Origin of the sequence: Streptomyces sp. NPDC090741 (assembly GCF_044769045.1) — a bacterium.
Taxonomy (GTDB): domain Bacteria; phylum Actinomycetota; class Actinomycetes; order Streptomycetales; family Streptomycetaceae; genus Streptomyces.
This window is the reverse complement of the sequence record NZ_JBIVXF010000001.1, coordinates 113,853-343,420: the sequence shown is the minus strand read 5'-3', so window position 1 is coordinate 343,420 and position 229,568 is coordinate 113,853. Positions and strand designations below refer to the sequence as shown.

Sequence of the window (229,568 nt, the reverse complement as noted above, 5' to 3'; positions counted from 1 at the left end):
TCGGCATGTCCGGCGCCCGCGTGGTGCTGCACCTGGCCCTGGAGCTGGCGCGCCGGGGCGGCGGGACCGGCGCGGCCGCGCTGTGCGGCGGCGGCGGCCAGGGCGACGCCCTGATCGTCCGGGTCCCGAAGAAGTAGCCCTTCCCCTACCCGATCCGAGGAGCGCAGCACGTATGACGGTGGACGTCCCCCAGCTGGTGGCCCAGGCGCGTGAGGGCAGGCCGAGAGCGGTGGCCCGGCTGATCTCGCTGGTCGAGGGGGCGTCCCCGCAGCTGCGCGAGGTGATGGCGGCCCTGGCCCCGCTGACGGGCGGGGCTTACGTGGTGGGCCTGACCGGCTCCCCGGGCGTGGGCAAGTCCACGTCCACCTCGGCGCTGGTCTCCGCGTACCGCAAGGCCGGCAAGCGGGTCGGCGTCCTCGCCGTCGACCCGTCCTCGCCGTTCTCCGGCGGTGCGCTGCTGGGCGACCGGGTCCGGATGTCGGACCACGCCTCCGACCCGGGGGTCTACATCCGCTCCATGGCCACCCGCGGCCACCTGGGCGGCCTGGCCTGGGCCGCCCCGCAGGCGATCCGGGTGCTGGACGCGGCCGGCTGCGAGGTGATCCTGGTCGAGACGGTCGGGGTCGGGCAGTCGGAGGTGGAGATCGCCTCGCAGGCCGACACCTCGGTGGTGCTGCTGGCCCCCGGGATGGGCGACGGGATCCAGGCCGCGAAGGCGGGAATCCTGGAGATCGGCGACGTGTACGTGGTCAACAAGGCGGACCGGGACGGCGCCGACGCCACCGCCCGGGAGCTGAACCACATGCTGGGCCTCGGGGAGTCCCGGGGCGCGGGCGACTGGCGGCCGCCGATCGTCAAGACGGTCGCGGCGCGGGGCACGGGCATCGACGAGCTGGTCGAGGCCCTGGAGAAGCACCGGGCGTGGATGGACGAGCGCGGGGTGCTGGCCGAGCGGCGTACGGCACGGGCCGCGCGCGAGGTGGAGACCATCGCGGTGACGACCCTGCGGGCCCGGATGGCGGACGTGCGCGGGGACGCGCACCTCGACGCCCTCGCGGCCCGGGTCGCGGCCGGCGAGCTGGACCCGTACGCGGCCGCGGACACCCTGCTGGCGACGCTGACGGAGGCCTGAGCGGCCGTACGGCGTACGCACGCGAGAGCCGCGGCCCGTTCTTCCGGGGCGCGGCTCTCGTACGTCTGCGGACGGACCGGTCAGGCGTTGGGACGCTTGCCGTGGTTCGCCTTCTTCTTCTTGCGTGCTCGCTTCTTGTTGCCGCGCTTGGCCATGACGCCACTCCCTCGAAGATCGGGGTAATCCGGGCGTTCGCCAGTCTAGGGGCGCCCGATCCGGTCCGCATGGGAACCCGCGGACCGGCTCGTGTCAGTTGTTGCCGTCGTCGTTGCCGTCGCCGTCCGAGTCCGATCCGGACACCGTCGCCTTGCCCGACGTGGCGTCGACGTGGACGTTGGTGGTCTTGTCGCCGGACTTGACCTCGACGTTCCAGTAGCGGGAGCCGTTGTCGTCATCGTCGTCCCACTCCACGGACGAGACCTGGCCGGAATGGGCGGCGACGGCCGCCTTCATCGCCTGCTGGGCGGTGACCTTCGCGGCGACCACCGCCTTGTTCCCGCCGTCGTCGCTGTTGTCGTCCGCGTTCTCGGTGAACACCTTGCCGCTGCGGGTGTCGACCGTCAGTTCCGCGTGCTTGCCGTTCTTGGCGATGACGTCGACGTGCCAGACGGCGCCGTCCTTGTCGAGGGACTCCACGACACCGGGGTACTTCTTCAGCGCCGCGGCGACCGCCGCCGCGGCGTCCACGTCGGCGCGGGCCGGGGCGGCCGCGGGGGTGGTTCTCGCCGCGTCGGCCGTGTGTGCGGCGGCGGCCACCGCCGGGCCCCCGGCCAGCAGGACCACGGCCGCGGCCGTGGAAACGTACGCCTTGTGCTTGCAGTGCATGGCTGACCTCCTCTGGCCGGCCATGCGCTTACGGTTGCTCGGCGGGCGGCCGGCGAGCGAGCGTTACCCCTCATTCTCCGGGCCGCCGCCCCGGACGGCACTCCGGAGAAGGGCGCCGTCCGGCCGGTGTCAGACCTTGCCGCGCTGGTCCCGCAGGTGCGTCGCGACCGGCTCCAGCGAGGCGCGCAGCGCCGCCAGGGCCTCCGGCGGCAGCAGGTCGATGAAGTGTCGGCGGACGGACGCCACGTGGTGCGGGGCGACCTTCCGCATGAGCTCCATGCCCTCGTCGGTCAGGACGGCGTACAGTCCCCGGCGGTCGGACTCGCAGTTCACCCGGACGACCAGGCCCGCCGTCTCCATGCGGGTGATCTGGTGGGACAACCGGCTCTTGGACTGGAGCGTCGACGTCGCGAGATCGCTCATCCGCATCCGGTGGCCCTCCGACTCCGAGAGGTTCACGAGGATCTCGTAGTCGTTGTTGGTGAGTCCAAAAGGCTGGAGATCCTTTTCCAGCTGGTGCATCAGCAGCCTGCTGACGTCCAGATGGGTGCGCCAGGTGCACTGCTCGGCCTCGGTCAGCCAGCGTGTGGCCGTCTCGGTCTCCATGGTCTCCATGAATGAACTCTACCTAAGAAGTTGAATTACGTACAAAAAAGGGGCAACAAAGATCAAGTCGAGGGTCACAGGCCGAGGCGCCGCTGGATGTCACCCAGCTGTCCCGGCATGCGCGGCACGCCCAGCTGCCCCAGCGGGCCCTGCTGCCCGTGCCCGCCGCCGTACCCGGCCCCGGGCACGCCCGCCGACTCCGCGCCGGCGCCGACGGCCCCGATCGCCTGCTCCGCCATCAGCATCTCCGAAGACTGCAGCAGCACCGTCCCCGCCCCGACGAACTCGAACTGGTGCTCCTCGCCGGAGCTGCCGCCGATGCCCGTCAGCGAGCGCAGCCCGCCGATGACGCCCGACATGTAGCCGTGGTCGTAGTGGTGGCAGGGGGACGGGCAGTCCGCCCATCCCACCAGCGCCTGCGGGTCCACGCGCATCGGCGGCTCCATGAACACCACCGGCCCGTTGGACGCCGCCACGAACTTCCCCGTTCCGATCAGGGTCAGGAACCCCGGCACGATCGACTGCTTCAGGGCGAGCGAGGGCTGGTAGGCCAGCAGGTTGCCCGACCTGATCGTCAGGTTCCCATTGTCCAGGTCGTACGAGTTCACGTCGAACGCCCGGTCGGCCAGCAGCATCTTCCCCGAGCCCTCGGCCACCACCCAGTCGGCGGCGTGCATCGGCGAGTGGAAGCTGGTGCGCAGCAGCCGGTCGAAGCGGCCGTTGCCGACGCCGTTGAACTCCATGCGCCCGTAATAGGCGATCATCTTGCCCTTCTGCAGGAACCACTGGCTCCCCTTGAGCTCCACGCAGAAGGTGTACGCGTTCACGTTGTCGTCGGAGGGCAGGGTGTGCGGGTCGAAGACCGTCGGGCCTCCCGGCCCGCCGACGACCGGACCAAAGTTCACAGCTTCTCCTCCGAGGCCTGTACGTACACCGCTCCCTGGCCCGACAGCTCCAGCTGGAACGCCTCGCCCGAGCCGCGCCCCACCATGTCCCGCCAGCCGAGCGCGGTGGAGAGCTTGTTCCTGACGTCCCCGTGGTGGGCCACGTACGCCTGCGGGTCGACGTGGATCGGACGGTTCGGGGTGATGGGCAGCTCGATGACCCCGCCGTGGGCCATCACGGCGACCGAGCCGTGCCCCTTGAGGGTGGTGGTGAACAGGCCCTGGCCGGTCACCTGACCGCGGACCATGCCCATGACACCCCCCTGCGAGCCCATGAACATCGTGCCCTGCTGGAGCGTGCCGTCGAAGGCGAGCAGCCGGTCGGCCTCGACGTACAGGGTCTCGCCGGTCAGGCCGATCACCTGGATGTGGTGGCCGCCGTGGCCGAACATCACGGTGCCGCTGCCCTCGACCGTCATCAGCGGGGTCTGCTCGTTCGCCACGCGGCGCCCGATCATGCCCATCACCCCGCCCTGACCGCCGGTCAGGCTCGGGGTGAAGGAGACGTCGCCGCGGTACGCGAGCATCGCGCCGCGCTGGCTGAACATCCGCTGCCCCGGGATCACCTGGGCCTCGACCATCTTCGAGTTGATCTCGCGGAACGGCATCAGATGTCGCCCCCGATGGTGTTGCGCTCGCTGGGCTGCACGTAGACCAGGCCCTCGCCCTCGAAGCGGATCTGGAACGCCTCGCCCGAGCCCTCGCCGATCAGGGTGCGGAAGTTGATCCCCGACTGGAAGGACTGCTGGAGGTTCCCGGTGTGCGCGATGTACGCCCCCGGGTCGACGGAGAGCGGGTACTGGCCGCTGACGCGCAGCACCACCGCCGGGCCGTCGGACATGATCGCCGCCTGCCCGGAGCCCTCGACGGTGGTGGTGAACAGGCCGTTGCCCGTCGCCCCGCCGCGCAGGCCGGTGAAGGTGGTGCCGGTGCGCAGGCCGGCGTCGGTGCACAGGAGGTTGCTGGACTCCACGTACAGCTTCTCGCCGCGCAGGTTGACCAGATTGATTTCGCTCGCGCGGTCGGCGAAGAAGCAGGTGCCGTGCCCCTGCACTTCCATCACGGTCATCTGTTCACCCGTCAGCCGACGGGTCACCATGCCGCGCAGACCTTCGCCGCCGCCGGTCATCTTCTTGAAGGCCATCTGACCGTCGTACGCGACCATGGAGCCGTTCTTCGCTTTCACGGCATCCCCGGTCAGGTCGACGGCGAGCACCTTGCTGCCTTGGAGTCGGAACTGAGCCACGGGATGACGTTATCGGCAGCGGGCGAAGGCGAACAGGGCCCGGTGGCCGATATCCGGCGACTGCGGCATCTCGCACACCTCGGGCGGCGGCCCCGCCTCAAGATCGGGCAGGGCGGCTGAGACACTGGAACGGACCCCCGGCCACCACCCCGAAGGTTCATCGTGGACATCAAGACCGCTTCCGCCCTGCACCGGCTGCGCCTCATCTCCGTACCGGAGGCGCTGTCGTTCCCGGCCCTGCTGATCTTCGGATCGGTGCTGAGCCGGATCTCCGAAATCGACTACCTGATGATGCCGCTCGGCATCCTGCACGGGATCCTGTTCGTCATCTACGCGGTCTTCCTGCTGGACGTGTGGAACAAGGCGAAGTGGCCGGTCAAGAAGGTCGCCCTGTTCTTCCTGCTGGCGCTGCTGCCCTTCGGCGGCCTCTACGGCGACAAGCTCCTCAAGCGCGAGGAGGCCGACAGCGTCATGGCGGCCCGCGCCCGGCGCGAGGCGGCGAACGCAGCGTGATCGTCGCGTTCTCGGTGACCCCGCTGGGGGTCGGTGAAGAGGTCGGCGAGTACGTGGCCGACGCGGTGCGCGTCGTACGGGAGTCGGGTCTGCCGAACCGTACGGACGCCATGTTCACCTCGATCGAGGGAGAGTCGTGGGACGAGGTGATGGACGTGGTCAAGCGCGCGGTGGCGGCCGTGGAGGAGCGGGCGCCGCGGGTGTCGCTGATCCTCAAGGCCGACATCCGCCCCGGGGTGGTCGACGGGCTGACGTCCAAGGTGGAGACGGTGGAGCGCCACCTGGCCTAGTGCGGCCCCTCGTTCCCGCCACCCGGACGGCCCTGTCCGCAGGCGGGTGTGCGGAACCCCTCGTTCGGCCGAGCCCCGTTCGACACGCTCAGGGTTTGTCACCTTTTGTGGTGATATCAAACCCTGGGCGTCGAGCACTGGAGGGGCCGTGCGGCCGGAAGGCTTCGACTACGAGACCCACAGCCGCCTCGCCGGCCCGTTCGCGGAGCCGGACCGCACTGCCACCGCCACCGCCACCGCCTCCGGCACCCCCACCGCCTACCGGGTGGGCTACCGCTCCCTGTTGTCGCGCGAGCAGCTGCGCACCCGAATACGCGCCGTCCTCCTCATGGCCCTGGCCCCCGTCGCCGCGGCCGGGCTGCTGCTCTACCTCGTCTGGCCCACGCACCGGACCGTCCGCGAGGGCGGTGAGCGCTGGCTGATCCGCCTCGACGCCGTGATGCTCGGCTCCATCGCGCTGATCATGCTGTTCATGCTGGTCAACGTCCTGTCGGTGGCCCACGCGACGATGGTCGCCCGCGACCCGGTACCGGTGCCGCCCCAACCCGGCACCAAGGTCGCCTTCCTGACCACGTACGTCCCCGGCAAAGAGCCGCTCGCCATGGTGCGCAGCACCCTCCTGGGGGCGGTCGCCCTGCGGCACGACGGCCCGCTCGACGTATGGCTGCTGGACGAGGGGGACGACCCCGAGGTCCGGGCCCTGTGCGCGGAGATCGGCGTACGGCACTTCACCCGCAAGGGCATCGCCGGATGGAACACCCGCAAGGGCCCCCACCGGGCGCGGACCAAGCACGGCAACTACAACGCCTGGCTGGTCGCGCACGGCGACGACTACGAGTTCCTCGCCTCCGTCGACACCGACCACGTCCCGCTGTCGAACTTCCTGGAGCGGATGCTCGGCTACTTCCGCGACCCGGACATCGCCTTCGTCGTCGGTCCGCAGGTGTACGGCAACTACACCGGCGCCGTCACCAAGGCCGCCGAATCCCAGCAGTACCTCTTCCACGCGCTGATCCAGCGCGCCGGCAACCGCTACGGCGCCCCCATGTTCGTCGGCACCAACAACGCCGTACGGATCAGCGCCCTCAAGCAGGTGGGCGGGCTCTACGACTCCCTCACCGAGGACATGGCCACCGGCTTCGAGCTGCACCGCCGGCGCAATCCGGCCACCGGGCGGTTCTGGCGCTCCGTCTACACCCCCGACGTGCTCGCCGTCGGCGAGGGCCCGGCTTCGTGGACCGACTTCTTCACCCAGCAGCTGCGCTGGTCCCGGGGGACGTACGAGACCCTCTTCCGGCAGTACTGGAAAGGCTTCTTCCGGATGCCCCCGGGGCGGACGCTCAACTACACCCTGATGCTCCTCTACTACCCGATGACCGCCGCCAACTGGCTCCTCGGCATCCTCAGCTGCGTCCTGTTCCTGTGGTTCGGCGCATCCGGCACCCAGGTCTCCTCCGAGGTGTGGCTCATGCTCTACACCGACGCCGCCGCCCTCCAGGTGGGCCTCTACCTGTGGAACCGCCGGCACAACATCTCCCCCCACGAGCCCGAGGGCTCCGGCGGCCTGGCCGGCATGGCGATGTCCGCGATCTGCGCGCCCGTCTACCTCGCGTCGCTCGCCTCGGCCCTGCTGCGCACCCGGGGCGGCTTCGTCGTCACCCCCAAGGGCGGCGACGCCAGCCCCGACCGGCTCCCGACCTTCCGGATCCACCTCGGCTGGGCCGCCGTCCTGGCCCTCTCCCTCGTGGCCTCGGTCCGCCTGGGCCACACGCACGCCGCGATGCGCACCTGGGCGGTGCTCGCCCTGCTCATCGCCCTCGCGCCGGTGGCCGTGTGGGCCCGGACCCTGCTGCGCGAGCGCCGGGCCGCAGCCGCCGCCCGGGCCCGGGCCGCCGGATCGCTGGACCTCGGCCACGGCCACGGCCACGGCCACGGCCACGGCCACGGGCCGGGCGAGGAGCCGGAGCCGGCTTTCGCCGCGCCGACGGGAGGGAACTGACCCATGGCGTACCGGCCGTCGAAACAGTTCAAGAACACCGTGCTGGGCACCGGGGCCCTGGTGGTGCTGGCCGCGCTCAACGCGCCCGCCGCGCTCTCCTTCGCACAGGAGCGCTACCACTCGTACAAGGTCGGGCAGTCCAGCTACAAGATCCAGTACGGCTCGTGGGGGCAGGTCCGCCTCCCCGAGGAGTACCGGATCGACGCGATGCACGCGGCCCTGCTGCACACGGGCAAGGTGCTGCTGATCGCCGGCTCCGGCAACAACCAGAAGAAGTTCGACAAGGGCACCTTCGACACCGTCCTGTGGGACCCGAAGGACGACAGCTTCAAGAAGATCCCGACACCGGAGGACTTCTTCTGCTCGGGCCACAGCCAACTGCCGAACGGCCGGCTGCTGGTGGCGGGCGGCACCGCCCGGTACGAGGTCCTCGACGGCAAGGTCACCCGCGCGGGCGGCGGCATGCGGGTCAAGAACGAGAGCCCCGACAAGGTGGTCCGGCTGAGGAAGGGCGCCCGGTTCCGGTCCCCGTCCGGGGTCGAGTACGTGTCGAGGTTCGACGTCACCGTGCCGAAGGCCAAGCGAGAGTTCGAGATCACGTACGGGCGCAAGGGGCACCTGAAGCCCTGGCAGAGCAAGGTGGTGGCCTCGGAGGCGCGGGTCTTCGTCGAGGCCGTCAAGGCCGGCGCCGAGGGGCTGACGACCGAGGCCGCGCAGTACCGGATCCTCGGCCTCAAGGGGAAGGACGCCGACAACGTCTACGGGCTCGCGGAGCGGCTGAGCGTCGAGAAGCAGGACTTCCAGGGGATCAAGTCGGCGTACGAGTTCGACCCGAGGGCCGAGAAGTACGTCCCCGTCGACCCGATGAAGGACGCCCGCTGGTACCCGACCCTGGTGGCGCTCCAGGACGGGCGGGTCCTCGCGGTCTCCGGGCTCAACGACGTGGGGGACGTGGTCCCCGGCGACAACGAGTTCTACGACGCGAAGACGAAGCAGTGGACCCGGGGCCCCTTCCGCTACTTCCCGACCTACCCCGCGCTCTTCCTCGTACAGGGCGGCAAACTGCTCTACACCGGCTCCAACGCGGGCTACGGCCCGGCGGACAAGGGGCGCGAGCCCGGCGTGTGGGACCTGAAGACCAACAAGTTCACACAGGTGCCGGGGCTGGCGGACCCCGACCAGCTGGAGACCTCGTCCTCGGTGCTGCTGCCGCCGGCCCAGGACCAGCGGGTGATGGTGCTGGGCGGTGGCGGGGTCGGCGAGTCGAAGCTGTCGTCCAGCCGGACGGCGATCGTGGACCTCAAGGAGGACAACCCGGTCTTCCGCTCCTCGGCGCGGCTGCCGCAGGGCACCCGGTACCTGAGCAGCGTGCTCCTGCCGGACGACTCCGTGTTCACCACCGGCGGCTCCCGCGACTACCGCGGCCGGGGCGCCAGCGACGTCCACAAGGCGCAGTTCTACTACCCGCGCACCGACTCCTTCGTGGCCGCCGCCGATCCGGAGGTGGGCCGCAACTACCACTCCGAGGCGCTGCTGCTGCCCGACGGGCGGATCGCGACCTTCGGCTCCGACCCGCTCTTCGCGGACAAGGACAACACCCGGCTCGGCAGGTTCGAGCACCGGCTGGAGGTGTACTCGCCGCCCTACCTGTACCGGGACCCGGCGCTGCGGCCGGTCCTGGGGGCCGGGCCGGCCGAGGTCGGCCGGGACGGGCGGGCCACCTTCACGTCGCCGCACCCGGAGCGGATCCGGCGGGCCCGGCTGATGCGGCCGAGCGCGGTCACGCACACCACGGACGTGGAGCAGCGCTCGATCGAGCTCGGGCTGGCGCGGGCGGCCGGGGCGGTGACGGTCGACGTGCCGAAGGATCCGACGCTGGTGCCGCCGGGCTGGTACATGCTGTTCGTGACGGATGCGGACGGGACGCCCTCGGAGGCGAGGTGGCTCCAGGTACGGGAGCCGAAGGCGCGGCCGGAGCCGGTGGACGCGCCGGACGAGTAGCCCCTCGCGGGGCCTACTCCTTGGCGCGGGCGGCCAGGCCGAGCGCGTAGTCAGGCCACCACCGGCCGGCCGCCGGGCCGCCGCGGCAGGGCCCGTCGGACTCGCCGGGCCGCTTGATCCAGAGGTACGCGTCGACGAGCGGGTCGCCCGTCCTGTCGGTCGGCGCGATCCCGAGGGCGCGCCCGGGCGGGTTGCACCAGGCCTCGTGGCCGCCGCCGGTGAGCGGGCCCTCGCCGTTGCGGCTGGTGTCGATGACGAAGTGCTTGCCGTGGGCGGCCGCGGAGATGCGGGCGCCGTACTCCCGGCCGGCCGCGTCGGGCTGGAAGTTGGAGACGTTGAGGGAGAAGCCGTCGGCCTGGTCGAGCCCGGCCTTGTAGAGGGGTTCGACGAGGTTCATCGGGTCCGGGATCCAGGCCGGATTGCCGGCGTCCAGGTAGACCTTCGTGTTCCGGTTCCTCTTCAGCCGGATGACGGCCTCGGACAGGAGCCGCAAGCGCTCCTCGTGGTGGGCCGCCTGGGTGCAGCCGTCCACGATGTGCGGGACGGCGTCCGGCTCCAGGACCACGACCGCCCTGGCGTCGCCGATGGCGTCGGCGAAGGCTCCGATCCAGTTGCGGTACGCGGTGGCGCCCGTCGCCCCGCCCGCCGAGTGCTGGCCGCAGTCGCGGTAGGGGATGTTGTACGCGGTGAGCAGCAGGATCCGGCCCGCCGCCTTGGCGCCCTCCGCGGCCCGGCGGATCGCGGGACCGGGGTCGTCGCCCGGTCCCCACAGGGCCATGGGCCGTTCCGAGATCCGGCGCAGCAACTGGGCGTCGCCGTTGCGGCCCTGCGCCTCCCAGGCGGCGACCTGCCGGGCCGCGTCGCTCTCCGGGTCCACCCAGTACGGGGATCCGGCGGGCGCGGCCTGCGCCGCGGCCTCGGGCGGCGCCTCCGCGGGCGCCTGCGCAGGGGCGGACTCCTCGCTCCCGCAGCCGGGGGCCGCGGCGATCAGCAGCGCGAGGCCGAGCGCGGCGGCGAGGGCTCTGGGGCGGGGTCGGCCTGGCATCCGGGTTCCTCGAAGGGTCGACGCACGCAATCACGACCGGCATATCGTGACATGACGGTCGGTGACCCCCGCCCCACGACACCGCGCCTGCCTACGTCCGGGGCGCACCGCCCGTCGTCAGGGCGATGGCGAGCGGGGTGCGCTCGTACAGGATCCGGTGGCCGTGCCGGGCCGAGATCAGCAGCCCCGCGCCGTGCAGGGCCTTCAGGTGCGCCGAGACCGTGGCCGGGGCGAGGCCGAGCCGGTGGGCCAGCGCCGTCGTGGAGGCCGGCTCGTCGAGGGCGCACAGGACGTCGGCCCGGCCGCGGCCCAGCAGCCGTGCCAGTGCCCGAGGGGTCGGCCCCGCCGACGCCGTCCACAGTGCGCCGATGCCCCGCGCCGGGTACACCAGCGTCGGCTGCCAGGGCGGGTCGTACCCGCCGACCACCTCCGGCCACACGAACGCGCTCGGCATGAGGAGCAGGCCCTGCCCGTCCAGGGAGCGGTCGTGGTGGGTCGGGCGGTCGATGGTGAGCGTCCCGTCCGACCACCGCAGGTCCGGGTGGAGGCCGTCGAACAGCGCCTCCAGCCCGCCCGCCGCCAGCCGCCGCGAGTGGAACAGGATGTCGGCCTCCAGCAGGGCCCGCAGCCGCGGCCAGTGCGGGGCGACCAGCGCGGCCCAGGCCTGCTCGTAGAGGTCGGCCAGCTCCCGTACGGCGCGGGCCGGGTCGGCGAGCATCCGCCGCCCGAGGTCGCTCTCGGCGGCGCCCGGGGTGCAGACGAGGGCGCGCCGCAGGTCCTCCCGTACGGCCCGCGGATCGGCGGCCGCGGACCGGACCCGCGCCAGCTCCTCCTCGAAGGTGACGGAGGGTCCGGCCGGCGGCGGGCTCAGGAAGTCCGGGTTGTGGCCGGCCCGCGGCATCAGCAGCCACAGGGGCCGCAGGTCCAGCCCGTCGGCGGCCGCCCGGACCTGCCGGAGCCAGGGCAGGTGGTACGCCTGCCGCCCCGGCCGGAGCAGGGTCCGCACCGCCTCCTGCGTCTCCCAGCGAGGCGAAACGGAGAACCGGCACCGCAGCAGGTCCCCGGCCCCGAACCGGAAGTGGAACGCCATGTCTCTCCTTCCGGGCCCCGGGCGGTGTGATTCGGCACAGAGCGAATCACTGCCGCACCCCCACCGTAGTCCCGCAGGGTCGCCGTATGTCCCTCACCGTCAACGAGGCCGCCGGCGGATACCGGTCCGTCTTCCGGGTCCGGGAGTTCCGGCCCGTGTTCGCCGCGCACCTGCTGTCCGTCCTCGGCGTCGTAGTCGCCGAGATCGCCCTCACCGTCCTGGTGTTCCGCGCCACCGGCTCGCCCCTGATGAGCGCGCTCACGTTCGCCCTCGGCTTCCTCCCGTACGCCCTCGGCGGGACCCTCCTCGCCGGGATCGCCGACCGCCGGCCCGCCCGCCGGGTCCTCGTCGGCTGCGACCTCGTCTGCGCCGCCTGCGCGGCGGCCATGGTCCTGCCCGGCACCCCCGTCGCCGGGCTGCTCGTCCTGCGCTGCGCCATGGCCTTCGTCGCCCCCCTCTTCCAGGGCACCCGCAACGCCTCCCTCGCCGACATCCTCGGCCCCGGCGACGCCTACGTCCTCGGCCGCTCCCTGATGCGCATGGTGGCCCAGAGCGCCCAGCTCATCGGCTTCGGCCTCGGCGGTCTGCTGCTCACCGTCCTGGCCCCGCGCGCGGCCATCGCGCTGACCGCCGCCGGATTCCTGTGCTCGGCCCTGCTGCTGCGCTTCGGCACGGCGGCGCGGCCGGCCCGGGCCGCCGCCGGGCGCACCTCCCCGCTCGCCGGGCTGCGCGCCGTCCTCGGCGAGCGCCGCCTGCGCGCCCTGACCCTGCTGTTCTGGCTGCCGCCCGTCTTCGTCATCGCCCCCGAGGCGCTGCTCGTCCCGTACGCCGACGGCATCGGCGCCGGCACCGCCGCCCTGGGAGTGATGATGTGCGCCCTGCCCGTCGGCACCATCGCGGGTGAACTGTGGGCCGGCTCGGTGCTCGGCCCGCGGGCCCGCTCCCGGCTCGTGGCCCCGCTCGCGGCCGCCGGCCTGCTGCCGCTGCTCGTGTACGCCTTCCGGCCCGGGGTGATGGCCGTACTGGCCGCCCTGCTGCTGGCCGGCCTGGCGCACGCGTACACCCTCGGCCTCGACCAGTGGTACGTCGACGCCGTCCCGGACGCGCTGCGCGGCCGGGCGATGACCCTGCTGAGCACCGGGCTGATGACCCTCCAGGGCGTCGGCATGGCGCTGGCCGGGCTGGCCGCCGAGTTCCTGCCGGTGCACGTGGTCGTCGCGGGCGCGGCCGTACTCGGCACGGCGGTGGTGCTGCTCCTCCTCGCCGAGCTGCGGGCCGCGGGCCGCGGGCCGTCGGGACGGCCGACCGAAGAATGAGACGGGGCCCGCCGCCAAATGACCGCCCGGTAGGGTCGGGTGCGTGTCCAAGCCGCTCAGCCTCCCCTTCGACCCCATCGCCCGCGCCGACGAGCTCTGGCAGCGGCGCTGGGGACCGGTGCCCTCGATGGCCGCCATCACCTCGATCATGCGCGCGCACCAGATCCTGCTCGGCGAGGTCGACGCGGTGGTCAAGCCGTACGGGCTGACCTTCGCGCGGTACGAGGCGCTGGTGCTGCTCACCTTCTCCAAGGCCGGCGAACTGCCGATGTCGAAGATCGGCGAGCGGCTGATGGTCCATCCGACGTCGGTGACGAACACCGTGGACCGGCTGGTGCGGTCCGGGCTCGTGGCCAAGCGGCCGAACCCGAACGACGGCCGCGGCACGCTCGCGTCCATCACGGACAAGGGCCGCGAGGTCGTCGAGGCGGCGACGGAGGACCTGATGGCGGTCGACTTCGGGCTCCGCGCGTACGACGCCGAGGAATGCCAGGAGATCTTCGCGCTCCTGCGCCCGCTGCGGGTCGCCGCAGCGGACTTCGAGGAGCAGTAGGAGTGGTGGAGGAGCGGCGGACCGCGGTCGCCGGGCCCCCGTCAAGATCGAGCAAATCGGACGGTTAGGCTCATCGGCATGAAGAAGAGCGTGCTGACCCGCTACCGGGTCATGGCCTATCTGACCGCGGTCATGCTGTTGATCCTCTGCACCTGCATGGTTTTCAAGTACGGCTTCGACACCGGCGCCGACCTGACCCTCGCGGTCTCGCAGGTGCACGGCGTGCTGTTCATGATCTACCTGGTGTTCGCCTTCGACCTGGGCTCCAAGGCCAGGTGGCCGTTCCCGAAGCTGCTCTGGGTGCTGGTCTCCGGCACGATCCCGCTGGCCGCCTTCTTCGTCGAGCGCAAGGTCCGCGCCGAGATCGAGCCGCTGGTCGTCGACGCGATGGCGACCGCCGACGCCTAGAGGCGTCCTGGAGCGGCGCTCGTACGCGGGCACCCCGGGGATACTCCCCGGGGTTTCCCATCGACATTTACTAGGACGTCCTAGTAAATTCATGGGTATGGACGCTGACGCCATCGAGGAGGGCCGCCGCCGCTGGCAGGCCCGCTATGACAAGGCCCGCAAGCGCGAGGCCGATTTCACCACGCTCTCCGGGGATGACGTCGATCCCGTCTACGGGCCCCGGCCCGGTGACGCCTACGAGGGATTCGAGCGCATCGGCTGGCCGGGGGAGTACCCGTACACCCGAGGCCTGCACGCCACCGGATACCGGGGCCGGACCTGGACCATCCGCCAGTTCGCCGGGTTCGGCAACGCCGAGCAGACCAACGAGCGCTACAAGATGATCCTGGCCGCCGGCGGCGGCGGGCTCTCCGTGGCCTTCGACATGCCGACCCTCATGGGGCGCGACTCCGACGACCCCCGCGCGCTCGGCGAGGTCGGCCACTGCGGGGTCGCCATAGACTCCGCCGCCGACATGGAGGTCCTGTTCCAGGACATCCCGCTGGGCGACGTGACCACCTCGATGACGATCTCGGGCCCGGCCGTACCCGCCTTCTGCATGTACCTGGTCGCCGCCGAACGGCAGGGCGTGGACCCGGCCGTGCTCAACGGCACGCTCCAGACCGACATCTTCAAGGAGTACATCGCCCAGAAGGAGTGGCTCTTCGAACCCGAGCCGCACCTGCGCCTCATCGGCGACCTCATGGAGTACTGCGCGAAGGGCATCCCGGCCTACAAGCCGCTGTCCGTCTCCGGCTACCACATCCGCGAGGCCGGGGCGACGGCCGCGCAGGAGCTCGCGTACACCCTCGCCGACGGCTTCGGGTACGTGGAGCTGGGCCTGTCCCGAGGTCTGGACGTGGACCACTTCGCGTCCGGCCTCTCCTTCTTCTTCGACGCGCACCTCGACTTCTTCGAGGAGATCGCCAAGTTCCGCGCCGCCCGCCGGATCTGGGCGCGCTGGATGAAGGAGGTGTACGGGGCGCAGAACGAGAAGTCGATGTGGCTGCGCTTCCACACCCAGACGGCCGGCGTCTCGCTGACCGCGCAGCAGCCGTACAACAACGTCGTGCGCACCGCCGTCGAGGCCCTCGCGGCCGTCCTCGGCGGCACCAACTCGCTGCACACCAACGCCCTCGACGAGACCCTCGCGCTGCCGAGCGAGCAGGCGGCCGAGATCGCCCTGCGCACGCAGCAGGTGCTGATGGAGGAGACCGGGGTGGCCAACGTGGCCGACCCGCTGGGCGGTTCCTGGTACGTGGAGCAGCTCACCGACCGCATCGAGGCCGACGCCGAGAAGATCTTCGACCAGATCAAGGAGCGCGGCCTGCGCGCCCACCCGGACGGGCAGCACCCGATCGGGCCGATCACCTCGGGCATCCTGCGCGGCATCGAGGACGGCTGGTTCACCGGGGAGATCGCCGAGTCGGCGTTCCAGTACCAGCGCTCGCTGGAGAAGGGCGACAAGCGGGTCGTCGGCGTCAACGTGCACCACGGGTCGGTGACCGGGGACCTGGAGATCCTGCGCGTCAGCCACGAGGTGGAGCGCGTACAGGTGGAGCACCTGGCGGCGCGCAAGGCGCGGCGCGACGACGCGAAGGTGAAGTCCTCGCTGGACGCGATGCTGGCCGCCGCCCGCGACGGGTCGAACATGATCCCGGCGATGCTGGACGCGGTGCGCGCCGAGGCCACGCTCGGGGAGATCTGCAACGTGCTGCGCGACGAGTGGGGCACGTACACGGAGCCGCCGGGCTTCTGATCCCCGCTTGAGCGGTGGAAGGCCGGTCGTGGGCGCCCCTCTTGGGGTGCGCCGCGACCGGCCTTCGCCGTGTCGGGCGCGAGGGGGGGCGGGCGCTGAGGGGTGTCAGGCGTGGGCCGGGCCCCGGAGGCCGTGCATCAGGAGGGCGGTGAAGGTGGACACCCAGAGCTCGTCCACCGGCTCCGAGCTGACCAGCGCCCGGTGCACCACCGTGCCGGCGATCACGTCGAAGATCAGGTCCGTGGTGCGGCCGGCGAGGGTCTCGTCCTCCTCGTACGGGAGTTCGCCGCGGGCCTGGGCCCGTTCGCGACCCAGTACGACGAGACGTTTCTGCCGGTCCACGATCGCCGACCGGATCCGGTCGCGCAGGGCCTCGTCCCGGGTGGACTCGGCGACGACCGCCATCAGGGCCGTACGGGCCTCCGGCCGCCGCAGCAGCGCCGCGAACTGGAGGACCACGTCCTCTATATCGGCTTCGAGGGAGCCCCGGTCGGGGAGTTCGAGGGAGTCGAAGAGCTCCGCGACGGCGTCCACGACCAGCTCGTTCTTGCCGGCCCAGCGGCGGTAGAGGGTGGTCTTGGCGACCCCGGCCCGGGTCGAGACGTCGCCCATCGTCAGCTTCGACCAGCCCAGCTCGACCAGCGCGTCCCGCGTCGCGGCGAGGATCGCGGCGTCCGCGGCGGCGCTGCGTGGGCGGCCGGTGCGTCCGGTCGGGGAGCTGGGGTTACGCATGGCCGAGACCATACCCGCCGGTAGCCAAGGCGGCGGGTCCCGAAATGCTGTGCTTCAGATCACGGGGCGCGAAAGGGCTCGGGGAGTTACGCTACGGCTCGTAGCGTAAGAGCGACGACCACGCGAAGAGCTACCGGCGTCAGGTGGGGACCCGGCGCCAACACCGCACCACCGAGGGTACTCAAGAAGGCATTTCGGCCGATCTTTTTCGTCGGCGCGCGCACACGGGGGAGGATGTACGCATGCAGCCCAGAAACATGTCCATGAGCGGCGTCGTCGACCTCGCCGCTGTGAAGGCGGCCGGCGAGGCCAAGGCGAAGGCCGAGCAGGCCCGTGCCGAAGCGGCCCGGCAGACCGCCCAGGGCGGCGCGCCCGCCTCCGCGGGTGCCGTGCCGCCGTCCGCGCTCGTGATCGACGTCGACGAGGCCGGCTTCGAACGCGACGTCCTCCAGCTCTCCGCCGAGGTCCCGGTCGTCCTGGACTTCTGGGCCGAGTGGTGCGAGCCGTGCAAGCAGCTCAGCCCGCTGCTGGAGCGCCTGACCGTCGAGGCGAACGGCCGCCTCCTGCTGGCCAAGGTGGACGTCGACTCCAACCAGATGCTGATGCAGCAGTTCGGCATCCAGGGCATCCCGGCCGTGTTCGCCGTCGTCGCGGGCCAGGTGCTGCCGCTGTTCCAGGGCGTGGCGCCCGAGCAGGAGATCCGCGCGACCCTCGCGCAGCTGGTCCAGGTCGCCGAGGAGCGGTTCGGGATCATCGGCATCGAGGTGGACCCGAACGCCGAGGGCGGCCCCGCGGGCGCCCTGGCCGCCGGTGAGGACGAGACCCCGGCGGGCCCGTACGACGCGCTGCTGGAAGCGGCCGTCGTCGCGCTGGACGCCGGTGACCTGGGCGGCGCGGTGCAGGCGTACAGGAACGTACTGGCGGACGACCCGACGAACACCGAGGCCGGGCTGGGCCTGGCCCAGGCCGAGCTGCTCGCCCGGGTCAAGGACATGAACCCGCAGGCGGTGCGCGCGGCGGCGGCCGAGGACCCGAAGAACCCGGCGGCCCAGATCGCCGCGGCGGACCTGGACCTGGCCGGCGGTCACGTGGAGGACGCTTTCGGGCGCCTCGTGGACACGGTCCGGGTGACGGCCGGCGCGGACCGGGACGCGGTACGGGTCCGGCTGCTGGAGCTGTTCGAGGTCATCGGGGCGGACGACCCCCGGGTGGCGGCGGCCCGTACGGCGCTCGCGCGGGTGCTGTTCTAGCCGCCGACGATTTATTGACAGATAGAGAAACAGCGGCTGCGCTTTACCAAAACTTGGTAATCGCAGCTGCTGTTACTCGCAGTAAGTGGAACCCCGTGAACTGTCCGGTGTGTTCGTAAATCCACCACTGTGTCGTGGCCCTTGGTGACACCCAGCGTCGTCACCCGATGGCACCGGGTCGATCCCCGGTTATCTTGCCGTTACCCGCCAGTAACGAACCCCCTTGTGTCCCGGCCTGGAATGGACCACGATCGGCGACGCTCGGTCCTTCCCGCAGACCCGCTCATCCGGAGCCGCGGCGTAGGGTCCCCACCGGGCCGGCCGGTGCCAGGGGCGCCGGCTGCTGGACAGGGGGGTCTTCGCCGCACCGGCGGAGCCTGTCCTCCTGGTTGCGCGAACGCGTGACCCAGTGGTTGTCGCTCGGGGGTGAACGCCGGTGTATCGGACGCGGCTGTGCCGCGGCTCGGCCGCCTGCGCTCCTTCCCGAGGACGTAGCACTTCTCCCATCCCAGGACGGGTACGGCCCGGACCGGAGATGTACGTCCGAGAAGGAGGAACGAATAATGAGTTCTCAGGTTCGTGGCGGGACCAGATGGAAGCGCTTCGCGCTCGTCATGGTGCCGAGCATCGCGGCCACCGCCGCGGTCGGTGTGGGTCTGGCGCAGGGTGCCCTCGCGGCTTCCTTCAGCGTCTCCGGCCAGGACTTCAAGGTCTCGGCCGACAAGCTCGACGGTGACGACCTGCTCCAGTACGGCAGCGTCGCCAAGGGCAAGGGGCTCGACGGCAAGGACGCGGCGCACCCGGTCACCATCTCCGGGTTCCGCCATGCCGAGATCACCAACATGTGCCAGTCGCTGGTGACCCCGATTCCCGGCATCGGCAACATCACGATGCAGCTGCGCACGGGCAACAAGGGCAAGCCTGCGGTCGCGGACAACATCTACCTGGATGTTGCGGAGCTCGACACCGACGCCACGTTCACCGACCTGGACATCGGTGTCGCGGTCGGTGCCGCGACCGACGACAAGCACCCCACCGCGCCGCAGGCCGGCACGGTGGCGAACGGCGCCCTGTTCTCGCAGCGCGCCAAGAAGGCCGTGCTGACGAACGTGCGTCAGAAGGCCTGGGCGACGACGGCGGGCACCTTCACGCTGCCCGACCTCAAGCTGCGCCTGCTCGGCGGCGACCAGCCGTGCTACCAGGACGAGAAGTAGCCCGTCCCGGGGTGTGACCGGTAGAGGCGGGTGGCGGCCGTGGCCGCCGCCCGTCCCACCGGGCTCCCCCAGTTCTCCGTACCACCGTTTCCAGGGAGCTGTTGTCCATGAACCCCCAGGCCCCGGTTCGCGCCGCAGACGACGCATGGCTCACCGCGGTGTACCACCGCTTCCACGCCTGGAGTGGCGGCCGGCCCTTCTGGGCGGGCCTCTTCACTCTCATCGGGGGCGTTCCCATCGCGTACTTCCCGTACGCGGACCTCCGGCTGGGCAACGTCACCATCGCCATGGCGACGACCGCGGGCGCGGGTTCGCTGATCATCGGCATCCTGCTCATCACCCTCGGCCTGGCCCTCTGGTTCCAGCAGGGCATCCGGGTCTTCGCCGGAGTGGCGGCGATCCTGCTCGCCCTGGTCTCCCTGCCGGTGTCCAACCTGGGCGGCTTCTTCCTCGGCTTCCTGTTCGCCCTGGTCGGCGGAGCCCTCTCGCTGTCATGGGCGCCGGGCAAGCCGGAGGGCGTGCAGGGCGACGCGGCGGCGGCCAAGGCGGAGACGTACGGGGGCGGCCCCCTGGGAGTGCCCGGCCCCCGTGACACGGAAACGGCTTACGCGACCGAGACGACTGCCCACGCCGATGGCGGGAGGAACAGTGCGGGGTGACAAGACGCAGCGGGACGTGGCCCCGAGCGCAGAGTCCCGTGAACGAAGGGGTCCGCGGCACGCCGCGCCCCGGAAGTCGCTGCTGAACAAGATCCAGATACCCGTCGGCAAGACGATGGCGCTGGCGGCCATGCCGACCGCGGTCTTCGTCGGGATGGGCATGGCGCCGAAGCTGGCGCTCGCCGACGAGGAGATTCCCTTCGCGCCCGGTCCGTGTGTGACGCGGTCCGACGAACCCGCGGAGTCGGCCTCTCCGAGCCCGTCGACGTCGACGTCGCCCTCGCCGAGTTCGTCGCCCTCCGCGACCCCCTCGCCGGGTGCCTCGAAGGCCGCGAAGACCCCGAAGGCGCCGGAGCCGTCCGCCAGCAAGTCGGCGGATGCCACCACCCAGTCCAAGCAGACGGCCCCCTCGGCCCCGGCCGCGACGCCGTCCCCGTCCAAGACGCCGAACCCGCTGGACCCCCTGGGCATCGGCGACAAGGTCAAGGGCATCGTCGACGGCATCACCACCCCGATCCTGGGCGCGCACCCGTCGGCCACCCCGACCCCGACGCCCACGCCCACGCCGACCAAGCCCGCCACGACGACGCCGCCGACGACGAAGCCCGCCCCGGCGCCGGACCCGGCCGCGGACGCGATCCGCGACGCCGCGAAGCAGGCCGGTGTCGACGTCAAGGAGCTGTCCGAGGACGTCAAGGACACCGCGAAGACGCCGAAGGACGAGACGGGCAAGGCGGCCGGCGAGGACAAGTCCAAGACCGAGGAGACGAAGGACGCGGACGGGAAGCAGCCCTTCCCCTGCCCGACGTACGACGCCAAGGCGCTGGCCGACGCCGAACTGGAGCCGGGGATCCCGCTCCTGCCGGACGAGCCCTGGTACCTCGACAGCTCGCTGCTGACTCTCTACGGCCTGGATTACCACGGCATAGTCGAGGTGAAAACGGCGGGCGGCAAGACGAAGAAGGTCCTGAAGTTCACGGCGGACTCGCTGGACATCAAGGACCTCTACCAGACGGTCGGCAAGAGCGGGAACGTCGCCCACCTGAAGTCCCGCCCGGGCTCCACCTCCAAGATCCGCGGCGGCACGGTGACGATGTACACCGAGAGCCTCAAGGGGAACCTCTTCGGTCTGATCCCGATCGAGTTCACCCCGAACAGCCCGCCGCCCCTGAACGTCCCGTTCGCGTTCTTCTCGAACGTCAAGGTCGTCCAGGCCGGCCAGTTCGGCGGCACCCTCACGGTCCCGGGCCTGCACAACTACGTCGGCCCGCCGGAGTAGTCCCGTACGGCACACCGCGCCGCGCGGAACAACGCACCGAGGGCGGCACCCCGGTCCCTGTGAGGGGTCCGGGGTGCCGCCCTCGGTCTCTGTGCGGCAGAGGTGCGGTAGGCGTCAGGCCTGGGGCTGGCCGCCCAGGTGGTGGACGCGGACCATGTTGGTCGTGCCCGGGACTCCGGGGGGCGAGCCGGCGGTGATGACCATCGTGTCGCCGGCGTTGTGGCGGCCCAGCTTCAGCAGTTCGCCGTCCACCAGGTCGACCATCGCGTCCGTGGTGTCCACGTGCGGGACGACGTACGACTCGACGCCCCAGCTCAGCGTGAGCTGGTTGCGGGTGTTGACGTCGGTGGTGAAGGCCAGGATCGGCTGCGTGGCGCGGTAGCGCGACAGGCGGCGGGCCGTGTCACCGGACTGCGTGAAGGCGATGAGCGCCTTGCCGTCGAGGAAGTCCGCGATCTCGCAGGCCGCGCGGGCGACGGAGCCGCCCTGCGTACGGGGCTTCTTGCCCGGGACCAGCGGCTGCAGGCCCTTGGACAGCAGCTCCTCCTCGGCCGCCGAGACGATCTTCGACATCGTCTTGACGGTCTCGATCGGGTAAGCGCCGACCGAGGACTCGGCCGACAGCATGACCGCGTCCGCGCCGTCGAGGATCGCGTTGGCGACGTCGGACGCCTCCGCGCGGGTCGGGCGGGAGTTGGTGATCATCGACTCCATCATCTGGGTCGCGACGATCACCGGCTTGGCGTTGCGGCGGCACATCTCGATGAGCCGCTTCTGGACCATCGGGACCTTTTCGAGCGGGTACTCGACGGCCAGGTCGCCGCGGGCCACCATGACCGCGTCGAAGGCGTCGACCACGGCCGCCATGTTCTCGACGGCCTGCGGCTTCTCGACCTTGGCGATGACGGGGACCCGGCGGCCCTCCTCGTCCATGACCTTGTGGACGTCCTTGACGTCGTCGGCGTCGCGGACGAAGGACAGGGCGACCATGTCGCAGCCCATCCGCAGGGCGAAGCGGAGGTCGTCGACGTCCTTCTCCGACAGCGCGGGGACGTTCACGGCGGTACCCGGCAGGTTGATGCCCTTGTGGTCCGAGATGACACCGCCCTCGATGACGATGGTCCTGACCCGCGGGCCCTCGACCTCGGTCACCCGCAGCTCGACGTTGCCGTCGTTGATCAGGATCTGGTCGCCCTTGGTGACGTCGCCCGGCAGGCCCTTGTAGGTGGTGCCGCAGATGGACTTGTCGCCCGGGACGTCCTCGGTGGTGATGGTGAACTCGTCACCGCGCACCAGCTCGACGGGGCCCTCGGCGAAGGTCTCCAGACGGATCTTGGGACCCTGGAGGTCGGCGAGGACGCCGACCGCGCGCCCGGTGTCCTCGGAGACCTTCCGGACGCGGTCGTACCGCTCCTGGTGTTCTGCCTGGGATCCGTGGCTGAAGTTGAATCGGGCCACGTTCATACCTGCCTCGATGAGCGCTTTCAGCTGCTCATACGAGTCGACGGCGGGGCCCAGCGTGCAGACGATTTTGGAACGGCGCATGGAGCGGATCCTATCCGTTTGTTTCGTAGCGGAATATTCCGTCTGGTGGAAAGTCCAAGTGACTACTGAGTAACCAGCGCGTACGCCTGGGTGGCGATCTCCAGTTCCTCATCCGTCGGGACCACGGCCACCGCCACCCGCGCGTAGTGCGGCGACACCAGCCGCGGCTCGGAAGAGCGCACGGCATTGGCCTCCAGGTCCAGCGCGAGCCCCAGCTCCGCGAGGCCGTCGACGGCAGCTTCCCGGACCTGGTGCGCGTTCTCGCCGACCCCCGCCGTGAACGCCACCGCGTCCACCCGGCCGAGCACCGCCGAGTAGGCGCCGATGTACTTCTTCAGGCGATGGACGTACGCCGCGAAGGCGAGCCGCGCCGACTCGTCGCCCTCGCCCGCCCGCCGCAGCACCTCGCGCATGTCGTTGTCGCCGCACAGGCCCAGCAGACCGCTCTTCTTGTTCAGGAGCGAATCGATCTCATCCACCGAGAAGCCGCCCACCCGCGCCAGGTGGAAGACGACCGCAGGATCCAGGTCGCCCGAACGGGTGCCCATGACCAGTCCCTCCAGCGGGGTCAGGCCCATCGACGTCTCCACGCACACCCCGCCCCGGACCGCCGAGGCCGAGGCCCCGTTGCCCAGGTGCAGCACGATCACGTTCACGTCCTCCACCGGCCGGCCGAGCAGGGCGGCCGTCGCCCGCGAGACGTACGCGTGGGAGGTGCCGTGGAACCCGTACCGCCGGATGGCGTACTTCTCCGCCGTCACGGCGTCGATCGCGTACCGGGCCGCGTACTCCGGCATCGTCGAGTGGAAGGCCGTGTCGAAGACCGCCACCTGCGGGATGTCCGCGCGCAGCGAGCGCGCCACCTCGATGCCGGTCACGTTCGCCGGGTTGTGCAGCGGGGCGAGGGGGATCAGGCTCCGGATCTCCGCCAGCACCTCGTCGTCGATCACCGTCGGCTGCGTGAACCGGGTCCCGCCGTGCACCACCCGGTGCCCGACGGCCGCCAGTTCGGGGGAGTCCAGACCCAGCCCGTCGGCGGCGAGCTCCGCCGCGACGGCCTGGAGCGCGGCCTCGTGGTCCGCGATCGCGCCGAGCCGCTCGCGCTTGCCGCCGCCCGCGCCCGGACCGGTGAGCGGCTCGTGCACGAGGCGCGAGGCCTGCTCCCCGATCCGTTCCACCAGGCCGACGGCGAGGCGGGCGGAGTCCGCCATGTCGAGCAGCTGGTACTTCACCGACGAGGAGCCGGAGTTGAGGACGAGTACGCGCGATGCGGTGGTCACGATGGGCGTCTTTCCTTCGGAGTGGGGGGCGGGGCGGTACGGGGGTCAGGCGGTGGGCGCCTGCGCGGGCTGTGCGCCCTGCGCCTGGATCGCGGTGATCGCCACGGTGGTGACGATGTCCTGCACCAGCGCGCCGCGCGAGAGGTCGTTGACCGGCTTGCGCAGACCCTGGAGCACGGGGCCGACCGCGACGGCGCCCGCCGAGCGCTGCACGGCCTTGTACGTGTTGTTGCCCGTGTTGAGGTCCGGGAAGATCAGCACGCTCGCGCGGCCGGCCACCTCCGATCCGGGCAGCTTGGTCGCGGCGACCGAGGGCTCGACGGCGGCGTCGTACTGGATCGGGCCCTCGATCAGCAGGTCGGGGCGGTGCGCGCGGACGATCTCGGTGGCCTTGCGGACCTTGTCCACGTCGGCGCCGCTGCCCGAGGTGCCGGTCGAGTACGAGAGCATCGCGATCCGAGGCTCGACCCCGAAGGCGGCCGCGGTCGCCGCCGACTGGACGGCGATGTCGGCGAGCTGCTCGGCGCCCGGGTCCGGGTTGACCGCGCAGTCCCCGTAGACGAGGACCCGGTCGGCCAGGCACATGAAGAAGACCGAGGAGACGATCGAGGCGTCGGGCTTCGTCTTGATGATCTCGAAGGCGGGCCGGATGGTCGCGGCGGTGGAGTGCACCGAGCCGGAGACCATACCGTCGGCGAAGCCCTCCTGGACCATCAGGGTGCCGAAGTAGTTCACGTCGGTGACCACGTCGAGGGCCAGCTCGACGGTCATGCCCTTGTGGGCGCGGGCCTGCGCGTAGTACTCGGCGAAACGTTCCCGCAGCGGGGAGGCCGCCGGATCGATGAGCTGCGCGGCGGAGATGTCGATGCCCAGGTCGGCGGCCTTCTTCAGGATCGCCTGCTCCTCGCCCAGCAGGGTCAGGTCGCAGACCCCGCGGCGCAGCACCACGTCCGCGGCGCGCAGCACGCGCTCCTCGGTGCCCTCGGGGAGCACCACGCGGCGGCGCTCGGCGCGGGCCCGCTCCAGCAGCTCGTGCTCGAACATCATCGGCGTGACGCGCTCGGAGCGGGCCACCGACAGCAGCCCGCGCAGCTCGGCGGTGTCCACGTGCCGCTCGAACAGGCCGAGGGCGGTCTCCAGCTTGCGCGGGGTCGCGGAGTTCAACCGGCTCTGCAGCGAGAACAGTTCGGCGGCCGTCGGGAAGCTGTTGCCGGCCACCGAGACCACCGGGGTGCCCGGCGCCAGCTTCGAGGCCAGGGTCAGGATGTCCGGACCCGGACGCTCGTTCAGGGTCAGCAGCACGCCGGCGATCGGCGGGGTGCCCGAGGCGTGCGCGGCCAGCGCCCCGATGACCAGGTCGGCACGGTCCCCGGGGGTGACGACCAGGCAGCCGGGCGTCAGGGCGTTCAGGAAGTTCGGCAGCATGGCTCCGCCGAAGACGAAGTCCACGGCGTCGCGGGCCAGCCCGGCGTCGTCGCCGAGGAGCACCTCGGCGCCGAGCGCCCGGGTGATCTGGGCGACGGTCGGGGCGGAGAGCGACTTGTCGTCCGGCAGCACGTAGCAGGGCACGGGCAGGCGGGCGGCCAGCCGCTCGGCTATACCGTCCCGGTCCTCGGCGGCCACCCGGTTGACCATCATCGCGACGACGTGGCAGCCGAGGCTCTCGTACGCGCGGAAGGCACTCTGGGCCTCGGCGCGCACGGCCTCGGCGGGGTGCTTGGTGCCGCCGACGACGGGCACGACGACGGCCCCCAGTTCGTTGGCGAGGCGGGCGTTGAGCGCCAGCTCGTCGGGGAGGTTCGTATCGGCGTAGTCGGTGCCGAGGACGAGCATGACCTCGTAGTCGCGGGCCACCCGGTGGTAGCCGTCCACCAGCCGGGACACGAGCTCGTCGGTGCCCTTCTCGGCCAGGATGGCGGAGGCCTCGTGGTACTCCATGCCGTAGGCCGTCGCGGCGTCCTGGTCGATCCGGTAGCGGGCCTTCAGGAGGTCGAAGAGCCGGTCCGGTGCGTCGTGGAGCAACGGCCGGTAGACGCCTACCCGTGCCGTCTGGCGGGTCAGCAGCTCCATGATCCCCAGCTCGACGACCTGGCGGCCGTCCCCCCGCTCGATACCGGTCACGTACACGCTGCGCGTCACGCGTGGTCTCCGTCCCATCGTGTGGATGTCGTGGATGTAGTGGATGTGGTGGTTTTTTCCCCGTTAGGGTGGGCCTGACCTCTTGACAATACCTCGGCGGACAGATAGGGCGCCCGCCGGGAAAGGCCTGGTCGCAGGGGTCGAAAGGCCTGGTGGGCGGAGCAGCGCACAACGCGCCGCACCCCCGGCCCGTGGAACAATCGGACAGGCTTCACCATGACGAACACGACGCCCTTCAGATGTACGGCTGTCCGCCCGCACGCGTACGGCCCGGTACGACCAGGAGCAGGAGACACAGCACGATGCGTATCGGAGTTCTCACCGCAGGCGGCGACTGCCCGGGCCTGAACGCTGTCATCCGTTCGGTCGTACACCGCGCCGTGGTCGGCCACGGTGACGAAGTCATCGGCTTCGAGGACGGCTTCAAGGGTCTCCTGGACGGCCACCACCGCCCCCTCGACATCAACGCCGTCAGCGGCATTCTGGCCCGCGGCGGCACGATTCTCGGTTCGGCCCGCATGGAGCGCGCGCGGCTGCACGAAGCCGCCGAGAACGCCCAGGAATTGGCGACGCGCTACGGCATCGACGCCCTCATCCCGATCGGCGGCGAGGGCACCCTGACCGCCGCCCGGATGCTCTCGGACGCAGGGATGCCGGTCGTCGGCGTGCCGAAGACCATCGACAACGACATCTCCTCCACCGACCGCACCTTCGGCTTCGACACCGCCGTCATGGTTGCCACCGAGGCCATCGACCGCCTCAAGACCACCGCCGAATCGCACCAGCGCGTGATGGTCGTCGAGGTCATGGGCCGGCACGCGGGCTGGATCGCCCTGGAGTCCGGCATGGCCGGCGGCGCCCACGGGATCTGCCTGCCCGAGCGCCCCTTCGAGGTGGACGCCCTGGTGAAGATGGTGGAGGAACGATTCTCCCGCGGGAAGAAGTTCGCCGTCATCTGCGTCGCCGAGGGCGCGCACCCGGCCGAGGCCTCCATGCCGTACGAGAAGGGCGCCATCGACCAGTACGGCCACGAGCGCTTCGCCGGCATCGGCAACCGCCTGGCCGTCGAGCTGGAGCACCGCCTCGGCAAGGAGGCCCGCCCGGTCATCCTCGGCCACGTCCAGCGCGGCGGCGTCCCCACCGCCTACGACCGCGTCCTCGCCACCCGCTTCGGCTGGCACGCGGTGGAGGCCGTCCACCGCGGCGACTTCGGCAACATGACAGCCCTGCGCGGCACCGACATCGTGATGGCCCCCCTGGCCCAAGCGGTCACCGAACTGAAGACGGTCCCGGACGACCGCATGTACGAGGCCGAATCGGTCTTCTGACCCACCCGCCCGCAGGCCCTGCGCCCCACCCGCCCCGGGCCCTCCGCCTCTGATCGCGCAGGCCCGAAACCCCTGCCGCCGCTGCGGCATTCAGCCCCGGAGATCCGTTCTCCGGGGCTTTCTCCCACGCTCATACCCGACGGCTATGATTCCCGGCTTGGGGGTTGGGGTGGGTGGCCGAAGCGCGTGGACGGATCCAGCCGTCGTGTCCGGCCCCGTCATCCGCTCCCCCTGCTCGATGGAAGGTGCCCGTCTCCCGTGGCCACCCGCTCTGCCGTTCCGACAAGCAAGCCCGTCGACATCCGGCCGCTGCACCCGGCCGAAGGCCGGGCCGGCGGCGGGAGGCGATGGCCCGTCCTCGGCGCAGCCGTGGCCCTGTCCTGGGCCCTGCCGCTCCTGCTCCACACGCTCGCCCTGGACGTGGTGCTCGTCCCCGTCCTGGTGCTGGCGATCGCCTCCCTGATCCGCGTGGGCGGAGGGCTCCTCGACCGCCTGGTGGTCGCGTCCTTCCTCCTCTGCGGCGCGGTGATGGCCTTCGGCCTGCTCTTCTCCGTCTGGCCATGGGGCCTGGCCCCCGTCCCCGGGACCGGCCTCCTGCTGACCGTGCTGTCCGTCACCGGCTGGCTCGCCGGCCGCAGGCCCCGCATACCGCTGCGCCTGCGCGGCTCGGACGCCCTGGTACTCGCCACCGTGGCCGTGGTCTGGCGCTACTTCCACCACCCCCTGGCCGGCAAGTCGGCGGCCGACCGGCTGGCCTACTTCGCCACCTCCGAGGACCGGCTCGGCCACTTCTCGTACTTCGACGGCATCCACCACGTGGGCGGCTACGCCTTCCTCCACCAGGAGGCGGCCAAGGCGTACATGATGACCCCGGCCGAAGCGGTCTACCCGCAGGGCACGCACTTCCTGATGGCCTGGACCGACGTACTGGTGAAGTCATCGACCGACGGCGGCTCAGGCCTCGACATGACGTACCGCTACCTCCTGTACGTCCTCGCCGCCTACGCGCTGCTCTGCGGCGCACTCGTCTGGGCCGCCCGCTGGATCGGCGGCCCGCGCCTGCGCGGCTGGCGCGCGGCGGCGGTCTGCGCGACCGTGGCGGCGGTGATGATGTCCGGCTCGATGGCGCAACTGGTCGCGTGGGGCTTCGACTCGGAGACCTTCGGACTGTTGTTCCTGGCCGTCGCGCTGGCGCTCCTCGTGCGGCCGGCGATGGGCCGAGCCGAGTTCGTCCTCGTCGGGATCGCCGCCCTGGTCTCCGTGACCTTCGTCTACAACCTCTACGGCGTCCTCGTCGGCATCGCCCTGGCCGCGGTCCTGGTCGTCCACCGGCGGCGATTCGCCCCGCACCGCCGACTCGTCGTCGGCGCACTGGCGGGCGGCGCCCTGATCGCCGCACTGCCAAGCGTCTTCTCCGTCCTGACCAAGCTGGACGTCGAGAAGACGTCCAACCTCGCCGGCCCGATGGTCATCCCCGACCGCCCGGTGTTCATCGGCTGCGGGCTGCTGGCCCTGGTGGCCGCGTCCCTGCCGGTGAACCGCAGGACGGGCACGGGGCAGACGGTCCTGGCCCTCGTCCTGGGCGCCACCGCGGTGATCGGTGTCTTCGGCGCCTGGCAGAAGCACACCATCGGCTACTACTCGTACTACTTCGAGAAGCTGACCGCCGCCGGCCTCGTGATCGCCTTGATCTCGCTGGGCCTGGTCGGCCTGATGCTCCAGCCCGCCGCACGCACGACGAGCTCCCCGCTGCGCCGGCGGGCCGACCTGCTGCTGCGCTCCGGTCTCGCGACGGCCGCAGCACTCGCGCTCTTCGGCAACGTCCAATGGGGAGTGCCGTCCGGATGGGGGCATCCCTCCGCCTGGTACGACAGCCAGATGATCAAGTGGGCCCGGGGCGAGCACGAGAACGGCATCGGCCCGGCGGCCAAAACGCTGGCCCGGCGCGACCTGAAGGGCGTCGACTCTCCCGTGATCGCCCTCTACGGCAACGACGCGTACCTGAACATGAGAGCGACGTTCCTCGCGCAGGTCCTCACCCATCGGGCAGGCGCGATGGTCGGGCTCTACGAGGTCTTCAACGTCAAGATCGGCGGCCCGGCCGCGGTCGACGAGAAGGAGTACCAGGCTTCGCTGGGCCGCCTGAAGGGCGCCATCGCCACCTGCCCCGAGCCGCCGACCGTCCTGGTGGGCGACCAGAAGACCGCCGACCGGATCGAGCGGGACCTCGCCGGCGCGGGCAGCGCCGCGACCGTGGTGTACGCACCGCTGAAGTGACGGCGCGTACGGGGGCTCCCGACGGCGGGTCCGGCGCCCCGGGCGGCCTACCGGGGCCCGGAGGCGTAGGACCAGAAGTGGGTCACTATGTCGGCCAGGAACTGGCGGCCCGCGTCGCCCGTGCCGGCCTCGCCCGAGGCGCCGCCCCAGCTCAGGGTGGCCACCATCTTCGACTGGTAGTCCTCGTGCAGCCGCTCCAGGACCGGCTCCAGGTGCTGCTTCGGCACCGGCAGCAGCTTGGTCAGCGGCTTGACGTACGCCTGCCAGCGGGTGGTCACCGCGTTGCGCAGGAGCTCGGCGAGCTCGTCCTGCTTGCCCGTCGCCGCCACGAACTGGGCCAGCGACAGCCCGAGCACCTGCGCCAGGGCCACGGACTGCCGTTCGTTGCCCTTCCAGCGCCCGGTGTCCTCCATCTTCTGGTACGCGGCCGTCTCCAGCCCGATCCGCCGGGCCAGCTCGTCCGCGGCCATGCCGCGGGCCATCCGGTGCTCCCGCAGGGTCACGGGCTCGGCGAGCAGTTCGCCGGGTGCGCACCAGAGGACACCGGCCAGCGCCGTGAGCTCGGCGGAACTCGGCGATATCTCACCGCGCTCCCAGGCCATCACGGTCTCGGGCTCGACGATCAGTCCGTACTGGGCGCGCAGGCCATAGGCGACATGACCGGGAGCCATGCCCAGGGCTGCGCGGAGGCGACGCGCGGCGGGGGCATTGAAGGGAGGGCTGGAGTGCACAGGGCACACCGTAGGAGTGCCCAAGGGGTGGCGACTACAGACCGTTCAAACAAGCCCAGAACTCGTAGGAACATCCTATGGAGTTCAACGTTGGGGGCGAGTTTTCCGGCGACCGTCCGGTAATCGGACCAGCACTAGATCCATTTCCCAGCGTACGGTTCCGGCCGACCGCGCGAAACCCCTGCGCACAATGTTCACCGATCTTCCGCACCCCCTCCTGAACCGGCCTCGCACCCCGTGCGTGATCCATGTCGGGGCCCTCGCATACGGGGGTGGCGAGGGCCCCACCCCTCACCCCGATCCGCTCCTTGCCTTGACGTCGGCGTCAAGCCTTACGGTCGGGGCATGCGAATCGGCGAACTGGCGGAGCGGGCCGGGACCAGCACGCGGACCCTGCGGTACTACGAGTCGCGCGGACTGCTGCCCGCGCGCCGCACCGGCAACGGCTACCGCACGTACGACGAGGAAGACCTGCGGCTGCTGCGCCAGATCCGCATGCTCCAGGACTTCGGCTTCGAGCTGGAGGAGACCCGCCCGTTCGTCGACTGCCTGCGCGCCGGCCATCCCGCCGGGGACTCCTGTCCCGCGTCCCTGGCCGTGTACCGGCGCAAGCTCGCCGAGCTCGACGGGCTGATCGGCCAGCTGGCCGACGTACGGGAGCAGGTCGCGCGGCAGCTCGCCGCCGCCGAGGACGCCGCCGGGCAGGCGGCGTCGCCGCGCTGTGAAATGACCGGACCATAAGAGAGGGCGAACGAGATGATTCACGCCGAGGGTGTCGCCGAGGTGACCGACCAGGACTTCGAGGCGGAGGTGCTCGCCGAGCGGGGGCGTCCCGTCCTCGTGGAGTTCACCGCCGACTGGTGCGGGCCGTGCCGGCAGCTCGCGCCGGTGCTGTCCGCCGTCGCCGCCGAGGAGGCCGACCGCCTCAAGGTCGTGCAGATCGACGCGGACAGCAACCCCGCCACCGTCGTCCGGTACGGGGTGCTGTCCATGCCGACCCTGCTCGTCTTCCGTGACGGCGAGCCCGTGAAGCAGATGGTCGGGGCCCGCGCCAAGCGCAAGCTCCTTCAGGAACTCGAAGACGTCACCGGCGCCACCCGCGCCACCGCCGTCACGGCCTGAGCCAGACCGTCGCCAGCGGCGGGAGTGTCATGCGCAGGCTCGCCGGGCGACCCTGCGCGGGCACGGGCTCGGGCCTCAGCGGCTGCAGATGGCGCACGCCGCTGCCGCCGTACTGCTCCAGGTCCGTGTTCAGGACCTCCCGCCACCACGGCACCTCCGCCGGGACGCCGATCCGGTAGCCGTGCCGCACCACCGGCGAGAAGTTCGACACGCACAGCAGCTGCGAACCGTCCTGCGCGTACCGCAGGAACGCGAAGACGTTGTCCTCCGCCGCGTCCGCGTCCACCCAGGCGAAGCCCTCCGCCGTGGAGTCCCGCTCCCACAGCGCGGGCGCCGCCGTGTACGTGCGGTTCAGGTCGCGCACGAGGTCACGTACGCCCCGGTGGTCGGCGGCCGCCGCGTACGAGGAGTCCAGCAGCCACCAGTCCGGCCCGTACGTCTCCGACCACTCCGAACCCTGGGCGAACTCCTGCCCCATGAACAGCAGCTGCTTGCCCGGATGGGCCCACATGAAGCCCAGGTACGCCCGGTGCGCGGCCCGCTGCTGCCACCAGTCCCCGGGCATCTTCGACACCAGCGAGCCCTTGCCGTGCACCACCTCGTCGTGCGAGATCGGCAGCACGTAGTTCTCGCTGTACGCGTAGACCATCCCGAACGTCATGTCGTGGTGGTGGTACTTGCGGTGCACCGACTCCTTCGACGCGTAGCGCAGGGTGTCGTGCATCCAGCCCATGTTCCACTTCAGCCCGAAGCCGAGCCCGCCCGCATCCGTCGGCCGGGTCACGCCCTCCCACGCGGTGGACTCCTCCGCGATCGTCACCACGCCCGGACAGCGCCGGTACACCGTCGCGTTCATCTCCTGGAGCAGCGCCATCGCGTCCAGGTTCTCCCGCCCGCCGTGCTCGTTCGGCGTCCACTCGCCCTCGCCGCGCGAGTAGTCCAGGTAGAGCATCGAGGCGACGGCGTCCACCCGCAGCCCGTCCACGTGGAACTCCTGGCACCAGTACACGGCGTTCGCGACGAGGAAGTTGCGGACCTCCTTGCGGCCGTAGTCGAACTCCAGCGTCCCCCAGTCCGGGTGCGCGGCCCGCCTCGGGTCGTGGTGCTCGTACAGCGGCCGCCCGTCGAACTCCGCGAGCGCCCACTCGTCGCGCGGGAAGTGCGCGGGCACCCAGTCGACGATCACCCCGATCCCGGCCCGGTGCAGCGCGTCCACCAGCATCCGGAACTCGTCCGGTCCGCCCATCCGCGAGGTCGGCGCGTAGAACCCGGTCACCTGGTAGCCCCACGAGCCGCCGAAGGGGTGCTCGGCGACCGGCATCAGCTCCACGTGGGTGAAGCCCAGCTCCTTGACGTACGGGGGGAGCTGCTCGGCCAGCTGCCGGTACGAGAGCCCCGGCCGCCAGGAGGCCAGGTGCAGTTCGTACACCGAGAACGGGGCCTCGTGCGCCGGGCGGGCCCCGCGCCGCGCCATCCACTCCGCGTCCTGCCACTCGTAGTGGGACGCGGTGACCACCGAGGCGTTGGCCGGCGGGACCTCCGCGGCGCGGGCCATCGGGTCGGCGCGCAGGGTGTGGCTGCCGTCCGGCCGCGTGATGTCGTACTTGTAGAGCGCGCCCTCGCCCACCCCCGGCAGGAACAGCTCCCACACGCCGCTCGCGCCCAGCGAGCGCATCGGGTACGCGACCGAGTCCCAGTACGAGAAGTCCCCGGTGACCCGCACCCCCTGGGCGTTCGGCGCCCACACCGTGAACCGGGTGCCGGCCACGCCCTGGTGCTCCATCGGCCGGGCGCCCAGCGCCGTCCACAGCTCCTCGTGCCGGCCCTCACCGATCAGGTGCAGGTCCAGCTCGCCGAGCGCGGGCAGGAACCGGTAGGGGTCGTGCACCTCGATCTCGTCGTCGCCGTACGCGACCAGCAGCCGGTAGTCCGGCACTCCGGTCAGCGGCAGCAGCCCCGAGAACAGCCCGTCGCCGTCGTCGTGGAGCTCGGCCCGCAGTCCCTTCGCGATGATCGTGACCGCCTTGGCGTACGGGCGCAGCACGCGGAAGACCACCCCGTCCCGCCGGGTCCGGGCGCCCAGCACCCCGTGGGGGTCGTGGTGGCGGCCCTCCAGCAGCCGGGCCCGTTCCGCGGCGCCGAGCGCGGGCGCCGGCCGGACCCCGTGCGCGGGAGCCCGCCGGGCGCGCGGTGCCTGGGCTCTGCGCGGCGCGGCCGCGGCCGGAGCCTGGGGCGGGGGCGGCGGGGTGGTGGAGGGTGACTGACGGGCGGGGCTCACGTGTGCGGCCTCCTAGGCGGCTGCGGGCGGGGGTGGGGGGAGAGGGAGGGGAAGCCTTCGGCGGGGGCGGGCCCGGCGCCCGGCTGCGCGCGGCCGAATCCCCGGTCCGCGCCGGCGGCCAGCCGCCGGATCGCGGCCATCGGCACGTGCAGCCAGTCGGGGCGGTGCCGGGACTCGTAGCGCGCCTCGTACACCGCCTTGTCGGTCTCGTACGCGCGCAGCAGTACGAGGTCCTCGCGCGGGTCGCGGCCGGTGGTCCGGGCATAGCCCTCGCAGAAGGCGGCCCGGCAGGCGTCCGCCCAGGCGGGGGCGAACGGGCGGTGGGAGCGGGCCGCGTAGTCGAACGAGCGCAGTATCCCGGCGATGTCGCGGACGGCGGGTTCGGGGCGGCGGCGGTCGGCCAGCGGCCGGGCCGGCTCGCCCTCGAAGTCGATCAGCGCCCAGCTGCCGTCGGCGGTGCGCAGGGTCTGGCCCAGGTGCAGGTCGCCGTGGATCCGCTGGGCGGGCACCCCGGCCCCGCGGGACACGGCCAGCGCGTCGAACGCCCCGCGCAGCCCCGCCTCGTACGGCCGCAGCGCGGGCACCTCGCGGGCGGTGGCCGCCAGCCGGGCCGTCATCCCGGAGGCGAGCCGGGCGGTCTGCTCCGGGCCCAGCGCGAGGGTGGGCAGCGCGGCGGCGAGCGCGCTGTGCACCTCGGCGGTGGCCCGGCCCAGCGCGTGCGCCTCGGCGGTGAAGTCGGCCCCGGCGCGGAGCCGGCCCAGTGCGAGCTGCCAGCCGTCGTCGGAGCCGCGCAGATAGGGCTGGAGCACGCCCAGGGTCAACGGTTCTCCGCCGGGCAGCGCGGCCTCGTACCAGGCGACCGGCGCGGGGACGCGCGCACACCCGGCGGCCGCCAGCGCTCTCGGCAGCTCCAGGTCGGGATTGACCCCGGGGCCGACCCGGCGGAACACCTTCAGGATGTACGAATCCCCGTAGATCAGCGAGGAGTTGGTCTGCTCCCCGGACAGCGGCCGGGGGGTGAGCGCCGCCGGGATCAGTGCCATCGGGTCGCGGTCGAAGCGCAGCGGGCCGAGGGTGCCGGGGGCGCGCAACCGTTCCAGCAGCAGCGCCGCCAGCCGCGGATCGCCCAGCCCCTCGTACACGCACTGGCCGGCGTACGGGCCCTGCTCGGCGCGCCCGATCAGCGCGGGCGCCAGGGCGGGCGGAAGTGCGGGGCGGACGCCGAGCAGCAGCTGGTAGCAGTCGCCGTCGACGTCCAGGAGCAGGTGGACGAGCCGGGGGGAGGAGCCCGGCGGCAGCAGGTCGGCCGCCGAGATCATCCGGAGCCGGCCGATGCGCCGGCCCTTGCCGGCGAACCAGCGCTGGAGCGGCAGCCAGTCCCGGAGCATCGGCTCCAGCGGACTGAGTCCGGTCGTGCTCGTCGTCCCGGCGGATGCAGCCTCCGACATGGCGTCGCGTCCTTTCCCCGGGCCGTCACAGAATGCGGAGAGTGTCCCGGATCGCGTCAGTTGCTTCTCCGGTGGTGTACGAGTGTCGGGTCAGGATGATCCGTACAGGGGCGGGCGATTGACCCATTCGCGCGCCCACCCCGTACTCGGCGGCTACTCGCCCAGCAGGCGGAACCAGTAGAAGCCGTGCCCCGCGAGCGTGAGCAGGTACGGCCACTCGCCGATCGGCGGGAAGCGCACGTCACCCGTGAGCTCCACCGGGACCCGCCCGTTGAACGACTGCAGGTCCAGCTCGGTGGGCTGCGCGAAGCGGGAGAAGTTGTGCACGCACAGCACCAGGTCGTCCCCGTACTCGCGCAGGAAGGCCAGTACCGCCGGGTTGGACGAGGGCAGTTCGGTGTACGAGCCGAGGCCGAAGGCCGGGTTCGCCTTGCGGACCTCGATGAGCCGGCGGGTCCAGTGCAGCAGTGAGGAGGGCGATGCCATCGCGGCCTCGACATTGGTGACCTGGTACCCGTGGACCGGGTCCATGATGACCGGCAGGTTCAGCCTGCCCGGATCGCAGGAGGAGAAACCGGCGTTGCGGTCCGGGGTCCACTGCATCGGGGTGCGGACGCCGTCGCGGTCGCCGAGCCAGATGTTGTCGCCCATGCCGATCTCGTCGCCGTAGTAGAGCACCGGCGAGCCGGGCAGCGACAGCAGCAGGGCGGTGAACAGCTCCATCTGGTTGCGGTCGTTGTCGAGGAGCGGGGCGAGCCGGCGCCGGATGCCGATGTTGGCCCGCATTCGCGGGTCCTTGGCGTACTCGGCGTACATGTAGTCGCGCTCTTCGTCGGTGACCATTTCGAGGGTGAGCTCGTCGTGGTTGCGCAGGAAGATGCCCCACTGGCAGCGGTCCGGGATCGCCGGGGTCTTGGCCAGGATTTCGGAGACGGGATAGCGCGACTCTCTTCGTACGGCCATGAAGATGCGCGGCATGACGGGGAAGTGGAACGCCATGTGGCATTCGTCCCCGCCGCTCGCGAAGTCACCGAAGTAGTCGACGACGTCCTCGGGCCACTGGTTGGCCTCGGCGAGCAGCACGGTGTCGGGGTAGTGCGCGTCGATCTCGGCGCGGACCCGCTTGAGGAGCTGGTGGGTGCGCGGCAGGTTCTCGCAGTTGGTGCCCTCCTCGGCGTACAGGTAGGGCACGGCGTCGAGCCGGAAGCCGTCGATGCCGAGGTCGAGCCAGAAGCGCAGCGCCGAGACGATCTCCTCCACGACGGCCGGGTTCTCGTAGTTGAGATCCGGCTGGTGCGAGAAGAAGCGGTGCCAGTAGTACTGCTTGCGGACCGGGTCGTACGTCCAGTTCGAGGTCTCGGTGTCGATGAAGATGATGCGGGCGTCCTGGTACTGCTTGTCGTTGTCGGCCCACATGTAGTAGTCGCCGTACGGGCCGTCCGGGTCCTTGCGGGACTGCTGGAACCACTCGTGCTGGTCGCTGGTGTGGTTCATGACGAAGTCGATGATCACCCGCATGCCGCGGTGGTGCGCGGCGTCCACGAACTCCACGAAGTCGGCGAGGTCGCCGAACTCGGGCAGCACGGAGGTGTAGTCGGCGACGTCGTAGCCCCCGTCACGGAGCGGCGAGGCGAAGAACGGCGGCAGCCAGAGGCAGTCGACGCCCAGCCACTGCAGGTAGTCGAGCTTGGCGGTGAGCCCCTTCAGGTCCCCTACGCCGTCGCCGTTGCTGTCGTGGAAGGACCGTACGAGCACCTCGTAGAAGACCGCCCGCTTGAACCAGTCGGGATCGCGGTCCTTCGCGGGGGTGTCCTCGAACGTGTCGTGGACGGGATCGTTGATCATCATGTGGTGGGTGACCCTCCGGTGGGCGGGGACGGTCGCAGGGCCGCGAGTACGTGGGCGGGCGTTCGGCCCGGCTCCAGGCGTACGTAGTTGGCCCTGCCCCAGTGGTAGGTCTCGCCGGTGAGCTCGTCGCGCACCGCGAGGGACCCGTGCCAGTCGAGGCCGAGTACCGGCATGTCCAACGAGACCGTCGCCTCCTGGGTGTGGTGCGGATCGAGGTTGACGACCACCAGTACGGAATTGGCGCCCGCGTGCTTCGAATAGGCGATCACCTGGTCGTTGTCGGTCGTGTGGAAATGGATGTCGCGCAGCTGCTGGAGCGCCGGGTTGCGGCGGCGCAGCCGGTTCAGCGAGGTGATCAGCGGGGCGATCGTGCGGCCATCGCGGTCCGCGGCCGCCCAGTCGCGTGGCCGGAACTCGTACTTCTCGGAGTTCAGGTACTCCTCGCTGCCCTCGCGGACCGGGGTGTTCTCGCACAGCTCGTACCCGGCGTAGACGCCCCAGGTGGGGGAGAGGGTGGCGGCGAGGACGGCGCGCACCTCGAAGGCGGGGCGGCCGCCCCGCTGGAGGTACTCGTGGAGGATGTCGGGCGTATTGACGAAGAAATTCGGCCGCATGACGGAGGCGGAGCGGGTGTCCGCGAGCTCGGTCAGGTACTCGGTCAGCTCGGCCTTCGTGTTGCGCCAGGTGAAGTACGTGTACGACTGCTGGAAGCCGACCGCGGCGAGCGTGCGCATCATGGCGGGCCGGGTGAAGGCCTCCGCCAGGAAGATCACGTCGGGATCGGACTTGTTGATGTCCGCGATCACCTTCTGCCAGAAGACGACCGGCTTGGTGTGCGGATTGTCCACCCGGAAGATGCGGACGCCGTGGTCCATCCAGTACCGCAGGATGCGGACCGTCTCCTCGACGAGCCCGGCCATGTCGGTGTCGAAGTGGATCGGGTAGATGTCCTGGTACTTCTTCGGCGGGTTCTCGGCGTACGCGATCGTCCCGTCGGCCCGGTGCCGGAACCACTCGGGGTGCTTCTCCACCCAGGGGTGGTCGGGGGAGCACTGGAGCGCGAAGTCGAGCGCGATCTCCATGCGCAGCTCGCGGGCGCGCGCGACGAAGGCGTCGAAGTCCTCGATCGTGCCGAGGTCGGGGTGGACGGCATCGTGGCCGCCCTCGGTGGAGCCGATGGCCCACGGCACCCCGGGGTCCCAACTTCCAGCCGAAAGAGTGTTGTTCGGCCCCTTGCGGTACGTACTCCCAATGGGGTGGATCGGTGGCAGGTACACCACGTCGAATCCCATCGCGGCGACGGCCGGCAGCCGCTCGGCGGCGCTGCGCAGCGTTCCGCTGACGGGCGCCTCGCCGGGCTCGACGAGGGCCCCCTCGGAGCGCGGGAACATCTCGTACCAGGAGCCGAAGAGGGCCCGCTTGCGCTCCACGACCAGCGGCAGGGCCTTGGAGGCGGAGACCAGCTCCCGGTACGGGCGCCGGGCGAGGGCGGCCTGGACCGGGGGCACGAGGGCGGCGGCGTACCGCAGCGAGACCGGGCGGTCCTCGTCGCGCATCGCCTCGGCGGCGGCCAGGACGTGCTCGCGGCCGTCCTTCTTCGGGATCCGGGAGCCGGCCCGCTCGTAGAGCTCGGCGCCTTCGAGCAGCGTGAGCCCGGGGTCGATGCCCGCGGGGATCTTGATGGCGGCGTGGGCCTGCCAGGTGCCGACCGGATCGCTCCACGCCTCGACGGTGTACGTCCACCTCCCCTCGACCTCGGCGGAGACCCGCGCGCCCCACCGGTCGGTGCCGGGCGCCAGCTCGCGCATCGGCACGGGGGGCCGCAGCCGCCCGCTGGGGTCGCGGAGCACGACATGGGCGGCGACGGCGTCATGGCCCTCGCGGAACACGGTGGCGGAGATCTCGAAGACCTCTTCCACGACCGCCTTGGCGGGTCTGGCCCCGCAGTCGACGGCGGGGCGGACGTCCAGGACGGGAATGCGACCGATCATGATGGGATCACCTGGGGGCAGTTCGCAGGGCTCGGTGACAACAGCCCAGCCGGAGCACCGGCTGGTCGTGCACGCTCTGTTCGCTCTGTTTCTAGCCGCTCAGAAGACGGCTGGGCTGCGGGCATGGCCGCTCCTGTCCGCGTTCACTCGGGTGGCGGGAGAGGTGGTGGGGCGGGGTGCCGTGCGTGTACGCGGGGAGCCCTGCCCACTCTCACCCCGCTCAATCCGTGCGCTCGGTTAACTACTCGTACGTAGTCGCGCGGCCCAGACCAAGGTCTTGGCCGACATCCGCCGAGGCTCAGTCAAGTCGGTTGGGACTACCGGATGTACGTCGTGAATCCCCTGTCCCACCGGCATCACGGGCACCATCCGTGACCGGGGATTTGGGGCGGCGAGGTCGGAATGTCCGTAGTGGCAGCGCTCTCCGGAGGAGGGATCGCGGGGCCCGTCCCGGCGCATTCCGTGTGCATTTCCGACCGCCGGAATGTCCTGAATTCACGTCACCATTTTCGAAGGAACGTTCCTGTTCCGTTCGGTGACGCCGCTCCCCACCACGGCACCGTGGCAGGGCGGGGTCAGGTGAAGCTAGCCTTCCCGGGGTGATGCGCGGACGCACAGCGTGGTGCGGCCGCTTCGATCCGCAATCGCCTGCGAAGGTAGAACGTGTGAAGGCTATCCGTCGATTCACCGTGCGCCCCGTCCTCCCGGAACCATTGCTTCCGCTTGCCGATCTCGCGCGTAATCTGCGCTGGTCCTGGCATGCCGAGACTCGTGAACTCTTCCAATCCGTCGACCCCGAGGGCTGGCAGGCCGCCGGCGGCGATCCCGTCCGGCTGCTCGGCGCGGTCTCCGCACCCCGGCTCGGGGAACTGGCCGGCGACCGGCGGTTCCTGCGGCGGCTCGCCGTGGTCGCCGCCGACCTCGACGACTACGTCCACGGCGGGAGGTGGTACCAGAGCCACGAGGACCATGCCGAGCTGCCCGCCGGGATCGCCTATTTCTCCCCCGAGTTCGGGATCACCGCCGCCCTGCCGCAGTACTCCGGCGGGCTCGGGATCCTCGCCGGGGACCACCTCAAGGCCGCCAGCGACCTCGGCGTCCCCCTCATCGGAGTGGGACTGCTGTACCGGCACGGCTACTTCCGCCAGTCCCTCTCCCGCGACGGCTGGCAGCAGGAGCACTACCCCGTCCTCGACCCCAACGAGCTCCCCGTCTCCCTGCTGCGCGACGGCGAGGGGGCGCCGGCCCGGGTGACCCTGAGCCTGCCCGGCGGCCGGGCCCTGCACGCGCACATCTGGCAGGCCCGCGTCGGCCGCGTACCGCTGCTGCTCCTCGACTCCGACGTGGAGGACAACGACTCCGGCGCCCGCGAGGTGACCGACCGGCTCTACGGCGGCGGCAGCGACCACCGCCTCCTCCAGGAGATGCTGCTCGGCATCGGAGGCGTGCGCGCGGTGCGCACGTACTGCCGGATCACCGGGCATCCCGACCCGGAGGTGTTCCACACGAACGAGGGACACGCCGGCTTCCTCGGGCTCGAACGCATAAGGGAACTGGAAGGGGAGCAGGGGCTCGGCTTCGAGGCCGCCGTCGAGGCGGTGCGCGCCGGGACCGTGTTCACCACGCACACGCCGGTGCCCGCCGGCATCGACCGCTTCGAGCGGGCCCTGGTCGCCCGGCACTTCGGGCCCGGCGCGGAGCTGGCGGCCCTGCCGGTCGACCGGATCCTGGAGCTGGGCGCCGAGTCCTATCCCGGCGGCGACCCCGGGGTGTTCAACATGGCGGTGATGGGGCTGCGCCTGGCCCAGCGTGCCAACGGGGTCTCCACCCTGCACGGGGCGGTCAGCCGTGGCATGTTCGCCGGACTGTGGCCGGGCTTCGACCCGGCCGACGTGCCGATCACCTCCGTGACCAACGGGGTGCACGCCCCGACCTGGGTGGCCCCCGAGGTGGTCCGCCTAGGCGTCCGCCAGATCGGCGCCGGGCGGACCGAGGACGCGCTGTCGGTGGGCGGCTCCGAGCGCTGGGACGCGGTCGCCGACATCGCCGACCAGGACATCTGGGACCTGCGGCGCGTGCTGCGCGAGCAGCTGGTGCAGGAGGTGCGCGACCGGCTGCGGGCCTCGTGGCTCCAGCGCGGGGCCGCGGAGGCCGAACTCGGATGGGTGGACTCCGTACTCGACCCGGACGTGCTCACCATCGGGTTCGCCCGGCGCGTGCCCTCGTACAAGCGGCTCACTCTGATGCTGCGCGACCCCGAACGGCTGCGCGCGCTGCTGCTCGACCCGGACCGGCCCGTGCAGATCGTCGTCGCGGGCAAGGCGCACCCGGCCGACGACGGGGGCAAGCGGCTCGTGCAGGAGCTGGTGCGGTTCTCCGACGATCCGCGGGTGCGGCACCGGATCGTCTTCCTGCCCGACTACGGCATGGCCATGGCGCAGAAGCTCTACCCGGGCTGCGACGTCTGGCTGAACAACCCGCTGCGGCCGCTGGAGGCCTGCGGGACCAGCGGGATGAAGGCGGCGCTCAACGGCTGCCTCAACCTGTCCGTGCTGGACGGCTGGTGGGACGAATGGTTCGAGCCGGACTTCGGCTGGGCCATCCCGACCGCCGACGGGCTCGGGACGGACGAGGACCGGCGCGACGACCTGGAGGCGGGCGCCCTCTACGAGTTGATCGAGGACCGGGTCGCGCCGCGGTTCTACGACCGGGCCGGCCGCAGCGGACTGCCGGTGCGGTGGATCGAGATGGTCCGGCGCACCCTCGTCTCGCTGGGGCCCAAGGTGCTCGCGGGCCGCATGGTGCGGGAGTACGTGGAGCGGCTGTACGCGCCGGCCGCGCGCGCCCACCGGGGCCTGAACGCGGACGCGGCACGGGACCTGGCCTGGTGGAAGGGCCGGGTCCGGGCGGCCTGGCCGCGGGTCGTCGTCGAGCACGTGGAGGCGCTGGCCGCCGCGCCGGTGAACGGCACCGCCGAGCTCGGGGCCACCCTCACGCTGCGCGTGCGGGTGGCGCTGGACGCCCTCACGCCCGAGGACGTCGAGGTGCAGGCCGTCGCCGGGCGGGTGGATCCGCAGGACGTGATCCGCGACGGGCGGTCCTTCCCGCTCAAGCCGACCGCCGGGCCCGACCTGGAGGGGCGCTGGATGTACGAGGGCCCGCTGGCCCTCGACCGTACGGGACCCTACGGGTACACCGTCCGGATCCTGCCGGCGCACCCGATGCTGGCGACACCGGCCGAACTGGGGCTGGTCGCGGCCCCGGTGGACACCGAATCGGCCGGTGACGCGGGCGCGGGGGGCGGCGTACTCCTGCGCTAGCGGCCGAGAGCCGACAGGGCTGCGGGGTCAGGCTCAAGGGTCAGGGGTCAGGGGTCAGGGCTCCGGGGTCAGGGGGCGGGCGGCGGATCGACCAGCCGCCCGCCCTCCACCAGCATCCCGGCCCGCTTGATGTTGCGCAGGGTCGGGATCACCTCCAGGTGCTGGATGCCGGGCACCGCGCCGATCCGCTCGGTCATGTACATGTACAGGGCGTCGGTGTCCCGGCACACCACCACGGCCATCAGGTTGGCCGTGCCGGTCACCGCGGCCGCGAAGGGCACCTCCGGGTGCGCGGCGAGCGCGGCGCCCGCCTCCGCCAGCCGGGCCGGGGCCGCGGTCAGCAGCAGCGTGGCCTCCGCCTCGAAGCCCAGGGCCGACGGGACGAACTCCACGTCGAAGTAGAGCGCCCGCAGCTCCCGCAGCCGGTCCAGCCGGCGGCGGGCGGTGGACTCCGACAGGCCCGAGGCGCGGGCCAGCTCCGGATAGCCGGCCCGGCCATCCTGGGCGAGCACCGCCAGCAGTGCGAGCTCGGCCTCGTCCAGGGCGTACCGCTCCTGCTCCGGCCCGTGCACCACGGGGGTCCGCGCCGGCGGCCGATCCAGCGCCGCGATCTGCTCCGGCCGCAGGACGTCCAGGCCGCACCACTGCGCCGGGCCGCCGATGTACACCCGCAGGATGGTGTGGGCGCTGACCCCGGTCACCCGGCGGGTGCGCGGGAGCTTGTCCAGCAGCAGGCCGTCGCGGTCCTGCCGGGTCCGGGCCTTGGTCAGACAGTTGATCTCGGTGCCGCCGGAGCCGAGCTTCACCCAGGAGATGTCCGGCCGCCGGGCCAGCGCCTCGGCCACCGCGAGCGCGGCGTCCGGCGCGCACTGCACCCGGAGCCAGGATTCGAAGAGCCCGACCCGGTTGCCCAGCGGCAGTCCGACCACGCGGAGCAGGCCCGAGGTCCGCAGCCGGCGGTAGCGGCGCACCACCGTCTGGTCGGAGACCTCCAGCACCTCGGCGATCCTGCTGAAGGCGGCCCGTCCGTCGATCATCAGGGCCTGCATCAGGGCGCGGTCGAGGTCGTCCAGCAGGACGGGCGGCGGGGGCATGGTTTCCATCATGGCAGGGTCCCCGATGGGTGAAATCCGGCAGCGAGGGGGGTCTGGGTGGGGGATCCACCGCCCGGATGGGAGTTTGAAGCCACCGCCAACCCCCACCCCACCCCTGCCGGGCCTCCGGCCGGGTCCCGAGGAGTTCTCCCATGCGTAAATGGCTCCCGCTCACCGCGGTGTGCCTCGGGGCGTTCATGCTCCTGGTCGACGTCACGATCGTGATGGTCGCCCTGCCCGACATGGCCGCCGACATGCACACTGGTTTCACCGGACTCCAATGGGTCATGGACGTCTACGCCCTGGCCCTCGCCGCCCTGCTGCTCGGCGCCGGCTCCCTCGCCGACCGGATCGGCCGCCGCCGCGTCTACCTCGGCGGGCTCGGGATCTTCGCCGCCGCCTCGCTCGCCTGCGGGCTGGCCGGCGGCCCCGCCGCGCTGATCGCCTTCCGCGCCGTCCAGGGCATCGGCGGCGCCGCGATGTTCGCCACCACCATGGCCCTGCTCAGCAGCGCCTACCAGGGCCGCGACCGCGGGGTCGCCTTCGGCGTCTGGGGCGCGGTCAACGGCGCCGCCGCCGCGGCCGGGCCGATCATCGGCGGGCTGCTCACCGAGCACTTCGGCTGGCGCTGGATCTTCTTCATCAACCTCCCCGTCTGCGCCCTGGCCGTGTACGTGACCCTTCGGTCGGTCGCCGAGTCCCGCGACCCGCGGGCCAAGGGCCTCGACCTGCCCGGCATGGTCGCGTTCACCACGGGCGCGGCGGCGGTCACGTACGCGCTGATCCGGGTCGGCGAGAACGGCTGGACCGGCGCCGCCACCCTCGGCCTGTTCGGCCTCGGCGTGGCCGCCTTCGCCGCCTTCGTACTGGTAGAACTGCGCAGCTCCCACCCGATGCTGGACCTTTCGCTGTTCCGCAGCCGCTCCTTCGTCGGCGTGATGGCCGGGGCGCTGCTGTTGTCCGGCGCGGCGTTCTCGTACCTGATGTACGTCTCCCTGTGGCTGCAGTCCGCGGAGGGGATGGGTCCGGTCTCCGCCGGGCTGGCGCTGGTGCCGCTGAGCATCTCCTCGTTCGCCGTCTCCGCCGTGGCCGGGCGGCTGCTGCACGCGGCTCCGGCGCGGCTGACCATCGGCGGCGGGCTGCTGCTGATCGGCGCGGGCGCGCTGCTCCAGGCCTGGATGACGGACGCGGGCGACGGCTGGTCGGTCCTGGTCCCGGGGCTGGTGGTGACCGGGCTCGGCGTGGGCATGGCGACCCCGGCGCTGGCGGCCGCCGCGATGGGGGCCGTGGCCCCGGCCCGGGCGGGCATGGCCGGCGGAGCCCTGAACACCGCGCGGCAGCTGGGCATGGCCCTCGGTGTCGCGGTGCTGGGCGCGGTCTTCCAAGCCGGGCTGCGGGACGGGCTCAGCGGCTCCGGCCAAGGGCACGGCACGGCCGAGGCGTTGGCCTCCGGGCGGGCCGGGCAGCTGCTGGCGGCGGGCCCGGCGGCCAGGGTCTGGGTCGAGGAGGCCTTCGCGAGCGGGTTGCGGGGGACCTTCCTGACCTCGGGGCTGATGGGGCTGGCGGGGGCGCTGGTTGTGCTGGTGCTGGTCCGTACGAAGGCCCCGGCTCAGGCATCGGCGCCGCTCCCGGGGCCGGCCGTCGCGGCGGGTGTTCCGGTGCCCGAACGCGCGTCCGCGTAGCGGGCGCGGGCGGGACCGTACGGGCGCAGGTCACCGATCCGGGAGGGTGAACCTTCGAACGTGCTGCGCATGCCGAAACGTTCCGGCAGGGGGCGCCGCTCCTACGCTGCCCGCTGGATGCCACCGGACCGGCATCCAGTGCCCACAGAACGGACTGCTTCCTCATGCGTCTTCGCCCGACCGCCGTAGCGCTCCTCGGCGCCCTCACACTCGTCCTGCCGACCGCCGGTCCGTCGTTCGCCGGCGGCAACGACGACCTCGGCCGGCTGCAGTACATCATCGACAACGACGAGCGCGCGCAGATCCGCCCGTCGGACAACGACACCTGCTACGAGCTGACGGACACCTCGCGCAACCGCCCCGCCACGGCGGTGCACAACGGCACCGAATCGCGCGCCCTGCTCTACCCGAACCACGGGTGCGGCGGCCGGGTGGAGCGCGAGCTGCAGCCGGGCGACACGGTGTACAACGTCGAGGTCCTTTCGGTGAGTTTCGTGCCGACCCGGGGCCGCCGCGACGACTGGGGCGACAACCGGCGTGACGACTGGCGCGACGACGAAGGCGACTTCCGCTCGCACCGGACCCCGATCGACGAGCCGGAGCCGGGCCGGCAGCAGGAGCACGGTCAGGGCCAGGAGCCCGGCCAGGAGCAGGAGCATGGCCAGGAGCCCGGCCAGGAGCAGGAGCACGGCCAGGATCAGGAGCCCGGCCGGCAGCAGGAGCATGGCCAGGGGCAGGAGCACGGTCAGGAGCCTGGCCAGCAGCAGGAGCACGGTCAGGAGCCCGGTCAGCAGCAGGAGTCCGGCCAGCAGCAGGAGCATGGTCAGGGGCAGGAGCACGGTCAGGAGCCCGGCCAGCAGCAGGAGCCCGGCCAGGACCAGGAACATGGCCAGGGGCAGGAGCACGGTCAGGAGCCCGGTCAGCAGCAGGAGTCCGGCCAGGAGCAGGAGCACGGTCAGGAGCCCGGTCAGCAGCAGGAGTCCGGCCAGGAGCAGGAGCACGGTCAGGAGCCCGGCCAGCAGCAGGAGCCCGGCCAGGAGCAGGAGCACGGCCAGGAGTCCGGCCAGCAGCAGGAGCCCGGCCAGCAGCCCGGCCAGGAGCAGGAGCACGGTCAGGACGAGGGTCGGCACGAGGAGCACCACGAGGGTGGGCGCGACTTCTTCGACCTCATCTTCCCCGGCATGCGCTGACCTCCGGACCCGATGAGCGCGAGGGCCCGGCACCCACGGGGTGCCGGGCCCTCGCGGGTCCCTCCCTCGGGGCCGAACCTCGAGCGCGGTCTGCGCGAGCTCGGGGAGCGGGAAGGCGGCCGGCACCCGGCGCGCGGGGGCCGCGGACGGCCGCCGAAGGTCCCGGCTCGGCGGGGAGCAGGTCCCGTACCGCAAGGGCACATGGAACAGGGCCGCCCGGGAGGGTTTCTCCCGGACGGCCCCGCGTTTTCATGGGGTCAGCCGTGTGGCTTCACCTGCCCGGTGGGGTCAGAAGGTGAGCTTCCAGCTGTTGATGTAACCGGTGTCCAGGCTGGCGAGGTCCGCGACGCGGAGCTTCCAGGTGCCCTGGGCGACCTCGGACGAGGCGTTCACGGTGAAGCTCTGGACGATGTTGTCCGCGCTGCCGCCCGTCCGGTTGCGCAGGTTGTAGACGCTGCCGTCGGGGGCGACCAGGTCGACCTTCAGGTCACCGACGTAGGTGTGGACGATGTTCACGTCCACCTTGAGGGTGCTCGGGGCGTTGCCCGTGCGGGTCACGGCGATCGGGGACTCGACGGTCGCGTTGTCCGCGATCTGGTAGTCGTTCGTGTTCTCGAACACGTTCTGCTGGGACGTGCCGACGGTCCAGGTGAAGGCCGCCGTGCCCGTCTTGCTCGCCGAGTCGGTCACCGTCACGGTCACGTTGGACGTGCCCGCGGTGGTGGCCGTACCCGAGATCAGACCGGTCGAGGAGTTGATCGACAGGCCGGCCGGCAGGCCGGTCGCCGCGTAGCTCAGCGCACCCGGGTTGGTGCTGGTCGCCTGGACCTGCAGGCTCACAGCGGTGTTGGTCTGGGTGGTCTGGTTGGCGATCGGGGTGACCGAGACGCCGGAGACGATGCGGGCGCCGACGTTGATGCCCGCCCAGGCGTTGGCCACGTTGTTGTACGTGGTCGAGCCCTGGCCGTACAGGTCGGCGGCGGCCTGGAGGGTCGCCGTACGGGCGGCCGCGTAGTTGGTGTTCGACTTGAAGTAGCCCACCGTCAGCGCGCGGAACCAGATCTTCGCGGCGGCGTCGCGGCCGATCGCGGTGACCGGGAGGCCGTCGGAGGTCGGCGAGTCGTAGCTCACGCCGTTGATGACCTTGGCGCCGGAGCCCTCGGACATCAGGTAGAAGACGTGGTTGGCCGGGCCCGAGGAGTAGTGGACGTCGATGCCGCCGATGCCCGAGTACCACGCGTCCTTGGAGCCGCCGTCCTTGCTCGGCTTGTCCATGTAGCGCAGCGGGGTGCCGTCGCCGTTGATGTCGATCTTCTCGCCGACCAGGTAGTCGCCGACGTCCTGCGGGTTGTTGGCGTAGAACTCGACGTTCGCCGCCATGATGTCGGAGGTCGCCTCGTTCAGGCCGCCGGGCTCACCGCTGTAGGTCATGTTGCCGGTGACCGAGGTGAGGCCGTGGGTCATCTCGTGGGCGGCCACGTCGATGGACGTCAGCGGGTGCGTGTTGCTCGTACCGTCGCCGTACGTCATGCAGAAGCAGGAGTCGTCCCAGAACGCGTTCACGTACGCGTTGCCGTAGTGGACCCGGCTGTACGGGGCCACGCCGTCGTTGCGCAGGCCGTTGCGGCCGTGCACGTTCTTGTAGTAGTCCCACGTCAGCTGTGCGCCGTAGTGCGCGTCGGCACCGGCGGTCGCGCGGTTGGACGCGGCGCCGTTGCCCCACACGTCGGTCGTGCTGGTGAAGAGGCTGCCGGTGCCGGAGCTGCCTCCGTTGAGGTCGTACGTCTTGTGGTTGCCGCGCCCGGCGTCGGTCAGCGTGTAGTTGCTGCCCGACTGCGAGGTGCCCATCGTGACCTGGCCGCTGTACATGGTGTTGCCGGTGCCGGTCTCGATGGCCTGCCACTGGGTGATCTTCGCGCCGGTCTTGGCGTCGGTGACCACGTGCAGCTCGCTCGGGGTGCCGTCGTCCTGGAGGCCGCCGACGACGGTCTCGTAGGCGAGGACGGGGGCGCCCTCGGCGGCCCAGATCACCTTGCGGGCGTTCTTGGACGCCTTGGCGTCCTTGGAGCCCGCGGCGTTCGCCGCGGAGACGGCCTGGCCCTCGGCGCCGGCCGGGGTCACGGTCGCGGTGGTGTCCGCGACCTTGATCTCGTGGTTGGTCGCCTTGGTGATGCTCTTGGTGACGCCGCCCTTGGCGTGGACCGTCAGGTCGCCGCCGAGCACGGGGAGTCCGCCGTAGGTGCGCTCGTACGTGGTGTGCGTGGTGCCGTCCGCGTCCTTGACGACGTCGCGTACGACCAGCTTCTCCTGCTCGCCGAGGCCGAGGGCCTTGGCCGCCTGGACGGTGGTCGAGTTGGCGTCGGCTATGAGCGTCGCACGCTCGGACGGGCTGAGATTGACGGCGGAGGCGCCCGGGTTGGGCTGAGCGGCGTTGCGTGCCTGCGACGCGGTGGCGTCGGCGCTGGCGGTGCCGGCCTGGATGCCGACGGCAAGCAGTGCGGCGGCGGCGACGAGAGCGCCGGCCGCGGTGGCACGCCTGTGGGGGGTGTGACTCAACGCAGACTCCTTCTGCAAGGGGGGTTCCGGACGGCTGGGTGGGCCTCCGGGCAGAGCAGGCTGGTGCGAAGAACGGATCGAAGAGTGCCAGCTGTCGGCGTCGATGTCAGGGCCGCGTCAAAAGGTTGGCTGGAAACGGTTCGTTGACCGATGAGACGTATCCGATATCCGGACCATTCACCTTCGCGTGCGAATGGGGGACCCGATATCTGGAACGGTTGGTACCGGTTGCTAACACTTGCGCAACAAGAGGTCTCGTTCGAGCAATCGGCATTTGTCGTACGGGCGTTTGTCGTACTGTTTCCCGGTGCGCCAGTTGTCCGGAGCCAGGGGAAGCCACGGGCACGCGCCACTGTCATAGACCACGTGCCAGGGGGGCCCATGAGGCATGTCCATTTTCCTGCGCAAAGACTGGCCGGAGCGGCAGCAGCGACCGCGGGGCTCGCGGCCGCCCCGGCGAGGCGGATCGGCGACAAGGCCCGCTGGTACCTGCCCGCTGCCCTCACGGCCGACTTCCTCGGCGCCGCGGTCCCCGTAGCGCTGGTCTTCCAGGCGGCGCAGCAGGTCCGGCCGGTGTACTGCGCCCTCGGCGCGGCGCTCGCCTGGACCGGGGTGCAGGCGGTGCGCCGCCGCTACGCCTCCCGCGCGCTGGGAGAATCCCGCGGAGTGCTGCCCGTCCTCCATGACTGGCTGATTCTGATCGGCGTCCTGGCCGTGGCCCGCGTGGTGACCGGCGAGAGCACCCCGCGGCTGTCCGCGCTCGGCGCCCTGCTGCCCGCCCTCCTCGTCACCGTCGCCTGCCACAAACTGACCTACCGCCACCTTTCGGCCGCCCGCCGCGAGGCACATGCCGTCAGCCGGGTCCTGGTGGTCGGCGAACCCGGCGCGGCCGGGGCCGTCATCGAACACCTGGCCGCGCGTACCGACCACCCCTACGTGGTCGTCGGCGTGGTGCCGGTCGGCGCCGGCCCGCTCGAAGGCGGGGTGCCCGTCGCGGCCCGGCTCGAAGAGAGCGTGCCCGAAGCCCCGAACGCGGACTCCACCGCCGTGCTCGGCGCCGTCCGCAGCCACCACGCCGACCTCGTCCTGGTCGCCCCGGGCGCGCGGATCGCGGGGGAGCGGCTGCGCAAGGTCGCCTGGGCGCTGCACGACGCGGGGCTGGAACTCGCCGTCTTCCCGGGGCTCGTGGAGGTCTCCGTCAAGCGGCTGGAGACCCTGTCCGCGGGCGGCCTCGCCGTCCTGCGGGTGGCGCCGCCGGTGGGCCGGGGCGTGCAGACCCTGCTCAAGTCGGTCCTCGACCGCACCGGGGCGGCCGTCGGGCTGCTGCTGCTCTCGCCGGTCTTCCTCGGCATCGTCCTGGCGATACGGCTCGGCTCGCGCGGCCCGGCGTTCTACAGCCAGCGGCGCATCGGACGCGACGGGGTCCCGTTCGTCATGTGGAAGTTCCGCACCATGGTCGCGGACGCGGACCGGCTGAAGAACGAGCTGTCCGGGGCCAACGAGAACGACGGCCTGATGTTCAAGATCCGCCGTGACCCCCGGGTGACCCGGGTGGGCCGGCTGCTGCGCCGCACCTCCATGGACGAACTGCCCCAGCTGTTCAACGTGCTGAGCGGGCACATGTCACTGGTCGGCCCGCGCCCGCCGCTGCCGGAGGAGGTGGCCCAGTACGACGAGGTCGAACTGCGCCGGCTCACCGTCCGGCCGGGCATGACCGGGCTGTGGCAGATCAGCGGACGCTCTGACCTCTCCTGGGACGAGACGATCCAGCTCGACCTCCAGTACGTCGACAACTGGTCCTTCACCAGCGACGTCGACGTCATGGGCCGTACCCTCCGCGCCGTCGTCGACGGCCGCGGAGCGTACTAGGAGGTACCCGGCACGTGCGCTCAGCCCTGCTCGCGCCACCACCGGTAGGTGGCGGCGATGCCGTCCCGCAGCCCGATCTCCGGCTTCCAGCCCAGCGAGGTCAGACGGGTGACGTCCAGGAGCTTGCGCGGCGTGCCGTCCGGCTTGGACGTGTCCCAGGCGAGCCGGCCGCGGAAGCCGGTCACCTCGGCGACGGTCTCGGCGAGGGCCTTGATGGTGAGGTCCTCGCCGCAGCCGATGTTGACCGGCTCGTCCCCGTCGTAGCTGCCCAGCAGCACCGCGCAGGCGGCCGCCAGGTCGTCCACGTGCAGGAACTCGCGGCGCGGCGTGCCGCTGCCCCACAGCGTGACCTCCTCGCGGCCCTCGGCGGCGGCCTCGTGGAAGCGCCGGATCAGGGCGGGCAGCACGTGCGAGGTCTCCAGGTCGAAGTTGTCGCCCGGGCCGTAGAGGTTCGTCGGCATCGCGGAGATGTACGAGGCCCCGTACTGCTTCCGGTACGACTGGACCTGGACGATCCCGGCGATCTTCGCCAGGGCGTACGCCTCGTTGGTCGGCTCCAGCGGGCCCGTCAGCAGGGCGTCCTCGCTGATGGGCTGCGGGGCCAGCTTCGGGTAGATGCAGGAGGAGCCCAGGAACAGCAGGCGGCCGACCCCGGCGGCGTGCGCGCCGCCGATGACGCTGAGCTGGATCTTGAGGTTGTCCTCCAGGAACTGCACCGGGTAGGTGCTGTTGGCCATGATCCCGCCGACCTTGGCCGCCGCCAGCACGACGGCGTCGGGGCGGACGTCCTTCAGGTACGCCTCCGTGGCGGCGGCGTCGCGCAGGTCGAGGTCGGCGCGGCCCCGGGTGAGCACCTCGTGGCCGTCTGCGGTGAGCCGGCGGGCGACCGCGGAGCCCACGAGGCCGCGGTGGCCCGCGACGAAGACGCGGGCGTTCGGGGGCAGGAGCGGCAGCGAACTTGTCATACCGCCGATGATGCCAGTCCGCCGCCGCAGGGCGCTGACGAGGTCCGGCGGCCGGACGGGGCCGCCCGGCCGCCGCAAGCGGATTCCGGGCGAAGGGGGCGGGCGCGGGCCGTGTACGGTACGCATCCAGCCTCGTACGGGTGGGGCGGCTGGGGCGGGGCCCCGCTCACCACAACAGACCGACACGATCCCCAGGGGGACCCCAGATGGGCAAGACCGCACTCATAACCGGCGTCACCGGGCAGGACGGCTCGTACCTCTCCGAGCTGCTGCTCTCCAAGGGCTACACGGTGCACGGCCTGGTGCGGCGGTCCTCCAGCTTCAACACCGAGCGGATCGACCACGTCTACCAGGACCCGCAGGCCCCCAACCGGTCCTTCGTCCTGCACCACGCCGACCTCTCCGACGGCGTCGCGCTCGTGAACCTGCTCCGCGAGATCCGGCCCGACGAGGTCTACAACCTCGGCGCCCAGTCGCATGTGCGGGTGTCCTTCGACGCCCCCCTCTACACCGGAGACGTGACCGGCCTCGGCGCCCTGCGGCTCCTGGAGGCGATCCGGGCCAGTGGTGTGGACACCCGGATCTACCAGGCCTCGTCCTCGGAGATGTTCGGGGCCACCCCGCCCCCGCAGAACGAGAGGACCCCGTTCCACCCGCGCAGCCCGTACGGCGCCGCGAAGGTGTTCGCGTACTGGACCACGGTGAACTACCGGGAGGCGTACGACATGTTCGCCGTCAACGGGATCCTCTTCAACCACGAGTCCCCGCGCCGCGGCGAGACCTTCGTGACCCGCAAGATCACCCGCGCGGTGGCCCGGATCAAGGCCGGCCTCCAGGAGCACCTCTACCTGGGCAACCTCGACGCGGTCCGCGACTGGGGCTACGCCCCCGAGTACGTGGACGCCATGTGGCGGATGCTCCAGCAGGACGAGCCGACCGACTACGTCGTCGCCACGGGCGTGGCCGCCACGGTCCGCGAGTTCGTCGAGTCCTCCTTCACCCACGCGGGCCTCGACTGGGCCGAGCACGTGCGCTACGACCCGAAGTACGAGCGCCCGAGCGAGGTCGACGCCCTCATCGGCGACGCCTCCAAGGCCAATGAACTGCTTGGCTGGAAGCCGACGGTCCTCGTGGCCGAGCTGGCGCGGATCATGGTCGACGCCGATATCCGGCAGGTCGAGGACCAGCTGGCGGGCGCGACGGTCCGCATCGACCGCTGAAAGCCTTATATTTCCCCTACGATTTGCCGTGTCCCGGTCATCTTCACTGGTATCGGTGGGTGTGGCCGAGGTAAACCCGTCGTATGTCCGTTGTGCGCCCTCAAACCTGAACCGTTCATTCCAAGTTGGTATGCAATGGGTCAAGGGAAGTGACCGGGTCCTCGCAGGAGCCCTAGTCTGCGCCAGTACATATGGCTGTTCGGATAGTTCAAGCCATCAAACCGGGCAACTGCCCTGGGGGGCTCATGCGTAGATCCAGAGGGCTGACTGCTGCCCTCGTCCTGTCACTGGCCGGCGCCGGCACCGGAATAGGTCTGGTGCTGATGCCCGAGGCGTCCGCCATCACGCCTCCCGTGGCATTCACCGCCGACGAGCTGCCCACCTGGCAGCCCAACGGCGTCGTCTTTGCGATGGCTGAGGCGAACGGCACCGTCTTCGCCGGCGGCACCTTCTCCGCCGTCCGCCCGCCCGACGGCACCAGCGGCGCGGAGCAGGAAGCGGTCAACTTCGTGGCGCTCGACGCCGCGACGGGCAACCCGACCTCGTGCAAGCTCGCCTTCACCATCGGCGACGGCAGCGCGACCGTGCGTGCCCTGGAAGTCTCCAAGGACAAGAAGACCCTGTACGCGGGCGGCTACTTCGGCGCCGTCAACGGCACCCCGGTCTCCAGCGTGGCCGCGATCGACATCGCGACCTGCACCCCCAAGGCCGCCTTCCACCCGGGCTTCCCCGCCACCGTGCGCGGACTGGCCGTCTCCGACGACACCGTGTACGCGGCCGGCGACTTCGGCACCGTCGAGGGCCAGACCCGCGAGCGGTTCGCCGCCGTGGACGCCGGCTCCGGCGCCCTCAAGCCCTTCACCGCCAACGCCGACGAACCCGGCCGCGCGGTCGAGGTCACCCCGGACGGCAAGAACGTCCTCCTGGGCGGTGACTTCTTCGACATCAACGGCAAGAGCACGCACGCCCTGGCCGTCGTGAACGCCACCACCGGCGCCGTCACCAAGACGTACAGCAACATCCCGTCGAACTCCGTGGTCAAGGACATCGCCACCGACTCGACCGGCTTCTACACCGGCAACGAGGGCTCCGGCGGCGGTGTCTTCGACGGCCGCATCGGCCTGAACCTCAGCGACTTCAGCGAGAAGTGGCGCGACCGCTGCCTCGGCGCGACCCAGGCCGTCCTGCCGTACGACGGAGTGCTCTACAGCTCCTCGCACGCGCACGACTGCTCGCTGGAGGGCCAGTTCCCCGACGGCAAGCGGAACTTCTTCAACGCGCAGCTGACCAACTACGAAGGCGCCGCCCCCGCGCCCGTGGACGGCTTCGTGCGCAGCCCGCGCAAGCTCGGCTGGCACCCCACCGCCAACGACGGCATCGGCGAGGGCATCGGCCCGCGTGCCATGACCATCGCCGAGAAGAACGACGTCAAGTACATGTGGGCCGGCGGTGAGTTCACCGCCATCAACGGCAAGCCGCAGCAGGCGCTCACCCGCTTCGCCTCGACCGGCGACATCGGCGCCCCGACCACCCCGGTCGCGAGCGCCGGCAGTGTCAAGCCCGGTGAGGTCCAGGTCCGCTGGCGCACCAGCTACGACGCCGACGACAGCAAGCTGACGTACCGGATCTACCGCAACGGCTCGTCCAGCCCCATCGCCACCGTCGCCGCCGAGTCCCTGGAGTGGCAGCGTCCGCAGGCCTCCTGGACCGACACCACGGTCAAGGACGGCCAGTCGTACACCTACCGCGTGACGGCCACCGACGCGGCGGGCAACACCAGCGCCCTGTCGGCCAACGCCTCGGTCACGGTCCCGAGCTCGGTCCAGTCGTACCCGAACCAGGTCCGCGCCGACGGCGCCAGCCTGTACTGGCGCTACGACGACACCGTCAGCCCGTACGTCGCCGACTCCTCGGTCGCCGGCAACACCAGCGGCGTGCAGCTCAACGCCCCGGCCCTGCGCCAGACGCCCGGCGCGATCAGCGGCGCCAGCACGGCGATGGGCTTCAACGGCACCAGCCAGCAGGTGTACAGCGACCACCGCCAGACGGTGGGCAGCGCGTTCTCGGTCGAGACCTGGTTCAAGACCAACACCACGCGCGGCGGCAAGCTGATCGGCTTCGGCAGCAACACCGACCGCACCAGCGGCTCGTACGACAAGCAGATCTACATGACCAACACCGGTCGTCTGGTCTTCGGCGTCAGCAACGGCTCGGCCCGCACCATCACCACCGGCCTGTTCGACACGTACAACGACAACAAGTGGCACCACGTCGTCGGCAGCATGGGCGCCGGCGGCATGGAGCTGATCGTCGACGGCCAGAGCAAGGGCACGCTGAACAACGTCACCAGCTCGGTCTCGTACGAGGGCTTCTGGCACGTCGGCGGCGACAACCTCGGCGGCTGGCCGACCAAGCCGACGAGCGGCTTCTTCGCCGGCCAGATCGACGAGACGGCCGTCTACCCGAAGGCGCTCACCGCGGCCCAGGCCAAGAACCACTACGACCTGGCCAAGGCGCCGTCCGACTCGGTCTCCAAGGTCTCCGCGACCGAGGACACCTACGTCAACCAGGGCGCCCCGAGCACCGCCAACGGCGCGACCAGCTCGCTGGCCGTCCGCGGCACGTCGGCGTACCAGACGTACCTGCGCTTCAACCTGCCGGCCGCGCCGGCCGGGCAGGTGCTGAAGTCCGCCTCGCTCCAGATCAAGACGTCGACCCAGGCGAACGCCGGCACGGCCGACAAGATCTCCGTGGTCCCGGTCACCGGCACCTGGAGCGGCGCGAGCACGACGTTCAACACCAAGCCCGCCCTCGGCACCACCGAGCTCGGCGCGTTCGCGAGCGTGCCGGACGGCTCGGCGATCCAGAGCACCCCGCTGGACACCGCCGCGCTCACCCCGGTGCTGGGCAGCAGCTACAGCCTGGCCCTGACCAGCACGGGCACCGACCCGCTGTGGATCTGGTCCATGGAGTCGACGGCAGCGGACGCCGCTCCGCAGCTCGTCCTCACCTTCGGCCCGAAGTAACCGCCAAGGCTGATGCGGGGCCCGGTACGCAAGGCGTCCGGGCCCCGCGCTCCACCCCCGAGTTCCGCCGATCAACTGGCACGTAATACAGGAGCCCCAGAGATGTACCGACGCTCCGCCGCGGCTGCTGTTCTGCTGGCCGCAGCTCTGACCCTGACCGCCTGCAGCTCGGGCGGCGACGGCAAGGCCGACGCCGAGGCGGCGAAGCCGAAGCCGCCGGCCGCGTCGGCGGTCCCGGACCCGGCGGACGCCTCGGCGGCGCCGGTCTCTCCCGACGCGAAGCCGACCGGGCCGGTCCTGCCGGACGCGAAGCTCACCCCGAAGACGGGCAGCTTCAAGCCCAACGAGAAGCAGTACCTGAGCGGTCGGGTCCCGGAGAAGATGGACCCGGCGGCGGTCCTCCAGACCGGCCAGGAGTCCTGCCAGCGGGTGGAGCGCACCGCGAAGCGCGACAAGGACGCGGCGACCGGGGCCGTCGTGGCCGGGGAGATCCCGGGGGCGAAGGACGCGATCACGTACCTGTGCCCGGAGCAGAAGCCGATCCTGGACGCGGCCTCCAAGGGCTTCGCCGACGGCACCCGTCAGTCGCCCGCAGCGGGCACGTACCGGGCGCTGACCCAGGCCACGACGTGCACCTGGGAGGCGAAGGGCAAGGACGGCGCGGTACTGGCCTCGGGTCCGGAATCCACCCCGAAGCCCGGCGACAAGATCACCGCCACGATCCCCCCGGGCACGGCGACCTTCACCTCGACGGGCTGCTACGCCTGGATCCCGGCGTAACCTCCCCGCCGCGTACGCGAACGCCGCCTCCAGCCCGGACTCCGGGCCGGGGGCGGCGTTTTCGCGTGTGCTTCCCGGGTAGCCGCGCGGTCAGACGACCACGACTGTGGAGGCGAATGACATGGGAGGCATCGGCGGCTGCATCGCGCTGATCGTGGTGGGGGCCATCCTCACCTTCGCGACGGACTGGAAGATGGAGAGCGTCAACCTCGACATCGTCGGGCTGATCATGATGGCGGCAGGCGCCATCGGCCTCGCCGTCTACGCGAGCGTATTCAAGCGCCGCCGCGCGGCGGCCCTGCCCGTGGTGGACGAAACCCACCGCGAGCTGTAGGCCGCCGTCAGCGCAGAGCGGCCTCGTAGACGGGGAGCAGGGTGTCCAGGACCGCTTCCATCGAGAAGGATTCCGCGGCCAGTTCGCGGGCCGCGGCCCCGGCCCTCGCGTTCTCGGAGGGGTCCAGGAGGGCCAGGACGGCCCCCGCCACGCCCGAGGGGCCCGGGGTGACCGCTCGGCCCGCGCCCGCGCAGGCGATGTCGCGGGCCAGGCCGTTCGAGTGCGTGACCACCGACGGGACGCCCACCGACAGGGCTTCCAGGACCGACATCGGGAACGGCTCGTCCACCGACGGCAGGACGTAGACATGGGCCCGGCGCAGCTCCGCCAGGACCTCGGCGGTGGACAGTGCCCCCGGGACCGTGAAGCGGGACGTGAGCCCCAGCTCCGCGATCCGGGCCCGGACCGCCGCCAGCTCGCCCTCGTCCGGGCCGGCCACCACGAACTCCGCGTCCGGGTGCGCCGCCAGGACCGCCGGGGCCGCGTCCACGAAGTCCACCGGGCGCTTACGGGCCTGCAGTCGCGCCGAGTACAGGATGCGCGGGGGACCGGCCGGGGCCGGCCGCTCCTCCTGCGCGGGCGTGCCGTTCACCAGCCGTACGGCCCCAGCGAGCGCGCCGCCCACCACCGCGTCGAGGCCCTCCCGTTCGTGCGGGGTCAGGTACAGCACCGCGTCCGCGCCGCGCAGCAGCCGCCGTACGGCCACCGCGTCCAGCACCTTGGCCAGCACCTTCTCGCTCGGGTCCACCATCCCGTGGGTCTGCAGCACCAGCGGCTTGCCGGCCCGCAGCGCCGCGAGGGCCACCGGCAGGGTCACCAGGTCCCGCGCCAGGTGGACATGGACCACGTCCGCGTCCCGGACCAGCCGGCCCGCCGAGGCCAGCAGGGCCGGCGAGGTCATCCCGCTGAAGCCCAGCGGCAGGATGCGGCGGGCCGGGAACAGCTTCGCCGGCACCCCCTCCACCGAGGTCGGCCACGGATCGGGGAAACCCTCGCCGAGGGCCAGCAGCCCGGCCTCGTATCCGCGCGCCCGCAGCCCCTTGGCCAGGTTCAGCGCGACCCGGACCGGCCCGCCGAACGCGTGCGAGGGGGAGTGGAGCGTGACGGCGTGCAGGACTCTCACTTGGGCTCCTCGGCCTTGGGCTCCTCGGCCTTGGGCTCCTCGGCCTTGGGCTCCTCGACCGGGCGGCGCTGCCCGTCCATCGTCTGCAGGGTCAGTGCAGGAAGGTTTCTGTGGACCACCGATCCGGCGCCCGCCACCGCGCAGCGGCCCACCGTGACACCGGCCAGCACGGTCGCCCGTACCGCCACCCACGCGCCGTCCTCGACCACGATCGGCGCGTTGCGGTAGCGGAAGTCGGCGGCCCGGTGGTCGTGCGAGCCGGTGCAGAGCATGGCCTCCTGCGAGATGCAGACGTTCGCCCCGATGGTCACCGGCTCCAGGTTCAGCAGCCAGGCGCCCTCGCCGATCCACGTGTGATCGCCGACGGTGAGCTTCCACGGCCACAGCACCCGTACCCTGTGCCGGATCAGCACGCCCTCGCCGATCCGCGCGCCGAACGCGCGCAGCAGCGCCACCCGCAGCCGGGCCGGGCAGAACCACGCCATGAACAGCGTGTTCATCACGGCGAACCAGAGCGCCTGCGTCAGCAGCCCGCGCCCCTTGTCGTATCCGGCCAGCGTGAAGGCAGGAAGATCACGCAACTGTCGCCCCTCATCGTGCGCTGCGGGCTCGTCGCGCTCCGCAGGCGCGCCTCCCCGGGCGCCGCCCGCTCAGACTAGACTGCGCGCGGACCAGGCACATGGGGTGGGGGCGGCAGTGGCAACGGACATACGCAAGCCCTCGGTGACCCCGCCGGTTCCGCCCGTCTCGGAGCCGGAGGACGTGCACCGGTGGGGCCGGGTCACCACCCCGCGCACCCTGCTCTCCCGCGCCCTGTCCGTCCCGCTCATCCTCGGCTTCAGCGTCTTCCTGCCGCTGATCGTCGCCGTCCAGTCCGGCGACGGCCAGCACGACGCCGCGTTCTGGCTCCAGCTCCTGCTCACGATGTACGCGGGAGCCCGGCTCTCCGCGATGGTCCTGACCAGCCGACGCAAGCTGCTCCAGGGCTCCTTCTGGCTCTTCGTCTACATGGCGATGGGCGTGGCCCCGCTCGCGCAGGCGGTCCTGGGCCGGGTCCCCACCCCCGTGGTCGGCCCCCGCTCCGACCTCACCGTCGCGATCGGCCTGGTCCTGCTCGGCTGCACGGCGTTCGACGTCGGCGTCCTGCTCGCCCGCCACCGGCCGACCGGGCGGGCCGGCGGCTCCCAGAAGGAGCCGCGGCCGGTCATGGCCCACCGGCGCCGCCTCCAACTGCTGACCGGGCTCGCCTTCCTGTGCAGCGCCGCCTTCATCATGAAGCTCGGCGGCCCGGCGGTGTTCTTCTCCAGCCGCCAGGAGATCATCGCGGGCATCGAGGAGGCGGGCGTCTCCAACGGCGACGGCCAGGCCGGCCAGGCCCTGCTGCGCGGCTTCGGCACGGTCCCGGCGCTGCTCGCCCTGCTGCTGTACACGCGCTGGCTGATCACGTCGACGTACGCCCGCCGCAAGGTGTCGATCATCGTCACCTGGGGGACGCTGGCCCTGCTCAACCTGGTGGTCAACAACCCGATCTCGAACCCGCGGTACTGGTTCCTCACGGTCATGTTCGCGCTGCTGTTCACCGTCTTCCCGGTGAGCGCCGCGATGTACCGGGTGGCGCTGTCGATGGCGGTGGTGATCGCCCTGCTCGTGTTCCCCTTCGCGGACCGCTTCCGGTACGACGAGAAGAACTACAAGCCGGTCGAGACGACGTCGTTCCTGGAGCCGATGGCGCTGAAGGACTACGACCAGATCGGCATGTTCGCGAACACCATCACGTACTCGAACTCCGGGCCCGGGCACTTGTACGGGAGCCAGCTCGCGGGATCCGTCTTCTTCGCGGTGCCGCGCTCGGTCTGGCCGGGCAAGCCGAAGGACACGGGCGTGATGGTCGGAGAGTGGATGGGGACGGTCAACACCAACCTCTCGTCCCCGGTCTGGGCCGAGCTGTGGCTGGACTTCGGCCCGCTGGGCATGGGCGCCGGGCTCCTGGGCATGGGGTACGCGGCGGCCCGGGTGGACCGCCGCTACGCGAAGCGCGCCACGCGGCGCTCGCCTCCGGGCAGCCTGATCTCGGTGGTGGTCCCGCTGGTCGCGGGCTACTCGTTCATCCTCCTGCGGGGCCCCCTGCTCCAGGCCTCCGGCCGGGTGGCGATCGCAGCCCTCTGCCTGGCGCTGGTCGCGACGTACCGCCAGGACAAGACCACCGTCCTGCGCTGACGGATGCCCGGCGGGTCAGGCCGCCGTCGTCACCGGAGGCTCCGGCGCGCGGGCCGGGACGCGCGAGACGCGCAGCCAGGCCGCCGTGGCCTTCAGGGCCGAGCCCGCCGCCAGGCCCCAGGCGGCGCCGGCCACACCGGCCACCGCGTAGCCGCCCAGGAGCAGCGCCACCGACAGCAGCGAGAACACCACCTGCAAGGACAGCGTCGCCTTCGGGTTCAGCACCCGCAGGGTCAGCAGGGCGCACGTGCCCAGGCCCATCACCGCGTACTGGGCTCCCGTGGCGGGGAGCAGGGCGGACGCCGCCGCCCACGTGTCGCCCAGCAGCTCTCGGCCCAGGCCTTCGGGCAGCGCGTACAGGGCCGCGCCCCAGCCGGCGCCCAGCGCCGCCAGCACACCGCCCATCGCCGCCGTCAGCCGGACCACGCCCCGCTTGCCCGACGCCCGCCCGACCACGGGCGGGCCGAACGCGTTCGCCGAGTTGAACAGCACGTTCAGCGGCCCGAACAACGTCGTCGCACCCCGCAGCGCGCCCACCGCCAGCGGGGTCGCGAACAGGCCGAGTCCCAGCACCGCCAGCTGGCTGGAGCCGTTGCCCACCGCGAACTCGACCACGAACCGCTGCCCCAGGTGCCCCCGCCGCAGGTACGGCCGCAGGTCGGCCACCGAGCCCCGGACGTACGGACGCAGGAGCCAGAGCCCCAGCGCGAGCGCCGGAAGCGCCGAGACCCCCCACACCAGCACCAGCCGCCCCGCCGAAGCCCCTTCGGGCTGGAGCAGCAGCGCCGCGACGACGCACACCAGCCGCAGCGCGTCCGCGGCCAGCGCCCGCTCGGGGGTGCGCAGCGCGGAGAAGCAGTACCGCAGCCCGTCCTGGACGAGCACCAGCGGCAGTACGAGGCCCAGTGCGAGGAGGGCCCAGCCGCCGGCCCCGGGCACGGCGAGGCCGACGACGGCCAGTGCCGCGCCCGCCGCCGCCGAGGCGGCCCCGGTGAACGCGAGGCCCGAGCGGCAGACCGCGCCCAGCCGGTCCTCGTCCTTCTCCAGCACCACCGTCTGGCCCACGTACGCCATGTTCAGTCCGAGGAGCACGCTGAACGTCACGTACACCATCGAGAAGTCGGCGAAGCCGGACGCCGAGGACAGCCGGGCGGCCAGCACCAGCACCAGGATGTTGGTGGCGCTGGACGCGGCCTGGTCCAGGACCGAGGAGACGGCGGCGAGGCCGCGCCGGCTCATCTGCGGCCCATGCGCACCGTGCGCAGGGCCACCGTGTCCGTGCCGTCGCCCGGGATGTGCTGCTCCGGCTCGGCCTGCCGGTGCGCCTGCTGCCCTTGGCCCTGCTGCCCCTGGTTCGGCTGCCGCGTGAGCGGCTGCGCCTGCGGCGCGGACGGCCGGGAGGCCTGCGCCGGGGCGGCGGACGCGCCCTTCGCCTTGCCGCCGCGGCCGACCCGGCCGCGCTTCTCGCCCGGCAGCGGAGCGTGCAGCACCGCGCCGAGCACCGTGCCGCCGGCGCCGCTGATCAGCTCGCGGATCCGGGACAGGTCGGTGCGGTGGACGGCGCGCGGGTCGCAGACGACCAGGACGCCGTCGACGCGGTCGACGAGTGCGAGGGCGTCGGCGTACGAGAGCACGGGCGGCGCGAGCACGACGACCGTGGAGTTGGGGGAGTCCGCCTCGGAGATCAGGCGGGTGGCGCGCGGGGAGGTCAGCGCGCGGGCCACGTTGCGCACCGGCTCGCCCGGGATCAGGTCGAAGGCGCCCGACTCCCCGGCGTCGACGACGAGCTGGCGCCCGTCGGGCCAGTCGGTGTCACCGTGGGCCGAGCCCGAGCCCGAGCCGCCCGGAGCCTGGCTCCAGCGCGGCCGGCCGACGCCGGTCGGCAGCTGGCTGGCCAGTACCGGCGTGCGCAGGTCGGCCTCGATGAGCAGGACGTCCTTGCCGGTCTCCGCGAAGGAGGCGGCCAGGTTCACCGCGGCCGCGGCGGCGGTCTCACTGCTGCCGCGCGGGGCGACGACCAGCAGCCGGCGCCGGTCGGCGAAGCGGGAGTCGTACGCGAGCCGGAAGGCCACCGAGCGGAACTCCTCGGCGAGCCGGGGGTCCTCCTCGCCGGCCGCGAGCAGCGGCCCGCCGCCGGTCTTGGACCGCGGCAGGTAGCCGAGTACGGGCGCGCGCAGGGCCCGCGCGACGTCGCCCTCGGAGCGCGGCGCGGGGTCGAACACGAGCCGGACCCACGCGGCGAGCAGGCCCAGGGCGAGGCCCACGGCCGCGCCGAGCGCCAGCGACATCAGGAGGCCGGGGCCGTCGGTGTCGGACGGCGGGGTCGCGGGGCTGGTGACCCGGCCCGGGCTCATGTCCAGGGCCTGGAGCTTGGCGATGTTGCTGTTGAGGGTGTTGACCTTGCTCTGCAGGTCGGTCTTCGAGGCGTACGCGGCGTCGCGGCCCGTGCCCGCCGGCATGGCGTTGATCTGCTTGACGAGCTCGTCCAGGTTCTTGGCGACCGGGTCGCGCTGGTCCTGGTAGCCCTTGACCATCTTGTCGCGCGTGACGTCGAGGGCCTCCTGCCGCTTGAGCAGGTACGCCTCGGTCATCGCGTTGGCGCGGGTGGCCGCCTCCTTCGCGGAGGACGCGGTGTACGTGAAGCGCAGCACCATCGTCTGCGGCGGATTGGTCACCTGCAGGCCGCTGCGCAGGCCGGCGAAGTCCTTGGACGTCACGCCGAGCTTCTTCGCGGCCTCGTTGGCTATGGAGGAGCTGAGCGCGACCTGCCGCTCCGAGCCGATGTTGATCGCCTTGTCGGGCGCGAGACTCGGGTTGAACGGGTCGTCGGTGGGTGCGCGCAGCACGATGTCGGCGGTGGCGACATAGGTGTCGGACGTGGATATGCCGAGGTAGACGCCGCCCAGCAAGCCGATGCCGACGCCCGCCCCGAGGAGGCGGCGGTAGCGCAGGAGCTGCTTGAACTGGTCCCTGAGGAGGTCCGGTTCGTCCTCCGCCGGGACCGACACAGGGCGGTTGGTCTCGATCACGGCTGCGGACCCCCAAGTGCTTCGTCTATCAGTGCGTCGATGCGGGCCAGGCCCGCGTCACGGCTCAGGTGGGCCGCCACGTGCCGCGGTCCGGCCGCCCCGAGTGCATCCGCGCCCTCGGGGTCCTCGGCGAGGGCCCGTACGGCCTTCAGCAGGGCGTGTGGGTCCTCCGGTGGTACGAGCACCCCTGCGCCCGAGCGTTCCACTTCCTGGGCCGTGCCGCCCTGCGCCGCCACGGACGCGACTACGGGTCGGCCGGCCTGGAAGTAGGAGGTCAGTTTGGACGGCACGCTCATGTCGAGCACGGCCGCGTGCTGCGTCACGGCGAGAACGTCCGCCGCCGCGAGGATATCCGGGAACTCTCCGTCGGCGGCAGGGGGGATGATGTCCAGATTGGGCACGTCTGCCGCGAGGTCGGCCAGGGCCGAGCGCTGGCTGCCGTCGCCCATCAGGACGAAACGGACACCCGGATCCAGGCGGGCGGCGCCCACGAGGACTTCGAGGCCCTGCTTGAGGCCCATGTTCCCGGAGTGCAGGACGACCGGCTCGCCGGGGGCCCAGCCGAGGTGGCGCCGGGTCTGGCCGCGCGGCCGGGTGGGCTGCGGGACGTGGGACCAGTTGGGCACGAGGCGGATCTTCTTCGGGTCCACGCCCATACCGACGACCCGGTCCACGAAGGTCTCGTGGATGACGCCGACCAGGGTGGCCCGCTTCAGGGCGTACGCCTCCGCGCGCCCGGCGATCGCGGCCGCCTTGTCGCCGCCGCTGATTCCGCTCTGCGCGGCGGCCGCGCCCATCAGGTCCTGGACGACGGGGATGAAGGGGACCTTCCAGCGGGCGGCGAGCCGGGCCGCGAGGACCCCGCCGGCCAGGCTGGGCATCTGGGCCATGACCGCGTCCGGGCGCGGCATCCGGGGCGGGGCCACGGAGCCGTGCAGCAGAATCGATCCTTCAAAAAGGGCCCGCTTAACGGCGGTCTGGCGGGGCGGCACGGTGTGTGCACGCCGGTGCACTGTGACCCCCGCGCGCCGTTCCGTGCGCCGGAGCGCCCCCTTGTACTCCGGCTCCAACGACCACGACGGGTAGTGCGGCATGCCGGCGAGCACATGGGTGTCGTGGCCGAGATCCGCCCAGTGCTCCGCGATCTGGGTGGCGTACGGCCCAATCCCCGCGTGCTCGGGAGCGTAGTTGGTGGAAACCAGCAGTAGGCGCCGGTGACCGGATCTCGACACTGAACGTCCCCTTCTCCCCAGGATGATGCGCACGTCACCCTATTCGTTCACCGACAGCGTGCGGAACGTGCACGCTATTGTCTGCTAATCCACCACACCGGGGGGTGTGGTCGCTGGGGGGTAACTCATGACGGAGCGCGACATGTCCGACCTTGGCGCACCTGCGCACAGACCGTACCGAGTCGGGTATGCCCCGGGTGCGTACGATCTGTTCCATATCGGACATCTCAATATCCTTCGGCACGCCCGGAGTCAGTGCGACTACCTGGTCGCCGGGGTGGTCTCCGACGAGATGGCGGAATTGGCCAAGGGTCGCCGCCCGATGATCCCGCTCGTGGAGCGGCTGGAAATCGTCCGTAGCGTCCGGTACGTGGACGCGGCGTTCGTCGAAACGGTCCCGGACAAGGTGGAGACCTGGAAGCAGGTCCGCTTCGACGTGATCTTCAAGGGCGACGACTGGCGGGGCACTCCCAAGGGCGACAAGCTGGAGAAGGACTTCTCCGCCGTCGGCGTCGACGTCGTCTACTTCCCCTACACGGTGCACACATCCAGCACCCAGCTGCGCCGGGCCCTGGACGCGCTGTCCGAGCCGCTCACCGCGGAGCGGCGCTGAGCTCCCGGAACCACTTCGCGAGGAACGCCGCCAGGAACAGCACGGCGACCGCGCCGAGCCCCGCGTACGCCCAGCGGAACAGACCCCCGCCCCCGAGCACGAGGAACACCAGGCAGAACACGCCGTAGTCCACGGGTAGCAGCGCCACCGCACGCACGGTCGAGGGCGCTGCGGCGGGGCTCCCCGGCGCCGGCTTCGGCTTGAGCTTCTCGGTCAGCAGCCCGCCGAAGAAGGTGACGACCGAGGCGAACTGGAAGCCCAGCGGCACCAGCAGCCAGCCGGCAGCGCCCGTCCCGCCCGGCCCGCCCGTCCCGTACGCCTCGGGGAAGCGGTAGAACGCGATCAGCACGCAGCTGTGCAGGGCGGTCAGCTTGGCGCAGTCCACGACGTGGTCCAGCCACTCGCCCGCGGCGCTGCCGCCCCCGCGCAGCCGGGCCAGCTGCCCGTCGGCCGAGTCGAAGGCGAAGCCGACGGCGAGCGCGGCCCACACGGCGACGCCCAGCCCCCACGAGGGCGCGGCGAGCGCCACGGCGGCCACGGCGGCGAAGCTGAAGGCGGCGCTGACCAGCGTCACCTGGTTCGGGGTCAGCCCGAGCGCATACGACACGGCGGCCAGATACCGCCCCGCGGGCCGGTTGACGAACCGCGAATAGAGCGACACCCCCTTCGCCGACTTCTGCGCCCCGCGCAGCTCCCGCAGCGCGGTCCCCACTGTCGCCATGCGTACCTCTGATCCCTGCCGATGTGGCACACATGTACGGGTGCACGTGTGTACGAGGCCACATCATCGCAGGACGGGCGAGGGTCCCCGCCCCGCTTCGGCCGCGCACCCGCTTCGGCCGCGCACCCGCCTCCGTCGCCACTCGCCCGAGCCCGCCACCCGCCTCAGCCGACCACCCGCAGCAGCAGCACCGACCGGGCCGGCACCGTCAGCGTCTCCCCGCCCCGGTGCCGGGTGCCGGGAGGCGCGGCCTGGTCCTCCCGCGCGGTGTCCAGCACCAGCTCGTAGACCGCCGCCCACGGCGCGCCCGGCAGCACCCATGCCACCGGCCGGTCCCCGGCGTGCAGCAGTGCCAGGAAGCTGTCGTCGCTGACCTGCCGCCCCCGCTCGTCGCGGCCCGGGATGTCCCGCCCCGACAGGTACATGCCGAGCCCGGCGGCCGGGGCGTACCAGTCCCGCTCGGTCATCTCCGTGCCCGACGGGGTGAACCAGGCCAGGTCCCGCAGCCCGTCCGCGCCCTGCGGCCGCCCCGAGAAGAAGGCCCGCCGGCGCAGCACCGGATGCTCCTGGCGCAGCGCCACCAGCCGCGCGGCCAGTGCGAACAGTTCCCGCCAGGCCGGATCCTCCAGCAGCGACCAGTCCACCCAGCCCGTCTCGTTGTCCTGGCAGTACGCGTTGTTGTTGCCGCCCTGCGTCCGCCCGAACTCGTCCCCGGCCACCAGCATCGGCACCCCGGTCGACAGCAGCAGCGTGGTCAGCAGGTTGCGCAGCTGCCGCCGCCGCAGCACCCCGATCCGGGCATCGTCCGTCTCACCCTCCACCCCGCAGTTCCACGAGCGGTTGTCGTTGGTCCCGTCGCGGCCCGCCTCCCCGTTGGCCTCGTTGTGCTTGTGCTCGTACGACACCAGGTCGCGCAGGGTGAAGCCGTCGTGCGCCGTCACGAAGTTCACCGAGGCGTACGGCCGCCGCCCGCCCCACGCGTACAGGTCGCTGGAGCCCGACAGCCGGTACCCGAGGTCCCGTACGTCGGGCAGCGCGCCCCGCCAGAAGTCCCGTACGGCATCGCGGTACCGGTCGTTCCACTCCGTCCACAGCGGCGGGAACGCCCCCACCTGGTAGCCGCCCGAGCCCACGTCCCAGGGCTCGGCGATCAGCTTGACCCGCCGCAGCACCGGATCCTGGGCGATCACCGCGAGGAACGGCGAGAGCATGTCCACGTCGTGCATCGAGCGGGCCAGCGCCGCCGCCAGATCGAAGCGGAACCCGTCCACCCCCATCTCCGTCACCCAGTAGCGCAGCGAGTCCGTGATCAGCCGCAGCACGTGCGGGCGCCCCGCGTGCAGGGTGTTCCCGCAGCCCGTGTAGTCGGCGTACCGGCGCTGGTCGGACTGGAGCCGGTAGTAGCCCCGGTTGTCGATCCCGCGCAGCGACAGCGTCGGGCCCAGCTCGCCCGCCTCCGCCGTGTGGTTGTAGACCACGTCGAGGATGACCTCGATCCCGGCCGCGTGCAGGGCCCGCACCATCCGCTTGAACTCGCCGACCTGCTGCCCGGCCGTACCGGACGAGGAGTAGCCGGCGTGCGGGGCGAAGTAGCCGATCGAGTTGTAGCCCCAGTAGTTGCGCAGGCCCCGGCGCAGCAGGTGGTCCTCGTGCGCGAACTGGTGCACCGGCAGCAGCTCGACCGCCGTCACGCCCAGCTTCACCAGGTGCTCCACCGCCGCGGGATGGGCCAGGCCCGCATACGTGCCGCGCAGCTCCTCGGGAACACCCGGATGGCGCATCGTGAACCCGCGCACGTGCAGCTCGTAGATCACCGAATCGGCCCACGGGGTCTTCGGCCGGACGTCGTCCGCCCAGTCGTCGTCATCGTGGACGACGACCCCCTTGGGGACGTACGGCGCCGAGTCGCGGTCGTCGCGCACGGTGTCCGCGATGTACTGCTGCGGCCAGTCGCGGACGTGCCCGTACACCTCCGGCGGCAGCGCGAAGTCCCCGTCGACGGCCCGGGCGTACGGGTCCAGCAGCAGCTTGGCCGGATTGAACCGGGCCCCCGTCCAGGGGTCCCAGCGGCCGTGCACCCGGAACCCGTACCGCTGCCCGGGGCGCACCCCGGGCAGGAAGCCGTGCCAGATCTCGTGCGTCAGCTCGGTCAGCGCACACCGGGTCTCGGCGCCCTCCGCGTCGAAGAGGCACACCTCCACCGCCTCCGCGCCCTGCGCCCACAGTGCGAAGTTGGTGCCCGCCGTCCCGTCCGGGCCGCTGCGGAACCGCGCCCCCAGCGGGTGCGAGGACCCCGGCCACACCGGGGGTCCCGAGCGCGTGACGGCCCGTAAGGCCGACTCGCGACCCTGTATCACCGGCCCGCTCCACTGGCCGTTGACGTGCGGGGCGGGCGGCACGGGAGAGGCGGGCGGTGCGGCCCCGCCGCTGCGCACCGCTTCCACCGCGCCCACGGTTTCGACGGCCTCCACGGCTTCCCTCGTCCCGACCGACTCCACTGAGGCCACTGAGGTCACTGACTCCATGGCGGCGGCATCCACCGCCTCTTGCTCGGCTGCGCTCGACACTGCCCGCCTCCACGGCTCCTGGGTACCGGCGGGGGAAGGCAGTGCGGCCCCGGCGTCCCTGCCAGGGCCCGCCCCCGTCTGGTCCTTCCCACTGTTCTGCCCGGAGAGATCCGCCCGGAACGTGGCCCGCGCTCACGTTTCCCCCGGAGGGGCCCCGTCGTTGGAGGGACCGTGACACTTCTGACGAGGCGGGCAGGGGCGGGCTTGGCCGCCGTGGCGGCATGGGCGGGCCTGCTGGGCGGCCTGGCCGGATGCACCGCGAGCGGCGGTTCCCCCGTCGAGATCCAGCTTCCCGGCAAACCCCGGTCGCCCGACGAGGCCATCCGGATCACCCCCGAGGACAACGCCAAGGGGGTTCCGGCCGAGGGCCCGCTGACGGTCAGAGTGCCCGAGGGCCGCCTCGAACGGGTCGTGGTGACCAAGGTCGAGGACGCCCAGGAGGAGCGCCTGCCCGGCTCCATCGCCCCAGACGGCCTCAGCTGGAGCCCCGACGCCGAGGGCGGCCGGCTCGCGCTCGCCGCCAAGTACACCGTGGACGCGGTCGCCCTCGACGGCCACAACCGGCGCCAGGCCCGGCACACCACCTTCACCACCTACGTCCCCGAGGAGCGGTTCATCGGCTACTTCAAGCCCGAGAACCGCTCCACCGTCGGCACCGGCATGATCGTCTCCTTCAACTTCAACCGGTCGATCGCGAACCGCGCCGACGTCGAGCGGGCCATCACCATCACCTCCAAGCCCCCGGTGCAGGTCGTCGGCCACTGGTTCGGCAAGGAGCGCCTCGACTTCCGGCCCAGGCAGTACTGGAAGCCCGGCACCGAGGTCACCATCACCATGAACCTGCGGGACGTGCAGGGCGCGCCCGGCTCGTACGGCATCCAGGACAAGTCCGTCACCTTCACGGTCGGCCGCTCCCAGGTCTCCCTCGTGGACGCGGAGGCGCACACGATGGAGGTCCGCCGCGACGGGAAGCTGGTCTCCACCCTCCCGATCAGCGCCGGAGCACCCAAGCACACCACCTACAACGGCAAGATGGTGGTGCTGGAGATGTTCGACGTGACCCGGATGAACGGCCAGACCGTCGGGTTCGGCGGCGAGTACGACATCCCCGACGTCCCGCACGCCATGCGGCTCACCACCTCCGGGACCTTCCTGCACGGGAACTACTGGGCCAGCCCCGACACCTTCGGCTCCACCAACACCAGCCACGGCTGTGTGGGGCTGCGTGACGACAAGGGCGGCGGCTCGGACACCCCGGCCGGCTGGTTCTTCGACCGGACCCTGGTCGGGGACGTGGTGGAGGTCGTGAACTCCCAGGACAAGACGGTCGCCCCGAACAACGGGCTGGGCGGCTGGAACACGTCCTGGGCGGACTGGGTCGCGGGCTCCGCCATCACCTGACGCGCGCCGGGCGCGCACCGGTCGAGTGATCGTCATACCGGAATGCGGTAGTCCGAGTGTGTCCTGCGTCCGGCACGCCCGATCCTGCGCTCAGCTTTCTCCAGCCGAGCGGCGCGGCAGCGCAGCAGCGCCAGGAGACGGACGGAGCATCATGTCAGCAAGGAACCGGACCCTCGGGCTCGCGGTCGGAGCCGTTCTGGCCGCCGGGGCGTCCACGGCCCTCGCGGCGGGCCCCGGTGCGGGCCCCCGTGCGGACCGGCCCGCGCAGGGACAGGCATCGGCGCGGGCCGCCCTGCGCGCCCCGCTGCCGGACGGCCTCGGCCCCTGCATCCCGGGCCGGTGCCCCGATCCGTTCCCGCCGGTCGACGTCGGTACCGTGGCCAAGGGCTACGACGACGCCGTCAACGTCTTCGTCGGCGGGGACTTCCGGGTCCGCGAACGCACGGCCGAGGCCGAGGGCAAAGTCGTCGTCCTCGGCAGCTTCGACCAGGACAAGGACCCCCAGGCCGGCCAGGCCTACAACATCGGCATCGTCGGCGCGGGCTCCCTGGTGCAGCCCCCGCCCGGCTCGGACTTCCTCGCCACCGGCCAGAACGTCCACATCGCCGCCGGTGAGCGGCTGATCTCCGACGGCGGCGTGGTCCGGTACGCCGGCACCGCACCCGGCCCCGGCCGGGTCACCGGCCCGCTGGTCAACGACACGGCCGCCGTGGTCAAGTACGCCGGCCTGCGCGACCGGCTCACCGCCGCCGGCAAGTGCTACGCGCGGGTCGACGGGCAGCTCCGTACGGCCACCGGCACGGCCGTCAACGCCTCCGGGACCACGGTCTTCACCGGGGACAACGTCTCGAAACTCCAGGTCTTCAACGTCGACTTCAACATGGTGTCCGGCGCAAGCGGCGGCGGCGCGGGCGGGGCGATCGGCATCCGCTTCGACCGGATCCCGCCGGACGCCACCGTCCTCGTCAACGTCCTCGGCACCCACCGCACCATCAGCACCTACAGCGGCACCATCAGCGACACCAACAGCCCCTGGAACGCCCTGCGCACCCGACTGCTGTGGAACTTCCCGGACGCCACGACCGTTCACCTCCAGGGCAGCGGCCAGTTCCAGGGCGCCGTGCTCATCGGCGAGTAGGCCTCGCAGACCACGGTCACCCTCCCCGGCATGAACGGCCGCTTCTTCACCACCGGCACGCTCACCCACACCAGTGTCGACGGCCAGGGCGGCGGCCAGGAGTTCCACGCCTACCCCTTCAACGGTGACCTGCCCGACTGCGCCGTGACCCCGCCCGTACCCGTCACCGGATCGGTCTCCGTCCTCAAGCGGGACGAGACGGGCAAGCCGCTGGCCGGCGCGCACTTCGAGCTGTGGCGCGAGACCAACGGCCGCAGCGGCGCCCAGTTCACGGGCGACGACCCCGACGCCAAGCTCGCCGACTGCGTCACCCCCGCCACCGGGATCTGCGCCCGCGAGTCCGAGCTCGGCACGTACTACTGGCACGAGACGGCCGCTCCCGACGGGTACGCGCTGCCCCGGCACCGCGTCTTCCCGCTGACACTGACCGCCGGGAACGCCACGGCGGGCGTGCAGTACGTGGTGGACAACGTGAAGGTGCCGCCGCCGGCGCCCACCGGCAGGGTCGCCGTCCACAAGGTCGACGCCGACGGCACCACCCCGCTCGCCCTGGCCACCTTCCAGCTGTGGCGCGAGACCAACGGACGGACCGGCCTCCAGACGGACGGCGCCGGCGGCTCACCGGACACGCTCGTCGAGAACGCGTGCGTCACCGGTGCCGACGGCCGGTGCGAGCGGGTGGTGGAGCCCGGTGCGTACCACTGGCGCGAGACCGTAGCCCCCGCGGGCTACGAGCTGCCCGCGCAGCCGGTGACCACGGTGGTGCTCACCGAGGCGGACGTCACCACCGGGATCACGGCCACCGTCGTCAACAGCAAGGAGTACCGCGGGGAGCTGGAGGTCCTGAAGAAGGACGCCAAGACCAAGCGGCCGCTGCGCGGCGCGGTGTTCGAGGTCTGGAAGGAGACCAACGGGACCGCGGGCCTGCAGACCGCGGGCATCAACGCCGACGTCCTGGTCAAGGCGGGCTGCGCGACCGACGGCGCAGGCGTCTGCACCTTCGGGTACCTGGAGTCGGGCGCGTACTACCTGCGGGAGACGGACGTACCCGAGGGCTACGTGCTGCCGGACAGCAGGGTGACCGGGCCGCTGCGCCTCGACGAGCAGACCCCCGGCCACAGGCTGGTGGTGACGGTGGACAACCGGCGCGACGACCACGGCAAGGGCAAGGGCAAGGGCAAGGGCAAGGGCAAGGGCAAGGGCGACGGCGACGGCGGCAAGGGCCGCGGCCGCAGCTGAACCGCCCCGCCGATGCGCCGGTGAGGTGACCCGCTCACCCCACCGGCGCACCCGCGCGGGCCGCCCGGGGCCGGTCCGGGTTGGCTGGGCCCCGGCGGCCCGGCCGGCGGCCCGGCCGGCGGGCCCGAGGAGGCCCGTATGACCGCAGGGACACGTGTACCCGTACCCGCGACACGAGGCGCAGCCGCGGCCGTCCTGGCCGCCGCCGTACTCGCCCTCAGCGCGCCGGCCCCGGCGTACGCGGCCCTGGCGGCCGCTCCCGAGCCCGCCTGCACCGCCGGCACCGGGCCCTACCAGCGCGAGCTGGAGGCCCACCTCGGCGCCCCGTCGACGGGACGCAGTCCCCGGCCGACTGCGCGGCCGTCCGCGCCTTCCAGAGCGCCAACGGCATCACCCCCGCCGACGGTTACCCCGGCCTCGCCACGTACCGCACGATGGTCGCCGTGGCCGCCCGCGCCCGCCCCGACGCCGACGGTGCCTGCCCCGTCCGCACCGGCCGGGTGACCTGCGTGGACCTCGACCGGCAGCTGCTGTGGGTCCAGCGCGGCGGCGCCCTCGTCTTCCCGCCCGTGCCCGTCCGCACCGGCCGCGACGACCAGGAGACCCGCCCCGGCCGACACGAGATCTACTGGCGCAGCAAGGACCACGAGTCCACGCTGTACGACAACGCCCCCATGCCGTACGCCCAGTTCTTCGACGGGGGCCAGGCCCTGCACGGCCGCCCCGGCGACCTCTACGCGCACGGCGGCTCGGCCGGCTGCGTCAACCTCTCCGTACCGGACGCCGAACGCCTGTGGAACCTGCTGGACGAGGGCGACGCCGTCTACGTCTGGGGCACCGAACCCGGTACGGAGAACTGAGCCCGCCCGGGTCCGCCGGGCGTTCCCTTCTCTTGGGACGGAACGGTGACAAGACCGTTTCTCTTCGTGATCCCCCCGTGTGATTTCCTGTCGACATGCGCGCGACTGTCCGCGCGCGGGGGACATGGGGAGAAGAAGAGTGAACCTGCAGCCGATACGCGGCCGCGCCCGCCGCACCGGCCTGCCGGCCCTCCTGCTCGGAGCGGCACTGCTGCTCACCAGCGCGTGCAGCGGCGGCGGCAACACGGGTGGGGGAGGCGGCGACAACGGCGCCGGCGGAGGCGGCAAGAACGGCACCGAGGCGTCCAAGGCCGTCGTCGGCGTCAAGCCGGACGACGGGGCCAAGGAGGTCGCCACCAGCGGCATCCTGAAGATAACCAGCACCGGCGGCAAGCTCACCACGGTGACCGTCGCCGACACCAAGGGCAACGCCGTCGACGGCAAGCTCGCCGAGGACGGCGCGAGCTGGGAGCCCGCCCGCAACCTGGCCGCCGCCACCGAGTACAAGGTGCACGCCGTCGCCAAGGACGAGGCCGGCCGCGAGTCCGCCAAGGACACCACGTTCACCACTCTCACCCCGACCAACACCTTCGTCGGCCACTACACGCCCGAGGACGGCGAGACCGTCGGCGTGGGCATGCCGGTGTCGTTCAACTTCACCCGCGGCATCACCAACACCGAGGCCGTCGAGAAGGCCATCACGGTGACGGCCGAGCCGTCGGTCCCGGTCGAGGGACACTGGTTCGGCAACGACCGCCTCGACTTCCGCCCCGAGAAGTACTGGGCAGCGGGCACCAAGGTCACCGTGAAGATGGCCCTCGACGGCGTCGAAGGCCGCCCCGGCGTCTACGGCAAGCAGACCCGTACGGTCACCTTCACCATCGGCCGCTCGCAGGTCTCCACGGTCGACGCGAGCGAGCACACGATGCAGGTCGTCCGCGACGGCCAGGTGTTCAAGGACCTCCCGATCACCGCGGGCGCCCCGTCGACGACCACGTACAACGGGCAGATGGTCATCAGCGAGAAGTACAAGGTGACCCGGATGAACGGCGCGACCGTCGGCTTCGGCGGCGAGTACGACATCTCGGACGTCCCGCACGCGATGCGCCTGTCCCAGTCGGGCACCTTCGTCCACGGCAACTACTGGGCCTCCTCGGGCACGTTCGGCTCCGAGAACGTCAGCCACGGCTGCGTGGGCCTCAAGGACGTCCGCGGCGCCGGTGACGGCAACCAGCCCGCCGCCTGGTTCTTCAACGAGTCGCTGATCGGCGACGTCGTCATCGTCAAGAACTCCAAGGACAAGCAGATCGCCCCGGACAACGGCCTCAACGGCTGGAACATGGACTGGGCGGAGTGGATCAAGTAGTCCTCCCCCGCACGTAGTCGAGTGGCCCGGTGCTGTGACCCACAGCACCGGGCCACTCGCGTTAGCCACCGCTAACCTTCCGCGTATGACCCTCTCTCTCGAAGTCTCCGAAGGCGTCGGCACCCTCCGCCTGGACCGGCCGCCCATGAACGCCCTGGACATCGCCACCCAGGACCGGCTGCGCGAGCTCGCGGTGGAGGCCACCGACCGGGCCGACGTACGCGCGGTGATCATCTACGGCGGCGAGAAGGTGTTCGCGGCCGGCGCGGACATCAAGGAGATGCAGACGATGGACCACGCGGCGATGGTCGCCCGGTCCCGCGCGCTCCAGGACGCGTTCACCGCCGTGGCCCGGATCCCCAAGCCGGTCGTGGCCGCCGTCACCGGCTACGCCCTCGGCGGCGGTTGCGAGCTCGCGCTGTGCGCCGACTACCGCATCGCCGCCGACAACGCGAAGCTCGGCCAGCCCGAGATCCTGCTGGGCCTGATCCCGGGGGCCGGCGGCACCCAGCGGCTATCCCGGCTGATCGGCCCGTCCAAGGCCAAGGACCTGATCTTCACCGGCCGCATGGTCAAGGCCGAGGAGGCGCTCTCCCTCGGTCTCGTGGACCGGGTCGTGCCCGCCGCCGAGGTGTACGAGCAGGCGCACGCCTGGGCCGCCAAGCTGGCCCAGGGCCCGGCGATCGCGCTGCGCGCCGCCAAGGAGTGCGTGGACGCGGGCCTGGAGGCGGACATCGACACCGGCCTGACCATCGAACGCAACTGGTTCGCGGGCCTGTTCGCCACCGAGGACCGCGAGCGCGGCATGCGCAGCTTCGTCGAGGAGGGCCCGGGCAAGGCGAAGTTCGTCTAGCCGGAAGGCCGTTGGTCCTCCCTAGGGGTGGATTAGCCAGGCCTTAAGAGAGCCTTAAGGCATGATGGAGATCCACCCCCGGTGATCTTCCGGGAGCGGTGGGTCACCGCAGATCAGGGTGGTCCCACGACTCTCCGGTTGCCCCGCGCATATGACGGAACTCCCCCTTGGAATCGATGATTCCGGGGGGTGTTTTCCTAAGGAACGGCCCGGGCGGACGCATCGGCCGTCCATGATGGGTTCATGGCGGGCCTGGAGGGTGTGGAACAGCCGCGGCAGCGCAACAGCGCTTCCGCCGTACGGCTGACGGCGGCTCTTGAGGACGAACAGGGTCTCAAGGCACTGGAGTTGTACGGGAATCCGGCTGAGGCGGAAGTGAACCTGCCGTCCATGCCGGAGTCGGCGAGCACGGCCCGCCGGCTCACCCAGTACGTGGTGATCCGCTTCTGGGGATTCTCCCCGCAGGTGTCCGAGCACACCGTCCTGCTGGTCTCCGAGCTCGTCGGCAACGCGGTGCGGCACACCGGCGCCCGGTCGTTCGGCTTACGGATGCACCGGCGACGCGGCTGGATCCGGGTGGAGGTGCGCGACCCCTCGCGGGGGCTGCCCTGCCTGATGCCGGTGCACGAGCTGGACACCACCGGGCGGGGGCTCTTCCTCGTCGACAAGCTCTCCGACCGCTGGGGCGCCGACCTGCTGCCGCGCGGCAAGATCACCTGGTTCGAGATGCGGGTGGCCGACCGCTGACCGCTCCCGTGTGGACATCGACCCCTGGAATGCCTGAAGCCCCCGGTCGCCGTGGTGGGGCGTCGTGGGGGCTTCATGGGTGCGCCGAGGATCGAAGGGGGTGTGATCCTCGGCGTGGCGACTTCGCTCGGGTCAATGGGGAAGCCGTGATTCCGACTATGGCAGACGGGCGACCAAACGCCAAAAGTCCCAACCTGGACATAAGTGTGCAAATAGTAAGAGTTTCGGGTTAAATCCTAGGTGAGGTGGGCCACTCACCTCGCAATCGATGAATAACTATCCATCGCTCCGTGTGATTCATTGATCGAATACCGGACACTCCCTCGCTCGGGTGCACTCCGGCGAAGATCCCGAAATGGGTCAATCGTTATCTTCCGCGCCATCCGCCCCTTAAATGGGCAGGTGCTCTGCTACCCGGACCGCCGATCCGCCCTCCGCGCCGGGGCCGCGGCCGCCGTCGGCGCCCTCACCGCCGCCTGCGGCACGGACGCCCGTACGCCCGCCGGCCCGCCCGCCGAGGCGCCCTCGGCGAAACCCGCCCCCGTCCGGGCCGCCGCCGCCCCGCGCCGGTTCCCCGGCCAGCCCGACGAGATCGCGCACGGTCCGCGCGACCGCCCCCTGGTCGCCCTCACCTTCCACGGCAACGGGGACCCCGCCATCGCCCGGGCGGTACTGGCCGAGGCGGAGAGAGCGGGCGCGCGGGTCACCGTGCTGGCGATCGGCAGCTGGCTCGACGCCCACCCGGACATGGCCCGCCGGGTCCTGGACGGCGGCCACGAGCTCGGCAACCACACCCAGCGCCACCTCGCGATCAACGACATGCCCGAGGCGGAGGCCCACGCCGAGATCACCGGCTGCGCCCAGCGGCTGAAGCGGCTCACCGGCTCCATCGGCACCTGGTTCCGGCCCTCCCAGACCCAGTACGCCACCCCGCTCGTCAAGGAGCTGGCCCGGCGGGCGGGCTACCCGCACGTCCTCTCGTACGACGTGGACTCCCTCGACTTCACCTCGCCCGGCGCCGCGGCCGTCATCCGCACCGTCACCGGGACGATCCACGGCGGATCGGTGGTGAGCCTGCACTTCGGCTACGCGGACACGGTCGACGCGATGCCGCCCCTCCTCGAAGAACTCGCGCGCCGCAAGCTGCGCGCGGTGACCACCACGGAGCTGCTGACCTCATGACGACCACCCGCCTTCCCCGGAAGGCCACCGTGCTGCTGGCCGGTCTGGTCCTCGCCGCCCTGGCCGGCTGCGGAGCTGCCGACAAGGAGCCCGCCGAGGCACTCGGCTCCGCGGCCCCGGCCCGTCAGCCCGTCAAGGCCGTCCCGGCCGTACCGCCCGGCCTGGCCGGCATGCCGCCGCTCCTCGACCCGAAGGACGTGTACGCGGCCGACCGGCCGAACAACCTCTCGCCGCTGGTCAAGGACTTCCCGTCGCGCGTCTACGTGCCGAACACCACCTCCAACACGGTGTCCGTCATCGACCCGAAGACGTACAAGGTCATCGACACCATCCCGGTCGGGATCCAGCCCCAGCACGTCGTCCCGTCCTGGGACATGAAGACCCTGTGGGTCAACAACAACCGCGGCCACACGCTCACCCCGATCAACCCGGCCACCGGCGAGGCGGGTGAGCCGGTCGAGGTGCACGACCCGTACAACCTGTACTTCACGCCGAACGGCAAGTACGCGGTCGTGATGGCGTCCATGGACCGCGAGCTGGTCTTCCGCGATCCGCACACGATGACCCGGGTGAAGACGGTCCCGGTGACCTGCTTCGGGGTCAACCACGCGGACTTCTCCGCCGACGGCCGGTACTTCATCGTGAGCTGCGAGTTCTCCGGCGAGCTCCTCAAGGTCGACACCGAGAAGATGGAGGTCGTCGGCCAGCAGAAACTGCCGTTCGAGGGCGCGATGCCGCAGGACGTGAAGGTCTCCCCGGACGGGAAGACCTTCTACGTCGCGGACATGATGGCGAACGGCATGTGGGTGCTCAGCGGGGACAAGTTCGACATCCCCAAGCTGCTGCCCACCGGCAAGGGCACGCACGGCCTGTACGTGAGCCGCGACTCCAGGGAGATGTACATCTCCAACCGGGGCGAGGGCAGCATCTCCGTCTTCGACTTCAAGCAGAACAAGCTCACGAAGAAGTGGGAGCTGCCGGAAGGCGGCAGCCCGGACATGGGCGGCGTCTCCGCCGACGGCAAGGTGCTGTGGCTGTCGGGGCGCTACAACTCCGAGGTCTACGCGATCGACACGGCGACCGGTCAGCAGCTCGCCAAGATCCGGGTGGGCGGCGGCCCGCACGGCCTGGCCGTCTACCCGCAGCCGGGCCGCTACTCGCTCGGCCACACGGGGATCTTCCGCTAGGCCGTGTCTTTTGGATCAGGCCGGATCGGCCGCGGGCCCGGCCTGATCCGTAAGACACCCCCTAGGTCACGGCGCCGGGACCCGCGGGAGGGGCCGGGCCGGGCTGCCGCTACCCTTGGCCGGTCAACAAGCACCGAGAAGGGGTGGATCCCAGTGGCTGACATCGAGAGCGCGCGGGCGACGTTCGGCAAGTTCGACGCGGACGGTGACGGCTTCGTCACGGCGGACGAGTACAGCGCGGCCATGAAGGCGATGGGCGACGCGTTCGTCACCGGCGCCGTCGCGGACGCCGTGATCGCCGCCAAGGACGCGAACGGCGACGGCCGCATGAGCTTCGACGAGTTCTGGACCGCCCTGAACAAGTAAGCCAGCCCTTGCGAGAGCCCCCGTACCGCCCTCCTGCCGGGCGGGCGGGGGCTCTGCCTTGGTCAGGCCATGTCCTCGACCTCGGCCAGGGCCTCCTCCAGCCAGCGCAGCCAGAACGTCTCCAGGCCGGTGCCGCCGTGCAGGACGAGCCGCCGCAGCCGGTCCTCGTCGGAGTCCCGCCCCGGCGGGAAGTCCTTCTCCTCGATGGCCTCGTAGACCGCCAGCTGCCGCCGGTGCAGCTCCAGATGGCGCCGCAGCTCCGCGGCCAGCCCGTGCGGCCCCACCACGGCGGCCGCCCGGATCCGCAGCAGCAGCGGATCCCGGATGGCCTTCGGGTCCTGGCTCTCGCCGACCCACCGCGCCAGCTCCGCGCTGCCGGCGTCCAGGACCTCGTACTGCTTCTTCTGCCCCCGTACGGGCACCTCGCTGGGCAGCGCCCGGATCAGCCCGGCCTCCTCCAGCCGGCCGAGCTCGCGGTAGATCTGCTGATGCGTCGCGGACCAGAAGTATCCGATCGACTTGTCGAACCGCCGCGTCAGCTCCAGCCCCGACGAGGGCTTCTCCATCAGGGCGGTGAGGATGGCGTGCGGCAGCGACATGCGGCCATCCTAGGGATGCCGGCGCCGGTGCCGGCCGCTACTGCCAGGCGGACAGGGCTTCCGGGGTCTTCGGACCCGGGGCCTGGGGGGCCAGGAGGGCGTGGGCGCGGAGGAAGGACGCCACCGCCGGGGACCAGGCCTGGCGCAGCCCTGCCGAGGCCAGGAGCTGCGGGTCCGACAGGAGGGTCTGCGCCGGGCCCGTGCGGATGCCCGACGGGGTCAGGACCGCCGCGTCGTCGGCCCAGCGGACCGCCAGGTCGACGTCGTGCGTGGCCATCACCACCGTGGTGCCGGCCGCGCGCAGCCCCGCCAGGACGTCCAGCAGGCGCTCCTGCCCGTCCGGGTCCAGGCCCGCCGTCGGCTCGTCCAGGATCAGCACCCGGGGAGCCATCGCCACCGCCCCCGCGATCGCCGCGCGCTTGCGCTGGCCGTACGAGAGCAGGTGCGTCGGGCGGTCCCGCAGCGCCGTGATGTCCAGCGCGGCGAGCGCCGAGTCCACCCGGGCGCGGACCTCGTCCGCCGCCAGCCCCAGGTTCATCGGGCCGAACGACACGTCCTGCTCGACCGAGGCCGCGAACAGCTGGTCGTCCGGGTCCTGGACGACCAGCTGCACCGCCGAGCGCAGGCGGGTCAGCCCCGCCCGGTCGTACGAGACCGCCGTGCCGTCGAGGCGCAGCGAGCCCGAGCCGGGCCGCAGGCCCCCGCTCAGCAGCCGCATCAGCGTGGTCTTTCCGCTGCCGTTGCGGCCGAGCAGGACCAGCGCCCGGCCCTCGGCGATGGCGAAGTCCACGTCGGCGAGGACCACCGGGCCGTCCGCGTACGCGTAGCCGGCGCCGGCCAGTTCCACCAACGGGTTCGAGCGGTCCAACGGGTTCACGGGTACAGCCCCTTCAGGGTGAGGGTCAGGGTGATCAGGGCCGCCAGCAGGGCCCCCGACGCCGCCAGGAACCGCCACGACAGGGCCGCCTCCGGTACGAGGACCCGCAGCGCGCCGTCGTAGCCGCGCCCGGCCAGGCCCTCCTGGAGCCGCGCCGCGCGATCGAAGGCCCGTACGAAGGAGGTCGCGGCGAGCCCGGCCAGCGAACGCCACAGCGCCGCCCGCCCGGACTGGCCGAGGCGGGCCGCCTGGGCGCGCCGGACCTGGGCCATCGAGTCCAGCAGCAGGAAGCCGATGCGGTACATGACCAGGGCCACGTCCACCACCGGCGCCGGGACCCCGGCCCGGACCAGCCGGGGCAGGACGTCCGAGACGGGGGTGGTGAAGGCGAACAGCAGCACTCCGAGGGAGGCCGCCGAGGTCCGCAGCAGCAACTCGGCGGCATGCCGGGGGCCGTCGGGCGCGAGCGAGACGAACCCGGCCGGGCCGCCGACGGCGACGAGCAGCGGCAGCGCGCCGGTGAAGCAGAAGCCCAGCGGGATCCGGAAGGCCCGCCACAGTTGCCGCCCGGCCACGCCCGCCGGGCCGAGGAGCACGGCCAGGGTGGCGGCGGCGACCAGCGGCCCGCCGGGCCAGGGCGGCAGGCACACGGCGGTGACCGTCAGCCCGAGTCCCAGCAGGGCCTTCTCCAAGGGATGGCGGCGGCGCCACCGACTGCCGTGCGCCGCCACGTCGATCGGCAGCACCGGCTACGACTCCGCGGCGGCGGGATCCGCCGTCGGAGCCGGGCCCGCGGGGAGACCCGCGGCACTCGCGGCAGCGGCGGCAGCGGCGGCAGCAGCGGCCTGGCGGCGGCCCTTGCGGACGCCGAAGTAGTACGCGAGCACGCCCGCGCCCAGTGCCGCCTGGAGGGCGAACAGCGCCGACTCCACTTCCGCCGAGGGGGGTTCGTACAGCGGCGAGAACCACGGCTCGTAGTCCGGCTTCAGCTCGGTGATCGCCGTCTCCGCCTGCGCGTCGGCGCCCGTGAACGGCTCCTCCTTGCCCTCGCCCATACCCAGCGCGATCGGCAGTACGGCAAGCATCGCCACGAGGAGCAGCAGCAGGCCGTTGATCTTCGCGTTCCGGCTCATCGGACCGTCGCCTCCTGCCCGCTGCGCCCGCTCAGCTTCGCCACGCCCAGCCGGACCAGGTCCGACTTGCTCGACTGCATCAGCAGCCGCATCACGAGCACCGTCAGCAGCCCCTCGCTCACCGCGAGCGGGATCTGGGTGACCGCGAAGATGCCTCCGAACTTCGCGAGGGCGCCCGCGAACCCGGTACCCGGGTCGGGGAAGGCCAGCGCCAGCTGCACGGAGGTCACGCAGTAGGTGACCAGGTCGGCGAAGAAGGCGCCGAAGAAGACGGTCACCATCAGCGGGACGGCGAAGCGCTTCAGCAGCAGGTAGACCCCGTACCCCGCCCAGGGCCCGGCGATCGCCATCGAGAAGACGTTCGCGCCGAGGGTGGTCAGCCCGCCGTGCGCCAGCAGCAGCGCCTGGAAGAGCAGGGTGATCGTGCCGAGCACCGCCATGATCGGCGGCCGGAACAGGATCGCCCCGAGCCCGGTCCCGGTGGGGTGCGAGCAACTGCCCGTCACCGACGGGATCTTCAAGGCGGACAGGACGAAAGTGAATGCTCCGGACGCCCCGAGCAGCAGCGTGCTCTCCGGGTTCGCCTTCACCTCGCGGGTGAGGGCGCGGACACCGTGGACGACGAACGGAGCGGACGCGGCGCCCCAGGCGACCGCGTGCAAAGGGGGCAGGAACCCCTCGGCTATATGCATGTGTGGGGAGACCTCTCCAGCACCTCGTGGATGGACGACGCGCCTCGGCCGGTCTCCTGGCTCACGGGTGCTGATGCCCTGGCTCCGCCTTCCCGGGCGGTGCGGAACCTCCCGCGCCGCCCAGTGGCTTCCCGCAGGATGGAGCCGGACTTCCCGTTCACAGTGGCGAGGGCCGCACCGGTCTTCCACCGGTTTCCCGAACACCAAGGCCCGTTGACCCTAGTCGGACGGACGGACCGGCACCAACCCGGCCCGAACGGGTGCGGTCCGGTGGCGGCCCCGGCCGCCGCCGTGCAGGCTGGCGGGGTGGCCGCCGCATACGACTACTCCGACCTGACCGCCGTCTACGTCAACTGCACCCTCAAGCGCTCGCCCGAGACGAGCAACACCGAGGGCCTGATCGACCGGAGCCGCGCGGTCATGGAGGCGGCCGGCGCCCGGACTTCGCTCATCCGCGCAGTCGACCACGACATCGCCACCGGCGTCTGGCCCGACATGACCGAGCACGGCTGGGAAACCGACCAGTGGCCGGTCCTGTACAGCCAGATCATGGACGCCGACATCCTCGTGCTGTGCGGCCCGATCTGGCTCGGCGACAACAGCTCCGTGATGAAGCAGGTCATCGAGCGGCTCTACGCCTGCTCCTCGATCCTGAACGAGCAGGGGCAGTACGCCTATTACGGGCGCGTCGGCGGCGCGCTCATCACCGGAAACGAGGACGGGGTGAAGCACTGCGCCATGAACGTCCTCTACAGCCTCCAGCACCTCGGCTACGCGATCCCGCCGCAGGCCGACGCGGGCTGGATCGGCGAGGCCGGGCCCGGGCCCTCGTACCTCGACCCCGGCTCGGGCGGTCCCGAGAACGACTTCACCAACCGGAACACCACCTTCATGTCCTGGAACCTCATGCACCTGGCCGCCCTGCTCAAGCGCGCGGGCGGCATCCCGGCGCACGGGAACCAGCGCTCGGAGTGGGACGCCGGCTGCCGCTTCGACTTCCCGAACCCCGAGCACCGCTGAGCCAGGAGAACCGGAATCCTCATGCCTGGGTCGGGTCTGCCGGACCCGGCACCCGGGCGAGGGCCTCCCGGAGGATCCGGCCGATGTCGGGCACCGTGATGCCCATGGCGCGCAGTCAGTCGACGGTCTGGACCAGAGGAGCCCTGACGCGCTCCGCGCAGGCGAGCAGGTCCTGCAAGGACAGCAACGGCTGCCCCTTCAACGACCGCGACGCGACCTGGGCGGCGTACACGCTCGTCCCGCAGATCGGCGACATGGTCAAGTCGGTGGCCGGGGCCCGCGGCACCGACTACATGGACCTGCGCGACGCGCTGGCCGGGCACGAGTTGTGCTCGCTCGGCACGGAGCAGGTGGGCCCGAGCGGCCCGGACGCGCGCCAGGACGAGTGGTTCCGCTTCCTGGACCACGCGAACACGCAAGGCACGCTGGAGGAGTCCATGCACCCGAATGCCCACGGGCAGGGGGCCCTGGCCGCCTGCCTCGGACTGGGTGGGCGCGGCCGGGCCGGGCCGGGCCGGACGCGTGCACGCAGGACTGGTTCGGCAACGGGGACCCGGGCCGGATGCGGATCCGCCCGGTGGGCTGATCCGGTGGAGCGGGCGCGGGCGGGCACCCGGTGGCACCCGCCCGCGCCTCGCCCCCACCCCTACCGGCACACGTTGCGGTGCGCGACGTCCAGCACGAACCGCTCGGGCGCGTGCAGCTTGAAGGAGCTGACGGAGGGCTTGGCGCCGAAGGCGGCGCCGAAGGTTACGTACCCCTCGAAGTCGCCGGTCAGCGCGAGGCCCTTCAGCTGCGGCAGATGGATCTTGACCAGCTTCGGGCCGTGGTACGTGCTGTCGCCCGCGCGGTCGTGCGCCGCGGCGGGATGCAGCCGGATCTCCAGGAAGTACTTCCCGGCCAGCGGGACGGGTGCGCCGGACCCGTCGTGGACCAGCCGGGGGACGCGGGTGACGGTGGCCTGGGGGACGTATCCCCGCAGGTCGATGACGATGCGGTCGTACGTGCAGTGCCCGCCCCAGCGGGCGTTCACGACGAGCGGCGTGGGCGTGGGCGTGGGCCGAACGGCGGCCGAGGCCGGTGCGGCGAGGGTGATCCCGGCGGTGAGCAGCGCACCTGTGGCGAGGGCCACGAGCTGTCGGCGGCGGAGGTGGTTCATGACGTCCCCCTGGTTCTTCGGAGGCGGGGACCGGTGTCACTGCTGAGGACACTCCCGGCAGGCTCACGGTTGCACCCAAACCGGACCAAACCAAAAGGAAAAGTACTCAATCCTCCCCTATCGGGGCAGGAGGGTGCTGAGCTCGGCGTCGAGGTCGTAGTGCCGCCGCTCCTCGCCCCGCGGCACCAGACCGACCAGCCGCCGGCACAGCGCCCGTACGTCCTTCGCCCGGGCGGACACCACGCAGCTCTGCGCGCCGTTGCTGAAGGCGAGGAAGACCCGCGGCTCCCCGCCCTGCCACCGCGGCCACACCTGGATGTCCCCCTCGCCCGTCGCGCAGATCTCCCCGTCGAGCAGCAGGTCCCGGGAGAACACCCAGCGCGCCAGGTGCATCCCGGCGCCCCGGAAGTCGAGCGCCAGCTCGTAGGGCCGGTCGCGGCGGTACGTGAAGGCCCCGCACACCGGCACGGGCTCGGGCGAGGCCTCCAGCCGGAGCGGGAGGACGCGGTACTCGATGCCGTCCATGCGCTGCGCCTCTCTGTCGTGTCCCGGCCGGGGGGCTTGTGGCCCTCTCGGGCCCCCTCGGGCAAGCTAGCCCACCCCGCGGCCGCCCCCGCGGGCCGAAGGTCCCGACCCCGGGGGCCGCTGGGCCCGTCTTCTCACAGGAACCGGGCGGGCACGCGAAGGGGCCCGCCCTCCGGGGGGAGGGCGGGCCGCCGCGTCACCGGTCCGTTACGGGACGGGGTTGAACACGAACGAGTCGTTGGACTGCCCGATGGCGGTGAACCCGGCGCCGTTGGCCTGGGCGCCGTTGCTCTGGTTGGAGGCCCCGGAGCCCGTGGCGATCTGCTGGGTGGTGGAGGAGTTGCCGACGTTGCTGCCGGCGACCCCGCTGCCGAGGATCTCGCCGACGGCGGCGTTGGACGAGACGCCCGCACCGGCTCCGTTGTCGGCCTGGGCCGTGCCCGCGAAGAGCGCGACGGCGAAGGGGAGCGCTGCGACAGCCGCCAGGACACGGATGCTGCGGTTGCTTGCCATGATGAAGTCCTCCAGTGCACAAAAAGGCTGCGGTCCAAGGCGGTTGGCCGACCGCCGGGGGTGTGGCCGCGACGTCACGTGATCACCATGGCGCATGTGATCATGGAGAAACCAGCCCGGGGCGGAGGGTTCGCCCTCAAGCGTGATCAACTCGCACCAAACCTCAATTGGCCTGCGAATTCACCGTGTTGTGGACGCCGGAGGGGCCCGGCGCACCGCGCCGGGCCCCTCCTTCTTCATGCGTGCCGGATCAAAGGGTCAGCATTCGATGACGTTGACCGCCAGGCCGCCGCGGGCGGTTTCCTTGTACTTGACCTTCATGTCGGCGCCGGTCTCCTTCATGGTCTTGATGACCTTGTCGAGGGAGACCTTGTGGGTGCCGTCGCCGCGCATGGCCATCTTGGCCGCGGTGACGGCCTTGACCGCCGCCATGCCGTTGCGCTCGATGCACGGGATCTGGACGAGGCCGCCGACCGGGTCGCAGGTCAGGCCAAGGTTGTGCTCCATGCCGATCTCGGCCGCGTTCTCCACCTGCTCCGGGGTGCAGCCCAGGACCTCGGCGAGGGCGCCCGCCGCCATCGAGCAGGCCGAGCCGACCTCGCCCTGGCAGCCGACCTCGGCGCCGGAGATCGAGGCGTTCTCCTTGAAGAGCAGGCCGATCGCACCGGCCGCCAGCAGGAAGCGGACCACGCCCTCCTCGTCGGCGCCCGGCACGAAGTTCACGTAGTAGTGCAGGACCGCCGGGATGATGCCCGCGGCGCCGTTCGTCGGGGCGGTGACCACCCGGCCGCCGGCCGCGTTCTCCTCGTTCACGGCCATCGCGTAGAGGGTGATCCACTCCATCGACAGCGCCTGCGGGTCGCCCTCGGAGCGGAGCTTGCGGGCGGTGTTCGCGGCCCGGCGCCGGACCTTCAGGCCGCCCGGCAGGATGCCCTCACGCGACATGCCGCGCCCGACGCACGCCTGCATGACCCGCCAGATCTCCAGCAGGCCCTCGCGGATCTCCTCCTCGGTGCGCCAGGCCTTCTCGTTCTCCAGCATCATCGCGGAGATCGACAGGCCGCTCTCCCGGGCCATGCGCAGCATCTCGTCGCCACTGCGGAAGGGGTACTTCAGCACCGTGTCATCGAGCTTGATCCGGTCCTCGCCGACCGCGTCCTCGTCCACCACGAAGCCGCCGCCGACCGAGTAGTACGTCTTCTCCAGCAGTGGGGCGCCCGCGGCGTCGTACGCGAAGAGCGTCATGCCGTTCGCGTGGTACGGCAGGGACCGGCGGCGGTGCAGGATCAGCTGGCTCGGCTCGTCGAAGGCGATCTCGTGCGCGGCCCCTATCTCGGTGCCGAGCAGGCGCAGGCGGCCCGTCGTGCGGATGCGCTCCACCTCGGCGTCGGCCGTCTCCACGTTCACCGAGCGGGGGGAGTGGCCCTCCAGGCCCAGCAGCACCGCCTTGGGCGTGCCGTGGCCGTGGCCGGTCGCGCCGAGGGACCCGTACAGCTCCGCCCGGACGGCCGCGGTCTGGGCGAGTACGCCGTCCTTCTTCAGCCGGGTCACGAACATGCGGGCGGCCCGCATCGGGCCGACCGTGTGGGAGGAGGAGGGGCCGATGCCGATGGAGAAGAGATCGAAGACGGAGATGGCCACGGTGGCGGACTCCCTTGTCTGCTCGCGGGGTGGGAGGGGGCAGGAGCGGTGGTGCGGGTGGTTCGGGGGCTTCGGGGGTTTCGAGAGGGGTGATTGTTCGGATTTTGTCCGACAGACGAGCTTAACGTGGTGAAGTGAACGGTTCGTCTGCCGGACCGGGTGCGCGAGGTTGCGGTTAGGCGTGGGTCAGGTCACGTTCCCGCTCCACGGCGGCGTCTACGGACGGCTTTGGTCATGCGAAGGGCCCGGCCCTGTGCAATACGGGGCCGGGCCCTTCCAGGCCGGCGCTTAGAGCGTCGGGTACAGCGGGAACTTCGCGGCGAGCGCGGAGACGCGCGCCTTGAGGTCCTCGCTGTCGTACGCGGGCTTGAGCGCCTGCGCGATGATCTCGGCGACCTCGGTGAAGGCCTCGGCGTCGAAACCGCGGGTGGCCAGCGCCGGCGTACCGATCCGCAGACCCGAGGTGACCATCGGCGGCCGCGGGTCGTTCGGGATCGCGTTGCGGTTGACCGTGATGCCGACCTCGTGGAGGCGGTCCTCGGCCTGCTGGCCGTCCAGCTCGGAGTTGCGCAGGTCGACCAGGACCAGGTGCACGTCGGTGCCACCGGTCAGGACGTCCACGCCCACGGCCTTGACGTCGTCCTGGACCAGACGGGCGGCGAGGATCTTCGCACCCTCCAGGGTGCGCTCCTGGCGCTCCTTGAACTCGGGCGAGGCCGCCACCTTGAAGGAGACCGCCTTGGCCGCGATCACGTGCTCCAGCGGGCCGCCCTGCTGACCGGGGAAGACCGCGGAGTTGATCTTCTTGGCCAGCTCCTGCGTCGACAGGATGACACCGCCGCGCGGACCGCCGAGGGTCTTGTGCGTGGTGGTGGTCACGACGTGGGCGTGCGGCACCGGGTTCGGGTGCAGGCCCGCGGCCACCAGGCCGGCAAAGTGCGCCATGTCGACCATCAGGTACGCGCCGACCTCGTCCGCGATGCGGCGGAAGGCGGCGAAGTCCAGCTGGCGCGGGTAGGCGGACCAGCCGGCGACGATCAGCTGCGGCTTGGACTCCTTGGCGAGGCGCTCGACCTCGGCCATGTCGACCCGGCCGGTCTCGTCGACGTGGTACGGGACCACGTTGTAGAGCTTGCCGGAGAAGTTGATCTTCATGCCGTGGGTCAGGTGACCGCCGTGGGCCAGGTTCAGGCCCATGATCGTGTCGCCCGGCTTCAGCAGCGCGAACATCGCGGCGGCGTTCGCCTGCGCACCGGAGTGCGGCTGGACGTTCGCGGCCTCGGCGCCGAACAGCTCCTTGATGCGGTCGATCGCGATCTGCTCGACCACGTCGACGTGCTCGCAGCCGCCGTAGTAACGGCGGCCCGGGTAGCCCTCGGCGTACTTGTTGGTCAGGACCGAGCCCTGGGCCTCCATGACGGCGACCGGAGCGAAGTTCTCCGACGCGATCATTTCCAGGGTGGACTGCTGGCGGGCGAGCTCGGCGTCGACGGCGGCGGCGACGTCCGGGTCGAGCTCGTGGAGGGGGGTGTTCAGAACAGACATCAGGATCCCCTGTGGTCAGTTGCCGGCGGTGAGCGTGGCGTACTCCTCGGCGGAGAGCAGGTCGGCCGGCTCCTCCGCGATACGCACCTTGAACAGCCAGCCGCCCTCGAACGGAGCGGTGTTCACGAGCGCCGGGTCGTCCACGACGTCCTGGTTGAACTCGACCACCTCGCCGGAGACGGGGGAGTACAGGTCGCTGACGGACTTGGTCGACTCCAGTTCGCCGCAGGTCTCGCCCGCGGTCACCGTGTCACCGACCTCGGGGAGCTGGGCGTAGACGACGTCACCGAGCGCGTTGGCCGCGAACTCCGTGATGCCGACCGTCGCGACGCCGTCCTCGGCGTCCGACAGCCACTCGTGCTCCTTGCTGTAACGCAGCTGCTGGGGGTTGCTCATGACCTGATTCTCCTGGATGCGGGGGAGTGCGAACGAACAGTGGTCTTGCGGACCGAGACGGCCGGTACGGGGCCGGGGACGGCGCCCGTACGGGACCGCCGCGGCACCGGTACGGCGTACGGAGTTACTTCTGCCGCTTGTAGAACGGCAGGGCCACGACCTCGTACGGCTCATGCGTACCGCGAATGTCCACGCCGACGCCGGAGGTGCCGGGCGCGGCGTGCGCCGCGTCCACGTAAGCCATCGCGATCGGCTTGCCCAGCGTCGGGGACGGGGCGCCCGAGGTGACCTCGCCGACGACCTGGCCGTCGGCCACGACGGGGAACCCGGCGCGCGGGACGCGGCGGCCCTCGGCGATCAGGCCGACGAGCTTGCGGGGCGGGTTCGTCGTGGCGCGCTCGGCGGCGGCCTCCAGGGCGGCGCGGCCCACGAACTCGCCCTCCTTCTCGAACTTCACGACCCGGCCCAGCCCCGCGTCGAACGGGGTCAGGGAGGTGGTCAGCTCGTGCCCGTACAGCGGCATGCCCGCCTCCAGCCGCAGCGTGTCGCGGCAGGACAGGCCGGCCGGCACCAGGCCGACGCCCTCGCCGGCCTTGGTCAGCGCCTGCCACAGCTCGACGGCGTGCGCAGGGGCGACGAACAGCTCGAAGCCGTCCTCGCCCGTGTAGCCCGTACGCGCGATCAGCGCGGGCACGCCCGCGACCGTGCCCGGCAGGCCGGCGTAGTACTTCAGCCCGTCCAGGTCGGCGTCGGTGAGGGAGGCGAGGATGCCGGGGGACTCCGGGCCCTGCACGGCGATCAGCGCGTACGCGTCACGGTCGTCGCGGACCTCGGTGTCGAAGCCGGCGGCGCGCTCGGTCAGGGCGTCCAGGACGACCTGGGCGTTGGAGGCGTTCGCGACGACCATGTACTCGGTCTCGCCCAGGCGGTAGACGATCAGGTCGTCGACGATCCCGCCGTCCTCCTGGCAGATGTGCGTGTAGCGGGCGCGGCCGACGCCGACGGTGGAGATGTTGCCGACCAGCGCGTAGTCGAGGGCCTTGACGGCCTCCGGGCCGGTCAGCGTGATCTCGCCCATGTGGGAGAGGTCGAAGAGGCCGGCCTTGGTCCGGACGGCGTTGTGCTCGTCGCGCTCACTGCCGTACCGCAGGGGCATGTCCCAGCCCGCGAAATCGGTCATGGTCGCACCGAGCGAACGGTGCAGCGCGTCGAGGGCGGTCAGGCGGGGGGCAGTGCTCATGGGTGTGGCTCCCGGGTCCCAGGGCATGACATGACGAGGACGTTCCTCCCCATCTGTCATCGGAACCTGAGAGGTTCGCCGAGAGTTCCCGGTCGGACCCGGGGAACGTCGACTTGCACCTTGGGTGGAGCACACGCGGATGCCGTCGCGGTGGACGGCGGCGCGGCTCGCTTTTCAGATCTGCCTCATCCACGCGGTACGGGGCCTGAGAGATTCAAGGGAGGTACTTGCTCCTTCGGCGCCCGGGCACCGCCTCGCGGCGTGCCGGGACTCTCCCGCGCGGATTCAAGCGGCCGGTATGCAGTTGGTCCAGATGGCGCACATCATTGCACGCCGTCCGGGCGATCGGGGGTGCGGGCCCGAAAGAACGTACGGAGGGACGTACGGGGGAACGTACGGAGGGACGTACGGAGGGACGGATGCGGCCGGGATGCGCCGACCGGAACCGGGGGTGCCGGATTACCGTCTCTTTACACTCAGTGGGCATGGGGCCCCTGCGGGGCCCGATTGGGGGAGGCGATCACTGTGCGGAGATTCGGAGTGCTGGCGTTGACCGGGACGGGATCCGTGGACGCGGCGGCGACGGCGGCGACGGTGACGGCGACGGTGCGGAGGGCGTGCGCCGAGGGCGCTCCCGTACGCGACCTGCGCGGCCGGGGCGCGCACGGACCGCAGTGGCTCGGCTTCGCGGAAGGGGACATCGTCGTGGTGTCCGGCCTGCCGGGCGGCGGCAAGAGCACGCTGATCAAGCGGGCCGCCGAGGACGGCGGCATCGACTCCCAGGACGTGCGCGAGCGCTGGGAGCGCCGGATGCCGAGGGCGCTGCCGTATGCGGTGTATCGGCCGCTGGTCCGCTTCGCCCACTACTGGGGGCTCTGGCGGACCCTGCGCTCCGGCGCCTCGGCGGTGGTCCACGACTGCGGAACGCAGACGTGGGTCCGCAGCCTGCTGGCCGCGGCCGCGCGGCGCCGGGGCCGGGCCCTGCACCTGCTGCTGCTGGACACCAGCCCGGAGGAGGCGCTGGCAGGGCAGGCGGCGCGGGGGCGGGGGGTGTCGGCGTACGCCTTCGCCCGCCACCGGGGAGCGGTGGCCCGGCTGCTGCGCGACGCGGAATCGGGCCGCCTCCCGGCGGGCTGCACCTCGGCCGTGCTCCTGGACCGCGGCTCGGCGGCCCGCGTGACCCGCATAGCGTTCCGGCGGCCGTAGACGCCCGTAGACGCCCGTAGACGCCCGTAGGCGCCCGTAGGCGGCCGCGGAGCGCCGAGGGCCGGCCGGTCGGGGCCCCCGGCGGCGGTGTCGGTCCGAGCCGTTAACCTCGGGCCGACAGCATGGGGCGAAACAGCGGAGGCGTACATGCAGGGCGGCGGCTGGCCGGACAACGAGCTGGAGCAGGTGCTCGGGGCGGCGCTCGGGCAGGCGGACGCCGGCGCCCGGATCGTCGAGGTGCTCGGCCGCAGCCGGCTCTGGGTGCCGCTGCCCGGCGGTGGCGGCCCGGACGCGGCCGGCGGCCTCACGCTGCCCACCATGGAGATCAACGGGGCGCCGTACGTGCCCGTGTACAGCTCCGAGGCCCAGTTCCGCGCCTGCGCCGGCCCCGCCATGGACTTCGCCGTGGCCCCCGCCGTCGAGTTCGCCCGCGGCCTGCCCCCGCAGCTCGGCATCGCCGTGAACCCCGAGGGCGCCGTCGGCGTCCCGCTGCCCCCGCCCGCCGTCGCGGAGCTCTGCCGCACCGGCCGGACCCCCCTCGACGGCCCCGCCACCGGCGGCCGCGTCCGGCTCTACGAGCCCGACTGGCAGGAGGACCCGGTGGACTTCCTGGCCGTCGCCGCCGAGGAGTTCCGTGCCACCGGCGTGGTCGCCGCCGCCCACCGCTGCCTGGCCAGCGTCGAGGGCGGGGCCCCGGAGCTCTACATCGGTGTCCGGCTGCTGGGATGGGAGCCCGAGATGCGGAACGCCCCGATGGACGCCCTCGGCCGGGCCCTGGCCCGCGTGGCGCCGCCCTGGCCCGTGCAGTTGATCCTCCTCGACGCCGCGCAGGACCCGGTGGTCGACTTCATCGCCGAGCGCGTACGCCCCTTCTACCTCGCCTAGCGCCGCTTAAGCTGGGTGCCGATACGGGTGGACGGGCGGACGAAGAGGGGTACCGGGTGAGTGCGTCAGGCACGGCCGCGGCCGGGCAGGTCGAGCACATGATGCGCCAGGTGACGCCCGGGCGCTTCGAGAGCTACGAGTCGCTTCTGCACGCCCTCGCCGAGGGCCGCCTGTGGATGCTGCTCTGGCAGGGGCAGCCGGGCTCCCCGGACGCCCAGTACGGCGGCATGGAGGTCGAGGGGCTCGGGTACGCGCCCTGCGTGACCTCCCCCCAGGAGCTGGCCGCCAGCGGCTGGAACCGGGGCTACGAGGTGATCACCGGCCGGGACGTCTCCCGCGCCCTCTACCCGGACCGCTGGGGCCTGTGGCTCAACCCGCACGCCCAGGGCGGCGGCCTCGGCATCCCCTGGGCCGACCTGCGCCGCATCGCCACCGGGCTCGACCGGATGCCGGCCGGCCCGCTGCGGCTGTCCGAGCCCGCCCTGGAGCTCCCGCAGTTCTACGGGCTGCTGACCCAGCACGCGCACCGCACCCCCGCCGTGCGCTCGCTGCGCCGCGCCTGGGTGCAGCCCTCGCTGGGCTCGCCCTACCTCGCGGTGGGGCTCGACCTGTACGACGCCTCCGCGCCCGCGCTGGAATCCGTACGGGAGATGATGCGCCAGTCGGTCGGCGCGGTGCCCGAGGGCGTGCCGGTGTGCACGGTGGCGCTGGCGGACGAGCACGACCCCGTCGCGATGTGGCTGCGCGCCCAGACGCGCCCCTTCTACGACCGCGAGGGCCAGGCTCCGGTCTACTGACCAGGCTCCCGGTCCACTGACCAGGCTCCCGGTCCACTGACCGGGCTCCCGGTCCACTGACCGGGCTCCCGGTCCACTGACCGGGACGGCCGTATCGAGCCAACCGAGGCCGCGGGGAACGACCGTTCCCCGCGGCCTTCGACTTGTCCGGATTTCGTCGGCCTTGTGGGCCCAAAAGGCATGTTCCTGGCGCGAGTTGGGCGCCATGTCCGATTGTGTACCGAACGGACGGTCTTGATCCGCTCAGGCGAGAGCGAAGTCCGGATAACGGGAACCCGACCCTCACATCACGGTTGCGCATCCATTCATCTGCGGGTCTGGCGGCTGATCGCAGCGCCGATGAAGACTCCCCACCCAAGAGCCGGTCAGTCCTCCAAGGCCCGGTTCGGCAACTGATTTTTTTCTTGTCGCTCCGCACGGCACTTCCCGCAATTCCTGCACCTCACACGCGTCCTGCGTGTCACCACGCACTCCGAGCGCCACTCCGCACCAACGCCGCCACAGCGGCGGGCATGGGCCGGCAACCCGTCGGCCGAGAGGGGTCCCCACCACGATGACGGCACCACTGCATGACACGAGCGCGGAATCACCCGCACCCGTGTCCGTAGCCGACGTCCCAGCCAAGGCCATCGAAGGCCGCTCGCCCGGCCGCATCGCCTGGATGCGGCTCAAGCGCGACAAGGTCGCGCTGACCGGCGGCGTGGTCGTGATCTTCCTGATCCTGGTGGCGGTCTTCGCACCGCAGATCGTGAGCCTGCTGGGCCACCCGCCCAACGAGTTCCACGAGGACCTGATCGACCCGGACCTCGGCACGCCGCTCGGCTCCTTCGGCGGCATGAGCTCCGACTTCCTGCTCGGCGTCGAACCCACCAACGGCCGCGACGTGTTCAGCCGGATCGTCTACGGCGCCCGCATCTCGCTGGTCGTCGCGTTCCTGTCGGCCTTCGTGTCGGTCACGATAGGCAGCCTGCTCGGCGCGCTCGCCGGGTTCATCGGCGGCTGGGTCGACGGCATCATCAGCCGCGTGATGGACCTGCTGCTGGCCTTCCCGCAGCTGCTGTTCACCATCGCCCTGGTCTCCGTCGTCCCCAACTCCCTCTGGGGGTTCTCGGGTTCGGGCGTCCGGATGGGCGTACTGATCGTCGTGATCGGCTTCTTCGGCTGGCCCTACATCGGCCGTATCGTGCGCGGCCAGACGATCTCCCTGCGGGAGCGCGAGTACGTCGAGGCGGCGCGCAGCCTCGGCGCCGGGCGCGGCTACATCCTCATCAAGGAGCTGCTGCCCAACCTGGTCGCGCCGATCCTCGTCTACTCGACGCTGCTCATCCCGACCAACATCCTGACGGAGGCGGCCCTCAGCTTCCTCGGTGCCGGTGTCAAGCCGCCCACCGCCTCCTGGGGAAAGATGCTGTCCGACGCCATCCCCATCTACCAGGACGACCCCGCGTACATGGTGGTCCCCGGTATCACGATCTTCATCACCGTCCTGGCGTTCAACCTCTTCGGGGACGGGCTGCGCGACGCACTCGATCCCAAGGGCAGCTGAACCGCTTCAACGATTCACCCACCAATGGAGGTTGGACCAACGTGATCCGCAGAAAGCAGGCATTCGCGATCACCGCCGTGATCGCCGCCCTGTCCCTGACCGCCGCGTGCGGTGGCAGTGACAGCGGCAAGAAGACCGAGGGCAAGGGCGGCGCCGCCTTCAACGCCGCCACCACCGGCATGGTGAACCCCTCGGACGCCAAGGGCGGGGAGCTCAAGCTCTGGTCGCCGCAGGACGTCGACTACCTCGACCCGGCGCGTGCCTACTACGGCTTCGTGTGGGACATCCAGCGCCTCTACGTGCGCCAGCTGCTCGCGTACGACAGCAAGCCGGGCAAGGACGGCAGCAAGATCGTCCCGGACCTCGCCGAGGCCCTGCCGGTCCTGAGCAACGAGGGCAAGACGTACACCCTCAAGATCAAGGACGGCGTGAAGTTCGAGGACGGCACGCCGATCACCTCGAAGGACTTCAAGTACGGCATCGAGCGCGTCTTCGCGCAGGACGTGCTGTCCGGCGGCCCCACCTACCTGATCGACATCCTCGACCAGGGCCAGAAGTACCCCGGCCCGTACAAGGACACCGACCCCAACAAGATGGGTCTGAAGTCCGTCGAGACGCCGGACGACAAGACGATCGTCTTCAACCTGGCGAGCGCCAACTCCGACTTCAGCTACCTGCTGGCCATGCCGTCCTCCTCGCCGGTCCCGGCGGCCAAGGACACGGGCGCGACGTACACCAACAAGCCGGTCTCCACCGGCCCGTACAAGGTCGAGAGCTTCACCGCGAGCAAGGGCGCGACCTTCGTCCGCAACGAGAACTGGGACCCGAAGACCGACACGATCCGCAAGGGTCTGCCGGACAAGGTCGCCTTCACGGTGACCACCAACCCGGACGACATGGACGCGCGTCTGCTGTCGGGCGACATCGACCTCGCCATCGACGGCACGGGCATGCAGCAGGCCGGCAAGAACAAGGTCCTCAAGGACGAGAAGCTGAAGCAGAACGCGGACAACCCGTTCACGGGTTACATCCGCTACTTCGCCTTCCCGACCACGGTCGCGCCGTTCGACAACATCGAGTGCCGCAAGGCCGTCATCCTCGCGGCCGACCCGAAGTCCCTGCAGACCGCCCGCGGCGGCCCGACCAGCGGTGACCTCGGCGCGAACATGCTGCCGCCCGGCATCCCCGGTGCCGACAAGAGCTACGACCCCTTCAACCTGACCAAGGGCGAGCCGCAGGAGGCCAAGGCCAAGGAGGCCCTCAAGGCCTGTGGCAAGCCGGACGGGTTCGAGACCACCATCGCGGTGCGCAACAACCGCGCCCCCGAGGTGAAGACGGCCGAGTCCCTGCAGGCCTCGCTCGCCAAGGTCGGCATCAAGGTCACCATCGACCAGTACGACGGCAAGCTCTCCTCCTCCGTGATCGGTTCGCCCGAGAACGTGAAGAAGAAGAACTACGGCATCATCGTGATGGGCTGGGGCGCCGACTACAACTCCGGCTCGGGCTTCCTCCAGCCGCTCGTCGACGGATCGTTCATCCAGCCCAACGGCAACAACAACTACACGATGATCAACGACCCGGAGATCAACCAGCTCTTCAAGACGGCTGCCGCCGCCGCGACTCCGGAAGCCGCCGCCCCGTTCTACACGGACATCAACAAGAAGGTCATGGAGAAGGCGCTCTACCTTCCCATCAACTTCGACAAGGCCTTCGTCTACCACAACCCGCGTCTGACGAACGTCTACTTCAACGACTCCATGGGCAAGATCGACCTCGCCACGGTCGGTATCGCCGCCAAGTAAACCGACCGGCACGAGTCGTCGAGTCGTCACGTAACAACAGGCAAGTGCCTTCACCGCACATGCGCTAGTCCGAAGGGCAGGTGAAGGCCGCAGGCGGCGGCTGCCGTTCCCACGAGGGACGGCAGCCGCCCGCCCCGGGCGGCCGACTGCAGTGCTCGTCTACCTCATACGGCGGCTGTTCAACGTCGTCGCCACGCTGCTGGTGGTCTCCGTGGTCACCTTCGGCATCTTCTTCGCGGTCCCCAAGATCACAGGCAGCGATCCGGCCCTGATGTACGCCGGCCGCGAGACCAACGAGACCGCCCTGGCGGGCATCCGCGTGAAGATGGGCTTCGACAAGCCCATCTCCGAGCAGTACCTGACCTTCGTCAAGGGCATCTTCGTCGGCCGTGACTACGACGGCGGCACCGATGTCACCCACTGCGCCGCCCCCTGCTTCGGATACTCCTTCAAGACCGAGGCGCCCGTCTGGGAGACCATGGTCGACCGCATGCCGGTCACCCTCTCGCTCGCCCTCGGCGCGGCGGTCATCTGGGTGATCGCCGGTGTGGCCACCGGCGTGGTCTCGGCGCTCAAACGCCGGACCGCCATCGACCGCACGGTGATGGTCGGCGCGCTCGCCGGCGTCTCCCTGCCGATCTTCTTCACCGGCATGGTGGCCCCCGCGATCTTCGTCTACGGCCTCGGCTGGCTGGACGTGTCCAACTACAGACCGCTCACCGAGGATCCGGTGGCCTGGCTCAACTCCCTGATCCTGCCCTGGGTGACCCTGGCCTTCCTCTTCGCCGCCACCTACGCCCGCATCACCCGCGCCACGATGCTGGAGGTCCTCGGCGAGGACTACATCCGCACCGCCCGCGCCAAGGGACTCAAGGAGGGCGTGGTCATCCGCAAGCACGCCCTGCGCTCCACCCTCACCCCGATCGTCACGATGTTCGGCCTGGACCTCGGCGGACTCCTCGGCGGCGCGGTGCTCACCGAGACGACCTTCAACTTCCAGGGTCTGGGGACGGCGGCCGTGGCCGCCATCGGCCAGGGCGACCTGCCCGTGATCATGGGCGTCACCCTGCTCGCCGCGCTGTTCGTGGTGATGGCCAACCTGATCGTGGACCTGCTGTACGCCGTCATCGACCCGCGCGTGAGGCTGACGTGACCGAGAACCCCACCACCGGAAGCGGGCCCGCGTTCGTGCCCGAGCAGGCCGGGCCGACGGACGGGCCGTCCACCAGCACGGCCTTCCTCTCCGTGCGCGACCTCAAGGTGCACTTCCCGACCGACGACGGCCTGGTCAAGTCCGTCGACGGGCTCTCCTTCGACCTTGAGCGCGGCAAGACGCTCGGGATCGTCGGCGAGTCCGGCTCCGGCAAGTCGGTGACCTCGCTGGCCATCATGGGCCTGCACCGCACCGGCAGCGCCCGCAGCCGCCCGCACATCTCGGGGCAGGTCGTGCTCGACGGCGAGGACCTCGTACGGGCCGACGCCGACCACGTGCGCAAGCTGCGCGGCCGCAAGATGGCGATGGTCTTCCAGGACCCGCTGTCCGCGATGCACCCGTACTACTCGGTCGGCAAGCAGATCATCGAGGCGTACCGGACCCACCAGGGCGTCGACAAGAAGACCGCCCGCACCCGGGCGGTCGAGATGCTCGACCGCGTCGGCATCCCGGAGCCCCACCGGCGCGTGGACGCGTACCCGCACGAGTTCTCCGGCGGTATGCGCCAGCGCGCGATGATCGCGATGGCGCTGGTCAACAACCCCGAACTGCTCATCGCGGACGAGCCGACCACCGCCCTCGACGTCACCGTCCAGGCGCAGATCCTCGACCTGATCCGCGACCTCCAGAAGGAGTTCGGCTCCGCGGTCATCATGATCACGCACGACCTCGGCGTGGTCGCCGAGATGGCCGACGAGATCCTCGTGATGTACGGCGGCCGGTGCGTCGAGCGCGGCACCGCCGAGAAGGTCTTCTACGAACCCCGCCACCCCTACACCTGGGGCCTGCTCGGGTCGATGCCGCGCATCGACCGCGAGCAGACCGAGCGCCTGATCCCGGTCAAGGGCTCGCCGCCCAGCCTCATCAACATCCCGAGCGGCTGCGCCTTCAACCCGCGCTGCCCGTACGCCGACATCCCCAAGGGCGGCATCACCCGCACCCAGCGGCCCGAGCTCACCGAGGACGACAGCCGGCACTGGTCCGCCTGCCACATGTCGCAGGAGGAGCGGACCCGGATCTGGACCGAAGAGATTGCGCCGAAGCTGTGACCGACATGAAGAAGACGGACGCACCGCAGGCCTCCGACGAGGAACCGCTGCTGAAGGTGACCGGCCTGGTCAAGCACTTCCCCATCAACAAGGGGCTGCTGCGCAGGCAGGTCGGGGCCGTCAAGGCCGTGGACGGCATCGACTTCGACGTCCGGCGCGGTGAGACGCTGGGCGTGGTCGGCGAGTCCGGCTGCGGCAAGTCGACGATGGGCCGGCTCATCACGCGCCTGCTGGAGCCCACCGGCGGCACGGTCGAGTTCGAGGGGCGCGACATCACGCACCTCGGGGTCTCCGCGATGCGTCCGCTGCGCCGCGACGTGCAGATGATCTTCCAGGACCCGTACGGCTCGCTGAACCCGCGGCACACGGTCGGCACGATCGTCGGCGCCCCCTTCAAGCTCCAGGGCGTCCAGCCGGAGGGCGGGCTGAAGGCGGAGGTGCAGCGCCTGCTGTCCCTGGTGGGCCTCAACCCGGAGCACTACAACCGGTACCCGCACGAGTTCTCGGGCGGCCAGCGCCAGCGCATCGGCATCGCCCGCGCGCTGGCCCTGAAGCCGAAGCTGGTCGTCGCCGACGAGCCGGTCTCGGCGCTGGACGTGTCGATCCAGGCCCAGGTGGTGAACCTGCTGGACGACCTCCAGGAGGAGCTGGGCCTCACGTACGTGATCATCGCGCACGACCTGTCGGTCATCCGGCACGTCTCGGACCGCATCGCGGTGATGTACCTCGGCAAGATCGTGGAGCTGACCGACCGCAAGTCGCTGTACGAGAACCCGATGCACCCGTACACCAAGGCCCTGCTGTCGGCCGTGCCGGTGCCGGACCCCCGCCGCCGGGGCACGAAGAGCGGCCGCATCCTGCTGAAGGGCGACGTCCCGTCGCCGATCTCGCCGCCCTCCGGCTGCCGGTTCCACACGCGCTGCTGGAAGGCCACGCAGATCTGCACGACGCAGGAGCCGCCGATGCTGGCGCTGGCCACGGGCCACCAGGTGGCCTGCCACCACCCGGAGAACGCCGCCGACCAGGCCCCGGGCGACCCCGCCCTCCCGGGCGCCGCCGAGGCCCTGGCCACGGTCTCGGAGTAACCCGCCCCCCGCCCCGGGGCCCAGAGCCCCGGGGCGGGGGTATGTCGTCGGCCCGACCGGCCCGACCGGCCCGACCGGCCCGACCGGCCCGACCGGCCCGACCGAGCCGACGCAGCCGGGCCTGCGGCCTCCGGCCGGCGCCGGCCGGGGTGGCAGCCGCCCGGGGTGGCGGGCCGTACCCGTCGAACCACCGGCCGGGCGAACGGCACAATGGGGCCGTGCTCCACGATCTCTTCCCGCCCGGGATCCAGCATGCCCTGGACCTAGCCGGCATCTTCGTCTTCGCCACCGCGGGCGCGCTGCTCGCCGTACGCAAGAACTTCGACGTCTTCGGCATCTGCGTGCTCGCGCTGGCCACCGCCCTCGGCGGCGGCCTCTTCCGCGACATCGTGATCGGCGCCGTTCCGCCGGCCGCCTTCGGCGAGCTCAGCTTCTTCGTCACCCCGCTGATCGCCGCGGCGTGCGTCTTCTTCCTGCATCCCGAGGTGCAGCGCATCAACCGGGCCATCAACGTCTTCGACGCCGCGGGCCTCGCCCTCTTCTGCGTGACCGGCACGACCAAGGCGTACGAGTTCGGCCTCGGACTCACCGCGTCCGCCGCGCTGGGCCTGGTCACGGCCGTCGGCGGGGGCGTCCTGCGCGACGTCCTGGCCAACGAGGTGCCGTCGCTGCTGCGCGACCGCGAGATGTACGCCGTCCCCGCCATCGTCGGTGCCTCGATGGTGGCCGTGTTCATCGCGTTCGAGATGCTCAACGCCGTGACCACCGCCCTCGCGATCGTCACCACCTTCGTGCTCCGGCTCCTCGCCATGCGCTACCACTGGCGGGCCCCGCTGGCCTGGAATCGCCGCTCCTCGGTGGCCGAAGAGCCGTAACAAGCACGTAGCAAAGGAAAGCTACCGCTTAGTAGTAACCGGCGGTAGGCTCGAATTCATGGCATACGCAGCGACCCAGGCCTCCATCGGCGACAGCGAATTCGACCGGGACACCGCCGTCACCCCGCGCGCGGAGGAGTCCGGCGTGTACGACGCGGAGCTCTCCGCCGGGTGGACGATCATCACCGCCGTGAACGGCGGCTACCTGCTGGCCCTGGTCGGCCGGGCCCTGTCGGCGGCCCTGCCGCACCCGGACCCCTTCACCGTCTCCGCCCACTACCTGACCTCGTCGGTGCCCGGCCCCGCCGTGATCCGCACCGAGGTCGTCCGGATCGGGCGCACCCTCTCCACCGGCCAGGCCTCCCTCTTCCAGTACGACGAGAGCGGCGCCGAGATCGAGCGGATCCGGGTCGTCGCCTCGTACGGCGACCTCGCCTCCCTCCCGGACGACGTCCGCACCACCGCCGTCCCGCCGGTGTTCCCGGCGTACGAGGACTGCCTCGGCCCGGAGGCCGGCCCGGCCCCGATCCCCGGCAGCAACGCGATCGTGGACCGGCTCCGGCTGAGGCTGGACCCGGCGACGGCGGGCTGGGCGCTCGGCGCCCCGTCCGGCAAGGGCGAGATGCGGGCCTGGTTCGAGCTGGCCGACGGCCGCGACGCCGATCCGCTGTCGATGCTGCTCGCGGTGGACGCGCTGCCGCCGACCTGCTTCGACCTGGGCCTGATGGGCTGGAGCCCGACCATCGAGCTCACCGCGCACGTGCGCCGGCGCCCGGCCCCGGGCCCGCTGCGGATCTCCATCACGACGCGGAACCTGGCCGGCGGCTTCCTGGAGGAGGACGCCGAGGTCTGGGACTCCACGGACCACCTGGTGGCCCAGTCCCGCCAATTGGCCCGCGCCCCGCGCTGACCCCCGGATCCGGCCGCTCCGGGCCCCCACCGCCCCCGGGGGGTCCGGGGCCCGGGAGGGGACTCGTAGAATCAGGGGATCATGGCCTACCTCGACCACGCCGCCACCACCCCGATGCTCCCGGAGGCCGCTGCGGCGATGACCGCGCAGTTCGCCGCCACGGGCAACGCCTCCTCCCTCCACGCCGCCGGCCGCCGTGCCCGCCGTACCGTCGAGGAGGCCCGCGAGGCCCTCGCCGAGGCACTCGGCGCCCGCCCGAGCGAGGTGGTCTTCACCGCGGGCGGCACGGAGGCCGACAACCTCGCCGTCAAGGGCCTCTACTGGGCCCGCCGCGACCAGGACCCCGCCCGGACCCGGGTGCTCGCCAGCCCCGTCGAGCACCACGCCGTCCTCGACGCCGTCCACTGGCTCGGCGAGCACGAGGGCGCCCGCGTCGAGTACCTCCCCGTCGACCGCTACGGCCGCGTGCACCCCGAGGACCTCCGCGAGGCCATCGCGCGCAACCCCGACGACGTGGCCCTGGCCACCGTCATGTGGGCCAACAACGAGATCGGCACCGTCATGCCGGTACACGAACTGGCCGCCGTCGCCCGCGAGTTCGCGATCCCCCTGCACTCCGACGCCGTCCAGGCCCTCGGGCAGCTCGACGTCCGCTTCGGCGACAGCGGCCTCGCCGCGATGACCGTCAGCGGCCACAAGATCGGCGGCCCGTACGGTATCGGCGCGCTGCTGCTCGGCCGCGACCAGAGCCCCGTACCCGTCCTGCACGGCGGCGGCCAGGAGCGGCACGTGCGCTCCGGCACCCTCGACGTGCCCGCCATCGCCGCCTTCGCGGTGGCCGCCGTGATCGCCGCCGAACGGCGCGAGCGGTTCGCCGCCGAGGTCGGCGCGCTGCGCGACGAGCTGGTCGCCGCCGTGCTCCGCGAGGTGCCCGACGCCGTCCTCGGCGGGGACCCGGACGACCGGCTCCCGGCCAACGCGCACTTCAGCTTCCCCGGCTGCGAGGGCGACTCGCTGCTGCTCCTGCTGGACGCCCAGGGCATCGAGTGCTCCACCGGCTCCGCCTGCACCGCCGGCGTGGCCCAGCCCAGCCACGTCCTGCTGGCCACCGGCACCGACCCGCGGCTGGCCCGCGGCACCCTGCGCTTCTCCCTCGGCCACACCTCCACCAAGGAGGACGTCGCGGCCGTGGCCGCGGCCATCGGCCCGGCGGTCGAGCGGGCCCGTACGGCAGGGCTGAGCTAGGGAGCGGGGGCCGCCGCGAGCTCCGAGCGGACCAGGCCCAGGTAGCGCTCCCAGTCCCAGTGGGGGCCCGGGTCCGTGTGGTCCGTGCCCGGGACCTCGGAGTGGGCCACTATGTGCGTACGGTCCACGGGTATGCCGTACCTGCGGCAGACGTCGGCGGCCAGCCGGGCGGAGGCCGCGTACATCACCTCCGTGAAGTCCTGCGGCCGGTCCACGAAGCCCTCGTGCTCGATGCCCACGCTGCGCTCGTTCATCGAGCGGTTGCCCGAGTGGAAGGCCACATCCATCTCGCGCACCAGCTGCTCCAGACGCCCGTCCTGGCCGACTATGTAGTGCGCCGACGCCTGGTGGAACGGATTCTTGAAGGCGTCCACCGAGGACGCGAAGCTGCCCTGCGTGACATGCACGACAATCCGGTCCACCCGGTAGTCCCCGGGCCGGTCCGCCATCCGCCAGTTCGCCGGCGAGGCCGCCGTCCAGCCCGCGCCCGCGTGGTCCACCTCGCCCTCCTTGCGGGGCTTGCCCACGCCCGGCAGCAGCCACCAGGCACGCCGCAGCTCGTCCTGCCCGGCGATCGCCGCCACCGTGAAGACCCCCAGCCCCCCGAACAGCACCGCCCGGCGGGTCCTGCGCGGCGCGGCCTTCGGCGCAGGCTCGACCTTGCTCCCCATGTGATCCACCCCCTGCACGTGATAACGCGCTGTGACCCCGGCCGGTTCCCCCGTACTCTGGACGGTGCTATGACTGAGAACCTGCCGCGCACCTCACGCCTCCCCCTCGCTGCGCCGGGGGGATCCCCACTTCGCGTCCTGGCCGCCATGTCCGGTGGCGTGGACTCCGCCGTCGCCGCCGCCCGCGCCGTCGAAGCCGGGCACGACGTGACCGGCGTCCACCTCGCGCTCTCCGCGAACCCGCAGTCCTTCCGGACCGGCGCCCGCGGCTGCTGCACCATCGAGGACTCCCGCGACGCCCGCCGCGCCGCCGACGTCATCGGCATCCCGTTCTACGTGTGGGACCTCGCCGAGCGCTTCCGCGAGGACGTCGTGGAGGACTTCATCTCCGAGTACGAGGCCGGGCGCACCCCGAACCCCTGCCTGCGCTGCAACGAGAAGATCAAGTTCGCGGCCCTGCTCGACAAGGCCCTCGCCCTCGGCTTCGACGCCGTCTGCACCGGCCACTACGCCACCGTCGTGCTGAACGGGGACGGCTCGCGCGAGCTGCACCGCGCCTCCGACATGGCGAAGGACCAGTCGTACGTCCTCGGCGTACTCGACGAGAAGCAGCTGGCCCACGCGCTGTTCCCGCTCGGCGACACCCTCACCACCAAGGAAGAGATCCGCGCCGAGGCCGAGGAGCGCGGCCTGGCCGTGGCGAAGAAGCCCGACAGCCACGACATCTGCTTCATCGCCGACGGCGACACCCAGGGCTTCCTCGCGAGCCGGCTGGGCAAGGCCGAGGGCGACATCGTCGACGGGGCGACCGGCGAGAAGGTCGGCACCCACGACGGCGCCTTCGGCTTCACCATCGGCCAGCGCAAGGGCCTGCGGATCGGCCACCCCGCCCCCGACGGCAAGCCGCGCTACGTCCTCGACATCTCCCCGGTGAACAACACCGTCACCGTCGGCCCCGTCGAGGCCCTCGACGTCAGCGCCCTGACCGCGATCCGCCCCCGCTGGTGCGGCTCCACGGCCGCCGCCCCGGGCACCTACACCGCGCAGCTGCGCGCCCACGGCGGCGAGACCGAGGTCTTCGCCGAGCTCGTGGACGGCGAGCTGCGAGTGAGCTTCACGGAGCCGGTGCGGGGGGTCGCCCCCGGCCAGGCGATCGTGCTGTACGACGGCACGCGCGTGGTCGGCTCCGCCACCATCGCGACGACCACCAGGGCCGCGGCCGCGTCCGTGTGAGGCCCCGCCCCGGGTGCGGGAGCGGGGCGGGGCGGCCAGACTCGGAGGTGGAACGGGGGGACGCCGGGAGCGGAGGGGGACCACCCCGGTCCTACCACCAAGGGGAATCATGAAGACGAGAACCCGCTCGCTCCGCCGTGTCTCCGTCGCCGCCTGCGCGGTCCCGCTGCTGCTCACGGGTGTCGCCGCGGGTACGGCGGCCGCCGCCGCACCCCGGGTCGCCGCCCAGTCCGCCCCCGCCACCCTGCGGGCCACGTCGGCGAGCGAGATCCTCGCGCTCGTCAACGCCGAGCGGGCCAAGGTCCCCAACTGCCCGGCGCTGGTCGAGAACGCCCAGCTCACCCAGGCCGCGCAGATCCACGCCGACGACATGGCGAAGAACAACCTCACCGGACACACGGGTTCCGACGGGTCGAACGAGACGGCCAGGCTCGACCGCGTCGGCTACAAGTGGGGCGCGTGGGGCGAGAACGTCTCCGGACCCGGGTATGCCGACGCCGCGGCGCACGTGAACGGCTGGATGAACAGCAGCAGCGGCATCCACAAGGCCAACATCCTGAACTGCAATTTCACCGAGACGGGCGTCGCAGTGGCCGGTGACCGGGTCGTGGAGGTTTTCGCGAAGCCCCTGTGACCGGCCCTGATTCCCGGGGCGTCCAGGCCGTGTCTAGCCGACCGTCAGCACGATCTTGCCGGTGGTGCGTCCGAGCTCGCCGATCTCGTGGGCCTTGGCGGCCTGCTCCAGCGGCAGCACCGTGTCGATCAGCGGACGGAGCAGGCCCCGGTCGGCCAGCGCCGCGATCTCCTCCAGCCCCTTGAGGTCCGGCTCCACCAGAACCCAGGAGGCGTGCACGCCCTGCGTGTCGGCCGGGATCCCGTCCGGGCCGGGCAGGGTCACCAGGTGCCCGCCGGGCTTCAGCACCTTCAGCGAGCGCTGCCCGTAGTCCCCGCCCACCGCGTCGATCACCACGTCCACGTCGGAGACGGCGTCCTCGAAGTCCGTGGTGCGGTAGTCGAGCACCTCGTCGGCGCCCAGCCCGCGCAGCAGCTCGTGCTTGGCCGCGCCGGCCGTGCCGATCACGTACGCGCCGCGCGCCTTGGCGATCTGCACCGCCAGGTGGCCGACCCCGCCGGCCGCCGCGTGGATCAGCACCCGCTGTCCGGCCGTGACCCCGGCCGTGTCCACCAGGGCCTGCCAGGCGGTCAGCGCCGCCAGCGGCAGGGCCGCCGCCTGCACGTGGTCCAGGGAGGCCGGCTTGCGGGCGAAGTGCCGGGTCGGGGCGACCACGTACTCGGCGTAGCCGCCGGCCTGGCGCGGGAAGTTCGGCATGCCGTACACCTCGTCGCCCTCGCGGTACAGCGTCACGCCCGGACCGACCGCCTCGACGGTGCCCGAGACGTCCCAGCCGACCATCGGGACCTCGCCCCAGCCGATGAGGCCGCCGCTGGCCCGCGTCTTCCAGTCCACCGGATTCACGCCGGCCGCGTGGACCCGTACGAGGATCTCGTTCAGACCCGGCTCGGGCCGGTCCGTCTCGACCTCGGTGAGAACCTCGGGCCCGCCCCACTGGCTCACGACGACCGCGCGCATGACTGTCTCCTCAGGTGTTCTTGGGATGTTCCGTGCCGGTTTTCCCGGCCGGTGGTCCCAGCTTGGCCGCATCCGGCCCCGCGCGGTGTTGGCCGTACGGCCACCATGTGACAGGATCTGGCCATGTCCGTTTTGCAGCGTGTTGCCGTACTCGCCCTCGAAGGGGTCGCCCCGTTCGAGCTCGGAATGCCGTCCCGGGTGTTCGGCAACGCCCACGCGGAGGACGGCGGCGCCCTGTACGAGGTCACCGTCTGCACCGCCGACGGACAGCCCGTGACCAGCGACGCGGGCTTCACCATCGGCGTCACGGCGGGCCCCGAGGCCCTCGCCGCGGCCGACACCGTGATCGTCCCGCCCACCCACGCCATGCCCGGGCTGCTGCGCGGCGAACCCCTGCCGCAGGCCCTCGTCGACGCGCTCGCCGCCATCCGGCCCGGCGCCCGGATCGTGTCCATCTGCACCGGTTCGGAGGTGCTCGCCGCCGCCGGGCTGCTCGACGGCCGGCGCGCCACCACGCACTGGGCGCACGCGCCGGAGTTCCAGCGGGCCTTCCCGCGCGTCCTCCTCGACGAGGACGTGCTCTTCGTCGACGACGGCTCCATCCTCACCTCGGCGGGCGTCGCCGCCGGCATCGACCTGTGCCTCTACCTGATCCGCGCCGACCACGGCACCGCCGCCGCCAACCGCGCCGCGCGGCTGTGCGTCGTACCGCCGTGGCGGGACGGCGGGCAGGCCCAGTACATCGACCGGCCCGTCCCCGAACCCACCGTGGCCACCACCACCGCCACCCGCGCCTGGGCCCTGGAACGCCTCGCCGAGCCGGTCACGCTGGCCGAGCTGGCCGCCCACGCCCGGATGAGCCTGCGGACCTTCACCCGGCGGTTCCGCGACGAGGTGGGCATGACCCCGGTGCAGTGGCTCACCGTCCAACGCCTCGAAGCCGCCCGCCAGCTGCTGGAGTCCAGCGACCTGCCCGTCGACCTGGTCGCGCACCGGTCGGGCTTCGGCTCCGCCAACTCGCTGCGCCAGCACATGCGGACCGCCCTCGGCATCTCGCCGATCGCCTACCGCCGGACCTTCCGTCCCGGCAGCCCGGTGGCCGTGGGGGCATGACCTCGGAGGTCATGGCCTTCGACTCCCCGTCTTGGCAGGATCGGATCAACAGCCCGATCCGGTACACCGCTTGAGACTTCGGAGGCCAGGTCCATGACCGCGTACGCCATCGCCCACATACGGCCCGAGACCATGAACGAGGACATCCTCCGCTACATCGAGGAGATCCAGTCGACGATGGACCCCTTCGAGGGCCGCTTCCTCGTCCACGGAGCGCAGCCCGAGGTCATGGAAGGCCCCTTCCCCGGGACCGTGGTGGTCCTGGGCTTCCCGGACATCGAGCGCGCCCGCGCCTGGTACGCCTCCCCGGCCTACCAGGCCCTGATCCCGCTGCGCACCCGCCACATCCCGGGCGAGGTCATCCTGGTGGACGGCGTCCCGCCCGGCTACGACGCGACGAAGACGGCGTCCCGCCTGCGCGCCGAAGCCACCCTCTGACGGCCAACCGGGCCGTATCCGTCCTCAGCGGCCCCGGAGGAGGCGCAAGCCGCCGGGTGGGCCGGTGGCTGAATACGGCCCGGGCCCACGGCCGTGGCCTCGCCGCCCGCCCGCCGGGCTACGGCCTGCCCGGCGGCGGCGACCTGCGAGCATGGGGCTCATGGCTACTCACCTGATCACCGGTGCCGGCGCGGGCATCGGCGCCGCCGTCGCCGCGCGGCTGCACGCCCGCGGCGACGACCTCGTCCTGCTCGCCCGCGACGCCGCCCGCGGCAAGGAGCTCGTCGAGCGCTACCCCGGCTCCCGCGCCCTCGTCGGCGACCTCTCCGACCCCGACCGGCTGTCGTGGGCCTTCTCCAAGCAGCCCATCCCGGAGCGGATCGACTCGCTCCTGCACATCGCCGGGATCGTCGACCTCGGCCCCGTCGGCGAGCTGCGCCCCAAGACCTGGCACCAGCAGCTCAACGTGAACCTGATCGCCCCCGCCGAGGTCACCCGGCTGCTGCTGCCCACCCTGCGCGCCTCCCGCGCCACCGTGGTCTTCGTGAACTCCGGCGCCGGCCTGACCGCCCACGCCGACTGGAGCGCGTACGCCGCCTCCAAGCACGGGCTCAAGGCCCTCGCCGACTCGCTGCGCGCCGAGGAGAAGCCGAACGGCATCCGCGTCACCTCCGTCTACCCCGGCCGGACCGCGACCGCCATGCAGGCCAAGGTGCACTCGCAGGAGGGCAAGGAGTACGACGCCGCCCGGTGGATGGACCCCGAGTCCGTGGCGACCACGATCGTGATGGCCGTCGACCTGCCGCGCGACGCCGAGGTCAACGACCTGAGCGTGCGGCCCGGCCGATGACCGCGAGCGCCACCGGCGTCGGCTCCCTCCCCGGCGGCGACGCCCGCGAGGCCGCCAAGACCGCCACCGGGTCCTTCGAGGACTTCCCGTACCTCCCCGAGCTGCCCGCCCGCGGGCCCGGTGCGGACATGATCGGCCGATCCCTCGGGCTGCTCGTCGAGATGTACGCCCACGTCGAGCCCAGCGGCTGGCGGATCAGCGACCGCCCGGGACGCGACACCCGGCGCGCCCGTTCCTGGCTCGGCGAGGACCTCGATGCCCTGGAGGAGTTCACCCAGGGGTACACCGGCAAGCTCAAGGTCCAGGCCGTCGGCCCGTGGACCCTGGCCACCGCCCTGGAACTGCACGGCGGCGAAGCCGTGCTCCAGGACGCCGGCGCCTGCCGCGACCTCGCCGGATCGCTCGCGGAGGGCCTGCGCGACCACCTGGCCGACGTGCGCAGGCGCATCCCCGGCGCCGAGATCGTGCTCCAGCTCGACGAGCCGTCCCTGACCGCGGTGCTGCTGGGGCGCGTACGGTCCGCGAGCAAGTACCGGACCTATCGGGCCGTCGACCGGCAGGTCGTCGAGGGCACCCTGCGCGAGCTGTTCGCCGTCCACGACGGGGAGGTCGTCGTCCACTCCTGCGCGCCCGAGGTGCCCTTCGGGCTGCTCCGGCGGGCCGGCGCGACGGGTGTGTCGTTCGATTTCTCCTTGCTCACCGAGCGCGAGGACGACGCCATCGGCGAGGCCGTCGAAGGCGGCACGAAACTCTTCGCCGGAGTGGTGCCGGGCACCGACGTCCCGTTGTCGGACCCTGCCGGTAGCGTCATGGGTGTCAGGAAGCTCTGGCGCAGGCTGGGGCTGGCCCCGGGGACTCTGGCGGAGTCCGTCGTGGTCACCCCGGCGTGCGGTCTGGCGGGCGCTTCGCCCGCCTACGCCCGCGCCGCGCAGGCGCACTGCGTCAGGGCGGCGAGGTCGCTCGCCGACAACCCTGAGTGACGTAAGCAGACGGGCCACGGGAGGACACGGCATGGCAGCCGAACAGAAGCAGGCCGGCGGCGGCACGGGCGCACCGGCGGCGGTGCGTGAGCAGCACGCGCTGCTGGCCGAGCAGGTCGAGGAGCACCGCTTCCGGTACTACGTGAACGACCAGCCGGTCGTCAGCGATGCCGAGTTCGACAAGCTGCTGCGCTCGCTGGAGGCGCTGGAGGAGCAGTATCCGGAGCTGCGTACGCCCGATTCGCCCACCCAGAAGGTGGCCGGGGCGTACGAGACGGACTTCACGTCCGTCGAGCACCGGGAGCGCATGCTCTCCCTCGACAACGCCTTCGACGACGAGGAGTTGGCGGCCTGGGCGGAACGGGTGGCCCGGGACGTCAACACCCCCGACTTCCACTACCTGTGTGAGCTCAAGGTGGACGGCCTCGCCGTCAACCTCACGTACGAGAAGGGCCGCCTGACCCGGGCCGCCACCCGCGGCGACGGCCGCACGGGCGAGGACATCACGCCCAACGTCCGTACCATCGCGGAGATCCCGGACCGCCTCAAGGGCGACCGGATCCCCGAGCTGGTCGAGATCCGCGGCGAGGTCTTCTTCCCGATGGAGAAGTTCGAAGAGCTCAACGCGCGGCTCATCGAGGCCGGCGACAAGCCCTTCGCCAACCCGCGCAACGCGGCGGCCGGTTCACTGCGCCAGAAGGACCCGAAGGTCACCGCCACCCGCCCGCTGCACATGGTGGTGCACGGCATCGGCGCGCGCGCCGGCTTCGAGATCGACAAGCTGAGCCATGCGTACGAGCTGCTCGGCGAGTGGGGCCTGCCCACGGCCCGGCACAACAAGGCGGTGTCCTCGCTCGCGGAGGTCCGCGAGTTCATCGCCTACTTCGGCGAGAACCGGCACTCCGTGGAGCACGAGATCGACGGCGTCGTCGTCAAGCTCGACGAGATCCCGCTCCAGGGCCGCCTCGGCTCCACGGCCCGCGCTCCGCGCTGGGCGATCGCGTGGAAGTACGCCCCTGAAGAGGTCAACACCAAGCTGATCGACATCAAGGTCGGCGTCGGCCGCACCGGCCGGGTGACCCCGTACGCGCAGGTGGAGCCGGTGACGGTGGCCGGCTCGGAGGTCGAGTTCGCGACCCTGCACAACCAGGAGGTCGTCAAGGCCAAGGGCGTGCTCATCGGGGACACCGTGGTGCTGCGCAAGGCCGGCGACGTCATCCCCGAGATCCTCGGCCCGGTGGTGGACCTGCGCGACGGCAGCGAGCGGGAGTTCGTCATGCCGGCCGAATGCCCCGAGTGCGGGACGGCGCTGCGGCCGATGAAGGAGGGCGACATCGACCTCCGCTGCCCCAACGGGCAGACGTGCCCTGCCCAGTTGCGCGAGCGGCTGTTCTACCTGGCCGGCCGCCAGTGCCTGGACATCGAGAACTTCGGCGCGGTGGCCGCGGCCGCGCTCACCAACCCGCTGGAGCCGGCCGAGCCGCCGATGCTCGACGAGGGTGACCTGTTCAGCCTCACCATCGAGCAGCTGCTGCCCATCAAGGCGTACGTCCTGGATGCCGACAGCGGGCTGCCCAAACGCGATCCGAAGACCGGCGAGGAGAAGATCGTCACGGTCTTCGCCAACCAGAAGGGCGAGCCGAAGAAGAACGCCCTGTCCATGCTGGAGAACATCGCGGCCGCCAAGGACCGCCCGCTGGCCCGGTTCATCAACGGCCTCTCCATCCGGCACGTGGGGCCCGTCGCGGCGGAGACCCTGGCCCGCGAGTTCCGGTCGATCGAGCGGATCGAGCAGGCCTCCGAGGAGGAGCTCGCCGCCACCGAGGGCGTCGGACCGATCATCGCGGCGGCGGTCAAGGAATGGTTCGCCGTCGACTGGCACCAGGAGATCCTGCGCAAGTGGCGGGAGGCCGGGGTACGCATGGAGGAGGAGGGTTCCGGTGAGGAGGAGGGGCCGCGTCCGCTGGAGGGCCTGACCGTCGTCGTCACCGGCACTTTGCAGAGCCACACGCGGGACGGCGCGAAGGAGGCCCTGCAGAGCCGCGGAGCCAAGGTGACCGGATCCGTCTCGAAGAAGACCTCCTTCGTCGTGGTCGGCGAGAACCCGGGCTCCAAGTACGACAAGGCGATGCAGCTGAAACTGGCCGTCCTCGACGACGCGGGATTCGCGGTGCTGCTCGAACAGGGCCCGGACGCGGCGCGCGAGGCGGCGCTCCCGGTGGACGGCGGTGCCGAAGCGGAGTAACGCCCCCCGGCCGACACGCAGGTCTCGTACCGGGGGAGTGGCGAAGGCGAACGGATGCGTGGCGTGCGGCCGTGCGGGCGGGCGCACGCCAGGCGCAACTCCCGGTGGTAAAAGGCCGGTACAGGGCTGTTCGCAGGGCGGTGACCTGTCGGATCATCGGATGGGTGACCCGGGAGTCCTGGTCCAAACTCACCCGTTCGGCGGATACCGTACTGATGAGGATGGCTGGGTCGCATTCGGGCAACCGCCGCCGACCGCTGCCCCTGAGGGCCTCTCGCGTCCTACTGTTGAGGGGGGCGCCTGTCGTGCACGGCTGCGTGATGCGCTTCCAGCCGTGATGGCATGACATTGGGGCCATTGCGTGGCATCGGCATTGCCGGCTGTGAGAGGGACGGGCATGAAACCCACCGAAAGCGCCGACCCGTCACCTGATGTCGGCGGGGAGATCCCGTCCATGCGGACGGGCCGGCTCGGTGTCCTGGGTGCCAGGACGCCGGACAACCGCCCGCTCGGCAGCGGCGCGGGATCGGGCAGGGCGGCGCAGCGCACCGTGCTGCCGTTCATCGTCGTGGGCCTGTCCGCCGTCGTCCTCGCGATCGGCATCCTCACCGCGCTGAGTGAGCGTCATGCCCTCTTCCCCGGCGGTCCGGTCGGCTGGGCGCTCGCCCTGCTGACCGGCATCATCGTCGGCCACCTCGTCGCGCTGGGCCGCGACCGCTGGTGGGGCGGCACCGGTTCGGGCGCGGCACTGACCCTCGGCGTGCTCGTCCTCTACGGCTGGGTGCCCGCGGGACTCGTCTCGCTCGCGGTGGTCTCCCTGGTCGGGGCCGCGCGCCGGCACCGCTGGCGGCAGGGGCTGCTGCACGGCGCCACCGACATCCTCGGCATCGGAGCCGGGGCCCTCGTACTCGCCGCGTTCGGCGAGGCGCCGACCGTCGAGACCCCGTGGCGGCCCACCACCTGGGGGCTGGAAGCGGTCCCCGAGATCGTCCTGGTGGCCCTCGCCTACCTGCTGGTCACCAAGGTGCTGCTGTGGCTCGCGCAGACCCCGCGCGGCGGCGCCCTGCCCACCATCGCCCGCACGGCCCTGCTCCGCCAGGCCTTAGTGGCGGTCGCCCTGCTCGGCATCGCCCCGCTGATCTGCGTGGTCGCCGTGACGCAGCCGGTGCTGCTGCCGCTGTTCGCCGTGCCCCTGATCGCCCTGGACTCCACGCTGTGGATCGCCCGGGCGCGCGCCGAGGAGCAGCTGCGCGATCCGCTGACGGGGCTGCCGAACCGGCAGTGGCTGCTGGAGCGGGCCTGGTCCGCTCTGGACGAGGCTGAACGTTTGGGCACCCGGTCAGCTCTTGTGTTGATCGACCTGGACCGGTTCCGCGCGGTCAACGACACGCTGGGCCACCTCGCCGGTGACCGGCTGCTGCTCCAGATCGCCGACCGGCTCCGCCAGGCCCTGCCCGAGGACGCCGAGGCCGCGCGCCTCGGCGGCGACGAGTTCGCCGTACTCCTGCCCGTCGCCGACTCCACCACCAGTGCCCAGCGGGTCGCCCGCCACCTCGTCGCCGAGCTCAGCTCGCCCCTCGACCTGGACGGCCTGACCCTCGTCCTGGAGGCCAGCGCCGGCCTCGCCGTCTTCCCCGACCACGCGCTGGACGCGGAGGGGCTGCTGCGCCGCGCCGACGTCGCGATGTACCAGGCGAAGCGGGACCGCACCGGCGTGGAGGTGTACGAGTCCAAGCGCGACAGCAACACGCCCGACCGGCTCGGCCTCCTCGGCGATCTGCGCCGCGCTCTCGACGCCGGCGAAGTGGAACTCCACTACCAGCCCAAGGTCCGCTTCGACGGCCAGGTGGCCGGGCTCGAAGCCCTGGTGCGCTGGGTACATCCGGAGCGGGGCCGGGTGTCGCCGGACGAGTTCATCGCGATCGCCGAGACCTCGGGGCTGATGCCCCACCTCACCGAGTACGTGCTGGAGACCGCCCTCGCCCAGGTGGCGCGCTGGCGGGCGCAGGGACTGAAGGTCCCGGTCGCCGTCAACGTCTCACCGCGCGATGTCCACACCCCCGGATTCGCGGGCGCGGTCGCGGCCCGGCTGGCCCGGCACGGGGTTCCGGCCAGCGGGCTCCAGCTGGAGATAACGGAGCACGTGCTGCTGGAGGACCCGCAGCGGGCCGCCGACACCATGGCGGGCCTGACCGGCCACGGCGTGAAGATGTCGCTCGACGACTTCGGCACGGGCTACTCCTCCCTGGTGCACCTGCGGCGGCTTCCGGTCAGCGAGCTGAAGATCGACCGCTCGTTCGTGGCGCGGCTCGCGGTGGACGCGCAGGACGCGGAGATCGTCCGCTGCACCGTCGACCTGGCGCATTCGCTCGGGCTGCTCGTCGTCGCCGAGGGCGTCGAGGACGACGAGACCTGGGAGCGCCTGCGCGACCTGGGCTGCGACGCCGTCCAGGGCTGGCTGGTCGCGGCCGCCATGCCCCCGCAGGAGGCCACGGCCTGGCTCCTGGCCCGCGGCGAACGCGGCTGGCGCCGTCCGGCGGACATCACGGCGGAACTGGCGGCCTCCCAGGCGCCGGCGGAAACCCCGGCCCAGTAGCCGGGCCGGCAGCCGCGGAAGCAGCCGTACGAGGACCCGTACGAGGACCCGTACGAGCACTCCACCCCGTGGCCCCCGCCGGGCCCGGGGCGCCCTGGTGGGAAACGGTTTCGTGGGTCCGGGGCCCCGCCCCATAGGATTGGGCACGAAACTACACACTCACCACCCCCAGAGGATCGCTGCATGCCTGGCATCACGCGCGAGGAGGTTGCCCACCTCGCTCGGCTGGCACGTCTGGAGCTCAAGAGCGAAGAGCTGGACCACTTCGCCGGACAGCTCGACGACATCATCGGCGCGGTCGCCCGCGTTTCCGAGGTCGCCGACCAAGACGTCCCGCCGACCTCCCACCCGCTGCCGCTGACGAACGTCATGCGCGCGGACGAGGTCCGACCGTCGCTCACCCCCGAGCAGGCGCTTTCCGGCGCTCCCGCCCAGGAGCAGCAGCGTTTCAAGGTGCCGCAGATCCTGGGGGAGGACTAACAACCATGACTGACCAGATCATCAAGCTCACGGCCGCCCAGACCGCCGAGAAGATCGCCTCCGGCGAGCTCACGGCCGTCGAGGTCACCGAGGCCCACCTGGCCCGCATCGACGCGACCGACGAGAAGGTCCACGCCTTCCTGCACGTCGACCGCGAGGGCGCCCTCGCCCAGGCGCGCGCCGTCGACGCCAAGCGCGAGCGCGGCGAGAAGCTCGGCCCGCTGGCCGGCGTCCCGCTCGCCCTCAAGGACATCTTCACCACCGTCGGGGTCCCGACCACCGTCGGTTCGAAGATCCTCGAAGGCTGGATCCCGCCGTACGACGCCACCCTGACGCGCAAGCTGAAGGAAGCCGACGTCGTCATCCTCGGCAAGACCAACATGGACGAGTTCGCCATGGGGTCCTCCACCGAGAACAGCGCGTACGGGCCCACCGGCAACCCCTGGGACCTCACCCGGATCCCCGGCGGCTCCGGCGGCGGCTCCGCGGCCGCACTGGCCGCCTTCCAGGCCCCGCTCGCCATCGGCACGGACACCGGCGGCTCCATCCGCCAGCCCGCCTCCGTCACGGGCACGGTCGGCGTGAAGCCCACGTACGGCGGTGTCTCCCGCTACGGCATGGTCGCCTTCTCCTCCTCCCTCGACCAGGGCGGGCCCTGCGCCCGTACGGTCCTGGACGCGGCGCTCCTCCACGAGGTCATCGCCGGCCACGACCCGATGGACTCCACCTCCATCGACGCCCCGGTCCCGCCGGTCGTCGAGGCGGCCCGCAACGGCTCCGTCACCGGCATGCGCGTCGGCGTCGTCAAGCAGTTCGCCGGCGAGGGCTACCAGGCCGGCGTCGTCCAGCGCTTCAACGAGTCCGTCGAGCTCCTCAAGGAGCTGGGCGCCGAGATCGTCGAGCTGGACTGCCCCTCCTTCGACCTCGCGATGGCCGCGTACTACCTGATCGCGCCGTCCGAGTGCTCCTCGAACCTGGCCCGCTTCGACGCCATGCGCTACGGCCTGCGCGTCGGCGACGACGGCACCAAGTCCGCCGAGGACGTCACCGCGCTCACCCGCGAAGCCGGCTTCGGCGACGAGGTCAAGCGCCGCATCATCCTGGGTACGTACGCGCTGAGCTCCGGCTACTACGACGCGTACTACGGCTCCGCCCAGAAGGTCCGCACGCTCATCACCCGGGACTTCGAGAAGTCCTTCGAGCAGGTCGACGTGATCGTCTCCCCGACGACCCCGACCACCGCCTTCGCCATCGGCGAGCGCACCGACGACCCCCTCGCCATGTACCTCGCGGACCTGTGCACCATCCCGACCAACCTGGCCGGCAACTCCGCCATGTCGCTCCCCTGCGGCCTGGCACCGGAGGACGGCCTGCCGGTCGGGCTCCAGATCATCGCCCCGGCGATGAAGGACGACCGGCTGTACAAGGTCGGCGCCGCCGTGGAGGCAGCCTTCGTCGCACGCTGGGGTCACCCGCTGCTTGAGGAGGCACCGTCCCTGTGAGCACCAGTGCACTGTCCAAGGCCAAGGGCTTCAAGAAGTCCAAGACCGGTACGTACCTGTCGATGGGTACCACCGTGTTCGGCGCCCTCGGCGTGATCAAGCAGGTCAAGAAGGCCCGCACCGAGCACGACACGCTGAAGCTCGTCGACGCCGTCGTGTCCGCCGCCGCCATCGTCACCGGCCTCGCGATCCTGTACCGCGAGCTGAAGCGCCTGGGCGACGACGACGTCCTGCTGGGCTGAGAGGGAAAGTTTCACCGTGACCACCTTCACCGAACTGCTGTCGTACGAGGACGCTCTCGCCTCGTTCGACCCCGTCATGGGCCTTGAGGTCCATGTCGAGCTCGGCACCAAGACCAAGATGTTCTGCGGCTGCTCGACCGAGCTGGGCGCCGAGCCCAACTCGCAGACCTGCCCCACCTGCCTCGGTCTGCCCGGCTCGCTGCCCGTCGTCAACGCGATCGGCATCGAGTCGGCCATCAAGATCGGCCTCGCGCTGAACTGCGAGATCGCCGAATGGTGCCGCTTCGCCCGGAAGAACTACTTCTATCCGGACATGCCGAAGAACTTCCAGACCTCCCAGTACGACGAGCCGATCGCCTTCAACGGCTACCTCGACGTACAGCTGGAGGACGGCGAGATCTTCCGCGTGGAGATCGAGCGCGCCCACATGGAGGAGGACACCGGCAAGTCGCTGCACGTCGGCGGCGCCACCGGCCGTATCCACGGCGCGTCCCACTCCCTGCTGGACTACAACCGCGCCGGCATCCCGCTCATCGAGATCGTCACCAAGCCGATCGAGGGCGCGGGCGAGCGGGCCCCCGAGGTCGCCAAGGCGTACGTCGCCGAGCTGCGCGAGGTCATCAAGGCCCTCGGCGTCTCCGAGGCCCGCATGGACAAGGGCCAGATGCGCTGCGACGTGAACCTGTCGCTGCGCCCGACCCCCGAGTCGGAGTTCGGCACCCGCAGCGAGACGAAGAACGTCAACTCGCTGCGCTCCGTCGAGCGCGCGGCCCGCTTCGAGATCCAGCGCCACGCGGCCGTGCTGTCGTCCGGCGGCACGATCGTGCAGGAGACCCGGCACTTCCACGAGGAGGACGGCTCCACCACCGCCGGCCGCATCAAGGACAACGCCGAGGACTACCGGTACTTCCCGGAGCCCGACCTGGTCCCCGTCGCCCCGGCCCGCGACTGGGTCGAGGAGCTGCGCGGCGGCCTGCCCGAGATGCCGCGCGTGCGCCGCAACCGGCTCCGCGAGGACTGGGGCGTGGGCGAGCACGACATGCAGTCGATCCTCAACGCGGGCGCGGTGGACTCCATCGTCGCCACGATCGAGGCGGGTGCCGACTCGACCGCCGCGCGCAAGTGGTGGATGGGCGAGCTGGCCCGCAACGCCAACGAGCAGGGCGTCGTCGTCGACGAGCTGCCGATCACCCCGGCGCAGGTCGCGCGCGTCGCGGCCCTGGTCGCGGCCGGCGAGCTGAACGACAAGCTGGCCCGCCAGGTCCTGGAGGGCGTCCTCGCCGGCGAGGGCACCCCGGACGAGGTCGTCGAGAAGCGCGGCCTGAAGGTCGTCTCGGACGAGGGCGCGCTCGGCGCGGCCGTGGACGAGGCCATCGCGGGCAACGCGGCCATCGCGGACAAGATCCGCGGCGGCAAGATCGCGGCCGTCGGCGCCCTGGTCGGCGCGGTCATGAAGACCACCCGCGGCCAGGCCGACGCGGCCCGCGTCAAGGAGCTCATCCTGGAGCGCCTGGGCGTCTCCGAGTAGTTCCCCGCGGTAGTTCCCCGCACGGCCGCGACGGCCCCGCACCGGTATCCGGTGCGGGGCCGTCGCGCGTCCCGGGCCGCTCCCGGCTCAGCGGGTCAGTTGCGGTGCCGCGATGACGACGGTGCCGTTGTCGCAGCCCATGTCCACCTTGACGCGCAGCCGCAGCGCGCCGGTCACGTCCACCGACTGCGTGGCCGGCTTGCCGAGCTCGACCAGCTCGGAAAAGGCCGCGGGCTTGCCGTCGAGCGTGATGCTGACCCGCCCCTTCTCGTGCGTGGAGCCGTCGTCGATCCCGGCGGTGAACTCCAGGTGCTTCCACTCGCGGTTGAGGTCGAACTCCGTGATCGCCTCGTCGTTGCAGTCGGGCTGAGCGATGAAGGCCGCCCCGTACTGCTTGGTGTTGATCTTCGCGGCCCCGACGCTGAAGTTGCCCAGCCCCGAGATGGGCGTCAACAGGGTCAGGTCGGCGGCCTTGATGTCCGCCGCCACGCCGCCCGGCTGGGTACCGCCGGCGGTGGGGCCGGGCGTCGCCCCGGTGTCCGGACTCCCGCTCCCGCTCCCGCTCCCGCTCTCGCTCGGCGAGGGGCTGGGCGTCGGGGACTCCGCCTCCGGCACGGCCGCGTCGGAGGCGGAGCTGCCGCCCTTGCCGCCCGAGGCCTGGTCGCCGCCCTTGTCCTTGTCCAGCAGCCGCACGCCGAGCACGGCGAGCGCCGCGATGACCAGGACGGCGGCCACCGAACCCAGGACGAGCCCGGCCCGCCGCTTCCTCGGCGCGGCGGGCCCCGGGGGCGGGGATTCGTGCAGCGGGTACGTCGGCCCGTACCCGGCGGGCACGTGCTGCGGCTGCGGCTCCGGCTGCACCTGGAGCTGCGGCTGTGCGTCCTGGGTCGGCGGGGACGGGGGCGGGGAGTGGACGGGGGAGTAGGCGGGGGTGTGGACCGGCGTGTGGACCGGCGGCGGGCTCGCGGGTTGCGGAGGCACCACGGGCTTCGCCGGGACCGGCGCCGGGACCGCGTCCTGCACCGCCCGCTGCGAGGTCGAGGAGGTCGTGGACACGACCGCGTGCCGTACGTCCTTCATCCAGCCGGCCAGGCTGACGGGCCGTTGCGCCGGGTCGCCCGCGTAGACGGCGGCGATCCGGGCGCGCCGCTCGGCGTCCAGCACCGCGATCTGCGGCAGCGCCGCCATCGCCCGGGCCAGCTGCTCCGGGGAGTTGGGCGGGGACTCACCGCTCAGCAGGAAGTACGCGATCGCTCCGAAGGCGTAACGGTCCGCCGCCGGGGTGCGCTTGCCGTCGAAGACCTCGGGAGCCGCGTACCCCGGGGTGAACCACACCTCCGCCGTCTGGTGGTCGGCGGTCAGCTTGCTCAGTCCGAAGTCCACCAGCGTGGCCTGCCCGTGGCCGTCGACCATCACATTGCCGGGTGACAGGTCACCATGGATCACCTGGCGTCCGGACGGCGTGGCCTTCCCCGAGTGCAGCCAGTCCAGTACGTCGGCGAGCTGCTCCAGCGTCCGCATCACCTCGCGCCGCTCGGCGGCGGTGGCGAGGTTCCGTTCGGCGCGCCAGTCGCGCAGGTCGAGCCCGTCGACGTGGTTCATCACGAGGACGAGGGCCCGCCCGGTCAGCGTCCCGGACTCCCCCGACCGGTGGATCGGCGGCCCCTCGAAGTGCTCCCGGACGCCGACGACGCCCGGGCGGTGCACGAAGCGCAGGAGCTCGGCCTGCTCGTTCCACTTGCGGCTGATCCGGTCGAACTCGTCGGGCGTGATGGTCGTCTTGGAGTCGAGCACCTTGACGACCACCGGTTCGCTGCCACCCGCGAGCTCGATCTCCGCGAGATAGAGCACGGCCTCACCGCCGCGCCCGATCGACCGGAGCAGCCGGTACCGGTCTGCTGCCGCATCCGGCCCGATGTGCAGATTCTGGCTGGTCAATTTCCCCCCAGCGCCGATGCTTTGAGTGGGCATCAGTCTGGCGTGGCCTGAATCACACGGTCAATCGGAACGGTCAGTTTGCCCCGGGGTGGAAGAAGACGAGGCGGGCCCGCTTCGCCGGCAGGTACACCTCGGGCAGGTCGATCTCCGGGAGCTCGACCTCCGGGCCGAGCTCGAAGCCGCTCCGCGCCAGGCGGGCGATGGCCTTCTCGTTGCGGGCGTCGGGCTCCGCGACGATCCGGCGGGTGGTCCCGTCCGAGAGGACGTAGGAGAGGAAGGCCCCGATCAGGCCCGCGCTGAAGCCGCGTTCGGACCCACCCCGCGCCGGACCGATCATCAGGTGCACGCCGGTGTCACCGGGCAGGACCTCGTAGCACTCGCTGATCCGGTCCTCGGCGCAGTCGTACGTCTGGAACAGCCCGACGGGCTCCCCGTCGCGGCGCGCCAGGAACGCATGGTGGGTCGTGCGGCGGTCTACGTCCTCGTAGATCTCCCGGACGAGCTCGCGGCTGGCCTCGCGCATGCCCCAGAAGCGGGCCCTCTCCTCGCTGACCCAGGAGTGGATCAGCGCGGCGTCGGCGGCCGGGTCGACGGGGGTGAGGGTGACCGTGCCGACGCCCTCGACGCGCTGGGAGTACACGGGCTGCCGGGCGCCGGGGGTGGAGGCGGACGCGGACGCGCTGCTGCTGGTCATACGGATTCCTTGGTGAGACGGGTCCAGTCGGTGACGACGGGGACGAGTTCGCACCGGGCCCAGTACGGGAGCTGGTCGCGGTGGTGGGGTGATCCGGTGACGCCGTCCGCGCCGAGCGGGACCGCCCAGAGACTGTCCTCGCGGCGGGCCAGGTCCCACACGTAGCGGGCCGCCGAGGCGCGGGCGGTGAGATCGGTGAAACCGGGCACGGTGGAGGTGGCGTTCACACAGTCGTGGTCGCCGCCGAGCCCGGGCCACTGCGCGTCCGGGTCGGGGAGCGCCGACCAGGGCGTGAGGCGGTGCACCTGCGACCACGGGGTGTCGGGGGCGTGCGCCGCGGCGGTCTCCTCCAGGGCGGCGCGTACGTGGGCCGCCCGGTCGAGGGCGGGCAGGAGGGTGGTGGTCAGCAGCCCCTCCAGGGCGTAGCCGACGCGGGGGACCAGGTACAGCCAGGGGTGGAACACCTCGGGGCCGGTCGGCGCCCCCGCCAGCCCGGCGAGGGCGGGATCGGCGGCGAAGCGGCGTACGGTCGCGGTCCGCAGCGCCGAGAAGACGGTGGCGTCGGTGCTCTCGGCGGCCATGTGCCGGTCCCAGGCGAGCAGTCGGGAGCGCAGCGCCCGCGCGGCGGGGGACAGGCCGTCGAGCCCGGGCAGCAGGGCCAGCAGCGGCGCGGCCGAGGCCAGGTAGGTGTCCCGGTGTACGTCGGCCATCGCCTTCGGGGACCAGTCCGCCGAGCCGGAGAGCAGCTCGCGGATGCGGTCGGCGCGGTGCGGGGGCGCGAACTCCACGCCGAGCGGCGAGGCGATGCCGCGTGCGTTGGCCATGACGGCGAAGCCCTGCACGGGCTCGGCGGGGGTCTCGGCCCAGCCCTGCCAGGCGTACCGCGGATCCCAGGCGGGCACCGGGCGCAGCCGGTTGGCCGGGTCGCGCAGCGGGACGGCGCCGGCCACGCGGTGCAGCAGGCCGCCCTCGGCGTCGGCGGCGTGGACGACGTTGACGGGCTCGGCCCAGCCGTCGAGGGCGCGGTCGATGTCGGCCACCGTACGGGCGCGCAGGAGGGCGGGGAGGACGGCGAAGCCGAGGTCGCGGCGGACGCGGGGCGGGTAGCGGAGCGAGAGGGTCTGGTCCGGGTCCGGGTCCTGGTCATGGTCCGGGTCCTGGGACTGGGCCTGGCCCGGGTCCGCCGTTCCGCCGCGGGTGATCACGGGGCCGCGGGCGGTCTCCAGGACCTCGACCTCGACCGGGGCGGCTCCGGCGACGGAGATCGTCTCGGTGTGCCGGTGGACGGGCTCCCAGGCGCCGTCGGGGCCGAGGGCCTCGATGCCGTCGCCGTCGGCGGCGGGGCGCAGCTTTTCGACGTACAGGTCCTGGTAGTCGGCCATGGCGTTGGTGATCGCCCAGGCGGCGCTGCCGGTGTGCCCGAAGTGACCGAGGCCGGGGATGCCGGGGACGGCCAGGCCGATGACGTCGTACTCGGGGCAGGAGAGCCGTATCTGCTGGTACACGCCCGGGTCCTCGATGAACCGGTGCGGGTCGCCCGCGATGAGCGCCGAGCCGGAGCCGGTCCGCTCTCCCGGGACCAGCCAGCCGTTGCTGCCGGCGGTGCCGGGGCCGTCGGTGGCGAAGAGGGTGACGGCCTCGTCGCCGAGGGCGCGGGCCACGCGCTCGCGCCACAGCTTGGTGGCGAACCCGGCGAAGAGGATGTGGGTGGCGATCCAGATGCCGAGCGGGACCCACGGCTCCCAGGGGGTCGGGGTGTGGCCGGTGCGCGCGAACCGCTCGTCGCGGGCGGCGCCTTGGGCGAGGCCGTCGTTGACGCCGTCCACGTAGGATCCGACCCAGGCCGCGGTGCCGGGGTCGAGGGCCTCGTGGCAGCGGCGGGCGGTGTCGGCGAGCCGGGACCGGCGGGCGAACCGGTCCCAGGCGACGGAGTCCGGGCCGAGGAAGGCGGCGCTGGAGCCCTGGGCGCGGTGGCGCTCGACCTCCAGCTGCCAGGCGCGGTCGAGGGCGGTGGCGTAACCCTGGGCGTAGGCGAGGCGGTCGGCGTCGGGGGCGCGCAGATGGGGGATGCCCCAGTCGTCCCGGTAGAGCTCGAACGCGTCGGCGCCGGCGTTGTTCAGAAGGCTCACACTCATCCCCCAGTGCATTAGGTTAGGCTGCCCTAACTGTAGGGGTTCGAGGGGCAAGGGGTGGTCGCACATGGCAGGCGTCGGCAAGGGATGGGAAGGCATGGTCCTGCGGCTGCTGCGCGGCAAGGACTTCACGTTCACGGTCACGGGCGCGGAGGAGGTCACGGAGCACTACCGACGCGTGTACGTGGAGGACGGCGGGCTGCTGGAGGCGGCGGGCGAATCGCTCCACCCGACGATGTGGGTGCGGCTGTGGTTCGACAACGCGGGCAAGCCGCACACGCGGGCGTACACGCTCGTCGACCCGGATCCGCAGGCAGGAACGTTCGCCCTGGAGTTCGCCCTCCACGACGGCCCCGCGAGCGCGTGGGCCCGGGCCGCGAAGGCCGGGGACACCATCGAGGCCACCGTCCAGGGAACCGGCTTCACCGCTCCGGCTCCGGCGCCGGAGCGGCTGCTGGTGATCGGCGACCCGGCCTCCGTCCCGGCGATCAACTCCCTGCTGGACACGTACCCGCAGACCCCGGCGACGATCTGGCTGGAGACGCAGCACGCCTCGGACGCCGACCTCCCGGTACGGCTGGACCCGGCCCGGCACGACATCCGGCGGGTCGGGCGCGCGGGCTCGGCGCTGGTGGAGCAGGTCAAGGCGGAGCTTCCGGAGCTCGTCGCGGACCCGGAGTCGGCGTACGTCTGGCTGGCCTGCGACACGGCGACGACGCGCACGCTGACGGCGTACCTGCGCAAGGACCTGGCCCTGCCGAAGCAGCGCGTGAACGGCCTGGGCTACTGGCGGGCGGCCTGACGGATCGAGTGGCCGGCGGGCCCGTCAGGCTCCGGTGGCGCCGTCGATGGCCTGGCGGAGGAAGTCGGCGTGGCCGTTGTGGCGCGCGTACTCGTGGATCAGGTGGAGCATGACGAGGCGCAGCGAGGCCGCCTCCTTCCAACTGGCCACGTACGCCGTCACGTCGAGGGACTCGGCGGCCGCCTCGATGCGGCGCGCGTGCGCGACCTCCGCCTCCCAGGCGCTGAACGCCTCCTCGCGCGTGGCGCCGGAGGCCTCGTAAGCGGCCTGGAAGTCGTGGGTGTCGGACCAGAGGTGGGGGAGTTCCTCGCCGTTCAGGGTGCGGCGGAACCAGTGCCGCTCGACCTCGCCCATGTGCCGCACCAGGCCCAGCAGGGACAGGGTGGAGGGCGGCATCGAGGGCCGCCGCAGCTCCTCGTCGGTGAGCCCCTCGCACTTCCAGGCGAGCGTGGCCCGGTGATAGTCGAGGAATGCGCGCAGCGTCTGACGCTCGTCGCCGGTCAGGGGCGGCCCTATACGTTCCATCCCGCGATCTTCTCCCAGGGCCTCCCGCCCCCGCTACGGCTTTGCGGTCCAGACGTACGGGACCGTCGTGCCCAGGGTCGCGAAGCCCAGGCGGTCGAGGATCGGGCGGCTGTCGGGGGAGGCGTCGACCTGGAGGTACCGGATGCCGCGGGCCGCCGCGATACGGGCGCGGTGGGCGACCAGGAGGCGGTAGATGCCGCGGCCCCGCCACTGCGGCAGGGTGCCGCCGCCCCAGAGGCCGGCGAACGCGGAGCCCGGTCGCATCTCCATGCGGGCCGCGCTCACCGGGGTGTGCCCGGCCATCGCCACGACCGCCGCGAGGGTCTCCGGCTCGTCCCTCAGCAGGGTGAGCAGCAGGTGCCGGATCGCGGGGCGCGCCGTCCCGAAGGCCCTCGCGTGGACGTCCATCATCAGGTCGACGCCCGCCTCGTCCGTCACCGTCCGCAGGGTGATCCCCTCCGGCGGTTCCGCGGGCAGCGAGGCGAGCTCGTCCACCCGTCCCACCATCAGGGTCTCGGCGGGCTCGGGCACGAAGCCCGCCGCGCGCAGCCGGTCCCCGAGATCCGCCGGCCGGTCGTGTCCGTACAGCTTCCACTCGAACTCGCCGGCCCCCTGCCCCGCGAAGTACGCCACCTGCGCCGCGATCTCCGCGTCCGCCGTCCCCGCGTCGAGGTCCGACCAGAGCACCCCGTTCCACCCGGGACCGGCCGCGGTCTGCCGTACGACCGCCCCCGCATGTTCCACCCGGGCTCCCGCGGTGTCCGGCAGCGCGTCGCGGCGCATCTCCCGGTCGTACGCGGCCCGTACGTTCGCCAGTTCGTCGGCATCCATCGTCATCGGCCCAGCTCACCAGCCGTCGGCACCGCCGCACAACTGCATTAGCCTCACCCCCGTGAACGACGACTCCACCTCCACGGCCCCCACCACCCCCGCCGACTCCGTCTACACCGGCAAGGCCGCCCCGGACGCCGCCACCGACCGCGGCTGGCTGCTCGGCCACTTCAAGGACCCCGCCGATCCGCGCCACAGCAAGGACGTGGAGATCAAGTGGGGAGTCCACCCGAAGGGCGACGAGCGGGCCCAGTGGGTGCGGGGCGAGGAGCGCACCGCGCTCCAGGTGCTGATCAGCGGCCGCTTCCGGCTGGAGTTCCCGGGCCGGACGGTCGTCCTCGCCGAGCAGGGCGACTACGTCGTCTGGGGCCGGGGCGTCGACCACTCCTGGTACGCCGAGGAGGACGCGGTGGTACTCACCGTCAGGTGGCCCTCCGTCCCTGGCTACCGGGCCGACGAGCCGGACGGTCAGTCGAACGGCCCGTCGGGCGGATGACCTTGGTCCCGTACCGCCCGCGCCCCTGTGACGATGCACACGAAACGGGCCAACGATCACGAAACGCTGGGATCGTCGCGGTGTAGACCATCTTGGCCGATCCCTGGGCGATCCCCCGGGCCGTCGGCCGGGCCTTCACGAGTTCTAGCGTTCTTTGCGTCGGGCAGCCCCGGTAAAGATCCGAACCACCAGGGAGCACGTCCGTTGGCAGTGATCGCACGCTGGTGCCTGCGCCACCGCCTGGTGGCCGTCCTCCTCTGGCTGCTCGCCCTCGGCGGCACGGCCGTGGCCGCGGGGACCGCCGGATCGGCGTTCTCCAACGACTACGAGGTCCCCGGCACCGAGTCCAGCCGCGCCAACGCCCTCCTGCGCGCGGGCTTCCACGGCCAGGGCGGCGACACCGACACCGTCGTGTGGCGGGCCCCGGACCATCAGAGCGTCCGTACTCCCGCCGTCGAACAGCGGATGACCAAGGCCCTCGACACCATCGCCGTTCTCCCCGGCGTCGGTTCGGTCGCCGGCCCGTACGGCGCCGGCCCCGAGAGCGCCGCGCAGATCAGCGCCGACGGGCGGACCGCCTATGCCGTGGTGACGTTCGACCGGCAGGCCGACTCCGTACCCAAGGCGCAGGCCAAGGCCGTCGTCGACGCCGCGAAGAACCCCACCACCGAGGCGGACGGACTCCAGGTCGAGCTCGGCGGCCGGGCCGTCGCCCTGACCGAGGCGCCCACCGCCCACCTCGCCGAGGTCATCGGCGTCGCCGTCGCGGCGCTGGTGCTCTTCCTCGCCTTCGGCTCGCTCGCCGCGAGCCTGCTGCCCATCGCGACCGCCCTCGTCAGCGTGGGCACCGCGTACTTCGGCATCACCCTGCTCGGGCACGCCATGCCCGTCGCCGACTTCGCCCCGATGCTCGGCACCCTCGTCGGGCTCGGCGTGGGCATCGACTACGCGCTGTTCATCGTGACCCGGCACCGCAAAGGCCTGATGCGCGGCCTGCCGGTCGAGGAGGCCGCCGAGCGGGCCGTCGCCACCACCGGCCGGGCCGTCGTCTTCGCCGGGGCCACCGTCTGCATCGCGCTGCTCGGCATGCTGGTGCTGCGGCTGAACTTCCTGAACGGCGTCGCGATCGCCGCCTCCCTGACAGTGGTGCTGACCGTCGCCGCCTCGGTCACCCTGCTCCCCGCCCTCCTCTCGTACATCGGCATGCGCGCCCTCTCGCGCCGCGAGCGCCGCAGGCTCGCCGCCGAGGGCCCGCGGCCCGAGACGCCCACCGGGTTCGCCGCCCGCTGGTCGGCCTTCGTGGAACGGCACCCCAAGCTGCTCGGCATCGTCGCGACGCTGGTCATGGCGGTCCTGGCGCTGCCCGCCCTCTCGCTCCACCTGGGCACCTCCGACCAGGGCAACAACCCGGCGGGCTCCACCACCCGGCAGGCCTACGACCTGCTCGCCGACGGGTTCGGGCCCGGCGTGAACGGCCCGCTCACCGTCGTCTCCCGCCTCGACGGCGCCGGGGACCGGCTCGCCGTCGACCAGCTGGCCGAGGCCCTCCGCAGGACCGACGGCGTCGCCGCCACCGGCCCGGCCGTCTTCAACCGGAGCGGGGACACCGCCGTCCTGACCGTCATCCCGGGCTCCGCCCCGCAGTCCCGGGCCACGAGCGAGCTCGTCACGACGCTGCGCGAGAGCGTCATCCCGGCCGCCGGGCAGGGCAACTCCATGACCGTCCACGTCGGCGGCGTGACCGCGGGCTACGACGACTTCGCCGACGTCATCGTCGGGAAACTGCCACTGTTCGTCGGGGTGGTGATCACCCTCGGCTGCGTCCTCCTGCTGCTGGCCTTCCGCTCCCTCGGCATCCCGCTCAAGGCGGCCGCCATGAACGTCGCCGCCGTCGCCTCCTCCTTCGGCGTCGTCGTCGCGATCTTCCAGTGGGGTTGGGGCAGTGAGCTGCTGGGCCTGGGCAGCGCCGGTCCGATCGAGCCCTTCCTGCCGGTGATCATGGTGTCGGTCCTCTTCGGGCTGTCCATGGACTACCAGGTGTTCCTGGTCAGCCGGATGTACGAGGAGTGGCTGGAGACCGGCGACAACCGGCGGGCCGTCCGGGTCGGCCTCGCCGAGACCAGCCGGGTGATCAACTCGGCTGCGGTCATCATGATCGCGGTCTTCCTGGCCTTCGTGCTCAGCGGCGACCGGATCATCGCGATGTTCGGCATCGCGCTCGCCTCGGCCGTCGCACTCGACGCCTTCGTGCTGCGCACCCTCCTCGTCCCGGCGCTGATGCACATGCTCGGCGGCGCCAACTGGTGGCTGCCCGCCTGGCTGGACCGCCGGCTGCCCAAGATCAGCATCGAGCCCCCGGAATGCCGTTCGCGTGCGACACTGCCCGCGCAGCGGCCCGCCGCGGATCCCGCCACGAGCGAGGACGGCGCCGAGCCCGCCCCGGCGTCCCGGTGATCCGGCAACCCGCCGTATGAGACCCAAGGAAGAACCCGCATGTTCTCGATAGACCTCGCCGACGACGCCCAGCTGTTTCCGCTGGAGGTCCGGCACGCCGAGGAGTTCCTGGCGCACATGGACCGCGGCCGCGCGTTCATCGGCGAGCACATCGTCCTGGCCGACATCGTCACCGACCTCGACTCGGCGCGCGGATTCCTCTCCTCGTACGCGCAGAAGACGGCCGCCGACGGCGGGCGGCTCTACGGCATCCGGGTCGGCGGCACCCTCGTCGGCGGGGTCCTCTTCCGGATCTTCGAGGCCGACTCGGGCAACTGCGAGGTCGGCTGCTGGCTGGAGCCCGAGGCGGCCGGGCGGGGCCTGGTGACCAGGGCCTGCCGCGTCCTGATCGACTGGGCCTTCCGGGAGCGCGGCATGCACCGCGCCGAGTGGCACGCGTCCGCCGCCAACCGGAAGAGCCTCGCCGTCGCGGAGCGCCTCGGCATGACCCGTGAGGGCGTCCTGCGCGAGAGCTACCCCCACCGCGGCGTCCGCCAGGACACCGAGATCTGGGCGGTCCTCGCCCACGAGTGGCCGCCGGCCCCCACCGCCTGACACGACCCGCCGCGGCCCCGGTCCGGGGCCTGCGGCCGACCCGGTCCGAAGGTGCCGGGGCCTTCTCAGAAACCTCTCAGACAAGCCGCCTACGGTGCCCCGCATGGACACCACGAAGACCGCCGACCCGACCGCTCCCGAGGCGGACACCGCCGAGCCCCAGGCCACCGAGGCCGCCGAGGCCAAGGCCGACCTCAAGGACGCCCCCGCCGCGGAGAGCGCCGAGGCCCCCGAGGCCGACCTCTCCGACGAGGACCTCGAGGACGAGCTCCACGACGAGCTCGACGAGACGGAGCAGCGGTCCGAGGGCGTCGGCGCCGCGGCCTCCGCCGTCGTCGCGGCCGGGCTCGGGCTCGTCGCCCTCAGCGGAAGCTGGGTCTCGCGCGTCATAGCCGAGCGCCAGACCCTCGTGGGCCAGATCGAGTCGGTCAACGCCGCCACCACCGAGGCGAAGATCGAGGCCCTGTACGGCGACGCCTGGCACATGACCGCCCTCGTCAACGGCGTCCTGTCCACCCTCGCCCTGCTGCTCGCCGTCTTCGTGCTGGCCCGCCCCGCCTTCGGCGCCCCCGGCCGCACCCTCCCCACCTGGGTCCGCGCCGTCTCCTGGGCCGCCGTCGCCCTCGGCGCCCTCGGCGTCCTGCTCTTCGGCCTCATGTACTTCGACATCCTGGCTCCCCTCCCGAAGGCCGCCTAGGACCTCCAGCCCCCTGCCTAGGACCCCCTCCTAGGCACTCCCGGCCCGACCCGGGGTCCTTCGGCTGCGGCCTAAGGACCCCTGTCCCGTACAGATGCGGCATGCGCCCGATGTGCCGGCACCCCCTGGGACGCGAATCTTGGATCACACCGAACGAGGTGCCGAGAGAAGCGAACCAAGGAGTACGAGATGTTCGAGTACGAGATCGCCACCGCCCGCCGCGCCGACCTCATCCGTGAGGCCGACCGGTACCGCCTGGTCCAGGAGGCCAAGAAGGCGCGCCGCGCCTCCTCGCGCAGCCAGGAACCCGAACGGCAGGTGAGAGGGCAGCGGAGCCGCTTCACGCGCGCCGCGTGACCCGCGCCGCGGACCGTGTGGACTGACACGTGACGAGAAGCGCACTGCCGACGAGTGCCGCAGGCCAGGACTCCTGTGCGATGCTCGGCGACGTGGAGACCAGATCTGTCAGCCCGGTGTTCGTCGGCCGAGCCGACGAACTGGCCGTACTCACCGACGCATTGGCCCGAGCCGAGGGCCGCGAGCCGCAGGCGATGCTCGTCGGGGGCGAGGCCGGGGTCGGAAAGACCCGCCTCACCGAGGAGTTCCTCTGCGAGGCGGCCCGCCGCGGCGCGGTGGTGGCCGTCGGAGGCTGTGTGGAGATCGGGGCGGAGGGCCTTCCCTTCGCCCCCTTCTCGACGGCCCTGCGCACCCTGCACCGGCAGCTCCCGGGAGAGTTGGCGGCCGCGGCCGCGGGCCAGGAGGACGAACTCGCCCGGATCCTTCCCGAACTCGGCGACACCCCCCGCGGACCGCACGACGAGGAGAGCACCGCCCGGCTCTTCGAACTGACGGCCCGGATGCTGGAGCGGCTCGCCGCCGACCGCACCGTCGTCCTCGTCCTGGAGGACCTGCACTGGGCGGACGCCTCCACCCGGCACCTGCTCTCCTACCTCTTCCGCACCCTCGCGAGCGGCCGGCTCGTCGTCGTCGCCACCTACCGGGCCGACGACGTCCACCGCCGCCACCCGCTGCGCCCGCTGCTCGCCGAACTCGACCGGCTCCGCACCGTCCAGCGCATCGAACTGCCCCGCTTCAACCGGGCCGAGGTGCGCCGCCAACTCGCCGGCATCCTCGCCTCGCAGCCCGACGAGGCCTTCGTGGACTCCGTGTTCGACCGCTCCGACGGCAACGCCTTCTTCGTCGAGGAACTCGCCGCCTGCAAGAGGAGCGGCTGCCAGGCGGGACTCACCGAGTCCCTGCGCGACCTGCTGCTCGTCCGCGTCGAGGTGCTGCCGGACGCCGCCCAGCGCGTGGTGCGCATCGTCGCCGAGGGCGGCTCCACCGTGGAGTACCCGCTCCTGCGCGCCGTCGCCGGGCTCACGGAGGACGAGCTGATCGAGGCCCTGCGAGCCGCCGTCGGCGCCAACATCCTCCTCGCCACCCCCGACGGGGACGGCTACCGCTTCCGCCACTCGCTGGTCCGCGAGGCCGTCAGCGACGACCTGCTGCCCGGCGAGCGCGCCCGCGTCAACCGCCGCTACGCCGAGGCGATGGAAGCCGACGACACGCTGATCCGCGCCGAGGAGCGGGTCATCCGGCTGGCCAGCTACTGGTACTGCGCCAACGACGCGGCCAAGGCGCTGCCCGCCGTCCTCGCCGCCTCGGTCGCCGCCCGCCGCCGGCACGCCTACTCCGAGCAGCTGAGCCTGCTGGAACGGGCGTTGGACCTGTGGGAGAGCGCGCCGGAGGAGATTCGCGAGGCGCTGCGCCCGGTGGACTACACCGATGTGTACCCTCCGTGCGGCTGCGACCCGGCCACCACCCCGCTGAAGCGGCTCGACCTGCTGGCCGAGGCGACCGTCGCCGCCCGCTTCGGCGGCGAGCGCGAGCGCGCCCTCAAGCTCACCAAGACGGCGCTGCGGCTGCTGGAGGACGACCGGGACCCGCTGCGCGCCGCCTGGTTCTGGACCGAGCGCTCCCGGCTCGTCTCCAGCCTGGCCCGCGGCGACGGCTGGGAGGAACTCGCCAAGGCCCAGGAGCTCGTCAAAGGGCTGCCCCCGTCCCAGGTGCACGCCGAGGTCCTGGTCCGGGCCGCGGGCTGGGGCATGCTCCACAACCCCGGCCCCGGCAACCTCGAAGCCGCGGAACGCGCCGCCGCCTACGCCCGCATGGTCGGGGCCGAGGAGATCGAGCTCAACGCCCGGATCACGGTGGGCTGCCTGCTCACCGACTCCGGCGACGCCGAGCGCGGCCTCGCCGAGATGTTCGCGGTCTGCGAGCGGGCCACCGAACTGGGACTCGTCATGTTGGCGGGACGTGCACATATCAACCTCACCTCTCAGCTGGAAAGCATGGGCCGGTCCCGCGAAGCCGTGGAACTGGCCGAACAAGGGGTCGAACTCGTCAAGAGGTCACGGCTGCTGGACACCGAGGCCTGGCTCAGCGGGAACATGGCGGAGAGCCTGTACAGCCTCGGCCGCTGGGACGAGGCCGCCGAAGCCGCCCAGCGCGGCCTGAGTGTCGGCCAGAGCGCCGCCCCGCGCGGCTCCGCCTCCGCACGGCTGTCCTACCTGGCCCTGGCCCGCGGCGAACTGACCGAGGCGACCGGCCGGCTCGCCGCCGCCCACGCCCACTTCGGCACCCACGACAGCCAGCCCCAGCACCGCATACCGCTCTACCGCCTCGCCGTCGGCCTCGCCGCGGGCCAGGGCCGGATCGCCGACGTCCGCGCGGAGATCACCGACGCGCTCGCCCACGGCTTCCCGCTGGGCCACCACCGCTACGCCTGGCCGTTGCTGCTCGCCGCCGCCTCCGCCGAGGCGGACGCCCGCGGCCTCCCGGTCGCCGACGCCGGCCGCGAAGCCGCCCTGGACGTGCTCCGCGCCGCCGCCCGCGCCCTGGCCACCCCCGTGCCCGTGTGGGCCGCCCACGCCGAGTTCTTCCGGGTGGAGCTGGAGCGGGCCGAGGACCGGGACACCGCCGCCGACTGGGCCGGCCTCGAGCAGGCCATCCGCCCACTGGAACGGCCGTACCTGCTGGCCCGCGCCCGCCACCGGCTCGCCGAGGCCCTGCTGGCCTCCGGCGGCGACCGCGAGCCCGCCGCCGCGCTGCTCCGCGAGGCCTACGCCACCGCGGACCGGCTCGGCTCCCGCAGGCTCCGCGAGGACCTGGCCCTGCTCGCCCAGCGCGCCCGGCTCCCGCTCACCGGGCCCGACGCGCCATCGGCCCCGCCCGCACCGGCCCCCGACCCCGTCGAGGCCCTGGGCCTGACCAGCCGCGAACGCGACGTCCTGCGCCTGGTCGCGGCGGGCAACAGCAACCGCCAGATCGCCGAGGAGCTGTTCATCTCCCCGAAGACGGCCAGCGTGCACGTCTCGAACATCCTGGCCAAGCTGGGCGTCGCCGGCCGCGGCGAGGCGGCCGCCCTGGCCCACCGGCTGCGGCTGTTCGGGCCCCTCACTCCCGCGGGGACGGCTCCGCCGGGCGTATGAGCACCTTGCCGGAGTCCAGGTCTATCGGACCGCGTCCCGGATCGCCGTCGTTCACGTCGGTCCGGGACAGCTCCAGCCGCTTCTTCTCCTCGTCCGTGTGCTTGCGTCCCGGGTTGAAGAGCTCCTCGATCATGTTGAACACCGCGCCCACCGTGCCTTTCGCCCCCCACCAGGGCTCTGTCGGTTACCGCACCGTCAGTGTCAGGATCCTGTCGTCGCCCGCCTCCGGCGAGCCGCGCCCGTCGGTCTCGCTCGTGACCAGCAGCAATCTGTCCCCGCCGAGGGCGATCACCGTGCGCAGCCGGCCGTACTTGCCCGTCAGGAAGGCCTCCGGCTCGGCGACCGGCTTCGCCCCGGCCAGCGGGATCCGCCACAGCCGCTCGCCCTTCAGCCCGGCCATCCACACCGAGCCCTGCGCCCAGGCGATCCCGCTCGGCGAGGCCTCGTCGGTCTTCCACACGGCCACCGGATCGCGCAGGCCCGGCTTGCCGGCCTTCCCCTCGGCCTCCGGCCAGCCGTAGTTCGCGCCGGGCTCGATCAGATTCAGCTCGTCCCAGGTGTTCTGGCCGAACTCGGCCGCCCACAGCCGTTTGTCCTTGTCCCAGGCCAGGCCCTGCACATTGCGGTGCCCGTAGGAGTAGACGACCGAGTCGGCCTCGGGATTCCCGTGCACCGGCTGCCCGTCCGGGGTCATCCGCAGGATCTTGCCGCCCAGCGACTTCTTGTCCTGCGCCAGCCCGGTGTCGCCGGTCTCGCCCGTCCCCGCGTAGAGCATCTTGTCCGGGCCGAAGGCGATCCGGCCGCCGTTGTGGATCAGCCCCTTGGGGATGCCCCGGAACACCGTGTCCGGCGCGCCCAGTTGCTGGCCGGGATCCCGCTGCTCGTCGTACCGCATCCGGGCGATGCGGTTGTCGGACTCCGTCGTGAAGTACGCGTACACCATCCGGTCCGAGGCGTACGAGGGCGACAGCGCGAGCCCCAGCAGCCCGCCCTCGCCGCCCGGTGCCACCCCGGGCACCTTGCCGATCTGCGTCACCGTGCCCGTGGCCGGCGCGACCCTGCTGATCGTCCCCTTGTCCCGCGAGGCGACCAGCAGGTCCCCGTCGGGCAGCGGGGCCACGCCCCACGGGGACTCCAGGCCCTTGGCGACCTCGCCCGCCACCGTCACGGAGCCCTTGGCCGGCGGCGCGGCCTCCGTGGAAGCGGACGGGGAGCCTGCTGGACCGGACCCCGGTGCGGCGGGTGACGCACCGGGTGGTGACGTGCCCGGCTTGGCGGCGGGGGAGCCCGCCGGTGCGCAGCCCGCTGCGAGCAGAGCCCCGCATCCCGCCAGGGCGAACGCCGCCAGCACTCCGCGGGTCCGGGTGCGCGGGCCCCCGTACCCCTTGTGTGTCTGTCCGTATCGCATCGTCCTGCTCCCCTCCGGTCGGCGATCGCGCCTTTCACCTGTCTCAACAGCTGCGGCACTTCCCGAAGTTCCGGCGCTCGTACACCCGATCGAGTGGTTGTCCGGGCTCTGCACCGGGGTCGCTCCCCGGCCCCCGCCGACGCTCAGTCCCAGGCTCCCACCGCCGCCGGAAGCGCCGCGATCTCGGCCAGGTCCCCGCCCGTCAGCCGCAGCCGGGCCGCCCCCGCGTTCTCCGCCGCCCAGTGCGCCCGGTCGGCCCCCGGCACCGGCACCACCTGCGGCCCCTGCGCCAGCACCCACGCCAGCGCCACCTGCGCCGCCGTCACCTGCGGCCCGAGCCGCCGCGCCACCCGCCGCAACCCCGCCACCAGCACCTGGTTCGCGGCCATCGACTCCGCCGTGAACCGCGGGTGCCGGGCCCGCACGTCCTCCCACTCGAAGCCCTCGCCCGGCCGGAGCGTCCCGGTCAGGAACCCGCTGCCCAGCGGCATCGCCGCCAAGAACCCCACCCCGCGCGCCGCGCACCACGGCAGCAGCCGCCGCACCGCCTCCGGGGACCACACCGACAGCTCCGCCTGCACCGCGCTCACCGGGAACACCTGCTGGACCCGCTCCAGGTGGCCCAAGGTCACCTCGTACGCCCGGTCCCCGCGCCGCCCGGCCCCCGGCCCGGCGCCCGCCCCCAGCGCGCAGAACCCGAGCGCCCGCACCTTCCCGGCACCGACCAGCTCCGCCATCGCCCCCCAGGTCTCCTCGACCGGGACCTCCGGATCCACCCGGTGCAGCTGGTAGAGGTCTATGACGTCCGTCCGCAGCCGCCGCAGCGAGGCGTCGCAGGCCCGCCGCACGTATCCGGGCCGCCCGTCCGCCACCACGTGCTGCTCGCCCGCCCGCAGCCCCACCTTGGCGGACACGAACGCGTCCGCCCGCCGCTCCCGCAGTATCCGCCCCAGCAGCAGCTCGTTGGTGAACGGCCCGTACATGTCGGCGGTGTCCAGCAGGTTCGCCCCGAGGTCCAGCGCCGTGTGCACCGTGGCCAGCGACTCCGCCCCGCGGCGCCGCGCGGGCGCGTACGCCCAGCTCATCGGCATGCACCCGAGCCCGATGGCGCCCACCGTCAGCGCCCCCGCCCCGATCGACCTGCGCTCCACCCGTGCGTCCCCCTCCCGGTCCGGAAACAAACTAACGGCTTGATCAGGATCCGTTGGCCTTGGCATAGCCTCCTGGTCATGGATGCAAAGACTGCGGACGTCTGGCTGCCCTTCCCCGCCGAGGAGATCGAGGGCCTTCCCGACGCCTTCACCTACCGCCGGTGGGACGGCGAGGACACCTTCCCGGCCGATCCGGCCGCCTGCGTCTTCTACGTCGCCCCGTACATGAAGTCCGCCGAGGTCACCCTGCGCCCGCTGGCCGGCATGCCGAAGCTCGAAGTCGTGCAGACGCTGACCGCGGGCATGGACCACGTCCTGGGCGGCCTCGACCTGATGCGTCCCGGCGTACGGCTGTGCAACGCGCGCGGCGTCCACGAGGCGAGCACCGCCGAGCTGGCGCTCACCCTCACCCTCGCCTCGCTGCGCGGCATCCCGGGGATGGTGCGCGGCCAGGACCGCGAGGAGTGGCGCTCCGGCTTCTACGACGCCCTCGCCGACAAGTCCGTACTGATCGTCGGCTACGGATCGATCGGCGCGGCCATCGAGGACCGGCTCGCACCCTTCGAGTGCGCGCGGGTGGTACGGGTCGCACGCTCGGCGCGCACCACCACGCGCGGGCCCGTGCACGCTCAAGCCGAACTGCCCCGGCTGCTCCCCGAGGCCGACGTGGTGATCCTCTCCACTCCGCTGACCGACGCGACGCGGGGTCTGGCGGACGCCGCGTTCCTCGCCCGGATGAAGGACGGCGCCCTGCTGGTGAACGTGGCGCGCGGTCCCGTCGCCGACACGGGCGCCCTGCTGGCGGAGCTGGAGTCGGGCCGGCTGCGCGCGGCGCTCGACGTCACCGACCCGGAACCGCTGCCCGCCGGCCATCCGCTCTGGCATGCTCCGAATGTCCTGATCACGCCTCACGTGGGCGGCAGCAGCACGGCGTTCGCGCCGCGGGCCAGGCGCCTGGTGGCCCGCCAGCTCCACCGGTTCGCCGCGGGGGAGCCCGTGGAGAACACGGTCCTGATCACCGACTGACGCGCAGCGCGCACGCACCGCATTCGTCCGGACGCACACGGTGGCACCAACTCCCCACGTGGTAACGGAGAGTAGACCATCTATGTCCCTGAGTGACGAAAGTGGTGTATCGTCCGGAACAAGGGGCTGCAGCGCTTTCGTCTGGCGCTGGGGAGTGATCGGACACTTTGGGGGGCGACGGGCGATGCACGGCCAATGGACGAAGGATCCGATGCGGCACAGCCGCCGGAGGCGACGCTGCCGCGACTGGGCCGCGCCGGAACCAGCCAGCGAGGGGGACCGGTGAGTGCCCCGGGGGCGGCGCTGCTGACCAGGTCGCCCGTCTCGGGCGGTGGCGGCAGGAGCCTGGCGATGCAACTGCTCCTCGCAATGATCAGCGGTGGGTACGCCGTCGGCGCCGCCCTCGGCTGGGGTTCCGAGAAACTCGCCGAGATCATGGGCGACTTCGGGCTCAGCGCCGCCGCGTTACTCGCCGCCGTCTCCTGCTACACGTACGCGCGGACGATCGACAGCCGCGAGCGCCCGGCCTGGCTGCTTTTCGCGTTCTCCTCCCTCATGGGAGCCTGCGGCAACGGCGTCTGGGGCTGGTACGAGGTGGTCCTCGGCGAGGCCGTGCCGAAGCCCTCGCTCGCCGACTTCGCGTTCCTCTGCTTCGCGCCGCCCGCCATCGTGGGACTGCTCGTCCTCGCCAAACGCCCGGTCACCCGCGCCGGCTGGGTCTGCCTCGGGCTCGACTCCTGGCTCATCGGCGGCTCCCTGCTCACCCTGTCCTGGAGCCTGGCCCTCGCGCACGCGGCGCGGACCGCCCAGTCCGGGTCCCCCGGCAGCGTCCCGCGCGCCGCGCTCTTGCTCGCCTACCCGCTGCTGGACATCGCGCTCGTCTCCATGGTGCTCGTCCTGCACTTCCGGCGCTCCGAGGCCAACCGCTCGGCCGTGAACACCGCCATCGCGGCCCTGGCCCTGACCGTGCTCAGCGACGCCCTGTTCACCTCGCCGCTGCTCAGCGCCGAATACCAGTCCGGTCAGCTGCTCGACGCCGGCTGGTTCGCCGGCTCGCTGCTGCTCGCCTACGCGCCCTGGGGGGCCCGGCGCGCCCATCCGGGCCCGGGGACGCCGGGGATGCCGCGCGCCGACCGTCCGGTCAGCCGCCCCATCAGCGGCTCGCTGCCCGCCCTCACGCCGTACCTCGCGGCAGCCGTCTGCACCCTGGGCATCCTGTACAACGTGGTGGACGGCCGGAAGGTCGACCGGGTGGTCGTCTTCACCGGCTGCACGGTGGTGCTCGCCCTCGTCATCCGGCAGGGCATCATGCTCATCGACAACATCGCGCTGACGCAGGAACTCGCCCAGAAGGAGAACCACTTCCGCTCCCTGGTCCAGGGCTCCAGCGACGTCATCATGATCGCCGCCCCCACCGGGACCCTGCGGTACGTCAGCCCCGCGGCCGCCGGGGTCTACGGGCGCGAGGCCGAGGAGCTCGCCGGCACCGAGCTCGCCACCCTGATCCACCCGCACGACCTGGGCCGGGTGGTCCACGAGGTACGCCGCTTCCTGGCCGCGCCGCCCGCCGAGGAGCCGACCACCCGCATCGAATGCCGCTTCAAGTCCGGCAGCGGCGAATGGCTGAATGTGGAGTCCACCGTCAACCGCCACCAGGGCGGCCTCATCCTCAACAGCCGCGACGTCACCGAGCGGGTCCGCCTCCAGGCGCAGCTCCAGCACAGCGCCGAGCACGATCCGCTGACCGACCTGCCCAACCGGGCCCTGTTCACCCGCCGGGTCCGCCAGGCCCTGACCGGCCGGCGCGCGGGGGACCACAGCTCCGCCGTGCTCTTCATCGACCTCGACGGGTTCAAGGCGGTCAACGACACCATCGGCCACCAGGCGGGCGACGAGCTGCTGATCGAGGCCGCGTGCCGGCTCCAGGACTCGGTGCGTGCCGGGGACACCGCGGCCCGGCTCGGCGGCGACGAGTTCGCGGCGCTGATCCTGGGCGACGGCAGCCGCGACCGCAGCGCCCGCGAGTACCAGGTGCGCGAGATCGCGGACCGGCTGCGCACCACCCTGTCCCAGCCGTACCGGATCGCCGGCAGCGAGGTCCGGGTCGCCGCCAGCATCGGCGTGGCCTTCGCCGACCCCGGCATCACCCCTTCGGACCTCATGCGCAACGCGGACCTCGCGATGTACCGAGCCAAGGCGGGCGGCAAGGACCGGGTCGAGCTGTACGCGCCCCAGATGCAGGCCGAGGTCGTACGGAAGGCGGAGCTCGCCGGGCGGCTGCGCACCGCGCTCCACGACGGGGAGTTCGCCCTGTTGCACCAGCCGGTGGTCTCCCTGGCGACCGGCGAGGTCACGGCCGTGGCGGCGCAGGCCCGCTGGCGCTCGGCCCAGGGGATCCTGTTCACCCCGGCGGAATTCCTCCGTGTGGCCGAGTACAGCGAGGGCGCGGCGGCGGGGCCCGAGGGCCGCTCCGGCCTCCCCGCGGACACGCCCACCCGGGCCGCCGAGCTGGGGCACTGGTTGCTGGAGGAGGCCGTGGCGCAGGCCGCCGAGCGGCACCGGATCGGGCACGACGTACCGGTGGCCGTACGGATGAGCGCCGAGCGGCTGCTCGACCGGGCCGCGCCGCTCGGCTCCGTGGAGGCACTGCTGACCCGGCACGGCCTGCCGTCCGGGGCCCTCGTGATCGAACTGACCGTGTCCGACCCCAGGGTCCCCTTCGACGAGCTGGAGCGGCGCCTGGCGGCCCTGCGCCGGCTCGGGGTCCTGATCTCCCTGGACGGCTTCGGCAGCGGCTACGCGGCCATCAGCGCCCTGCGCAGACTCCCCGTGGACATCCTGAAGCTGGACCGGGGCCTGGTCGAGGGCGTGGTCGAATCAGCCCGCCTCCACAAGATCACCGCTGGTTTGTTGCGCATTGCAAATGATTTGGGTATGCAGTCGGTGGCCGACGGGGCGGACCTCCCCGAGCAGGTCATGGCGCTGCGCGCGATGGGGTGCACACACGGCCAGGGAGTGGCTTTTTCCGGCCCACTCGACGAGTACAGGCTGCGCCGCGCGCTGGTGCGCGGTACGTTCCCAGTACCGGGCGGAGCGGCCCAGCCCGCCTTGGCCGGTGGTTCGTCCGGGGGCTCGATGGCCATCCGCAGAGGCTCACATAATGAGACGCCCGTCCCACCCGCTTGACATCCCCCTCCCGCCGGAGGGAGGGTCAGTGCCATGCGCACCCGAATTCTCGTACTTGGAAAGCGCGTCGGCTGAAGCTGGGACCTGCATGTCCCCGCTCCGCACACCCGACGCGCTCCCCTCGCTTGCCTCCCGGCACGAGGGGTTTTTTGTTGCACTGGCACACCTTCGAATCCTCGTAAAACCCTCAGCTTCGAGAAGAGAATGCCGATGACCGAGCAGGCCACCGGGGCCCACCATCCGCAGCCGCGGCCCCGTTCCGGCGGACACCAGCCCGCCGCAGTTGAGCACGTCACGGGTGCGCAGTCCCTCATCCGCTCTCTCGAAGAGGTGGGGTGCGACACCGTCTTCGGTATCCCGGGCGGGGCCATCCTCCCGGCGTACGACCCGATGATGGACAGCACCAAGGTCCGCCACATCCTGGTCCGCCACGAGCAGGGCGCCGGCCACGCCGCGACCGGCTACGCGCAGGCCACCGGCAAGGTGGGCGTCTGCATGGCCACCTCCGGTCCGGGCGCCACCAACCTGGTCACCCCCATCGCCGACGCGCACATGGACTCGGTGCCGCTCGTCGCGATCACCGGCCAGGTCTCCTCCAAGGCGATCGGCACCGACGCCTTCCAGGAGGCGGACATCGTCGGCATCACGATGCCGATCACCAAGCACAACTTCCTGGTGACCAGGGCCGAGGACATCCCGAAGACCATCGCCGAGGCCTTCCACATCGCCTCCACCGGCCGCCCGGGCCCGGTCCTGGTCGACATCGCCAAGGACGCCCTGCAGTCGAGGACCACCTTCTCGTGGCCGCCGTCGCAGGACCTCCCGGGCTACCGGCCGGTCACCAAGCCGCACGCCAAGCAGATCCGCGAGGCCGCCAAGCTCATCTGCCAGGCCAAGCGCCCGGTCCTGTACGTCGGCGGCGGCGTGATGAAGTCCGGCGCGACCGCCGAACTCAAGGTCCTGGCCGAGCTGACCGGGGTCCCGGTCACCACCACGCTGATGGCGCTGGGCTCGTTCCCCGACAGCCACCCGCTGCACGTGGGCATGCCCGGCATGCACGGCGCGGTCACCGCCGTCACCGCCCTGCAGAAGTCGGACCTGCTGATCGCGCTCGGCACCCGCTTCGACGACCGCGTCACCGGCAAGCTGGACAGCTTCGCCCCGTTCGCCAAGGTCATCCACGCGGACATCGACCCGGCGGAGATCGGCAAGAACCGCGAGGTCGACGTCCCGATCGTCGGTGACGCCCGCGAGGTCATCGCCGACCTGATCCAGGCGGTCCAGGCCGAGCACACCGAGGGCAACACCGGGGACTACACCGCCTGGTGGAAGGACCTCAGCCGCTGGCGCGAGACGTACCCGCTGGGCTACGACCTGCCCGACGACGGCATGCTCTCCCCGCAGCAGGTCATCCAGCGCATCGGCGCGCTCGCCCCCGAGCACACCATCTACGCGGCCGGCGTCGGCCAGCACCAGATGTGGGCCTCGCACTTCGTCAACTACGAGGAGCCCCGCACCTGGCTGAACTCCGGCGGCGCCGGAACCATGGGCTACGCGGTCCCCGCCGCGATGGGCGCCAAGGTCGGCATGCCGGACCGCACGGTCTGGGCGATCGACGGCGACGGCTGCTTCCAGATGACCAATCAGGAACTGGCCACCTGCGCGCTGAACAACATCCCGATCAAGGTCGCGATCATCAACAACGGTGCGCTGGGCATGGTCCGCCAGTGGCAGACCCTGTTCTACAACCAGCGGTACTCCAACACCGTGCTGCACGCCGACGAGACGGGCCACGGCACCGTCGGCTCCCAGCTCGGGGAGTCCACCGCCCCCCGCAAGGGCACCCGCGTCCCGGACTTCGTCAAGCTGTCCGAGGCCATGGGCTGCGTGGCGCTGCGCTGTGAGGACCCGGCCGACCTGGACAAGGTCATCGCCGAGGCCAACGCGATCAACGACCGTCCCGTCGTGATCGACTTCATCGTCCACGAGGACGCCATGGTGTGGCCGATGGTCGCCGCCGGCACCTCCAACGACGAGGTCATGGCAGCCCGGGGCGTCCGCCCCGACTTCGGCGACAACGAAGACGACTGAGCCGAGAGAGCCTGAGAGAGAGAACGACTCACATGTCCAAGCACACGCTCTCCGTCCTGGTCCAGAACACGCCCGGCATCCTCGCCCGGATCGCCGCGCTGTTCTCCCGCCGCGGGTTCAACATCGACTCCCTCGCGGTCGGCGTCACCGAGCACCCCGACATCTCGCGCATCACGATCGTCGTGAACGTCGAGGACCTCCCGCTGGAGCAGGTGACCAAGCAGCTGAACAAGCTGGTCAACGTGCTCAAGATCGTCGAGCTGGAGCCGCACAACGCCATCGAACGCGAACTCGTTCTGGTGAAGGTCCGCGCCGACAACGAGACCCGCTCCCAGATCGTCGAGATCGTCCAGCTGTTCCGCGCCAAGACGGTCGACGTCTCCCCGGATGCCGTCACCATCGAGGCGACGGGCGGCGCCGACAAGCTCGGCGCGATGCTCAAGATGCTGGAGCCCTTCGGCATCAAGGAGCTCGTGCAGTCCGGCACGATCGCCATAGGGCGCGGCGGCCGGTCCATCACGGACCGCAGCCTGCGCGCGCTCGACCGCAGCGCCTGAGCAACAGCGCCTCAGCAACACAGCGCCTCAGCAACACAGCGCCTGAGCAACACGGCGCCTCAGCAACACCCCGGCGTCGTGTTGCCTCTCGCATCGCGAGACCAAGAAACTTCCTTCACGTTCCCCGCCGTACGGTGGGAGCAACACCAGCGCACCAAGGAGATATCCCAGTGGCCGAGCTGTTCTACGAGAACGACGCCGACCTGTCCATCATCCAGGGCCGCAAGGTCGCGGTCATCGGCTACGGCAGCCAGGGCCACGCCCACGCGCTGTCGCTGCGTGACTCCGGCGTCGACGTCGTCGTCGGCCTGAAGGAGGGCTCGAAGTCCAAGGCCAAGGCCGAGGAGCAGGGCCTGAAGGTCGTCCCGGTCGCCGAGGCCGCCGCCTGGGCCAACGTCATCATGATCCTGACCCCGGACCCGCTCCAGGCCGAGATCTACGAGGAGTCCATCAAGGAGCACCTCGAGGAGGGCGACGCGCTCTTCTTCGGCCACGGCTTCAACGTCCGCTACGGCTTCATCAAGCCCCCGGCCAACGTGGACGTCGCCCTGGTCGCCCCGAAGGGCCCGGGCCACCTGGTGCGCCGTCAGTACGAGGAAGGCCGCGGCGTGCCCTGCATCGCCGCCGTCGAGCAGGACTTCTCCGGCAACGCCTTCGACCTCGCGCTCTCGTACGCGGCCGGCATCGGCGGCACCCGCGCCGGCGTCATCAAGACCACCTTCACCGAGGAGACCGAGACCGACCTGTTCGGTGAGCAGGCCGTCCTCTGCGGTGGCGCCTCCGCCCTGGTCAAGGCCGGTTTCGAGACCCTGACCGAGGCCGGCTACCAGCCGGAGATCGCGTACTTCGAGTGCCTGCACGAGCTGAAGCTCATCGTGGACCTCATGTACGAGGGCGGCCTGGAGAAGATGCGCTGGTCGGTCTCCGAGACCGCCGAGTGGGGCGACTACATCACCGGTCCCCGCATCATCACCGACGCCACCAAGGCCGAGATGAAGCAGGTCCTCGCGGAGATCCAGAGCGGCGAGTTCGCCAACACCTGGATGGCCGAGTACAAGGCCGGTCTGCCGAAGTACAACGAGTACAAGAAGGCCGACGAGGCCCACCTGCTGGAGACCACCGGCAAGAAGCTGCGCAAGCTCATGAGCTGGGTCGACAGCGACGAGAGCTGATCCGTACGCGAGGGGGCCGGGGCGATGAGCCCCGGCCCCGCCGCGCACGACGGGCCGGATCGGACCGCTCTGCACGCGGGGCTTGTCCACCCTGGCCAACCCCGGACGGGTGATCCTTCCGGACAGGCGGAATCCAGCACGGAATCCGCCACTACACTGCTCAACACAACGCGTCAGGCCCACAGTGTCGTGCGTCTTCCACGCGGCTACCCCCTCCACCGCCTGCGGCCGTCGGGACGGCCGTCCGCACTGGACTTGTGAGGATGACCCACGTGAGCTCGAAACCTGTCGTACTCATCGCCGAAGAGCTGTCGCCCGCCACCGTCGACGCGCTCGGTCCGGACTTCGAGATCCGGCACGTCAACGGCGCCGACCGCGCGGAGCTGCTCCCCGCGATCGTGGACGTCGACGCCATCCTGGTGCGCTCCGCGACCAAGGTCGACGCGGAGGCCATCGCCGCCGCCAAGAAGCTGAAGGTCGTCGCGCGCGCCGGTGTCGGCCTCGACAACGTCGACGTCTCCGCCGCCACCAAGGCCGGCGTGATGGTCGTGAACGCCCCGACCTCCAACATCGTCACCGCCGCCGAGCTCGCCTGCGGCCTGCTCGTCGCCTCGGCCCGCAACATCCCGCAGGCCAACACCGCCCTGAAGAACGGCGAGTGGAAGCGGAACAAGTACACGGGCGTCGAGCTCAGCGAGAAGACCCTCGGTGTCGTCGGCCTCGGCCGCATCGGCGTCCTGGTCGCCCAGCGCATGTCGGCCTTCGGCATGAAGATCGTCGCGTACGACCCCTACGTACAGCCCGCGCGCGCCGCCCAGATGGGCGTCAAGATGCTGACGCTGGACGAGCTCCTCGAAGTCGCCGACTTCATCACGGTGCACCTGCCCAAGACCCCCGAGACCCTCGGTCTCATCGGGGACGAGGCCCTGCACAAGGTCAAGCCGTCCGTCCGCATCGTCAACGCCGCGCGCGGCGGGATCGTGGACGAGGCCGCGCTGTACTCGGCCATCAAGGAGGGCCGCGTCGCCGGCGCCGGCCTCGACGTGTACGCGAAGGAGCCCTGCACGGACTCCCCGCTCTTCGAGCTCGACCAGGTCGTCTGCACCCCGCACCTCGGTGCGTCCACGGACGAGGCCCAGGAGAAGGCCGGCATCTCGGTCGCCAAGTCGGTGCGCCTGGCGCTCGCGGGCGAGCTCGTACCGGACGCGGTCAACGTCCAGGGTGGCGTCATCGCCGAGGACGTCCGTCCGGGTCTGCCGCTCGCCGAGAAGCTCGGCCGCATCTTCACCGCCCTCGCGGGCGAGGTCGCGGTCCGCCTCGACGTCGAGGTCTGCGGCGAAATCACCCAGCACGACGTCAAGGTGCTGGAACTCTCCGCCCTCAAGGGTGTCTTCGAGGACGTCGTCGACGAGACGGTCTCCTACGTCAACGCCCCGCTGTTCGCGCAGGAGCGCGGTGTCGAGGTACGCCTGACCACCAGCTCGGAGTCCCCGGACCACCGCAACGTGGTGACCGTGCGCGGCACCCTGTCGGACGGGCAGGAGGTGTCGGTCTCCGGCACCCTCGCCGGCCCGAAGCACCTGCAGAAGATCGTCGGCATCGGCGAGTACGACGTGGACCTGGCGCTCGCCGACCAGATGCTCGTGCTGCGCTACACCGACCGTCCGGGCGTGGTCGGCACCGTCGGCCGCATCCTCGGCGAGGCCGGCCTGAACATCGCGGGCATGCAGGTCGCCCGCGCCGAGGAGGGCGGCGAGGCGCTCGGCGTCCTCACGGTCGACGCGGAGGTGCCGGTGAACGTCCTCGCGGAGATCTCCGCCGAGATCGGCGCGGTCTCGGCGCGCACGGTCAGCCTCGGCTGACCCGCACGACACGGCGAAGGGCCCGGGGGAGACCCCGGGCCCTTCTTCGTGTTCGTGTTCCGCCGCCGCTCAGCCCGGCCGTACGGGGGTCAGCCCGCGAGGGCCGGAGCCTGCTCGGCGGGCTGCTCGGCGGGCTGCGCAGCGGGCTCCTCGGCGGGGTGTACCGCGGGGACGCCGATCCCCCGCAGCAGGCCCGCGGCGAGCAGGGCCGCCGCCAGCAGGAGGGCCGTACCGCCCCAGGCGGCGTACTGCATGCCGTGGACGAAGGCCTCCCGGGCCAGGGCCAGTACCTGCTCGCCGGCGCCGCCGCCCAGCTGCCGGGCGGTGGCGACGGCGCCGCCCAGGGTCTCCCGGACTGCGGGCTCGGCGCCCGACAGGTCGGAGCGGTAGACGGCGGTGCCGAGGCTGCCCAGGACCGCCATGCCGAGCGCGCCGCCGAACTCCTGGCCGGTCTCCAGCAGGGAGGCGGCCGAGCCGGCCTTCTCCGCGGGGGCCGCGCCCAGCGCCATGTCGGAGACCAGGGACATCACGGTGACGATGCCGGAGGCCAGCACGCCGGCGCCGGTCAGCAGCAGCCACAGGGAGTCGCTGCCGACGAGGCCGATCAGGGCGAACCCGGCGGCGGCGAGGACGAAGCCGCCGGCGATGACGTACGCCCGGTCGGTCTTCTGTGCCAGGGCGGCGCTGACCGGGGCGGCGGCGCCGATGAGGAGCGAGGGCGCCAGGCTCCACAGGGCGGCCTCCAGCGTGCCCATGCCGAGCACCGACTGCAGGTACTGGGTGGTGAAGTAGGCCGAGCCCATCATGGCGAAGGCGGCGATGGTGTTGAGGGCGATTCCCGCGCCGAATCCCCGGCCCCGGAACAGGGCCCGGCCGACCATGGCGTCGTCGCGGGTGCGCTGGCGGCGGACGAAGACGAACCCGAAGGCCAGGCCCACGGCGACGCAGACCAGGTAGAGCGGCTCCGGGCCCTCGGCGGCGATCTCCTTGAGGCCGTACACCACAGGGAGCACGGCGGCCGTCGACAGCGGCACGCTCAGCAGGTCGAAGCGGCCGGGCGCCGGGTCCTTGAACTCCGGGACCAGCACCGGGACGAGGACCAGCAGGAGCAGCATCGCCGGCACGTTGATCAGGAAGACCGAACCCCACCAGAAGTGGTTCAGCATCACGCCGCTCATCACCGAGCCGAGGGCGATGCCGCCGGTCATGGCCCCGGACCAGATGGCGATGGCCTGACCGCGCTGCCTGGCGTCCTGGAAGAGGTTGCGTACGAGCGCCAGCGTGGAGGGCATCAGGGTCGCTCCGCCGATCCCGAGCAGCACGCGGGCGGCGATCAGCATCTCGGCGCTGGTGGCGTAGGCGGCGCAGACGGAGGCGAGCCCGAAGGCGGTCGCGCCCGTCAGCAGCAGCTTGCGGCGGCCGATCCGGTCACCGAGCGAACCCATGGTGATCAGCAGGCCGGCGAGGGCGAAGGCGTAGCTGTCGAAGATCCAGAGCTGCTGGGTGGCGCTCGGATCGAGCTCTCGGGTGATGGCCGGGATGGCGAAGTAGAGGACGGAGACGTCCATCGAGACCAGGAGCAGGGGCAGCAGGAGGACGGTGAAGGCGATCCATTCCCGGCGGCCGGCGGGACGTGCGGCGGAGTTCGTCATGAGCAGGAATGTACAAGCGTCATAAACGCTTGTCTAGTACGGCCGTATGGGACTGTCGTCTGTGACTGCTGTCTAGGACGGTTGTCTTGATACGGTGAGCGCATGGGACACCGTGAAGATCTGCTCGAAGGCGCCAAGAAGTGCCTGGTCGAGAAGGGTTTCGTGCGGACGACCGCGCGCGACATCGTCAACGCCTCCGGCGCGAACCTGGCGTCGATCGGATACCACTACGGCTCGAAGGACGCCTTGCTCACGCAGGCGTTCATCGCGATGGCCGAGGAGTGGGGCGACTCCTTCAAACCGGACGTCACGGGTGAAGGCGGCTCGCTCGAACGCTTCCGCTCGGTCTGGGACGGCATGATCGGACAGCGCGATCGGGCGGCCCCGATGTGGGCGGCCAGCCTGGAGATCGCGATGAACCGCGACCGGCTGCCGGAGCTGCGGGAGATGGTCGTGTCCTCGGAGGGCGAGGGGCGCAAGGGGCTGACCGAGATGTTCACGGGCATCCCGGAGGGGCAGCTCGAAGAGCGGGACGTCCGGACGCTCGGCGGGCTCTACCAGGTACTGGTCGCCGGGATGATGGTGCAGTGGCTGTACAACCCCGAGAACGCCGTCACCGCCGAGGAGTTGACGGAGGGAATGCGGCGCGCCGCGGAGATGATGGTGAAGGACGCGGGCGCCGCCGACCCCGCCTGAGAGCGGGTGTCTCCCGTACGAGGGATGCCGACGCGCCGCGTACGAGGCATGTCGGCGCGGTGCGTACGAGGCGCGCCCGCGCCCGCGTTCAGCCGTACAGGCGGGCCGCCTTGATGGCCATGTGGAGCAACAGCCGGTCCTCGCCCTCGTCCAGGTCCAGGCCGGTCAGCTGCTCCACCCGGGCGAGGCGGTAGTACAGGGTCTGGCGGTGGATGCCCAGGGCCGCCGCCGCGCGGCCCGCCTGGCCCGCGCAGTCCAGGAACAGTTCGGCGGTACGGGCGAGTTCCCGGTGCGCCGGCCCGAGCAGGACCCGGGTCGCCGGATCGCCCGCCGGGTCGGCGGCCGCCAGGGCCGCCAGCATGCGGTACGGGCCGATCGCCGACCACTGGGCCACCGGGCCGAACCGGGGCTGGGCCGCGGCCGCCTGCGCCGCCGCCGAAGCCTCCGACCACGCGTCGGCCAGCGCCGCCAGCCCCTGGCGGGGCTCCGCGATCCCGGCGGTCGCCGAGCCGCCCGCCAGCAGCCGGGTCGCGACGCCGACGGCGGGGACGAGCGCCTCCGCCGAGCGGAGCCTGACCAGGACGGCGAGTGCCGGGCCGGCCTTCCGCCCCGGCCGCGGGACCGTGCACACCGCCGCGGTGCCCGGCACCGACGCCGGGGCCTCACCGGACCACGGCTCCACGCACACCACCGCGTGCAGCCCGTCCGCCCCCGGGCCCAGGGCCACCCGGAGCGCGGCCACCGCCATGTCCTGCTGCCAGCCCCGGCCGGCCGTGAGCACCTCCCGGAACTCCCGGGACAGGTCGGCCCCCGCCTTGGCCTCCTCGGCGAGCAGGATCCCGATGCGCTCGGCCACTTCCATGGCCGCCGCCAGGGCGTCCGGCCCGGGGCCGGGCTCCCGGTCGAGGAGCCACACGTACCCCTGCACGATCCCGCGGTAGCGCACCGGCAGGCAGATCCGACCCCGGAAGACCCCCGCGTCCGGCGCCGCCGGGATCCGCACCGGCCCCGTCGCCCGCGCGATGCCGAAGCCCTCGAACCAGGCCCGCACGGCCGCCGTCGACTGCCGGGTCAGGATCGAGCGGGTGCGTACGGGATCCATCGCGAGATCGTCGTCGCTGTCGTGCGCGCCGAAGGCGATGAGGCGGAAATCCCGGTTCTCCAGCGTCGCCGGGGCGCCGAGGAGCGCCGAGATCTCATCCACCAGGTCCTGGTAATCGTCCTTCACCCGGACATTCTCCCACCCGGAAAGCCGGTCTTCAGACAGATGTATGAGATCGGGGACACGGATGCGTGACAGCTGTCGATGGCAGAGGATCAAAGCGATCCTTAGGTTTCACGGTGGTTTTACTCGCGTTTTCTTTACGGCCCCGCCCACCCCCGCGCGGACCGTATGCCTGCTTCTGCCACCTGTTGGAGGTGCCCCGTGCTGGGTCCCGCGATCCTCGCCGCTTCGCGCAGCGACAAGATGCGCCGAATCGTCTCTGCCGCCCCGGTGACCAAGCCCGTGGTGAACCGGTTCATCCCCGGCGAGACGGTCGACCAGGTCATCCCGATCGTCGTGGACCTCACGGAGAAGGGCCTGGAGCTCACGCTCGACGTGGTGGGCGAGGACATCACCACCGTGGAGCAGTCCCACGCCGCCCGTGACGCCTACCTCGAACTCATCGAGCACCTGGCCGGCCTGGGCCTCGGCGAGAAGGCCGAGATGTCGGTCAAGCTGTCGATGTTCGGCCAGGCGCTGGAGGGCGGCCACGAGCTCGCGCTCGCCAACGTCCGCCCGGTCGTCGAGGCCGCCGCGGCCATCGGCACCACCGTCACGCTGGACGCCGAGGACCACACCACCCTCGACTCGATGTTCGCCATCCACGAGGAGCTGCGCCGGGACTTCCCGCAGACCGGCTGCGTGATCCAGGCGTACCTCTTCCGCACCGAGGCCGACGCCCGCCGCCTGGCCGCCGCCGGCAGCCGCGTCCGGATCGTGAAGGGCGCGTACAAGGAGCCCGCCGAGGTCGCCTACCAGGACAAGGGCGAGATCGACAAGGCGTACGTCCGCATCCTGAAGACGCTGATGGAGGGCGAGGGCTACCCGATGATCGGGTCGCACGACCCGCGCCTGATCGCCATCGCGCAGGAGCTCGCCCGCAAGGCCGGGCGCAAGCTGGACGAGTACGAGTTCCAGATGCTGTACGGCATCCGAAGCGAGGAGCACCTGCGGCTCGCCGCCGAGGGCCACCGCATGCGCGTCTACACCGCGTACGGGACGGACTGGTACGGCTACTTCATGCGGCGCCTCGCCGAGAAGCCCGCCAACCTCCTGTTCTTCCTCCGCTCGATGATCACCAAGAACTAGCCAAGAACCAGGTCAAGGAGTTACCAGCCCCATGGATGCTGTGACCCAGGTCCCCGTGCCGGTCAACGAGCCGGTCCACTCGTACGCCCCCGGTACCCCGGAGCGCGCGCGCCTCGAAACGCAGCTGAAGCAGCTGTCCGAGAACCCGATCGACCTGCCCATGACGATCAACGGCGTCAAGCGGATGGGCGGCGGCGAGCGCTTCGACGTCGTGCAGCCGCACGACCACAAGTCGGTCATCGGCACGTACGCGAACGCCACCCAGGCCGACGCCCAGGAGGCCGTCGACGCCGCCCTGGCCGCGGCCCCGGCCTGGCGCTCGATGTCCTTCGACGACCGCGCCGCGATCATCCTGCGCGCCGCCGAGCTGCTGTCCGGCCCGTGGCGCGAGAAGCTGGCCGCCTCCACCATGCTGGGCCAGTCGAAGACCGCGCAGCAGGCCGAGATCGACACCCCGTGCGAGCTCGTCGACTTCTGGCGCTTCAACGTCCACTTCGCCCGCCAGATCCTGGCCGAGCAGCCGGTCGCGAACTCCGCCGGCGTGTGGAACCGCAGCGACCACCGCCCGCTCGAGGGCTTCGTCTACGCGATCACGCCGTTCAACTTCACGGCCATCGCCGGCAACCTGCCGACCGCCCCCGCCCTGATGGGCAACGTGGTCGTGTGGAAGCCGTCCCCGACGCAGACGCACTCCGCGGTCCTCCTGATGGAGATCCTGGAGGAGGCCGGCCTGCCGAAGGGCGTCATCAACCTGGTGACGGGCGACGGCATCGCCGTCTCCGAGGTGGCCCTGAACCACCCCGAGCTGGCCGGCATCCACTTCACCGGTTCGACCAAGACCTTCCAGTACCTGTGGAAGACGGTCGGCAACAACATCGAGAAGTACAAGTCCTACCCGCGCCTGGTCGGCGAGACCGGCGGCAAGGACTTCGTCGTGGCGCACCCGTCCGCGGACCGCGCCGTCCTGAAGACCGCCCTGACCCGCGGCTCCTTCGAGTTCCAGGGCCAGAAGTGCTCGGCGTCCTCGCGCGCCTACGTCCCGGCCTCGATCTGGAACGACGGCTTCAAGGAGGCCTTCGCGGCCGAGGTCGACGGCATCACCATGGGTGACGTCCGCGACCTGACCAACTTCATCGGCGCCGTCATCGACGAGCGTTCGTTCGCCAAGAACAAGGCCGCGATCGACCGTGCGATCGCCGACCCGACCTGCGAGATCATCGCCGGCGGCACGTACGACGACTCGGAGGGCTACTTCGTCCGCCCGACCGTCATCGCGTGCACCGACCCGGAGAACGAGGTCTTCACGACCGAGTACTTCGGCCCGATCCTGGCGATCCACGTGTACGAGGACGCCGCGTTCGACGCGATGCTGGCCCAGATGGAGTCGGTGTCGGCGTACGCGCTGACCGGCTCGATCATCGCCGGTGACCGCTACGCGGCGGCGGACGCGATGGAGAAGCTCCGCTTCGCGGCGGGCAACTTCTACATCAACGACAAGTCGACCGGCGCCGTGGTCGGCCAGCAGCCGTTCGGCGGCGGCCGTGCCTCGGGTACGAACGACAAGGCGGGCGCCGCGTCGAACCTGATGCGCTGGACCTCGACGCGCTCCATCAAGGAGACGCTGGTCGCGCCGACGGACTACGCGTACCCGCACATGGGCTGATCCGGCCCCCTTCTGACCCCGCCCCCGTTCCGGCACCCCCAAGTCCGGATCGGGGGCGGTTCCAGTTGCGCCCCTGTCCGGTCAGGGGATCAGGACCACCTTGCCGAGGTTGCGCCGTTCCTCGATCAGCGCGTGCGCCCGGGCCGCCTCGGCCAGCGGGATCTCCCCGTGCACGGCGGGGCGCAGTGAGCCGTCCCCGTACGCCTTCCACAGCTCGCGCCGCCAGCCCTCGTACACCTCGGGCCTGCCCTGCGCGACGGCCCGGATCTGGAAGCCGATCATCGAGGCGCCGCGCACCAGCAGTTCGTACGCCTCCACCGAGCCGCCGCCCGAGCCGTACGCCACCAGCCGGCCGCCCGTGGCCAGGGACCGCACGGCGGGGCCGAGCAGCTCGCCGCCGACCCCGTCGAGGACCACGTCGTACGGGTCGCCCCAGGCGGCGGGTTCGCCGTACAGCACGACCTCGTCGGCGCCGAGGCCGCGCACGAACCCGGCCTTGTCCGGGCTGGAGACGGCGGCGACCAGCCGGCCCGCCCCGCCGGCCCGGGCCAGTTGGAGCGCGAGGCTGCCGACCCCGCTCGCGGCGGCCGTGACCAGCACGGACTCCCCGGGGCGGACCTGCCCGGCCTCCCAGGCGCCCCGGGCCACGAGCCCGCTGCGCACGAGCGCGACGGCGTCGACGGAGCTCGCCCCGTCGGGGACGGCAGAGGCGAAGGGAGCCCCGAGGAGCGCGTACTCGGCGTACCCGTGGCCGAAACACAGCCCGGTGACCCGGTCGCCGACGGCGAACCCCCGCACCCCCTCGCCGAGCGCGGCCACGGTTCCCGCGACCTCACCGCCGAGCGGTACCGCCTCGGCACCCTCCCGCACCTTGCGCACGACGGGCAGCGTGACCCCGACGGCCTCGACCGCGACGAGCAACTCCCCGGGGGCGGGGACGGGCACGTCCGCCTCCTCGGCGAACAACACCTCGGGGCCGCCGTTGACCTCGTGGCGGATGCGCAGCACAGGACCTCCCGGACCGTGTCGAATTCATTGGCAGTCCCAACGATATACGAGATCGTAGGGGATCCCAATGAATTGCTAGGCTGGGCTCATGACCTCGGCCCTCGCACACATCCAGTCCCTCCCGAGCTGGCTCGTCGGGCGGGTCGCGGCGCGCGGCCGCGGCCTGGTCGCCGAGGCGCTCGCCGCGGAGGGGCTGAAGCTCGCGCACCACGCGGTACTGGCGGCGACCGCCGAGTACGGCCCGGTGGCCCAGGCCGACCTCGGCCGCCGGCTCGGCATCGACCCCAAGGACCTGGTCGGGCTCCTCAATCACCTGGAAGGCGCCGGCCTCCTCCTGCGGGCCCCGGATCCGGCGGACCGCCGGAAGAACGCCATCACCCTCACCCCGGCGGGCACGGCCACCCTCGCCCGCTGCGCCACCCTGGCCGAGACGGCGAACGCCGCGCTCCTGTCCCCCCTGACCCCGGCGGAACGCGAGCAGCTGACAGCCCTCCTGACCCGCGTCCACGAAGCCGGAGCCCCGTAGGGCCGGGACCTGGACCTACACCTGGGCCCAGACCTCGACCATGACCTGGTCCAGGGACTTGCGGACGAGGTCCGGGACCTCGCAGTCGTCCGCCGGGTAGCCCACCGGGATGACCGCGAAGGCCTTCTCGTTCTCCGGGCGGTGCAGGACGTGGGAGAGGAAGCGCATCGGGCTCGGGGTGTGGACCAGGGCCGCCAGCCCGCTGAGGTGGAGGGCGGTCAGGAGCATGCCGACCGCGATGCCGACCGATTCGTCCACGTAGTAGTGCTTGCGCTTGGCGCCGTCCGGGCCGAGCCAGTAGCGCTGCTGGAAGACCACGATCAGCGCCGGGGCGTCCGTCAGGTGGGTCTTCACGGCGTCCGTGCCGAGGGGACGCAGGGCGGCGAGCCATTCGTCGCCCAGTCGGCCGTCGTAGGACACCTGCTCCTCCTGCTCGGCGGCCGCGCGGATCTGCTGCCGCACGGCCGGGTCCTTGACCAGGACGAAGGTCCACGGCTGCTGGTGCGCCCCGGAGGGGGCGGTCGCCGCGCAGGCGACGGCGTCCCGGACCACCTGCTCCGGAACGGGGTCGGGGGAGAAGTGCCGGACGGTCCGCCGCTCGTCCATGCGCTCCCGCAACTGCGCGGCGCGCGCGAGCGATTCCCCGCTCGGCATCCGCGCGGGCCGATGGGCGACGGGGCGGTACGGCTCGCCATGGGTCGGGGTCCACTGCTCGGTCTCGGGCGACATGGACAGATCTTCACGCGGGGACCGGGCCGGGGTCAGGGCCGGATCCGGTCGCCCTCGCGCATTTCCGGCCTTTCCCGGGGCCGTTGATAGCGTCGCCGTATGGACATCCCGCTGAAGCACACCTCCCGGCTCGGGGGCGGCGACGTACGTGTGTTCCCGCCCGGCGGGGCGCTGGAGGATCCCGCCGGGCGGCTCGACTTCGACTGGTGTGAAGGGGACCTGCTCTAGCTGCCGCTGATGCTGGGCGTGCCCGTCTCGATGTGGCCCGTGTAGCGGCGCGACCAGGTGCCGTCGTTGTCCGCGAGGATCGTGAAGTCGTACCAGCCGTCGTTGTACGCGACCGCGTTGAAGTAGTCCTCGCGCGAGGAGTTCGCCGGGACGGTGTACGTCCACGGGCCGTCCGAGCGGTAGGCGTTCGAGCGGATCGTGAAGGTGACGGGCGCGGCCGACGTGTTCGTCATCTTGAGGTAGAGCGCCGTCTTGCCCGTGCCCGGCTCCACCGCGAAGCGGGCCGCCGCCTCGATCGCCTTGCCCGCCTTCGACGCGTCGCCGATGAACCGGCGCAGGAAGCGGTTGGGCCCGTACATCGAGATGTCGTACTTCCCGGAGCCGCTGCCGAGCCCGATGTTGAAGTAGTCCGTCGCCGTCACGCCCGGATCCACCGTGTACTGCCAGGCCGCCGTGTTCCGGTACTGGTGCGGGTGGATCGAGAAGTGTGCCGCCTGCTTCGCCTGCGCGCCCTGGTTGGTCATCGAGAACCAGGCCAGGATCTTGCCGGCCGCGCCGAACTCGAAGCGGTCCAGGTTGCCGTTGACCTGGTACGGAAGGGCCCGCGCCGGGCGGGTTCCGGCCTCCTGCACCGGGAGCGCGTTGTCCTGCGGCGCCGGGTTGGGGAGCGGGCCGCAGGTCGACTGGCCGATGACCTTCGCCGTCGAGGGCAGCCCGGACGGCACCCCGTACACCGGGCGGGCGAAGTCGAAGACGCCGGTCAGGTCGCCGGTCACCTTGCGGCGCCAGGCGCTGATGTTCGGGCAGTTCGCCGGGGTGCCGAGGGCCGACGTCCACTTCTCCATGAACCGGAGCACCGAGGTGTGGTCGAAGACCTCCGAGCTCACCCAGCCGCCGCGCGTCCACGGGGACATGACGATCATCGGCACGCGGAAGCCGAGGCCGATCGGGGTGCCGTCGATGTACTCGTCCGGGGTGCCGGGCGGGGCGACGGGCGGCGGGACGTGGTCGAAGAAGCCGTCGTTCTCGTCGTAGTTGAGGAAGAGGACGGTGGAGTCGAAGACCTCGGGGTTCGCGGCCAGCGCGCGGTAGACCAGGTCCACGAAGTGCGCGCCGTCGCCGGGCGGGGCGTACGGGTGCTCCGAGAAGGCCTCGTTCGCGACGACCCAGGAGACCTGCGGCAGGGTCCCGGCGACGACGTCAGCGCGGATGGCGGCCGCGATGTCGTCGGGGGTGGAGCCGGTGGCCTTGGGGACGGAGCCCATGCCGCGGTCCCACAGCGGGTTGCCCGGCGCCGCGTCCGTGAACTTCTTGAAGTAGGCGAGCCCGTTGTCGCCGTAGTTGTCCTGGGCGTTCTGGTAGACCTTCCAGCTCATGCCGGCCCGCTGGAGGGCCTCCGCGTACGTCTCCCAGGTCAGCCCGGACTCGTCGCCGCCGTCCTTGCTGCCCGCGTCGACCTTGCCGCTCCACAGGAAGGTGCGGTTCGGGCCGGTCGCGCTCAGCGTGGAGCAGAAGTAGGCGTCGCAGATCGTGTAGTTGTCGGCGAGCCCGTAATGGAAGGGTATGTCCCCGCGGTCGAGGTAGCCGAGGGTGCGGGTGTTGCCGACGCCGGTGACCCAGTTGTCCATCCGGCCCTTGTTCCAGGCGGCGTGCTGCGAGGTCCAGCTGTGCGGGAGGTCGCCGTTGCACTGGGCGAGCGTCTCGCCGTCGACACCGCCGGCCGCGGGCGTGGAGCTGAGCTTCCACGGGTACTGGCGGCCGCCCCAGTTGGACTGGTTGAACATGCCCCAGCCGCCCGGGATGTTGCCGGCGGCGCGGTCGCCGAAGCCGCGGACACCCTTCAGCCTGCCGAAGTAGTGGTCGAAGCTGCGGTTCTCCTGCATCAGGATCACCACGTGCTTCACGTCGGTGATCGCGCCGGTCGCTGCGGCAGCGGCCGACGACGTCGGCGCGATCGCCGGCAGGGCGGCCCCGGCCATCAGCCCGGCGCCGATTCCCACGAAACCTCTGCGGCTGATCGGTGTCACTGGCTACTCGCCTCCAACTCAAGTGCCCCGCTGGCACATTGACGGAAAGAGTGGCGGGCGCCGGGCCAAAGGTCTACATCCGTGCGGTAAGAAGTCGGTGAACATCCGGTTGGCTGGATTCAGTCCCCGAGACGGACAAGCATTTTGCCCAGATTGTCGCCTCGCAGCATGCCCAGGAAGGCATCCACCGTGTGATCAATTCCCTGGACAACGGTGGTGTCCGTACCGATCCGGCCGCTCTGTAGGTGAGGGACCAGGAAGTCCTCCATCTCGTCCTGCAAATTGGTGTGATTGCGAACCAATACTCCTTCCAGGCGCAACGACTTGTGGACGACCTCGAAGAGGTTGCGCGGCGCGGCCGGCGAGCGGTCCCCGTTGTACATCGAGATACCGCCGACCCAGGCGATCCGCCCGTACTCGCGCAGCACGTCGATGGCGCCGGCCAGGTGCTCCCCGCCCACGTTGTCCACGTACACGTCGATGCCGTCGGGCGCGGCCTGCGCGAGCTGCTCGCCGACCGGCCCGTCGTGGTAGTCGAACGCCGCGTCGAAGCCGAGCGCGCCGGTGAGGTGGCGGACCTTCGCCGCCGAGCCCGCGCTGCCGATGATCCGGCGGGCGCCCAGCAGCCGCGCGATGTGCCCGGTGGCGGTGCCGACCCCGCCCGCGGCGGCCGAGACGAAGAGGTCCTCGCCCTCGCGCAGCGCCGCGGTCCGGGTGAGGGCGGCGTACGCGGTCAGGCCGGTGCCGCCGAGGATGCTCAGGTACGCCTCCAGCGGGACGCCCTCGTGGCCGCGCAGCCTCCGGGTGCCGTTCGCGCCGAGCGTGACGAGGGCGTGCGTACGCCAGCCCTCGCGGTGGAAGACCAGGTCGCCCTCGCGCAGCCCGGGGTCGCGGGAGGCGAGCACCCTGCCCACCGCACGGCCCTCCAGCGGGGTGTTCAGCTCGAAGCCGCCCTCGCCGCCGTCCATCAGCCCGCGGTGGTACGGGTCCACCGAGAGCAGCAGGTTCTGCACCAGGGCGGTGCCCGCAGTGGGGGAGGGGACCGGGGTCGCCACGTACGCGAAGTCGGTCGCGACGGGGAAGCCGCAGGGGCGGGCGGTCAGGTGGACGGCGTGAGCGGTGTGGTTCGTGGTCATGACGAGGACGTTAGGAAGGAATCACCGGCCCGGGCAGGGGGTTGCGCTCATGGAAGCCGCACATCCATGAACACCGCTCATAGAACGAGGTGAGAGCCACTGTGGCCGAGCTCGCTCCGCACGAACTCCGGGTCCTGGTCGCCGTCGCCGAGACCGGCGGGTTCTCCGCCGCGGCCGCCCGGCTCGGCCTCACCCAGTCGGCCGTGTCGCACTCCGTACGCGGCAGCGAGGCCAAGGTCGGCGCGGTCCTCTTCGAGCGCGGGCGCGGCGGAGCCTCGCCCACCCCGGCGGGGGAGCGGGCCGTCGGCCTCGCCCGCCGGATCCTGCGGCTGTACGAGGTCCTCGGCGCCGAGGTGCGCGGCGCCAGCCGGACCGGGCCGGATCGGGACACGGCGGAGGGCGTGCTGCGCATCGCGGCGTTCCGCAGCGCGGCCCTGCACCTGCTGCCCCCGGCCCTGGAGCGGCTCACGGCCCGCCACCCCGGCATCCGCCCCGAGGTCCGGGTGGTGCGCGAGCTCGGCGCCGGCACGGCCGGGGAAGTGGCCGCGGGCCGCGCCGACCTCGCCATCGCGACGCTGAACGCGACCGGACCCGCAGCGCGGGACGGGGGAGGGGCCGGCCTGCTGACCGGGGTGCTCCGGGAGGAGGCGTACGCCCTGGTCCACCCGGCCGGACACCCGGACCCGAAGGCCCTGCCCCTGCTGGACTGGGACGAGAACTGCGGCTCGTACACCCGCGACTGGTGGCGGGCCCAGGACTGGATCCCGCGCGCCACCGTCAAGGCGGAGGACGACGGGATGGTGCTGACCATGGTCGGGCGCGGGCTCGGCATGGCGATCCTGCCCGAGCTGTCGCTCCGCGAGGCCACGAATGGCGTGGACATCACCGGACTGGGCCCTTCGGGGCCGGTGAGACGCGTGGGATACGTCACCACGCCGGAGTCCGCGTCCACTCTCGCCGTACGGGCTCTGATCAGGGAACTTCGCTCCGAGAAGGCGTGAATCGGAGGCCCGTGAAGGGGCCTTCCGAGGGGCTGTCCGTCTCAGATAGTAGGAAGCCCGACTAATTGCGGAGACATACAACGGGAGCTGCCCTAGCGTTGTAGAAGCCGAACGTCTCGCCGATCAGGCGAATGGCGGTCGAGAGCGCGCGCCCTTTGGCAGGCAACCCCTGCCGCGCACCGCTCCCCGCCTCTTCCGGCGCCTTGAAGGAACCCCTCATCCGTGGCCCCGCCACGCCGTGATCTCAAGGAGTCGATCACCATGACCGCATCCACCGCAGCCCGCCGCGTCCGCCACTCCTCCACCGCCGACGCCGACCGCAAGAACGCCGCGGCCGCCCTCCAGCGCGCCCTCGACCGCCGGGACAACGGCGGCTCGACCGGCCACTGAACGAGACCCCGCTGAACGAGACCCGGCGCCTCGGGCATCTTGCGTCTGAACCCTTCGTCCACATGGTGGACGCGAGATGTCTGAGGGCTGGGACAGGGAGTACGGTTCCGACATGTCGACCAGCATCAATCTCGCAGTGATCCCCGGTGATGGCATCGGCCAGGAAGTCGTGGCTCAGGGCCTCAAGGTCCTTACCGCGGTCCTGCCCCAGGATGTGAAGCTGGAGACCAAGGAGTACGACCTCGGCGCCCAGCGCTGGCACCGCACCGGTGAGACCCTCCCGGACGCGGAGCTGGAGGCGCTGAGGCACCACGACGCGATCCTGCTGGGTGCCATCGGCGACCCGTCGGTCCCGTCCGGTGTGCTGGAGCGCGGCCTGCTGCTCAAGCTCCGCTTCGCCTTCGACCACTTCATCAACCTGCGCCCGTCGAAGCTCTTCCCCAACACGGCCACCCCGCTCGCCGGCCGTCCGGAGATCGACTTCGTCGTGGTCCGCGAGGGCACCGAGGGCCCGTACACCGGCAACGGCGGCAGCCTGCGCACCGGTACGCCCGCCGAGGTGGCCACCGAGGTCAGCATCAACACCGCGTACGGCGTGGAGCGCGTCGTGCGTGACGCGTACGAGCGGGCCAACGCCCGTCCGCGCAAGAAGCTGACGCTGGTCCACAAGAACAACGTCCTCGTGTACGCGGGCCACATGTGGAAGAACATCTTCGACAAGGTCGGCCAGGAGTACCCCGAGGTCACCACCGACTACCTGCACGTCGACGCCGCGACGATCTTCTTCGTCACGCAGCCCGAGCGCTTCGACGTCATCGTCACGGACAACCTCTTCGGTGACATCCTCACCGACCTGGCCGCCGCCGTGACCGGCGGAATCGGCCTCGCCGCCTCCGGGAACATCAACCCGACCGGCACCTTCCCGTCCATGTTCGAGCCGGTCCACGGCTCGGCCCCGGACATCGCCGGCACCGGCAAGGCCGACCCGACCGCGACGATCCTCTCGGTCGCCCTCCTGCTGCGCCACCTCGGCCACGAGGCCCAGGCCGTCCGCATCGAGGACGCCGTCTCCGCCGACCTCGCGGAGCGCGACGGGACCTTCCGCAGCACCGAGCAGATCGGCGACGCGCTCGCCGCCCGAGTAGCCGGCTGACCCGGCAGCTCCACCTCAGGAAGCCGCCGGGCCGCGCACAGACGCACCCGGCGGCTTTTCCTGTACGGCCCCGGGTGCCACCATCTCCCCTGGGCCGCATTCACTCCGCTTCACCCCGCTTCTCCGAAGGCACCTCGCGCGCGATAATCGAACGCGAGGCCGCGGAATGCGGGGAAGCTCGGACGTCCTGGTACGCCGTGAGCGCGGTCCGCCCTACGAAACCGGTGAAGGACAAGCACTCATGACGACGCCCACGATCGAGCTCAAGCCCTCCTCGAACCCCCTGTCCGACGCGGAGCGCGAGGCGATCCTGGCCAGCCCCGGCTTCGGCCGCCACTTCACCGACCACATGGTGACGATCAAGTGGACCGAAGGCCGCGGCTGGCACGACGCCGAGCTGGTCCCGTACGCGCCGCTGTCGATCGACCCGGCGAACATGACCCTGCACTACGCGCAGACGATCTTCGAGGGCCTCAAGGCCTACCGCCAGCCCGACGGCACCGTCGCCACGTTCCGCCCGCGGGCCAACGCCGAGCGCTTCCAGGCCTCCGCCCGCCGCATGGCGATGCCGGAGCTGCCGGCCGACCTCTTCATCGAGGCCTGCGACGCGCTCATCAAGCAGGACAGCGCCTGGGTGCCCTCCTCCGGCGAGGCCTCCCTGTACCTGCGGCCGTTCATGTTCGCGTCCGAGGTCGGCCTCGGCGTCCGCCCGGCCAACGAGTTCCTCTTCATGATCATCGCCTCGCCCGCCGGCGCGTACTTCCCCGGCGGCGTCAAGCCCGTCTCCGTCTGGCTCTCCGAGGAGTACGTCCGCGCCGTCAAGGGCGGTACGGGCGCGGCCAAGACCGGCGGCAACTACGCGGCCTCCCTCGTCGCCCAGGCCCAGGCCGCCGAGCACGGCTGCGACCAGGTGGTCTGGCTCGACGCCGTCGAGCACCGCTGGATCGAGGAGATGGGGGGCATGAACCTGTACTTCGTGTACGGCGACCGGATCGTCACCCCGGAGCTGACCGGCTCGCTCCTGCCGGGCATCACCCGCGACTCCCTCCTCACCATCGCCCGCGACCTCGGCTACACCGCCGAGGAGGGACGTATCTCCACCGAGGACTGGAAGCGCGACAACGAGAACGGCACCCTGACCGAGGTGTTCGCCTGCGGCACCGCCGCGGTCATCACCCCGGTCGGCTCGGTCAAGTCCGAGCGCGCCGACTGGACCCAGGGCACCGGTGAGCCCGGCGAGGTCACCATGAAGCTCCGCAAGGCGCTGCTGGAGCTACAGACGGGCCGCACCGCCGACACCCACGGCTGGATGCACCCGCTCGGATAAGACCGCAGCGATTCCGCCCCGACGAGGTCCCGGCCGGCAGGCCGGGGCCTCGTCGTGCGTCCGGGACCTGGTCCGACGGGCGGTGCGGGCAGGGGCGCCGCACCCGTCGGGGCCACCCGTACGGAGGTACGCCGGGGGTGTTCCGCGCGTCGCCCGCCTCCGGCGCGGCGGCCCTTCCGAGGCGGGGCCCGCGGGCCTTGTCGCCCTGCCCGCCGCCCGGTGCGGGCGCGCGGGTCCGGTCCGTGCGGAGATGCGGTGCAGGTACCGGCGTGCGACGTTGATCGCGCCTGCCGATGCGGCGCCGGACACCGGCCCCGGGCGGCATGCCGCGCCCCAGCGGCGTGAATCTCTCGTGCGCCGGCCTTCACGGCCGGCGGGAAGGCGGATCCCCATGAAGCGGTTCGTTGCCTCCGGCCTGCTCTGCGCGGCCGCGGTACTCGGCGCCTCGGCGTGCTCCAGCAACGACAAAGCGACGCCGCAGGAGGCAGCCTCGTCGGCCAGCGCCGCGCTGTGCACCAACCTGGTCCAGTTGAAGTCGGACAACGCCGCGCTCAAGGCGCTGAATCCGGCCACGGCCACGAAGGACCAGCTGAAATCGGCGTACGACGCAGTCCAGACCGACTGGAAGAACGTCAAGGAGAGCACCTCGGCACTGAAGTCGGCCGAGAAGGACGCCGTCACGACGGCCGCGGAGAACCTCAAGAGCGCCTACGAGGGCCTGCCCGGCGACACCACGGGCAAGGACGCGCTCACGCAGCTCCAGCCGCAGATCCAGGCGCTGGACACGGCGGCCAACGAGGCGACCACCTCACTGAAGTGCCGTTAGCGCCCGGCGGAGGCGACGATGCGGGCCCCGGGGGGACGTCCCCCCGGGGCCCGCATCGTGCACCGCTCCCGGCGTCAGCCGTCAGTCGACGGCGACCGCCACCTTGCCGGCCGTGTCGGCAGGCGCGGTCTCGGTCCCGGCCCCGGTCCCGGTCGCGATCGCGCTCGCGGTCGCGGTCCGCAGCGTCAGCGCCGTGTAGACCAGGCCGCCGGCCAGGCCGGACAGGACGAAGGAGCAGTCGACTCCGCCGGTCAGGGCGAGCAGCGGGCCCTCGTAGAAGGGGGTGGTCACGGCGAGCAGGCCGACTCCGGCGCCGACGGCCCAGGAGACGGTGGCGGCCACGTTCCAGCCGGCGCGGTACCAGTAGATCCCGCCCACCGAGCGGCGGTTGAAGACCTGGAGCGCGTCGGCGTCGTACTGCCCGCGGCAGCGGACGTAGCCGATCAGGGTGATCACGGCCCACGGGGTGCCGATCGCGGTGAGCAGCAGGACGAACGAGGTCATCGCGGACTGCACGTCCCACTCGAAGGAGCCGACGAAGACGAACGCGGTGGCCACGGCGGCGGCGACCAGCGTGGCCTTGGCGCGCGTGGCCTTCGGCACGATGGCGTCGAGGTCGAGGCCCATGGAGTAGAGCATCAGCCCGGCGTTGCCCACCGAGCCGGCCGCGGCGGCGGCGAGCAGCGGCAGCAGGTACCAGAACGGCGCGGCGTCGACGAGGGGCCCGGCGTAGTCGGTGCCGGCCTTGGCGGCGAGCGCCGTGTAGGTGCCGAACAGCTGGGGGATCAGCAGACCGATCAGCAGGCCGAGGGCCGTGGACCAGAACACCTTGCGGGAGCCGTGCTTACGGGGGGAGATGTAGCGGGTGTAGTCGCCGAGCAGGGTGATGAAGGCGACCGGCCCGCTGAGTCCGGCGGCGACGGCGGCGAGCAGCCAGGTCGGCCAGAAGGAGCCGAGCAGGTACGAGGTCTCCGGCGGGGCGGCGGTGGTGAAGTCGGGGGCGTAGGCGAAGAGGCCGATGGCGAGCAGGATCACCATGCCGATGGAGAGCACCTTGCTCATGCGCAGCAGTAGCCGGTAGCCGAAGACGGCCCCGACGACGGTACAGGCGGCCAGTACCCCGTACATCACGGCCCGCGAGACGCCCGTGTCCGGCAGCCCGGTGAGGCGGGACAGGACGCCGACCATGACGTCGCCGCCGATCCACAGGGTGAGGGCGGTGTAGCCGAGCGAGAGCAGCAGGCCGACGACCGAGCCGACGAGCCGGCCGCGGACGCCGAACTGGGCGCCGCTGGAGGTGGAGAGGTTGGTCGCCGTGCGCAGGGAGACCAGCGCCAGCGGCGCGGTGAAGGCGATGCCGACGAGCGTGCCGGTCACGATGGCGGTGACCGAGGGCCACAGGCCCAGTCCGAAGGACGGGGGCAGCCAGCCGAACACGATCACGCCGAGGCAGAGATTGGAGCCGAGCAGGATCGAGATCAGGTCACGGGGACCGCTCGTCCGCTCCTCCTCGGGGATGGTGTCGACTCCGCGCTGTTCGATGGGCATGGGGGGACTCCCTTGGCAGGGCGGGGGGTGGTTCGCATGTGTTTGAACGACACTCAATGTGACCTAACGCCTGGTCCCAGGTCAATGCTTCATTGCAGAGAAATGAAGAGTTAGAGTGATGCTCTAACCCATCGACTCAAAAGGTGGTGGATCGGCGTGCGGCTGACCCCTACGGAGCGCGACCGGCTGCTGCTGCGCAGCGCCGCGGAACTGGCCAGGGCCCGCAGGGCCCGCGGACTCAAGCTCAACGTCCCGGAGGCCACCGCGCTCATCGCGGACACGGTCTGCGAGGCCGCGCGCGACGGCAAGCGGCTCGCCGAGGCCATCGAGGAGGCCCGCAGCGTGCTGGGCCCGGCCGATGTGCTGCCCGGCGTCGCCGACGTGGTCACCGAGGTGCACGTGGAGGCCGTCTTCGACGACGGCTCCCGCCTCGCGGTGGTCGCGGCCCCGATCCGGGGCGCGGTGCCGCTCGGAGAGGACGCCCCGGGAGCGGTCGTACCCGGCCCGGGCGCCCCCCAGCCGGAGCCGGCGCTGCACCTGCACGTGCGCAACACGGCGTCCGTGCCGGTGAGCGTCACCTCCCACTTCCACTTCTTCGAGGCGAACCCCCGCCTCGACTTCGACCGCGCCGCGGCCTACGGCATGCGGCTGTGCGTGCCCGCGGGCTCGTCCGTACGGTTCGACCCGCACGGCGAGGCCGAGGTCGGCCTCGTCCCCATCGGCGGCGACCGCATCGCGATCGGCTTCGCCGGGCTGGTCGACGGCCCCCTGGACGCCCCCGGCGCCAAGGACGAGGCCCTGCGCCGCGCCGCGGCCTGCGGCTACCTGGGTACGGGGATCAGCGGCGCGGCGGACGAATCGGCGGACGACACGGCGGACGACACGGCGGACGACACGGCGGACGGAGAGCAGGCGTGAGCAAGCAGACCAGGCACAGCGACCACTGTGCGCCGGGCAGCCGGCACATCGACCCCCACGAGTACGCCTCCGTCTTCGGCCCCCGCGCCGGCGACCGGGTCCGGCTCGGCGACTCCGGGCTCACCGTCCGGGTCGAGTACGACGCCCAGAAGCCCGGCGACGAGTTCCTGGCCGGCTTCGGCAAGACCGCCCGCGACGGACTGCACCTGAAGGCCGCCGCCGTACGCGAGACCTGCGACGTCGTGATCAGCAACGTCCTGGTCATCGACGCCGTCCTCGGCATCCGCAAGGTCTCCATCGGCATCCGCGAGGGCCGGATCCACGCGATCGGCCGGGCCGGCAACCCGGACACCCTCGACGGGGTGGACGTGGTCGTCGGCACCGGCACGTCGATCGTCTCCGGCGAGGGCCTGATCGCCACCGCCGGCGCCGTCGACACCCACGTGCACCTGCTGTCCCCGCGGGTCATGGAGGCCTCGCTCGCCGCGGGCGTCACCACGATCATCGGCCAGGAGTTCGGCCCGGTCTGGGGCGTCGGCGTCAACTCCCCCTGGGCGCTGCGCCACGCGTTCAACGCCTTCGACGCCTGGCCCGTCAACATCGGCTTCCTCGCCCGCGGCTCCTCATCGGACGCCGCCCCGCTGGTCGAGGCCCTGGCCGAGGGCGGCGCGTCCGGCTTCAAGGTCCACGAGGACATGGGCGCGCACACCCGCGCCCTGGACACCGCCCTGCGCGTGGCCGAGGAGTACGACGTCCAGGTCGCCCTGCACAGCGACGGCCTCAACGAGTGCCTGTCCGTCGAGGACACCCTGCGCGTCCTGGACGGGCGCACGATCCACGCCTTCCACATCGAGGGCTGCGGCGGCGGTCACGTCCCCAACGTGCTCAAGATGGCGGGCGTGCCGAACGTCATCGGCTCCTCCACCAACCCCACCCTGCCCTTCGGCCGGGACGCGGTCGCAGAGCACTACGGCATGATCGTCTCCGTCCACGACCTCAAGCCTGACCTCCCGGGCGATGCCGCCATGGCCCGGGACCGCATCCGCGCGGGCACCATGGGCGCCGAGGACGTGCTGCACGACCTGGGTGCGATCGGCATCACCTCCTCCGACGCCCAGGGCATGGGCCGCGCCGGCGAGACCATCCGCCGCACCTTCGCCATGGCCGCCAAGATGAAGGGCGAGCTCGGCCCGCTCGAAGGCGACGGCGAGGGCGACGACAACGCCCGCGTCCTGCGCTACATGGCCAAGCTGACCATCAACCCGGCCATCGCCCACGGCCTGGCCCACGAGATCGGCTCCATCGAGGTCGGCAAGCTCGCCGACATCGTGCTGTGGCGCCCCCAGTTCTTCGGCGCCAAGCCCCAGCTGGTCCTCAAGTCCGGCTTCCCCGCGTACGGGGTCACCGGAGACCCCAACGCGGCCACCGACACCTGCGAACCGCTGGTCCTCGGCCCGCAGTTCGGCTCGTACGGCGCCACCCCCGCCGACATCTCCGTCGCCTTCGTCTCGGCCGCCGCGGCCGCCCTCGGCAGCGACGAGATGCCGACCCGCCGCCGCCGCGTCGCCGTCCGCGGCACCCGCGGCATCGGTCCCGGGAACCTCCTCCTCAACTCCCGGGTGGGCGCGGTCGATGTGGACGCGCGCAGCGGTCTCGTCACCCTCGACGGCGACCCGCTGCGCTCCGAAGCGGCCGACTCGGTCTCCCTCAACCGCCTGTACTTCTTGTAAATCCTTTAAGGACCCCTGCCATGACTGCAAAGCCCACGGACCACGGCTTCCGGATGCCTGCCGAGTGGACGCCCCACGAGCGCACCTGGATGGCCTGGCCGAGCCCCAACCCGACCTTCACCAACGAGCAGGAGCTCGCCGAGGCCCGCGAGGCCTGGGGCGCCGTCGCCCGCGCGGTGCGCACGTACGAGCCCGTGACCCTGGTCGTCTCGCCCGGTGACGCCGAGAGCGCCCGCGCGGTCGTCGGCGACGACGTACAGCTGGTGGAGCGGGAGCTCGACGACGCCTGGATGCGCGACATCGGCCCGACCTTCGTCACCAACGAGGCCGGCGAGCTGGCCGCCGTGGACTGGACCTTCAACGGCTGGGGCGCCCAGGAGTGGGCCCGCTGGGAGCACGACTCCAAGGTCGCCCGGCACGTCTCGGACCTCGCCGGCACCCGTACGTACAGCACCCCGCTGGTCAACGAGGGCGGTGCGATCCACGTCGACGGCGAGGGCACCGTGCTCCTCACCGACACCGTGCAGCTGGGCGCGGGGCGCAACCCCGAGTGGACCCGCCAGCAGGTCGAGGAGGAGATCCACGCCCACCTCGGCACCACCAAGGCGATCTGGCTGCCGTACGGCCTGGCCGGCGACTACGGCACCTACGGCACCCAGGGCCACGTGGACATCGTGGCCGCCTTCGCCCGCCCCGGCGTGGTGATGGTCCACACCCAGCCCGACCCGGCCCACCCGGACCACGAGCGCTGCAAGACCATCGCCGCGATCCTGCGCTCCTCCACGGACGCGCGGGGCCGGAGGCTGGAGGTCGTGGAGGTCCCGGCGCCGACCGTGCTGGAGGAGGACGGGGAGTGGGTGGACTACTCCTACATCAACCACTACCTGTGCAACGGCGGCGTGGTGCTGTGCTCGTTCGACGACCCCCGCGACGAGGAGGCCGCCGAGATCTTCCGCGGCCTGTTCCCCGAGCGGACCGTGACACTGGTTGACGCACGTACGATTTTCGCCGGGGGTGGCGGTATCCACTGCATCACCCAGCAGCAGCCGAAGGTCTGACCTGCGGCGGATCGACGAAGGAGTGGCCATGGCGGCGGGTGGAGTGCGTGCGGTACGGAAGAACGCGCCGCCGCGCGAGGACGTACTCGTCGCCGCCATGGCCACGATCGCCGAGCGCGGCCTGGAGGGCCTGACCATGGCCGGGCTGGGTCGCCAGGTCGGGATGAGCAGCGGCCACCTCCTCTACTACTTCGGCAGCAAGGACGAGCTCCTGCTGCAGACCCTGGAGTGGAGCGAGGCGGCCCTCGGCGCCAGGCGCCGGGCCCTGCTGGCCCGCCGCGGCCCGGCGCGCGAGCGGCTCCAGGCGTACGTGGACCTCTACGTGCCCGAGGAGGCCCGGGATCCGCACTGGACGCTGTGGCTGGAGGTCTGGAACCGCTCGCAGAACGCCGGCCCGCAGGAACGCGAGCGCCAGGCCGCCATCGAGGGCGCCTGGCACCGCGACCTGGTGGCCCTGCTCGCCGAGGGCATCTCGCGCGGGGAGTTCCGGCCCGTGGACCCGGACCGCTTCGGGGCCCGGCTGCGGGCCCTGCTCGACGGGTTCAGCATCCAGGTCGCCGTCGGCCTGCCCGGGATAGGGCGGGCGGACATCCTGGCCCACGTCTCGGAATTCCTTGACGAGGCTCTCGTATCGTGAGACGCGCCGCTCTTGCGGTGAGACGGTGTGACACACTGCGGACGTGCCTGCTCAGCTCATGATTATGGACAGCAGCGCGCCGGTCCGCAGTGGCCGCTGAACCGTGGACGAACTCCGCGGAAGCGGCCACAGTGCCCCAGACCCGCGCGCAGACCTCTCGCACCCGCGAGGGGTCTTTTCGTTTCCCGGCTCCATTCCTGCCGGGAGCGGGCCGCGCGCGATGATGGGGGCAGTGGAGGCGGCCTGCCCTGGGGCAGGCATCCGGAACCACTCATCCGACAGGAGTCAGATCAGCATGACGACGACAGAGGCGACAGGGCCGGCGGCGCAGGACCCCGCCGACGACACGGACAGCTTCCACGTCTTCGACACCACCCTGCGCGACGGCGCCCAGCGTGAGGGGATCAACCTCACCGTCGCCGACAAGCTGGCGATCGCCCGGCACCTGGACGACTTCGGAGTGGGCTTCATCGAGGGCGGCTGGCCCGGCGCCAACCCCCGCGACACCGAGTTCTTCGCCCGCGCCCGCACCGAGATCGACTTCAAGCACGCGAAGCTGGTCGCCTTCGGCGCGACCCGCCGGGCGGGCGGTTCGGCCGCCGAGGACCCGCAGGTCCGGGCCCTGCTGGAGTCGGGTGCCCCGGTGATCACCCTGGTCGCCAAGTCCCACGACCGGCACGTCGAGCTCGCCCTGCGCACCACGCTCGAAGAGAACCTGGAGATGGTCCGCGACACCGTCTCCCACCTGGTCGCCCAGGGCCGCCGCGTCTTCGTCGACTGCGAGCACTTCTTCGACGGGTACCGGGCCAACGCCGAGTACGCGAAGTCGGTCGTACGCACCGCCCACGAGGCCGGCGCCGACGTGGTCATCCTCTGCGACACCAACGGCGGCATGCTGCCGGCCCAGGTGACCGCGGTCGTCGCCACCGTCCTCGCCGACACCGGCGCCCGCCTGGGCATCCACGCCCAGGACGACACCGGCTGCGCCGTCGCCAACACCCTGGCCGCCGTCGACGCGGGCGCCACGCACGTCCAGTGCACCGCGAACGGCTACGGCGAGCGCGTCGGCAACGCCAACCTCTTCCCGGTCGTCGCCGCGCTGGAGATCAAGTACGGGCGGCGCGTCCTCCCGGAGGGCGCGCTCGCCGAGATGACCCGCATCTCGCACGCCATCGCCGAGGTCGTCAACCTGACGCCCTCGACGCACCAGCCGTACGTCGGCGTCTCGGCCTTCGCGCACAAGGCGGGCCTGCACGCCTCGGCCATCAAGGTCGACCCGGACCTCTACCAGCACATCGACCCCGAGCGGGTCGGCAACACCATGCGGATGCTGGTCTCCGACATGGCCGGCCGCGCCTCCATCGAGCTCAAGGGCAAGGAGCTCGGCGTCGACCTCGGCGGGGACCGCGCCCTGGTCTCCCGGGTCGTCGAGCGGGTCAAGGAGCGGGAGCTCTCGGGCTACACGTACGAGGCCGCCGACGCCTCCTTCGAACTGCTGCTGCGCGCCGAGGTCGAGGGCCGTGCCCGCAAGTACTTCCGTACGGAGTCCTGGCGGGCCATCGTCGAGGACCGGCCCGACGGCACCCACGCCAACGAGGCCACGGTCAAACTGTGGGCCAAGGGCGAGCGGATCGTCGCCACGGCGGAGGGCAACGGCCCGGTCAACGCCCTGGACCGGGCGCTGCGGGTGGCCTTGGAGCGCTTCTACCCCCAGCTGGCCAAGTTCGAGCTGGTCGACTACAAGGTCCGCATCCTGGAGGGCAAGCACGGCACGGAGTCCACGACCCGCGTCCTGATCGCCACGACGGACGGCATCCGGGAGTGGTCCACGGTGGGCGTCGCCCAGAACGTGATCGCCGCGTCCTGGCAGGCCCTGGAGGACGCCTTCACGTACGGCCTCCTGCACGCGGGCGTCGAACCCGCCGAGTAGCACCCCGGCCCCCACCGCCCCGGCCCTCGCGGCGGGGGCGGCGGTGTGGTTTATGTCCAGCTCACACAGGAAAGTGGCGGTTCCGGTAGCGTCGGGGGTATGAGGACCAGGCTGATATCCGTACGTCCCGGTCGGTTGCTGGCCGCTCTGCTGCTGGCCCTGTCCGCGACCGCCCTCGTGGTCGCCCCGCAGGCATCGGCGGCCACCGGACCCGCTGCCGTGGCGGAGGCCCTCAAGCAGGGCCCGGTCTACGTGGACCCCCGCGCCGAGGCGCAGCTGCCGAAGGCCCAGGCGGACGCGCTCGCGAAGAAGATCAAGGACGCCGGGAAGCCGGTGTTCGTCGCCGTCCTGCCGGCCGGCTCCGAGTTCCCCGCCGACAGCGTGCTGCGTACGGTCCGCGCCGAGACCGGCATCACCGGGCTCTACGCGATCCGGCTGGGCGACGGCTTCAACGCGGGCGCCGACCGGGCGGTCTTGCCCCCCAATGCCGTCCGCAATCTGACGGACGCGGTGAAGGCCGGCGGGGCCGTGGACGCGAGCACCGAAATCAACAACTTCGTCGACCAGGCGCTGCCGCAGGTCAAGGGCAAGGCTCCGGCCTCCTGGGGCGACACCGGGGCCGACGGCGGGAGCCCGGTCGGCGGGCTGGTCGCGCTCGGCGCGGTGGCCGTGATCGGCGGCGGCGGTGCGTACGCGCTGGTGCGTCGCAACCGCAAGAAGAAGGAAGAGGCGGAGCGCGAGGCGATCGAGAAGCTGCGCGTGGTCGTGGACGAGGACATCACGGCCTTCGGCGAGGAGCTCGACCGGCTGGACTTCCACCCCGGTGAGCCCGGAGCGGACGACGCCATGCGGGGGGACTACGAACAGGGCCTCGACTCGTACGAGAAGGCCAAGGACATCATGGCCTCGGTCCAGCACCCCGATGAGGTCAAGGGTGTCACCCAGGCCCTGGAGGACGGCCGGTTCGCGCTGGCCGGCCTCGATGCCCGCCGTCAGGGCCGGCCGCTGCCCGAGCGCCGCTCCCCCTGCTTCTTCGACCCGCGGCACGGGCCGAGCACGCAGGACGCCGAGTGGTCGCCGGCCGGCGGGGCGGCGCGTACCGTCCCCGTGTGCGCGGCGGACGCCGTCCGGCTGGGCGAGGGCAAGGACCCGATGGTCCGTACGGTCGACACCGAGTACGGGCCGCGCCCGTACTACGACGCGGGCCCGGCGTACGGGCCCTGGGCGGGCGGATACTTCGGCGGCGGCATTCTGCCCGGCCTGCTCGTGGGCACGATGCTCGGTTCGATGATGTCGAGCCCCGCCTACGCCTCCGACATGGGCGGCTACGACGGCGGGGACTACTCCGGCGCCGACTTCAACTCCTCCGACTTCGGGGGAGGGGACTTCGGCGGCGGTGGTGGATTCGACGGCGGCGGCGGGTTCGACGGTGGGGGCGGCTTCTAGCCACCGCCCCCGGGACCCGGCGGCGTCAGGCGGTTCAGGCCTGCTTGATGGCCGAGATGTCGAAGGTCAGCTTCACCTTGTCGCTGACCATGACGCCGCCGGCCTCCAGCGCCGCGTTCCAGGTCAGGCCCCAGTCGGAGCGCAGGATCTCGGCGGAGCCCTCGAAGCCGACGCGCTCGTTGCCGTAGACGTCGGTGGCCGAACCGTTGAACTCCAGGTCGATGGAGAGCGGGCGGGTGACGTCCTTGATCGTCAGCTCGCCGGTGATGCGGTACGCGTCGCCGCCGAGCTGGGCCGCCCGGGTGGAGCGGAAGGTCATCAGCGGGAAGGCCTCGGCGTCGAAGAAGTCACCGCTGCGCAGGTGGCCGTCGCGGTCGGCGATGCCGGTGTCCACAGAGGCGATCTTCACCTCGATGGAGGCGGCGGAGCGGGCCGGGTCGCTGCCGTCGAGCTGCAGGGTGCCGGAGTAGTCGGTGAAGCTGCCGCGGACGTTGGTCACCATCGCGTGGCGGACGGTGAAGCCGATGCTGCTGTGGGCGGCGTCGATGACGTAGTCGCCGGTGAGGGCCGCGAGCGCCGGGTCCACGTCGAGCGTGGCGACGGTGGCGGCGGTTCCCTCCTGGATGTTCGCGGTCTGGCTGCGGCGGTTGAAGAGACCCATGATGTGCTCCCTGATGCTGTCGTGTCCGGTGTTGGTTGAACTTTCAACGAGAACGACGCTAGACCCATTCCGTTCAAATTTCAACATCTAGGCGCGGTGCCTCGCTGTTTTGTCGAACCTCCACAAAGGAGAGGGGCCCCGCCTGGTGGTGTCCGCGCATCACGTGGCGGTTCTGTCCGGGCCGGACAGCGGAACACTTCCGAGACTGTGTGGAATCAACGGAGGTTTTTCTTCGACCGCTTCGTAAGGTCGATACATGACCGTTGTGGACCAGACTCCGAGCGAGCCGACGGACGCCCGCGGGCGCGTGGCCGAGCTGCACTCCCTGCGCGAGCAGGCGCGGCGTGGACCCAGTGACCGGGCGACCGAGGCGCAGCACGCCAAGGGCAAGCTGACCGCGCGCGAGCGCATCGCGCTGCTGCTCGACGAGGGTTCCTTCAAGGAGGTCGAACAGCTGCGCCGCCACCGCGCGAGCGGCTTCGGCCTCGAAAGCAAGAAGCCGTACACCGACGGTGTCATCACCGGCTGGGGCACGGTCGAGGGCCGCACGGTCTTCGTCTACGCGCACGACTTCCGCATCTTCGGCGGCGCCCTGGGCGAGGCCCACGCCACGAAGATCCACAAGATCATGGACATGGCCATCGCGGCCGGTGCCCCGCTGGTCTCCCTGAACGACGGCGCCGGCGCCCGTATCCAGGAGGGCGTCTCCGCGCTCGCCGGCTACGGCGGCATCTTCCAGCGCAACACCAAGGCCTCGGGCGTCATCCCGCAGATCTCGGTCATGCTGGGCCCGTGCGCCGGCGGCGCCGCGTACTCCCCGGCCCTGACGGACTTCGTGTTCATGGTCCGCGAGACCTCGCAGATGTTCATCACCGGCCCCGACGTCGTCCGCGCCGTCACCGGCGAGGAGATCTCCCAGAACGGCCTCGGCGGCGCCGACGTGCACGCCGAGACCTCCGGCGTCGCGCACTTCGCGTACGACGACGAGGAGACCTGCATCTCCGAGGTCCGCTACCTCATCTCGATGCTGCCCTCCAACAACCGGGAGAACCCGCCGGTCCACGAGACCTCCGACCCCGCCGACCGGCGCTCGGACGTCCTGCTGGACCTGGTCCCCGCGGACGGCAACCGCCCGTACGACATGCACAAGGTGATCGAGGAGCTCGTCGACGAAGGCGACTTCCTGGAGATCCACGAGCGCTGGGCCCGCAACATCATCTGCGCCCTGGCCCGGCTCGACGGCCAGGTCGTCGGCATCGTCGCCAACCAGCCCGCCCACCTCGCCGGCGTCCTCGACATCGAGGCCTCCGAGAAGTCCGCGCGCTTCGTCCAGATGTGCGACGCCTTCAACATCCCGATCATCACCCTGCTGGACGTCCCCGGCTTCCTGCCGGGCGTCGACCAGGAGCACGGCGGAATCATCCGCCACGGCGCCAAGCTGCTGTACGCGTACTGCAACGCCACCGTCCCGCGGATCTCGCTGATCCTGCGCAAGGCCTACGGCGGCGCGTACATCGTCATGGACTCCCAGTCCATCGGCGCGGACATCACGTACGCCTGGCCGACGAACGAGATCGCGGTCATGGGCGCCGAGGGCGCGGCCAACGTCATCTTCCGCAAGCAGATCGCGGAGGCCGAGGACCCCGAGGCGATGCGCGCGCGCATGGTCAAGGAGTACAAGGCCGAGCTGATGCACCCGTACTACGCGGCCGAGCGCGGCCTCGTCGACGACGTCATCGACCCGGCGGAGACCCGCGAAACCCTGATCAGCGCCCTGGCGATGCTCCGCAGCAAGCACGCCGACCTGCCGTCCCGCAAGCACGGCAACCCGCCGCAGTAGAAGCGAAGGAGACCTGCCACCCATGACCACCCAGTCCGCCGACACCCTGCTGCGCGTCGAAAAGGGCAACGCCGCCCCCGAGGAGCTGGCCGCGATCACCGCGATCCTGCTGGCCCGCGCCGCGGCCACCCCCGAGGGCCGTCCGGTGCACCGCATCGGCTCCCAGGCCCGCTGGCGCCGCCTGGAGCGCACCCCCGGCTTCCGCGCCCCGCACAGCTGGCAGGGCTAGCCCTTACGGCTCTTCCGGGACAGACCGAAAAGGCCCCCCGCACTCCTCGGAGTGCGGGGGGCCTTTCGCGTGGACCGTGGTGCCTACCGCAGGCGGGCCATGAGGGCGTGCTCGACCAGGGTGATGAGCGCGCTCTTGGCGTCCGCGCGGTGGCGGGCGTCGGTGGTGATGATCGGGGCGTCCGGGCCGATCTGCAGGGCCTCGCGGACTTCTTCGGGGGTGTAGGGCTGGTGTCCCTCGAAGCCGTTGAGGGCCACGACGAACGGCAGGCCGCTGTTCTCGAAGTAGTCCACGGCCGGGAAGCAGTCCGCCAGGCGCCGCGTGTCGACGAGGACGACGGCACCGATGGCGCCGCGGACGAGGTCGTCCCACATGAACCAGAAGCGGTCCTGTCCGGGGGTTCCGAACAGGTACAGGATGAGGTCCTGGTCCAGGGTGATGCGGCCGAAGTCCATGGCGACCGTGGTGGTCGTCTTGTCCCCGGTGTGGGTCAGATCGTCGATGCCGGCGGACGCGGACGTCATCACGGCTTCGGTGCGCAGCGGGTTGATCTCGGAGACCGCGCCGACGAACGTGGTCTTGCCCACGCCGAAGCCGCCCGCCACCACGATCTTCGCGGAGGTGGTGGAGCGAGTTGCTCCGCCGTTAGAGCTTGCGAAGTCCACTGAGCACCCTTTCGAGCAGTGTCACATCTGGCTGGCCGCCGGCAGACTCGTCGCCGCCGGGCTGGTGAATGGCGACAAGTCCCGCCTCGGCCAGGTCGGCGACGAGGATGCGGGCGACACCAAGAGGAATGGAGAGAAGTGCCGAGATCTCCGCGACGGATTTGATCTCCTGGCACAGGCGGCAGATGCGCTGGTGCTCGGGCAACTGCCCTTGCAACCGCGCGGGGTCCGCCGTGGTACTGACCAGCGCCTCGATGGCGAGCTGGTAGCGCGGCCGGGTACGGCCGCCGGTCATCGCGTACGGGCGCACCAGCGGGTTGTGCGCCTTGGGGGCCTGCTGCTGCGAACCCCGGAGGGGCTGCTGCGAGGGCCGGTGGGGCGGCTGGGCCTGCTGGGGCTGGCCGTACGGCTGCTGCTGGTAGGGATTGTGCTCCGGAACCGGCCGGCTGGGAGCGGAGGGGAAGTTGAAGCGGTTCTGGTCGTGCTGCCCACCCTGCGGCTGCTGCGCGCCGCCATAAGGATGTCCTCCGGGTGTTGTCACGTCTCCTCCTCCGACTCCAAGAACGCAGTACTCCCTGTGGAACCGCGCCACCGCACCCTATGGTGCGATGACGCGAAACGCACTGCCTGTTTGCTAGTTGAGAAGACTTCCCTGCAGCTCCGAGCGCAGTTCCGGGGTGAGGACACTGCCTGCTCGGTCCACGAGGAGGGCCATCTCGTAGCCCACGAGGCCGATGTCGCACTCGGGGTGCGCGAGCACCGCGAGGGACGATCCATCGGACACGGACATGAGGAAAAGGAACCCGCGGTCCATCTCCACAACGGTCTGGTTGACGGCGCCACCCTCGAAGATGCGGGAGGCTCCAGCGGTCAGCGACGTCAGACCGGAGGCCACGGCCGCCAGCTGATCGGCGCGGTCGCGCGGGAATCCGTCGGACATCGCCAGAAGAAGGCCGTCGGCGGAGACCACCACCGTGTGGGACACCCCGGGGGTGTTGTCCACGAAGTTGGTGATCAACCAGTTCAGGTTCTGTGCCGCCTGGCTCATCGGGCTCACACTAACGCTCCTGGTCATAGCTGTTACTTGACTGCTCAGAACCCGCGCTGCGTCCCTGCTGGACACCGCGCCGCAGATTGCTCAACCTGCCGCGGACGTCCTCCGGTGCGCGGGAGACCTGGGGGCCGCCCTGCGGGGTCGTCTCCGCCGCGCCCTCGACCAGGTTGGCCTTGGGTACGCGCCGAGGGAGACCGGACGTGGTGACCCCGCCGGCCTTCGGCTCACGGAGTTTGGCGGCCTGCTGCCAGCGCTCGTCGTTGTTCGAGCGCCATGCCTCGCTGCCTTCCTCGTCCCGCTCCGGGGCGGCGGGCTGCTGCTGTCGCGGCGGCCGCTGCTCGAAGAGGGATCCGGTGGACTCCGCTTCCTTCTGTGCCGGCTGCCACTGCTGCTGGCTGCCGCGGCGCGGCAGGCCCGCTCCGGTCACTTGGTGGCCGGTGTCGGCAGCGGCGCCCGGACGGTCGAAGCCTACGCGCTCCGGGGCGGGTTCGGGAGCGGCCGGGGGTTCCGATTCGGTCCCGTAGCCCTGCTGGTAGCCGCCGGAGTAGGTGTTCTGCTCGGGCCATTCTGCCTGCGGGGACTGGGCTGCGTAGCCACCGTCGTACGCCGGGGCGTCCTGCTGGCGGTCCTGGTATCCGGCTTCCGGATAACCGTAGTCCTGCTGCGGGTACGCCTCGTAGCCCTGCTGGGTCGCATTGGCCTGCCGGGAGTCGTACGAGGTGTCGTAGCCCTGCTCGGGCTGCTGCTCGTACCCCTGATAGGGCTGGTACCCGTGCTCCGGCTGGGGTTCCGCATACTCCTGCTCGGCGAACTCGCCCTGCTGCTCCTGCCCGTAGCCCACCTGGGCTTCGAGCGCGGCCCGGCGCTCCTGATGGGCCAGGGAACGGCCGACCGGGTCCAGCCCGGTGCCGTCGCCCTGCTCGTCGGCGCCTCTGCCCTCGTAGCGGGAGTCGTCGAAGCCCAGCTCGGCGGCCGTACGCATCTGGATGGCCTGCTGAGCCGGCTGCTGCGGGATCATCGAGGACACGGTGAAGTCGTCGTCCGGGATCCCCTCGCCACCACCACCATGGGTGATCGCGTCGGGGAGCATGACCAGCGACGTGGTGCCGGCGGCCTCGCCCGAGGGGCGCAGCTGGACCCGGATGCTGTGGCGGTCCGCCAGCCGGCCGACCACGAACAGACCCATGCGCTGGGAGATCGCGGCGTCCACGGTCGGCGGGTTGGCCAGCTTGTGGTTGATGTCCGCGAAGTCCTCGGCGGTGAGGCCGATGCCCTTGTCGTGGATCTCGACCATCACGCGGCCGTCGGGCAGGCGCGTGGCGTTGACGCGGACCTTGGTCTGCGGGGAGGAGAACGTGGTGGCGTTCTCCAGGAGCTCGGCGAGCAGGTGCACGAGGTCGGTCACGGCCTGGCCGTGGATCTCGGCCTCGGAGACGCCCGAGAGCTCGATGCGCTCGTACTGCTCCACCTCGGAGGAGGCGGCGCGCAGCACGTCGACGAGGGGGACCGGCTGGTCCCAGCGGCGGCCCGGTTCCTCACCCGCGAGGATGAGGAGGTTCTCGCCGTTGCGGCGCATACGGGTGGCCAGGTGGTCCAGGCGGAAGAGGTTCTCCAGCTGGTCCGGGTCGGCCTCGTTGTTCTCCAGGTCGGTGATGAGGGTCAGCTGGCCCTCGATCAGGGACTGGTTGCGTATGGAGAGGTTCGTGAAGATCGCGTTGACGTTCCCTCGCAGGAGCGCCTGCTCGGCGGCGAGCCGGACCGCTTCCCGGTGGACCTGGTCGAAGGCGCGGGCGACCTCGCCGATCTCGTCCTGGGAGTTGATCGGGATCGGCGCGACACGGGTGTCGACCTTGCCCGGGTCGGTGCGCGAGAGCTGGTCGACGAGCATCGGCAGGCGCTGCTCGGCGACGTCGAAGGCGGCGGAGCGCAGCCGGCGCATCGAGTTGCTCATCTGGCGGGCCATCATGCCGGCCAGGATGAAGGCGGCGAGCAGGGCCACGACCACGATCGCGCCGGTCCAGATGGCGTCGTTGCGGGCCGAGTCGGAGACGGCGACGGAGTCGATCACGGCCTTGTCGAGCAGGTTCTTCTCGACCTCGCCGTAGCCCTCGAACTTGGCGGAGGCCGCGGCCTGCCAGGCCTGGGGGGTGGTGCCGCCCGCGATGACCTTGCTCTTGCTCTCGCCGCTGGCGATCGCCTCGGTCATGCCGGTGAGCGCGGAGTTGTTGACGATCGGCGGCGCCTTGAAGGGGGTGCCGGCCTGCTCGGCCGCCCGCTTGGCGGCCGCGAGCTTCTCGGCGCCCTCCTGGGACCGCCGGCCCATGACCTCCTTGAGGTGGTCCACGTCTTCCTCGGTGCCGGCGGCGACGTACTCGCCGATGGCGATGTCCTCGAGGTAGGCGTACGAGGAGAAGGCGACGAGCTGGGCCTTGCGGATCTCCTCGTTCTCGTTCGGGCGCACCAGCAGGTGGGTGCCGACCGAGCGCTGGAGCGAGTTCGCCGCCTTGGCGAGTTCGATCGCGTAGACCATGCGGCCGTAGCTGGTGACGTTGCCGGTGCCCAGACCGAGTTCGTTGGAGAACGTCATGAGGTAGTGCTGGACCAGCACGTACCCCTCTTCGGTCGGGATCGGGCCGTTCGCGCTCGGCGGGTTCTTCTTGGCCGTCTCCTGCGAGGCGTACGCCGACTGCCGGACGGCCGCGAGCTTGGGCTCCTCCTGGCGGAAGAGCTCCAGACGGCGCTCAAGACCCGAGCTCGAGGGGAGGTCCTTCGAGGCCTTGGCGAACTTCTCCTTGGCCGCGTCGGTGGCCGCGTAGACCTTCGCGACGGCCTCGCTGTTGCGGTCGCCCTTGAGGAGCGGCTCGGCCGTGAGGTCGCGCTCGTTGAGGAGGGCCTGGCCGTATTCGGCCGCCGCCTGGACGATGCGGGCCGTCTTCTCGGCGTCCTTGGCCTCGTTCCAGCGGTCGACCGAGCCCTTCACCTGGAAGCCGCCCATCACCAGTCCGACGAGGACGGGGACGAGCAGGATGGCGTTCAGCTTGGTCGGCACGCGCCAGTTGCGCGGGGAGAACCTGCTGGTGCTGCCGCTCTTCGCCGGCGGGTCTACGGGTACGTCGACGGACGTACCCGCACGCTGCGGCGGGGTGAAGTTGCCACGCGCGGGTTCATCCGCGGGGCTTGAGTTGCTTCGCCTCACTCGACCAACAACCTTCCGGCGGTGCTACTAGCTAGTTAGTTGAATTCCAGCACGGTTAACGGTCCTGTTCCAAACAGTTGAAATCGGCCATTCCCAGAGCCTTATGTCACGCATAAAACGGACATAAAGAGCGAGCTGCGGCAAAAATGGAGCGAGTTGTGAGCGCAGCGGCACCGCCCGACCGCGCCCTGTGTCCAAGTGGCGGCAATTCACTGTCGAAACGTTATGAACCGAGAGGGCGGGCCGTGTCCTATGACACAGCCCGCCCTCTCACGTTGTGAAGAACCCGTGGTACTTGAGTGGTGCCCCTTGAGCGCCGTTGCCCGAGTCGTGTTACTTGAGTCGGGCCATGAGGGCGTGCTCGACGAGTGTGATGAGCGCGCTCTTGGCGTCCGCCCGGTGGCGGGCGTCGGTGGTGATGATCGGGGCGTCCGGGCCGATCTGCAGGGCCTCGCGGACTTCTTCGGGGGTGTAGGGCTGGTGTCCCTCGAAGCCGTTGAGGGCCACGACGAACGGCAGCCCGCTGTTCTCGAAGTAGTCGACCGCGGGGAAGCAGTCGGCGAGCCGGCGGGTGTCGACGAGCACGATGGCACCGATGGCGCCGCGGACGAGGTCGTCCCACATGAACCAGAAGCGGTCCTGTCCGGGGGTTCCGAACAGGTACAGGATGAGGTCCTGGTCCAGGGTGATGCGGCCGAAGTCCATGGCGACCGTGGTGGTCGTCTTGTCCCCGGTGTGGGTCAGATCGTCGATGCCGGCGGACGCGGACGTCATCACGGCTTCCGTGCGCAGCGGATTGATCTCCGAGACGGCCCCGACGAACGTGGTCTTGCCCACGCCGAACCCGCCCGCCACCACGATCTTCGCGGAGGTGGTGGAGCGGGCGGTTCCGCCATTAGAGCTTGCGAAGTCCACTGAGCACCCTTTCGAGCAGCGTTACATCCGGCGTGCCGCCGGCCTCTCCATTGCCCGGCTGGTGGATGGCCACCATTCCGGCCTCGGCCAGGTCGGCGACGAGGATCCGGGCGACACCGAGCGGCATCGACAGCAGTGCGGAGACCTCCGCGACCGACTTGACCTCGCGGCACAGCGTGCAGATGCGCTGGTGCTCGGGAAGCAGGCCGGACAGGTGCATCGGATCGGCCGTGGTGCTGACCAGCGCCTCTATGGCGAGCTGGTAGCGGGGCCGGGTCCGTCCGCCGGTCATCGCGTACGGGCGAACGAGCGGCTGGTCGCCTTCCGAGTACGACGAATCGCCGTACGCGTCGGAGTAGGCGGGGGGCGGGGTCATTGATCCTCCGGGCTGGACAGCAGTGGTCAGCGTGCCGTCTGACGGGGCGGCCGGTGGGGGGACGGTATGACGGCCTGGCGGTGGTACTGGGTTCCGGGGCGGGCCCCCGGTCCCCCGGCCGGAAGTACCGTCCGGCCGGGAGATGTGGCGTCAGATGAGCAGGCTTCCCTGCAGCTCCGCGCGCAGGTCCGGGGTGAGGACGCTGCCGGCGCGGTCCACGAGGAGGGCCATCTCGTAGCCGACAAGGCCGATGTCGCACTCGGGGTGCGCGAGCACGGCCAGGGAGGAACCGTCCGAGACGGACATGAGGAAGAGGAATCCCCGGTCCATCTCGACCACGGTCTGGTTGACGGCGCCGCCCTCGAAGATGCGGGAGGCTCCAGCGGTCAGCGACGTCAGACCGGAGGCCACGGCCGCCAGCTGATCGGCGCGGTCCCGGGGGAAGCCTTCGGACATCGCCAGAAGGAGGCCGTCGGCGGAGACCACCACCGTGTGGGACACCCCGGGGGTGTTGTCCACGAAGTTGGTGATCAACCAGTTCAGGTTCTGTGCCGCCTGGCTCATCGAACTCAACTAACGCTCCTGCTGGTAAGTGGGGTCGATGTGGTAACTGCCGGTCGCCGGGCCGTTGTTGCCGGCCTGACGGCCCTGCTGGATACCCCGTCGGAGGTTGGTCAGACGGCCGCGGACGTCGTCCGGCGAACGGGAGACCTGCGGGCCCGCCTGTGCGTCGGACTGCTGCTGCGCGGTGCCGGCCACGAGGTTCGCCCGCGGTACTCGGCGGGGCAGCCCCGAGGTGGTGATGCCGCCGGCGGCGGGCTGGCGCACGCGCTCGGCCTGCCGCATCAGCTCGTCGTTCGGCGAGGACCGCCAGCTGACGGTCGGCGAGCTGCCGTTCGTCGCCTGGGCGGACTCGGCCGCGGGCTCCTGGCCGCGCTGCGGCAGCGGCTGCTGCAGGCGCTGCTGGGGAGCCGGAGCCGGGGCGGACTGCTGCGGCTGCTGGGGAACCGGCGCCTGACCGGAGGACTGCTGGTCCTCCTGGTGGAACCAGTTCGACTCCAGCGTGTCGAAGATCGGGCTGCGCTCGTTGCCGGTGCTCGGGGCCGGCGGCAGCGCCTCCGGCTGGTGGGCCTGCGGCAGCTGCGGAGCCTGCGGCTGCTGGGGGGCGAATCCGCCGACACCGGGACCGCCGGGCCGCGGGGCCTGGAAGTCCGGACGGGCGAACTGCCCCGTGGTGGACGGGTCCGCCGCACCGCGCGGCTGCGGGCGCTCGAACTGCCCGGTGGCGGACATGTCCTGGCCGGCCGGGGGCAGCGGGGCCCGCAGGTCGGGACGCTCGAACTGGCCGGTGGTGCTGTTGCCGGCCGGCGGGCGCGGGGTGTTGAAGTCCGGACGGGGGAACTCGGCCGTCGAACCGGGGCCCGAGAGCTCGTCGTGGCCGCGCGGGACCTCGTGGCCGCCGTGGCGCGCCTGGTCGGCGCCCCAGCTGGTGGTCTGCGGGATCCCGGCGGGGCCGCCGCCGGCACCCGGAAGCTCCGGACGAGCGGCGCCACCGCGCGGCGGCAGCTGCGGCCGGGAGCCGCGCGGAGCCGGGGCGGCGGGCGCCTGGGCCGAGGGGACCGGGCCCGTCGGGGCGGGCTGCTGCTGCGGGGGCTGCGGGCGCTCGAAGCCGTTGCCCTGCGGGAATCCGCCCTGGCCGGAGGCCGTGGGCGCGGGCATCGGACGGGAGCCGGGACCGCCGGCCGGACCGCGGCCCGGCAGCGGGGAATTGCCGCCGAAGCCGCCCTGGCCCTGTGAGGTCGGGGCGCCCGGCATGCCGGTCATACCCGGACCGCCCTGCGGACGTGCGGCCGGGCCGCCCTGCTGCGGACGCGCACCGGGACCGCCCTGCGGGCCCTGCTGACCGGGGGCGCCGTCGCGTCCCGGCAGCGCGGCACGCTGGCCGCCGCCGGTGACCTGGCCGCGCTGCTGGCCGGCGCCGACGGGCTGGCGTGCGCCGCCGCCCGGGACCGCACCCTGCGCGGAAGCACCCGGCATGCCCTGCGGAGCACCGGAGCCCGGACCGCCGGGACCACCCGGACCGCCCTGGCCCGGCATCGGACCCGGCTTCTTGCCGCCCTGGGCGACGTCCACCGGCAGCATGACGAGGGCCGTCGTACCGCCCGAGTCGGACGGGCGCAGCTGGATGCGGATGCCGTGTCGCAGGGACAGGCGGCCGACCACGAACAGGCCCATGCGGCGGGAGACGGAGACGTCCACGGTCGGCGGCGAAGCGAGCCGCTCGTTGATCGCGGCGAGGTCCTCGGGGGAGAGGCCGATGCCGGTGTCGTGGATCTCGACGAGCACGCGCCCGTCGGGCAGCGCGTGACCGGTGACCTTGACCTTGGTCTGCGGGGAGGAGAACGAGGTGGCGTTCTCCAGCAGCTCGGCGAGGAGGTGCACGAGGTCGTTGACGACGCGGCCGGCGACGTCGGTGCCGGGCACCGACGAGAGTTCGATGCGCTCGTACTGCTCCACCTCGGACGCGGCGGCACGGAGCACGTCGACGAGCGGGACGGGGCGGGTCCACCGGCGGCCGGGCTCCTCGCCCGCGAGGACGAGGAGGTTTTCGCCGTTACGGCGCATACGGGTCGCGAGGTGGTCGAGCTTGAAGAGCGAGGACAGCTGGTCCGGGTCGGCCTCGCGCGACTCCAGCTCGGAGATGAGCGAGAGCTGGCGCTGGATGAGGCCCTGAGAACGGCGCGAGAGGTTGGTGAACATCGCGTTGACGTTGCCCCGGAGGAGGGCCTGCTCGGCGGCGAGGCGGACGGCCTCGCGGTGCACGTCGTCGAAGGCCGCGGCCACCTGGCCGATCTCGTCGCGGGTGTGCAGGCCGACCGACTCCACCGACGTGTCCACGTCCTGCGGGTCGGACTCGGACAGCTGCTTGACGAGCTCGGGCAGTCGGTCCTGGGCGACCCGGGTCGCGGTGTCCTGCAGGCGGCGCAGCGAGCGGATCATCGACCGCGCCATGACGAAGGCGCCGACGAGGGAGACGCCGAGGACGAGCAGGATCAGGGCACCGTTGATGATGGCGTCCTGCTGCGAGGAGTTCTTGAGCTCGCGGGCCTTCTGCTCCATGTCCTCGAGCAGGGTCAGCTCGATGACCTTCATGGCCTGGAGCTTGGTGTCGTCCGCGTCGTACCAGTCCATCCAGGACCGGTTCTTCTCCTTGCCGAACTGCCCCTGGGTGCTCAGGACACGGCGCGCGTAGTGGTCGGCGGTGCCGATCTCCGTGTTGCCGTCGCCGAGCGCCGCGAGGAGTTCCTCGGGCTTGCCCTGGTAGACGAGTTCGAAGGTCTTCTTCGACTGGCTCTCGCCGCGGAGCGCGGAGAGGGCGTACAGGCGGTCGTTCTCGGTGAGCGTGCCCGCGCGCTCGCTGCTCTCGGGGAGCGAGGCGGCGATGACGGCGCGCTGGATCGAGGCGTACTCCTTGGCGGAGGAGAAGGCCGCCAGGGCACGCGTACGCTTGATCATCTCCGGGCTGGAGGTGGCCTGCGCCATGTCCTGGGAGAGCGAGAGCAGCGAGACGATCAGCGCGTTGTACTCGGTGACGGTCTGCTGGGCGCCGTTCTGGTACGCCTTCTTGCGGATTTCCTCGATGCCGGTGAGCTGGCGGCCGATCTGCAGGATGTTGTTGCGGATCGACTTGAGGGTCTCGTCCTTGTCCTCCGCGCTGTCGACCTTGTCGGTCGCGGCCTGGAAGGCCTTGGCGGCGGCGTCGGTCTGGTCGCGTACGCCCGTGACGAGGCTGTTGGGCTTGCCCGACTTGTCGACCGACAGCGGACCCGCCGACTTGTCCCGCTCCTCCTGGAGCATGGCGGCCAGGTTGGTGGCCTGCCGGGTCATCGTCGTCAGCAGCTGCATGTGCTCCAGCTGGCTGATGTCGTTGAGCGAGTCGTTGATGCGGAAGCCACCGAGCGTGGTGGCGGCGACGACCGGCAGGGTCAGCAGCGACACGAGTCGCGTGCTGATGCGCCAGTTCTGCATGGCGAATCGCGAACCGGGCCCGCTCGGGGCCTTCGGTATCGCCACGTCCTTGCCGGCCGGCTCTTCGCCCGTCGTCTTGCCCCGGGGCTTGAGGCGCGCCTTCGCCTTCACCGCGTTCACCGTGGTGGAGGAGCCTGCGCCTTCGGCAGCCGGCCCGCGGTTCTGGGCGTGCTGGGGCGAGGAGCCACGGTCGGTCCCGCCGCGCGGCTCCTGCTCCGCCGCAGCGCTGCCATCCCTCTTGAATCGTCCCTGCACTAGCGTCGCAACCTCTGGACCAGGCGTCCCGCCGGGCGACCGGTGGGACGGTGTCGAGTCGTGGGGCATTTCGGCCCCATGGTGGTCGTCGGTGACCGGCGCGTCTCCCTCTCCTTGCCGCCGCGCGCGGCGCTGTGTCGCGCCACCTGCGCGCCGGCTGTTCCCGCGGCGGTCCCGCGAATTCCAGCACAGTGGCGGATCTCCAACAAGGTGCGCGTGTCGGCCTGGAGCGGCGATCACGGAATGCGACGGGGGGATTACGCGATGTGGTCCGCCTTTCGGGACGAACCGGACTTACGTCGACCAAACGTGGTGGCTGGCAAGGTGTCCCAGTCGAGATGATCAGGAGCGGAATGGCTGATTCAGTGGCGCAATGTCCGTTTCGCCACCCGAAATTGACTGCCCGCTATGCCCGTATTGTCGGGTCACGGGTGAGCAAACTCACACAGCCGTGGCCATTACTTCCCCGTTGGGCCGGGGAATCGGATGTTTAGCCTTGCCCTTTACAGGGTTGAAGGATCCGACAACCCCCCACCCGACAACCGAGCCGAGGGCCCGAAACACCGTGAAGACGACGATGATGTTCCGCAACATAGCCAACCCCCGCCGCACCACCCTCGCGCACCTCAAGGACGCCGAAGAGCTGCAGGCGATCGAGGCTCCGGATCACGCCGTCGAGCTGCCCGCCCAGACCGCGAACCCGCGCCGCACGATCCTGATGGACGCGCCGGTCGCCGCCGCGCAGTAAGCCACTCGGCAAAAGGAGCGCGAAGCGCCGCTGCCCGCCGCGTTAGCCTGGACACGCAGACTCCAGCCAGCGGAAATACAGAGGGGCAGACGCAACACGTGCGCATCGCCAGGTTCTCCATCGACGGCAATGTCGCGTTCGGCGCGGTCGAGGGCAGCACTGCCCCCGGCGCCGAGGGTGAGCTCGTCCTCGACATCATCAAGGGCATCCCGTTCGCGGACTTCGAGCTCTCGGGCACGAAGGTCCCGCTGAACAAGGTCCGGCTGCTGCCGCCCGTGCTCCCGAACAAGGTCGTGGCCATCGGCCGCAACTACGCGGAGCACGCGGCAGAGCTCGGCAACGCCATCTTTGACGATCAAGGCCGCCCGGACGCGCCGATCACCTTCTTCAAGCCCTCCACCTCGGTGGTCGGCCCCGGCGACCCGATCACGTACCCCTCCTTCTCCCAGGACCTCCACCACGAGGCGGAGCTCGCCGTGGTCATCGGCCGCATGTGCCGAGAGGTCCCGAAGGAGCGCGTCAAGGACGTGATCCTCGGCTACACCTGCGCCAACGACGTCACCGCTCGCGATGTCCAGCAGCGCGAGAAGCAGTGGGCCCGGGCCAAGGGCTTCGACAGCGCCTGCCCCCTCGGCCCCTGGATCGAGACCGATCTGGACCCGAGCGACCTGACCATCCAGTGCACCGTCAACGGCGAACAGCGCCAGCTCGGCCGCACGAGCGACATGGTCCGCTCCATCGAGGACCTGATCGTCCACATCACCGAGGCCATGACGCTGCTCCCGGGCGACGTCATCCTCACGGGGACCCCGGCCGGAGTCGGCCCCCTCAACGTCGGCGACGAGGTCGCCGTCACCATCGAAGGCATCGGCACTCTCACCAACAAGGTGATCAAGCGTGGCTAACGCGAACGTCCGCGTACGTTTCTGTCCCTCCCCGACCGGCAACCCCCACGTGGGCCTGGTCCGGACCGCCCTCTTCAACTGGGCGTTCGCCCGCCACCACGGCGGTACGTTCGTCTTCCGCATCGAGGACACCGACGCGGCGCGCGACTCCGAGGAGTCGTACGACCAGCTGCTCGACTCGCTGCGCTGGCTCGGCTTCACCTGGGACGAGGGCCCCGAGGTCGGCGGCCCGCACGCCCCGTACCGCCAGTCCGAGCGCATGGACATCTACGCGGACGTCGCCCAGCGCCTGCGCGACGGCGGGTACGCGTACGACTGCTACTGCACGACCGAGGAGCTGGACGCGCGCCGCGCCGCCGCCCGCGCCGCCGGCAAGCCCTCCGGCTACGACGGCCACTGCCGCGAGCTGACCCAGGTGCAGCTGGAGGCCTACCAGGGCGAGCACCGCCCCTCGATCGTCCGCTTCCGGATGCCCGACGAGCCGATCACCTTCACCGACCTGGTCCGCGGCGAGCTGACCTTCACCCCGGAGAACGTGCCGGACTTCGGCATCCTGCGGGCCAACGGCGCGCCGCTCTACACGCTCGTCAACCCGGTCGACGACGCGCTGATGCAGATCACGCACGTGCTCCGCGGCGAGGACCTGCTGTCCTCCACCCCGCGCCAGATCGCGCTGTACAAGGCGCTGATGGAGATCGGCGTCGCCACGGACGTCCCGCAGTTCGGCCACCTGCCGTACGTGATGGGCGAGGGCAACAAGAAGCTCTCCAAGCGCGACCCCGAGTCCTCGCTCAACCTGTACCGCGAGCGCGGCTTCCTCCCCGAGGGCCTGCTGAACTACCTCTCGCTCCTCGGCTGGTCCTTCTCCAAGGACCAGGACGTCTTCTCGATCGAGGAGATGGTGGCGAAGTTCGACATCGACGGCGTGAACGCCAACCCGGCGCGCTTCGACCTCAAGAAGGCCGAGTCGATCAACGGCGACCACATCCGCCTCCTCGACCCCAAGGCCTTCGCGGACGCCTGCACCCCCTGGCTCCAGGCCCCGCACGCCAACTGGGCGCCCGAGGACTTCGACGCCGAGGCCTGGGCGGCCATCGCGCCGTACGCCCAGACCCGCGTCACGGTCCTCTCCGACATCACGGCAAACGTCGACTTCCTGTTCCTGAAGGAGCCGGTCGAGGACCAGGCGTCGTGGGACAAGGCGATGAAGGGCGAGCCCGCGGCCCTGCTGACCACGGCGCGCGCCAACCTGGAGTCGGCCGACTGGTCGGACCCGGAGTCCCTCAAGCAGGCCGTCCTGACCGCCGGCGAGGCCCACGGCCTCAAGCTCGGCAAGGCCCAGGCCCCGGTCCGCGTGGCCGTCACCGGCCGCACGGTCGGCCTGCCGCTCTTCGAGTCCCTCCAGATCCTGGGCAAGGAGCGCTCGCTGTCCCGCATCGACGCGGCCCTGGCGAAGCTCGCCGCCTAGGCGGCGCCCGTACGTACGTCCCTCAGGGGGCGGCAGCCGGAACCCCGGCCGCCGCCCCCTGACGCGTGTTGCGGGCCGTGGACATCGGCAAACCCTGGAGGCGGCGCCGCGATATGTCGTAGCGTCGGACGTATGCCGATCCGCGCCGTGCTGTGGGACATCGACGACACCCTGTTCGACTACACCGGGGCGGACAGCGTCGGCCTCGCGCGCCGGCTCGCCGAGGAGGGCATCGCGGAGCGGTACGGGTCCCCCCGGGAGGCGCTCGCGCTGTGGCGGGAGATCACCACCCGGCACTGGGACCGCTTCGCCGCCGGGGAGGTGACCTTCCAGGAGCAGCGCCGCGACCGCGTACGGGACTTCCTCGGCCGGCCCGGGATGGGCCCCGCCGAGGCCGACGACTGGTTCGACCGGTACGTCGTGCACTACAAGGCCGCCTGGACCCTGTTCCCCGACGTCGTGCCCGTACTGGACGCCCTCGCGGGCGGTTACCGGCACGGGGTGCTCTCCAACTCCTCCACGGCCAACCAGGACCCGAAGCTGCGCCGTCTCGGCCTGCGCGAGCGCTTCGAGGTGCTGGTCTGCGCAGCGGAACTGGGCGTCAGCAAGCCGGAGGCGCAGGCCTTCCTCGCCGCCTGCGAGGCGCTCGGACTGCCGCCGGGCGAGGTCGCGTACGTGGGGGACCAGCCGGAGATCGACGCGCGCGGCGCCCGCGACGCGGGACTGACCGCGGTCTGGCTCGACCGGGACGGAGGGCGCGGGCCGGGCCCCGAGGGCGTGCACCGGATCGCCGGTCTCGCCGGGCTCCCGGAGCTGCTGGCCTCGGATACCCGTTTTGGAGCACGGTCAGGCATCCGGTAATGTTCTTTCTGCGCCGCCGGAGCGGGCCGAAAGGCCGGACGGAGGCGCCACTCGAAAGAAAAGCCCCCGAGGGGGTTGACTTTTGGTGGGGTATAGTGTAATTGGCAACACGAGGGTTTCTGGTTCCCTTATTCTAGGTTCGAGTCCTGGTACCCCAGCGCAGTGCAGTAGTAACGCAGTGCTTTGCCCCCGTTGTGTAGCGGCCTAGCACGCCGCCCTCTCAAGGCGGTAGCGCCGGTTCGAATCCGGTCGGGGGTACAGATCCTTCCCGCAAGGTCTCCATTGGGTAGCTCCCGGACGTCTTGATGCAGGATCGCTAGGGCCCCCGTTGTGTAGCGGCCTAGCACGCCGCCCTCTCAAGGCGGTAGCGCCGGTTCGAATCCGGTCGGGGGTACTGGTCTGGTATAGACCACATTGGGCTATGGTGTAATTGGCAACACGAAGGTTTCTGGTTCCTTTGTTCTAGGTTCGAGTCCTGGTAGCCCAGCGCAGTACAGAGCAAGCCCCCGTTGTGTAGCGGCCTAGCACGCCGCCCTCTCAAGGCGGTAGCGCCGGTTCGAATCCGGTCGGGGGTACGCACCGAAGAGGCCCTCCGCGTTCATCGCGGAGGGCCTCTTCGCTGTTCCCGTACGCCCCCCGACGCCGGCCCCGGCCCCGTACAAGTGCGGGCCCGGAGGCGCGTGTTCGGACGTGTGCGGCGTCGTACGCGCCCCCGGGCCCGGGGGGAGTGGGGGGAGAGGCCTGCGGCCGGGAAGGTGTCAGCCGGAGCGGCGCAGGGCCTCCGACAGGCGGGCGGCCGCGTCGATGACGGCCTGGGCGTGCATCCGGCCCGGGTGTCGGGTCAGGCGCTCGATCGGCCCGGAGACCGACACGGAGGCCACGACGCGGTTCGAGGGTCCGCGCACCGGCGCCGAGACGGACGCCACGCCGGGCTCCCGCTCGCCGATCGACTGCGCCCAGCCGCGGCGCCGTACGCCCGACAGGGCCGTTGCCGTGAAGCGCGCGCCCTGCAGCCCGCGGTGGAGCCGCTCGGGCTCCTCCCAGGCCATCAGGATCTGCGCGGCCGAGCCCGCCTTCATCGGGAGCGTCGAGCCCACCGGGACGGTGTCCCGCAGACCCGACAGCCGCTCGGCGGCCGCCACGCAGATGCGCATGTCTCCCTGACGGCGGTAGAGCTGCGCGCTCTCGCCCGTCACGTCACGGAGGTGGGTGAGTACCGGTCCCGCCGTGGCCAGCAGGCGGTCCTCGCCGGCCGCGGCGGCGAGCTCCGCCAGCCGCGGTCCGAGGATGAACCGGCCCTGCATGTCCCGCGCCACCATCCGGTGGTGTTCCAGTGCCACGGCCAGGCGATGTGCCGTGGGTCGTGCGAGCCCTGTCGCCGCGACCAGCCCGGCGAGGGTGGCCGGACCGGACTCCAGTGCGCTCAATACCAGAGCTGCCTTGTCGAGAACGCCGACGCCGCTAGAGTTGTCCATGAAACGATATTCGCGTCTCACACTGTGAAACGCAAGTTCAATTTTTCCAAGAACCAGCGAGTCTGTATGTACGGGTCCACGAACCACTGGGTCCGGGACGGTGAGCCGGAGGGAAAGCGATGGGTAGGACACTCGCGGAGAAGGTCTGGGACGACCATGTCGTCCGGCGCGCCGAGGGCGAGCCCGACCTCCTCTTCATCGATCTGCACCTGCTGCACGAGGTGACCAGCCCCCAGGCCTTCGAGGGCCTGCGGCAGGCCGGCCGCAAGGTCCGGCGGCTGGACCTCACCATCGCCACCGAGGACCACAACACCCCCACGCTGGACATCGACAAGCCCATCGCGGACCCGGTCTCCCGGGCCCAGCTGGAGACGCTGCGGGCGAACTGCGCCGAGTTCGGCGTACGCCTGCACTCCCTGGGCGATGTCGAGCAGGGCGTCGTCCACGTAGTGGGACCGCAGCTGGGCCTGACCCAGCCGGGCACCACCGTGGTCTGCGGTGACTCGCACACCTCCACGCACGGCGCCTTCGGCGCGCTGGCCTTCGGCATCGGCACCAGCCAGGTCGAGCACGTGCTGGCCACCCAGACGCTGCCGCTGGCCCGCCCGAAGACCATGGCCATCACCGTCACCGGCGAGCTGGCCGAGGGCGTCACCGCCAAGGACCTGATCCTGGCGATCATCGCGAAGATCGGCACCGGCGGCGGCCAGGGCTACATCCTGGAATACCGCGGCGAGGCCATCGAGAATCTCTCGATGGAAGCGCGGATGACCATCTGCAACATGTCGATCGAGGCCGGCGCCCGCGCGGGCATGATCGCCCCCGACCGGACCACCTTCGACTACCTGAAGGGCCGCGACCACGCCCCCGAGGGCGACGACTGGGACGCGGCGGTCGCGTACTGGCAGACCCTGCGCACCGACGAGGACGCGGTCTTCGACGCCGAGGTCGTCATCGACGGCGCCACGCTGTCGCCGTTCGTCACCTGGGGCACCAACCCGGGCCAGGGCGCGCCGCTGTCGGCGCACGTCCCCGACCCTGCTTCGTACGAGGACGCTTCGGAGCGCCACGCCGCCGAAAAGGCCCTGGAGTACATGGGGTTGACGGCCGGGCAGCCGCTGCGGGACATCAAGGTCGACACCGTCTTCGTAGGTTCGTGCACCAACGGCCGTATCGAGGACCTGCGCGCCGTCGCCGGCATCATCGAGGGCCGCAAAGTCGCCGACGGCGTACGGATGCTGGTCGTCCCGGGCTCCGTCCGGGTCGCCCTGCAGGCGGTGGAGGAGGGCCTGGACAAGGTCTTCAAGGAGGCCGGGGCCGAATGGCGGCACGCGGGCTGCTCGATGTGCCTGGGCATGAACCCCGACCAACTGGCTCCCGGTGAGCGCTCCGCGTCCACCTCCAACCGCAACTTCGAGGGCCGGCAGGGCAAGGGCGGGCGGACCCACCTGGTCTCCCCGCAGGTGGCCGCCGCCACCGCGGTGCTGGGCCATCTGGCCTCGCCCGCCGACCTGTCCGACGCCACCGCGACCGCCGGAGTCTGAACCATGGAAGCCTTCACCACCCACACCGGCCGGGCCGTCCCGCTGCGCCGCAGCAACGTCGACACCGACCAGATCATCCCGGCCCACTGGCTGAAGAAGATCACCCGCGACGGTTTCGAGGACGGGCTCTTCGAGGCCTGGCGCAAGGACCCCGAGTTCGTCACGAACCGCCCCGAGCGCCAGGGCGCGACGGTGCTGGTCGCCGGTCCCGACTTCGGCACCGGCTCCTCGCGCGAGCACGCCGTCTGGGCCCTGCAGAACTTCGGGTTCAAGACGGTCATCTCCTCCCGCTTCGCCGACATCTTCCGCGGCAACTCGCTGAAGAACGGTCTGCTGACCGTGGTCCTGCCGCAGGAGACCGTCGACCGGCTGTGGGAGCTGACCGAGGCCGACCCGACCGCCGAGGTGACGGTCGACCTGGTCGCCCGCCAGGTCCGCGCGGCAGGAATCGAGGCGGAGTTCGAACTCGACGACAACGCCCGCTGGCGCCTGCTGGAGGGTCTGGACGACATCTCGCTCACCCTTCAGAACGAAGCGGACATCGACACGTACGAAAGCGCCCGACCGAGCTTCAAACCGCGCACGACTAGGGTCTGATTCCAGCCTGATCAGCGCTTATTCACCTATGGGTGATCACATCGACAACACTGTGCCCCCCGCCTTCGGGCGGGGGGCACAGCCGTGTGTTGAGGCCCCGTGAGGCGACAACTCGCCCCAGATGGCACAATCTGTGCATGGAACGCGACAGTCAACTTGAGCTCTACGAACTCGTCGCGGACCGGCTGAAAGAAGCACACACAAGGGTGCGCTCACTGCAAGTCCCGGAGGGCGTAAGGATGGCGCTGTCCCGGAAGCTGTTGGTCGTCACGGCCGCGGCGAAGCACGATCTCGCCGATGCGGCAAGGCGCCTGGACAGGTTGATGAAGGACCTCGACGAGGGTCGATTCCCTGAAGGCGACTGATGCGAAGGAACTCCGTAACGACCTACACCGTTGCGGCACTAGGGTGATTAGCCCGTTTCGTGTTTGATTTGCGGTATATATCCGCCTAACGTGCGAAATAAGCTTGAACACATTCGTTCTGGCGAAGTCTCCGAAGGGGAAGACGTGAACAAGGCGCAGCTCGTAGAAGCGATTGCCGACAAGCTGGGCGGCCGCCAGCAGGCCGCGGACGCTGTCGACGCGGTACTGGACGCGATGGTCCGCGCTGTGGTCGCGGGCGACCGGGTCTCGGTCACGGGCTTCGGCTCGTTCGAGAAGGTCGACCGCCCGGCCCGCTACGCCCGCAACCCGCAGACGGGTGAGCGCGTCCGGGTCAAGAAGACCTCTGTTCCCCGCTTCCGCGCGGGCCAGGGCTTCAAGGACCTGGTCGCGGGCACCAAGAAGCTGCCCAAGGGCGGCGAGGTGTCGGTGAAGAAGGCGCCCAAGGGCAGCCTCTCCGGCGGTGCTTCCGCGACGGTCAAGAAGGCCGTGGCCAAGAAGGCCACGACCGCCAAGAAGGCGGCGGCGGCGAGGACCGCGGTCGCCAAGAAGACCACCGCGAAGAAGGTCGTCGCCAAGAAGGTGGTCGCCAAGACCGCCGCGGCGAAGAAGACCACGGCGACGGCCAAGAAGACCACCGCCACCGCCAAGAAGGCCGCGGCGACGGCGAAGAAGACCACCGCCACCGCCAAGAAGACGGCTCCGGCGGCCAAGAAGGCCACTGCGAAGACCACGGCGCCCGCCAAGAAGACGACGGCGCGCAAGACCACCGCGAAGAAGACCACGGCCCGCAAGAAGTAAGGCCACGAGTCACACACGCCGGGCCGGCTTCCCCCTCCTGGGGAAGCCGGCCCGCGGTGCTGTCCGCACTGTTCGTGCAGGTCAGAAGGGTTGCAGCGCTGAGGTCAGAAGGTCTGCAGGGTGACCAGCGTGATCCGCAGGGCCGGCCCCTCGCCGTCCGTCTCGATCCGGACCCGCTGCCCGGGCCGCAGCAGCCGCAGGCCGCCCGCCTCGAAGGCCGGGGCCTCGAAGGGCACCGGGGTGCCGTCGTCCAGCAGCACACTGCCGCTACGGGTCTGGGAGTCGTACGTGTACGCGGTCGCCTGCATACGGGCACTGTATCGGGCCGTGTGACGGCCCACACCGAGGGCGAGGGCCGTCCTCAGATCCGCTCCCGTGTCCACGTCCCGGCGTACGCTCTCGACGTCCGCGAGGGCTATTTCCGCAGCTCCCGAAGCCGAATGCCGGGCCCGTGACGGACCTCCGAACGAGGGTGCCAATTCCACGTCCGGCGCAGCGGAAAGCAGGGTCGTGCCGATTCCCGCCGCGTCCGCCAGAAATGCCCGGGGAAATACGGATGCGGCTTCGAGCACGCGTAGCAATTCCGGCGGCCGCAGCGCGGGCAGATCCGCGTTCATCGCGGCCACCGCCGCCCCCGGCCGGGCCCTGCGTATCTCCCGCGCCCCGTGGGCCAGCGCCGCGTTGAGCCCGGCGGCCGGGGCGTCCGGCACGATCCGCGCCCCCAGCCGCGCCAGTTCCCTTCCGGCCTCGGCGTCGTCCGTGACGACCACCACATTCGCGACCGCCGCGCAGGCCAGCGCCCCCGCCACGGTGTCCTGCGCGAACGCCAGCGCGAGCCCGGGGCGGGATGCGCCCACGGCCGCCGCGAGACGGCTCTTGGCCACCGCCAGGGGCTTCAGCGGGACCACCAGACTCCAGACCGCGTTCGTGGCGGACCCCCCTTCCCTCCGGTGCGCGTCCGTCCATGCGTGGACCATTGCCGGGTCATGGCCTGGTCACGCGTCGGCCCATTGTCGCCTCTGCCCGGTCGGCCCGTAGGTCCGGTGCTCCGGGCGGGGCGTACGGTGTTCTCGACAGAGACCGGACCTGAGGCCACACTTGTCCGGCCGACCAGGTGCCCAGCCGCGCACCGGTCCTAGAGGAAGGTGTCCGAGTGTCCCGCCGCAGAATCGGCTTCTGGTACCGCCTGGCGGCGGTCATCGCAAAACCGCCGCTGGTGGTGTTCTTCAAGCGGGACTGGCGGGGAATGGATCACATTCCGGCCGACGGCGGGTTTATCACGGCCGTCAATCACAACTCGTATCTGGACCCGCTCTCCTACGCGCACTTCCAGTACAACACCGGCCGGGTGCCCCGATTGCTCGCCAAGGCGGCCCTCTTCAAGGTCCCCATTGTCGGCGCGATCCTGCGCGGCTCCGGCCAGATCCCGGTCTACCGCGAGACCTCCAACGCCCTGGACGCATTCCGGGCCGCCGTGGACGCGATCGAGCGCGGCGAATGCGTGGCCTTTTATCCGGAAGGCACCCTCACCCGCGATCCGGACATATGGCCGATGGCCGGCAAGACCGGCGCGGCGCGGGTGGCGCTGATGACCAAGGCGCCCGTCATTCCGGTGGCCCAGTGGGGCGCGAACCTCGCGATGCCGCCCTACGCCAAGGAGGACAAGGTCCGCCTGTTCCCGCGCAAGACCCTCCAGGTACTGGCCGGACCCCCCGTGGACCTCTCCGAGTTCTACGACCGGGAACCCACCCCGGACGTGCTCAAGGAGGTCACCGAGACCATCATGGCGGCCATCACGGAGCTGCTGGAGGAGCTGCGCGGCGAGAAGGCGCCGGAGCAGCCGTACGACCACCGCAAGGCCAGGCTGGAACAGCGGCACAAGGCCGCGGGGGAGGACCTGAAGTGACACGTCCCGTGAAGGCAGCCGTCTTCGGAACCGGCTCCTGGGGCACGGCCTTCGGCATGGTGCTCGCCGACGCAGGCTGCGAGGTGACCCTGTGGGGCCGCCGCCGCGAGGTCGTCGACGCCATCAACACCGGCCGGACCAACCCGGACTACTTCCCGGACGTCGAACTCCCCGCGAACATGCGCGCCACCACCGACCCGGCCGAGGCCGCGGCCGGCGCCGACTTCGCGGTCCTCGCCATCCCCTCCCAGACCCTGCGCGGCAACCTCGCCGAATGGGCCCCGCTGCTGCCCGCCGACGCCGTGCTCGTCTCCCTGATGAAGGGCATCGAACTCGGCAGCGCCAAGCGCATGAGCGAGGTCATCGAGGAGGTCGCCAAGGTCCCCGCCGAGCGCGTCGCCGTCGTCACCGGCCCCAACCTGGCCCGTGAGATCGCCGCCCGGCAGCCCGCCGCCGCCGTCGTCGCCTGCTCCGACGAGGCCGTCGCGCAGCGCCTCCAGGCGGCTTGCCACACCCCGTACTTCCGCCCGTACACGAGCACCGACGTCATCGGCTGCGAGCTGGGCGGCGCCGTCAAGAACGTCATCGGCCTCGCCGTCGGCATCGCGGACGGCATGGGACTGGGCGACAACACCAAGGGCTCCCTCATCACCCGGGGCCTCGCCGAAGCGACCCGGCTGGGCCTGGCCATGGGCGCCGACCCGCTCACCTTCTCCGGTCTCGCGGGCCTCGGCGACCTCGTCGCCACCTGCTCCTCGCCGCTCTCCCGGAACCACACCTTCGGCACCAACCTCGGCCGCGGAATGACGCTGGAGGAGACCATCGCGGTCACCAAGCAGACCGCCGAGGGCGTCAAGTCCTGCCAGTCGGTGGCCGATCTGGCCCGCCGCCACGGGGTGGACATGCCGATCACCGACACCGTTGTCGACATCGTCCACCACGGCAAGCCGCCGCTGGTCGCGCTGAAGGAACTGATGGGGCGCAGCGCCAAACCGGAACGCCGCTGACTCCTTTCCGGACGCCCGACCGGGTATCGTCGTGGCGATATGAGCAGCGAGAACCTCCCCCAGACCCCTGAGCAGCAGGGCCGCAAGCCCCGCGTGGCCGTCGTGTTCGGCGGCCGCAGCTCGGAACACGCCATCTCGGTCGTCACCGCGGGCGCCGTGCTGCGCTCCATCGACCGGTCCAAGTACGAGGTGCTGCCCATCGGCATCACCACGGACGGCCGGTGGGCGCTGACCGCCGACGAGCCCGCGCGGATGGCCATCGCCGACCGCAAGCTGCCGAGCGTCGAGGAGCTCGCGGACTCCGAGGACGGCGCCGTCGTGCTCTCCGTCGACCCGGCCAACCGTGAGGTCGTCTACACCGAGCCGGGAGCCGTCCCCAAGGCCCTGGGCGAGGTCGACGTCGTCTTCCCGATGCTGCACGGCCCGTACGGCGAGGACGGCACCCTGCAGGGCCTGCTGGAGCTCTCCGGCATCCCGTACGTCGGCTCGGGCGTCCTCGCCTCGGCCGTCGGCCAGGACAAGGAGTACATGAAGCGCGTCTTCACCTCCTTCGGCCTCCCCGTCGGCCCGTACGTGACCGTCCGGCCCCGCGAGTGGGACGCCGACCGGGACGCCGCCAAGGCGCGGATCCTGGACTTCGCCGGTGAGCACGGCTGGCCGCTGTTCATCAAGCCCGCCCGGGCCGGCTCCTCCATCGGCATCACCAAGGTCGACGACGCCTCCGGCCTGGACGCGGCGATCCGCGAGGCGCAGCGCCACGACCCGAAGATCATCGTGGAGGCGCTGCTGCGCGGCCGCGAGATCGAGTGCGGGGTGCTGGAGTTCGAGGACGGGCCGCGCGCGAGCGCGCCCGCCGAGATCCCGCCGGTCTCCAGCCACGACTTCTATGACTTCGAGGCGAAGTACATCGACTCCGCCTCCGGGATCGTGCCCGCTCCGCTCACCCCGGAGCAGACCGCCGAGGTGCAGCGGCTCGCGATCGAGGCGTTCGACGCCGCGTCCTGCGAGGGCCTCGTGCGCGCCGACTTCTTCCTCACCGAGGACGGCACGTTCGTCATCAACGAGATCAACACGATGCCGGGCTTCACCCCGATCTCCATGTACCCGCGGATGTGGCAGGAGTCGGGCATCGAGTACCCGGAGCTGGTGGACCGCCTGATCCAGGCGGCCCTGAGCCGCTCCACCGGCCTGCGCTGACCGCAGCCGCAGCGCCGTACATGCCGACCGCCCGCCGGGATTCCCGGCGGGCGGTCGGTGTGCGAAGGGGCGCAGGGCCCCCGTCAGTACGAGGAGATGCCCTCCGGGACGGTCTTGGCCACGACGGCGGACAGCCCGACGAGCATCCCCGCATCCGTGGCATGCTCCTTGTCGACCCGGACCTCGGTGTACGCGAGCCGCATCCCGGTGATGAACCGGAACCCCCCGCCGGCACTGTCGGGGACCTTCTCCAGCAGCCACCGGACGCCGTTGACCTCGACGCCCTCCTGCTTCGGATCAGCCATCTCGGGGGGCTTGGGGATACCGCACCGCAGTACGATCGCCGAGCCGCCCCACGCGGCGGTCAGATCCGACTCCGGCGCTGCCTTGGCCCGCGCCAGGCCGGCCACCGTCTCCGGGAGTTCTCCGTGCAGTGCTGCACAGAACCCCGCGACGTCGGCGGGCGGCGTGGGCGGCGGGTCCACCCGGGCATCGGAATCACCCGGGGTACAGCCCGCGAGGGCCAGTACCGCGACCAGTACGGGCAGGGCGGGCAGACGCAGGGGCCGGCGGTGGAGGGTCATCACCGGCCAAGAGTAGACGGGGGCTACAGATGGACCACCGGGCAGGTCAGGGTGCGGGTGATGCCCTCCACCTGCTGCACCTTGGCGACGACCATGCGGCCGAGCTCGTCCACGGTGTCGGCCTGGGCGCGCACGATCACGTCGTACGGGCCCGTCACGTCCTCGGCCTGGATCACCCCCGGGATCTGGCTGATGGACTCGGCGACGAACGACGCCTTGCCCACCTCGGTCTGGATAAGGATGTACGCCTGTACCACGGAACCTCCAGGGCGGCCACGAGGATCGATTCCCCTAACCTTCGGGTGGGCCCAAGGGATTCGGGTGGGCCCGGGGAAGAAGGGACGCCACGGTACCGCGTTGCCGAGCACCACGGGGAGACCCGGGGGCACGGCGCCACGCACAGCGGGGCGTACGGAGAGCAGAAGTTGACGTATCTGTTGACGGTACCCAGAGCTGTGACGGCTCGCGACCGCAAGCGGACTGGGCAAGAAGGGGCACAGCGATGAAGGGCACTGTGGGCGAGCTGGGGGAGTTCGGGCTCATTCGGGAGCTCACCTCACGGCTCACCACCACCCCGGCGGTCCGGCTCGGACCGGGCGACGACGCCGCGGTCGTGTCGGCCCCCGACCGGCGGGTCGTGGCGAGCACCGACATCCTGCTGGAAGGCAGGCACTTCCGGCGCGACTGGTCCACCGCGTACGACGTCGGCCGCAAGGCCGCCGCGCAGAACCTCGCCGACATCGCCGCCATGGGCGCGGTGCCGACCGCGCTGCTGCTCGGCCTCGTCGTCCCGGCCGAGCTGCCGGTCACCTGGCCCACCGAGCTGATGGACGGCATCCGCGACGAGTGCCAGGTCGCCGGCGCGGCCGTGGTCGGCGGCGACGTCGTCCGCGGGGACACCATCACCGTGGCCATCACCGCCCTCGGCGACCTGCGCAACCACGAGCCCGTGCTGCGCTCCGGCGCCCAGCCCGGCGACGTCGTGGCCGTCACGGGCTGGCTGGGCTGGTCCGCGGCCGGATTCGCCGTGCTCTCGCGCGGGTTCCGCTCCCCGCGGGCCTTCGTCGAGGCGCACCGGCGCCCCGAACCCCCGTACCACGCGGGCCCCGCGGCCGCCGGACTCGGCGCCACCGCGATGACCGACGTCAGCGACGGCCTGATCGCCGACCTCGGGCACATCGCGGAGGCGAGCAAGGTGCGGATCGACCTGCGCTCGGCGGCCGTCGACATCCCGACGCAGATGCACGACATCGGGCAGGCCGTCGGGGTCGACCCCTTGCAGTGGGTGCTCACCGGAGGAGAAGATCACGCCATCGTGGCGACCTTCCCGCCCGATGTGAAACTGCCGGCCCGGTGGAAGGTCATCGGGGAGGTGCTGAACCGGTCCGCGCTGCCCCAGGTGACCGTGGACGGCGCCCCCTGGACGAGCACCGGCGGCTGGGACCACTTCGGCTCCGACCCGTCCACCGAGGAGACCTCCAGATGACCGCCGCGCCACCGCTGTGCCTGACCGTCGCCGGATCCGATTCCGGCGGTGGCGCCGGGATTCAGGCCGATCTCAAGACGATGCTGGCACTGGGCGTGCACGGGATGAGCGTGGTGACGGCCGTGACCGCGCAGAACTCCCTCGGGGTGCAGGGGGTCTGGGAACTGCCCGCCGAGGCCGTGAAGGCCCAGTACCGGGCCGTCGTGGACGACATGGGCGTCCACGCGGTCAAGACCGGGATGCTGGCCTCCGCCGCGCTGGTGGAGACGGTGGCCGAACTGCTGGCCGCCACCTCCGCCCCCGCCGTCGTCGACCCGGTCGGGGTCTCCAAGCACGGGGACGCACTGCTCGCCGCCTCGGCGCTGGACGCCGTACGCAAGGAGCTGCTGCCGCGGGCCACCGTGGCCACCCCGAACCTGGACGAGGTGGCGCAGCTCACGGGCGTGGTGGTGGAGAGCGAGGACGACATGCGGCGCGCCGCGGACGCCGTCCTCGCGTACGGGCCGGAGTGGGCGCTGATCAAGGGCGGGCACCTGGCCGCCCACGGGGGCGAGGCCGCCGACCTGCTCACCGACGGGGACACACAGCTGTGGCTGCGGGCGCCGCGCCACGACAACCGGCACACCCACGGCACCGGCTGCACCCTGGCCAGTGCGATAGCCGCCGGGCTCGCCAAGGGGCAGGACGTACCGCAGGCCGTCATGGAGGCCAAGGAGTACGTGAGCGGCGCCATCGCGGCCGGCTTCGCGCTCGGCGGCGGCATCGGCCCGGTGGACCACGCCTGGCAGTGGCACCGCTGACGGAGGCAGGACGGCAGAGGACCACCGCGTCACGTGACGCGGTGGTCCTCTTCATGTCCGGCTCCGCAGATCCGGACAAGGCAAAAGGCCGGTCCACGAGGTGGACCGGCCTTCTTGGCAACCGGAAAGGGCTGCGCTACGACGGTTGGCGTCAGCGCGAGACCTTGCCGGCCTTGATGCACGAGGTGCAGACGTTGAGGCGCTTCGGCGTCCCACTGACCATGGCACGAACGCGCTGGATGTTCGGGTTCCAGCGACGCGAGGTGCGGCGGTGCGAGTGGGAGATGTTGTTGCCGAAGCTCGGCCCCTTGGCGCAAACGTCGCAGTTGGCAGCCACAGGTCACTCCAAAGACTTCAGATGCACTTACAGTGAAATCCGGCGCACCGGATCAGAAGTCTGAGAAGTCTGAGTGGTTTGCCGGGGGAAATTGGCCCGACTTTCATCGGGCAACCGGAGCAGCATACAACGACTGCGTCCGTCCAAGAAAACTACCATGGCCGCCGCCGATCCCGCCCGGGGCCCCTGACACGCGGCAGTCCTTGGTTACCCTGCGGTGAACCCTGGCCCGCACGAGGAGGAACGCCCGGTGCAGCACGAGCCGCAGCCGCAGCCCGCCGACGAGCTCGACGCCGAAGCGGTGCGCACCTGGAGCTCGCTGGCCGTGGCCGCGCTGGGCCGGGCCCGCGAGGACATCGACGCGATCAACGTCTACCCGGTCGCGGACGCGGACACCGGAACCAACCTCTACCTGACCGCCGAGTCGGCGGACCGCGCCCTGACCGAGGCGCTCGGAACACCACCCGCAGGCGTGAGCGAGACCACAGCGGTGGACCCGGTCGCCGCGGCTGCGACCGCCTCCCTCCCCGAGGCCGTACGGGCCTACGCGCACGGCGCCCTCATAGGCGCCCGCGGGAACTCGGGGACGATCCTGGCGCAGCTGCTGCGCGGTGTGGCCGACGTACTCGGCGACGAGCCCGGGGACCGCGGAGCCGGCCGGATGCTGGCCGAGGCGCTGACCCGGGCCGCCGAGGAGGCGTACCGGGCCGTCGCCCACCCGGTGGAGGGCACCATGCTCACGGTCGCCGCCGCGGCGGCACGGGCCGGCGAGGCGGCCGGGGCGGCCGCCGGGACCGCCGCCGACGTGGCCCGGGCCGCCTACGACGGGGCCCGCGCGGCCCTCGCCGACACCCCGGGGCAGCTGGCCGAGCTGGGCCGGGCCGGAGTGGTCGACGCCGGGGGCTGCGGGCTGGTCGCCGTACTCGGGGCCCTGTGGCAGGCGCTGTCCGGCCAGCAGCCCGCGGCCGAGGCCGTCCGCGGCCGGGCCGTGCCCGTACCGCGGCCGCCGCAGCCCTGCGAAGCCGAGGAGCGGGGCGGGCCCGCGTACGAGGTGATCTACCTCCTGGAGGCCGCCGAGCCGGCCGTGGCGCAGCTGCGCGAGCGCCTCGACGGACTCGGGGACTCCCTGGTGGTGGTCGGCGGCGACGGACTGTGGAACGTGCACGTCCACGTCGACGACCCCGGCGCCGCCGTGGAGGCCGGCGTGGTCGCCGGGCGGCCGTACCGGATCCGCATCACCCACTTCGCCGACGAGCGGCGCCGGGCGCGCGGCGAGCGCGTCCAGCGGGCCGTCGTCGCCGTGGTCCCGGGCGAGGGGCTGGCCGGACTGTGCGGGGAGGCGGGCGCGACCACCGTGCTCGCCCGCCCCGGAGAGGTCCCGGACGCCGCCGCGCTCGTCGACGCCATCCGGCGCGCGCACGCCCGCGAGGTGGTGCTGCTGCCCGGCGGCGCCGACCAGCGCGCCGCCGCGGCCGCCGCCGCCGACAAGGCCCGAGCCGACGGCGTACGGGTGGCCGTGATCCCCACCCGGTCCGCGGTCCAGGGCCTGGCCGCCCTCGCCGTCCACGATCCGGAGGGCAGCTTCGACGAGGACGTGGTCGCCATGACCGCGGCCGCCGGCGCCACCCGCTACGGGGAACTCGCCGTCGCCGAACGGCAGTCGTTCACCTCCGCCGGCATCTGCCAGGCCGGGGACGTGCTCGGGCTCATCGACGGGGACGTCGCCCTCATCGGCTCCGGCCTCGACGAGACCGCCCAGGCGGTCCTGGAGCGGATGCTGGGCTCCGGAGGCGAACTCGTCACCCTGGTGCTGGGTCCGGAGGTGCCGGACGCCCTCGCCGAGCGCCTGGAGGCGTACGTACAGCACGGACACCTGGCGGTGGACACGGTCACCTACCGCGGCGGGCGGTACTCGGCGCCCCTGCTCATCGGGGTCGAATAGCCGACTTGTCAGCGCCATGGTGTGCAATGAAGGCGTGCCCGCGCTCGACGAAGACCTCAAGAAGACGCTCGGCCCCGCCACCGCCAAGGTGCTGGCCGAGCAGCTCGGCCTGCACACGGCCCTGGACCTGCTGCACCACTACCCGCGGCGGTACGCCGAGCGCGGCGAGCTGACCTCGCTCACCGAGCTCGCCGACCAGATCGACGAGCACGTGACGGTCGTCGCCCAGGTCGCCGACGCCCGGATCCTGACCTTCAACGGGGGCCGCGGCAAACGCCTGGAGGTGACCATCACCGACGGCAGCGGCCGGCTCCAGCTGGTCTTCTTCGGGGCGGGCGTCCACAAGCCGCACAAGGACCTGCTGCCGGGCACCCGCGCCATGTTCGCGGGCAAGGTCGGCATGTTCAACCGCAAGCTCCAGCTCTCCCACCCCGCGTACGAGCCGCTCGGCGCGGACGCCTCCGACCGGGACGCCGCGACCGCCTTCGCGAACCAGCTCATCCCGATCTACCCGGCCTGCGCCAAGCTGGAGTCCTGGAAGATCGCCAAGTGCGTGGACGCCGTACTGCCGAGCGCCCAGGAGGCCGTTGACCCGCTGCCGGACGCCCTGCGCGAGGGCCGCGGACTGGTCCCGCTCACCGAGGCCCTGCTGAAGATCCACCGGCCGGTCACCAAGGCCGACATCGAGGACGCCCGCCAGCGCCTGAAGTGGGACGAGGCGTTCGTCCTCCAGGTCGCCCTGGCCCGCCGCCGGCACGCCGACTCCCAGCTCCCGGCCGTCCCCCGCCGCCCCGCCCCGGGCGGCCTGCTCGACGCCTTCGACGCCAAACTCCCCTTCACCCTCACCGACGGCCAGCAGACCGTCTCCCGCGAGATCTTCGAAGACCTGGCCACGGACCACCCCATGCACCGCCTCCTCCAGGGCGAGGTCGGCTCGGGCAAGACGATGGTGGCGCTGCGGGCCATGCTGGCCGTCGTGGACTGCGGGGGGCAGGCCGCCATGCTCGCGCCCACCGAGGTGCTCGCCCAGCAGCACCACCGGTCCATCACCGAGATGATGGGCGAGCTCGCCGAAGGGGGCATGCTCGGCGGCTCCGACCAGGGGACCAAGGTCGTGCTGCTCACCGGGTCCATGGGGATGCCCGCGCGCCGGCAGGCGCTGCTCGACCTGGTCACCGGCGAGGCCGGCGTCGTCATCGGCACGCACGCGCTCATCGAGGACAAGGTGCAGTTCCACGACCTCGGCCTGGTCGTGGTCGACGAACAGCACCGCTTCGGCGTCGAGCAGCGCGACGCGCTGCGGTCCAAGGGGAAGCAGCCCCCGCACCTGCTGGTCATGACCGCGACCCCGATCCCGCGCACCGTCGCGATGACCGTCTTCGGGGACCTGGAGACCTCCGTACTCGACCAGCTGCCCGCCGGCCGCTCCCCGATCGCCACCCACGTCGTACCGGCCAAGGACAAGCCGCACTTCCTGACCCGGGCCTGGGAGCGGGTGCGCGAGGAGGTCGAGAACGGGCACCAGGCGTACGTCGTGTGCCCGCGCATCGGCGACGGCGAGGACGACCCCAAGAAGAAGGCCTCCGCCGAGGACGACGCCGAGAAGCGGCCCCCACTGGCCGTCCTGGAGATCGCCGAGCAGCTGAGGCGGGGGCCGCTCGCCGGGCTGTCCGTGGAGGTGCTGCACGGCCGGATGGACCCGGCCGACAAGGACGACGTCATGCGCCGCTTCGCCGCCGGCGAGGTCAAGGTGCTGGTCGCCACCACCGTCATCGAGGTCGGTGTGAACGTCCCGAACTCCACGGTCATGGTGATCATGGACGCGGACCGGTTCGGCGTCTCCCAGCTCCACCAGCTGCGCGGCCGCGTCGGGCGCGGCTCCGCGCCGGGCCTGTGCCTGCTGGTCAGCGAGATGCACGAGGCGAGCCCCGCCCGGGCCCGGCTCGCGGCCGTCGCCGCCACCCTGGACGGCTTCGAGCTCTCCCGCATCGACCTCGAACAGCGCCGGGAGGGCGACGTACTGGGCCAGGCCCAGTCGGGCGTGCGCTCCTCGCTGCGCATGCTCGCGGTCATCGAGGACGAGGAGGTCATCGCCCAGGCCCGGGAGGAGGCCACCCGCGTGGTCGCCGAAGACCCCGAGCTGGAGCGGCTGCCGGGCCTGCGCAGCGCGCTGGAGGCCCTGCTGGACACCGAGCGCGAGCAGTACCTGGAGAAGGGCTGAGCCTCGTCGCCCGGTACCGCTCGGGTCCGTCTCGAGCGGTACGACCTATCGTGGAACCCCGCAGTAGCCATCACCGTCGTACCGAAGGACCCCAGATGACCCGCGTGATCGCCGGCAGCGCCGGCGGGCGACGGCTGACCGTGCCCCCGGGCACCGGCACCCGCCCGACCTCGGACCGGATGCGCGAAGGCCTCTTCTCGACCTGGGAGTCGCTGCACGGCGTCGAGGGGGCCCGGGTGCTCGACCTGTACGCCGGCTCCGGCGCGGTCGGCCTGGAGGCGCTCTCCCGCGGCGCGGACCACGCACTGCTGGTGGAGCCCGAGGCCAAGGCCGCCAAGGCGATCCGGGACAACATCAAGGCGGTGGGCCTGCCCGGCGCCGAGTTCCGGGCGGGCAGGGCGGAGCAGATCGTGGCGATCCCGGCCGGCGCGGACCCGTACGACGTCGTCTTCCTGGACCCGCCGTACGCCGTCGGCCACGACGATCTTGGCGAGATCCTGCTCACACTCCGCGCCAATGGCTGGCTCACGGACGATGCGCTCGTCACCGTGGAGCGCAGTACGAGGAGCGGGGCCTTCCCGTGGCCCGAGGGCTTCGAGCCGCTGCGCTCCCGCAAGTACGGCGAAGGCACCCTTTGGTACGGTCGCGCCGCCTTCACCAGCGAAGACTCATGATGCCCGCATCGGAGAGCGAGGGACCCAAGTTGCGCCGAGCCGTCTGTCCCGGGTCATTCGACCCCATCACCAACGGACACCTCGACATCATCGGCCGGGCCTCCCGGCTCTACGACGTCGTGCACGTCGCCGTGATGATCAACCAGTCCAAGCAGGGGCTGTTCACCGTCGAGGAGCGGATCGAGCTGATCCGCGAGGCGACCGCCGACTACGGCAACGTCGAGGTGGAGTCCTTCCACGGACTGCTCGTCGACTTCTGCAAGCAGCGCGACATCCCGGCCATCGTCAAGGGCCTGCGCGCGGTCAGCGACTTCGACTACGAGCTCCAGATGGCCCAGATGAACATGGGGCTCTCGGGCGTCGAGACGCTGTTCGTGCCGACCAACCCCACCTACAGCTTCCTGTCGTCCTCCCTGGTCAAGGAGGTCGCGGCCTGGGGCGGCGATGTCGCCCACCTGCTGCCGCCGCACGTGCACGCGGCGCTGACCGAGCGGCTCGCCAACCGCTGACGGACTGACGGGCCGTCAGCCGGTGTCGGGCGTTCGCCCGGTGGCCGTACAGTCGTGCCGTCCGTCTCAGGAACCGCCCGAGGCCGAGAGAGTGCGAGCCCCCATGGACGTGCAGAAGAAGCTCGACGAGATCGTCGCGGCCGTCGGCGGCGCCCGGTCCATGCCCATGTCGGCCTCCTGCGTGATCAACCGTGCCGAGCTGCTCGCCCATCTCGAAGAGGTGCGCCAGGCGCTGCCCGGCTCGCTCGCGCAGGCGCAGGAGCTCATCGGCGGCCGGGAGCAGATGGTCGAGGACGCCCGCCGCGAGGCGGAGCGGATCATCGACTCGGCGCACGCCCAGCGCGGTTCGCTGATCTCCGACACCGAGGTCGCGCGCCGTTCGCAGGCCGAGGCGGACCGGATCCTGGCGGACGCCCGCAGGGAGGCCGAGGAGATCCGGGCCGAGGCCGACGACTACGTCGACAGCAAGCTCGCGAACTTCGAGGTCGTGCTCAGCAAGACCATCGGCTCGGTCGACCGCGGCCGCGAGAAGCTGCTGGGCCGCGGGCCCGGGCTGGACGAGCAGGGCTACCCGGACGCCGAGGCTCCCGAGCGCAGCCACGACCCGGAGACGCAGCGCCTGCAGGCGGACGCGTACGTGGACACCAAGCTGGCGACCTTCGAGGCGGTGCTCTCCAAGACCCTGGAGGCGGTCGGCCGGGGCCGCCAGAAGCTGCTGGGCCGGGCGCCCACGGACGACCTCGGCGCGCACATGGCCGCCCAGGACGCCGCGGGGTCGCAGCAGTCCCGCTCGGCCAGCGACGCGGACTTCCTGGCGGGCCTGGCGGAGCCGGCGGCCCCGATGGTGCCCGCGGCCCCGGCGATCCCGGCGCAGGCCCAGCAGGAGCCCGCGTACGACGCGTACGGCTACCAGCAGCCCCAGCAGCAGGACGCCTATGCCTATCAGGACCCCTATGCCTACCAGCAGCAGGTCCAGCAGCCGGATCCGTACGCGGCGCTGGGCTACGACCAGCAGCCGGACCCGTACGCGGCCTACCAGCAGCAGTCGCAGCAGCCGCAGGCCGCGCAGCACCAGCCGCAGCAGCCCGCGCTCGACGAGACCAGCTTCTTCGACACGAGCATGATCAATCTGGACCAGCTGCGCCAGTACGAACAGGGTCGCTGAGGCCGGATTGGGCTCAGAGCGAAGCGCCGGGTATCCTGGCTCTTCGGTCGCGCGTATGCACCGCGATCCATGCTGCCCACAAGTGGCGGAATCTTTGATCTTCAGCGATCTGTGAAAGCAGGAACGGCCCTGAATACCCGCCTCGACCACCGCAACCCCCTCGTGTTCGACACGCACGAGCTGGGTCGGCGTCCTGGTGCCATGCAGCGGCTGTCCCGTGAGATCGCGGCACCGGCGGACTTCGGTCTCGTCGGCGTCATCGGAGTGCCGGAAGGCGCACCGATGAAGCTCAGCCTCCGCCTCGAGTCGGTCATGGAAGGGGTGCTTGTCACAGGCACCGCCCGTGCATCGGCCGTAGGGGAGTGCGTAAGGTGTCTGGAGTCCGTCGAGCGCGAGCTCAAGGCGGACTTCCAGGAGATGTTCTCGTACCCTGACGCCGACGACCGGAGCCGCACAAAGGCGGAGCCGGCCGACGACGCCGAGGACGACGAGGACACGCTCTTCCTCGAGGACGGCTTGTTCGACCTCGAACCCGTGCTGCGTGATGTGGTGGTGCTCGCACTGCCCATGCAGCCGGTGTGCCGGGAGGACTGTCTCGGACTGTGCCCCGATTGCGGGCTCAGCCTGAACGACGACCCGGACCACCACCATGATGCCGTCGACATCCGTTGGGCGGCATTGCAAGGACTCGTCGTGACCGATCAGGACGACGAGAAGGACAACATGAGCGGCACTGCCTCTGACGGAGTTCAGGGCGCCGCCGAGAAGCAGGAGAAGTAGCCGTGGCTGTTCCGAAGCGGAAGATGTCGCGCAGCAACACGCGCCACCGCCGGTCGCAGTGGAAGGCTGCGGTCCCCACCCTGGTTTCGTGTGAGCGTTGCCAGGAGCCGAAGCTCCAGCACATTGCGTGCCCGAGCTGCGGCACCTACAACAAGCGCCAGGTCCTCGAGGTCTGAGCGGCTGGTGAGAGGCGCAATGTCTGAGCTGTCCAACGCTGAGAAGCAGGCAGACAGTAACAACGCGGCCTCGTCCCACACGCTTCTGGAAGGGCGGCTCGGGTATCGACTCGAGTCCGCCCTTCTGGTGCGTGCACTGACCCACCGCTCGTACGCGTACGAGAACGGCGGTCTGCCCACCAACGAGCGCCTGGAGTTCCTCGGGGACTCCGTGCTCGGTCTGGTGGTCACGGACACGCTGTACACGACCCACCCCGACCTGCCTGAAGGCCAGCTGGCCAAACTTCGGGCCGCGGTGGTCAACTCGCGCGCACTGGCGGAGGTCGGGCGCGGCCTCGAACTCGGCTCCTTCATCCGGCTCGGCCGGGGCGAAGAGGGCACGGGTGGCCGGGACAAGGCCTCCATCCTCGCCGACACCCTTGAAGCGGTGATCGGCGCGGTCTACCTCGACCAGGGCCTCGACGCGGCCTCGGAGCTGGTTCACCGGCTCTTCGACCCGCTCATCGAGAAGTCCTCGAACCTCGGGGCCGGCCTGGACTGGAAGACCAGTCTCCAGGAGCTGACGGCGGCCGAAGGCCTCGGCGTACCGGAATACCTGGTCACCGAGACCGGTCCGGACCACGAGAAGACCTTCACCGCTGCCGCCCGCGTCGGTGGTGTCTCGTACGGCACCGGCACCGGCCGCAGCAAGAAGGAGGCGGAACAGCAGGCCGCGGAGTCCGCATGGCGCGGTATCCGGGCCAAGGCGGACGAGCGGATCGCGGCGGAAGCCGCGGCATCCGCGGCCGCCAAGGTCGCGGTGACGGCTCCGGCCGACACCGGGGCCGATGCCGTGGCCCCGGCCGAGGACGGCGGGTCGCCGACACCCGCCGACCCGACGCCGAACGGCTGAGCTGAGCCCTTCCTTCGGGATCTCCCGCCCGCCCCTGCCGCCGTGCAGGGGCGGGCGGACCCGTTTCCGGGCCCGGCGGGGCAGGCCGGTACGCTCGCCGGGAGCGACCAGAACGCACCACGACCGCATCGCCCCCGGAGGACCGCCGTGCCCGAGCTGCCCGAAGTCGAAGTCGTACGGCGGGGCTTGGAGCGCTGGGTGGCCGGCCGGACCGTCGGGGCCGTCGAGGTGCTCCACCCGCGCGCGGTACGCCGCCACCCGGCCGGCGCCGCCGATTTCGCCGCGCGGCTGACGGGCGAGACGATCGGCGTCCCGCAGCGGCGAGGCAAGTACCTGTGGCTGCCCCTGGAGGGGCGGGACCTCTCGGTGCTCGGGCACCTCGGGATGAGCGGACAGCTCCTGGTGCAGCCGGAAGAGGCCGCCGACGAGAAGCACCTGCGCATCCGCGTGCGGTTCGAGGACGCCGCCGGGACCGAGCTCCGCTTCGTCGACCAGCGCACCTTCGGCGGGCTCTCGCTCCACGAGAACACGCCCGACGGGCTGCCCGACGTCATCGCGCACATCGCCCGGGACCCGCTGGACCCCCTCTTCGACGAGGCCGGCTACCACGCGGCACTGCGCGCCAAGCGGACCACCGTCAAGCGGGCCCTGCTGGACCAGTCCCTGATCAGCGGGGTCGGCAACATCTACGCGGACGAGGCGCTGTGGCGGGCGCGGCTGCACTACGAGCGCGCCACCGCCACGCTGACGCGTCCGCGGAGCGCGGAACTCCTCGGCCACGTCCGGGACGTGATGAACGCGGCGCTCGACGTCGGCGGCACCAGCTTCGACAGCCTGTACGTCAACGTGAACGGCGAGTCCGGCTACTTCGACCGTTCGCTCGACGCCTACGGGCGCGAGGACGAGCCCTGCCGGCGCTGCGGCACCCCGATGCGGCGCCGCCCGTGGATGAACCGGTCCAGCTACTTCTGCCCGCGCTGTCAGCGGCCGCCGCGCGTGGCGTCGTAGGACTCCCGCGCGCCGATGACCCGGGGCATGCTGGCTTCGAGGAAGTGGATGAGCGCGAGCAGCCGGTCGGCGATCTCGACGCCGAGCGGGGTCAGCTCGTAGTCGACGCGCGGCGGGTTCGTCGGCTGTGCCTCGCGGTTGACGATGCCGTCGCGCTCCAGCGCCTGCAGGGTCTGGGAGAGCATCTTCTCGCTCACGCCGTCGACCTTGCGGCGCAGCTCGTTGAAACGGCACGAGCCGTCGCGCAGGGCGCCCACCGTGAGGCTGCCCCAGCGGCCCGTGACGTGCTCCAGGGTCTCCCGGGACGGGCACGCGCGCGCGAAGGCGTCGAACGGAAGCTCTGTCTCCATGCCGACCAGCTTAACTCCGTACAGCGCTGACCAGAAGATTGCGCTTTCGGCTGGTAAGTGCCTAGAAGCCGAAGTCCTGGGTCCACCAGGGGCCGCCGGCGGCGACGTACACGCCGACGCCGAGGGTGCGGAACTCGCAGTTGAGGATGTTCGCCTTGTGGCCGGGGCTGTTCATCCAGGCCTTCATGACCGCCTGGGCGTCGCCCTGGCCGCGGGCGATGTTCTCGCCACCGAGTCCGGAGAGGCCCGCCTTGGTGGCGCGGTCCCACGGGGTGTTCCCGTCGGGGTCGGTGTGGTCGAAGTAGCCGCGGGTGGCCATGTCCTTGCTGAAGGCGGCGGCCAGCGCCGCGAGCGGCGGGTTCGCCCGGACCGGACCGCAGCCGGCCTGCGCGCGCTCCTGGTTGACCAGGGTGAGTACGGCCGTCTCCTCCGCGGAGTGGCCGTCGCCGGCCGTCGGGGTCGGGGTCGGGGTCGAAGTCGGCGGGGCGGGCGGGGCGGGCGGCTTGGGGGTGGCCGTCTTCGGCGGTACCGGCACCGGCACCGGGACCGGGATCGACGGCGGGCTCTTCTGCGGCTTCGCCTGCACCTTGGCGGAGGGGGATGCGGAGGCGGGCGGGGTGGGCGAGGCGGAAGGGCTCGCCGAGGCCGACGGGGAAGGGGAGGCGGACGGCGAGGGGGAGGCCGAGGGTGACGGGCTGCTCACGTCGGGGCCCGCGGAGGCGCGGCCGGAGAGGTTGGCGAGGCCGCCCCCCTGCTGCTCGGTCACGGGCTCCGGACTCGGCGAGGCCTCGGCCTTGGCCCGCGTCTTCGCCGTCGAGCCGTCGGCGCTGACACCGACATAGGGGAAGGAGGTGCCGACCGGAACCATGCCGGTGGTCACCGCCGCCGTACCGAGGACCACGGCCACGGCCCCGCCCAGCAGGGCGGTGCGCACGAGGGTGCGGCGGTTGCCGTCGCGGCCCGGCGCGGCGTGAAGTCGGTGGCGTCCCATCGGCGACGTGCCTTCCTTGCGGCTCAAGATCATCCCTTACTCACCCAAATGGGTGAGTTCACTGGTGCGCGACTGTACGCGATGGGGCGCCGGGGCGATGTGGGGCGAAAGTCTCCGCCCCGTTAGCGTTCACGCATGAATGAAGATGTCCGCATGACCGCGTGGGTGCGCGGCCGTGTACAGGGAGTGGGCTTCCGCTGGTTCACCAGGGCCAATGCACTGGAGGTCGGCGGAGTCGTCGGGTTCGCGCTCAACCTCGACGACGGGCGAGTGCAGGTGGTGGCCGAAGGTCAACGTGAGAATTGCCACCGGCTGCTCGACTGGCTGCGCTCCGCCGACACGCCCGGGAGGGTGGACGGAGTGACAGAGATCTGGGGTACACCGCGCGGTGGCTACGACGGGTTCGCGATCCGTTGAGCGATCGGCTGATCATGTACTGATCACATCTCCGGACGGCCCGCACCGGGCCGGATCTGCGCGTTCCGCTGCCGACGCGTTGCCGACGCAGTGTTCCGTGGAAGGGTCGAAGCAGCGGACGATCTCCACGCCCCTTGGGAGAGCCGGGCTGCCCGCCGATACGGGGCGTGATCGTGTTGACCGTCAAACTTTTTGGTGAGACGCTGGAAGCCCCGCGCACCTGAGCTGTTTGGCAGTGCTGGCACTAGTAAGCGCAGTGACTGACAGTCGCTGCCGGACATCCGCGGGTGCGATTCCCTCACGACCCACACCGCTTCGGTCGGTCACTCAGTGTGGAGGACCATCCATCATGGCAAAGGCGCTTCTCGGTTACGTCGGCGGTTCCGATCCGCGACTCCTCGCCGAGATGCGACGGCTTCAGCAGCGCGTCCAGGACCTTGAGTCCGAGCTCGTACGGATTCAGTCCGAAAATGACGCGCTGAACGCGGCCGCCGCTCAGCACGGAGACTCGCTGCTGGACCGCATCGACATCGACGTACCCCAGGCGGAGCCTGCGCTCACCTGATCCGCGCTCTATTCGTCGCTTCGACTCCAACCCCGCATGATCTGCAAGGGACGCTTCGGCGTCCCTTCTTTCTTGGCCGCCTGGGCCGCCGGCCGCGTCAGTGGTCCACGAGCGCGTTGGGCCAGGTGGGGGGCCGATTCCTTTAACGTCAGTTGTGCCCTGCACCTTCATGGGTGAAACCGAACGTGAAAGGTAGAGTCCGGCGGCGTGCACCTCAAGTCCCTGACCCTGCGTGGCTTCAAGTCCTTCGCCTCCGCAACGACCCTGCGCTTCGAGCCCGGCATCACGTGTGTCGTGGGCCCCAACGGCTCGGGCAAGTCCAATGTGGTGGACGCGCTGTCCTGGGTCATGGGGGAGCAGGGGGCCAAATCCCTGCGCGGCGGCAAGATGGAGGACGTCATCTTCGCCGGCACCACCGGGCGGCCGCCGCTCGGGCGGGCCGAGGTGTCACTGACCATCGACAACTCCGACGGCGCCCTGCCGATCGAGTATGCCGAGGTCACGATCACGCGCATCATGTTCCGCGGCGGCAGCAGCGAGTACCAGATCAACGGTGACACCTGCCGGCTGCTCGACATCCAGGAGCTGCTCTCCGACTCGGGCATCGGCCGCGAGATGCACGTCATCGTCGGCCAGGGCCAGCTGGACTCCGTCCTGCACGCCGATCCGATGGGCCGGCGCGCCTTCATCGAGGAGGCGGCCGGCGTACTCAAACACCGCAAGCGCAAAGAGAAGGCGCTGCGGAAGCTGGACGCGATGCAGGCCAACCTCGCGCGCGTGCAGGACCTCAACGAGGAACTGCGGCGCCAGCTGAAGCCGCTGGGGCGGCAGGCCGCGGTGGCCCGTCGGGCGGCCGTCATCCAGGCCGACCTGCGAGACGCGCGGCTGCGGCTGCTCGCCGACGACCTGGTGACGCTGCGGGGCGCGCTCGACGCGGAGATCGCGGACGAGGCGGCGCTGAAGGAGCGCAAGGAGGCGGCCGAGGCGCAGCTCGCACAGGCCCTTCGGCGCGAGGCGGAGCTCGAAGAAACGGTGCGGCAGTTGACGCCGCGGCTCCAGCGGGCGCAGCAGACCTGGTACGAGCTGTCGCAGCTGGCCGAGCGGGTACGGGGGACTGCGTCCCTGGCCGACGCGCGGGTCAAGTCGGCCTCGGCCGCGGCCCCGGAGGAGGAGCGGCGCGGCCGCGATCCGGAGGACATGGAGCGGGAGGCCGCGCGGATCCGCGAGCAGGAGGCGGAGCTGACGGCCGCGCTGGAGGCGGCGTCGCGGGCGTTGGAGGACACCGTCGAGCACCGGGCGGAGCTGGAGCGGTCGCTGGCCGCGGAGGAGCGGCGGCTGCGGGACGCGGCGCGGGCCATCGCCGATCGGCGCGAGGGGCTGGCGCGGCTGAAGGGGCGGCTGGGCGCGGCCCGGTCCCGGGCCGGGGCGGCGCAGGCGGAGATCGACCGGCTGGTGGCGGCGCGGGACGCGGCCGAGTCCCGGGCCGGGGCCGCCCAGGCGGAGTACGAGGCGCTGGCCGAGGAGGTCGGCGGGCTCGAAGACCCGGCGGTGGACGAGGAGTACGCGGCGGCGCGGGCGGAGCTCGCGGCGGCGGAGGCCGCGCTGGCGCAGGCACGGGACGCGGTGGCGGCCGCGGAGAAGTCGCGGGCGGCGGTGTCGGCGCGACGGGACGCGCTGGCGCTCGGGCTGCGGAGGAAGGACGGCACGGGGGCGCTGCTCGCCGCGCGGGAGCGGTTGGCGGGGCTGCTGGGGCCGGCGGCGGAGCGGCTGTCGGTGACCCCGGGGTACGAGGTCGCCGTGGCGGCGGCGCTGGGCGCGGCGGCGGATGCGCTGGCGGTGTCCTCGCCGGGCGCGGCAGCTGCCGCCATCCGGCATTTGAGGGCCGCGGACGCAGGCCGAGCCACCCTCCTGATCGCGCACGCACCGACCGGGATCCCGATCCCGGGCCAGGCCGATGCCGAGCCCCTGGCGGATGCGCCGTCGGGGATCCCCTTCCCGGGCCAGGCTGCCACCGGCGTCGATGCCGCTCCTTCCCGAAACCGAGGCTCCGCCCCGGACCCCGCGCCTCCAACGCCGGTGGAGCTGGAAGGGCCTGACCGGGGTTCGGTCCTGGACCCGGCGGGGATGGAAGGGCCTGACCGGGGCTCCGCCACGGGGCCCGGCGCTCAGGCGTCGGCGTCGCCCGCCGCGGGGGCCGTGTCGGCGCCGGCGTCTGCCGCCGGCGGTGTCGTGCCCGCCGGGGGGCTGGTGCAGGGGGATGTCGCTCTGCTGCGGGCCGTGGGGTGGGTGTTGCGGGAGTACGTCGTCGTCGGGGGGCTCGACGAGGCCGAGCGGGTGGTCGGTGCGAGGCCCGATCTCCTGGCCGTGACCCTGGACGGGGACGTGCTCGGTGCGCACCTCGCTCACGGCGGTTCCGCCGGGGCTCCCAGTCTGATCGAGGTGCAGGCCGCCGTAGACGAGGCGGATGAGGAGCTCGTCCGGCTGGATGCCGAGTGCGCGGAAAGCGGCTCGGCGCGGGACCGGACCCACGCGCTGCGGCGGGAGCTCGCGGCGCGGGTCGAGGAGATCGGCGAGCGGCGGCGGGCCGGAGAGCAGGCTCGGGCCGGGGTGGCGCAGCAGCTGGGGCGCCTCGCCGGGCAGGCGAAGGGCGCCGCGGGCGAGGCGGAGCGCAGTGCCGCCGCCGCGGCCAAGGCCCAGGACGCGCTGGAGCAGGCGCTGGCCGAGGTCGAGGAGTGCGCCGAACGGCTCGCCGTAGCCGAGGAGAACGACCCCCTCGGGGATGGTGGTGCGGGGGAGCCGGACACCGCCGTGCGGGACCGGCTCGCCGCCGACGGGGCCAACGCCCGCCAGACCGAGATGGAAGCCCGGCTCCAGCTCAGGACCCACGAGGAGCGGGTCAAGGGGCTGGCCGGGCGCGCCGATTCGCTGGACCGCGGCGCCCGCGCCGAACGCGAGGCCCGCGCCCGCGCCGAGCGCCGCCGGGCGCAGCTGCGCCACGAGGCCGAGGTGGCCCGCGCCGTCGCCGACGGAGCCCGGCAGCTCCTCGCGCACCTGGAGGTCTCGCTGCGCCGGGCCGAGCAGGAGCGCGCCGCCGCCGAGTACGCCAAGGGCCTGCGTGAACGGGAACTCGGCGAGGCCCGGACCCGCGGCCGCGACCTCAAGGGCGAGCTCGACAAGCTCACCGACTCCGTGCACCGCGGCGAGGTGCTCGGGGCCGAGAAGCGGCTGCGCATCGAGCAGGTGGAGTCGCGTGCGCTGGAGGAGTTCGGGATGGAGGCGGCGAGCCTCGTCGCCGAGTACGGGCCGGACCAGCCCGTACCGCCGAGCCCGCCCGCCGAGGGGGAGGACCCGGACGCCGACGCCGAGCCGGGGCCCTTCGTACGGGCCCTGCAGGAGAAGCGGCTGAAGGCGGCCGAGCGCGCGTACCAGCAGCTCGGCAAGGTCAACCCGCTCGCCCTGGAGGAGTTCGCGGCGCTGGAGGAGCGTCACCGCTTCCTCAGCGAGCAGTTGGAGGATCTGCGCAAGACCCGGGCCGATCTCCTTCAGGTAGTGAAGGAAGTCGACGAGCGCGTCGAGCAGGTGTTCACCGAGGCCTACCGGGACACGGCGCGGCAGTTCGAGGGGGTGTTCTCGCGGCTGTTCCCCGGCGGCGAGGGCCGGCTGATCCTCACCGACCCCGACAACATGCTGACCACCGGCGTGGACGTGGAGGCCCGCCCGCCGGGCAAGAAGGTCAAGCGGCTCTCGCTGCTCTCCGGCGGCGAGCGCTCGCTGACCGCCGTCGCCCTGCTGGTGTCCATCTTCAAGGCCCGGCCCAGCCCGTTCTACGTGATGGACGAGGTCGAGGCCGCGCTCGACGACACCAACCTGCAGCGGCTGATCCGGATCATGGAGGAGCTCCAGGAGAGCTCGCAGCTGATCGTGATCACCCACCAGAAGCGGACGATGGAGGTCGCCGACGCGCTGTACGGCGTCTCCATGCAGGGCGACGGCGTCTCCAAGGTCATCAGCCAGCGGCTTCGCTGACCTGCCTCTTGTCTGTCTGCCCGCCTTCCTTTCGAGAAGTGAACACCGGGTGCCGGACTGCGCCCGACCCGCCTGATTACATGCGAACTTCTCCCGGCCTATTGACTTCAAGAAATGAACACATAGGCTCGCTCCCGCTGCCTTTCCCTTCGGGTGGTGCCGGATCTTCAGCTGTGCGCCACTGGAAGGAACCACCCCCACCCAGCCCGTCACCGCAGCCGGGCACCCGCAGGAGCAGACCTTGACCAGCAGCACAGCGCAGGAGCCGGTGCCGGGCGGCGGCGGCCGGGCCGCTCACCCCGACCACCTCGCGCACGTCATCTTCATTGCCGCCGCGGCCGCCATGGGCGGCTTCCTCTTCGGCTACGACAGCTCGGTCATCAACGGCGCCGTCGTGGCCATCCGCGAGCGGTTCGACGTCGGTTCGGCCGTACTCGCCCAGGTGATCGCCGCCGCGCTGATCGGCTGCGCGCTCGGTGCGGCCACGGCCGGCCGCATGGCCGACCGGATCGGCCGTATCCGCTGCATGCAGATCGCCGCCATCCTGTTCACCGCGAGCGCGATCGGCTCGGCCCTCCCCTTCGCCCTCTGGGACCTCGCCGTCTGGCGCGTCATCGGCGGCTTCGGCATCGGCATGGCCTCCGTCATCGGCCCCGCCTACATCGCCGAGGTGTCCCCGGCCGCCTACCGCGGTCGGCTCGCCTCGTTCCAGCAGGCCGCGATCGTCATCGGCATCGCCGTCTCCCAGCTCGTCAACTGGGGGATCCTGAACCTCGCCGACGGCGACCAGCGCGGGGAGATCGGCGGCCTCGAAGCCTGGCAGTGGATGCTCGGCGTCATGGTCGTCCCGGCCGTGCTCTACGGGCTGATGTCCTTCGTCATCCCGGAGTCCCCCCGCTTCCTGGTCTCCGTCGGCCGCACCGACGAGGCCAAGAAGGTGCTCACCGAGGTCGAGGGCTCGAAGATCGACCTGGACGGGCGCGTCGCCGAGATCGAGCACGCCATGCACTCCGAGCACAAGTCCACCTTCAAGGACCTGCTCGGCGGCCGCTTCGGCTTCCTGCCCATCGTCTGGATCGGCATCGGCCTGTCCGTCTTCCAGCAGCTCGTCGGCATCAATGTGATCTTCTACTACAGCTCCTCGCTGTGGCAGTCGGTCGGCATCGACCCGAGCTCCTCGTTCCTGTACTCCTTCGAGACCTCCGTCGTGAACATCATCGGTACGGTGATCGCGATGATCTTCGTCGACCGGATCGGCCGCAAGCCGCTCGCGCTCATCGGCTCGGTCGGCATGGCGATCTCCCTGGGGCTCGCCGCGTGGGCCTTCTCCTACAAGGACACCAGCGGCGGCGACATCGCCCTGCCGCACGCCCAGGGACTCGTCGCCCTCATCGCCGCCAACTGCTTCGTCCTCTTCTTCGCCCTGTCCTGGGGCGTGGTGGTCTGGGTCCTGCTCGGCGAGATGTTCCCCGGACGCATCCGCGCCGCCGCCCTCGGCGTGGCGGCCGCCGCCCAGTGGATCGCCAACTGGGCCATCACCGTCTCGTTCCCGTCGCTGTCGGACTGGAACCTGTCCGGTGCGTACGTGATCTACGCGATCTTCGCCGCGCTCTCGATCCCGTTCATCCTCAGGTGGGTGCCGGAGACCAAGGGCAAGGCGTTGGAGGAGATGGGGTAACCACCCCCGCCAACACCCCCTCTCCTCTTACGGCAGGTGCTGCCCCCGCTCAGTCCTTGAGCCGGGGCAGCACCTGTTCGCACAACAGGTGCAGGCTGCGCCAGCCCTCGTCCAGCGGCATCCCGCCGCACAGCGGGTGCAGCACCAGGTTCCCCGCCTCGCCCGCCCCCCGGGCGTACGCGACCGCCTCGTCCGGGGTCAGCACCCGGTACACGCCCTCCGCGCGCAGCTCCGCCACCGTGCGCGCGGCCGACCGTACGGCGCTGCGGATGTCCTTCGACTGCCACGAGGCGTACATGCCCGCCTCGTGCAGGAAGCGGTCGCCGTACTCGGCCCAGACCCGGTCCGGGTCCTCCGCGATGTGCAGCAGCGGCGTCTCGGCCGCGGGCATCATGCAGAAGCCCTCCGTCCCGTGCTCCGCGAGCTGCGCCTGGTAGTACGCCTCCAGCTCCGGCAGGTGCGCGCTGGGGAAGAACGGCAGCCCGAGCCGGGCCGCACGCCGGGCCGCGGCCTGGGAGCTGCCGCCGACCAGGAGCAGCGGGTGCGGCTGCGTGAAGGGCCGCGGGGTGACCCGTACGGTACGGCCGCGGTACTCGAACGGCTCGCCGGTCCACGCCCGCAGCAGGGTCTCCAGCAGCTCGTCCTGGAGCCGGCCGCGCCGGCCCCACTCGACGCCGTGCTGTTCGTACTCCTCGGGCCGGTAGCCGATTCCCGCGACCGTGACGAGACGGCCGCCGCTCAGCAGGTCGAGGACCGCGACGTCCTCCGCCACCTTCAGCGGGTCGTACAGCGGGCCGATGATCGCCGAGACGGTGACCGCGATCCGGCGGGTGGCCCCGAAGACCGCGCCCGCGAAGGCGAACGGCGAGGGCAGCCAGTTGTTGGCGGCGCCGTGGTGCTCCTCGGTCTGGACGGTGTCGATGCCGCGGTCGTCCGCGTACCTCGCCATCTCCAGCGCGGCCTTGTAACGGGCGGAGAGGGTCTCGGGGGTGCCGTTCGGGTCGACGAGATTGAACCGGGCCACGGTGATGGGCATGGAGAAGTCCCCCTTCGCCGGATGTGGGTGCGCGGGCGAAGGGGGACGCTAGCTGACGTTGCGTCAGTTGGACAGGGATCCGGCGGAGGCGAGCGCGGGCTCCCCGGCCTCGGTCCCGGCCGCGGGAGCCGCCGGAGCCGCCGTGCGCGGCAGTACGGCGTACAGCACGCCGGAAGTGACGATGCCGGCCGCCCAGCCCAGGCCGTTCTGCCCGATCCAGGTGCCGGCGAGCGGTCCGCCGAACCAGTCGACCTTGGTGAAGAGCAGCCCCACGACCAGGGCCAGGCCCCACGCGGTCATGGCCTGCCAGGCGTACCCGCCCCGGTACCAGTAGGCGCTGGTGCGGGTGGTGTCCAGCAGCGCGGCGCCGTCGTACGAGGTCCGCCGCAGCATGTCGACGCCGAAGACGCCGATCCACGCGGAGAACGCCACGGCCAGCAGCGTCAGGAAGGAGATGAACGAGCCGAAGAAGCTGGTCGCGACCACCATCAGCAGGAAACCGAAGACCAGGCTGATGACGGCGTTGACGCTGACGGCCGCCGCGCGCGGGACCTTGATGCCGAGGGTCTGCGCCGTGAAGCCGGCCGAGTACATGGACATCGAGTTGATCAGCAGCATGCCGACGAGCGCGATCAGCAGGTACGGCACCGCGATCCAGGCGGGCAGCAGATTGCCGATGAAGGAGACCGGGTCCTGCGCCGTGGCCAGGTCCGGGGTGCCGACCGCCATGACCGCGCCCATGAGCACCATCGGGATCACGACGACGGCCGCGCCGCCGATCGTCGCGCCGACCATGCCCTTGGCGGAGGCCGTACGCGGCAGGTAGCGGGTGAAGTCCGGGCCGGACGGGACCCAGCTGATGCCGCCTGCGGCGATGGTGCCGATGCCGGCGATCATCATCGCCGTCGAGCCGGCCGGCTTGTCGAAGACGGCGGACCAGTCGGTCTCCGCGACCAGATAGCCGAGCACGAGCACGCTGAAGGCACCGAAGAGGTACGTCGACCAGGTCGAGCACACGCGCAGCGCGCTGATGCCGAGGCCGGACACCAGGAAGGTACAGCCGACGAAGAGCAGCAGGGTGACCAGGATCAGGGCGGTGTTCTTCCGCACGCCGAACAGCAGGTCCAGCACGGTGAGCATGGCGAAGGCGCCGCTGACCGCGTTGATGGTCTCCCAGCCCCAGCGGGCGACCCAGATCAGGGCGCCGGGGAAGAGGTTGCCGCGCTGGCCGAACACGGCCCGCGAGAGCGCCATGCCGGGGGCGCCGCCGCGCTTCCCGGCGATCGAGATCAGCCCGACGATCCCGTACGAGACGACCGGCGCGGCGATCGCGACGACCAGCACCTGCCAGATGTTGAGCTTGTTGAAGATCACCAGGCCGGCGCCCATGGTCAGCAGCAGCACGCTGATGTTGGCGGCGACCCAGGTCGGCACGAGCTCGCGGACCCGGCCGCTGCGCTCGCTGTCCGGGACGGGCTCCAGGCCGCGGGTCTCCATCGACGCCTCGGCCGAGGTCGGGGCGGAGGTCTCGGTCGGCGTCGGTATCGCGCCGTCGGCGGGCTCGGCAGGCATGCGGTACTCCGGTGGGCAGGGCGTACGGGTAAGTCGCCCATCATCGTAGATGTGCTGCCAAGTCCACAAATAGAGGCTTACGGCGTAGCCGGAACCGCCGGAACCACCGGAGACGGGGGTCCGGGGCCACCGTGGCAGATACTGGACGGGTTATGGACATCCTCATCCTTGCTGTAGTCATCGCCCTGGTCGCGGTCGGCGCGATCAGCGGGCTCGTGGTCAGCAGCCGCAAGAAGAAGCAGCTGCCGCCCTCGGCACCGTCGAGCACGCCGACCATCACTGCCCCGCCCGCCGAACCGCAGGTGGGGGAGGACGCCGTAGAGACGGCGGAAGAACCCCGCCGCACGATCGAGGAGGTCGGCCTCCCCGAAGCGGAGGCCGCGGCTCCCGAGGCGCCCGCCGTCGTCGCCGAGCCCGAGGCGCCGGCCGCCCCCGAGATCGAGGTGCCCGAGCCCACCGCCGGCCGCCTGATCCGGCTGCGCGCCCGCCTCGCCCGGTCGCAGAACTCGCTCGGCAAGGGGCTGCTCACGCTGCTCTCGCGCGAGCACCTCGACGAGGACACCTGGGAGGAGATCGAGGAGACCCTCCTGATCGCCGACGTCGGTGTCGTGCCGACGCAGGAGCTCGTGGACCGGCTCCGCGAGCGGGTCAAGGTGCTCGGCACCCGCACCCCGGCGGACCTGCGCGCCCTGCTCAAGGAGGAGCTGCTGACCCTGGTCGGCACCGACTTCGACCGCGCCGTGAAGACCGAGAGCGGTACCGACACCCCGGGCGTCGTGATGGTCGTCGGCGTCAACGGCACCGGCAAGACCACCACCACGGGCAAGCTGGCCCGCGTGCTCGTCGCCGACGGCCGCTCCGTGGTGCTCGGCGCGGCCGACACCTTCCGCGCCGCCGCCGCCGACCAGCTCCAGACCTGGGGCGACCGCGTGGGCGCCCGTACGGTACGCGGCCCCGAGGGCGGCGACCCGGCCTCGATCGCCTACGACGCGGTCAAGGAGGGCATCGCCGAGGGCGCCGACGTGGTGCTCATCGACACCGCCGGCCGCCTCCACACCAAGACCGGCCTCATGGACGAGCTCGGCAAGGTCAAGCGCGTCGTGGAGAAGCACGGCCCGCTGGACGAGGTCCTGCTGGTCCTGGACGCCACCACCGGGCAGAACGGCCTGACCCAGGCCCGCGTCTTCGCCGAGGTCGTGGACATCACCGGCATCGTGCTGACCAAGCTCGACGGAACCGCCAAGGGCGGCATCGTCGTCGCCGTCCAGCGCGAGCTCGGCGTCCCGGTCAAGCTCGTCGGCCTCGGCGAGGGCCCCGACGACCTCGCCCCCTTCGAGCCGGAGGCGTTCGTGGACGCCCTGATCGGCGACTGAGCGCAGACCGTACGCGGTGCACGCAGCCCGTACGCATGACAGCGCCCCCGCGTTCCGGCCGGAACGCGGGGGCGCTGTCATGGGCCCCCTAGCGCCGGAGCCGGTGGCAGATGTATGCGAGCGTGCCCAGCAGCAGCCGGGCCTGCGGCGGGCCGCCCGCGGAGTCCAGCGCGGGCGGGCGCAGCCAGCCGACCGGGCCCAGGCCCGCGTGGTCGGACGGCGGGGCGGTCAGGAAGGCGCCGGGCCCCAGGGCCCGCAGGTCGAGGTCGGCGTCGTCCCAGCCCATCCGGTACAGCAGCTGCGGCAGCCCGGCGGCCGCGCCCGGGGCCACGAAGAACTGGGCCCTGCCGTCCGGGGTCGCGGTGACGGGCCCGAGCGGCAGGCCCATCCGCTCCAGGCGGACCAGCGCCCGGCGTCCGGCCTCCTCCGAGACCTCGATGACGTCGAAGGCCCGGCCGACGGGGAGCAGCACCGCCGCACCGGGGTAGCCGCCCCAGGTCTCGGTGACCTCGTCGAGGGTGGCGCCGGCCGGGACGGTCGGAGCCAGGGGGAGCGGATGCGCCCCCGGTGCGCTGCAACTCGTATGACCGCAGGAGCAGCCGCGGGCGGGGGCCGCGGCGCGGGCGCCGGGGACCACGTCCCAGCCCCACAGTCCGGTGTACTCCGCGACCGCCGTGCACTCCGAGCTCCGGCCGCGGCGCCGCGAGCCGGAACGGAACTCCTTGGTGCTGCGGCTGCCGCCGATCGTGAAGCCCATGCCCATGCCCCCTCCAACGGGTCGGACGCGCAGGTGGTTACGACGTCGGCGGGACGGGATGCGGGGCCGGTTCGAGCCCGGTGCCCGGAGGGGCTGCCCGGCGCACTCCTCGCCGCGCGCGCCCCTGGTGCACTCCCGTCCATCCGATCGTTTTCGCCTCGGTGTCAAGTGAATCGCGCCTGGCGGGTGGCTAGTTCATTCAAAGGGGTGGCGAATGGTGGCGTTTCTGCGATCGACCTCGCGGAGGGGGTGATCGTAGGATTACTTTCAGTGCACCAAACCCCGAAGGCGGGCCGTCCGTGGTTATGCCGGAGGCAACTTGTGGAGGACCTGTGAAGGTCCGTGGCGGCGCTCGCCGTCCCAGCCAGGGTTTCGTGTGAAGAGGCTGAGTGGATGGGGGCGTTCCAGTGAGCGGCAACGGCGCAAGCGGAACGAGCGTGGAGCCGGAGGTCCCGGGCTCCGCGGCCCGCAATGAGCAACTGACCTCCTGGTTCGTCCGCAGCGGCTGGTCGAAGGGCGAGCTCGCCCGCCAGGTGAACCGGCGCGCCCGGCAGATGGGCGCCCACCACATCAGCACGGACACCTCCCGGGTACGGCGCTGGCTCGACGGCGAGCAGCCCCGCGAGCCCGTCCCGCGGATCCTGTCCGAGCTGTTCTCCGAGCGCTTCGGCTCCGTCGTCGCCATCGAGCAGCTGGGGCTGCGCACCGCCCACCAGACGCCCTCCGTCTCCGGCGTCGACCTGCCCTGGGCCGGCCCGCAGACCGTCGAGCTGCTCGGGGAGTTCTCCCGCAGCGACCTGATGCTGGCCCGCCGCGGCTTCCTGGGGACCTCGCTGGCCCTCTCCGCCGGCCCCGCCCTCATCGAGCCCATGCAGCGCTGGCTCGTCCCGGTCGCCGCCGCCGACCCGGGCCCCCGCGAGGCGGGTGCGCCCGGCGCCCTCAGCGGCCACCGCCCGCCCCGGCTCTCCGAACCGGAACTCGGCCTCCTCGAAGCCACCACCGTCATGTTCCGCCAGTGGGACGCCCAGTGCGGCGGCGGACTGCGCCGCAAGGCCGTCGTGGGGCAGCTGCACGAGGTCACCGACCTGCTCCAGGAGAACCACCCGGCCCCCGTCATGCGCCGGCTCTTCAAGGTCGCCGCGGAACTCGCCGAACTGGCCGGCTGGATGAGCTACGACATCGGCCTGCACCCCACCGCGCAGAAGTACTTCGTCCTCGCGCTGCACGCCGCCAAGGAGGGCGGGGACAAGCCGCTCGGCTCGTACATCCTCTCCAGCATGAGCCGCCAGATGATCCACCTGGGCCGCCCCGAGGACGCCCTGGAACTCATCCACCTCGCCCAGTACGGCAGCCGCGACTGCGCCGGCCCGCGCACCCAGGCCATGCTGTATGCGATGGAGGCCCGCGCCTACGCCAACATGGGCCAGCCCAGCCGCTGCAAACGAGCCGTCCGGATGTCCGAGGACACCTTCTCCGACGTCGACTTCGGCGGCGAGCCCGAACCCGACTGGATCCGGTTCTTCTCCGAGGCCGAGCTGAACGGCGAGAACTCCCACTCGTACCGCGACCTGGCCTACGTGGCCGGGCGCAGCCCCATGTACGCCTCGCTCGCCGAACCGGTGATGCAGCGGGCCGTGGACCTCTTCGAGAAGGACGACGAGCACCAGCGCTCGTACAGCCTCAACCTGATCGGCATGGCCACCGTGCACCTGCTCCGGCGCGAGCCCGAGCAGGCAGTCGTCCTCGTCGACCGCGCCCTGAAGGTGGCGGAAAAGGTGCGCTCCGAACGGGTCAATACGCGGATCCGCAAGACCGTCGACACCGCCGCCCGTGAGTACGGCGACGTCGCCGACGTGGTCCAGCTGACCGACCAGCTCGCCTCCCGGCTCCCCGAAGCCGCGGAGGCCGTCTGACGGCCCGCGCGGCCGCCCCCGAAGGCCCCGGCCGCGGCAGTCACCCCGTGAAGCCCGATCAGGCTCCCCCAGCCAGGTCACCCCGGGTGCTGCCGCGGCCGGTCCCCTTTTTTGCGCCTGAACCGGCGCCCCTCCCGCGGAGGTGGTACCTCGCCGTCGTGGTTCCTCAATTGATGGTTGCCGTGTTCATCGTGCTGTAACAGCCAGGACGCCTTCGTCATCGGCGCGAAACACCCAGCGGCGCCGCCGGAAACCGGCCTGCGCGAATCTCAGGGCCAATAACCGGCCAGCCCCCAGGCCCCCACCCCCGGCCTTACGCCTTGCGCCGCTCAGGTTTTCACGATCGCCCGCACGCGAACGTACCGACGACGAGGAGACGCCGATGGCATCAGCCATCACGACCCTCGCGGCAGACGCCCCGACGCTCTCTGCCGCGAACACCGGGTTCATGCTCATCTGCTCCGCCCTGGTCATGCTGATGACCCCCGGGCTCGCCTTCTTCTACGGGGGCATGGTCCGCGTCAAGAGCAGCCTCAACATGCTCATGATGAGCTTCATCAGCCTCGGGATCGTCACGATCCTCTGGGTCCTCTACGGCTTCAGCCTCGCCTTCGGCACGGACGCCGGCAGCATCATCGGCTGGTCCTCCGACTACGTCGGCCTCAGCGGCATCGGCATCACCGAGCTGTGGGACGGGTACACCATCCCGGTCTACGTCTTCGCGGTCTTCCAGCTGATGTTCGCCGTCATCACCCCCGCCCTGATCAGCGGCGCCCTGGCCGACCGCGTGAAGTTCAGCGCCTGGGCCCTGTTCAGCGCCCTGTGGGTCACCGTCGTCTACTTCCCCGTCGCCCACTGGGTCTGGGGCGCCGGCGGCTGGCTCTTCGAGCTCGGCGTCATCGACTTCGCGGGCGGCACCGCCGTCCACATCAACGCCGGCGCAGCGGCCCTCGGCGTCATCCTGGTCATCGGCAAGCGCGTCGGCTTCAAGCGGGACCCGATGCGCCCGCACAGCCTCCCGCTCGTGATGCTCGGCGCCGGTCTGCTCTGGTTCGGCTGGTTCGGCTTCAACGCCGGCTCCTGGCTCGGCAACGACGACGGCGTGGGCGCGGTCATGTTCGTCAACACCCAGGTCGCCACCGCCGCCGCCATGCTCGCCTGGCTCGCGTACGAGAAGCTGCGCCACGGCTCCTTCACCACCCTCGGCGCCGCCTCCGGCGCGGTCGCGGGCCTCGTCGCCATCACCCCCTCCGGCGGCTCCTGCTCCCCGCTCGGCGCGATCGCCATCGGCGCCATCGCCGGTGTCGTCTGCGCCATGGCCGTCGGCCTCAAGTACAAGTTCGGCTACGACGACTCCCTCGACGTCGTCGGCGTCCACCTCGTCGGCGGAGTCATCGGCTCGCTGCTGGTGGGCTTCTTCGCCACCGGCGGGGTCCAGTCCGACGCGGCCGGCCTCTTCTACGGCGGCGGCCTGGAGCAGCTCGGCAAGCAGGCCATCGGAGTCTTCTCCGTACTCGCCTACTCTCTCGTGGTGTCCGCGATCCTGGCCTTCCTCCTGGACAAGACGATCGGGATGCGGGTCACCGAGGACGACGAGGTCTCCGGCATCGACCAGGTCGAGCACGCCGAGACCGCCTACGACTTCAGCGGAGCCGGCGGCGGCGCCTCCTCCCGGAGCACCGCCGCACCCGCCCCCGTTGCCGCCGCGAGCAAGAAGGTTGACGCATGAAGCTGATCACCGCGATCGTCAAGCCGCACCGGCTCGACGAGATCAAGGACGCCCTCCAGCGGTTCGGAGTCCAGGGGCTCACCGTCTCCGAGGCCAGCGGGTACGGCCGCCAGCGCGGCCACACCGAGGTCTACCGCGGCGCCGAGTACACCGTGGACCTCGTACCGAAGATCCGTATCGAGGTGGTCGTCGAGGACGACGACGCCGAATCGGTGATGGACGTCCTGGTACAGGGCGCCCGCACCGGAAAGATCGGTGACGGCAAGGTGTGGAGCGTCCCCGTGGACGCGGTCATCCGCGTCCGCACCGGCGAGCGCGGCGCAGAAGCGCTCTAGGCGACGGGAGCTCCTGGGTGACGAGCGTCGAAAAGACCACGACGGGTGATTCCGACGAACCGTCCGCCTCGGGACCCAGCGGTTACGCCGCGGCCCGGCTGCGACTCCTCCAGGAGGAGTCGCGGTCCGGGCCTTCGCGGCGTTCCGCGCTGGCCGGGCTGACCGACGACTGGCTGAACGCCCTGTTCACCACGGCCCTGCGGGAGACCGGGGTACGGGGCGCCACCCTCGTCGCCGTCGGCGGCTACGGGCGGGCCGAACTCTCCCCGCGCAGCGACCTCGACCTGCTGCTGCTCCACGACGGCAAGGCGGAGCCGCGGGCGCTGAGCGCGCTGGCCGACCGCATCTGGTACCCCGTGTGGGACCTGGGCGTGGCCCTCGACCACTCGGTGCGGACCCCGGCCGAGGCCCGCAAGACCGCCGCCGAGGACCTCAAGGTGCACTTGGGGCTGCTGGACGCCCGGCCGGTCGCGGGCGACGCGGGGCTGCTCGCGGGCCTGCGCACCTCGGTGCTGGCCGACTGGCGCAACCAGGCCGCCAAGCGGCTCCCGCAGCTGCACGCGCTGTGCCGGGAGCGGGCCGAGCGGGCCGGTGAGCTGCGCTTCCTGCTGGAACCCGACCTCAAGGAGGCCCGCGGCGGGCTCCGCGACGCCACCGCGCTGCGGGCGGTCGCCGCGTCGTGGCTGGCCGACGCCCCGCGCGAGGGGCTGGCCGAGGCCCGGCGGCGGCTGCTGGACGCGCGGGACGCCCTGCACCTGGTGACGGGCCGGGCGACCGACCGGCTCGCGCTCCAGGAACAGGACCAGGTCGCGGCCCAGCTGGGGCTGCTCGACGCGGACGCGCTGCTGCGCGAGGTGTACGAGGCCGCGCGGGTCGTCGCGTACGCCGGGGACGTGACCTGGCGGGAGGTCGGACGGGTCCTGCGGGCCCGGGCGGCCCGGCCGAGGCTGCGCGGGCTGCTGGGGACGCGGGGGGCCGCGGCGGCCGAGCGGGCGCCGCTCGCGGAGGGCGTCGTGGAGTCCGACGGCGAGGCCGTCCTGGCCCTGGCCGCCCGGCCCGACCGGGATCCCGTGCTGGCGCTGCGGTTCGGGGCCGCGGCCGCGCAGGCCGGGCTGCCGGTGTCGCTGCACGCCGTACGACGGCTCGCGGCGCAGGCCAAGCCGCTGCCGGTGCCGTGGCCCGCCGAGGCGCGGGAGCAGCTGCTGACCCTGCTGGGGGCGGGGGAGCCGACCGTCGCGGTCTGGGAGGCCCTGGAGGCGGAGGGGCTGATCACCCGGCTGCTGCCCGACTGGGAACGGGTGCGGTGCCGGCCCCAGCGCAATCCCGTGCACACCTGGACGGTGGACCGGCACCTGGTGGAGACGGCGGTACGGGCCTCCGCCCTGACCCGCCGGGTCGGCCGGCCCGACCTGCTGCTGATGGCTGCCCTGCTGCACGACATCGGCAAGGGCTGGCCGGGGGACCACTCGGTGGCGGGCGAGACGATCGCCCACGACGTGGCCGTACGCGTGGGCTTCGACGAGCGGGACGCCTCCGTGCTGGGCGTGCTCGTACGCCACCACCTGCTGCTGATCGACACCGCGACGCGGCGCGACCTCGACGATCCCGCGACGGTCCGGTCGGTCGCGGAGGCCGTGGGATCGCTCGGCACGCTGGAGATACTGCACGCGCTGACCGAGGCGGACGCGCTGGCCACCGGCCCGGCGGCGTGGAGCACGTGGCGGGGCTCGCTGGTGGCGGACCTGGTGGCGCGGGTGGCCGCGGTGCTGCGGGGCGCGCCGCCCGCGGCGGCGGAGCCGGCCATCGCGACGACCGACCAGGAACGCCTCGCGGTGGAGGCGCTGCGCACCGGGGAGCCGGTCCTGGCGCTGCACGCGCGCCAGGAGGAGGACGAAGCGGTCGGGGTCGAGCTGGTGGTGGCGGTCCCGGACCAGCCGGGGGTCCTCCCGGCGGTGGCCGGTGTACTGGCCCTGCACCGGCTCACGGTCCGGGCCGCCGACCTGCGCTCGCTGGAGCTGCCGGAGCTGGCGGGAGAGGTACTGGTCCTGCGGTGGCGGGTGGCGGCGGAGTACGGGTCGCTGCCGGAGGCGGCGCGGCTGCGGACGGACCTGATCCGGGCGCTCGACGGCTCGCTGGACGTCCCGGCGAAGCTGGCGGACCGCGAGGCGGCGTACCCGCGGCGGCGCGGGGTGGTCCCGCCGCCGCCCCGGGTCACGGTGGTCCCGGAGGTGTCCTCGCTGGCCACGGTCCTGGAGGTGCGTGCTCCGGACGCGATGGGTCTGCTGCACCGGATCGGGCGCGCGCTGGAATCCTCCGGGGTGCGGGTGCGCAGCGCGCACGTCTCGACGCTGGGAGCCAACGCGGTGGACTCCCTGTACGTGGTCGACCCCGACGGCAAACCGCTGCCCCCTGCCGCCGCCGCGGCCCTGGCTGCCGCCCTGGAGGCCGCCCTCCGCTGACCGGGGGTCGGGGGCCCGCCGCGCGTGGTCCGGGGGCGGAGCCCGGGGCCGGAAACGGGCGGGTCCCCGGACGGGGGGAGGGCCCGATACCCTGGGGGGCGACCACACGCCCCCGACCCGAGGAATCGCGACCACCGTGTTCGATACGCTTTCCGACCGCCTCAGCGCGACCTTCAAGTCCCTCCGGGGCAAGGGCCGCCTCTCCGAGCAGGACATCGACGCTGCGGCGCGGGAAATCCGTATCGCCCTCCTCGAGGCCGACGTCGCCCTCCCCGTCGTCCGCTCCTTCATCGCGAACGTCAAGGAGCGCGCCCGCGGCGAAGAGGTCTCCAAGGCCCTGAACCCGGGCCAGCAGGTTCTCAAGATCGTCAACGACGAGCTCGTGTCGATCCTCGGCGGCGAGACC

Annotated in this window: 199 protein-coding genes, 5 tRNA genes, 2 pseudogenes and 2 riboswitches (2 of these 208 cut by a window edge); of the genes and pseudogenes, 130 read left to right on the top strand and 76 right to left on the bottom strand. The window is 71.6% G+C overall.

The features are described 5' to 3' along the window. Positions 1-137, top strand: partial view of an acetyl-CoA C-acetyltransferase gene (locus ACIQU4_RS01530; protein ID WP_403724410.1) — the final stretch only. 1,066 nt of this gene lie to the left of the window's left edge; only the last 137 of its 1,203 coding nucleotides appear in the window; the start codon falls outside the window, past its left edge; the stop codon is at positions 135-137. 35 nt (positions 138-172) lie between these two features. Beyond that, positions 173-1,132: a methylmalonyl Co-A mutase-associated GTPase MeaB gene (gene meaB, locus ACIQU4_RS01525; RefSeq protein ID WP_403724407.1), complete on the top strand. Its 960-nt coding sequence runs from the start codon at positions 173-175 to the stop codon at positions 1,130-1,132. Positions 1,133-1,212: 80 nt separating this feature from the next. Here meaB and ACIQU4_RS01520 read toward each other — a convergent pair whose 3' ends face one another. The 6 genes from ACIQU4_RS01520 to ACIQU4_RS01495 form a co-directional block, all read right to left on the bottom strand. Further along, a complete protein-coding gene (locus ACIQU4_RS01520; protein WP_099895366.1) occupies positions 1,213-1,287 on the bottom strand; it encodes a 50S ribosomal protein bL37 in 75 nt (24 codons plus the stop codon). Positions 1,288-1,381: 94 nt separating this feature from the next. Further along, positions 1,382-1,957, bottom strand: a complete 576-nt coding sequence (locus ACIQU4_RS01515; protein ID WP_403724404.1) for a PepSY domain-containing protein — start codon at positions 1,955-1,957, stop codon at positions 1,382-1,384. Between the two features lie 129 nt (positions 1,958-2,086). Beyond that, positions 2,087-2,563, bottom strand: coding sequence for a MarR family winged helix-turn-helix transcriptional regulator (locus tag ACIQU4_RS01510; protein WP_403725910.1), 477 nt, complete (start codon positions 2,561-2,563; stop codon positions 2,087-2,089). Positions 2,564-2,637: 74 nt separating this feature from the next. Beyond that, on the bottom strand, positions 2,638-3,468 hold the full coding sequence (locus tag ACIQU4_RS01505) for an AIM24 family protein (protein WP_403724401.1): 831 nt from the start codon (positions 3,466-3,468) through the stop codon (positions 2,638-2,640). Continuing rightward, positions 3,465-4,115: an AIM24 family protein gene (locus ACIQU4_RS01500; RefSeq protein ID WP_403724398.1), complete on the bottom strand. Its 651-nt coding sequence runs from the start codon at positions 4,113-4,115 to the stop codon at positions 3,465-3,467. Before ACIQU4_RS01500 ends, ACIQU4_RS01505 begins: the two co-directional genes overlap by 4 nt. Then, positions 4,115-4,753: an AIM24 family protein gene (locus ACIQU4_RS01495; RefSeq protein ID WP_078621847.1), complete on the bottom strand. Its 639-nt coding sequence runs from the start codon at positions 4,751-4,753 to the stop codon at positions 4,115-4,117. The genes ACIQU4_RS01500 and ACIQU4_RS01495 overlap by 1 nt, the downstream gene beginning before the upstream one ends. Positions 4,754-4,915: 162 nt before the next feature. Between ACIQU4_RS01495 and ACIQU4_RS01490 the strand changes: the two genes are divergently transcribed. The 4 genes from ACIQU4_RS01490 (at position 4,916) to ACIQU4_RS01475 (ending at position 9,556) form a co-directional block, all read left to right on the top strand. After that, positions 4,916-5,266: a DUF3817 domain-containing protein gene (locus ACIQU4_RS01490; protein ID WP_403724395.1), complete on the top strand. Its 351-nt coding sequence runs from the start codon at positions 4,916-4,918 to the stop codon at positions 5,264-5,266. Then, complete coding sequence (locus ACIQU4_RS01485; RefSeq protein WP_403724391.1) at positions 5,263-5,556, top strand: MTH1187 family thiamine-binding protein; 294 nt, start codon at positions 5,263-5,265, stop codon at positions 5,554-5,556. Before ACIQU4_RS01490 ends, ACIQU4_RS01485 begins: the two co-directional genes overlap by 4 nt. A gap of 148 nt (positions 5,557-5,704) precedes the next feature. Continuing rightward, positions 5,705-7,555, top strand: coding sequence for a glycosyltransferase family 2 protein (locus ACIQU4_RS01480; protein WP_403724388.1), 1,851 nt, complete (start codon positions 5,705-5,707; stop codon positions 7,553-7,555). A 3-nt stretch (positions 7,556-7,558) separates the two neighbouring features. Then, the gene (locus ACIQU4_RS01475) at positions 7,559-9,556 is read left to right on the top strand and encodes a galactose oxidase-like domain-containing protein (RefSeq protein ID WP_403724385.1); all 1,998 of its coding nucleotides are present in this window, start codon (positions 7,559-7,561) and stop codon (positions 9,554-9,556) included. Positions 9,557-9,569: 13 nt separating this feature from the next. Here the strand turns inward: ACIQU4_RS01475 and ACIQU4_RS01470 are convergent, their stop codons facing one another. Both ACIQU4_RS01470 and ACIQU4_RS01465 read right to left on the bottom strand, forming a co-directional pair. Next, a complete protein-coding gene (locus ACIQU4_RS01470; RefSeq protein WP_403724382.1) occupies positions 9,570-10,601 on the bottom strand; it encodes a glycoside hydrolase family 6 protein in 1,032 nt (343 codons plus the stop codon). A gap of 91 nt (positions 10,602-10,692) precedes the next feature. Next, positions 10,693-11,691, bottom strand: a complete 999-nt coding sequence (locus tag ACIQU4_RS01465) for a DUF5937 family protein (protein WP_403724380.1) — start codon at positions 11,689-11,691, stop codon at positions 10,693-10,695. An 86-nt stretch (positions 11,692-11,777) separates the two neighbouring features. Here ACIQU4_RS01465 and ACIQU4_RS01460 point away from each other — a divergent pair, with 86 nt between their 5' ends. From ACIQU4_RS01460 to ACIQU4_RS01445, 4 genes are all read left to right on the top strand, one after another. Continuing rightward, the gene (locus tag ACIQU4_RS01460) at positions 11,778-13,007 is read left to right on the top strand and encodes an MFS transporter (protein ID WP_403724377.1); all 1,230 of its coding nucleotides are present in this window, start codon (positions 11,778-11,780) and stop codon (positions 13,005-13,007) included. 43 nt (positions 13,008-13,050) lie between these two features. Continuing rightward, positions 13,051-13,560 carry a MarR family winged helix-turn-helix transcriptional regulator gene (locus ACIQU4_RS01455; RefSeq protein WP_403724374.1) on the top strand — a complete coding sequence of 170 codons (510 nt, stop codon included), beginning with the start codon at positions 13,051-13,053 and terminating at the stop codon, positions 13,558-13,560. A gap of 78 nt (positions 13,561-13,638) precedes the next feature. Next, entirely contained in the window at positions 13,639-13,968 is a 330-nt protein-coding gene (locus ACIQU4_RS01450; RefSeq protein ID WP_385584404.1) for a DUF3817 domain-containing protein, read from the top strand. A 97-nt stretch (positions 13,969-14,065) separates the two neighbouring features. Beyond that, a complete protein-coding gene (locus ACIQU4_RS01445; RefSeq protein WP_403724371.1) occupies positions 14,066-15,766 on the top strand; it encodes a methylmalonyl-CoA mutase in 1,701 nt (566 codons plus the stop codon). Between the two features lie 105 nt (positions 15,767-15,871). Here ACIQU4_RS01445 and ACIQU4_RS01440 read toward each other — a convergent pair whose 3' ends face one another. Further along, a complete protein-coding gene (locus tag ACIQU4_RS01440) occupies positions 15,872-16,498 on the bottom strand; it encodes a TetR/AcrR family transcriptional regulator (protein ID WP_403724368.1) in 627 nt (208 codons plus the stop codon). 242 nt (positions 16,499-16,740) lie between these two features. On the opposite strand from ACIQU4_RS01440, the gene ACIQU4_RS01435 reads away from it, so the two are divergent. From ACIQU4_RS01435 to ACIQU4_RS01420, 4 genes are all read left to right on the top strand, one after another. Further along, entirely contained in the window at positions 16,741-17,748 is a 1,008-nt protein-coding gene (locus ACIQU4_RS01435) for a tetratricopeptide repeat protein (RefSeq protein WP_403724366.1), read from the top strand. Positions 17,749-18,311: 563 nt separating this feature from the next. Then, complete coding sequence (locus tag ACIQU4_RS01430; protein WP_403724363.1) at positions 18,312-18,962, top strand: DUF6230 family protein; 651 nt, start codon at positions 18,312-18,314, stop codon at positions 18,960-18,962. 107 nt (positions 18,963-19,069) lie between these two features. Beyond that, positions 19,070-19,621, top strand: a complete 552-nt coding sequence (locus ACIQU4_RS01425; protein ID WP_403724360.1) for a DUF6114 domain-containing protein — start codon at positions 19,070-19,072, stop codon at positions 19,619-19,621. Further along, positions 19,611-20,900, top strand: coding sequence for a hypothetical protein (locus tag ACIQU4_RS01420; RefSeq protein ID WP_403724357.1), 1,290 nt, complete (start codon positions 19,611-19,613; stop codon positions 20,898-20,900). Before ACIQU4_RS01425 ends, ACIQU4_RS01420 begins: the two co-directional genes overlap by 11 nt. Positions 20,901-21,014: 114 nt before the next feature. On the opposite strand, the gene pyk is transcribed toward ACIQU4_RS01420, so the two are convergent. From pyk to pta, 3 genes are all read right to left on the bottom strand, one after another. After that, positions 21,015-22,445, bottom strand: coding sequence for a pyruvate kinase (pyk, locus tag ACIQU4_RS01415; protein WP_403724354.1), 1,431 nt, complete (start codon positions 22,443-22,445; stop codon positions 21,015-21,017). A gap of 62 nt (positions 22,446-22,507) precedes the next feature. Further along, positions 22,508-23,725, bottom strand: a complete 1,218-nt coding sequence (locus ACIQU4_RS01410) for an acetate kinase (protein WP_403724353.1) — start codon at positions 23,723-23,725, stop codon at positions 22,508-22,510. Between the two features lie 45 nt (positions 23,726-23,770). Then, complete coding sequence (gene pta, locus ACIQU4_RS01405; protein ID WP_403724350.1) at positions 23,771-25,864, bottom strand: phosphate acetyltransferase; 2,094 nt, start codon at positions 25,862-25,864, stop codon at positions 23,771-23,773. Between the two features lie 302 nt (positions 25,865-26,166). Between pta and ACIQU4_RS01400 the strand changes: the two genes are divergently transcribed. Together ACIQU4_RS01400 and ACIQU4_RS01395 are read left to right on the top strand one after the other, a co-directional pair. Continuing rightward, complete coding sequence (locus tag ACIQU4_RS01400) at positions 26,167-27,192, top strand: ATP-dependent 6-phosphofructokinase (RefSeq protein WP_403724348.1); 1,026 nt, start codon at positions 26,167-26,169, stop codon at positions 27,190-27,192. Positions 27,193-27,450: 258 nt separating this feature from the next. Further along, a complete protein-coding gene (locus ACIQU4_RS01395; RefSeq protein WP_403724345.1) occupies positions 27,451-29,469 on the top strand; it encodes a hypothetical protein in 2,019 nt (672 codons plus the stop codon). A gap of 47 nt (positions 29,470-29,516) precedes the next feature. On the opposite strand, the gene ACIQU4_RS01390 is transcribed toward ACIQU4_RS01395, so the two are convergent. Beyond that, positions 29,517-30,209: a helix-turn-helix domain-containing protein gene (locus ACIQU4_RS01390; RefSeq protein WP_403724343.1), complete on the bottom strand. Its 693-nt coding sequence runs from the start codon at positions 30,207-30,209 to the stop codon at positions 29,517-29,519. Between the two features lie 336 nt (positions 30,210-30,545). Here ACIQU4_RS01390 and ACIQU4_RS01385 point away from each other — a divergent pair, with 336 nt between their 5' ends. Together ACIQU4_RS01385 and trxA are read left to right on the top strand one after the other, a co-directional pair. Next, positions 30,546-30,941, top strand: a complete 396-nt coding sequence (locus ACIQU4_RS01385; protein WP_403724341.1) for a MerR family transcriptional regulator — start codon at positions 30,546-30,548, stop codon at positions 30,939-30,941. Positions 30,942-30,956: 15 nt separating this feature from the next. Next, the gene (gene trxA, locus ACIQU4_RS01380; protein ID WP_403724339.1) at positions 30,957-31,322 is read left to right on the top strand and encodes a thioredoxin; all 366 of its coding nucleotides are present in this window, start codon (positions 30,957-30,959) and stop codon (positions 31,320-31,322) included. Here trxA and glgB read toward each other — a convergent pair. From glgB to ACIQU4_RS01360, 4 genes are all read right to left on the bottom strand, one after another. Continuing rightward, on the bottom strand, positions 31,312-33,600 hold the full coding sequence (gene glgB, locus ACIQU4_RS01375; RefSeq protein ID WP_403724337.1) for a 1,4-alpha-glucan branching enzyme: 2,289 nt from the start codon (positions 33,598-33,600) through the stop codon (positions 31,312-31,314). The two genes, trxA and glgB, sit on opposite strands and share 11 nt — an antisense overlap. Next, complete coding sequence (locus tag ACIQU4_RS01370; protein WP_403724335.1) at positions 33,597-35,048, bottom strand: maltokinase; 1,452 nt, start codon at positions 35,046-35,048, stop codon at positions 33,597-33,599. Before ACIQU4_RS01370 ends, glgB begins: the two co-directional genes overlap by 4 nt. 153 nt (positions 35,049-35,201) lie before the next feature. Continuing rightward, a complete protein-coding gene (gene treS, locus ACIQU4_RS01365) occupies positions 35,202-36,896 on the bottom strand; it encodes a maltose alpha-D-glucosyltransferase (RefSeq protein ID WP_403724333.1) in 1,695 nt (564 codons plus the stop codon). Beyond that, positions 36,893-38,887, bottom strand: coding sequence for a maltotransferase domain-containing protein (locus ACIQU4_RS01360; protein ID WP_403724331.1), 1,995 nt, complete (start codon positions 38,885-38,887; stop codon positions 36,893-36,895). The genes treS and ACIQU4_RS01360 overlap by 4 nt, the downstream gene beginning before the upstream one ends. Positions 38,888-39,552: 665 nt before the next feature. On the opposite strand from ACIQU4_RS01360, the gene glgP reads away from it, so the two are divergent. Further along, a complete protein-coding gene (gene glgP, locus ACIQU4_RS01355; protein ID WP_403724328.1) occupies positions 39,553-42,207 on the top strand; it encodes an alpha-glucan family phosphorylase in 2,655 nt (884 codons plus the stop codon). A gap of 68 nt (positions 42,208-42,275) precedes the next feature. Here the strand turns inward: glgP and ACIQU4_RS01350 are convergent, their stop codons facing one another. After that, entirely contained in the window at positions 42,276-43,301 is a 1,026-nt protein-coding gene (locus ACIQU4_RS01350) for an Lrp/AsnC family transcriptional regulator (protein WP_403724325.1), read from the bottom strand. A 152-nt stretch (positions 43,302-43,453) separates the two neighbouring features. Between ACIQU4_RS01350 and ACIQU4_RS01345 the strand changes: the two genes are divergently transcribed. Together ACIQU4_RS01345 and ACIQU4_RS01340 are read left to right on the top strand one after the other, a co-directional pair. Further along, on the top strand, positions 43,454-44,983 hold the full coding sequence (locus tag ACIQU4_RS01345) for a DHA2 family efflux MFS transporter permease subunit (RefSeq protein WP_403724322.1): 1,530 nt from the start codon (positions 43,454-43,456) through the stop codon (positions 44,981-44,983). 164 nt (positions 44,984-45,147) lie between these two features. Further along, positions 45,148-46,173 carry a hypothetical protein gene (locus ACIQU4_RS01340; RefSeq protein ID WP_403724320.1) on the top strand — a complete coding sequence of 342 codons (1,026 nt, stop codon included), beginning with the start codon at positions 45,148-45,150 and terminating at the stop codon, positions 46,171-46,173. A gap of 288 nt (positions 46,174-46,461) precedes the next feature. Here the strand turns inward: ACIQU4_RS01340 and ACIQU4_RS01335 are convergent, their stop codons facing one another. Continuing rightward, positions 46,462-48,729 carry a M4 family metallopeptidase gene (locus tag ACIQU4_RS01335; RefSeq protein ID WP_403724317.1) on the bottom strand — a complete coding sequence of 756 codons (2,268 nt, stop codon included), beginning with the start codon at positions 48,727-48,729 and terminating at the stop codon, positions 46,462-46,464. Positions 48,730-49,110: 381 nt separating this feature from the next. Here ACIQU4_RS01335 and ACIQU4_RS01330 point away from each other — a divergent pair, with 381 nt between their 5' ends. After that, on the top strand, positions 49,111-50,598 hold the full coding sequence (locus ACIQU4_RS01330; RefSeq protein ID WP_403724314.1) for a sugar transferase: 1,488 nt from the start codon (positions 49,111-49,113) through the stop codon (positions 50,596-50,598). A gap of 20 nt (positions 50,599-50,618) precedes the next feature. Here ACIQU4_RS01330 and ACIQU4_RS01325 read toward each other — a convergent pair whose 3' ends face one another. Next, positions 50,619-51,563: a GDP-L-fucose synthase gene (locus ACIQU4_RS01325; RefSeq protein ID WP_030159243.1), complete on the bottom strand. Its 945-nt coding sequence runs from the start codon at positions 51,561-51,563 to the stop codon at positions 50,619-50,621. 206 nt (positions 51,564-51,769) lie between these two features. On the opposite strand from ACIQU4_RS01325, the gene gmd reads away from it, so the two are divergent. The 4 genes from gmd to ACIQU4_RS01305 all read left to right on the top strand — a co-directional run bounded on the left by gmd (position 51,770) and on the right by ACIQU4_RS01305 (position 56,923). Then, the gene (gene gmd, locus ACIQU4_RS01320; RefSeq protein ID WP_385588106.1) at positions 51,770-52,783 is read left to right on the top strand and encodes a GDP-mannose 4,6-dehydratase; all 1,014 of its coding nucleotides are present in this window, start codon (positions 51,770-51,772) and stop codon (positions 52,781-52,783) included. A gap of 245 nt (positions 52,784-53,028) precedes the next feature. Further along, a complete protein-coding gene (locus ACIQU4_RS01315) occupies positions 53,029-55,809 on the top strand; it encodes a LamG-like jellyroll fold domain-containing protein (protein ID WP_403724310.1) in 2,781 nt (926 codons plus the stop codon). Positions 55,810-55,911: 102 nt separating this feature from the next. After that, entirely contained in the window at positions 55,912-56,589 is a 678-nt protein-coding gene (locus tag ACIQU4_RS01310; RefSeq protein WP_403724307.1) for a hypothetical protein, read from the top strand. 121 nt (positions 56,590-56,710) lie between these two features. Further along, a complete protein-coding gene (locus ACIQU4_RS01305) occupies positions 56,711-56,923 on the top strand; it encodes a DUF6458 family protein (RefSeq protein WP_030159236.1) in 213 nt (70 codons plus the stop codon). Positions 56,924-56,930: 7 nt separating this feature from the next. Here ACIQU4_RS01305 and ACIQU4_RS01300 read toward each other — a convergent pair whose 3' ends face one another. Both ACIQU4_RS01300 and ACIQU4_RS01295 read right to left on the bottom strand, forming a co-directional pair. Continuing rightward, entirely contained in the window at positions 56,931-58,046 is a 1,116-nt protein-coding gene (locus ACIQU4_RS01300; RefSeq protein WP_403724304.1) for a glycosyltransferase, read from the bottom strand. Then, on the bottom strand, positions 58,043-58,627 hold the full coding sequence (locus ACIQU4_RS01295; RefSeq protein WP_403724301.1) for a WcaF family extracellular polysaccharide biosynthesis acetyltransferase: 585 nt from the start codon (positions 58,625-58,627) through the stop codon (positions 58,043-58,045). Before ACIQU4_RS01295 ends, ACIQU4_RS01300 begins: the two co-directional genes overlap by 4 nt. 115 nt (positions 58,628-58,742) lie before the next feature. Between ACIQU4_RS01295 and ACIQU4_RS01290 the strand changes: the two genes are divergently transcribed. Continuing rightward, entirely contained in the window at positions 58,743-60,263 is a 1,521-nt protein-coding gene (locus ACIQU4_RS01290; RefSeq protein WP_403724298.1) for a hypothetical protein, read from the top strand. Positions 60,264-60,278: 15 nt separating this feature from the next. Here ACIQU4_RS01290 and ACIQU4_RS01285 read toward each other — a convergent pair whose 3' ends face one another. From ACIQU4_RS01285 to ACIQU4_RS01275, 3 genes are read right to left on the bottom strand one after another with little or no spacing between them, the layout of a single operon-like run. Further along, positions 60,279-61,502, bottom strand: coding sequence for a hypothetical protein (locus ACIQU4_RS01285; protein WP_403724296.1), 1,224 nt, complete (start codon positions 61,500-61,502; stop codon positions 60,279-60,281). Beyond that, positions 61,499-63,292 carry a lipopolysaccharide biosynthesis protein gene (locus ACIQU4_RS01280; protein ID WP_403724293.1) on the bottom strand — a complete coding sequence of 598 codons (1,794 nt, stop codon included), beginning with the start codon at positions 63,290-63,292 and terminating at the stop codon, positions 61,499-61,501. The genes ACIQU4_RS01285 and ACIQU4_RS01280 overlap by 4 nt, the downstream gene beginning before the upstream one ends. Further along, the gene (locus ACIQU4_RS01275) at positions 63,289-64,494 is read right to left on the bottom strand and encodes a glycosyltransferase family 4 protein (protein ID WP_403725908.1); all 1,206 of its coding nucleotides are present in this window, start codon (positions 64,492-64,494) and stop codon (positions 63,289-63,291) included. The genes ACIQU4_RS01280 and ACIQU4_RS01275 overlap by 4 nt, the downstream gene beginning before the upstream one ends. Positions 64,495-64,666: 172 nt before the next feature. Here ACIQU4_RS01275 and ACIQU4_RS01270 point away from each other — a divergent pair, with 172 nt between their 5' ends. Next, positions 64,667-65,137, top strand: coding sequence for an adenylyltransferase/cytidyltransferase family protein (locus tag ACIQU4_RS01270; protein ID WP_403724291.1), 471 nt, complete (start codon positions 64,667-64,669; stop codon positions 65,135-65,137). Here ACIQU4_RS01270 and ACIQU4_RS01265 read toward each other — a convergent pair. Together ACIQU4_RS01265 and glgX are read right to left on the bottom strand one after the other, a co-directional pair. Then, positions 65,118-65,858 (bottom strand): CDP-alcohol phosphatidyltransferase family protein, encoded by a 741-nt coding sequence (locus ACIQU4_RS01265; RefSeq protein WP_403724288.1) that lies wholly within the window; start codon positions 65,856-65,858, stop codon positions 65,118-65,120. The two genes, ACIQU4_RS01270 and ACIQU4_RS01265, sit on opposite strands and share 20 nt — an antisense overlap. Positions 65,859-66,022: 164 nt before the next feature. Continuing rightward, complete coding sequence (gene glgX, locus ACIQU4_RS01260; protein ID WP_403725906.1) at positions 66,023-68,374, bottom strand: glycogen debranching protein GlgX; 2,352 nt, start codon at positions 68,372-68,374, stop codon at positions 66,023-66,025. A gap of 231 nt (positions 68,375-68,605) precedes the next feature. On the opposite strand from glgX, the gene ACIQU4_RS01255 reads away from it, so the two are divergent. The 10 genes and pseudogenes from ACIQU4_RS01255 (at position 68,606) to ACIQU4_RS01210 (ending at position 78,764) form a co-directional block, all read left to right on the top strand. Beyond that, positions 68,606-69,826 (top strand): Ig-like domain-containing protein, encoded by a 1,221-nt coding sequence (locus ACIQU4_RS01255; protein WP_403725903.1) that lies wholly within the window; start codon positions 68,606-68,608, stop codon positions 69,824-69,826. Positions 69,827-69,977: 151 nt separating this feature from the next. Then, positions 69,978-70,964: a choice-of-anchor A family protein gene (locus ACIQU4_RS01250; RefSeq protein ID WP_403724285.1), complete on the top strand. Its 987-nt coding sequence runs from the start codon at positions 69,978-69,980 to the stop codon at positions 70,962-70,964. A gap of 30 nt (positions 70,965-70,994) precedes the next feature. Beyond that, on the top strand, positions 70,995-72,203 hold the full coding sequence (locus ACIQU4_RS01245; protein WP_403724283.1) for a collagen binding domain-containing protein: 1,209 nt from the start codon (positions 70,995-70,997) through the stop codon (positions 72,201-72,203). 138 nt (positions 72,204-72,341) lie between these two features. Next, a pseudogene (locus ACIQU4_RS01240) lies at positions 72,342-73,063 on the top strand (L,D-transpeptidase family protein). A 145-nt stretch (positions 73,064-73,208) separates the two neighbouring features. Beyond that, positions 73,209-74,429: an Ig-like domain-containing protein gene (locus ACIQU4_RS01235; protein WP_403725901.1), complete on the top strand. Its 1,221-nt coding sequence runs from the start codon at positions 73,209-73,211 to the stop codon at positions 74,427-74,429. 85 nt (positions 74,430-74,514) lie between these two features. Beyond that, positions 74,515-75,282 carry an enoyl-CoA hydratase/isomerase family protein gene (locus ACIQU4_RS01230; RefSeq protein WP_385588144.1) on the top strand — a complete coding sequence of 256 codons (768 nt, stop codon included), beginning with the start codon at positions 74,515-74,517 and terminating at the stop codon, positions 75,280-75,282. Between the two features lie 243 nt (positions 75,283-75,525). Further along, positions 75,526-76,029 (top strand): ATP-binding protein, encoded by a 504-nt coding sequence (locus tag ACIQU4_RS01225; protein ID WP_403724280.1) that lies wholly within the window; start codon positions 75,526-75,528, stop codon positions 76,027-76,029. 402 nt (positions 76,030-76,431) lie between these two features. After that, positions 76,432-77,211 (top strand): polysaccharide deacetylase family protein, encoded by a 780-nt coding sequence (locus ACIQU4_RS01220; RefSeq protein WP_403724278.1) that lies wholly within the window; start codon positions 76,432-76,434, stop codon positions 77,209-77,211. Continuing rightward, a complete protein-coding gene (locus tag ACIQU4_RS01215; protein WP_403724275.1) occupies positions 77,208-78,398 on the top strand; it encodes a YncE family protein in 1,191 nt (396 codons plus the stop codon). The genes ACIQU4_RS01220 and ACIQU4_RS01215 overlap by 4 nt, the downstream gene beginning before the upstream one ends. A 153-nt stretch (positions 78,399-78,551) precedes the next feature. Continuing rightward, positions 78,552-78,764 (top strand): EF-hand domain-containing protein, encoded by a 213-nt coding sequence (locus ACIQU4_RS01210; protein ID WP_403724272.1) that lies wholly within the window; start codon positions 78,552-78,554, stop codon positions 78,762-78,764. 62 nt (positions 78,765-78,826) lie between these two features. Here the strand turns inward: ACIQU4_RS01210 and ACIQU4_RS01205 are convergent, their stop codons facing one another. Genes ACIQU4_RS01205 through ACIQU4_RS01185 form a run of 5 tightly spaced genes read right to left on the bottom strand, consistent with a single transcriptional unit; the run spans position 78,827 to position 82,065 of the window. Then, positions 78,827-79,363: a PadR family transcriptional regulator gene (locus ACIQU4_RS01205; protein WP_385588156.1), complete on the bottom strand. Its 537-nt coding sequence runs from the start codon at positions 79,361-79,363 to the stop codon at positions 78,827-78,829. Positions 79,364-79,400: 37 nt separating this feature from the next. After that, positions 79,401-80,240: an energy-coupling factor ABC transporter ATP-binding protein gene (locus ACIQU4_RS01200; RefSeq protein WP_403724269.1), complete on the bottom strand. Its 840-nt coding sequence runs from the start codon at positions 80,238-80,240 to the stop codon at positions 79,401-79,403. Then, positions 80,237-80,986: a cobalt ECF transporter T component CbiQ gene (gene cbiQ, locus ACIQU4_RS01195; RefSeq protein ID WP_403724266.1), complete on the bottom strand. Its 750-nt coding sequence runs from the start codon at positions 80,984-80,986 to the stop codon at positions 80,237-80,239. Before cbiQ ends, ACIQU4_RS01200 begins: the two co-directional genes overlap by 4 nt. Before the next feature lie 3 nt (positions 80,987-80,989). After that, positions 80,990-81,373 (bottom strand): energy-coupling factor ABC transporter substrate-binding protein, encoded by a 384-nt coding sequence (locus ACIQU4_RS01190; protein ID WP_403724263.1) that lies wholly within the window; start codon positions 81,371-81,373, stop codon positions 80,990-80,992. Then, complete coding sequence (locus tag ACIQU4_RS01185) at positions 81,370-82,065, bottom strand: energy-coupling factor ABC transporter permease (RefSeq protein ID WP_403724261.1); 696 nt, start codon at positions 82,063-82,065, stop codon at positions 81,370-81,372. The genes ACIQU4_RS01190 and ACIQU4_RS01185 overlap by 4 nt, the downstream gene beginning before the upstream one ends. A gap of 28 nt (positions 82,066-82,093) precedes the next feature. Beyond that, a riboswitch (cobalamin riboswitch) is annotated at positions 82,094-82,288 on the bottom strand. Positions 82,289-82,335: 47 nt separating this feature from the next. Between ACIQU4_RS01185 and ACIQU4_RS01180 the strand changes: the two genes are divergently transcribed. After that, a complete protein-coding gene (locus ACIQU4_RS01180) occupies positions 82,336-83,085 on the top strand; it encodes a flavodoxin family protein (RefSeq protein WP_403724258.1) in 750 nt (249 codons plus the stop codon). A 115-nt stretch (positions 83,086-83,200) separates the two neighbouring features. On the opposite strand, the gene ACIQU4_RS01175 is transcribed toward ACIQU4_RS01180, so the two are convergent. From ACIQU4_RS01175 to gcvT, 8 genes are all read right to left on the bottom strand, one after another. Then, on the bottom strand, positions 83,201-83,341 hold the full coding sequence (locus tag ACIQU4_RS01175) for a hypothetical protein (protein ID WP_403724255.1): 141 nt from the start codon (positions 83,339-83,341) through the stop codon (positions 83,201-83,203). Positions 83,342-83,731: 390 nt separating this feature from the next. Beyond that, positions 83,732-84,244: a hypothetical protein gene (locus ACIQU4_RS01170; protein WP_403724253.1), complete on the bottom strand. Its 513-nt coding sequence runs from the start codon at positions 84,242-84,244 to the stop codon at positions 83,732-83,734. A 117-nt stretch (positions 84,245-84,361) separates the two neighbouring features. After that, on the bottom strand, positions 84,362-84,769 hold the full coding sequence (locus tag ACIQU4_RS01165; RefSeq protein WP_403724251.1) for an SsgA family sporulation/cell division regulator: 408 nt from the start codon (positions 84,767-84,769) through the stop codon (positions 84,362-84,364). A gap of 207 nt (positions 84,770-84,976) precedes the next feature. Continuing rightward, a complete protein-coding gene (locus ACIQU4_RS01160) occupies positions 84,977-85,282 on the bottom strand; it encodes a hypothetical protein (RefSeq protein WP_403724248.1) in 306 nt (101 codons plus the stop codon). A gap of 258 nt (positions 85,283-85,540) precedes the next feature. After that, positions 85,541-86,923 (bottom strand): L-serine ammonia-lyase, encoded by a 1,383-nt coding sequence (locus ACIQU4_RS01155; RefSeq protein WP_403724246.1) that lies wholly within the window; start codon positions 86,921-86,923, stop codon positions 85,541-85,543. Positions 86,924-87,211: 288 nt separating this feature from the next. Then, positions 87,212-88,468, bottom strand: a complete 1,257-nt coding sequence (gene glyA / locus ACIQU4_RS01150) for a serine hydroxymethyltransferase (RefSeq protein WP_403724243.1) — start codon at positions 88,466-88,468, stop codon at positions 87,212-87,214. Positions 88,469-88,483: 15 nt separating this feature from the next. Then, positions 88,484-88,864 (bottom strand): glycine cleavage system protein GcvH, encoded by a 381-nt coding sequence (gcvH, locus tag ACIQU4_RS01145; protein ID WP_403724240.1) that lies wholly within the window; start codon positions 88,862-88,864, stop codon positions 88,484-88,486. Positions 88,865-88,988: 124 nt separating this feature from the next. Further along, a complete protein-coding gene (gene gcvT / locus ACIQU4_RS01140; protein ID WP_403724237.1) occupies positions 88,989-90,104 on the bottom strand; it encodes a glycine cleavage system aminomethyltransferase GcvT in 1,116 nt (371 codons plus the stop codon). Between the two features lie 184 nt (positions 90,105-90,288). After that, positions 90,289-90,392: riboswitch (glycine riboswitch) on the bottom strand. Between the two features lie 231 nt (positions 90,393-90,623). On the opposite strand from gcvT, the gene ACIQU4_RS01135 reads away from it, so the two are divergent. From ACIQU4_RS01135 to ACIQU4_RS01085, 11 genes are all read left to right on the top strand, one after another. Then, positions 90,624-91,310: an AAA family ATPase gene (locus tag ACIQU4_RS01135; protein ID WP_403725898.1), complete on the top strand. Its 687-nt coding sequence runs from the start codon at positions 90,624-90,626 to the stop codon at positions 91,308-91,310. Positions 91,311-91,457: 147 nt separating this feature from the next. Next, positions 91,458-92,195, top strand: coding sequence for an enhanced serine sensitivity protein SseB (locus ACIQU4_RS01130; RefSeq protein WP_403724235.1), 738 nt, complete (start codon positions 91,458-91,460; stop codon positions 92,193-92,195). A 56-nt stretch (positions 92,196-92,251) separates the two neighbouring features. Next, complete coding sequence (locus ACIQU4_RS01125) at positions 92,252-92,992, top strand: enhanced serine sensitivity protein SseB C-terminal domain-containing protein (RefSeq protein WP_403724233.1); 741 nt, start codon at positions 92,252-92,254, stop codon at positions 92,990-92,992. A gap of 553 nt (positions 92,993-93,545) precedes the next feature. After that, positions 93,546-94,538, top strand: a complete 993-nt coding sequence (locus ACIQU4_RS01120; protein ID WP_403724231.1) for an ABC transporter permease — start codon at positions 93,546-93,548, stop codon at positions 94,536-94,538. A 41-nt stretch (positions 94,539-94,579) separates the two neighbouring features. After that, the gene (locus ACIQU4_RS01115) at positions 94,580-96,340 is read left to right on the top strand and encodes an ABC transporter substrate-binding protein (RefSeq protein WP_403724228.1); all 1,761 of its coding nucleotides are present in this window, start codon (positions 94,580-94,582) and stop codon (positions 96,338-96,340) included. 151 nt (positions 96,341-96,491) lie between these two features. Beyond that, entirely contained in the window at positions 96,492-97,493 is a 1,002-nt protein-coding gene (locus tag ACIQU4_RS01110; RefSeq protein WP_403724225.1) for an ABC transporter permease, read from the top strand. Positions 97,494-97,528: 35 nt separating this feature from the next. Further along, complete coding sequence (locus ACIQU4_RS01105; protein ID WP_403725896.1) at positions 97,529-98,602, top strand: ABC transporter ATP-binding protein; 1,074 nt, start codon at positions 97,529-97,531, stop codon at positions 98,600-98,602. 5 nt (positions 98,603-98,607) lie between these two features. Continuing rightward, positions 98,608-99,687 carry an ABC transporter ATP-binding protein gene (locus ACIQU4_RS01100; RefSeq protein ID WP_403724223.1) on the top strand — a complete coding sequence of 360 codons (1,080 nt, stop codon included), beginning with the start codon at positions 98,608-98,610 and terminating at the stop codon, positions 99,685-99,687. 218 nt (positions 99,688-99,905) lie between these two features. Next, the gene (locus tag ACIQU4_RS01095; RefSeq protein ID WP_403724220.1) at positions 99,906-100,562 is read left to right on the top strand and encodes a trimeric intracellular cation channel family protein; all 657 of its coding nucleotides are present in this window, start codon (positions 99,906-99,908) and stop codon (positions 100,560-100,562) included. A 58-nt stretch (positions 100,563-100,620) separates the two neighbouring features. Then, the gene (locus ACIQU4_RS01090) at positions 100,621-101,472 is read left to right on the top strand and encodes a thioesterase family protein (protein WP_403724218.1); all 852 of its coding nucleotides are present in this window, start codon (positions 100,621-100,623) and stop codon (positions 101,470-101,472) included. Positions 101,473-101,553: 81 nt separating this feature from the next. Then, the gene (locus ACIQU4_RS01085) at positions 101,554-102,717 is read left to right on the top strand and encodes a cysteine desulfurase family protein (protein ID WP_403724216.1); all 1,164 of its coding nucleotides are present in this window, start codon (positions 101,554-101,556) and stop codon (positions 102,715-102,717) included. On the opposite strand, the gene ACIQU4_RS01080 is transcribed toward ACIQU4_RS01085, so the two are convergent. Further along, the gene (locus tag ACIQU4_RS01080) at positions 102,714-103,388 is read right to left on the bottom strand and encodes an N-acetylmuramoyl-L-alanine amidase (protein ID WP_403724213.1); all 675 of its coding nucleotides are present in this window, start codon (positions 103,386-103,388) and stop codon (positions 102,714-102,716) included. The genes ACIQU4_RS01085 and ACIQU4_RS01080 overlap by 4 nt on opposite strands. A 69-nt stretch (positions 103,389-103,457) precedes the next feature. Here ACIQU4_RS01080 and mnmA point away from each other — a divergent pair, with 69 nt between their 5' ends. Further along, positions 103,458-104,621, top strand: a complete 1,164-nt coding sequence (gene mnmA, locus ACIQU4_RS01075) for a tRNA 2-thiouridine(34) synthase MnmA (RefSeq protein ID WP_403724211.1) — start codon at positions 103,458-103,460, stop codon at positions 104,619-104,621. 109 nt (positions 104,622-104,730) lie between these two features. Beyond that, positions 104,731-105,255, top strand: coding sequence for a CAP domain-containing protein (locus tag ACIQU4_RS01070; RefSeq protein WP_403724208.1), 525 nt, complete (start codon positions 104,731-104,733; stop codon positions 105,253-105,255). Between the two features lie 33 nt (positions 105,256-105,288). Here the strand turns inward: ACIQU4_RS01070 and ACIQU4_RS01065 are convergent, their stop codons facing one another. Continuing rightward, positions 105,289-106,212 (bottom strand): NADP-dependent oxidoreductase, encoded by a 924-nt coding sequence (locus ACIQU4_RS01065; protein WP_403724205.1) that lies wholly within the window; start codon positions 106,210-106,212, stop codon positions 105,289-105,291. Between the two features lie 123 nt (positions 106,213-106,335). Here ACIQU4_RS01065 and ACIQU4_RS01060 point away from each other — a divergent pair, with 123 nt between their 5' ends. The 10 genes from ACIQU4_RS01060 to gatB all read left to right on the top strand — a co-directional run bounded on the left by ACIQU4_RS01060 (position 106,336) and on the right by gatB (position 118,186). Beyond that, positions 106,336-107,325: a GlxA family transcriptional regulator gene (locus ACIQU4_RS01060; RefSeq protein WP_403724203.1), complete on the top strand. Its 990-nt coding sequence runs from the start codon at positions 106,336-106,338 to the stop codon at positions 107,323-107,325. Positions 107,326-107,418: 93 nt separating this feature from the next. Continuing rightward, positions 107,419-107,763, top strand: coding sequence for a DUF1330 domain-containing protein (locus tag ACIQU4_RS01055; RefSeq protein ID WP_403724201.1), 345 nt, complete (start codon positions 107,419-107,421; stop codon positions 107,761-107,763). Between the two features lie 160 nt (positions 107,764-107,923). Next, on the top strand, positions 107,924-108,613 hold the full coding sequence (locus tag ACIQU4_RS01050; protein ID WP_403724199.1) for an SDR family oxidoreductase: 690 nt from the start codon (positions 107,924-107,926) through the stop codon (positions 108,611-108,613). Beyond that, complete coding sequence (locus ACIQU4_RS01045) at positions 108,610-109,593, top strand: methionine synthase (RefSeq protein ID WP_403724193.1); 984 nt, start codon at positions 108,610-108,612, stop codon at positions 109,591-109,593. The genes ACIQU4_RS01050 and ACIQU4_RS01045 overlap by 4 nt, the downstream gene beginning before the upstream one ends. Positions 109,594-109,624: 31 nt before the next feature. Continuing rightward, positions 109,625-111,838, top strand: coding sequence for an NAD-dependent DNA ligase LigA (ligA, locus tag ACIQU4_RS01040; protein ID WP_403724188.1), 2,214 nt, complete (start codon positions 109,625-109,627; stop codon positions 111,836-111,838). Between the two features lie 397 nt (positions 111,839-112,235). Beyond that, complete coding sequence (locus tag ACIQU4_RS01035; RefSeq protein ID WP_403724186.1) at positions 112,236-114,434, top strand: putative bifunctional diguanylate cyclase/phosphodiesterase; 2,199 nt, start codon at positions 112,236-112,238, stop codon at positions 114,432-114,434. A 183-nt stretch (positions 114,435-114,617) separates the two neighbouring features. After that, entirely contained in the window at positions 114,618-114,914 is a 297-nt protein-coding gene (gene gatC, locus ACIQU4_RS01030) for an Asp-tRNA(Asn)/Glu-tRNA(Gln) amidotransferase subunit GatC (RefSeq protein WP_007266718.1), read from the top strand. Positions 114,915-114,919: 5 nt separating this feature from the next. Further along, positions 114,920-116,416 carry an Asp-tRNA(Asn)/Glu-tRNA(Gln) amidotransferase subunit GatA gene (gatA, locus tag ACIQU4_RS01025; RefSeq protein WP_403724183.1) on the top strand — a complete coding sequence of 499 codons (1,497 nt, stop codon included), beginning with the start codon at positions 114,920-114,922 and terminating at the stop codon, positions 116,414-116,416. 62 nt (positions 116,417-116,478) lie between these two features. Further along, positions 116,479-116,658, top strand: coding sequence for a hypothetical protein (locus ACIQU4_RS01020; RefSeq protein ID WP_403725894.1), 180 nt, complete (start codon positions 116,479-116,481; stop codon positions 116,656-116,658). 16 nt (positions 116,659-116,674) lie between these two features. Continuing rightward, complete coding sequence (gene gatB, locus ACIQU4_RS01015) at positions 116,675-118,186, top strand: Asp-tRNA(Asn)/Glu-tRNA(Gln) amidotransferase subunit GatB (protein WP_403724180.1); 1,512 nt, start codon at positions 116,675-116,677, stop codon at positions 118,184-118,186. A gap of 87 nt (positions 118,187-118,273) precedes the next feature. On the opposite strand, the gene ACIQU4_RS01010 is transcribed toward gatB, so the two are convergent. From ACIQU4_RS01010 to ACIQU4_RS01000, 3 genes are all read right to left on the bottom strand, one after another. After that, positions 118,274-120,124 carry a protein kinase gene (locus ACIQU4_RS01010; RefSeq protein ID WP_403724178.1) on the bottom strand — a complete coding sequence of 617 codons (1,851 nt, stop codon included), beginning with the start codon at positions 120,122-120,124 and terminating at the stop codon, positions 118,274-118,276. Positions 120,125-120,197: 73 nt separating this feature from the next. Then, positions 120,198-120,818, bottom strand: coding sequence for a GNAT family N-acetyltransferase (locus ACIQU4_RS01005; RefSeq protein ID WP_403724175.1), 621 nt, complete (start codon positions 120,816-120,818; stop codon positions 120,198-120,200). Next, a complete protein-coding gene (locus ACIQU4_RS01000; RefSeq protein ID WP_403724173.1) occupies positions 120,815-122,953 on the bottom strand; it encodes a penicillin acylase family protein in 2,139 nt (712 codons plus the stop codon). The genes ACIQU4_RS01005 and ACIQU4_RS01000 overlap by 4 nt, the downstream gene beginning before the upstream one ends. 64 nt (positions 122,954-123,017) lie before the next feature. Here ACIQU4_RS01000 and ACIQU4_RS00995 point away from each other — a divergent pair, with 64 nt between their 5' ends. Continuing rightward, positions 123,018-123,752 (top strand): siderophore-interacting protein, encoded by a 735-nt coding sequence (locus ACIQU4_RS00995; RefSeq protein ID WP_403724170.1) that lies wholly within the window; start codon positions 123,018-123,020, stop codon positions 123,750-123,752. A 24-nt stretch (positions 123,753-123,776) separates the two neighbouring features. On the opposite strand, the gene ACIQU4_RS00990 is transcribed toward ACIQU4_RS00995, so the two are convergent. Then, positions 123,777-124,277, bottom strand: coding sequence for a DinB family protein (locus tag ACIQU4_RS00990; protein WP_403724167.1), 501 nt, complete (start codon positions 124,275-124,277; stop codon positions 123,777-123,779). A gap of 33 nt (positions 124,278-124,310) precedes the next feature. Continuing rightward, complete coding sequence (locus ACIQU4_RS00985; protein WP_403725891.1) at positions 124,311-125,108, bottom strand: GNAT family N-acetyltransferase; 798 nt, start codon at positions 125,106-125,108, stop codon at positions 124,311-124,313. Between the two features lie 61 nt (positions 125,109-125,169). On the opposite strand from ACIQU4_RS00985, the gene ACIQU4_RS00980 reads away from it, so the two are divergent. The 6 genes from ACIQU4_RS00980 to ACIQU4_RS00955 all read left to right on the top strand — a co-directional run bounded on the left by ACIQU4_RS00980 (position 125,170) and on the right by ACIQU4_RS00955 (position 132,840). Beyond that, positions 125,170-125,604 (top strand): signal peptidase I, encoded by a 435-nt coding sequence (locus ACIQU4_RS00980; protein WP_403724164.1) that lies wholly within the window; start codon positions 125,170-125,172, stop codon positions 125,602-125,604. A 204-nt stretch (positions 125,605-125,808) separates the two neighbouring features. After that, positions 125,809-128,058 carry an MMPL family transporter gene (locus ACIQU4_RS00975; RefSeq protein WP_403724162.1) on the top strand — a complete coding sequence of 750 codons (2,250 nt, stop codon included), beginning with the start codon at positions 125,809-125,811 and terminating at the stop codon, positions 128,056-128,058. Positions 128,059-128,097: 39 nt separating this feature from the next. Beyond that, positions 128,098-128,652, top strand: a complete 555-nt coding sequence (locus tag ACIQU4_RS00970) for a GNAT family N-acetyltransferase (RefSeq protein ID WP_403724159.1) — start codon at positions 128,098-128,100, stop codon at positions 128,650-128,652. Between the two features lie 103 nt (positions 128,653-128,755). Next, entirely contained in the window at positions 128,756-129,349 is a 594-nt protein-coding gene (locus tag ACIQU4_RS00965) for a hypothetical protein (RefSeq protein ID WP_403724156.1), read from the top strand. A 189-nt stretch (positions 129,350-129,538) separates the two neighbouring features. Continuing rightward, a complete protein-coding gene (locus ACIQU4_RS00960) occupies positions 129,539-129,706 on the top strand; it encodes a hypothetical protein (RefSeq protein ID WP_385581221.1) in 168 nt (55 codons plus the stop codon). A gap of 80 nt (positions 129,707-129,786) precedes the next feature. Beyond that, positions 129,787-132,840, top strand: coding sequence for an AAA family ATPase (locus ACIQU4_RS00955; RefSeq protein ID WP_403725888.1), 3,054 nt, complete (start codon positions 129,787-129,789; stop codon positions 132,838-132,840). Here the strand turns inward: ACIQU4_RS00955 and ACIQU4_RS00950 are convergent. The 3 genes from ACIQU4_RS00950 to ACIQU4_RS00940 all read right to left on the bottom strand — a co-directional run bounded on the left by ACIQU4_RS00950 (position 132,806) and on the right by ACIQU4_RS00940 (position 135,399). Continuing rightward, entirely contained in the window at positions 132,806-132,973 is a 168-nt protein-coding gene (locus ACIQU4_RS00950; protein ID WP_385581397.1) for a DUF6191 domain-containing protein, read from the bottom strand. The two genes, ACIQU4_RS00955 and ACIQU4_RS00950, sit on opposite strands and share 35 nt — an antisense overlap. A 51-nt stretch (positions 132,974-133,024) precedes the next feature. Beyond that, positions 133,025-134,248, bottom strand: a complete 1,224-nt coding sequence (locus ACIQU4_RS00945; protein WP_403724152.1) for a PQQ-dependent sugar dehydrogenase — start codon at positions 134,246-134,248, stop codon at positions 133,025-133,027. Between the two features lie 143 nt (positions 134,249-134,391). After that, positions 134,392-135,399 (bottom strand): aldo/keto reductase, encoded by a 1,008-nt coding sequence (locus ACIQU4_RS00940; protein WP_403724149.1) that lies wholly within the window; start codon positions 135,397-135,399, stop codon positions 134,392-134,394. A 78-nt stretch (positions 135,400-135,477) separates the two neighbouring features. Between ACIQU4_RS00940 and ACIQU4_RS00935 the strand changes: the two genes are divergently transcribed. The 6 genes from ACIQU4_RS00935 (at position 135,478) to serA (ending at position 145,293) form a co-directional block, all read left to right on the top strand. Continuing rightward, the gene (locus ACIQU4_RS00935; RefSeq protein WP_403724146.1) at positions 135,478-136,425 is read left to right on the top strand and encodes a 2-hydroxyacid dehydrogenase; all 948 of its coding nucleotides are present in this window, start codon (positions 135,478-135,480) and stop codon (positions 136,423-136,425) included. 351 nt (positions 136,426-136,776) lie between these two features. Continuing rightward, positions 136,777-139,611 carry a putative bifunctional diguanylate cyclase/phosphodiesterase gene (locus ACIQU4_RS00930; protein WP_403724144.1) on the top strand — a complete coding sequence of 945 codons (2,835 nt, stop codon included), beginning with the start codon at positions 136,777-136,779 and terminating at the stop codon, positions 139,609-139,611. Between the two features lie 204 nt (positions 139,612-139,815). Continuing rightward, positions 139,816-141,702 carry an acetolactate synthase large subunit gene (locus ACIQU4_RS00925; protein ID WP_403724142.1) on the top strand — a complete coding sequence of 629 codons (1,887 nt, stop codon included), beginning with the start codon at positions 139,816-139,818 and terminating at the stop codon, positions 141,700-141,702. A 32-nt stretch (positions 141,703-141,734) separates the two neighbouring features. Continuing rightward, complete coding sequence (gene ilvN, locus ACIQU4_RS00920) at positions 141,735-142,259, top strand: acetolactate synthase small subunit (RefSeq protein WP_403724139.1); 525 nt, start codon at positions 141,735-141,737, stop codon at positions 142,257-142,259. A 170-nt stretch (positions 142,260-142,429) separates the two neighbouring features. After that, positions 142,430-143,431 (top strand): ketol-acid reductoisomerase, encoded by a 1,002-nt coding sequence (ilvC, locus tag ACIQU4_RS00915; RefSeq protein ID WP_403724136.1) that lies wholly within the window; start codon positions 142,430-142,432, stop codon positions 143,429-143,431. A gap of 272 nt (positions 143,432-143,703) precedes the next feature. Then, the gene (serA, locus tag ACIQU4_RS00910) at positions 143,704-145,293 is read left to right on the top strand and encodes a phosphoglycerate dehydrogenase (protein ID WP_030159101.1); all 1,590 of its coding nucleotides are present in this window, start codon (positions 143,704-143,706) and stop codon (positions 145,291-145,293) included. 89 nt (positions 145,294-145,382) lie between these two features. Here serA and ACIQU4_RS00905 read toward each other — a convergent pair whose 3' ends face one another. Beyond that, entirely contained in the window at positions 145,383-146,945 is a 1,563-nt protein-coding gene (locus ACIQU4_RS00905) for an MFS transporter (RefSeq protein WP_403724133.1), read from the bottom strand. A gap of 102 nt (positions 146,946-147,047) precedes the next feature. Here ACIQU4_RS00905 and ACIQU4_RS00900 point away from each other — a divergent pair, with 102 nt between their 5' ends. Further along, positions 147,048-147,641 carry a TetR/AcrR family transcriptional regulator gene (locus ACIQU4_RS00900; protein ID WP_403724130.1) on the top strand — a complete coding sequence of 198 codons (594 nt, stop codon included), beginning with the start codon at positions 147,048-147,050 and terminating at the stop codon, positions 147,639-147,641. Positions 147,642-147,729: 88 nt separating this feature from the next. On the opposite strand, the gene ACIQU4_RS00895 is transcribed toward ACIQU4_RS00900, so the two are convergent. Then, positions 147,730-148,869, bottom strand: coding sequence for a PucR family transcriptional regulator (locus ACIQU4_RS00895; protein WP_403724127.1), 1,140 nt, complete (start codon positions 148,867-148,869; stop codon positions 147,730-147,732). 198 nt (positions 148,870-149,067) lie between these two features. Here ACIQU4_RS00895 and ACIQU4_RS00890 point away from each other — a divergent pair, with 198 nt between their 5' ends. Together ACIQU4_RS00890 and pruA are read left to right on the top strand one after the other, a co-directional pair. After that, entirely contained in the window at positions 149,068-149,994 is a 927-nt protein-coding gene (locus ACIQU4_RS00890) for a proline dehydrogenase family protein (protein ID WP_385581252.1), read from the top strand. Positions 149,995-150,025: 31 nt separating this feature from the next. Next, positions 150,026-151,657 carry an L-glutamate gamma-semialdehyde dehydrogenase gene (gene pruA, locus ACIQU4_RS00885; protein WP_403724125.1) on the top strand — a complete coding sequence of 544 codons (1,632 nt, stop codon included), beginning with the start codon at positions 150,026-150,028 and terminating at the stop codon, positions 151,655-151,657. Positions 151,658-151,738: 81 nt separating this feature from the next. Here the strand turns inward: pruA and ACIQU4_RS00880 are convergent, their stop codons facing one another. Further along, positions 151,739-152,665, bottom strand: coding sequence for a zinc-binding alcohol dehydrogenase family protein (locus tag ACIQU4_RS00880; RefSeq protein WP_403724122.1), 927 nt, complete (start codon positions 152,663-152,665; stop codon positions 151,739-151,741). Positions 152,666-152,753: 88 nt separating this feature from the next. Here ACIQU4_RS00880 and ACIQU4_RS00875 point away from each other — a divergent pair, with 88 nt between their 5' ends. Then, positions 152,754-153,191 (top strand): MarR family winged helix-turn-helix transcriptional regulator, encoded by a 438-nt coding sequence (locus tag ACIQU4_RS00875; RefSeq protein ID WP_403724120.1) that lies wholly within the window; start codon positions 152,754-152,756, stop codon positions 153,189-153,191. A gap of 15 nt (positions 153,192-153,206) precedes the next feature. Here the strand turns inward: ACIQU4_RS00875 and ACIQU4_RS00870 are convergent, their stop codons facing one another. Then, a complete protein-coding gene (locus tag ACIQU4_RS00870; protein WP_403724118.1) occupies positions 153,207-153,920 on the bottom strand; it encodes a nitroreductase family protein in 714 nt (237 codons plus the stop codon). Between the two features lie 99 nt (positions 153,921-154,019). Between ACIQU4_RS00870 and ACIQU4_RS00865 the strand changes: the two genes are divergently transcribed. After that, positions 154,020-154,148, top strand: coding sequence for a hypothetical protein (locus tag ACIQU4_RS00865; protein WP_403724116.1), 129 nt, complete (start codon positions 154,020-154,022; stop codon positions 154,146-154,148). Here the strand turns inward: ACIQU4_RS00865 and ACIQU4_RS00860 are convergent. Both ACIQU4_RS00860 and ACIQU4_RS00855 read right to left on the bottom strand, forming a co-directional pair. Further along, positions 154,145-156,175 (bottom strand): phosphocholine-specific phospholipase C, encoded by a 2,031-nt coding sequence (locus ACIQU4_RS00860; RefSeq protein ID WP_403724113.1) that lies wholly within the window; start codon positions 156,173-156,175, stop codon positions 154,145-154,147. The two genes, ACIQU4_RS00865 and ACIQU4_RS00860, sit on opposite strands and share 4 nt — an antisense overlap. 119 nt (positions 156,176-156,294) lie before the next feature. Continuing rightward, positions 156,295-157,311, bottom strand: a complete 1,017-nt coding sequence (locus ACIQU4_RS00855) for an NADP-dependent oxidoreductase (protein ID WP_403724110.1) — start codon at positions 157,309-157,311, stop codon at positions 156,295-156,297. Between the two features lie 101 nt (positions 157,312-157,412). On the opposite strand from ACIQU4_RS00855, the gene ACIQU4_RS00850 reads away from it, so the two are divergent. From ACIQU4_RS00850 to ACIQU4_RS00830, 5 genes are all read left to right on the top strand, one after another. Then, entirely contained in the window at positions 157,413-158,312 is a 900-nt protein-coding gene (locus tag ACIQU4_RS00850; RefSeq protein ID WP_403724108.1) for a LysR family transcriptional regulator, read from the top strand. A gap of 261 nt (positions 158,313-158,573) precedes the next feature. Beyond that, positions 158,574-158,702 carry a hypothetical protein gene (locus ACIQU4_RS00845; protein WP_266625109.1) on the top strand — a complete coding sequence of 43 codons (129 nt, stop codon included), beginning with the start codon at positions 158,574-158,576 and terminating at the stop codon, positions 158,700-158,702. 112 nt (positions 158,703-158,814) lie between these two features. Beyond that, positions 158,815-159,855, top strand: coding sequence for a 3-isopropylmalate dehydrogenase (locus tag ACIQU4_RS00840; RefSeq protein ID WP_403724105.1), 1,041 nt, complete (start codon positions 158,815-158,817; stop codon positions 159,853-159,855). Between the two features lie 241 nt (positions 159,856-160,096). Beyond that, positions 160,097-161,182: a branched-chain amino acid aminotransferase gene (locus tag ACIQU4_RS00835; protein ID WP_403724102.1), complete on the top strand. Its 1,086-nt coding sequence runs from the start codon at positions 160,097-160,099 to the stop codon at positions 161,180-161,182. A gap of 391 nt (positions 161,183-161,573) precedes the next feature. Then, positions 161,574-162,008, top strand: a complete 435-nt coding sequence (locus ACIQU4_RS00830) for a hypothetical protein (protein ID WP_403724099.1) — start codon at positions 161,574-161,576, stop codon at positions 162,006-162,008. Between the two features lie 81 nt (positions 162,009-162,089). Here the strand turns inward: ACIQU4_RS00830 and ACIQU4_RS00825 are convergent, their stop codons facing one another. Next, a complete protein-coding gene (locus ACIQU4_RS00825; RefSeq protein WP_403724096.1) occupies positions 162,090-163,556 on the bottom strand; it encodes a cytosine permease in 1,467 nt (488 codons plus the stop codon). Positions 163,557-163,712: 156 nt separating this feature from the next. Here ACIQU4_RS00825 and ureA point away from each other — a divergent pair, with 156 nt between their 5' ends. The 6 genes from ureA to ACIQU4_RS00795 all read left to right on the top strand — a co-directional run bounded on the left by ureA (position 163,713) and on the right by ACIQU4_RS00795 (position 171,275). After that, positions 163,713-164,474, top strand: coding sequence for an urease subunit gamma (gene ureA / locus ACIQU4_RS00820; RefSeq protein WP_403724093.1), 762 nt, complete (start codon positions 163,713-163,715; stop codon positions 164,472-164,474). After that, positions 164,471-166,204, top strand: coding sequence for an urease subunit alpha (locus tag ACIQU4_RS00815; protein ID WP_403724091.1), 1,734 nt, complete (start codon positions 164,471-164,473; stop codon positions 166,202-166,204). The genes ureA and ACIQU4_RS00815 overlap by 4 nt, the downstream gene beginning before the upstream one ends. 20 nt (positions 166,205-166,224) lie before the next feature. Next, a complete protein-coding gene (locus ACIQU4_RS00810) occupies positions 166,225-167,262 on the top strand; it encodes an agmatine/peptidylarginine deiminase (protein WP_403724088.1) in 1,038 nt (345 codons plus the stop codon). A 28-nt stretch (positions 167,263-167,290) separates the two neighbouring features. Beyond that, a complete protein-coding gene (locus tag ACIQU4_RS00805) occupies positions 167,291-167,899 on the top strand; it encodes a TetR/AcrR family transcriptional regulator (protein ID WP_403724085.1) in 609 nt (202 codons plus the stop codon). Positions 167,900-168,194: 295 nt separating this feature from the next. Further along, positions 168,195-169,829 carry a citramalate synthase gene (cimA, locus tag ACIQU4_RS00800; RefSeq protein ID WP_403724082.1) on the top strand — a complete coding sequence of 545 codons (1,635 nt, stop codon included), beginning with the start codon at positions 168,195-168,197 and terminating at the stop codon, positions 169,827-169,829. A gap of 99 nt (positions 169,830-169,928) precedes the next feature. Beyond that, positions 169,929-171,275, top strand: a complete 1,347-nt coding sequence (locus tag ACIQU4_RS00795) for a hypothetical protein (protein WP_403724080.1) — start codon at positions 169,929-169,931, stop codon at positions 171,273-171,275. A 34-nt stretch (positions 171,276-171,309) separates the two neighbouring features. Here the strand turns inward: ACIQU4_RS00795 and ACIQU4_RS00790 are convergent, their stop codons facing one another. Beyond that, complete coding sequence (locus ACIQU4_RS00790) at positions 171,310-171,936, bottom strand: YceI family protein (protein WP_403724077.1); 627 nt, start codon at positions 171,934-171,936, stop codon at positions 171,310-171,312. Positions 171,937-172,192: 256 nt separating this feature from the next. On the opposite strand from ACIQU4_RS00790, the gene ACIQU4_RS00785 reads away from it, so the two are divergent. Beyond that, positions 172,193-173,776 carry an acyl-CoA carboxylase subunit beta gene (locus ACIQU4_RS00785; protein WP_030159062.1) on the top strand — a complete coding sequence of 528 codons (1,584 nt, stop codon included), beginning with the start codon at positions 172,193-172,195 and terminating at the stop codon, positions 173,774-173,776. A gap of 22 nt (positions 173,777-173,798) precedes the next feature. Next, a complete protein-coding gene (locus ACIQU4_RS00780; RefSeq protein WP_403724074.1) occupies positions 173,799-174,005 on the top strand; it encodes an acyl-CoA carboxylase subunit epsilon in 207 nt (68 codons plus the stop codon). A gap of 83 nt (positions 174,006-174,088) precedes the next feature. Here the strand turns inward: ACIQU4_RS00780 and ACIQU4_RS00775 are convergent, their stop codons facing one another. From ACIQU4_RS00775 to ACIQU4_RS00740, 8 genes are all read right to left on the bottom strand, one after another. Beyond that, complete coding sequence (locus ACIQU4_RS00775) at positions 174,089-174,670, bottom strand: GTP-binding protein (RefSeq protein ID WP_403724072.1); 582 nt, start codon at positions 174,668-174,670, stop codon at positions 174,089-174,091. Next, entirely contained in the window at positions 174,651-175,211 is a 561-nt protein-coding gene (locus ACIQU4_RS00770; protein ID WP_403724069.1) for a DUF742 domain-containing protein, read from the bottom strand. Before ACIQU4_RS00770 ends, ACIQU4_RS00775 begins: the two co-directional genes overlap by 20 nt. Before the next feature lie 93 nt (positions 175,212-175,304). Then, on the bottom strand, positions 175,305-175,718 hold the full coding sequence (locus ACIQU4_RS00765) for a roadblock/LC7 domain-containing protein (protein WP_008739857.1): 414 nt from the start codon (positions 175,716-175,718) through the stop codon (positions 175,305-175,307). Between the two features lie 10 nt (positions 175,719-175,728). After that, complete coding sequence (locus ACIQU4_RS00760; RefSeq protein WP_403724066.1) at positions 175,729-178,920, bottom strand: nitrate- and nitrite sensing domain-containing protein; 3,192 nt, start codon at positions 178,918-178,920, stop codon at positions 175,729-175,731. Positions 178,921-179,253: 333 nt separating this feature from the next. Next, positions 179,254-179,835: an ATP/GTP-binding protein gene (locus ACIQU4_RS00755; protein ID WP_048475966.1), complete on the bottom strand. Its 582-nt coding sequence runs from the start codon at positions 179,833-179,835 to the stop codon at positions 179,254-179,256. Next, positions 179,816-180,211 (bottom strand): DUF742 domain-containing protein, encoded by a 396-nt coding sequence (locus ACIQU4_RS00750; protein ID WP_030162861.1) that lies wholly within the window; start codon positions 180,209-180,211, stop codon positions 179,816-179,818. The genes ACIQU4_RS00755 and ACIQU4_RS00750 overlap by 20 nt, the downstream gene beginning before the upstream one ends. Before the next feature lie 150 nt (positions 180,212-180,361). Further along, the gene (locus ACIQU4_RS00745) at positions 180,362-180,775 is read right to left on the bottom strand and encodes a roadblock/LC7 domain-containing protein (protein WP_008739864.1); all 414 of its coding nucleotides are present in this window, start codon (positions 180,773-180,775) and stop codon (positions 180,362-180,364) included. A gap of 9 nt (positions 180,776-180,784) precedes the next feature. Next, the gene (locus ACIQU4_RS00740) at positions 180,785-184,495 is read right to left on the bottom strand and encodes a nitrate- and nitrite sensing domain-containing protein (RefSeq protein WP_403724063.1); all 3,711 of its coding nucleotides are present in this window, start codon (positions 184,493-184,495) and stop codon (positions 180,785-180,787) included. Between the two features lie 565 nt (positions 184,496-185,060). Between ACIQU4_RS00740 and ACIQU4_RS00735 the strand changes: the two genes are divergently transcribed. The 9 genes from ACIQU4_RS00735 to ACIQU4_RS00695 all read left to right on the top strand — a co-directional run bounded on the left by ACIQU4_RS00735 (position 185,061) and on the right by ACIQU4_RS00695 (position 189,052). After that, positions 185,061-185,243: a hypothetical protein gene (locus ACIQU4_RS00735; protein ID WP_383343187.1), complete on the top strand. Its 183-nt coding sequence runs from the start codon at positions 185,061-185,063 to the stop codon at positions 185,241-185,243. A 98-nt stretch (positions 185,244-185,341) separates the two neighbouring features. Then, positions 185,342-186,148 (top strand): fumarylacetoacetate hydrolase family protein, encoded by an 807-nt coding sequence (locus ACIQU4_RS00730; RefSeq protein ID WP_403724060.1) that lies wholly within the window; start codon positions 185,342-185,344, stop codon positions 186,146-186,148. After that, on the top strand, positions 186,141-187,616 hold the full coding sequence (gene gltX, locus ACIQU4_RS00725) for a glutamate--tRNA ligase (RefSeq protein ID WP_403724058.1): 1,476 nt from the start codon (positions 186,141-186,143) through the stop codon (positions 187,614-187,616). Before ACIQU4_RS00730 ends, gltX begins: the two co-directional genes overlap by 8 nt. Before the next feature lie 132 nt (positions 187,617-187,748). Beyond that, positions 187,749-188,477: an HAD family hydrolase gene (locus ACIQU4_RS00720; RefSeq protein WP_403724055.1), complete on the top strand. Its 729-nt coding sequence runs from the start codon at positions 187,749-187,751 to the stop codon at positions 188,475-188,477. 86 nt (positions 188,478-188,563) lie between these two features. Next, positions 188,564-188,635 (top strand) — tRNA-Gln (locus tag ACIQU4_RS00715). Positions 188,636-188,662: 27 nt separating this feature from the next. Further along, positions 188,663-188,735: transfer RNA gene (locus ACIQU4_RS00710), tRNA-Glu, on the top strand. A gap of 63 nt (positions 188,736-188,798) precedes the next feature. Further along, positions 188,799-188,871, top strand: a tRNA-Glu gene (locus tag ACIQU4_RS00705). Positions 188,872-188,892: 21 nt separating this feature from the next. Then, a tRNA-Gln gene (locus tag ACIQU4_RS00700) sits at positions 188,893-188,964 on the top strand. A gap of 15 nt (positions 188,965-188,979) precedes the next feature. Further along, positions 188,980-189,052, top strand: a tRNA-Glu gene (locus ACIQU4_RS00695). Positions 189,053-189,235: 183 nt separating this feature from the next. Here ACIQU4_RS00695 and ndgR read toward each other — a convergent pair. Further along, positions 189,236-189,952 carry an IclR family transcriptional regulator NdgR gene (ndgR, locus tag ACIQU4_RS00690; RefSeq protein WP_073911130.1) on the bottom strand — a complete coding sequence of 239 codons (717 nt, stop codon included), beginning with the start codon at positions 189,950-189,952 and terminating at the stop codon, positions 189,236-189,238. Positions 189,953-190,071: 119 nt separating this feature from the next. On the opposite strand from ndgR, the gene leuC reads away from it, so the two are divergent. From leuC to ACIQU4_RS00670, 4 genes are all read left to right on the top strand, one after another. Beyond that, positions 190,072-191,496 carry a 3-isopropylmalate dehydratase large subunit gene (gene leuC / locus ACIQU4_RS00685; protein WP_403724053.1) on the top strand — a complete coding sequence of 475 codons (1,425 nt, stop codon included), beginning with the start codon at positions 190,072-190,074 and terminating at the stop codon, positions 191,494-191,496. A gap of 3 nt (positions 191,497-191,499) precedes the next feature. Beyond that, on the top strand, positions 191,500-192,093 hold the full coding sequence (gene leuD / locus ACIQU4_RS00680; protein ID WP_403724051.1) for a 3-isopropylmalate dehydratase small subunit: 594 nt from the start codon (positions 191,500-191,502) through the stop codon (positions 192,091-192,093). A gap of 137 nt (positions 192,094-192,230) precedes the next feature. Further along, a complete protein-coding gene (locus ACIQU4_RS00675) occupies positions 192,231-192,458 on the top strand; it encodes a hypothetical protein (RefSeq protein WP_030009267.1) in 228 nt (75 codons plus the stop codon). A 144-nt stretch (positions 192,459-192,602) separates the two neighbouring features. Then, positions 192,603-193,277: an HU family DNA-binding protein gene (locus tag ACIQU4_RS00670; protein ID WP_403724049.1), complete on the top strand. Its 675-nt coding sequence runs from the start codon at positions 192,603-192,605 to the stop codon at positions 193,275-193,277. A 305-nt stretch (positions 193,278-193,582) separates the two neighbouring features. Here the strand turns inward: ACIQU4_RS00670 and cofC are convergent. Next, a pseudogene (gene cofC / locus ACIQU4_RS00665) lies at positions 193,583-194,254 on the bottom strand (2-phospho-L-lactate guanylyltransferase); the annotation flags it as partial. A 176-nt stretch (positions 194,255-194,430) separates the two neighbouring features. On the opposite strand from cofC, the gene ACIQU4_RS00660 reads away from it, so the two are divergent. The 3 genes from ACIQU4_RS00660 to ACIQU4_RS00650 are packed head-to-tail and all read left to right on the top strand — an operon-like array spanning position 194,431 to position 197,387. Further along, a complete protein-coding gene (locus ACIQU4_RS00660; RefSeq protein WP_403724046.1) occupies positions 194,431-195,183 on the top strand; it encodes a lysophospholipid acyltransferase family protein in 753 nt (250 codons plus the stop codon). Further along, positions 195,180-196,190 carry an NAD(P)H-dependent glycerol-3-phosphate dehydrogenase gene (locus tag ACIQU4_RS00655; protein WP_266636412.1) on the top strand — a complete coding sequence of 337 codons (1,011 nt, stop codon included), beginning with the start codon at positions 195,180-195,182 and terminating at the stop codon, positions 196,188-196,190. The genes ACIQU4_RS00660 and ACIQU4_RS00655 overlap by 4 nt, the downstream gene beginning before the upstream one ends. Positions 196,191-196,229: 39 nt before the next feature. Then, positions 196,230-197,387 (top strand): D-alanine--D-alanine ligase family protein, encoded by a 1,158-nt coding sequence (locus ACIQU4_RS00650; RefSeq protein ID WP_403724042.1) that lies wholly within the window; start codon positions 196,230-196,232, stop codon positions 197,385-197,387. Positions 197,388-197,470: 83 nt separating this feature from the next. On the opposite strand, the gene ACIQU4_RS00645 is transcribed toward ACIQU4_RS00650, so the two are convergent. Together ACIQU4_RS00645 and ACIQU4_RS00640 are read right to left on the bottom strand one after the other, a co-directional pair. Further along, positions 197,471-197,971, bottom strand: coding sequence for a DUF3515 domain-containing protein (locus tag ACIQU4_RS00645; protein WP_403724040.1), 501 nt, complete (start codon positions 197,969-197,971; stop codon positions 197,471-197,473). Positions 197,972-197,994: 23 nt separating this feature from the next. Then, entirely contained in the window at positions 197,995-198,228 is a 234-nt protein-coding gene (locus ACIQU4_RS00640; RefSeq protein ID WP_030162831.1) for an Lrp/AsnC family transcriptional regulator, read from the bottom strand. A 245-nt stretch (positions 198,229-198,473) separates the two neighbouring features. Between ACIQU4_RS00640 and ACIQU4_RS00635 the strand changes: the two genes are divergently transcribed. Together ACIQU4_RS00635 and thiD are read left to right on the top strand one after the other, a co-directional pair. After that, complete coding sequence (locus tag ACIQU4_RS00635) at positions 198,474-199,457, top strand: thiamine-phosphate kinase (protein ID WP_030162829.1); 984 nt, start codon at positions 198,474-198,476, stop codon at positions 199,455-199,457. Then, complete coding sequence (gene thiD / locus ACIQU4_RS00630) at positions 199,454-200,257, top strand: bifunctional hydroxymethylpyrimidine kinase/phosphomethylpyrimidine kinase (RefSeq protein WP_403724037.1); 804 nt, start codon at positions 199,454-199,456, stop codon at positions 200,255-200,257. Before ACIQU4_RS00635 ends, thiD begins: the two co-directional genes overlap by 4 nt. 151 nt (positions 200,258-200,408) lie before the next feature. On the opposite strand, the gene rpmB is transcribed toward thiD, so the two are convergent. Next, entirely contained in the window at positions 200,409-200,594 is a 186-nt protein-coding gene (gene rpmB / locus ACIQU4_RS00625; protein ID WP_030298506.1) for a 50S ribosomal protein L28, read from the bottom strand. A gap of 250 nt (positions 200,595-200,844) precedes the next feature. On the opposite strand from rpmB, the gene ACIQU4_RS00620 reads away from it, so the two are divergent. The 9 genes from ACIQU4_RS00620 to mutM all read left to right on the top strand — a co-directional run bounded on the left by ACIQU4_RS00620 (position 200,845) and on the right by mutM (position 209,961). Continuing rightward, complete coding sequence (locus ACIQU4_RS00620; protein ID WP_403724034.1) at positions 200,845-202,536, top strand: DAK2 domain-containing protein; 1,692 nt, start codon at positions 200,845-200,847, stop codon at positions 202,534-202,536. Between the two features lie 16 nt (positions 202,537-202,552). Continuing rightward, complete coding sequence (gene recG, locus ACIQU4_RS00615) at positions 202,553-204,757, top strand: ATP-dependent DNA helicase RecG (RefSeq protein WP_403724031.1); 2,205 nt, start codon at positions 202,553-202,555, stop codon at positions 204,755-204,757. A 95-nt stretch (positions 204,758-204,852) separates the two neighbouring features. After that, entirely contained in the window at positions 204,853-205,431 is a 579-nt protein-coding gene (gene rsmD, locus ACIQU4_RS00610) for a 16S rRNA (guanine(966)-N(2))-methyltransferase RsmD (protein ID WP_403724027.1), read from the top strand. A 29-nt stretch (positions 205,432-205,460) separates the two neighbouring features. After that, positions 205,461-205,940, top strand: a complete 480-nt coding sequence (coaD, locus tag ACIQU4_RS00605) for a pantetheine-phosphate adenylyltransferase (protein WP_199809308.1) — start codon at positions 205,461-205,463, stop codon at positions 205,938-205,940. Positions 205,941-206,043: 103 nt separating this feature from the next. Continuing rightward, positions 206,044-207,105 (top strand): DivIVA domain-containing protein, encoded by a 1,062-nt coding sequence (locus tag ACIQU4_RS00600; RefSeq protein ID WP_403724024.1) that lies wholly within the window; start codon positions 206,044-206,046, stop codon positions 207,103-207,105. A 69-nt stretch (positions 207,106-207,174) separates the two neighbouring features. After that, positions 207,175-207,885 (top strand): YceD family protein, encoded by a 711-nt coding sequence (locus tag ACIQU4_RS00595; RefSeq protein ID WP_403724022.1) that lies wholly within the window; start codon positions 207,175-207,177, stop codon positions 207,883-207,885. Between the two features lie 2 nt (positions 207,886-207,887). After that, entirely contained in the window at positions 207,888-208,061 is a 174-nt protein-coding gene (gene rpmF, locus ACIQU4_RS00590) for a 50S ribosomal protein L32 (RefSeq protein ID WP_003965982.1), read from the top strand. A 19-nt stretch (positions 208,062-208,080) separates the two neighbouring features. Then, positions 208,081-208,953, top strand: a complete 873-nt coding sequence (gene rnc, locus ACIQU4_RS00585; RefSeq protein ID WP_403724019.1) for a ribonuclease III — start codon at positions 208,081-208,083, stop codon at positions 208,951-208,953. Between the two features lie 147 nt (positions 208,954-209,100). Further along, a complete protein-coding gene (gene mutM / locus ACIQU4_RS00580) occupies positions 209,101-209,961 on the top strand; it encodes a bifunctional DNA-formamidopyrimidine glycosylase/DNA-(apurinic or apyrimidinic site) lyase (RefSeq protein WP_403724016.1) in 861 nt (286 codons plus the stop codon). Here mutM and ACIQU4_RS00575 read toward each other — a convergent pair. Both ACIQU4_RS00575 and ACIQU4_RS00570 read right to left on the bottom strand, forming a co-directional pair. Continuing rightward, positions 209,934-210,311, bottom strand: a complete 378-nt coding sequence (locus ACIQU4_RS00575; RefSeq protein WP_403724013.1) for a winged helix-turn-helix transcriptional regulator — start codon at positions 210,309-210,311, stop codon at positions 209,934-209,936. The genes mutM and ACIQU4_RS00575 overlap by 28 nt on opposite strands. Before the next feature lie 61 nt (positions 210,312-210,372). Beyond that, the gene (locus ACIQU4_RS00570) at positions 210,373-211,302 is read right to left on the bottom strand and encodes a CAP domain-containing protein (RefSeq protein WP_403724010.1); all 930 of its coding nucleotides are present in this window, start codon (positions 211,300-211,302) and stop codon (positions 210,373-210,375) included. A 135-nt stretch (positions 211,303-211,437) separates the two neighbouring features. On the opposite strand from ACIQU4_RS00570, the gene ACIQU4_RS00565 reads away from it, so the two are divergent. The 4 genes from ACIQU4_RS00565 (at position 211,438) to ACIQU4_RS00550 (ending at position 217,988) form a co-directional block, all read left to right on the top strand. Next, positions 211,438-211,719 (top strand): acylphosphatase, encoded by a 282-nt coding sequence (locus ACIQU4_RS00565; RefSeq protein ID WP_403724007.1) that lies wholly within the window; start codon positions 211,438-211,440, stop codon positions 211,717-211,719. 349 nt (positions 211,720-212,068) lie between these two features. Further along, positions 212,069-212,284, top strand: coding sequence for a hypothetical protein (locus ACIQU4_RS00560; protein WP_030162422.1), 216 nt, complete (start codon positions 212,069-212,071; stop codon positions 212,282-212,284). A 207-nt stretch (positions 212,285-212,491) separates the two neighbouring features. Beyond that, a complete protein-coding gene (locus ACIQU4_RS00555; protein WP_403724004.1) occupies positions 212,492-216,310 on the top strand; it encodes an AAA family ATPase in 3,819 nt (1,272 codons plus the stop codon). 241 nt (positions 216,311-216,551) lie between these two features. After that, positions 216,552-217,988, top strand: coding sequence for a sugar porter family MFS transporter (locus tag ACIQU4_RS00550; protein ID WP_403724002.1), 1,437 nt, complete (start codon positions 216,552-216,554; stop codon positions 217,986-217,988). Between the two features lie 49 nt (positions 217,989-218,037). Here ACIQU4_RS00550 and ACIQU4_RS00545 read toward each other — a convergent pair whose 3' ends face one another. Together ACIQU4_RS00545 and ACIQU4_RS00540 are read right to left on the bottom strand one after the other, a co-directional pair. Further along, positions 218,038-219,024, bottom strand: a complete 987-nt coding sequence (locus ACIQU4_RS00545; protein WP_403723999.1) for an LLM class flavin-dependent oxidoreductase — start codon at positions 219,022-219,024, stop codon at positions 218,038-218,040. 63 nt (positions 219,025-219,087) lie between these two features. Beyond that, entirely contained in the window at positions 219,088-220,596 is a 1,509-nt protein-coding gene (locus tag ACIQU4_RS00540; RefSeq protein WP_403723995.1) for a cytosine permease, read from the bottom strand. Between the two features lie 152 nt (positions 220,597-220,748). On the opposite strand from ACIQU4_RS00540, the gene ftsY reads away from it, so the two are divergent. After that, positions 220,749-221,969, top strand: a complete 1,221-nt coding sequence (ftsY, locus tag ACIQU4_RS00535; protein ID WP_403723993.1) for a signal recognition particle-docking protein FtsY — start codon at positions 220,749-220,751, stop codon at positions 221,967-221,969. 88 nt (positions 221,970-222,057) lie between these two features. Here the strand turns inward: ftsY and ACIQU4_RS00530 are convergent, their stop codons facing one another. Next, on the bottom strand, positions 222,058-222,726 hold the full coding sequence (locus tag ACIQU4_RS00530; protein ID WP_403725884.1) for a bifunctional DNA primase/polymerase: 669 nt from the start codon (positions 222,724-222,726) through the stop codon (positions 222,058-222,060). Positions 222,727-223,133: 407 nt separating this feature from the next. Between ACIQU4_RS00530 and ACIQU4_RS00525 the strand changes: the two genes are divergently transcribed. From ACIQU4_RS00525 to ffh, 5 genes are all read left to right on the top strand, one after another. After that, entirely contained in the window at positions 223,134-224,639 is a 1,506-nt protein-coding gene (locus ACIQU4_RS00525) for a hypothetical protein (protein WP_403723990.1), read from the top strand. 382 nt (positions 224,640-225,021) lie between these two features. Further along, a complete protein-coding gene (locus tag ACIQU4_RS00520) occupies positions 225,022-226,368 on the top strand; it encodes an ammonium transporter (protein ID WP_403723987.1) in 1,347 nt (448 codons plus the stop codon). Beyond that, entirely contained in the window at positions 226,365-226,703 is a 339-nt protein-coding gene (locus tag ACIQU4_RS00515; RefSeq protein WP_030162445.1) for a P-II family nitrogen regulator, read from the top strand. The genes ACIQU4_RS00520 and ACIQU4_RS00515 overlap by 4 nt, the downstream gene beginning before the upstream one ends. Positions 226,704-226,720: 17 nt before the next feature. Next, a complete protein-coding gene (locus ACIQU4_RS00510) occupies positions 226,721-229,162 on the top strand; it encodes a [protein-PII] uridylyltransferase (protein ID WP_403723984.1) in 2,442 nt (813 codons plus the stop codon). Between the two features lie 136 nt (positions 229,163-229,298). After that, positions 229,299-229,568: the start of a signal recognition particle protein gene (gene ffh, locus ACIQU4_RS00505; RefSeq protein WP_403723982.1), read on the top strand. Its footprint extends 1,302 nt past the window's final position; the window shows 270 of its 1,572 coding nt (coding positions 1-270); it begins with the start codon at positions 229,299-229,301; the stop codon falls past the right edge of the window.

What these genes read in the sequence shown, in the direction of transcription:
- meaB (WP_403724407.1), top strand. Translation starts at nt 173, where the DNA reads ATGACGGTGGACGTCCCCCAGCTGGTGGCCCAGGCGCGTGAGGGCAGG.
- ACIQU4_RS01515 (WP_403724404.1), bottom strand. Translation starts at nt 1,957, where the DNA reads ATGCACTGCAAGCACAAGGCGTACGTTTCCACGGCCGCGGCCGTGGTC.
- ACIQU4_RS01510 (WP_403725910.1), bottom strand. Translation starts at nt 2,563, where the DNA reads ATGGAGACCGAGACGGCCACACGCTGGCTGACCGAGGCCGAGCAGTGC.
- ACIQU4_RS01500 (WP_403724398.1), bottom strand. Translation starts at nt 4,115, where the DNA reads ATGCCGTTCCGCGAGATCAACTCGAAGATGGTCGAGGCCCAGGTGATC.
- ACIQU4_RS01475 (WP_403724385.1), top strand. Translation starts at nt 7,559, where the DNA reads ATGGCGTACCGGCCGTCGAAACAGTTCAAGAACACCGTGCTGGGCACC.
- ACIQU4_RS01470 (WP_403724382.1), bottom strand. Translation starts at nt 10,601, where the DNA reads ATGCCAGGCCGACCCCGCCCCAGAGCCCTCGCCGCCGCGCTCGGCCTC.
- ACIQU4_RS01465 (WP_403724380.1), bottom strand. Translation starts at nt 11,691, where the DNA reads ATGGCGTTCCACTTCCGGTTCGGGGCCGGGGACCTGCTGCGGTGCCGG.
- ACIQU4_RS01460 (WP_403724377.1), top strand. Translation starts at nt 11,778, where the DNA reads ATGTCCCTCACCGTCAACGAGGCCGCCGGCGGATACCGGTCCGTCTTC.
- ACIQU4_RS01450 (WP_385584404.1), top strand. Translation starts at nt 13,639, where the DNA reads ATGAAGAAGAGCGTGCTGACCCGCTACCGGGTCATGGCCTATCTGACC.
- ACIQU4_RS01445 (WP_403724371.1), top strand. Translation starts at nt 14,066, where the DNA reads ATGGACGCTGACGCCATCGAGGAGGGCCGCCGCCGCTGGCAGGCCCGC.
- ACIQU4_RS01440 (WP_403724368.1), bottom strand. Translation starts at nt 16,498, where the DNA reads ATGCGTAACCCCAGCTCCCCGACCGGACGCACCGGCCGCCCACGCAGC.
- ACIQU4_RS01435 (WP_403724366.1), top strand. Translation starts at nt 16,741, where the DNA reads ATGCAGCCCAGAAACATGTCCATGAGCGGCGTCGTCGACCTCGCCGCT.
- ACIQU4_RS01430 (WP_403724363.1), top strand. Translation starts at nt 18,312, where the DNA reads ATGAGTTCTCAGGTTCGTGGCGGGACCAGATGGAAGCGCTTCGCGCTC.
- ACIQU4_RS01425 (WP_403724360.1), top strand. Translation starts at nt 19,070, where the DNA reads ATGAACCCCCAGGCCCCGGTTCGCGCCGCAGACGACGCATGGCTCACC.
- pyk (WP_403724354.1), bottom strand. Translation starts at nt 22,445, where the DNA reads ATGCGCCGTTCCAAAATCGTCTGCACGCTGGGCCCCGCCGTCGACTCG.
- ACIQU4_RS01400 (WP_403724348.1), top strand. Translation starts at nt 26,167, where the DNA reads ATGCGTATCGGAGTTCTCACCGCAGGCGGCGACTGCCCGGGCCTGAAC.
- ACIQU4_RS01385 (WP_403724341.1), top strand. Translation starts at nt 30,546, where the DNA reads ATGCGAATCGGCGAACTGGCGGAGCGGGCCGGGACCAGCACGCGGACC.
- trxA (WP_403724339.1), top strand. Translation starts at nt 30,957, where the DNA reads ATGATTCACGCCGAGGGTGTCGCCGAGGTGACCGACCAGGACTTCGAG.
- ACIQU4_RS01370 (WP_403724335.1), bottom strand. Translation starts at nt 35,048, where the DNA reads ATGTCGGAGGCTGCATCCGCCGGGACGACGAGCACGACCGGACTCAGT.
- treS (WP_403724333.1), bottom strand. Translation starts at nt 36,896, where the DNA reads ATGATGATCAACGATCCCGTCCACGACACGTTCGAGGACACCCCCGCG.
- ACIQU4_RS01360 (WP_403724331.1), bottom strand. Translation starts at nt 38,887, where the DNA reads ATGATCGGTCGCATTCCCGTCCTGGACGTCCGCCCCGCCGTCGACTGC.
- ACIQU4_RS01350 (WP_403724325.1), bottom strand. Translation starts at nt 43,301, where the DNA reads ATGCCCCCGCCGCCCGTCCTGCTGGACGACCTCGACCGCGCCCTGATG.
- ACIQU4_RS01345 (WP_403724322.1), top strand. Translation starts at nt 43,454, where the DNA reads ATGCGTAAATGGCTCCCGCTCACCGCGGTGTGCCTCGGGGCGTTCATG.
- ACIQU4_RS01340 (WP_403724320.1), top strand. Translation starts at nt 45,148, where the DNA reads ATGCGTCTTCGCCCGACCGCCGTAGCGCTCCTCGGCGCCCTCACACTC.
- ACIQU4_RS01330 (WP_403724314.1), top strand. Translation starts at nt 49,111, where the DNA reads ATGAGGCATGTCCATTTTCCTGCGCAAAGACTGGCCGGAGCGGCAGCA.
- ACIQU4_RS01325 (WP_030159243.1), bottom strand. Translation starts at nt 51,563, where the DNA reads ATGACAAGTTCGCTGCCGCTCCTGCCCCCGAACGCCCGCGTCTTCGTC.
- gmd (WP_385588106.1), top strand. Translation starts at nt 51,770, where the DNA reads ATGGGCAAGACCGCACTCATAACCGGCGTCACCGGGCAGGACGGCTCG.
- ACIQU4_RS01315 (WP_403724310.1), top strand. Translation starts at nt 53,029, where the DNA reads ATGCGTAGATCCAGAGGGCTGACTGCTGCCCTCGTCCTGTCACTGGCC.
- ACIQU4_RS01310 (WP_403724307.1), top strand. Translation starts at nt 55,912, where the DNA reads ATGTACCGACGCTCCGCCGCGGCTGCTGTTCTGCTGGCCGCAGCTCTG.
- ACIQU4_RS01305 (WP_030159236.1), top strand. Translation starts at nt 56,711, where the DNA reads ATGGGAGGCATCGGCGGCTGCATCGCGCTGATCGTGGTGGGGGCCATC.
- ACIQU4_RS01285 (WP_403724296.1), bottom strand. Translation starts at nt 61,502, where the DNA reads ATGAGCCGGCGCGGCCTCGCCGCCGTCTCCTCGGTCCTGGACCAGGCC.
- ACIQU4_RS01270 (WP_403724291.1), top strand. Translation starts at nt 64,667, where the DNA reads ATGTCCGACCTTGGCGCACCTGCGCACAGACCGTACCGAGTCGGGTAT.
- ACIQU4_RS01265 (WP_403724288.1), bottom strand. Translation starts at nt 65,858, where the DNA reads ATGGCGACAGTGGGGACCGCGCTGCGGGAGCTGCGCGGGGCGCAGAAG.
- ACIQU4_RS01250 (WP_403724285.1), top strand. Translation starts at nt 69,978, where the DNA reads ATGTCAGCAAGGAACCGGACCCTCGGGCTCGCGGTCGGAGCCGTTCTG.
- ACIQU4_RS01245 (WP_403724283.1), top strand. Translation starts at nt 70,995, where the DNA reads ATGAACGGCCGCTTCTTCACCACCGGCACGCTCACCCACACCAGTGTC.
- ACIQU4_RS01230 (WP_385588144.1), top strand. Translation starts at nt 74,515, where the DNA reads ATGACCCTCTCTCTCGAAGTCTCCGAAGGCGTCGGCACCCTCCGCCTG.
- ACIQU4_RS01225 (WP_403724280.1), top strand. Translation starts at nt 75,526, where the DNA reads ATGGCGGGCCTGGAGGGTGTGGAACAGCCGCGGCAGCGCAACAGCGCT.
- ACIQU4_RS01215 (WP_403724275.1), top strand. Translation starts at nt 77,208, where the DNA reads ATGACGACCACCCGCCTTCCCCGGAAGGCCACCGTGCTGCTGGCCGGT.
- ACIQU4_RS01205 (WP_385588156.1), bottom strand. Translation starts at nt 79,363, where the DNA reads ATGTCGCTGCCGCACGCCATCCTCACCGCCCTGATGGAGAAGCCCTCG.
- ACIQU4_RS01190 (WP_403724263.1), bottom strand. Translation starts at nt 81,373, where the DNA reads ATGAGCCGGAACGCGAAGATCAACGGCCTGCTGCTGCTCCTCGTGGCG.
- ACIQU4_RS01185 (WP_403724261.1), bottom strand. Translation starts at nt 82,065, where the DNA reads ATGCATATAGCCGAGGGGTTCCTGCCCCCTTTGCACGCGGTCGCCTGG.
- ACIQU4_RS01175 (WP_403724255.1), bottom strand. Translation starts at nt 83,341, where the DNA reads ATGTCGCCGATCTGCGGGACGAGCGTGTACGCCGCCCAGGTCGCGTCG.
- ACIQU4_RS01170 (WP_403724253.1), bottom strand. Translation starts at nt 84,244, where the DNA reads ATGAACCACCTCCGCCGCCGACAGCTCGTGGCCCTCGCCACAGGTGCG.
- ACIQU4_RS01165 (WP_403724251.1), bottom strand. Translation starts at nt 84,769, where the DNA reads ATGGACGGCATCGAGTACCGCGTCCTCCCGCTCCGGCTGGAGGCCTCG.
- ACIQU4_RS01160 (WP_403724248.1), bottom strand. Translation starts at nt 85,282, where the DNA reads ATGGCAAGCAACCGCAGCATCCGTGTCCTGGCGGCTGTCGCAGCGCTC.
- glyA (WP_403724243.1), bottom strand. Translation starts at nt 88,468, where the DNA reads ATGTCTGTTCTGAACACCCCCCTCCACGAGCTCGACCCGGACGTCGCC.
- gcvH (WP_403724240.1), bottom strand. Translation starts at nt 88,864, where the DNA reads ATGAGCAACCCCCAGCAGCTGCGTTACAGCAAGGAGCACGAGTGGCTG.
- gcvT (WP_403724237.1), bottom strand. Translation starts at nt 90,104, where the DNA reads ATGAGCACTGCCCCCCGCCTGACCGCCCTCGACGCGCTGCACCGTTCG.
- ACIQU4_RS01130 (WP_403724235.1), top strand. Translation starts at nt 91,458, where the DNA reads ATGCAGGGCGGCGGCTGGCCGGACAACGAGCTGGAGCAGGTGCTCGGG.
- ACIQU4_RS01120 (WP_403724231.1), top strand. Translation starts at nt 93,546, where the DNA reads ATGACGGCACCACTGCATGACACGAGCGCGGAATCACCCGCACCCGTG.
- ACIQU4_RS01100 (WP_403724223.1), top strand. Translation starts at nt 98,608, where the DNA reads ATGAAGAAGACGGACGCACCGCAGGCCTCCGACGAGGAACCGCTGCTG.
- ACIQU4_RS01090 (WP_403724218.1), top strand. Translation starts at nt 100,621, where the DNA reads ATGGCATACGCAGCGACCCAGGCCTCCATCGGCGACAGCGAATTCGAC.
- ACIQU4_RS01085 (WP_403724216.1), top strand. Translation starts at nt 101,554, where the DNA reads ATGGCCTACCTCGACCACGCCGCCACCACCCCGATGCTCCCGGAGGCC.
- ACIQU4_RS01080 (WP_403724213.1), bottom strand. Translation starts at nt 103,388, where the DNA reads ATGGGGAGCAAGGTCGAGCCTGCGCCGAAGGCCGCGCCGCGCAGGACC.
- mnmA (WP_403724211.1), top strand. Translation starts at nt 103,458, where the DNA reads ATGACTGAGAACCTGCCGCGCACCTCACGCCTCCCCCTCGCTGCGCCG.
- ACIQU4_RS01070 (WP_403724208.1), top strand. Translation starts at nt 104,731, where the DNA reads ATGAAGACGAGAACCCGCTCGCTCCGCCGTGTCTCCGTCGCCGCCTGC.
- ACIQU4_RS01065 (WP_403724205.1), bottom strand. Translation starts at nt 106,212, where the DNA reads ATGCGCGCGGTCGTCGTGAGCCAGTGGGGCGGGCCCGAGGTTCTCACC.
- ACIQU4_RS01060 (WP_403724203.1), top strand. Translation starts at nt 106,336, where the DNA reads ATGTCCGTTTTGCAGCGTGTTGCCGTACTCGCCCTCGAAGGGGTCGCC.
- ACIQU4_RS01055 (WP_403724201.1), top strand. Translation starts at nt 107,419, where the DNA reads ATGACCGCGTACGCCATCGCCCACATACGGCCCGAGACCATGAACGAG.
- ACIQU4_RS01050 (WP_403724199.1), top strand. Translation starts at nt 107,924, where the DNA reads ATGGCTACTCACCTGATCACCGGTGCCGGCGCGGGCATCGGCGCCGCC.
- ACIQU4_RS01045 (WP_403724193.1), top strand. Translation starts at nt 108,610, where the DNA reads ATGACCGCGAGCGCCACCGGCGTCGGCTCCCTCCCCGGCGGCGACGCC.
- ligA (WP_403724188.1), top strand. Translation starts at nt 109,625, where the DNA reads ATGGCAGCCGAACAGAAGCAGGCCGGCGGCGGCACGGGCGCACCGGCG.
- ACIQU4_RS01035 (WP_403724186.1), top strand. Translation starts at nt 112,236, where the DNA reads ATGAAACCCACCGAAAGCGCCGACCCGTCACCTGATGTCGGCGGGGAG.
- gatC (WP_007266718.1), top strand. Translation starts at nt 114,618, where the DNA reads ATGCCTGGCATCACGCGCGAGGAGGTTGCCCACCTCGCTCGGCTGGCA.
- gatA (WP_403724183.1), top strand. Translation starts at nt 114,920, where the DNA reads ATGACTGACCAGATCATCAAGCTCACGGCCGCCCAGACCGCCGAGAAG.
- ACIQU4_RS01020 (WP_403725894.1), top strand. Translation starts at nt 116,479, where the DNA reads ATGGGTACCACCGTGTTCGGCGCCCTCGGCGTGATCAAGCAGGTCAAG.
- ACIQU4_RS01005 (WP_403724175.1), bottom strand. Translation starts at nt 120,818, where the DNA reads ATGACCAGCAGCAGCGCGTCCGCGTCCGCCTCCACCCCCGGCGCCCGG.
- ACIQU4_RS01000 (WP_403724173.1), bottom strand. Translation starts at nt 122,953, where the DNA reads ATGAGTGTGAGCCTTCTGAACAACGCCGGCGCCGACGCGTTCGAGCTC.
- ACIQU4_RS00995 (WP_403724170.1), top strand. Translation starts at nt 123,018, where the DNA reads ATGGCAGGCGTCGGCAAGGGATGGGAAGGCATGGTCCTGCGGCTGCTG.
- ACIQU4_RS00990 (WP_403724167.1), bottom strand. Translation starts at nt 124,277, where the DNA reads ATGGAACGTATAGGGCCGCCCCTGACCGGCGACGAGCGTCAGACGCTG.
- ACIQU4_RS00985 (WP_403725891.1), bottom strand. Translation starts at nt 125,108, where the DNA reads ATGGATGCCGACGAACTGGCGAACGTACGGGCCGCGTACGACCGGGAG.
- ACIQU4_RS00970 (WP_403724159.1), top strand. Translation starts at nt 128,098, where the DNA reads ATGTTCTCGATAGACCTCGCCGACGACGCCCAGCTGTTTCCGCTGGAG.
- ACIQU4_RS00965 (WP_403724156.1), top strand. Translation starts at nt 128,756, where the DNA reads ATGGACACCACGAAGACCGCCGACCCGACCGCTCCCGAGGCGGACACC.
- ACIQU4_RS00960 (WP_385581221.1), top strand. Translation starts at nt 129,539, where the DNA reads ATGTTCGAGTACGAGATCGCCACCGCCCGCCGCGCCGACCTCATCCGT.
- ACIQU4_RS00955 (WP_403725888.1), top strand. Translation starts at nt 129,787, where the DNA reads ATGCTCGGCGACGTGGAGACCAGATCTGTCAGCCCGGTGTTCGTCGGC.
- ACIQU4_RS00950 (WP_385581397.1), bottom strand. Translation starts at nt 132,973, where the DNA reads ATGATCGAGGAGCTCTTCAACCCGGGACGCAAGCACACGGACGAGGAG.
- ACIQU4_RS00945 (WP_403724152.1), bottom strand. Translation starts at nt 134,248, where the DNA reads ATGCGATACGGACAGACACACAAGGGGTACGGGGGCCCGCGCACCCGG.
- ACIQU4_RS00935 (WP_403724146.1), top strand. Translation starts at nt 135,478, where the DNA reads ATGGATGCAAAGACTGCGGACGTCTGGCTGCCCTTCCCCGCCGAGGAG.
- ACIQU4_RS00930 (WP_403724144.1), top strand. Translation starts at nt 136,777, where the DNA reads ATGCAACTGCTCCTCGCAATGATCAGCGGTGGGTACGCCGTCGGCGCC.
- ACIQU4_RS00925 (WP_403724142.1), top strand. Translation starts at nt 139,816, where the DNA reads ATGCCGATGACCGAGCAGGCCACCGGGGCCCACCATCCGCAGCCGCGG.
- ilvN (WP_403724139.1), top strand. Translation starts at nt 141,735, where the DNA reads ATGTCCAAGCACACGCTCTCCGTCCTGGTCCAGAACACGCCCGGCATC.
- ACIQU4_RS00905 (WP_403724133.1), bottom strand. Translation starts at nt 146,945, where the DNA reads ATGACGAACTCCGCCGCACGTCCCGCCGGCCGCCGGGAATGGATCGCC.
- ACIQU4_RS00900 (WP_403724130.1), top strand. Translation starts at nt 147,048, where the DNA reads ATGGGACACCGTGAAGATCTGCTCGAAGGCGCCAAGAAGTGCCTGGTC.
- pruA (WP_403724125.1), top strand. Translation starts at nt 150,026, where the DNA reads ATGGATGCTGTGACCCAGGTCCCCGTGCCGGTCAACGAGCCGGTCCAC.
- ACIQU4_RS00875 (WP_403724120.1), top strand. Translation starts at nt 152,754, where the DNA reads ATGACCTCGGCCCTCGCACACATCCAGTCCCTCCCGAGCTGGCTCGTC.
- ACIQU4_RS00870 (WP_403724118.1), bottom strand. Translation starts at nt 153,920, where the DNA reads ATGTCGCCCGAGACCGAGCAGTGGACCCCGACCCATGGCGAGCCGTAC.
- ACIQU4_RS00865 (WP_403724116.1), top strand. Translation starts at nt 154,020, where the DNA reads ATGGACATCCCGCTGAAGCACACCTCCCGGCTCGGGGGCGGCGACGTA.
- ACIQU4_RS00855 (WP_403724110.1), bottom strand. Translation starts at nt 157,311, where the DNA reads ATGACCACGAACCACACCGCTCACGCCGTCCACCTGACCGCCCGCCCC.
- ACIQU4_RS00845 (WP_266625109.1), top strand. Translation starts at nt 158,574, where the DNA reads ATGACCGCATCCACCGCAGCCCGCCGCGTCCGCCACTCCTCCACCGCC.
- ACIQU4_RS00840 (WP_403724105.1), top strand. Translation starts at nt 158,815, where the DNA reads ATGTCGACCAGCATCAATCTCGCAGTGATCCCCGGTGATGGCATCGGC.
- ACIQU4_RS00835 (WP_403724102.1), top strand. Translation starts at nt 160,097, where the DNA reads ATGACGACGCCCACGATCGAGCTCAAGCCCTCCTCGAACCCCCTGTCC.
- ACIQU4_RS00830 (WP_403724099.1), top strand. Translation starts at nt 161,574, where the DNA reads ATGAAGCGGTTCGTTGCCTCCGGCCTGCTCTGCGCGGCCGCGGTACTC.
- ACIQU4_RS00825 (WP_403724096.1), bottom strand. Translation starts at nt 163,556, where the DNA reads ATGCCCATCGAACAGCGCGGAGTCGACACCATCCCCGAGGAGGAGCGG.
- ACIQU4_RS00810 (WP_403724088.1), top strand. Translation starts at nt 166,225, where the DNA reads ATGACTGCAAAGCCCACGGACCACGGCTTCCGGATGCCTGCCGAGTGG.
- ACIQU4_RS00805 (WP_403724085.1), top strand. Translation starts at nt 167,291, where the DNA reads ATGGCGGCGGGTGGAGTGCGTGCGGTACGGAAGAACGCGCCGCCGCGC.
- cimA (WP_403724082.1), top strand. Translation starts at nt 168,195, where the DNA reads ATGACGACGACAGAGGCGACAGGGCCGGCGGCGCAGGACCCCGCCGAC.
- ACIQU4_RS00795 (WP_403724080.1), top strand. Translation starts at nt 169,929, where the DNA reads ATGAGGACCAGGCTGATATCCGTACGTCCCGGTCGGTTGCTGGCCGCT.
- ACIQU4_RS00790 (WP_403724077.1), bottom strand. Translation starts at nt 171,936, where the DNA reads ATGGGTCTCTTCAACCGCCGCAGCCAGACCGCGAACATCCAGGAGGGA.
- ACIQU4_RS00785 (WP_030159062.1), top strand. Translation starts at nt 172,193, where the DNA reads ATGACCGTTGTGGACCAGACTCCGAGCGAGCCGACGGACGCCCGCGGG.
- ACIQU4_RS00780 (WP_403724074.1), top strand. Translation starts at nt 173,799, where the DNA reads ATGACCACCCAGTCCGCCGACACCCTGCTGCGCGTCGAAAAGGGCAAC.
- ACIQU4_RS00765 (WP_008739857.1), bottom strand. Translation starts at nt 175,718, where the DNA reads ATGAGCCAGGCGGCACAGAACCTGAACTGGTTGATCACCAACTTCGTG.
- ACIQU4_RS00750 (WP_030162861.1), bottom strand. Translation starts at nt 180,211, where the DNA reads ATGACCCCGCCCCCCGCCTACTCCGACGCGTACGGCGATTCGTCGTAC.
- ACIQU4_RS00745 (WP_008739864.1), bottom strand. Translation starts at nt 180,775, where the DNA reads ATGAGCCAGGCGGCACAGAACCTGAACTGGTTGATCACCAACTTCGTG.
- ACIQU4_RS00720 (WP_403724055.1), top strand. Translation starts at nt 187,749, where the DNA reads ATGCCGATCCGCGCCGTGCTGTGGGACATCGACGACACCCTGTTCGAC.
- ndgR (WP_073911130.1), bottom strand. Translation starts at nt 189,952, where the DNA reads ATGGACAACTCTAGCGGCGTCGGCGTTCTCGACAAGGCAGCTCTGGTA.
- leuC (WP_403724053.1), top strand. Translation starts at nt 190,072, where the DNA reads ATGGGTAGGACACTCGCGGAGAAGGTCTGGGACGACCATGTCGTCCGG.
- leuD (WP_403724051.1), top strand. Translation starts at nt 191,500, where the DNA reads ATGGAAGCCTTCACCACCCACACCGGCCGGGCCGTCCCGCTGCGCCGC.
- ACIQU4_RS00675 (WP_030009267.1), top strand. Translation starts at nt 192,231, where the DNA reads ATGGAACGCGACAGTCAACTTGAGCTCTACGAACTCGTCGCGGACCGG.
- ACIQU4_RS00650 (WP_403724042.1), top strand. Translation starts at nt 196,230, where the DNA reads ATGAGCAGCGAGAACCTCCCCCAGACCCCTGAGCAGCAGGGCCGCAAG.
- ACIQU4_RS00645 (WP_403724040.1), bottom strand. Translation starts at nt 197,971, where the DNA reads ATGACCCTCCACCGCCGGCCCCTGCGTCTGCCCGCCCTGCCCGTACTG.
- ACIQU4_RS00635 (WP_030162829.1), top strand. Translation starts at nt 198,474, where the DNA reads ATGAAGGGCACTGTGGGCGAGCTGGGGGAGTTCGGGCTCATTCGGGAG.
- thiD (WP_403724037.1), top strand. Translation starts at nt 199,454, where the DNA reads ATGACCGCCGCGCCACCGCTGTGCCTGACCGTCGCCGGATCCGATTCC.
- recG (WP_403724031.1), top strand. Translation starts at nt 202,553, where the DNA reads ATGGTGTGCAATGAAGGCGTGCCCGCGCTCGACGAAGACCTCAAGAAG.
- rsmD (WP_403724027.1), top strand. Translation starts at nt 204,853, where the DNA reads ATGACCCGCGTGATCGCCGGCAGCGCCGGCGGGCGACGGCTGACCGTG.
- ACIQU4_RS00600 (WP_403724024.1), top strand. Translation starts at nt 206,044, where the DNA reads ATGGACGTGCAGAAGAAGCTCGACGAGATCGTCGCGGCCGTCGGCGGC.
- ACIQU4_RS00595 (WP_403724022.1), top strand. Translation starts at nt 207,175, where the DNA reads ATGCTGCCCACAAGTGGCGGAATCTTTGATCTTCAGCGATCTGTGAAA.
- rnc (WP_403724019.1), top strand. Translation starts at nt 208,081, where the DNA reads ATGTCTGAGCTGTCCAACGCTGAGAAGCAGGCAGACAGTAACAACGCG.
- ACIQU4_RS00575 (WP_403724013.1), bottom strand. Translation starts at nt 210,311, where the DNA reads ATGGAGACAGAGCTTCCGTTCGACGCCTTCGCGCGCGCGTGCCCGTCC.
- ACIQU4_RS00570 (WP_403724010.1), bottom strand. Translation starts at nt 211,302, where the DNA reads ATGGGACGCCACCGACTTCACGCCGCGCCGGGCCGCGACGGCAACCGC.
- ACIQU4_RS00565 (WP_403724007.1), top strand. Translation starts at nt 211,438, where the DNA reads ATGAATGAAGATGTCCGCATGACCGCGTGGGTGCGCGGCCGTGTACAG.
- ACIQU4_RS00560 (WP_030162422.1), top strand. Translation starts at nt 212,069, where the DNA reads ATGGCAAAGGCGCTTCTCGGTTACGTCGGCGGTTCCGATCCGCGACTC.
- ACIQU4_RS00545 (WP_403723999.1), bottom strand. Translation starts at nt 219,024, where the DNA reads ATGCCCATCACCGTGGCCCGGTTCAATCTCGTCGACCCGAACGGCACC.
- ACIQU4_RS00540 (WP_403723995.1), bottom strand. Translation starts at nt 220,596, where the DNA reads ATGCCTGCCGAGCCCGCCGACGGCGCGATACCGACGCCGACCGAGACC.
- ftsY (WP_403723993.1), top strand. Translation starts at nt 220,749, where the DNA reads ATGGACATCCTCATCCTTGCTGTAGTCATCGCCCTGGTCGCGGTCGGC.
- ACIQU4_RS00530 (WP_403725884.1), bottom strand. Translation starts at nt 222,726, where the DNA reads ATGGGCTTCACGATCGGCGGCAGCCGCAGCACCAAGGAGTTCCGTTCC.
- ACIQU4_RS00520 (WP_403723987.1), top strand. Translation starts at nt 225,022, where the DNA reads ATGGCATCAGCCATCACGACCCTCGCGGCAGACGCCCCGACGCTCTCT.
- ACIQU4_RS00515 (WP_030162445.1), top strand. Translation starts at nt 226,365, where the DNA reads ATGAAGCTGATCACCGCGATCGTCAAGCCGCACCGGCTCGACGAGATC.